Origin of the sequence: Saccharibacillus endophyticus, from assembly GCF_013185185.1 — a bacterium.
In the GTDB taxonomy this organism is placed as follows: Bacteria; Bacillota; Bacilli; order Paenibacillales; family Paenibacillaceae; genus Saccharibacillus; species Saccharibacillus endophyticus.
This window is the reverse complement of the sequence record NZ_JAAZWE010000006.1, coordinates 230,686-461,371: the sequence shown is the minus strand read 5'-3', so window position 1 is coordinate 461,371 and position 230,686 is coordinate 230,686. Positions and strand designations below refer to the sequence as shown.

Annotated in this window: 190 protein-coding genes, 1 tRNA gene, 2 riboswitches and 1 other annotated feature (2 of these 194 running past the window's edge); of the genes, 158 read left to right on the top strand and 33 right to left on the bottom strand. The window is 53.7% G+C overall.

The genetic code is table 11. The features are described from left to right. Positions 1-411, top strand: partial view of a class II fructose-bisphosphate aldolase gene (locus HRQ63_RS21800; RefSeq protein ID WP_172247253.1) — the end only. 456 nt of this gene lie to the left of the window's left edge; only the last 411 of its 867 coding nucleotides appear in the window; the start codon falls outside the window, past its left edge; its stop codon occupies positions 409-411. 14 nt (positions 412-425) lie between these two features. Continuing rightward, positions 426-1,046 carry a P-loop nucleotide/nucleoside kinase family protein gene (locus tag HRQ63_RS21795; protein ID WP_172247252.1) on the top strand — a complete coding sequence of 207 codons (621 nt, stop codon included), beginning with the start codon at positions 426-428 and terminating at the stop codon, positions 1,044-1,046. Positions 1,047-1,247: 201 nt separating this feature from the next. On the opposite strand, the gene fabV is transcribed toward HRQ63_RS21795, so the two are convergent. Then, positions 1,248-2,435, bottom strand: coding sequence for an enoyl-ACP reductase FabV (gene fabV / locus HRQ63_RS21790; protein WP_172247251.1), 1,188 nt, complete (start codon positions 2,433-2,435; stop codon positions 1,248-1,250). A 282-nt stretch (positions 2,436-2,717) separates the two neighbouring features. On the opposite strand from fabV, the gene ruvC reads away from it, so the two are divergent. The 16 genes from ruvC to HRQ63_RS21710 all read left to right on the top strand — a co-directional run bounded on the left by ruvC (position 2,718) and on the right by HRQ63_RS21710 (position 20,504). Then, entirely contained in the window at positions 2,718-3,221 is a 504-nt protein-coding gene (ruvC, locus tag HRQ63_RS21785) for a crossover junction endodeoxyribonuclease RuvC (protein WP_037293509.1), read from the top strand. Next, the gene (gene ruvA / locus HRQ63_RS21780) at positions 3,218-3,841 is read left to right on the top strand and encodes a Holliday junction branch migration protein RuvA (protein WP_172247250.1); all 624 of its coding nucleotides are present in this window, start codon (positions 3,218-3,220) and stop codon (positions 3,839-3,841) included. Before ruvC ends, ruvA begins: the two co-directional genes overlap by 4 nt. A gap of 41 nt (positions 3,842-3,882) precedes the next feature. After that, on the top strand, positions 3,883-4,893 hold the full coding sequence (gene ruvB / locus HRQ63_RS21775; protein ID WP_172247249.1) for a Holliday junction branch migration DNA helicase RuvB: 1,011 nt from the start codon (positions 3,883-3,885) through the stop codon (positions 4,891-4,893). Between the two features lie 24 nt (positions 4,894-4,917). After that, entirely contained in the window at positions 4,918-7,032 is a 2,115-nt protein-coding gene (locus HRQ63_RS21770) for a SpoIID/LytB domain-containing protein (protein WP_172247248.1), read from the top strand. Between the two features lie 7 nt (positions 7,033-7,039). Then, positions 7,040-8,074, top strand: a complete 1,035-nt coding sequence (gene queA, locus HRQ63_RS21765; protein WP_172247247.1) for a tRNA preQ1(34) S-adenosylmethionine ribosyltransferase-isomerase QueA — start codon at positions 7,040-7,042, stop codon at positions 8,072-8,074. Positions 8,075-8,392: 318 nt separating this feature from the next. Further along, positions 8,393-9,532: a tRNA guanosine(34) transglycosylase Tgt gene (gene tgt / locus HRQ63_RS21760; RefSeq protein ID WP_172247246.1), complete on the top strand. Its 1,140-nt coding sequence runs from the start codon at positions 8,393-8,395 to the stop codon at positions 9,530-9,532. A 64-nt stretch (positions 9,533-9,596) separates the two neighbouring features. Further along, positions 9,597-9,929 carry a preprotein translocase subunit YajC gene (yajC, locus tag HRQ63_RS21755; RefSeq protein WP_172247245.1) on the top strand — a complete coding sequence of 111 codons (333 nt, stop codon included), beginning with the start codon at positions 9,597-9,599 and terminating at the stop codon, positions 9,927-9,929. 224 nt (positions 9,930-10,153) lie between these two features. Continuing rightward, complete coding sequence (locus HRQ63_RS21750; RefSeq protein WP_172247244.1) at positions 10,154-11,470, top strand: ArsB/NhaD family transporter; 1,317 nt, start codon at positions 10,154-10,156, stop codon at positions 11,468-11,470. Between the two features lie 115 nt (positions 11,471-11,585). Further along, positions 11,586-11,876, top strand: coding sequence for a post-transcriptional regulator (locus HRQ63_RS21745; protein ID WP_216674023.1), 291 nt, complete (start codon positions 11,586-11,588; stop codon positions 11,874-11,876). A gap of 89 nt (positions 11,877-11,965) precedes the next feature. Next, the gene (secD, locus tag HRQ63_RS21740) at positions 11,966-13,459 is read left to right on the top strand and encodes a protein translocase subunit SecD (RefSeq protein ID WP_172247243.1); all 1,494 of its coding nucleotides are present in this window, start codon (positions 11,966-11,968) and stop codon (positions 13,457-13,459) included. Then, a complete protein-coding gene (gene secF, locus HRQ63_RS21735) occupies positions 13,449-14,378 on the top strand; it encodes a protein translocase subunit SecF (protein WP_051507318.1) in 930 nt (309 codons plus the stop codon). The genes secD and secF overlap by 11 nt, the downstream gene beginning before the upstream one ends. 138 nt (positions 14,379-14,516) lie before the next feature. Then, positions 14,517-15,425, top strand: a complete 909-nt coding sequence (locus HRQ63_RS21730) for a cation diffusion facilitator family transporter (protein WP_172247242.1) — start codon at positions 14,517-14,519, stop codon at positions 15,423-15,425. A gap of 29 nt (positions 15,426-15,454) precedes the next feature. Then, the gene (gene recJ, locus HRQ63_RS21725) at positions 15,455-17,905 is read left to right on the top strand and encodes a single-stranded-DNA-specific exonuclease RecJ (protein ID WP_172247241.1); all 2,451 of its coding nucleotides are present in this window, start codon (positions 15,455-15,457) and stop codon (positions 17,903-17,905) included. A gap of 94 nt (positions 17,906-17,999) precedes the next feature. Then, on the top strand, positions 18,000-18,512 hold the full coding sequence (locus HRQ63_RS21720) for an adenine phosphoribosyltransferase (protein WP_037290317.1): 513 nt from the start codon (positions 18,000-18,002) through the stop codon (positions 18,510-18,512). A gap of 268 nt (positions 18,513-18,780) precedes the next feature. Further along, positions 18,781-19,278, top strand: coding sequence for a cation:proton antiporter regulatory subunit (locus HRQ63_RS21715; protein WP_172247240.1), 498 nt, complete (start codon positions 18,781-18,783; stop codon positions 19,276-19,278). Further along, on the top strand, positions 19,278-20,504 hold the full coding sequence (locus tag HRQ63_RS21710; RefSeq protein ID WP_172247239.1) for a cation:proton antiporter: 1,227 nt from the start codon (positions 19,278-19,280) through the stop codon (positions 20,502-20,504). Before HRQ63_RS21715 ends, HRQ63_RS21710 begins: the two co-directional genes overlap by 1 nt. Before the next feature lie 202 nt (positions 20,505-20,706). Here HRQ63_RS21710 and uraA read toward each other — a convergent pair whose 3' ends face one another. Continuing rightward, a complete protein-coding gene (uraA, locus tag HRQ63_RS21705; protein ID WP_172247238.1) occupies positions 20,707-22,026 on the bottom strand; it encodes a uracil permease in 1,320 nt (439 codons plus the stop codon). Positions 22,027-22,504: 478 nt separating this feature from the next. Between uraA and HRQ63_RS21700 the strand changes: the two genes are divergently transcribed. The 8 genes from HRQ63_RS21700 (at position 22,505) to HRQ63_RS21665 (ending at position 33,565) form a co-directional block, all read left to right on the top strand. Beyond that, on the top strand, positions 22,505-24,694 hold the full coding sequence (locus HRQ63_RS21700) for a RelA/SpoT family protein (protein WP_172247237.1): 2,190 nt from the start codon (positions 22,505-22,507) through the stop codon (positions 24,692-24,694). Positions 24,695-24,746: 52 nt separating this feature from the next. Further along, positions 24,747-25,190, top strand: coding sequence for a D-aminoacyl-tRNA deacylase (gene dtd, locus HRQ63_RS21695; RefSeq protein ID WP_172247236.1), 444 nt, complete (start codon positions 24,747-24,749; stop codon positions 25,188-25,190). A gap of 151 nt (positions 25,191-25,341) precedes the next feature. After that, a complete protein-coding gene (locus tag HRQ63_RS21690; protein ID WP_172247235.1) occupies positions 25,342-25,848 on the top strand; it encodes a type 1 glutamine amidotransferase domain-containing protein in 507 nt (168 codons plus the stop codon). 114 nt (positions 25,849-25,962) lie between these two features. Further along, positions 25,963-26,415, top strand: coding sequence for a hypothetical protein (locus HRQ63_RS21685; protein WP_172247234.1), 453 nt, complete (start codon positions 25,963-25,965; stop codon positions 26,413-26,415). A 698-nt stretch (positions 26,416-27,113) separates the two neighbouring features. After that, positions 27,114-28,361, top strand: a complete 1,248-nt coding sequence (hisS, locus tag HRQ63_RS21680) for a histidine--tRNA ligase (protein ID WP_172247233.1) — start codon at positions 27,114-27,116, stop codon at positions 28,359-28,361. Positions 28,362-28,419: 58 nt separating this feature from the next. After that, positions 28,420-30,225 (top strand): aspartate--tRNA ligase, encoded by a 1,806-nt coding sequence (gene aspS / locus HRQ63_RS21675; RefSeq protein WP_172247294.1) that lies wholly within the window; start codon positions 28,420-28,422, stop codon positions 30,223-30,225. A 95-nt stretch (positions 30,226-30,320) separates the two neighbouring features. Beyond that, entirely contained in the window at positions 30,321-31,091 is a 771-nt protein-coding gene (locus tag HRQ63_RS21670) for a tRNA threonylcarbamoyladenosine dehydratase (protein ID WP_172247232.1), read from the top strand. A 299-nt stretch (positions 31,092-31,390) separates the two neighbouring features. Beyond that, a complete protein-coding gene (locus HRQ63_RS21665; RefSeq protein WP_172247231.1) occupies positions 31,391-33,565 on the top strand; it encodes a HelD family protein in 2,175 nt (724 codons plus the stop codon). Between the two features lie 88 nt (positions 33,566-33,653). On the opposite strand, the gene HRQ63_RS21660 is transcribed toward HRQ63_RS21665, so the two are convergent. After that, positions 33,654-35,465 (bottom strand): diguanylate cyclase, encoded by a 1,812-nt coding sequence (locus HRQ63_RS21660; RefSeq protein ID WP_172247230.1) that lies wholly within the window; start codon positions 35,463-35,465, stop codon positions 33,654-33,656. Between the two features lie 271 nt (positions 35,466-35,736). On the opposite strand from HRQ63_RS21660, the gene poxB reads away from it, so the two are divergent. From poxB to HRQ63_RS21645, 3 genes are all read left to right on the top strand, one after another. After that, entirely contained in the window at positions 35,737-37,464 is a 1,728-nt protein-coding gene (gene poxB / locus HRQ63_RS21655; RefSeq protein ID WP_172247229.1) for a ubiquinone-dependent pyruvate dehydrogenase, read from the top strand. A gap of 171 nt (positions 37,465-37,635) precedes the next feature. Further along, on the top strand, positions 37,636-38,949 hold the full coding sequence (locus HRQ63_RS21650; RefSeq protein ID WP_371873190.1) for a replication-associated recombination protein A: 1,314 nt from the start codon (positions 37,636-37,638) through the stop codon (positions 38,947-38,949). A 350-nt stretch (positions 38,950-39,299) separates the two neighbouring features. Continuing rightward, the gene (locus HRQ63_RS21645) at positions 39,300-40,445 is read left to right on the top strand and encodes an LCP family protein (RefSeq protein ID WP_172247228.1); all 1,146 of its coding nucleotides are present in this window, start codon (positions 39,300-39,302) and stop codon (positions 40,443-40,445) included. Between the two features lie 136 nt (positions 40,446-40,581). Here HRQ63_RS21645 and mnmA read toward each other — a convergent pair whose 3' ends face one another. Then, positions 40,582-41,721, bottom strand: coding sequence for a tRNA 2-thiouridine(34) synthase MnmA (gene mnmA / locus HRQ63_RS21640; protein WP_172247227.1), 1,140 nt, complete (start codon positions 41,719-41,721; stop codon positions 40,582-40,584). 483 nt (positions 41,722-42,204) lie between these two features. On the opposite strand from mnmA, the gene cymR reads away from it, so the two are divergent. The 12 genes from cymR (at position 42,205) to HRQ63_RS26310 (ending at position 54,900) form a co-directional block, all read left to right on the top strand. After that, entirely contained in the window at positions 42,205-42,624 is a 420-nt protein-coding gene (gene cymR, locus HRQ63_RS21635; RefSeq protein ID WP_037290279.1) for a cysteine metabolism transcriptional regulator CymR, read from the top strand. 18 nt (positions 42,625-42,642) lie between these two features. Next, entirely contained in the window at positions 42,643-43,794 is a 1,152-nt protein-coding gene (locus HRQ63_RS21630; protein ID WP_172247226.1) for a cysteine desulfurase family protein, read from the top strand. 143 nt (positions 43,795-43,937) lie between these two features. Then, positions 43,938-44,156, top strand: coding sequence for a hypothetical protein (locus HRQ63_RS21625; protein ID WP_172247225.1), 219 nt, complete (start codon positions 43,938-43,940; stop codon positions 44,154-44,156). A gap of 488 nt (positions 44,157-44,644) precedes the next feature. Continuing rightward, positions 44,645-47,284, top strand: coding sequence for an alanine--tRNA ligase (gene alaS / locus HRQ63_RS21620; protein ID WP_172247292.1), 2,640 nt, complete (start codon positions 44,645-44,647; stop codon positions 47,282-47,284). Between the two features lie 137 nt (positions 47,285-47,421). Continuing rightward, entirely contained in the window at positions 47,422-47,679 is a 258-nt protein-coding gene (locus HRQ63_RS21615; RefSeq protein WP_037290272.1) for an IreB family regulatory phosphoprotein, read from the top strand. 12 nt (positions 47,680-47,691) lie between these two features. Continuing rightward, positions 47,692-48,108: a Holliday junction resolvase RuvX gene (gene ruvX / locus HRQ63_RS21610; protein WP_172247224.1), complete on the top strand. Its 417-nt coding sequence runs from the start codon at positions 47,692-47,694 to the stop codon at positions 48,106-48,108. A gap of 13 nt (positions 48,109-48,121) precedes the next feature. Beyond that, on the top strand, positions 48,122-48,421 hold the full coding sequence (locus HRQ63_RS21605; protein ID WP_037290266.1) for a DUF1292 domain-containing protein: 300 nt from the start codon (positions 48,122-48,124) through the stop codon (positions 48,419-48,421). 5 nt (positions 48,422-48,426) lie between these two features. Beyond that, complete coding sequence (locus HRQ63_RS21600) at positions 48,427-48,735, top strand: DUF1292 domain-containing protein (RefSeq protein ID WP_172247223.1); 309 nt, start codon at positions 48,427-48,429, stop codon at positions 48,733-48,735. A 134-nt stretch (positions 48,736-48,869) separates the two neighbouring features. Further along, positions 48,870-49,946, top strand: a complete 1,077-nt coding sequence (mltG, locus tag HRQ63_RS21595) for an endolytic transglycosylase MltG (protein ID WP_229714083.1) — start codon at positions 48,870-48,872, stop codon at positions 49,944-49,946. Positions 49,947-49,991: 45 nt separating this feature from the next. Beyond that, positions 49,992-50,924, top strand: a complete 933-nt coding sequence (locus HRQ63_RS21590; RefSeq protein ID WP_172247221.1) for a peptidase U32 family protein — start codon at positions 49,992-49,994, stop codon at positions 50,922-50,924. A gap of 27 nt (positions 50,925-50,951) precedes the next feature. Next, the gene (locus HRQ63_RS21585) at positions 50,952-52,268 is read left to right on the top strand and encodes a peptidase U32 family protein (RefSeq protein WP_172247291.1); all 1,317 of its coding nucleotides are present in this window, start codon (positions 50,952-50,954) and stop codon (positions 52,266-52,268) included. Between the two features lie 604 nt (positions 52,269-52,872). Beyond that, the gene (locus HRQ63_RS26310) at positions 52,873-54,900 is read left to right on the top strand and encodes a methyl-accepting chemotaxis protein (protein WP_172247220.1); all 2,028 of its coding nucleotides are present in this window, start codon (positions 52,873-52,875) and stop codon (positions 54,898-54,900) included. A 276-nt stretch (positions 54,901-55,176) separates the two neighbouring features. On the opposite strand, the gene HRQ63_RS21575 is transcribed toward HRQ63_RS26310, so the two are convergent. Together HRQ63_RS21575 and ytvI are read right to left on the bottom strand one after the other, a co-directional pair. Further along, positions 55,177-56,721: a catalase gene (locus HRQ63_RS21575; RefSeq protein ID WP_172247290.1), complete on the bottom strand. Its 1,545-nt coding sequence runs from the start codon at positions 56,719-56,721 to the stop codon at positions 55,177-55,179. Between the two features lie 249 nt (positions 56,722-56,970). Next, positions 56,971-58,170: a sporulation integral membrane protein YtvI gene (ytvI, locus tag HRQ63_RS21570; protein ID WP_172247219.1), complete on the bottom strand. Its 1,200-nt coding sequence runs from the start codon at positions 58,168-58,170 to the stop codon at positions 56,971-56,973. 155 nt (positions 58,171-58,325) lie between these two features. Here ytvI and HRQ63_RS21565 point away from each other — a divergent pair, with 155 nt between their 5' ends. Next, positions 58,326-59,762 (top strand): polysaccharide deacetylase family protein, encoded by a 1,437-nt coding sequence (locus HRQ63_RS21565; RefSeq protein ID WP_172247218.1) that lies wholly within the window; start codon positions 58,326-58,328, stop codon positions 59,760-59,762. 405 nt (positions 59,763-60,167) lie between these two features. On the opposite strand, the gene ilvD is transcribed toward HRQ63_RS21565, so the two are convergent. After that, on the bottom strand, positions 60,168-61,853 hold the full coding sequence (gene ilvD, locus HRQ63_RS21560; RefSeq protein ID WP_172247217.1) for a dihydroxy-acid dehydratase: 1,686 nt from the start codon (positions 61,851-61,853) through the stop codon (positions 60,168-60,170). Positions 61,854-62,313: 460 nt separating this feature from the next. Continuing rightward, on the bottom strand, positions 62,314-62,565 hold the full coding sequence (locus tag HRQ63_RS21555; RefSeq protein ID WP_037290253.1) for a KGG domain-containing protein: 252 nt from the start codon (positions 62,563-62,565) through the stop codon (positions 62,314-62,316). A 646-nt stretch (positions 62,566-63,211) separates the two neighbouring features. On the opposite strand from HRQ63_RS21555, the gene HRQ63_RS21550 reads away from it, so the two are divergent. The 5 genes from HRQ63_RS21550 to mgrA all read left to right on the top strand — a co-directional run bounded on the left by HRQ63_RS21550 (position 63,212) and on the right by mgrA (position 67,682). Beyond that, on the top strand, positions 63,212-63,880 hold the full coding sequence (locus HRQ63_RS21550; protein WP_172247216.1) for a bifunctional 2-keto-4-hydroxyglutarate aldolase/2-keto-3-deoxy-6-phosphogluconate aldolase: 669 nt from the start codon (positions 63,212-63,214) through the stop codon (positions 63,878-63,880). Between the two features lie 153 nt (positions 63,881-64,033). Beyond that, on the top strand, positions 64,034-64,888 hold the full coding sequence (locus tag HRQ63_RS21545) for an alpha/beta fold hydrolase (RefSeq protein ID WP_172247215.1): 855 nt from the start codon (positions 64,034-64,036) through the stop codon (positions 64,886-64,888). Positions 64,889-65,000: 112 nt separating this feature from the next. Next, positions 65,001-65,789: an HAD family hydrolase gene (locus HRQ63_RS21540; RefSeq protein ID WP_172247214.1), complete on the top strand. Its 789-nt coding sequence runs from the start codon at positions 65,001-65,003 to the stop codon at positions 65,787-65,789. 34 nt (positions 65,790-65,823) lie between these two features. After that, positions 65,824-66,576 carry an NAD-dependent protein deacylase gene (locus HRQ63_RS21535; protein ID WP_172247213.1) on the top strand — a complete coding sequence of 251 codons (753 nt, stop codon included), beginning with the start codon at positions 65,824-65,826 and terminating at the stop codon, positions 66,574-66,576. Between the two features lie 101 nt (positions 66,577-66,677). Next, entirely contained in the window at positions 66,678-67,682 is a 1,005-nt protein-coding gene (gene mgrA / locus HRQ63_RS21530; RefSeq protein WP_172247212.1) for an L-glyceraldehyde 3-phosphate reductase, read from the top strand. A gap of 149 nt (positions 67,683-67,831) precedes the next feature. On the opposite strand, the gene HRQ63_RS21525 is transcribed toward mgrA, so the two are convergent. After that, a complete protein-coding gene (locus HRQ63_RS21525; RefSeq protein WP_172247211.1) occupies positions 67,832-68,713 on the bottom strand; it encodes an AraC family transcriptional regulator in 882 nt (293 codons plus the stop codon). A gap of 169 nt (positions 68,714-68,882) precedes the next feature. On the opposite strand from HRQ63_RS21525, the gene HRQ63_RS21520 reads away from it, so the two are divergent. From HRQ63_RS21520 to HRQ63_RS21460, 13 genes are all read left to right on the top strand, one after another. Beyond that, positions 68,883-70,043 carry a galactokinase gene (locus tag HRQ63_RS21520; RefSeq protein ID WP_172247210.1) on the top strand — a complete coding sequence of 387 codons (1,161 nt, stop codon included), beginning with the start codon at positions 68,883-68,885 and terminating at the stop codon, positions 70,041-70,043. A gap of 81 nt (positions 70,044-70,124) precedes the next feature. Beyond that, positions 70,125-71,111 (top strand): UDP-glucose 4-epimerase GalE, encoded by a 987-nt coding sequence (galE, locus tag HRQ63_RS21515; protein WP_172247209.1) that lies wholly within the window; start codon positions 70,125-70,127, stop codon positions 71,109-71,111. Between the two features lie 36 nt (positions 71,112-71,147). Further along, positions 71,148-72,791 (top strand): UDP-glucose--hexose-1-phosphate uridylyltransferase, encoded by a 1,644-nt coding sequence (locus tag HRQ63_RS21510; protein ID WP_172247208.1) that lies wholly within the window; start codon positions 71,148-71,150, stop codon positions 72,789-72,791. A 114-nt stretch (positions 72,792-72,905) separates the two neighbouring features. Continuing rightward, on the top strand, positions 72,906-74,069 hold the full coding sequence (locus tag HRQ63_RS21505; RefSeq protein ID WP_172247207.1) for an iron-containing alcohol dehydrogenase: 1,164 nt from the start codon (positions 72,906-72,908) through the stop codon (positions 74,067-74,069). 293 nt (positions 74,070-74,362) lie between these two features. Further along, entirely contained in the window at positions 74,363-74,935 is a 573-nt protein-coding gene (locus tag HRQ63_RS21500; RefSeq protein ID WP_172247206.1) for a hypothetical protein, read from the top strand. Between the two features lie 210 nt (positions 74,936-75,145). Then, positions 75,146-75,685: an NfeD family membrane protein gene (locus tag HRQ63_RS21495; RefSeq protein ID WP_172247205.1), complete on the top strand. Its 540-nt coding sequence runs from the start codon at positions 75,146-75,148 to the stop codon at positions 75,683-75,685. Between the two features lies 1 nt (position 75,686). Further along, positions 75,687-77,264, top strand: a complete 1,578-nt coding sequence (locus HRQ63_RS21490) for a flotillin lipid rafts scaffold protein FloT (RefSeq protein ID WP_229714082.1) — start codon at positions 75,687-75,689, stop codon at positions 77,262-77,264. Positions 77,265-77,504: 240 nt separating this feature from the next. After that, a complete protein-coding gene (locus HRQ63_RS21485; protein WP_172247204.1) occupies positions 77,505-78,356 on the top strand; it encodes a YitT family protein in 852 nt (283 codons plus the stop codon). Between the two features lie 116 nt (positions 78,357-78,472). Further along, positions 78,473-79,309, top strand: a complete 837-nt coding sequence (glcT, locus tag HRQ63_RS21480) for a glucose PTS transporter transcription antiterminator GlcT (protein WP_172247203.1) — start codon at positions 78,473-78,475, stop codon at positions 79,307-79,309. A 278-nt stretch (positions 79,310-79,587) separates the two neighbouring features. Beyond that, positions 79,588-80,472 (top strand): PTS sugar transporter subunit IIAB, encoded by an 885-nt coding sequence (locus HRQ63_RS21475; protein ID WP_172247202.1) that lies wholly within the window; start codon positions 79,588-79,590, stop codon positions 80,470-80,472. Positions 80,473-80,560: 88 nt separating this feature from the next. Then, entirely contained in the window at positions 80,561-80,836 is a 276-nt protein-coding gene (locus tag HRQ63_RS21470; RefSeq protein ID WP_037290224.1) for an HPr family phosphocarrier protein, read from the top strand. After that, positions 80,829-82,541 (top strand): phosphoenolpyruvate--protein phosphotransferase, encoded by a 1,713-nt coding sequence (gene ptsP / locus HRQ63_RS21465; protein WP_172247201.1) that lies wholly within the window; start codon positions 80,829-80,831, stop codon positions 82,539-82,541. The genes HRQ63_RS21470 and ptsP overlap by 8 nt, the downstream gene beginning before the upstream one ends. Positions 82,542-82,780: 239 nt before the next feature. Continuing rightward, positions 82,781-83,206, top strand: coding sequence for a hypothetical protein (locus HRQ63_RS21460; RefSeq protein WP_037290218.1), 426 nt, complete (start codon positions 82,781-82,783; stop codon positions 83,204-83,206). Between the two features lie 72 nt (positions 83,207-83,278). Here HRQ63_RS21460 and def read toward each other — a convergent pair whose 3' ends face one another. The 4 genes from def to gcvT all read right to left on the bottom strand — a co-directional run bounded on the left by def (position 83,279) and on the right by gcvT (position 88,077). Further along, positions 83,279-83,872: a peptide deformylase gene (gene def, locus HRQ63_RS21455; protein ID WP_037290215.1), complete on the bottom strand. Its 594-nt coding sequence runs from the start codon at positions 83,870-83,872 to the stop codon at positions 83,279-83,281. Between the two features lie 199 nt (positions 83,873-84,071). Continuing rightward, entirely contained in the window at positions 84,072-85,577 is a 1,506-nt protein-coding gene (gene gcvPB / locus HRQ63_RS21450) for an aminomethyl-transferring glycine dehydrogenase subunit GcvPB (protein ID WP_172247200.1), read from the bottom strand. Further along, entirely contained in the window at positions 85,574-86,929 is a 1,356-nt protein-coding gene (gene gcvPA / locus HRQ63_RS21445; RefSeq protein WP_268239437.1) for an aminomethyl-transferring glycine dehydrogenase subunit GcvPA, read from the bottom strand. Before gcvPA ends, gcvPB begins: the two co-directional genes overlap by 4 nt. Continuing rightward, complete coding sequence (gene gcvT / locus HRQ63_RS21440) at positions 86,926-88,077, bottom strand: glycine cleavage system aminomethyltransferase GcvT (RefSeq protein WP_172247199.1); 1,152 nt, start codon at positions 88,075-88,077, stop codon at positions 86,926-86,928. Before gcvT ends, gcvPA begins: the two co-directional genes overlap by 4 nt. A gap of 115 nt (positions 88,078-88,192) precedes the next feature. Then, positions 88,193-88,301, bottom strand: a riboswitch (glycine riboswitch). A gap of 3 nt (positions 88,302-88,304) precedes the next feature. Next, positions 88,305-88,421, bottom strand: a riboswitch (glycine riboswitch). Positions 88,422-88,666: 245 nt separating this feature from the next. On the opposite strand from gcvT, the gene gcvH reads away from it, so the two are divergent. The 5 genes from gcvH to pulA all read left to right on the top strand — a co-directional run bounded on the left by gcvH (position 88,667) and on the right by pulA (position 94,503). Continuing rightward, the gene (gene gcvH / locus HRQ63_RS21435) at positions 88,667-89,059 is read left to right on the top strand and encodes a glycine cleavage system protein GcvH (protein ID WP_172247198.1); all 393 of its coding nucleotides are present in this window, start codon (positions 88,667-88,669) and stop codon (positions 89,057-89,059) included. Between the two features lie 112 nt (positions 89,060-89,171). After that, positions 89,172-89,465, top strand: a complete 294-nt coding sequence (locus HRQ63_RS21430; protein ID WP_172247197.1) for an SMI1/KNR4 family protein — start codon at positions 89,172-89,174, stop codon at positions 89,463-89,465. A gap of 99 nt (positions 89,466-89,564) precedes the next feature. Beyond that, positions 89,565-90,413 carry an SDR family oxidoreductase gene (locus HRQ63_RS21425; RefSeq protein WP_216674021.1) on the top strand — a complete coding sequence of 283 codons (849 nt, stop codon included), beginning with the start codon at positions 89,565-89,567 and terminating at the stop codon, positions 90,411-90,413. A 41-nt stretch (positions 90,414-90,454) separates the two neighbouring features. Further along, positions 90,455-90,985, top strand: coding sequence for a GNAT family N-acetyltransferase (locus HRQ63_RS21420; protein ID WP_172247196.1), 531 nt, complete (start codon positions 90,455-90,457; stop codon positions 90,983-90,985). 344 nt (positions 90,986-91,329) lie between these two features. Next, on the top strand, positions 91,330-94,503 hold the full coding sequence (gene pulA / locus HRQ63_RS21415; protein ID WP_229714081.1) for a type I pullulanase: 3,174 nt from the start codon (positions 91,330-91,332) through the stop codon (positions 94,501-94,503). 336 nt (positions 94,504-94,839) lie between these two features. On the opposite strand, the gene HRQ63_RS21410 is transcribed toward pulA, so the two are convergent. Genes HRQ63_RS21410 through HRQ63_RS21400 form a run of 3 tightly spaced genes read right to left on the bottom strand, consistent with a single transcriptional unit; the run spans position 94,840 to position 97,931 of the window. Beyond that, the gene (locus HRQ63_RS21410; RefSeq protein WP_172247195.1) at positions 94,840-95,925 is read right to left on the bottom strand and encodes a Gfo/Idh/MocA family protein; all 1,086 of its coding nucleotides are present in this window, start codon (positions 95,923-95,925) and stop codon (positions 94,840-94,842) included. Beyond that, positions 95,918-96,928: an AraC family transcriptional regulator gene (locus HRQ63_RS21405; protein WP_172247194.1), complete on the bottom strand. Its 1,011-nt coding sequence runs from the start codon at positions 96,926-96,928 to the stop codon at positions 95,918-95,920. The genes HRQ63_RS21410 and HRQ63_RS21405 overlap by 8 nt, the downstream gene beginning before the upstream one ends. Position 96,929: 1 nt before the next feature. Then, on the bottom strand, positions 96,930-97,931 hold the full coding sequence (locus HRQ63_RS21400; RefSeq protein WP_172247193.1) for a Gfo/Idh/MocA family protein: 1,002 nt from the start codon (positions 97,929-97,931) through the stop codon (positions 96,930-96,932). 229 nt (positions 97,932-98,160) lie between these two features. Between HRQ63_RS21400 and HRQ63_RS21395 the strand changes: the two genes are divergently transcribed. Next, a complete protein-coding gene (locus tag HRQ63_RS21395; protein WP_172247192.1) occupies positions 98,161-99,972 on the top strand; it encodes a glycoside hydrolase family 13 protein in 1,812 nt (603 codons plus the stop codon). A 93-nt stretch (positions 99,973-100,065) separates the two neighbouring features. On the opposite strand, the gene HRQ63_RS26385 is transcribed toward HRQ63_RS21395, so the two are convergent. Then, a complete protein-coding gene (locus tag HRQ63_RS26385; RefSeq protein WP_172247191.1) occupies positions 100,066-100,203 on the bottom strand; it encodes a DUF1540 domain-containing protein in 138 nt (45 codons plus the stop codon). Positions 100,204-100,618: 415 nt separating this feature from the next. On the opposite strand from HRQ63_RS26385, the gene HRQ63_RS21385 reads away from it, so the two are divergent. Continuing rightward, entirely contained in the window at positions 100,619-101,404 is a 786-nt protein-coding gene (locus HRQ63_RS21385) for an SDR family oxidoreductase (protein WP_172247190.1), read from the top strand. An 11-nt stretch (positions 101,405-101,415) separates the two neighbouring features. Here the strand turns inward: HRQ63_RS21385 and HRQ63_RS21380 are convergent, their stop codons facing one another. From HRQ63_RS21380 to HRQ63_RS21370, 3 genes are all read right to left on the bottom strand, one after another. Continuing rightward, complete coding sequence (locus HRQ63_RS21380; protein WP_172247189.1) at positions 101,416-102,150, bottom strand: YwaF family protein; 735 nt, start codon at positions 102,148-102,150, stop codon at positions 101,416-101,418. A gap of 137 nt (positions 102,151-102,287) precedes the next feature. Continuing rightward, positions 102,288-102,545 carry a helix-turn-helix domain-containing protein gene (locus HRQ63_RS21375; protein ID WP_172247188.1) on the bottom strand — a complete coding sequence of 86 codons (258 nt, stop codon included), beginning with the start codon at positions 102,543-102,545 and terminating at the stop codon, positions 102,288-102,290. A gap of 115 nt (positions 102,546-102,660) precedes the next feature. Further along, positions 102,661-103,734, bottom strand: coding sequence for a M42 family metallopeptidase (locus HRQ63_RS21370; RefSeq protein ID WP_172247187.1), 1,074 nt, complete (start codon positions 103,732-103,734; stop codon positions 102,661-102,663). A gap of 336 nt (positions 103,735-104,070) precedes the next feature. Here HRQ63_RS21370 and HRQ63_RS21365 point away from each other — a divergent pair, with 336 nt between their 5' ends. The 13 genes from HRQ63_RS21365 to HRQ63_RS21305 all read left to right on the top strand — a co-directional run bounded on the left by HRQ63_RS21365 (position 104,071) and on the right by HRQ63_RS21305 (position 115,118). Next, positions 104,071-105,027 carry an AAA family ATPase gene (locus HRQ63_RS21365; RefSeq protein ID WP_172247186.1) on the top strand — a complete coding sequence of 319 codons (957 nt, stop codon included), beginning with the start codon at positions 104,071-104,073 and terminating at the stop codon, positions 105,025-105,027. A 3-nt stretch (positions 105,028-105,030) separates the two neighbouring features. After that, positions 105,031-106,296, top strand: coding sequence for a DUF58 domain-containing protein (locus HRQ63_RS21360; protein ID WP_172247185.1), 1,266 nt, complete (start codon positions 105,031-105,033; stop codon positions 106,294-106,296). Next, the gene (locus tag HRQ63_RS21355) at positions 106,293-108,539 is read left to right on the top strand and encodes a transglutaminase TgpA family protein (RefSeq protein ID WP_172247184.1); all 2,247 of its coding nucleotides are present in this window, start codon (positions 106,293-106,295) and stop codon (positions 108,537-108,539) included. The genes HRQ63_RS21360 and HRQ63_RS21355 overlap by 4 nt, the downstream gene beginning before the upstream one ends. Positions 108,540-108,601: 62 nt before the next feature. Next, on the top strand, positions 108,602-109,129 hold the full coding sequence (locus HRQ63_RS21350; RefSeq protein ID WP_172247183.1) for a YqeG family HAD IIIA-type phosphatase: 528 nt from the start codon (positions 108,602-108,604) through the stop codon (positions 109,127-109,129). After that, complete coding sequence (yqeH, locus tag HRQ63_RS21345) at positions 109,126-110,250, top strand: ribosome biogenesis GTPase YqeH (protein ID WP_172247182.1); 1,125 nt, start codon at positions 109,126-109,128, stop codon at positions 110,248-110,250. The genes HRQ63_RS21350 and yqeH overlap by 4 nt, the downstream gene beginning before the upstream one ends. Positions 110,251-110,274: 24 nt before the next feature. Beyond that, on the top strand, positions 110,275-111,114 hold the full coding sequence (gene aroE / locus HRQ63_RS21340; RefSeq protein ID WP_172247181.1) for a shikimate dehydrogenase: 840 nt from the start codon (positions 110,275-110,277) through the stop codon (positions 111,112-111,114). Between the two features lie 75 nt (positions 111,115-111,189). Continuing rightward, on the top strand, positions 111,190-111,480 hold the full coding sequence (gene yhbY / locus HRQ63_RS21335) for a ribosome assembly RNA-binding protein YhbY (protein WP_172247180.1): 291 nt from the start codon (positions 111,190-111,192) through the stop codon (positions 111,478-111,480). A 26-nt stretch (positions 111,481-111,506) separates the two neighbouring features. Further along, the gene (locus HRQ63_RS21330; protein WP_172247179.1) at positions 111,507-112,091 is read left to right on the top strand and encodes a nicotinate-nucleotide adenylyltransferase; all 585 of its coding nucleotides are present in this window, start codon (positions 111,507-111,509) and stop codon (positions 112,089-112,091) included. Beyond that, positions 112,081-112,701, top strand: a complete 621-nt coding sequence (yqeK, locus tag HRQ63_RS21325; RefSeq protein WP_172247178.1) for a bis(5'-nucleosyl)-tetraphosphatase (symmetrical) YqeK — start codon at positions 112,081-112,083, stop codon at positions 112,699-112,701. The genes HRQ63_RS21330 and yqeK overlap by 11 nt, the downstream gene beginning before the upstream one ends. A gap of 3 nt (positions 112,702-112,704) precedes the next feature. Beyond that, a complete protein-coding gene (rsfS, locus tag HRQ63_RS21320; RefSeq protein ID WP_172247177.1) occupies positions 112,705-113,052 on the top strand; it encodes a ribosome silencing factor in 348 nt (115 codons plus the stop codon). Beyond that, positions 113,049-113,960: a CvfB family protein gene (locus tag HRQ63_RS21315; RefSeq protein WP_172247176.1), complete on the top strand. Its 912-nt coding sequence runs from the start codon at positions 113,049-113,051 to the stop codon at positions 113,958-113,960. Before rsfS ends, HRQ63_RS21315 begins: the two co-directional genes overlap by 4 nt. Positions 113,961-114,064: 104 nt before the next feature. Continuing rightward, complete coding sequence (locus HRQ63_RS21310) at positions 114,065-114,844, top strand: class I SAM-dependent DNA methyltransferase (RefSeq protein ID WP_172247175.1); 780 nt, start codon at positions 114,065-114,067, stop codon at positions 114,842-114,844. 10 nt (positions 114,845-114,854) lie between these two features. After that, complete coding sequence (locus HRQ63_RS21305; protein WP_172247174.1) at positions 114,855-115,118, top strand: metallophosphoesterase; 264 nt, start codon at positions 114,855-114,857, stop codon at positions 115,116-115,118. Between the two features lie 795 nt (positions 115,119-115,913). Here HRQ63_RS21305 and HRQ63_RS21300 read toward each other — a convergent pair. Together HRQ63_RS21300 and HRQ63_RS21295 are read right to left on the bottom strand one after the other, a co-directional pair. Then, positions 115,914-116,108 carry a DUF6199 family natural product biosynthesis protein gene (locus HRQ63_RS21300; RefSeq protein WP_172247173.1) on the bottom strand — a complete coding sequence of 65 codons (195 nt, stop codon included), beginning with the start codon at positions 116,106-116,108 and terminating at the stop codon, positions 115,914-115,916. 140 nt (positions 116,109-116,248) lie between these two features. Further along, on the bottom strand, positions 116,249-117,106 hold the full coding sequence (locus tag HRQ63_RS21295) for an AraC family transcriptional regulator (protein ID WP_172247172.1): 858 nt from the start codon (positions 117,104-117,106) through the stop codon (positions 116,249-116,251). 315 nt (positions 117,107-117,421) lie between these two features. Here HRQ63_RS21295 and HRQ63_RS21290 point away from each other — a divergent pair, with 315 nt between their 5' ends. The 3 genes from HRQ63_RS21290 (at position 117,422) to HRQ63_RS21280 (ending at position 121,135) form a co-directional block, all read left to right on the top strand. Then, entirely contained in the window at positions 117,422-119,041 is a 1,620-nt protein-coding gene (locus HRQ63_RS21290) for an extracellular solute-binding protein (protein WP_172247171.1), read from the top strand. Between the two features lie 279 nt (positions 119,042-119,320). Beyond that, entirely contained in the window at positions 119,321-120,178 is an 858-nt protein-coding gene (locus HRQ63_RS21285) for an ABC transporter permease (RefSeq protein ID WP_371873201.1), read from the top strand. A 96-nt stretch (positions 120,179-120,274) separates the two neighbouring features. Beyond that, positions 120,275-121,135 (top strand): carbohydrate ABC transporter permease, encoded by an 861-nt coding sequence (locus HRQ63_RS21280; protein ID WP_371873200.1) that lies wholly within the window; start codon positions 120,275-120,277, stop codon positions 121,133-121,135. 108 nt (positions 121,136-121,243) lie between these two features. Here the strand turns inward: HRQ63_RS21280 and HRQ63_RS21275 are convergent, their stop codons facing one another. Beyond that, positions 121,244-122,206 (bottom strand): ArsR/SmtB family transcription factor, encoded by a 963-nt coding sequence (locus HRQ63_RS21275; protein WP_172247169.1) that lies wholly within the window; start codon positions 122,204-122,206, stop codon positions 121,244-121,246. A 612-nt stretch (positions 122,207-122,818) separates the two neighbouring features. Here HRQ63_RS21275 and HRQ63_RS21270 point away from each other — a divergent pair. From HRQ63_RS21270 to HRQ63_RS21255, 4 genes are all read left to right on the top strand, one after another. After that, positions 122,819-124,156, top strand: a complete 1,338-nt coding sequence (locus HRQ63_RS21270) for an ABC transporter substrate-binding protein (RefSeq protein WP_172247168.1) — start codon at positions 122,819-122,821, stop codon at positions 124,154-124,156. 113 nt (positions 124,157-124,269) lie between these two features. Further along, positions 124,270-125,163 (top strand): carbohydrate ABC transporter permease, encoded by an 894-nt coding sequence (locus HRQ63_RS21265; protein ID WP_037290132.1) that lies wholly within the window; start codon positions 124,270-124,272, stop codon positions 125,161-125,163. A 1-nt stretch (position 125,164) separates the two neighbouring features. Then, the gene (locus HRQ63_RS21260) at positions 125,165-126,046 is read left to right on the top strand and encodes a carbohydrate ABC transporter permease (RefSeq protein WP_172247167.1); all 882 of its coding nucleotides are present in this window, start codon (positions 125,165-125,167) and stop codon (positions 126,044-126,046) included. A 39-nt stretch (positions 126,047-126,085) separates the two neighbouring features. Further along, positions 126,086-127,075, top strand: coding sequence for a glycoside hydrolase family 43 protein (locus HRQ63_RS21255; RefSeq protein WP_172247166.1), 990 nt, complete (start codon positions 126,086-126,088; stop codon positions 127,073-127,075). 536 nt (positions 127,076-127,611) lie between these two features. On the opposite strand, the gene HRQ63_RS21250 is transcribed toward HRQ63_RS21255, so the two are convergent. Together HRQ63_RS21250 and HRQ63_RS21245 are read right to left on the bottom strand one after the other, a co-directional pair. Continuing rightward, positions 127,612-130,185, bottom strand: a complete 2,574-nt coding sequence (locus tag HRQ63_RS21250) for a beta-L-arabinofuranosidase domain-containing protein (protein WP_172247165.1) — start codon at positions 130,183-130,185, stop codon at positions 127,612-127,614. A 334-nt stretch (positions 130,186-130,519) separates the two neighbouring features. Then, positions 130,520-132,508 (bottom strand): glycoside hydrolase family 127 protein, encoded by a 1,989-nt coding sequence (locus HRQ63_RS21245; protein ID WP_172247164.1) that lies wholly within the window; start codon positions 132,506-132,508, stop codon positions 130,520-130,522. A gap of 230 nt (positions 132,509-132,738) precedes the next feature. Here HRQ63_RS21245 and HRQ63_RS21240 point away from each other — a divergent pair, with 230 nt between their 5' ends. Continuing rightward, the gene (locus HRQ63_RS21240) at positions 132,739-133,617 is read left to right on the top strand and encodes a helix-turn-helix transcriptional regulator (protein ID WP_172247163.1); all 879 of its coding nucleotides are present in this window, start codon (positions 132,739-132,741) and stop codon (positions 133,615-133,617) included. On the opposite strand, the gene HRQ63_RS21235 is transcribed toward HRQ63_RS21240, so the two are convergent. After that, positions 133,614-134,831: an ROK family protein gene (locus HRQ63_RS21235; protein WP_172247162.1), complete on the bottom strand. Its 1,218-nt coding sequence runs from the start codon at positions 134,829-134,831 to the stop codon at positions 133,614-133,616. The two genes, HRQ63_RS21240 and HRQ63_RS21235, sit on opposite strands and share 4 nt — an antisense overlap. Positions 134,832-135,105: 274 nt before the next feature. Between HRQ63_RS21235 and HRQ63_RS21230 the strand changes: the two genes are divergently transcribed. The 13 genes from HRQ63_RS21230 to HRQ63_RS21170 all read left to right on the top strand — a co-directional run bounded on the left by HRQ63_RS21230 (position 135,106) and on the right by HRQ63_RS21170 (position 148,489). Next, complete coding sequence (locus HRQ63_RS21230; protein WP_172247161.1) at positions 135,106-135,747, top strand: chromate transporter; 642 nt, start codon at positions 135,106-135,108, stop codon at positions 135,745-135,747. A gap of 11 nt (positions 135,748-135,758) precedes the next feature. Beyond that, entirely contained in the window at positions 135,759-136,298 is a 540-nt protein-coding gene (locus HRQ63_RS21225) for a chromate transporter (RefSeq protein WP_172247160.1), read from the top strand. Between the two features lie 197 nt (positions 136,299-136,495). Continuing rightward, positions 136,496-137,629 (top strand): PP2C family protein-serine/threonine phosphatase, encoded by a 1,134-nt coding sequence (locus HRQ63_RS21220; protein WP_172247159.1) that lies wholly within the window; start codon positions 136,496-136,498, stop codon positions 137,627-137,629. Between the two features lie 52 nt (positions 137,630-137,681). Further along, entirely contained in the window at positions 137,682-139,733 is a 2,052-nt protein-coding gene (locus HRQ63_RS21215; protein ID WP_172247158.1) for a FapA family protein, read from the top strand. A gap of 36 nt (positions 139,734-139,769) precedes the next feature. After that, complete coding sequence (locus HRQ63_RS21210; protein ID WP_172247157.1) at positions 139,770-140,081, top strand: STAS domain-containing protein; 312 nt, start codon at positions 139,770-139,772, stop codon at positions 140,079-140,081. A gap of 78 nt (positions 140,082-140,159) precedes the next feature. Next, the gene (locus HRQ63_RS21205) at positions 140,160-142,373 is read left to right on the top strand and encodes an HD domain-containing phosphohydrolase (RefSeq protein ID WP_172247156.1); all 2,214 of its coding nucleotides are present in this window, start codon (positions 140,160-140,162) and stop codon (positions 142,371-142,373) included. Positions 142,374-142,779: 406 nt separating this feature from the next. After that, positions 142,780-143,277 (top strand): GNAT family N-acetyltransferase, encoded by a 498-nt coding sequence (locus HRQ63_RS21200; RefSeq protein ID WP_172247155.1) that lies wholly within the window; start codon positions 142,780-142,782, stop codon positions 143,275-143,277. A gap of 24 nt (positions 143,278-143,301) precedes the next feature. Further along, positions 143,302-144,153, top strand: a complete 852-nt coding sequence (locus HRQ63_RS21195; protein ID WP_172247154.1) for a transporter substrate-binding domain-containing protein — start codon at positions 143,302-143,304, stop codon at positions 144,151-144,153. Between the two features lie 106 nt (positions 144,154-144,259). Next, complete coding sequence (locus HRQ63_RS21190) at positions 144,260-145,042, top strand: amino acid ABC transporter permease (protein ID WP_172247153.1); 783 nt, start codon at positions 144,260-144,262, stop codon at positions 145,040-145,042. After that, positions 145,042-145,752, top strand: a complete 711-nt coding sequence (locus tag HRQ63_RS21185) for an amino acid ABC transporter permease (protein WP_172247152.1) — start codon at positions 145,042-145,044, stop codon at positions 145,750-145,752. The genes HRQ63_RS21190 and HRQ63_RS21185 overlap by 1 nt, the downstream gene beginning before the upstream one ends. After that, entirely contained in the window at positions 145,749-146,501 is a 753-nt protein-coding gene (locus tag HRQ63_RS21180) for an amino acid ABC transporter ATP-binding protein (RefSeq protein ID WP_172247151.1), read from the top strand. The genes HRQ63_RS21185 and HRQ63_RS21180 overlap by 4 nt, the downstream gene beginning before the upstream one ends. 253 nt (positions 146,502-146,754) lie before the next feature. After that, entirely contained in the window at positions 146,755-147,927 is a 1,173-nt protein-coding gene (locus HRQ63_RS21175) for an amidohydrolase (protein WP_172247150.1), read from the top strand. Positions 147,928-148,012: 85 nt separating this feature from the next. Then, positions 148,013-148,489 carry a DinB family protein gene (locus HRQ63_RS21170; protein WP_172247149.1) on the top strand — a complete coding sequence of 159 codons (477 nt, stop codon included), beginning with the start codon at positions 148,013-148,015 and terminating at the stop codon, positions 148,487-148,489. Between the two features lie 102 nt (positions 148,490-148,591). On the opposite strand, the gene HRQ63_RS21165 is transcribed toward HRQ63_RS21170, so the two are convergent. Then, a complete protein-coding gene (locus HRQ63_RS21165; RefSeq protein ID WP_172247148.1) occupies positions 148,592-149,467 on the bottom strand; it encodes an AraC family transcriptional regulator in 876 nt (291 codons plus the stop codon). 150 nt (positions 149,468-149,617) lie between these two features. Here HRQ63_RS21165 and HRQ63_RS21160 point away from each other — a divergent pair, with 150 nt between their 5' ends. Further along, on the top strand, positions 149,618-152,950 hold the full coding sequence (locus HRQ63_RS21160) for a DUF5107 domain-containing protein (RefSeq protein WP_172247147.1): 3,333 nt from the start codon (positions 149,618-149,620) through the stop codon (positions 152,948-152,950). A 239-nt stretch (positions 152,951-153,189) separates the two neighbouring features. Here HRQ63_RS21160 and HRQ63_RS21155 read toward each other — a convergent pair. Beyond that, positions 153,190-153,263, bottom strand: a tRNA-Pro gene (locus tag HRQ63_RS21155). Positions 153,264-153,617: 354 nt separating this feature from the next. Further along, the gene (locus HRQ63_RS21150) at positions 153,618-154,571 is read right to left on the bottom strand and encodes a glycoside hydrolase family 43 protein (protein WP_172247146.1); all 954 of its coding nucleotides are present in this window, start codon (positions 154,569-154,571) and stop codon (positions 153,618-153,620) included. 123 nt (positions 154,572-154,694) lie between these two features. On the opposite strand from HRQ63_RS21150, the gene HRQ63_RS21145 reads away from it, so the two are divergent. From HRQ63_RS21145 to HRQ63_RS21105, 9 genes are all read left to right on the top strand, one after another. Continuing rightward, positions 154,695-155,477, top strand: coding sequence for a helix-turn-helix domain-containing protein (locus HRQ63_RS21145; RefSeq protein WP_172247145.1), 783 nt, complete (start codon positions 154,695-154,697; stop codon positions 155,475-155,477). Positions 155,478-155,579: 102 nt separating this feature from the next. Next, positions 155,580-156,659, top strand: coding sequence for a LacI family DNA-binding transcriptional regulator (locus HRQ63_RS21140; protein WP_308809905.1), 1,080 nt, complete (start codon positions 155,580-155,582; stop codon positions 156,657-156,659). Positions 156,660-156,956: 297 nt separating this feature from the next. Continuing rightward, the gene (locus HRQ63_RS21135; RefSeq protein ID WP_172247286.1) at positions 156,957-157,895 is read left to right on the top strand and encodes an ABC transporter permease; all 939 of its coding nucleotides are present in this window, start codon (positions 156,957-156,959) and stop codon (positions 157,893-157,895) included. A gap of 39 nt (positions 157,896-157,934) precedes the next feature. Continuing rightward, the gene (locus tag HRQ63_RS21130) at positions 157,935-158,834 is read left to right on the top strand and encodes a carbohydrate ABC transporter permease (RefSeq protein ID WP_172247285.1); all 900 of its coding nucleotides are present in this window, start codon (positions 157,935-157,937) and stop codon (positions 158,832-158,834) included. Positions 158,835-158,955: 121 nt separating this feature from the next. Further along, complete coding sequence (locus tag HRQ63_RS21125; RefSeq protein WP_172247144.1) at positions 158,956-160,524, top strand: ABC transporter substrate-binding protein; 1,569 nt, start codon at positions 158,956-158,958, stop codon at positions 160,522-160,524. Between the two features lie 249 nt (positions 160,525-160,773). Beyond that, complete coding sequence (locus HRQ63_RS21120; RefSeq protein WP_172247143.1) at positions 160,774-161,919, top strand: MFS transporter; 1,146 nt, start codon at positions 160,774-160,776, stop codon at positions 161,917-161,919. A gap of 139 nt (positions 161,920-162,058) precedes the next feature. Then, positions 162,059-162,958 carry an ABC transporter ATP-binding protein gene (locus tag HRQ63_RS21115; RefSeq protein ID WP_172247142.1) on the top strand — a complete coding sequence of 300 codons (900 nt, stop codon included), beginning with the start codon at positions 162,059-162,061 and terminating at the stop codon, positions 162,956-162,958. Next, positions 162,955-163,674, top strand: a complete 720-nt coding sequence (locus tag HRQ63_RS21110) for a hypothetical protein (protein WP_172247141.1) — start codon at positions 162,955-162,957, stop codon at positions 163,672-163,674. Before HRQ63_RS21115 ends, HRQ63_RS21110 begins: the two co-directional genes overlap by 4 nt. 89 nt (positions 163,675-163,763) lie before the next feature. After that, complete coding sequence (locus HRQ63_RS21105; protein WP_280529326.1) at positions 163,764-164,618, top strand: methyl-accepting chemotaxis protein; 855 nt, start codon at positions 163,764-163,766, stop codon at positions 164,616-164,618. 149 nt (positions 164,619-164,767) lie between these two features. Here the strand turns inward: HRQ63_RS21105 and HRQ63_RS21100 are convergent, their stop codons facing one another. Then, positions 164,768-165,853: a hypothetical protein gene (locus HRQ63_RS21100; protein WP_172247139.1), complete on the bottom strand. Its 1,086-nt coding sequence runs from the start codon at positions 165,851-165,853 to the stop codon at positions 164,768-164,770. A gap of 265 nt (positions 165,854-166,118) precedes the next feature. Next, positions 166,119-167,195 carry a HEAT repeat domain-containing protein gene (locus tag HRQ63_RS21095; protein ID WP_172247138.1) on the bottom strand — a complete coding sequence of 359 codons (1,077 nt, stop codon included), beginning with the start codon at positions 167,193-167,195 and terminating at the stop codon, positions 166,119-166,121. A 235-nt stretch (positions 167,196-167,430) separates the two neighbouring features. After that, positions 167,431-167,677: a binding site (T-box leader), on the top strand. 59 nt (positions 167,678-167,736) lie between these two features. On the opposite strand from HRQ63_RS21095, the gene leuS reads away from it, so the two are divergent. From leuS to holA, 7 genes are all read left to right on the top strand, one after another. After that, positions 167,737-170,190: a leucine--tRNA ligase gene (gene leuS / locus HRQ63_RS21090; protein WP_172247137.1), complete on the top strand. Its 2,454-nt coding sequence runs from the start codon at positions 167,737-167,739 to the stop codon at positions 170,188-170,190. Between the two features lie 135 nt (positions 170,191-170,325). Continuing rightward, positions 170,326-170,841 (top strand): deoxycytidylate deaminase, encoded by a 516-nt coding sequence (locus HRQ63_RS21085; RefSeq protein ID WP_172247136.1) that lies wholly within the window; start codon positions 170,326-170,328, stop codon positions 170,839-170,841. Positions 170,842-171,182: 341 nt separating this feature from the next. Next, entirely contained in the window at positions 171,183-171,836 is a 654-nt protein-coding gene (locus HRQ63_RS21080; RefSeq protein WP_172247135.1) for a ComEA family DNA-binding protein, read from the top strand. Between the two features lie 11 nt (positions 171,837-171,847). Next, positions 171,848-174,544 carry a ComEC/Rec2 family competence protein gene (locus HRQ63_RS21075; RefSeq protein WP_172247134.1) on the top strand — a complete coding sequence of 899 codons (2,697 nt, stop codon included), beginning with the start codon at positions 171,848-171,850 and terminating at the stop codon, positions 174,542-174,544. 333 nt (positions 174,545-174,877) lie between these two features. Beyond that, positions 174,878-175,423 (top strand): RNA polymerase sigma factor, encoded by a 546-nt coding sequence (locus HRQ63_RS21070; RefSeq protein WP_172247133.1) that lies wholly within the window; start codon positions 174,878-174,880, stop codon positions 175,421-175,423. Then, complete coding sequence (locus tag HRQ63_RS21065) at positions 175,424-176,800, top strand: anti-sigma factor family protein (RefSeq protein ID WP_172247132.1); 1,377 nt, start codon at positions 175,424-175,426, stop codon at positions 176,798-176,800. Positions 176,801-177,009: 209 nt separating this feature from the next. Continuing rightward, the gene (gene holA, locus HRQ63_RS21060) at positions 177,010-178,029 is read left to right on the top strand and encodes a DNA polymerase III subunit delta (RefSeq protein WP_172247131.1); all 1,020 of its coding nucleotides are present in this window, start codon (positions 177,010-177,012) and stop codon (positions 178,027-178,029) included. Between the two features lie 146 nt (positions 178,030-178,175). Here holA and rpsT read toward each other — a convergent pair whose 3' ends face one another. Then, complete coding sequence (gene rpsT / locus HRQ63_RS21055) at positions 178,176-178,451, bottom strand: 30S ribosomal protein S20 (RefSeq protein ID WP_172247130.1); 276 nt, start codon at positions 178,449-178,451, stop codon at positions 178,176-178,178. Between the two features lie 205 nt (positions 178,452-178,656). Here rpsT and lepA point away from each other — a divergent pair, with 205 nt between their 5' ends. The 10 genes from lepA (at position 178,657) to HRQ63_RS21005 (ending at position 191,482) form a co-directional block, all read left to right on the top strand. Next, on the top strand, positions 178,657-180,471 hold the full coding sequence (gene lepA / locus HRQ63_RS21050; protein WP_172247129.1) for a translation elongation factor 4: 1,815 nt from the start codon (positions 178,657-178,659) through the stop codon (positions 180,469-180,471). 766 nt (positions 180,472-181,237) lie between these two features. Continuing rightward, the gene (gene hemW, locus HRQ63_RS21045; RefSeq protein ID WP_172247128.1) at positions 181,238-182,437 is read left to right on the top strand and encodes a radical SAM family heme chaperone HemW; all 1,200 of its coding nucleotides are present in this window, start codon (positions 181,238-181,240) and stop codon (positions 182,435-182,437) included. Positions 182,438-182,776: 339 nt separating this feature from the next. After that, positions 182,777-183,247, top strand: a complete 471-nt coding sequence (locus HRQ63_RS21040) for an N-acetyltransferase (RefSeq protein ID WP_172247127.1) — start codon at positions 182,777-182,779, stop codon at positions 183,245-183,247. 167 nt (positions 183,248-183,414) lie between these two features. Further along, positions 183,415-184,443: a heat-inducible transcriptional repressor HrcA gene (hrcA, locus tag HRQ63_RS21035; protein WP_172247126.1), complete on the top strand. Its 1,029-nt coding sequence runs from the start codon at positions 183,415-183,417 to the stop codon at positions 184,441-184,443. Positions 184,444-184,513: 70 nt separating this feature from the next. Then, the gene (gene grpE, locus HRQ63_RS21030) at positions 184,514-185,098 is read left to right on the top strand and encodes a nucleotide exchange factor GrpE (RefSeq protein ID WP_172247125.1); all 585 of its coding nucleotides are present in this window, start codon (positions 184,514-184,516) and stop codon (positions 185,096-185,098) included. 168 nt (positions 185,099-185,266) lie between these two features. After that, positions 185,267-187,111 carry a molecular chaperone DnaK gene (gene dnaK, locus HRQ63_RS21025; protein WP_172247124.1) on the top strand — a complete coding sequence of 615 codons (1,845 nt, stop codon included), beginning with the start codon at positions 185,267-185,269 and terminating at the stop codon, positions 187,109-187,111. Positions 187,112-187,317: 206 nt separating this feature from the next. Beyond that, a complete protein-coding gene (gene dnaJ, locus HRQ63_RS21020; RefSeq protein WP_172247123.1) occupies positions 187,318-188,439 on the top strand; it encodes a molecular chaperone DnaJ in 1,122 nt (373 codons plus the stop codon). A 142-nt stretch (positions 188,440-188,581) separates the two neighbouring features. Further along, the gene (locus tag HRQ63_RS21015) at positions 188,582-188,770 is read left to right on the top strand and encodes a hypothetical protein (RefSeq protein WP_172247122.1); all 189 of its coding nucleotides are present in this window, start codon (positions 188,582-188,584) and stop codon (positions 188,768-188,770) included. 743 nt (positions 188,771-189,513) lie between these two features. Beyond that, positions 189,514-189,972, top strand: a complete 459-nt coding sequence (locus HRQ63_RS21010; RefSeq protein ID WP_051507301.1) for a MarR family winged helix-turn-helix transcriptional regulator — start codon at positions 189,514-189,516, stop codon at positions 189,970-189,972. Next, entirely contained in the window at positions 189,965-191,482 is a 1,518-nt protein-coding gene (locus HRQ63_RS21005) for a DHA2 family efflux MFS transporter permease subunit (protein ID WP_229714080.1), read from the top strand. Before HRQ63_RS21010 ends, HRQ63_RS21005 begins: the two co-directional genes overlap by 8 nt. A 140-nt stretch (positions 191,483-191,622) precedes the next feature. Here the strand turns inward: HRQ63_RS21005 and HRQ63_RS21000 are convergent, their stop codons facing one another. Continuing rightward, on the bottom strand, positions 191,623-192,123 hold the full coding sequence (locus tag HRQ63_RS21000; protein WP_172247120.1) for a PH domain-containing protein: 501 nt from the start codon (positions 192,121-192,123) through the stop codon (positions 191,623-191,625). A gap of 102 nt (positions 192,124-192,225) precedes the next feature. On the opposite strand from HRQ63_RS21000, the gene prmA reads away from it, so the two are divergent. From prmA to HRQ63_RS20850, 30 genes are all read left to right on the top strand, one after another. After that, positions 192,226-193,203, top strand: coding sequence for a 50S ribosomal protein L11 methyltransferase (prmA, locus tag HRQ63_RS20995; RefSeq protein ID WP_172247284.1), 978 nt, complete (start codon positions 192,226-192,228; stop codon positions 193,201-193,203). Then, positions 193,204-193,902, top strand: coding sequence for a site-2 protease family protein (locus HRQ63_RS20990; RefSeq protein ID WP_172247119.1), 699 nt, complete (start codon positions 193,204-193,206; stop codon positions 193,900-193,902). A 137-nt stretch (positions 193,903-194,039) separates the two neighbouring features. Continuing rightward, positions 194,040-194,804, top strand: a complete 765-nt coding sequence (locus tag HRQ63_RS20985) for an RsmE family RNA methyltransferase (RefSeq protein WP_172247118.1) — start codon at positions 194,040-194,042, stop codon at positions 194,802-194,804. Continuing rightward, the gene (gene mtaB / locus HRQ63_RS20980) at positions 194,804-196,147 is read left to right on the top strand and encodes a tRNA (N(6)-L-threonylcarbamoyladenosine(37)-C(2))-methylthiotransferase MtaB (protein WP_172247117.1); all 1,344 of its coding nucleotides are present in this window, start codon (positions 194,804-194,806) and stop codon (positions 196,145-196,147) included. Before HRQ63_RS20985 ends, mtaB begins: the two co-directional genes overlap by 1 nt. Positions 196,148-196,255: 108 nt before the next feature. Next, positions 196,256-196,687, top strand: coding sequence for an NUDIX hydrolase (locus HRQ63_RS20975; protein WP_037290004.1), 432 nt, complete (start codon positions 196,256-196,258; stop codon positions 196,685-196,687). A 42-nt stretch (positions 196,688-196,729) separates the two neighbouring features. Beyond that, complete coding sequence (locus tag HRQ63_RS20970; protein WP_172247116.1) at positions 196,730-198,079, top strand: class I SAM-dependent rRNA methyltransferase; 1,350 nt, start codon at positions 196,730-196,732, stop codon at positions 198,077-198,079. Between the two features lie 192 nt (positions 198,080-198,271). Next, complete coding sequence (locus HRQ63_RS20965; protein ID WP_172247115.1) at positions 198,272-198,655, top strand: hypothetical protein; 384 nt, start codon at positions 198,272-198,274, stop codon at positions 198,653-198,655. A 101-nt stretch (positions 198,656-198,756) separates the two neighbouring features. Then, positions 198,757-202,314 (top strand): helicase-exonuclease AddAB subunit AddB, encoded by a 3,558-nt coding sequence (gene addB, locus HRQ63_RS20960; protein ID WP_172247114.1) that lies wholly within the window; start codon positions 198,757-198,759, stop codon positions 202,312-202,314. Continuing rightward, positions 202,315-206,310, top strand: a complete 3,996-nt coding sequence (gene addA / locus HRQ63_RS20955; RefSeq protein WP_172247113.1) for a helicase-exonuclease AddAB subunit AddA — start codon at positions 202,315-202,317, stop codon at positions 206,308-206,310. 47 nt (positions 206,311-206,357) lie between these two features. Next, positions 206,358-207,545, top strand: a complete 1,188-nt coding sequence (locus tag HRQ63_RS20950) for an exonuclease SbcCD subunit D (RefSeq protein ID WP_172247112.1) — start codon at positions 206,358-206,360, stop codon at positions 207,543-207,545. Next, positions 207,542-211,021: an AAA family ATPase gene (locus tag HRQ63_RS20945; RefSeq protein ID WP_172247111.1), complete on the top strand. Its 3,480-nt coding sequence runs from the start codon at positions 207,542-207,544 to the stop codon at positions 211,019-211,021. The genes HRQ63_RS20950 and HRQ63_RS20945 overlap by 4 nt, the downstream gene beginning before the upstream one ends. A gap of 451 nt (positions 211,022-211,472) precedes the next feature. Continuing rightward, complete coding sequence (locus HRQ63_RS20940; protein WP_037289985.1) at positions 211,473-211,835, top strand: histidine triad nucleotide-binding protein; 363 nt, start codon at positions 211,473-211,475, stop codon at positions 211,833-211,835. 193 nt (positions 211,836-212,028) lie between these two features. Beyond that, the gene (gene rpsU, locus HRQ63_RS20935; RefSeq protein ID WP_005547957.1) at positions 212,029-212,202 is read left to right on the top strand and encodes a 30S ribosomal protein S21; all 174 of its coding nucleotides are present in this window, start codon (positions 212,029-212,031) and stop codon (positions 212,200-212,202) included. Positions 212,203-212,380: 178 nt separating this feature from the next. Continuing rightward, positions 212,381-212,824, top strand: coding sequence for a GatB/YqeY domain-containing protein (locus HRQ63_RS20930; protein WP_037289974.1), 444 nt, complete (start codon positions 212,381-212,383; stop codon positions 212,822-212,824). Positions 212,825-213,035: 211 nt separating this feature from the next. Beyond that, complete coding sequence (locus tag HRQ63_RS20925; RefSeq protein WP_172247110.1) at positions 213,036-213,869, top strand: NfeD family protein; 834 nt, start codon at positions 213,036-213,038, stop codon at positions 213,867-213,869. A gap of 105 nt (positions 213,870-213,974) precedes the next feature. Continuing rightward, positions 213,975-214,982 (top strand): flotillin-like protein FloA, encoded by a 1,008-nt coding sequence (gene floA, locus HRQ63_RS20920; RefSeq protein WP_172247109.1) that lies wholly within the window; start codon positions 213,975-213,977, stop codon positions 214,980-214,982. A gap of 34 nt (positions 214,983-215,016) precedes the next feature. Beyond that, a complete protein-coding gene (locus HRQ63_RS20915) occupies positions 215,017-215,619 on the top strand; it encodes a hypothetical protein (RefSeq protein WP_172247108.1) in 603 nt (200 codons plus the stop codon). 207 nt (positions 215,620-215,826) lie between these two features. Next, positions 215,827-216,798: a PhoH family protein gene (locus HRQ63_RS20910; RefSeq protein ID WP_037289968.1), complete on the top strand. Its 972-nt coding sequence runs from the start codon at positions 215,827-215,829 to the stop codon at positions 216,796-216,798. Positions 216,799-216,891: 93 nt separating this feature from the next. Next, positions 216,892-219,129, top strand: coding sequence for an HD family phosphohydrolase (locus tag HRQ63_RS20905; protein WP_172247107.1), 2,238 nt, complete (start codon positions 216,892-216,894; stop codon positions 219,127-219,129). 3 nt (positions 219,130-219,132) lie between these two features. Further along, positions 219,133-219,633, top strand: coding sequence for an rRNA maturation RNase YbeY (gene ybeY / locus HRQ63_RS20900; RefSeq protein WP_172247106.1), 501 nt, complete (start codon positions 219,133-219,135; stop codon positions 219,631-219,633). Further along, a complete protein-coding gene (locus HRQ63_RS20895) occupies positions 219,633-220,019 on the top strand; it encodes a diacylglycerol kinase family protein (protein WP_172247105.1) in 387 nt (128 codons plus the stop codon). The genes ybeY and HRQ63_RS20895 overlap by 1 nt, the downstream gene beginning before the upstream one ends. Positions 220,020-220,085: 66 nt before the next feature. Then, positions 220,086-220,490 (top strand): cytidine deaminase, encoded by a 405-nt coding sequence (locus HRQ63_RS20890; RefSeq protein WP_172247283.1) that lies wholly within the window; start codon positions 220,086-220,088, stop codon positions 220,488-220,490. A 27-nt stretch (positions 220,491-220,517) separates the two neighbouring features. Then, positions 220,518-221,423, top strand: coding sequence for a GTPase Era (gene era, locus HRQ63_RS20885; protein WP_172247282.1), 906 nt, complete (start codon positions 220,518-220,520; stop codon positions 221,421-221,423). Position 221,424: 1 nt separating this feature from the next. Beyond that, entirely contained in the window at positions 221,425-222,183 is a 759-nt protein-coding gene (gene recO / locus HRQ63_RS20880) for a DNA repair protein RecO (protein ID WP_172247104.1), read from the top strand. Between the two features lie 570 nt (positions 222,184-222,753). Continuing rightward, positions 222,754-223,635, top strand: coding sequence for a glycine--tRNA ligase subunit alpha (gene glyQ, locus HRQ63_RS20875; RefSeq protein ID WP_172247103.1), 882 nt, complete (start codon positions 222,754-222,756; stop codon positions 223,633-223,635). Further along, entirely contained in the window at positions 223,635-225,731 is a 2,097-nt protein-coding gene (gene glyS, locus HRQ63_RS20870; RefSeq protein WP_172247102.1) for a glycine--tRNA ligase subunit beta, read from the top strand. Before glyQ ends, glyS begins: the two co-directional genes overlap by 1 nt. A gap of 278 nt (positions 225,732-226,009) precedes the next feature. Further along, the gene (locus HRQ63_RS20865) at positions 226,010-226,465 is read left to right on the top strand and encodes a YaiI/YqxD family protein (protein ID WP_172247281.1); all 456 of its coding nucleotides are present in this window, start codon (positions 226,010-226,012) and stop codon (positions 226,463-226,465) included. Between the two features lie 31 nt (positions 226,466-226,496). Then, complete coding sequence (gene dnaG, locus HRQ63_RS20860; RefSeq protein ID WP_172247101.1) at positions 226,497-228,443, top strand: DNA primase; 1,947 nt, start codon at positions 226,497-226,499, stop codon at positions 228,441-228,443. A gap of 46 nt (positions 228,444-228,489) precedes the next feature. Then, positions 228,490-229,617, top strand: a complete 1,128-nt coding sequence (gene rpoD / locus HRQ63_RS20855) for an RNA polymerase sigma factor RpoD (RefSeq protein WP_172247100.1) — start codon at positions 228,490-228,492, stop codon at positions 229,615-229,617. 399 nt (positions 229,618-230,016) lie between these two features. After that, positions 230,017-230,686, top strand: the 5' portion of a protein-coding gene (locus HRQ63_RS20850; RefSeq protein ID WP_172247099.1) for a hypothetical protein. It continues 29 nt past the right edge of the window; 670 of the gene's 699 nt are visible here — the first part of the coding sequence; it begins with the start codon at positions 230,017-230,019; its stop codon lies beyond the right edge, outside the window.

Here is a 230,686-nt window from a genome sequence, read left to right as displayed (position 1 = left end):
TATACCGATCCGCAGGATGCGGTCAAATTCGTCAAAGCGACAGGCGTGGACGCGCTGGCGATCGCGATCGGCACCAACCACGGCCAATACAAATCCAAAACCGCAGTAAATATTCCGTTGTTGAAACAAATCGATGCGGCCGTCGACGTTCCGCTCGTGATCCACGGCGGCACCGGCGTCAACGAAAACGATATTCCCGAGCTGATCGATAACGGCATCCGCAAATTCAACGTCGGCACGGAGCTGCTCGTCACCTGGACGGAGGCGGCCAAAGGCACGTTTTCCGACACCAAAATCAACAAATCGCTTCGCCACAACATTATTCCATGCAATGAAGCGGTGAAAGAGGTGGTCAAGCACAAGATCGGCATTTTCATGAATAAGGAAGGTCGTTTGAACACGGTAAGATAGGCATGGAGATCCAGATGGAAAAGGTGCTTATTCTGCTGGCGGGATTGCCGGGTACGGGGAAAACTTTTTTGGGCGAACGGCTTCAGGAACGGTTCGGCGCATTCGGAAAAATATCGCTCGATACGCTGAAAGAAGCTGAGTTCGATCGATACGGATTTGCGAATATGCAAGAAAAACGAATGCTCGAACAAAGGTCGTGGGCGCAGTACTACGAGTTGATGGACAAGCATATGCAGGCCGGGCGCAATATCCTGTCCGATTATCCGTTCAGCGACAAGCAAAAGCCATGCCTGACTTATTTGGCGGCGAAATACGGATATCGGGTGCTGACGATCAGACTGATCGGGGATCTTGACGCGTTATACCAGCGGCAGCGCAGACGGGATCTGGATCATTCCAGACATTTGGGACACTTGGTATCCGTATATTCGCCAGGTCAACGATTGGCGGATCGAAGCCGGGCGGATCAATTATTGAGTTACGAAGAGTTCGTCAAACGATGCACGACGAGAGGCTACGATACGTTCGCGTTGGGGCAATTGTACGAGTTGGACGTCACCGATTACGCCAAAGTGGACTACTCCGGGCTGATGGAAGGTATCAAGCAGTGGGCGGCCGCCGCGTCTCCCCTTTGATTTGTCCCCCGTGGTCGAACCTGAAAAAGCATCGAATCGATAAGCGAAACGAAAAACCGTCTTTCCTGCCCATGGGCAAGCAAGACGGTTTTTTTGTTGGGAAAGTTCAACGTAGCTGGGAGCGAGAAAACGAATTTCTCTCGGAGTTTTCCCGCTTTTTCCGCGAACGTGACTTTCTCGACAGCCGTAAAACGTTAACGATTAACGCAGGTTCGGCATCGGCACGTTCGGATCGGTATCGACTTCGTAATCCACGCCGTCGCTTTCAAAGCCGAACAGTTGGAAGAATTCGCGGCGGTAGCCGGCCAGATCGGACAGCTCTTCCACGTTTTCGGTGCCCAGTTCGTTCCAACGGCGCGTGACTTCGTTTTGAACGTCTTCGCGCATTTCCCAATCGTCGACGCGAATCAATCCTTTTTCGTCCGCCGAAGTTTCTTCGCCGTACAGACGATCCGCGAACAAGCGGTACATCTGCTCGATGCAGTTCTCGTGCAGGTCTTTTTCTTTCATGACGCGGTACAGCGCCGAAATGTACAGCGGCACGACCGGAATCGCCGAGCTGGACTGGGTAACAAGCGCTTTGTTGACCGATACGAAGGCGCGTCCGCCGATTGCGCTCAAGCTTTCTTTCAGCACGTTCGCGGTTTGTTCCAGATCGTTTTTCGCTTTGCCGATCGTGCCTTCGCGATAGATGGCATGGGTGACTTCGGGACCGATGTACGAATAAGCGACGGTCGTCGCGCCTTGCGCCAGCGCTCCGGCTTCTTGCAGCGCGTCCATCCACATTTTCCAATCTTCGCCGCCCATGACCGCGATCGTCTGCCGTACTTCTTCTTCCGTCGCCGGTTCGATCGTCGTCGTGGACACTTCGCCCGTATGGAAGTTCATCGTTTTGTTGCTGTAAGGCGCGCCGATCGGCTTGATTACGGAAGTGAACGTCTCGCCCGTCACCGGATGCGTGCGGCGCGGGGAAGCGACGCTGTAGACGACGAGGTCGACTTGGCCCAGTTCTTTTTTGATCAGGTCGATCGTTTGCGTCTTGATTTCGTTCGAGAAAGCGTCGCCTACGATGTTAAAAGACTTGACGCCCAGCTTGGCTGCTTCCGCTTCGAAGCCGGCTGTGTTATACCAACCTGCCGATGCCGTGCGCGCGCCTTCCGCCGGTTTGTCGAAGAAGACGCCGATCGTGTTCGCGCCCGCGCCGACAGCTGCCGTAATACGCGAAGCGAGGCCGTATCCGGTTGAGGAACCGATCACGAGCACGTTGGCCGGGCCGTCGATTTTCTTTTGCGATTTTACGTATTCGACTTGCTTCTCGACTTGCTTGGCACATCCCTCCGGATGAGCGGTGGTGCAGATAAAGCCTCTTGTTTTCGGTTTGATGATCATTGTGATCGTCTCCTTTGCCTGTCGGTATGTAAAAAAAGCTTCGTTTACGCGTATCTGTTACGTTAGGAATCTGAAGCGCACAGCCAAATTATACACGAAACGCGCAGCGAAGGGGAACTGGCGTCAAAGGTACGGAAGAGGGCAAAGTTTTTTCCCGGCGAGTGCTATTTTTGCTATAATGAACAGAAGGAATACATATGTTCGCTTCGGGCTCAAGATTCCGGAAGCTCTGGACTACATTCCATGCAGAATTTCGCCGTTAAAGATAGAGGAGAGATGGATTTGCGCATTTTGGGCATTGACCCGGGCCTGGCGATCGTCGGCTTCGGATTCGTGGATAAAGAAGGCAATAAGCTGACGCCGGTGCAGTACGGAAGCATCCAGACGAAGGCGCATACGCCCGAGGAGGAGCGGCTGCGCGACGTTTACGAAAGCATGGTGCAGCTGATCGATAAATACAAGCCGGATCAGGTAGGCGTGGAAAAGCTGTATTTCAGCCGAAACGTCACTACGGCGCTGCCGGTTGCCCAAGCGCGCGGCGTGCTGCTGCTCGCGGCCGTGCAAAAAGGGATTCCGATCGCCGAATACACGCCGATGATGGTCAAGCAGGCTGTGGTCGGTTACGGCAAAGCCGAAAAAAAACAGGTCCAGGAGATGGTGAAGCTGCTGCTTAAACTGTCTGCGGTGCCGAAACCGGATGACGTGGCGGATGCTTTGGCCGTCGCGATCTGTCATGCGCATTCGGTAAGTTTGAATTCCAAATTAAATGGGGTACTGCGAAAATGATCGATTTTGTACGCGGGCTGGTTGCCCATATGGAAAATGAATATATCGTTGTCGACGTGCAGGGCGTAGGGTACCGGGTGTTTTGTCCGAATCCGTATGCTTTTGCCGCAAAAGGGTCGTCGGAGCCGGTCACGGTGTATACGCATCACAGCGTGCGCGAAGACGCCATCTCGCTGTACGGCTTTTCGACGCGCGAAGAACAGAAGCTGTTCCGTCGGTTGATCGACGTGACGGGGATCGGGCCGAGAGTGGCGCTGGGCATATTGGCCGGAGGCTCGCCCGAGAAAGTCGTGTCCGCGATCCAGCAGGAAAACGTGACGTTTTTGACCAAGCTGCCTGGGATCGGGAAAAAGACGGCCCAGCGCATGATCTTGGATCTCAAGGACCGTCTGGACGGATTCGTTGCGCCTTCGCTCGGCGGATTGTTCGACAATACCGTTGCCGCGGAAGCGGAACTGGACGGCGGAGGCTGGAAAGAAGCCCGGGAAGGCCTGGAAGTGTTGGGTTACACCGATGCCGAGCTTGATAAAGTGTGGATGGAGTTAAAAGAAGATTTAAAACCGGGCGAACCGGTCGACGCGCTGATGAAGCGGGCATTAAAGGTTCTTTATCGGGGCTAAATGAGGTAAAGTAAGGATGAACGGGGAGGAACGGTGGATTTATGGAAGACGACCGCATTATATCGGCCAATCTGATGATGGAAGACCAGGCGGTGGAATTGAGTCTGCGTCCCCGCTATTTGTCGGAATACATCGGTCAGAACCAGGTCAAGGAAAATTTGAAGGTGTATATCGAAGCCGCGAAAATGCGGAACGAGGCACTGGATCACGTATTGTTGTACGGTCCTCCGGGACTGGGAAAAACGACGTTGGCGAACATTATCGCCAACGAGCTCGGCGTCAATCTGCGCACGACGTCCGGCCCGGCGATCGAACGTCCGGGCGATCTCGCCGCGCTGCTTACCAATTTGCAAGAAGGCGACGTTTTGTTTATCGACGAAATTCACCGCCTGCATCGAACGGTCGAAGAAGTCATGTATCCGGCGATGGAAGATTCCGCGCTCGATATCATGATCGGCAAGGGGCCGAGCGCCCGTTCGGTGCGTCTCGACCTGCCGCCGTTCACGCTGATCGGCGCGACGACGCGCGCGGGATTGTTGTCGGCTCCGCTGCGCGACCGTTTCGGCGTGGTCAGCAGGCTGGAGTTTTACGGGGTAGAAGAGTTAGCCTTTATCGTAGCTCGCAACGCGGACACGCTCAATGTGGAGATTATCGGAGACGCCGCCGAAGAGATCGCGCTTCGGGCCCGGGGGACTCCGCGCATTGCCAACCGGTTGCTCAAACGCGTACGGGATTTCGCGCAGGTACGGGGAGACGGTATCATTACCCCGGAGATTGCGTCCGAAGCTTTAACCCGCCTTCAAGTCGATCCGAGGGGGCTCGACAGCATCGACCATAAGATGTTGAAAGCGATGATTCAGAATTTCCGCGGCGGTCCGGTCGGACTCGATACGATCGCGGCGACGATCGGCGAGGAAAGCCAGACGATCGAAGACGTTTACGAACCTTACCTGCTGCAAAGCGGGTTTATCCAGCGCACGCCGAGAGGCCGCGTTGTCACTGCCCAGGCCTATTCGCACCTGGGACTGCCGATGCCGGAAGACGGAAAATAATTCGCCTCAAGGAGGAACGCGAGCATGACCAAGCAACGTTCGAACGGAAAGTCCGCCAAATGGGGGAAGCCGCTGCTTGCGGCCGCCGTCGCTTTTTCGTTTTTGCCGCTTCATACGCCCGCTCACGCGGCGGAAGCGGACAATACGGTACGCGTAGGACTGTTTTTGAATTTGGGCAGCACGTATAAACAGACGACGGACAAGATTACGCTGACGCCGGAACAAGCGGTCGCGGTCGGGCAAAAGACGGACGCCGGCTATATCAAGTGGTTTTCGACTTCTCCCGGAGCGGCTTCTTCGTTCGCTTTGGGCGGCCCCCGCGTCAAACTCGGGGAAAGCGGCGACCTTAAAGCCGTCTCCGCACTGGCATCCAAACTGAAGTCGGGATCCGACAAACTGTCCGTGTACAAGATCGTTCGCAACGGTCAGGACCTCTACCAGTTATATGCCGGGCCTTACGCGAGCGACAAGGCGGCATCCGATGCGGCGGCTCGCCTGAACGCGAACGCTTCAGTCAAAGCGGTAAGCGGATTGGCTCCGGCGGCCGTCGGAACGCTGTCGCTGAATGCGGGCAGCTACGGCACGCAGGCCGCGGCGGCCGGTGCTTTGCAAAAAGTGCTGGATGCCGGAGTCGACGGCGTTCTGCGCGTTTCTTCCGTCAACGGCAAAGTTTCGTACAGCGTGCAGGTCGGAGAAGCGAATAACGCTTCCGCGCTGGACGCGTTGAAAGTTTCGCTGGCCGGTAAGCTGCCGGGCATCGCGTTATCCGTTTCCGACGGTGTTTCCGCTTCGGCCGCCGTTCGCAGCGAGGCGACGGCCGACCTGAACAACGGCACGACGGTGCCTTCTTACGTATTGTCGCTCGGCCAGCAGGATCGGATCTGGATCGACGGTGCGGCGGACAAAGGCATCCGCGTCGAAGAGCGCTCGAAGCGTTCGTACCGGGGCGATCTGGAAATCGGGGTGTACGGCGGACAACTGTATCTGGTGAACGAGCTGCCGATGGAGCAGTACCTGTATTCCGTCGTCGGCTCCGAAGTTCCGGCTTCTTGGCCGGAAGAGTCGCTGAAGGCGCAAGCGGTCGCCGCGCGCAGCTACGCAACCGTGCAGACGCAAACGGCAACCAAGTTCAAAGTCGCCGACGTTGTCGATTCGACGTTGAGCCAGGCTTATAACGGAGTGGGTTCCGAAAGCAAATCGGTCAACGCCGCGGTCGACGCGACGTCCGGCGAGATTTTGGAACAAGGAGGCAAAGCGGTCGAAGCTCTGTTCTCTTCCAATGCGGGCGGCGTAACGTCCGACCCGACGGAAGTATGGAACAGCGGCGGAAGCAATCTGTTTTCCAGCGTGGCTTCCCAATCCGACAGCGCGGCAGCGGCCAACTTGAAAAAGTGGTACCACGTGGCGCTGGCGAACGGAACGATCGGCTACGTACGCGAGGATAACGTGAAGGACAAAGGAACGGATGCCACCGGCTTCCGTAAAATGACCGTGACGGCACAGAGCACCAAGGTCCGTCCGTTGCCGTTGATCCAAAGCAGCGTATCCGAATTGTCGAAAATGAATCCCGGCGATGAAGCACTTGTACTGGAAGTCGTGAGCGAGTCCAACACCTATGAATGGATTCGCGGACCGTATACGTCTTCCCAGCTGCTGACTTCGCTCAAAGGTCGTACGACGACAAAACTGCCTGCGACCATTCAGAGTATTCAGATCAGCCAACGCGGCCCTTCGGGTCGTGCGACCGAACTTAAAATCAACGGATTCAAGATCGACGTGAAATATCCGGATATGTTCCGTTCCGCGCTTAGCGGCCTGCCGAGTACGTTGTTCGATGTGGTGTCGGCGGATGCTTATACGGTAATCACGAACGCCACGGCGTCCAAAGGAGGACTGTCTGCGGCCAGGCTTACGATCGGCGCGTCTTCGCACGCAAACGCATTGAGCCGCAGCCTTGCTTCGGTCGGCACGAACACCTCCGCCGTTTCTTCCGGCACCGGGTTCTTCTTCGTCGGACGCGGAAACGGACACGGACTTGGGTTGTCGCAATGGGGAGCCAAAGGACTTGCCGACGAGGGCGAGACATACGAAGATATTTTGCTGCATTATTACAATAACGTAGAACTGATTAAGGACTGAAGACTCCATGAATGTAGAAGATTACGATTTTGAATTGCCTGAACGATTGATTGCCCAGACTCCGCTTGCGGAGCGTACGTCCTCCCGTTTGCTCACGTTGAACAAGCAAACGGGAGCGACCGAGCACTTGCATTTTTACGACATCTTGGATAAGCTGAACGCCGGCGATACGTTGATTCTCAACGATACCCGCGTCATGCCGGCGCGTCTGCACGGCGTTAAACCGGAGACCGGTGCCCGCGTGGAACTGCTATTGCTCAAAAACATTGAAGGCGATCGTTGGGAGACATTAGCGAAGCCCGGCAAAAAAGTAAAAACCGGCGCTGTCCTGCGTTTCGGCGACGAGCTTGAAGCCGTGGTACTCGAAGAAGGCGACATGGGCGCGCGCATTATCGAGTTCCGCTACGAAGGCATTTTCCAAGAGATTCTCGATCGTCTCGGCGAAATGCCGCTGCCGCCTTACATCAAAGAGCGGCTGGACGATCGCGAGCGCTATCAGACCGTTTATGCCAAGCACGAAGGCTCCGCCGCAGCGCCGACGGCAGGTCTGCATTTTACCGACGAGTTGCTGCAAAAGCTGCAAGATAAAGGCGTGGATATCGGCTTCGTCACCTTGCACGTGGGACTCGGCACCTTCCGTCCGGTCTCGGTAGAAAACGTCGAGGAACACGTCATGCACGAAGAGTATTACGAGCTTCCCGCCGAAACCGCGGAGCTGATCAACCGCACCCGCGAACGCGGCGGCCGGATCGTATCCGTCGGCACCACGTCGACCCGCACGCTCGAATCCGCGGCCAGACGCACCATGGACGAACACGGCCGTCTCGGCGCGGACAGCGGCTGGACCCAGATCTTCCTGTATCCCGGCGAAGACCTCAAAATCGTCGATGCCCTGATCACCAATTTCCACCTGCCGAAGTCGACCCTAGTCATGCTCGTCAGCGCCCTGGCCGGCCGCGACAACGTCCTGGCCGCCTACCGCGAAGCCGTAGAACGCGAATACCGCTTCTTCAGCTTCGGGGACGCGATGTTTATTTATTGAGAGTTGGAATATTGATCGATTAGTTATCTTTTGATTTTTAATCTAAGAGCGTAAGCTTCATGAAAGCTTCTGAGAAAATCCTGTCCTGCTGAGCGAAGCAAAAGTGCGGAGGGAGAAATTCAGTGAAATATAGGTTTTCAAAGAAAACCTAAGGTAACACACGTAAAGTGTTGGCCTTTGAACTCGGAAAATTCCTTGTTTAAATTCCATCCATTTTCCGAGTGAGACAGCGTCTTGAACGAATTTCTCCAGCAGCACCGCCCTTTAGCCACAAAACGAACAGGATCTACTCCTATTTTCTTGCAAAGGAACGATCCAATGACATCCGCTATTCGCTACGAACATATCAAAACCTGTAAACAGTCCGGCGCGCGCCTCGGCCTGGTCCACACGCCGCACGGCGTAATCGAGACCCCGACCTTCATGCCGGTCGGTACCCTCGCCACCGTCAAAACGATGAGCCCTGAAGAGCTCAAACAAATGAATGCCCAGATCATCCTGAGCAACACCTATCACCTGTTCCTCCGCCCGGGACACGAAATCATTCGCGAAGCCGGCGGCCTGCACAAATTCATGAACTGGGATCGTCCGATCTTGACCGACAGCGGCGGCTTCCAAGTATTCAGCCTGGCTGAAATGCGCAAGATCACCGAAGAAGGCGTAAACTTCCGTTCCCACCTCAACGGAGACAAGCTGTTCCTGTCGCCGGAAGTGGCGATGGAAATCCAAAACGCGCTGGGATCGGATATCATGATGGCTTTCGACGAATGTCCGCCTTACCCGGCCGAGCATGCTTACCTCAAACGCTCGCTTGAACGTACGTCGAGATGGGCGGAGCGCTGCCTGAAAGCTCACGCGCGCCCGGAAGATCAAGGATTGTTCGCAATCGTGCAGGGCGGCATGCATGAAGACCTGCGTCGTCAGAGCGCGGCTGATTTGACTTCGATGGATTTCCCGGGGTATGCTATTGGTGGACTGAGTGTGGGAGAACCGAAGCATCTGATGTATGAAGTGCTGGAGTATACAGTACCGCTGCTCCCGGCGAACAAGCCCCGCTATTTGATGGGCGTAGGTTCTCCGGATGCTCTGCTCGAAGGCGCCATTCGCGGAGTCGATATGTTCGACTGCGTGCTGCCAACGCGCATTGCGCGTAACGGAACGACGATGACAAGCCAGGGCCGGGTGGTTGTACGCAATGCCCAGTACGCGAGAGACTTCGGTCCTCTCGATCCGAACTGCGATTGCTATACCTGCCGGAACTATTCCCGGGCGTACCTGCGTCACCTGATCAAGGCTGACGAGACGTTCGGCCTCCGGCTGACCACTTATCACAATCTCCACTTCCTGCTCAACTTGATGAGCGGCGTCCGTCAGGCTATCCGCGAGGATCGCTTGCTTGATTTCCGCGACGAATTCTTTGAGCAGTATGGCATGCACGCCAACAGCAACGGGTTCTAAGCTGCCCCACGGGTCCGGTACGAGGACTTTCGTACGGCCATTCGCATAATAAGGGGGATTAACGATGTTTCAAGCTGCAACGCTTACAGCTGCTCCTGCCGGCGGCGGCGGAATCATTATGACGATCATTCCGTTCGTGTTCATGATCGCCATTTTCTATTTCCTGCTGATTCGCCCGCAACAAAAGAAACAAAAACAACGTAATGCTATGCTCGGACAGCTTAAAAAAGGCGACAAGGTCGTCACGATCGGTGGTCTGCACGGTACAATCCTGGAGATTACGAACGATGTAGCTGTTCTGCGCGTAAATGATGTTACAAAAATGACGTTCGACCGCAGCGCAATCAGCCATGTTACAACGGCAGGCAGCTCCGACGTCAGCCTCGACAAGAAGTAAGACGAATGAAGGAAGCGCCGACGGAGGTGAATTGCCGCGGCCTTGCAAGCAAGCTGCCGCCGAACGGGTTATCTCCGTTCTTCGGCAGCTTCTTTTTTCCTGCTTATTAGGGCGTGTTTTAAAGGGTTTACCGAAACATTTGCCGCTAATGGCACTCTACATAATTAGGACGAGTTTGCGTACGCGCCCTATCTTAAGGGGATCTGTTGAAAGGAAGTGACTGCATGATTTCCGCAATCGATACCGCATTTTGGCCGGTCTATACGGCAGCAGCCGTATTTGCGATCGTCTATGTGCTGGTCGTAACGGAAAAAATAAACGGAGGATGGGCCGCGATCATCGGAGCGCTGGCACTGTTAGTGCTCGGAATTGTCGACTGGAACGCGGCATTGTCGCATCATATCGCACTCAATACGCTGCTGCTTTTGGTAGGGATGATGATTACGGCCGCAGCGGTCGATCGCAGTGGAATCGTCCATTTTACAGCTTTGCGAATCGTACAAACGGTATCTGGCAGCCTGCCTGCCGTACTTGTCGTCGTGACGCTGATCGCGGCACTGACATCGGCAATATTGGGCAGCGGTCCGGCCTTATTATTGTTGGCCCCCTTGATTTTGCGGATCGGGCGAACCTTGCGAATCGGCCCGGTTCCTTTTCTGATCATGAGCGTCATCGCTTGCAATCTGGGCGGAATGACAACCTTGGCTGGAAGCGTGCCGAATATGATGATCGGCACGGCCGCGGATATGGATACACGCGCTTTTGCAGCTCATTTGTTACAGCCGGCATTGATTTTGCTTATTGTACATGTTGCTCTGCTCATGCTGATCTTCCGCCGGGAGATGAAGGGAAACGGGGATCGCAAAACGGAACTTGCATCGCTTAATCCTTCGAGCTATCTGACAAACCGTTCTCAGGCACTGTTGTCGATCGGCGTGCTGATCTTGTTGATTGCGGGTTTGATTTGGCATGACCGATTCAATATGGGCAGCGGCACTGTGGCTATCGCGGCGGGGCTATTGATGCTTGCCGTCAATGTGCGCTCAGGGGACGAACTTCGGCAAATTCGGGATCGGATGGATTTCAAAACGCTTGGCGTGCTGGTTGGATTCTATGTGCTGGCAGGCGGTCTTGTGGAAACGGGCATTACCGGAGAAATCGCGACGAAACTCCTGGAGTTAACCAATGAGAACAAGACATTGACGGCACTCGTCCTGTTTGCCGTTTCGGGATTGTTTTCCGCGGTATTGGACCCTGTCCCGCTGATTGCGGCTTCCATTCCATTGATCCAGACCATCGGCTTGCAGATGGAAGTCGTTCGCCCGGCGGATCTCCAAGGACTTTGGTGGGCATTGGCGTTGGGTAGCGGAATCGGTTCAAGCGGAACGCTGGCAGGTTCGGTCGCGGGGGTATTGGCTGCCGGATTAGCGCAAAAAGAAGGCTATCGCTTTTCTTATTTGTCGTATCTGATTGTGGCATTTCCGTTAACTTTGCTTGCATTGGCAGCCGGAGGCTGGTATCTGTACGTGAATATTTTATAATTGGCCGGCTTTTGCCCGAGGTATGGAATGGGCGGCAGGAATGAAGCCCGTTGCGTCGAATGAACAACAAAGTCGGAATGCTGGGGTTGTGCGTTCACGGAGAAAGGGGCAGGTCATGGCGGCAGAAGAGAAGTGGGAAGGGCAGGAACCGATAGGAGAAGAGCTTGCCGGAGAAGAATTGACTGAAGCCGTGATCGAACTTTGTCGTCGCAAAGCGGATGAATTTCATTTTCTCGGCTATGAGCACACGACCTGGGAAGACGTGTGGCAGTGCGTGAACGGCAAGTATGCAGGGAGACAGGATCCGCCCTTGCATCGCATCGTAAACGACATTCTGACGCTGCGTGCGGACGGGATGATGAACTACCTCACTCTTGCGGCGCTGAAAGAGGCTCCCTTTTCCTAAAGGAGGGCCTTTCTTTTTGCTTCATTGACTCCATTTTACGGCGTCGCTATAATGGGAATATTGAGAAAAAAGGGGGAACCAGAAACGGCATGAAGAGAATTGTCAGTTTCATTGTTATTGTGCTCGTCTCAATCGGGGTCATGATTTGGAGCACGCCCAACCTGTTGAATTCAGTCAGATTGGGACTGGATTTAAAGGGAGGCTTCGAGATCCTGTACGAGGCGTCGCCAATGACGGGCGGAACAGAAGTCACCCGAGAATCCCTGACCGAGACGGCCAAGAGTCTCGAAAAACGCGTAGACGCCATTGGGGGAAGCGAGCCGGAGATCACTACCGAAGGCGCCAACCGGATTCGTCTTAGAATCGCGGGCGTCACCGACGAAACGGCCGTAAGGGAACGTATCAAAGAACCCGCTAACCTGACGTTCCGCAGTCTGGGTAACTCTTCGGAAGAAAGTACGACGGACGACGCCGGCACTGCAACCGAGGACGAAACGGCTGTGGAAAATCCGGATTCGACCAGCGGGGCAGGCAGCACGGATGCGGCAACAAGTACGGACGGAGCCGCAGTCGAAGATTCGTCCGACGGCGCGGCGGCAACCGACGAAGCAACCGAAGCAGCAGGAACGGATAGCGGCACGACCGGTACTGACGAAGCAGCGGGTACCGATGCCGAAGCGACGCCGTCGGATCCATATCAAGGGTTCGACAAAATCGAGCTGACCGGCGAAGATTTCAAGCCTAACGGCGCTTCCGTTCAGTACGACTCGCTCAACAATCCGATGATTTCGATCGAATTGAACGATGCGAGCAAGTTTGCGGACGTGACGGGTCGTTTGATCGGCCAGCCGATGGCGATTTTCCTTGATGACGAAATGTTGTCTGCACCGACCGTGCAGCAGCGCATCACAGGCGGAACCGCTCAAATTACAGGCGACTTCACGCGGGAAGAAGCGCAAAATTTGCGCGACACCATCAATCTCGGCGCGTTGCCGCTGCAGTTGACCGAGAAATATTCGCAAAGCGTCGGTGCAACCTTGGGACAACAGTCGCTTGACCAGACGCTGCGCGCCGGTATCATCGGCTCCATCATCATTTTGATCTTCATGGTATTCATGTATCGGGTGCCAGGATTGATCGCGGCATTCTGTCTGCTTATCCATACCTGGGGAACGATCCTGATCTTCAATTGGGCGGGCATTACGCTGACCCTGCCGGGGATCGCGGCGTTTATACTGGGTATAGGCATGGCGGTCGACGCCAATATCATTACCTCGGAACGGATCAAAGAAGAGATTCGAAGCGGTAAAAGCATCTTGTCGGCTTTCCGTTCCGGCAGCAAGAGTTCGTTCCGTACCGTCATGGATGCTCAGATCACGACTCTGATTGCCGGGGCCGTCATGTTCTGGCTGGGTACGGGGTCGGTTCGCGGATTCGCGTTGGTTCTGATGATTGATATTGTGACCAGTATCATCACGAACGTCTTCTTGTCGCGTTACCTGCTCTCCCTGCTGGTTAAAGCAAAGTCCTTGAAAAAACCGGCGTATTTCGGAGTGAAGGGAAGTGAAATTCGTGAGCTCTAAGAACCCATCCTCAAGCTCGAAGTGGGATTTCAATTTTATCAAAGCCAGTAAGTATTTTTACGGATTTTCGATTCTGATCACATTGGCAGGCATTATCTGCCTTTCAATCTTCGGATTGAACTACGGCGTTGATTTCCGCTCGGGCTCGAACGTGGATATTTCCGTATCCAAGGTCGTGACGCAAGCGGACGTTCAAAAAGTACTGGTTGATGCGAAACTTGATCAGGAAGCCAATATTACGGCGGGCAACGACCGAGTCAATATTCGTTTTCCGGAAGTCTTGACTGATGCGCAGGCACAGTCCCTTCAATCGACGTTCAACAGCCAAATCGACAACAACGCATCGTACGAGATTAATACGGTGGACACCGAGATCGCTAAAGAACTGGAGCGAAATGCGCTTCTGGCGATAATTGTCGCAAGCATCGGCATCGTCATTTACGTCACAATCCGATTCGAATGGCGTTTCGCTTTGTCGGCTGTCGTTGCCCTTCTGCATGACGCTTTTCTCGTAATCAGCGTGTTCTCGATTTTACGACTCGAAGTTAATTTGACCTTCATTGTCGCGATCTTGACCATCATCGGTTTCTCGATCAACGATACGATCGTAATCTTCGACCGAGTTCGCGAGAATCTGCGTTTCGCCAAAAAGCAAACGCACGCCGATCTTGAAGATGTCGTGAACAAGAGTATCTCTCAAACGATGACCCGCTCGCTCGGTACGGTATTTACCGTATTCATCGCGGCTTTCGCTCTGCTCATCTTGGGCAGCGAATCGATTCGCATGTTTTCTCTGGCCATGGTTATCGGCTTGCTGTTCGGCGCTTACTCGTCGATCTTTATCGCAAGCCCGTTGTGGCTGGCGCTCAGAAACAAAAAGAAGCCGTCCGCGGCCCAACCGTCCAAAGCGACGAATTAATATCCTTACGGCTTGGTGCTTGTCTTGCGCTGCATGCAAAGCTGGGTGTGAGACAAGTACAAGCAGCCGTAGAGCCGCGTCCCGAATTCGAGGCGCGGCTTTTATGATTTTGGGATCGAATACGAGAGGGGAATCATTATGACGGTCCGTCAACAAGATAGCGGGAATTCTACAGGTTGGACCGATGCCTGCCTGCTTGGTTTTACGGCGCTGGTTAAAGGAGTCGGCGGCTGGTTCGGAGGAAGTCAGGCTCTGCTTACCGATGCATTGAATTCGGTAGCGGACGCAGTGCGCGGTACGCGAAGTCCTCGCCATTCTTCCTTATGGATCAAAATACTGCTGGCGGCGTTAGTGCTTGTAGGTGCAATCGAAGCTTCTATTTCCGCAATCGGGCAGTTAATGAACGGACCCGGTCAAACACTGAACGGTTGGGCGGTTGCTGCCTTTTCCGTAGCGGTGGTCATTGGAGAAGGCTTGTTTGTTTGGGGTTATCGCCGTCGGCTCCGGCAGGACCGCGAAGCAGCGATCCGATATGCGGCAGAGCATCGAATTTCCCTTTATGCGTCCATGCTCGTAGCGGCGGGAATGGCTTTGTCGGTTGCCGGAAGCGGTTTTGATATTCCTTTGTTTGCTTATGCCGACCCGGCTGCCTCTTTGTTGGTGGCGATCCTTGTTATCGTGAAGGCGCTGCGCCTGATGTCATCGTTTTTCGAGTCTTCGTCGCAGAAAGGTGCCGGACTCAAAATGGTTGATCCTAAGCCTTTTATCGAGACCGTCCAGCGCATTCAAGGCGTGATCGAAGTTCGGGAGTTAAAAGCACAGGAATCGCTTGAAACGGTTACGGTCGAGCTGGTGTTAAGCGTCAATCCCCGAATGACGGTCAAGGAAGCCGAGGAGATCGCCCAACGATCCCGAGATCTGTTGATGCATCGCTTTGTACGGGTTGTAGATGTTCGCGTGCGTGTTGAACCTTATCATGCGGGATATCCTTATAAATCGAACGAAGAGCTTCCCGAAAGCGGCGAGCAGCCGACGATTGTTCAATAAATTACGTTTTTTAAAAGGCAGGTGAGCTTGTGCTTCATTCCCGATATCAATGGAAAATCGCAAGTCCGAAGCAGGTAACCGTGGAGCAGCTAAGTGATGACATGGGCGTGTCCCCGCTGCTGGCCTCCTTGCTGGTAAACCGTGGCTATGCCACATCCGATGCGGCCTCCGATTTTTTGAACGGAGACGAGAGTTTGGATGGGCTGCATGATCCGTTTCTGCTGCATGGGATGGATGTTGCCGTACAACGCATCCGAACGGCGCTTGAGCGGAAAGAGCGGATTTGGGTGTACGGAGACTATGACGCGGACGGCGTATCCAGCACAGCGCTTATGATCCGTTTGCTGACTGTATTGGAAGCGGACTTCGGCACCTATATCCCGCATCGCTCGAAAGAAGGATACGGCTTGCATCGTCATGCGATCGACCAGGCAGCAGCCGAAGGCGTCAAGTTGATTGTTACGGTCGACACGGGCATCAGTGCCGTAGACCAGATCGCCTATGCGTCATCGCTCGGAATCGATACGGTCGTAACCGATCACCACGAGCCTCCGGCTGTATTGCCCCAAGCAGTAGCTCTCGTCAATCCTAAGCTTTCCATGTGCAGTTATCCATTCAAAGGGTTGGCGGGCGTGGGCGTTGCTTTCAAATTGTCTCATGCTCTGTTGGGGCGGCCGCCGGAAGAATGGTTGGATCTTGCTGCTATCGGCACAGTCGCGGATTTGATGCCCCTTACAGGCGAAAACCGCTTGTTGGTCGCTAGAGGGATTGAACGTATGCGTCTGCACCCATCGCTCGGCATCAAAGAATTGCTGGCTATAGCGGGCAGCCAACCGGAACAGCTGAATTCGATAGGAATCGCTTTCGCTATTGCTCCGCGCATCAATGCCAGCGGCAGACTGGATCATGCCAACCGCGCGGTTGATCTGCTGATTACCGATGAACAAGACCGTGCGGAGCATCTGGCTTCGGTGTTGGATCTGCTGAACAAAGACCGGCAAAAGAACGTGGAAGATATCGTCAGCGAAGCGGTCGTCATGCTGGAAAACAAGATTGCGGCCGCTGAAGGGTCGATTCCCGACGTGATCGTATTGGCCGGAGAAGGCTGGAATGTCGGCGTTGTCGGTATTGTCGCTTCCAAAATTCTTGAGCGCTATTACCGTCCGACGATTATACTGGGCATTGACGCGGAAAAAGGAACCTGCAAAGGATCGGCGCGCTCGATTCCTGACTTTGATATCTATGAAGCGCTATTGTCGGTCGAAGATACGATGCAGCATTTCGGAGGTCACCCTTCTGCAGCCGGTATGAGTTTGCTGCGAGAACGTCTCGAAGATTTCGAACGCGGATTGAATGATCACGCAGCCGAAAAGCTACTGCCGGAGCATTTGGTTCCCGTCATCGAAGCCGAGACCGAATGTTCGCTGGCGGATATCCCGATTCCCGTCATCGAAGACCTGGATCGCATGGCTCCGTTCGGCATGAGCAACCCGACTCCGCAATTGGTGTTCCGGAATGTAAAGCTTCAACGCGTACTCACGATGGGCAAGACGAATACGCATTTGAAACTGGTCGTCGAACAAGAGGGTTGCGTCGTTGAAGCGGTCGCTTTCGGAAAAGGAGCATTGGCCGAGTATCTGAGCGAAGGAGATCGGTTGGATCTGCTTGCGGAACCGAGCATCAATGAATGGAGAGGGAGCCGCAAACCCCAGTTGATGGTCCGCGATCTGGCGCTGCCGGCTTTTCAGGTGTTTGATCGGCGAGCTCCGGAAGCTTCGGCAGAAGATGTCGAACGCTTCCGCAAAAAGTCCGAAAACGTGTTGGCGTGCGAGCCGAGCCAGGTTGCAATCGCCTTAAATAAAACGACACTAAAAGTTTCGCAGAAGACTCTGGCGCAACTGCCGCTTTGGCTGTATGATGAATATTCCGGGATTCAAGGAACGGAAAGCAGGCAGCAGCATGCGGAGCCGGCCGAAACGCGTACATTGTTCGTTTTGGATATTCCGGATACCGCTGCGCAATTGGACAAGCTGTTGGCCGAATTCCCTTCGCTGGAAAACATGGTTCTTTTGTATCCGGCAAGCGGGCCTTCGGCGCAGCGCTTGAGCGAGCCAAGCCGCGAACGGATCAAGACGATCTATGTAGAGCTTCGCCGCGCTGCGGCAGATCAGGTGAGCGAGGAACAATTGGTTCGACATTTGTCCCGCGCTTCCGGTTGCTCCATTCGCATGATTCGCATGACTCTTGAAGTATTTGAGGAGTTGCAATTCATCATTCGAGACGGAGCCATGATTGCCGCGAATCCGACTCCGCCTAAAGCGGCTTTGGATTCGGCTTCCGCTTATCGCAAATTGCAGGAAGCGGAAGCCGTGGAGCGCATGATGCTGGGTCCGGGAGAAGATCTCGGAACTTGGCTTGCAGAGCGTCTACAGGCCGTTCGAGCCGGAAATGCGGACGCGGCTTTTTCGTTGACAAGGTAACGTGGAATAGGGTGCGTTGTCTTCGCCGTTTGGCGAGGCAACGCTGTTTCTTCTGTAAAACCATCCGGGAAACAAGACTTAGGAGGAGATTTATTTGGATTTTAATCAGCATATTCGCGTCATTCCCGATTTTCCGAAACCGGGGATCAGCTTCAAAGACATCACGACGCTGCTCGGCAACGGGCCGGCTTACCGCGAAGCGATCGACGCATTGAAAAAGCAAGTCGAACATTTGAAAATCGATCTGATCGCGGGACCGGAAGCACGCGGTTTCGTTGTTGGCGCGCCTTTGGCTTATGCATTGGGCGTCGGTTTCATTCCGATTCGCAAAACCGGCAAGCTGCCGTACAAAACGATCGAAGTCGAATACGAACTCGAATACGGAACCGATAAACTGGCGATGCATATCGATGCGGTAAAAGAAGGACAAAACGTTCTGATCGCAGACGATTTGCTGGCGACCGGGGGTACGATCGCCACTTCCGTCGAGCTGGTTCGTCAGCTTGGAGGCAACGTGGTCGGCGCTGCTTTCCTGATCGAACTGGAAGAACTGAACGGCCGCAGCCGTCTGGATAATGTCGAAGTCTTCAACCTGATCAAAGGCTGAGTCGAAAGTCGATATGAGTTAATGAGCCGGAATAAAAACCCGTTATTTGACATCCCGAGAAGTAAGCGGGAGCAAATGACGGGTTTTTCGCTGTTTCGAAGCCTTTTTCGCCAAAAGAGAGAAAAAAGAACGAAAAAAAGCGTTTTTTTTGAAACCCTTTGCGAACCGGTACGTATTACGTAGGGAGACTCAGCGGAGGAGCCTCTATTCGTATTGGCTTCGTACTGCATCGGGAGTCCGAATTTTCAGAGTTAAGGAGGGGGATAAAATGTCCGTAATAAGAGAGACCGACCTTCCGGGGATCGGGCGCAAGTTCCTGATCGACACGGAAGAAGGAGATCGCGTCATCGTGATTTTGCACGAAGACGGCAAGCGCGAACTGTTTTGCCCATCGCCGGAGGAGCCGGAAGAGTTGATGCGCGTCATGACGATGACCGATACCGAAGCTCGTCAGCTCGGCGGCATCGTGGGCGGCATGAACTACCAGCCGACGGCGCTCGAGAAAGTCGAGCATACGCTGGATCAATTGTCGATCGAATGGTATAAGCTCAAAAAAGGCATCAAAGCGATCGGTCGTTCGATCGGCGAGTTGAAAATCCGCGAAAACACCGGAACTGTCGTCATTGCGTCGATCGATACGATGCATAAGCAAACCGTAAGTCCGGGACCGGAATATGTGTTGACCGAAGGGATGACTTTGGTACTGGCCGGCGAACGGCAAAACATTCAGAAGTTGAAAAGGATCTTGGAAGTAGGTGAGGCTTGATGGACCATATGGTATTCGAAGTCGGGATCGCAGTGCTTCTTATTGCACTCGCCGGGTTCCTCTCCGCTAAACTTCGCTTTTCCGTAGTTCCTTTCTACATCCTCGCAGGTATGGCTGTCGGACCGCATGCGCCGCATTTCGGTCTGATTGACCTTCGATTTATCGAAAGTGCGGAACTGATCAACTTCATGGGTCGTCTTGGCGTAATCTTTCTGCTGTTCTATCTGGGTCTTGAGTTCTCGGTCGGTCGTCTGGCAAAAGCCGGAAAGTCGATCGCGATCGGCGGCTCTATCTATATCGGGATCAACTTTACCTTGGGACTGCTGTTCGGTCTCGTATGCGGATTCCCGATTCTGGAAACGCTCGTGATTGCCGGCGTGACCACGATCTCGTCCAGCGCCATTGTCGCGAAAGTACTCGTTGACCTGAGACGCACGGCCAACCCGGAAACGGAAATGATTCTGGGCATCATCATGTTCGAAGACGTATTCCTGGCTGTTTACCTCTCCATCTTGTCCGGTCTTCTGCTCAGCGGAGCGACTACGCTCGGCGGCGTGCTGCTTTCGGCGGGAATCGCGCTCGGTTACATGCTGCTCGTCCTCATTGTCGGCAGACTGCTTATCCCGGTCTTGAACAAGATCTTGGGCGTTTCTTCGAACGAAATCTTTTTAACGACCGTTTTCGCCATGTTGTTCATCGTAGCGGGTTTCTCCGAGACGATTCACGTAGCGGAAGCCATCGGCGCATTATTGGTCGGTCTGGTATTGGCCGAGACCAAGCATATGCATCGGATCGAAAAAGCGATCCTGCCTTTCCGTGATTTCTTCGGAGCGTTGTTCTTCTTCAGCTTCGGTCTGACGATTGATCCGCTCAGTCTTAAAGGCAATGCGGTATGGCTTGCGATCGGTGCCGTTATTCTTACGATTATCGGAAACTATACGGCAGGCATGTTGGCCGGACGCAGCGGAAAGCTTTCTCCGAAAGCTTCCTCGAATGTCGGTCTCACCATCGTTTCGCGCGGCGAATTCTCTATCATTATGGCGAACCTCGGTGCAGCAGGCGGACTGATGGCGATTCTTCAACCTTTTGCGGCAATCTATGTCTTGATTCTGGCCGTGCTTGGACCTTTCTTGACCAAGGAATCGGCTATGGTGCATAAATTCGTGACCAAAATCGTTCCGGCAAAATGGATGAGTCCGAAAACCGGAGGCGACAAGCTGCAATAATAGGCTTGGTTGCATCAATGATTCAGTAACACAGGAATTATTTTCCTATAACATGGAGCGGCAGTGGCTGTTCTCCGGTACTCCGTATCATGGGAAAATAACTCGTGCAGCAAGAATGCCGTTTTATGACGGTCAAAAAAGAAAAGGCCGTGCGCTCTTCTTCGGAAGAGACGCACGGCCTTTTTGGCAAGTTTGAGCGGAATCAGATATCCGGCGTTTTTGTTTCGGTTTCGATTTCTTCCGGTTCGTTCGAGAGTCCGAACATCTGAATCAGACGGAAGATCAGATTGACGAGAATGCCGACAATCGTAGCGAGCGCCATGCCTTTCAGCGAAACTTGGCCGATCGTTAGCGTAATGCCGCTAAGACCCGTACCCAGAATGACTGCGGCAAGCAGCATATTGACCGATTTGGAGAAATCGACTTTTTGCTCGACGAAGATGCGCAGGCCGGACACCGCGATAACGCCGAACAGCAGCAGCGATACGCCGCCCATGACCGGGCCCGGAATATTGGCGACCGCCGCGGAGAACGTGCCGGAGAACGACAGCAGAATCGCGATAACCGCCGCTCCGCCGACAACGAATACGGAGTAGACTCTAGTCAGCGCCATGACGCCGATGTTTTCGCCGTACGTCGTGTTGGGCGTAGAACCGACGAAACCGGACAATACCGTGGATACCCCGTTACCGAGCAGCGAGCGATGCAGGCCCGGATCTTTCGACAAGTCTTTTCCGACGATATTGCTTGTCACAAGCAGGTGGCCGACGTGTTCGACGATGACGACGAGCGCGGCAGGCAAAATCATCAGAATCGCCGCGATATCCCAAGTCGGCGCGGAGAAGTCCGGCCAGGACAGGAAGCTTGCCTCGGCTACGGCTGCCGTGTTGACTTCGCCCATGAAGTAAGCCACGATATAGCCGACGGCGATCCCGATCAAGATATGGATGATTTTTGGGAAACCGCGGAACAGCACGGCGCCCAATACCGTAACGGCCAACGTGACGATCGAAATGATAATGGCATTGGAACTGTAGGTGACGACTCCGGTAGTTGCGTCTGTCGTGCCCAGCAGACCTGCGAGATTCGCGGCAACCGGCAGCAGCTCCAGGCCGATGAGCGCGACGATGCAGCCCATGACGACCGGCGGGAACATAAAGTCGATCCAACGGGTGCCGGCAATTTTGACGATTCCGGCCACGATGATGAACACGACGCCGATCACAATGAATGCGCCTAGCGCTTTCGAATAGTTGTCCATGTTGCCCGGCGTGACGAGAACAGCGCCTACCGGAACGAGAAACGCGAAGCTGGATCCCAGATAAGCCGGAATTTTACCTTTGCAAATCAGGATGTAGAGCAAAGTGCCGATCCCGTTCATCAACAGGATCACGCTTGGGTCCACCCCGAACAGATTCGGGACGAGGACGGTGCTGCCGAACATGGCGAACAAATGCTGCAAGCTGAGAAGCAGGCCGGGGCCGAACGCCGGTCTTTCATTCACTTGAATTTCACGCTGCAAAGATTCTCACTCCTTAAGGGCATAGGTTGGAGCCGCTCCATTAGGCGTGGAGGAAGCGGCTCTGGATCGGATGAGAAAAACGGGTGGAAGGCGGTAGTGCACCGAGGCCGAAGCAGCCAAATCCGTACGCGCTTGATCATCTTAGCTAGATTACAGACAATTTTGTTTTTTTTCAATAACATTTTCGTGGAAACTCGCAATAACTTTCGGATTTAGGCGATTTAATGTTCGAAACGGAAAGTTGAATGCAAACCGTGAGCTTTTCATGAAGAAAGCAACAATTTCCTTGCACGCATTGACGGGGGTTAGCCTAAAAGGCATAATGAAAGGAAAACCGTTCATACAATCGCTTAACGCGAGATTGTTTTGTCTTTTTGCCCGGAAGGGTCGAAGACGAAATGTACCTCATCTACACGCCTGAATGCGAATTTCGCGGACAGGCTTCATTTTCTTATAGAAAGGAATCGGAAAGGACTCAATGGGCATTGAACGATTACTTGAAAAGGCGTCCGTTTACATCCGAGAGTCGGACCTTCCGCGCATCCGGGAAGCCTACGAATTCGCTGATAAGGCTCATTTTGGCCAAGTCCGAAAGTCCGGCGAGCCGTATATCCTGCATCCGCTGGCGGTTGCAGATATTGTCGTGGGCATGCAGATGGACACGACGTCCATCGAAGCGGCTTTGCTGCACGATGTAGTCGAGGACACGACCGTTTCGCTGGAGGAGATCCGCGAGCACTTCGGCGAGACTTGCGCAATGCTCGTCGACGGGCTGACCAAGCTCGAGCGCATCAAATTCCGTTCCAAAGAAGAACAACAAAACGAGAACTACCGCAAAATGTTTATCGCGATGGCTCAAGATATCCGCGTCATTGTCATCAAGCTGGCGGACCGGCTGCACAATATGCGTACGCTCAAGCATCAATCGGAAGAAGGACAGCGGCGGATCGCGTACGAGACGTTGGAGATTTTCTGTCCGGTGGCCGATCGTCTCGGTATTTCGGCGATCAAGTGGGAGATGGAAGATATCGCGCTGCGTTATCTGAATCCTCAGCAGTATTATCGAATCGCCAATCTGATGCATAAAAAGCGCGCCGAGCGCGAGCAGTTTATTTCCGACGTCATCGGCCGTATTCGCGAAAAGCTTGAAGAGATGGGCGTCGAAGCCGATCTGTCAGGACGTCCGAAGCATATTTACAGCGTTTATAAAAAGATGACGAACAAAAATAAGCAGTTCAACGAAATTTATGACCTGCTGGCGATTCGCGTGCTGGTCGACAATGTCAAAGATTGTTACGCGACTTTGGGAATTATCCACACGCTGTGGAAGCCGATGCCGGGTCGTTTCAAAGACTATATCGCGATGCCGAAAGCCAATATGTATCAGTCGCTGCACACGACCGTCGTCGGCCCTAACGGCGAACCGACCGAAGTGCAAATTCGCACTTGGGACATGCACCGCACGGCCGAATTCGGTATCGCGGCGCACTGGGCGTACAAAGAAGGCACGACGGCGACGGGCAGCGGGATCGAGAACAAGATGCCGTTTTTCAAAGAAATCATCGAACTGCAAAACGAAGCGAAAGACGCGTCCGAATTCGTCGAATCGCTTAAGATGGATTTCTTCTCCGACCTTGTGTTCGTGTTCACGCCGAAAGGACAGGTGATCGAGCTGCCTGCCGGATCGGGACCGCTTGATTTCGCTTACCGCATCCATACGGAAATCGGTAACCGGACGATCGGTTCGAAGGTGAACGGTCGGATCGTGCCGCTGGATCACAAGCTGAAAACGGGCGATATCGTGGAAATCCTGACCTCCAAGCATTCGTACGGACCGAGTCAGGACTGGGTGAAAATTGCCCAATCGTCGCATGCGCGCAGCAAGATCAAGCAGTGGTTCAAAAAGGAACGCCGCGAAGAGAACGTCGAGAAAGGCCGGGAAGGACTGGAGCGCGAGATCAAAAAGCTCGGGCTGGAAGTATCCGAATGGCTGACCGACGACAAGTTGCTCGAAGTCGCGAACAAGTTTGCTTTTAACGATACCGAAGACATGCTGTCGGCTATCGGCTTCAACGGCATCACCGCTTCGCAGGTCATTACCCGTTTAACGGAAAAATGGCGCCGCGAGCAGGAAGAAAACAGCAACCATCTGGAGCTGACGAACGAAGTCCGCGAAGTGAAAGCCGCTCCGGCCGATAAGGATAAAAAGCGTCCGACCAACGGCGTCAAAGTTAAGGGAGCGAGCAACCTGTTGGTTCGTTTTGCCCGCTGTTGCAACCCGGTTCCGGGAGACGAGATCGTCGGTTATATTACCCGCGGTCGCGGCGTCTCCGTACACCGCGCCGACTGTACCAATATCCCTGGATCGGGTGACGGCCAAGAAGCAGCGCGCGTGATCGAGGTGGAGTGGGAAGATGCCGTGGAGTCCAACTTCAGCGTCGATATCGAGATTACGGGCCTTGATCGCCGGGATTTCCTGAACGAAGTGCTGCAAGCCGTCTCCGAGAGCAAGACCAATATGACTGCCGTTTCCGGACGTGCGGACAAGAACAAAATGGCTTTGGTGCATATTACGATCCTGATTCGCAACACCGAACATTTGCAGTCGGTGGTCGAGCGGATCAAACGGGTACGGGACGTGTATACGGTACACCGGATTATGCAATAAAGGGCGCTGAGCACGTCGCTGCGCCCGGTTAGAAAAGGAGCTTTGTTTGCCTATGCGGATAGTGATTCAACGCTGCAAGTCGGCCTCGGTGGATGTGGAAGGACGTACGGTCGGCAGCATCGGCCGCGGCCTTGCCATTCTCGTCGGAGTAACCGAAGGCGATACCGAAAAAGACGCGTCCTATCTGGCCGATAAAGCGGCCGGACTGCGTATTTTCGAAGACGAAGCCGGCAAAATGAACCACAGCGTCGAGGACGTGGGCGGGGCCATTTTGTCCGTATCGCAGTTCACCTTGTACGGAGACTGCCGCAAAGGACGACGTCCAAACTTTATGGCGGCCGCCCGTCCTGAGCCTGCATCGGCCTTGTACGAAGTCTTCAACGAGACGCTTCGCGCCCGCGGATTAAACGTCGAAACGGGCGTGTTCGGAGCTATGATGGACGTGTCGCTGGTTAACTGGGGACCCGTCACGCTGATCATCGACAGCAAGGATTAAAGCAAGATCAACCGCTTCGGCTGCCTACGGGCAGCGCCGAAGCGGTTTTTGTTTTTGCGGCGGCTTGGTGTTAGAAGTGCAAGAAGGCAGGGTAATAAGAAAGCGAGAACGGATCACATCACGGATCCAGCAGAGAGGAGTTCTGAACGATATGAGTAAAATCGCGTTTTTGCTAGCCGACGAGTTCGAAGATTCCGAAATGCAGGTACCTTACGACGAGGTGAAAAAAGCCGGCCATACGGCGGAGATCATCGGATTGAAAGCCGGGCAAACGGTAAAAGGCAAGCTTGGCAAAGCTGAATATACGACGGAAAAAGCGATCTCCGAAGCCAAAGCGTCGGACTACGATGCCGTTGTTATTCCTGGAGGTTCTTCGCCGGAAAATCTGCGCTTGGACGAGAATGTGCTGCAATTCGTCAAAGACGTCAATGCTTCCAAAAAACCGATCGCGTCCATCTGTCACGGACCGCAAATCCTGGCAAGCGCCGATCTGCTCAAAGGACGCACGATTACTTCGTATCCGCCTTTGCAGGACGACATGGTGAATGCGGGCGCTCGCTTCAAAGACGAAGAAGTGGTTGTAGACGGCAACTTCATCACTTCCCGTACGCCGGAAGACGAGCCAGCGTTCGTGCGCGAACTGTTAAAAGCTTTGTAAACGAAGGTCCGCGAAGTCGGCTCAGCCGACTTCGCTTCCCTATAAACTTCACGGTTCAGGCACAATGGCAATACATGCAATACATGAACGTCCAATACAAAGGAGGGAATTACGATGTCGAAACATATCCAAGCCTATTTCAGAACGGAAAGCGAAGCGGAAGGCGCACGAATGAGTTTGATGACCTTTACTACGGAGCAGCTTGAAGTCGGGGAACTCCAAGGAGCGGTAGGCTTCGGCGGAGATCGCGGCGGCCGCGTCGTCGTGCCTTTGGTACCGCTCTCCGGAGCGAACAACACGACCTACACGGGCGGAACTGCCGCTGCGGGCGGAGCAGGAAGCATGATCGGCGATCAGGCCGTACCGGTACCTCCTCCGAGCGATAGCAGCGCGGTAGGTGGACGTCCGATCGACAAGGACGATGTAATGGACGTGAATGAGAACGCTTCCGATGCGGATCTTCGCGATTTGACGTATACCCTTTCTGTGAAAGTCAAAGACGAAGATTATGCGGCAGTCGTACGCAAGCTGCGCAATAACAACGGTTACGTACACGTTTACGATTGATAAAAGACACTTGTAATGCAATTGTAATCTTAGATTCACATTCCTTTAACAAGCAATCGTTATAGTAAAGGCATGACCCCCTTAGATATATTTGGAACGACTCGCGGCAGCAGCCTGCGGGTCTTTTTTTTGCTTTTCGTGAAAAGACTTCATGTTACGTTTGCGCAAACGGTTGACTTTAGTCATGTACTTGATTACAATCATAAAATATAACAAACGCGGTGAGCCTTTTCGTACCGGAGCGGGCGGATTGATTTACGGCGAATATCACGATTCGATGACGGGAAAAAGTAATTCGGATATCAAAGCGCACAAGAGAGGAATTCCGTGGCTGGAAGAATTCCGCGTGGCGGCCGAACCAAAGACCTCCCCGAGAACGTACGGCGAACGACGGAAAAAGGGCCAGGCTTATCGCTCTGGTGATCCTTTTTGGAGTTCAAGTAGCCGATGCGCGAAATAGACGGGCGTTAACCGTCGTTCAATGAAGCGGGTTTGCGCTTCTCTCGATCTTGCCGTTCAGGCTGTTCCGTGTTCGAGAGGCGTTCCCGAAATGTGGGTGGCACCACGGGAGATTCGTAGTTACGGTCCCTCGTCCCTGTACTATGCGTAATAACGGCATAGACGGCGGACGGGGGGCTTTTTGGTATTTTATAAAAGCACCCGGCCGCGCAAGCCGGAAAGGAAGGAAAGAGAAAAAGATGGATTTTCAAAAGCCGAAAGGCACCCTCGATTTTTTGCCGGGAACGGTCGAAAAGTGGCAGTACGTAGAGAGCAAGGCACGCGATTTGTGCAGACGGTTTAATTACCGTGAAATCCGCACCCCGATCTTCGAATACACCCAACTGTTTCAGCGCGGGGTAGGCGAGACGACGGATATCGTGCAGAAGGAAATGTTCTCGTTCCAAGACATGGGCGGACGCGGCATGACGCTGCGTCCCGAAGGCACGGCAGGCGTCGTTCGCGCTTACGTGGAGAACAAAATCTACGGCGAGCCGGACGTGTCCAAGCTTTACTACATCGGACCGATGTTCCGGCAGGAGCGCCCGCAGGCGGGACGGTACCGTCAATTCCATCAATTCGGCATTGAAGCGATCGGTTCGGTAGAACCGGCAATCGACGCGGAAGTCATCGCTTTCGGATTGCAATTTTTCGAAGATATCGGTTTGAAAGGAACAAGCGTGGAGATCAATTCGGTCGGCAACGCGGCAACTCGCGCGGATTATAACGACAAATTGCTTGCGTTCCTGAACCCGATGCGAGACAGCCTGTGCAAAGACTGTCAGAGCCGCATCGACCGCAATCCGCTGCGCGTGCTCGACTGCAAAGTCGATCAGGACAAATTCACCGATGCGCCGTCCATTCTGGATAGCCTGGACGAAGAAAGCCGCACGCACTTCGAAGCGGTGCAAAGCAATTTGACGGCGATGGGCGTTGAATACACGATCAATCCGCGTCTCGTAAGGGGTCTGGATTACTACACGCTGACTGCCTTCGAGTTCAAAACGAAAAGCGGAATCGGCGCGATCGATACGATCGGCGGCGGCGGTCGTTATAACAAGTTGGTTGCCGAAGTCGGCGGACCGGATCAGCCGGGGATCGGCATGGCAATCGGCATGGAGCGTCTGCAGCTGCTGCTCGCCGACCAACAAACGCAAATCGAAGCCGAACCGCCGCTCGATATTTATCTGATCGGATTGGGCGAGAAGGCAAATGCTGAGATTACGAAGCAGCTGCATAAGCTGCGCCGCTTGGGCTTCTCCGCCGAACGCGATTATCTGGATCGCAAAATGAAAGCCCAAATGAAATCGGCGGATCGTCTGCAAGCCCGTTACACGGCTATTCTCGGCGACGACGAATTGGAACGCGGCGAGATCTCGGTCAAGTCGATGGAAACGCGCGAACAAGTGACTGTTCCGTTGGATGATCTGGCTTCCGTATTGAAATAGGCTTTCGGACGTAACGAAACAAACCATACTTTCATAACCAAAGGAGATTAACCTTATGATGCTCAGGACTCATCACTGCGGACAGATTACGTCGGCACAAATCGGAGAAACGGTTACACTGAACGGTTGGGTACAAACCCGCCGCGACCTCGGGGGCGTATTGTTCATCGATCTGCGCGACCGCAGCGGCATCGTGCAAGTCGTGTTCAACCCGGCTTATTCGGGCGAAGCGCTGCAAACGGCAGAGCGCGTGCGTACGGAATACGTGCTGGCCGTCAAAGGAACCGTGGTTAAACGCGAAGAAGAAACGGTCAACAAAAACCTGCCGACCGGCGAGCTTGAAGTTCGCGTTACCGAAATCGAAGTGTTGAACGCGGCAAAGACGCCTCCGTTCTTTATCGAAGACGGCATCGAAGTCGACGAAGCGCTGCGCCTGAAATACCGCTACCTCGACCTGCGCCGTCCGGAAATGCAGAAGACGCTGATGCTGCGTTCGCAGTCGGCGAAAATCTTCCGCAATTTCCTGGACGCGCAAGACTTCGTCGAAGTCGAAACGCCGATCCTGACGAAGAGCACGCCGGAAGGCGCGCGCGATTATTTGGTGCCGAGCCGCGTGCACGAAGGCGAATTCTTCGCCCTGCCGCAATCGCCGCAAATCTTTAAGCAATTGCTGATGGTCAGCGGTCTGGAACGTTATTATCAGATCGCCCGCTGTTTCCGCGACGAAGACCTTCGTGCCGACCGTCAACCGGAGTTCACGCAGGTCGACCTTGAAATGTCGTTCGTGTCGCGCGACGAAATTCTCGGCATGATCGAAGAACTGATGGCGAAGCTGTTCCGCGAAACGATCGGCGTGGAAGTCCAACTTCCGTTCCAACGCCTGACGCACGCCGAGGCGATGAGCAAATACGGTTCCGACAAGCCGGATCTGCGTTTCGGGATGGAACTGGTCGACGTCGGCGACATCGTCGAAACCAGCGAAGTGAAAGTATTTGCTTCGGTCATCGCGGGCGGAGGCCAGGTTAAAGTGCTGAACGCGAAAGGCTGCGGCACTTGGACGCGCAAAGAGATCGACGATCTCGGCCCTTACGCGGCGCGTTACGGCGCGAAAGGCTTGGCATGGATTCAAGTCAAAGAAGACGGCTTCAAAGGACCGATCGTGAAGTTCATGAGCGAGGAAGTCATCGAAGCGCTGCGCGAGCGCACGGACGCCGAAGTGGGCGACCTGCTGCTGTTCTCGGCGGACAAAAAACAGGTGGTGGCCGACGTACTGGGCGCGCTGCGTCTGAAGATCGGACGTCAACTGGGCCTGATCGACGACAGTATCTACAAATTCGCGTGGGTGCTTGAATTCCCGCTGCTCAGCTACGACGAAGAATCCAAGCGTTACGTGGCGGAACACCATCCGTTCACACGACCGCTGGAAGAAGATTTGGAACTGTTCGAGACCGACCCGGGTGCGGTTCGCGCGCAAGCGTACGACCTCGTGCTCAACGGCTACGAAGTCGGCGGCGGCTCGCTGCGGATCTTCGAACACGATCTGCAGCAGAAGATGTTCAAGCTGCTCGGCATTTCCGAAGAAACGGCGCAGGAGCAATTCGGCTTCCTGCTGGACGCGTTCCAATACGGCACGCCTCCGCACGGCGGATTCGCTTTCGGCTTCGACCGTCTGGTGATGCTGCTCACGCAGCGCACGAACCTGCGCGAAACGATTGCGTTCCCGAAAACGGCGAGCGCAACCGACTTGCTGATGAACGCGCCATCGACCGTCGACAAAGGCCAGCTCGATCAACTGCACATCAAGCTCGCACCGAAGCCGGCTAAAAAGCCAGCGGCTTCCGAAGGTGAAACGGAGCAAGCTTAAGACCGCGTACAACGCTAGAAAGGCAGCCGGCTCGGGCCGGTATGCCTTTTCCGTTTGTTTGGCACTCATCCGAAATTCAAGGAGGTTCATTCCTTATGCTGCATGCTTTTTCCAGAACCGAGCTTGCACTTGGACCTGAAGGTATTCAAGAGCTTAAAAACAGTACCGTGGCCGTTCTCGGCATCGGAGGCGTAGGCGCGATGGCCGTCGAAGCGTTGGCACGCTCCGGCGTCGGAACGCTGATCATGATCGATAAAGACGTGGTGGATATCACGAACATCAACCGTCAGATCCACGCGTTGACGACGACGGTAGGCCGGCAAAAGACCGAGTTGATGGCCGAGCGCGTCAAACTGATCAATCCCGACATCAACACGATCGTGCTGAACATGTTCTACACGGAAGAAACATACGAGAAACTGTTCGAGCACAAGATCGATTATGTCGTGGACGCGTCCGATACGATCATTTACAAAATTCATATCATCAAAGAGTGCCTGAACCGCGGCATTCCGATTATCTCCAGCATGGGCGCGGCGAATAAGATGGACCCTTCGCGCTTCCAGATCGCCGACATTTCCAAAACGAAAATGGACCCGATCGCGCGAATTATCCGGAACAAGCTGCGCAAAGAAGAAGGCATTAAGAAAGGCGTTAAGGTCGTGTTTTCGACGGAGAAACCGATCAAGCCCCGTCAGGACGTCACCGAACAGATCGCGCCGGCCGGAGCCAAAATTCGCAAAGCCAAGCAGCCGCCGGCCAGCAATGCCTACGTACCGCCGGTCGCGGGTTTGATCATGGTCAGCGAAGTGGTCAAGGATCTGATGATCCGCGGCGGACATCCTTTGCCGGATCAGGAGCAATAAAAATAATTTCATGTTTTGACCCTGAAGAGGGACGCGGAACTTTCGATGCAGAAAGCTTCGTGTCTCTTTTTATTGCGGTCGCTCGTTAAATAATTAAAGCCGTTTGCGCGGAAGTGTGCTATGCTAATAATCCTTTTGCATTTTCGCTTCCGTTTTTCGGTTTGCGGCACGCAATTATTTTTTCGGCATTTTGCGCACCCCGGCGTATTTTGGATGCGCCGGGGCGTCGTTGGTTCGCAAGAATCTGCCGGTTCGAGAGAATGGGTGTGCAAAATGCTCATCTTAGGAGGTAACTGACAATGAGTGAAGACGTTCAAAGTGCCTATCGGGAAGAGCAAAACAAGCTGTCTTCCGTTCTGGAAGAGATCGGAACGCAGCTTGGTCGCCTTCGGGCGGTTCCGGTGTATACCGGACATGATTTTACCGAGCAAGTGCTGGAAGCCGGACGCGAAGAGCGTCGTCAGAGGTTGGCCAAGTCGGAACCGGAGCCGTATTTCGGACGCATGGACTTCGAAGAGGACGGAAAAGCTTCCGCGGCTCCGCTCTACATCGGCAAGACCGGATTGGACGGCCGCGATCCCGGCAGCCTGCCGATCGTGATCGATTGGCGCGCCCCGGTCGCGAGTCTGTTCTATTCGTTTACCGGCGGCGAGGAGCGGGTCGAGTACGAAGCGCCCGAAGGCATCATCGGCGGCGAAGTGCATTTGAAACGCAATATCATGGTACGCAAATCCGAACTGGAACGCGTCGTCGATACGTATACGCGCGGCGGCGAAGAACCGGCGGTATCGGATGAATTCCTGCTGTATCGGCTCGGCGAAAACAAAGACAACCGGCTGCGCGATATCGTCTCGACGATTCAGGCCGAACAGGACAAGATCATTCGCGCCGAGAAAAATAAAGCACTGATCATCCAGGGAGTTGCAGGCAGCGGAAAAACAACCGTCGCCCTGCACCGTCTGGCCTTCCTGCTGTACCAATATCAAGAACAAGTGTCGGCCGAGAAAATGATCATTTTTGCGCCGAACGGTATGTTCCTCGATTACATTTCGGGCGTTCTGCCTGAACTGGGAGTCGGAGACATTCAACAGAGAACCTTCACCGACTGGGCGGGGAAGCTGCTTGATGTGGAATCCATGTTGGCCAATCCGGCGGAGACGTTGGACTTTTGGTTCGGAGAAGCCGGAGGGGCGGCACCGGGAGACGATGCGCCGGGACGATTCAAAGGTTCTGATCTTTTCCGCTCGATGCTCGATGCCGCGGCATCCGCGCTTGAAGTATCCGGTGCGCCGGAGCTGGAATTCTCGCCGTGGGACGGGAAAGTACTGCCTTACGAGACCATCCTGCATTGGTACGCCGAAGAATACAAGCATTACTCGGCAGGAGGGCGGAAGGAACGCGTGTTGGCACGCATTCACCGCTGGATCGAGATGGAATTGAAGCCGGTTAAGCCGGAGACGTTGCGCAAAGAATATAAGAAAAAAGCAGCCTTGCGAGAAAAAGCGTATGCGAAAAAATGGCCGGACTTCAGTCCGCTGACGCTATATAAGCAAATCTTCGGCGCAGCGAAAGATGCACGTGGCATCTTGCCTCAAGAAGCTTTTGCCGCCATTCCCGCTTCTGTTTTGAAATCGACCCGCAAAGACCTCAAGGAAGGCCGGATTCGCGAGGAAGATTTGCCTGCGCTGCTCTATTTGCACCAGCTGTTGAACGGTATTGAAGGCATCGAGCGGTTCGACCATATCGTCATCGACGAAGCTCAGGACTTTTCGCCGCTTCAAGTGTCGGTATTGGATCGATTCGTCCGCGGACATTCGTTTACCATCCTCGGCGATCTGTCCCAAGGCATTCATGCTTACAAAGGCGTGCATGCCTGGGAAGAAATGAGCGATCTGTTCGGCAAAGAAGAAACGTCTTACCACGCGCTTACCCGAAGCTACCGTTCGACGATGGAGATCATCGGTTTTGCCAACGTGATCCTGTCGGGGGGCGTATCGAATGCGATCGAAGCGGTGCCCGTGTTCCGGAGCGGGAACAAGGTTCGCATGATCGACTTCGGCATCGAGACCGAAGCGGCCGACGTTCAAGCAGCGGCCAAAGCGATCCGTGCCTTGTGGGGGCGCGAGCATAAGACGGTGTCCGTGCTTACGCGTACGCAAGAGCAAGCGTCCGCGCTGCATGCAGCCTTACAACCGGAATTCCCGGAACTGAATTTGATCGACGGCAGCATGACCCAATACGAAGGCGGACTGTCTGTGCTTCCTTTGCATTTGTCGAAAGGTCTGGAGTTCGATGCCGTCATCATAGCGGATGCGGGGCGTCGAAACTACGGAGATTCGGAATGGGACGCGAAAATGCTGTACGTAGGCTGCACGCGTGCGCTGCATGAGCTGTGGGTTCTGCATGGCGGCGAGACGCCAAAATTCCTGAACGACGTGGCCGACTGGAGCGACACGGGCTGGCCTGAAGCATAGAAGCGGATTTGTCGGTATTCATAAGACCGGAAAAAAGAGTACAAGCCTCTTGGCTTGTACTCTTTTTTGTTCCGTTCGATTGCCTTAATTAAGCGGAATCGTTCAATCCTTCATTTTCGGTATATACACGATTGCGTCCGGCAGCTTTGGCTCGATACAGGGCAGAGTCGGCGACCCCGATCAGCTCCTGCCTGTCCTGTCCTTCGTGCAATTGAGCCACGCCGAAGCTGGCGGTCACCCGGTAATCCGGAGACGGCGAATCGAACTCGATCAATTTGCGCAAGCGATTGGCGACTTCAGCGGCTTCTTCCAGCGGCGTGTTGGGCAGCAGCACCGCAAATTCTTCTCCGCCGAAACGCACCGGGAGATCGCCGAATCGGCAGTAGGCTTGAAGCAGCAGCGCGATATGGCGCAGCACCGCATCTCCCTCCTGATGACCGCGCGTATCATTGAACAGCTTAAAACGGTCGACGTCGAGCAAAATCAAGCTGAGAGGACGCACTGCGCCTTCGTTCGCGCGGGCTTCCTCGGTCAAACGAACAAAGGCTTCGTCGAAATGCCGACGATTCCAAAGTCCGGTTAATCCGTCCCGCATCGCCAATGACTGAATCCGGCTGGTTTGCAGCGCATTGTCGATCGCCGTCGCGATAAGCGGAACCAGCTTTTCAAGCCGCTGCTTTTTAACGGAAGTGAAGAAATAAGGGCGCGAAGAGTAGAGATTCAGAATGCCGATGACCCGATGGTCTTTTTTCAGCAAGAGATGCACGGAAGAACGCATCCCGTCCCGGTAGACCCGTTCGCTCAGACCGCCCGAGGGGTGCTCGATCTCCCAATTGTCGTACAGCAGGGATTTGCCGCCTTGAATCATCGACCGCAGTTCGTCGCGTTCGCTGTCCAGCAGCGCTTCTTTCAAACTTAGGCGTTCTCCCTGGGAGACGGCTTTGGAGAAAAATCGGCGATCCGCATTTTGCATCACGATACTGACTTTGTCGCACTGAACGAGATTTCGCATATGGAGAAGCGTTTGTCGATACACGTCCTGCACGGAGCCGGCCTGATTGAGCGCGTTGATCATTTTGTAAGTATCTTCAAGCTGTCCGCTTTCCCGGCGCAAGTCTTCGCCCATGCGATGAAAGGCTTGAACGAGCCTGCCCAATTCGCCGGACGTGGTGTAATTGCTTTTGACCGAGTCTTCCAAACTGCCTTCATACGCGGATATGGCCTGGTCAAGTTCTGCAAGCGGATGGATCAGGCGTCGAATATGTTTGATGATAAAAAATACGTAGAGTCCGATCGTCAACAGGGCGGCCGCTCCGGTCAGAGCCAAGGTCATGCTGATGCGGTCCATGAGCCGGGATCTTTCCAAATCGCGCTTGACCGTGATTCGGGCCAGAAGGTCGTCGAACTCCGCGTTCAATACGCGGAATGCCAATTCGCCTTTTTGCAGCGTATCCCGATCAATGGTTTCGCCGAGCAGCGAGCGTTCCATCGTGGCGCGGCTGTGCTCGTTTTGCCAGACCTCCGTATCGTTCAACAGACCGTTGACCTCGGCGGAAAAATCAGGAGTCAGCGAGCTGCGTTTCAGCAAGTTTGCCGATACTTTGCGATAGTCGGCCAGTCCGCGGTTATAGTAACTAAGGAATGAAGATTCGCCGGTCATGCTGAAACCGCGCTGTCCGCCCTCTTGTTCGACAAGCGACTTTTCGAGCATATCCAGATTTTCGGTCAGAATAGCGAGGTCGCGAACGTGCATGTAGCTGCTTTTGATGAAATGGTCTTGAAACAGGTAGCCGCCGCTTAAAAGAAGAGCGAACGCAGCGAAGAAGGCCAGGCTGAATCGGATCAGCAGCAATCCCAGCTTCGTCTCGTTATCGTTTCGGAATAGGCTGCGAAAACTCATCTTGATCGCTCCTTCGTTCGGCCGGAATACAGTACGCAGCAGGTTTTATGATCGCGCGTTGATGCAGGCAAGATTTATATCGGCAAACGGGAGCGAAGTTGTAAGGGATTACAGGACATGTTACATAAGAACCGGACGAAAATCAGCGTTAGGAGACGAGCGGGGCGGGTAAATAGAAGAGGAGGCCGGTACGTTGCTTAGGCCGGGATTTGCATGTAACCTTCCCGGACCTGAAGTAACCGGCATAAAAAAGGAACGGGAGATGGATCATATGGGCAAAACGATTGCGGATTCGCTGGTGGAGGTACTCATTCACGCCGGAGTGAAAAGAATCTACGGAATCACGGGAGATTCGCTGAACGCGGTGATCGACGCGGTTCGCCGTTCGGGCAAGATCGAATGGATCCATGTACGGCATGAAGAGGTCGCCGCATTCGCGGCCGGGGCCGATGCGGATTTGAGCGGATCGATCGCGGTATGCGCGGGAAGCAGCGGACCGGGCAATTTGCATTTGATCAACGGCTTGTACGAATGTTATCGCAGCCGCGTTCCCGTACTCGCGATCGCCGCGCATATTCCGAGCGACGAGATCGGCAGCGGTTATTTCCAGGCAACCCACCCGGAGCAGATCTTCCAGGAGTGCAGCGTGTTTTGCGAAACGATCATGTCCGAAGGTCAAGTGCCCCGGACCATTACGATGGCGCTTCAAACGGCATTGGCCCATTCCAGCGTCTCGGTAGTCGTGCTGCCCGGCGACGTTGCCGCAAAAGACGCCGGGAAACATCAAGTGCCGCAGCGGGTCATTCATGCTTCGAAGCCGGTCGTGCATCCTTCGCAGACCGAATTGGAGCAGTTGGCAGGTTATTTGAACGACGGGAAAAAGGTGACGCTGCTTGCGGGTGCCGGCTGCAAAGGCGCGCACGCCGAGGTGCTGGCGTTGGCGGAACGGCTTCAGGCGCCGATGGTCGTCGCTTTGCGGGGCAAAGAGCATCTGGAATACGACAATCCCTATTTCGTCGGTCTGACCGGATTGATCGGCTACGCCTCCGGCTATCACGCCATGATGGATTGCGACGTGCTGCTGATGCTCGGCACGGACTTCCCGTACCGTCAATTTTACCCGGAGCATGCCAAAATTCTTCAAGTCGATATCGAGCCTGCGCGTTTGGGACGGCGGACGAATCTTGAACGGGGAGTTTGCGGCGATGTTCGCGATACCGTTCAGGCGCTGCTGCCTTTGTTGAAAGAGGGCCGCGACTCGAAGCATCTGCACAAATCCGTCGAGCGTTACGTCAAAGTGCGCAAAGAGCTGGACGGGCTGGCTTCGGGAGAATCGGGCCGCCGTCCGATCCATCCGCAGCAGTTGGCGAAGGTCGTCAGCGATCTCGCGACGGAAAACGCGGTCTTCTCTGCAGACGTCGGAACGCCGACTGTATGGGCCGCCCGCTACCTGCAAATGAACGGGAAGCGCCGCCTGATCGGATCGTTCAACCACGGGACGATGGCCAACGCGCTGCCGCAGGCGATCGGCGCTCAGGCGACCGAGCCGGAGCGGCAAACGATTGCGTTATCCGGCGACGGAGGCTTGTCGATGCTGCTGGGCGATCTGTTGACGCTCAAACAGCACAAGCTGCCGGTCAAAGTCGTCGTTTTCAACAATGAAGCGCTCGGATTTGTCGAACTGGAGATGAAAGCCACGGGCTATCTGGAAACGGGTACCGATCTGAGCCGTACGGACTTCGCGGCCGTAGCCAATGCAATGGGCATTTACGGCGTTCGCGTGGAAGACCCGGATCAGTTGGAAGATGCGGTGAAGAATGCGCTGAACCATGACGGTCCGGCTCTGATCGACGTTGTGGTCAATCGCCAGGAGCTGTCGATGCCGCCGAAGATCAGCGCGCAGCAGGCCGGAGGATTTTCGCTCTGGGCGGTCAAAGCCGTACTGAGCGGGCACGGGGATGAATTGATCGACTTGGCGAAAAGCAACCTGCTTCGATAAACCGGCGATGCCGACCGGTTAGATGAATCATGAGGATAGACCGCGATGCACTCGCGGTCTTTTATTTATGCATCGAAACGGCTGCTCGGAGACGATTTGCTTGAATTTCCGATTTGCGTTCGCGGCCGATGCACACTATATTGAATAAAGGCATGAAAGGACGTGACGAGTTTGGATCTGTTCAATTACGACGGAGACGCAGGCAGGCAGGAGACTGGCGGCCTATTGGCTGACCGGATGCGGCCGTTGACGCTGGACGAATACATCGGACAGGAAGATATCGTCGGCCCGGGCCGACTATTGCGCCGGGCGATCGAAGCCGATAAAGTAGGGTCGATCGTATTATACGGGCCTCCCGGCTGCGGAAAGACCACATTGGCTCATATTATTTCCAATCACACGCAGGGTAAATTTATACGCTTGAACGCCGTCGATGCGACGGTCAAAGATGTACGCGAGGTCATTCAGCAAGCTGCCGACGACAAGGCGTTGTACGGAAGCAAAACGATTTTGTTCCTCGACGAGGTTCATCGCTTCAATAGCTCGCGTCAGGATGCGCTGCTTCCGGCGGTGGAGAAAGGAACGATCATCTTTATCGGCGCGACGACCGAGAATCCGTTTCATTACGTCAACGGCGCTTTGATGAGCCGATCGACCTTGTTCCAGCTTCATCCGCTTACGGCGGAGCATGCCCGGATTGCGATGAGCCGGGCGCTTGCCGATTCGGAGCGAGGCTTGGGCTACATGGACCTGAGCGTCGAAGAGGATGCGCTTCAGCATATTGCGGCGATGTCCGGCGGCGATATCCGGCGCGCGCTGAATGCGCTGGAGCTTGCGGCGCTGACTACGCCGCCGCAAGCCGACGGCAAAATAGTCGTAACGCTGGAAGCGGCGGAGGAATCGGTGCGCCGCCCGATCGCGCGAGCCGACGAATCTACGCAATATGACGTATTATCCGCTTTTCATAAGTCGATTCGGGGCTCCAGCGATGCGGCGTTGTACTGGTTCCTGTATGCCGTGGAAAAACTCGGCATGGACCCGATGACGTTTATCCGACGCTTGATTGCGGCCAGCAGCGAGGATATCGGACTCGCCAATCCCCAAGCGATGGTGCAGGCTGTAGCCGCCCTGGAAGCCTATCGCAATAACGGCTGGCCGGAAGCCAAACTCAACGTTGCGCAGGCCATCCTGTTCGCCGTCGAAAGTCCGAAATCCAATGCCGTATATACGGCGATCGCCAAAGCCGAAGCTTCTTTCGGTCGAACGGCCACGACGGAGGTCCCGCTTCATCTGCGCGATACCCATTACAAGGGGGCGGAGAAGCTCGGGCACGAAGGTTACAAATATCCGCATAACTTCGCGAACCACTACGTCAAACAAGCCTACCTGCCGAAAGAATTGGAAGGAACCGTTTTTTATGAAGCCACGGAGCAGGGGAACGAATCCAAAATTCGTCTGAATCAACAACGTCGTCGCGAGCAATGATAAAAAAAGAACGATGGATAAAATTCGGGCGACATGCGTCGGCGAAACGGCGTTGCGGCTGTCTTGCTTTCCGATACCCGAATCTCTTGAATCGTACTTTTTATATAGGTTTCGTATGTTAGAATTGTCAGAACAATGCGAAATGTAGTAATCTAAAGTGTGTCTTCAAGTTTGAGATCGATCCGATAGGTATAAAATTAGATTAATGCTTCTATTTTAGCTTCCATAAGGGACTTCAAAAGCCGGTCGATTTTACTTTGTCGAATTCGGTCACCGTAGCCCGTCGTGTGTTCATCTGAAAACACGCCGTAAGCCGACGACTTTTGTGGGGAGAGAAAGGTACAAACGAAATGGATAAAAACCAGCCGGCCGAGGCTCGCGTACTGACGAGAGCGCAGAGGCATCAGAAGAAGAAACCGAAAACAAAGAAGAACAAAGGCAGAGCCTGGCTGATTGCGCTTTGCGTCGTACTCGTTCTGGGACTCGGCGGATTTATTTTCCGTAAAGAATTGATGGTGCTTGCTTTCGATACGTTCCTGGCCGGTACGGTCAAAGAAGCGCTGGACGACTCTTACGTGCCGATCGACCAGCCGGGCAAAGGCGGAGGCGAAGAACAGCAGTTGACGGTGGCCGAATTGACCAAAGAACCTTTCTCGGTACTGCTGCTCGGAACGGACCAACGCGAAGACGAGATCGCGCGTACCGACTCCATCATCTATTCGGTTGTCCGTCCGGTAGACAACAAAGTGTTATTGATTTCCATTCCGCGCGACTCCTACGTGAAGATGGTCGGCACGCCGACGATCAAAGGAACCCGTTCGGAAACGAAGATCAACGCGGCTTACGCGTACGGCGGCGCGCAAATGAGTGTCGACACCGTAGAAGCGCTGTTGGAACACGATGTCGATTACTATGCCACGATCAACTTCAACGGTTTGAAAGACGTCGTCAACGCGATGGGCGGCGTAGAGCTGCCGATTACCGAGACGATCGAGAACAAACAAGCCGATCACGAAAAATTCACGATCGAAGCCAACAAACCGATCTATGACGGAACGGAAGCTTTGAATTATGTCCGTTACCGCGAAGATTCCGATTTCAAGCGTACCGAACGCCATCGGATTTTCCTTAAACAGATGTTGAATCGAATGAAAAGCGTGGAGAACCTGACCAAAATTCCGGAATTGATCGGAATCGCGGGACAGAATTTCAAAACCAACATGACTTCCGATTTTATGCTGTCGTTGGCCAAGACCGTGATCATGAGCGATACGACGCCGGAAATCAGCAGCCATATGCTGCAAGGCGAAGGCGTGTCGAGGGATGCTTGGTATTACGAACTGGATGACCAGGATTTGGAAGAAACGATCGAATCGATCAATAAGTGGCTCGATTCGAATTCGACGGCTTCGGACCTGCTTGTGGATGACACCGACGAAGGCGGGGATTCGCACACGGATCAGGAAGGTCAACCCGCAGGCGACACCGGTCAATAACAGACTTTTGCAACGTAATAAAAAGCTCGAATATAACGCACAGCTCGTAAGCAAGAAGCCCGCTGCTCACCTTATACGGTGAACAGCGGGCTTCTTTTTTTATGTCGCATCGGGCGAAGAAAGCAATCGGTAATTTTTAAAAGATACCTGCTTGTTCGGTTGCTCCGTAAGGAACTTTCTCGACCGTTTCGATCGTGCCGCCGCCGAGACAAGTTTCTCCGTCGTAGAACACGACTGCTTGACCCGGAGTAATCGCTTTTTGGTTCTCCGCAAAGGCAACATGGACCGATCCGTCTTCGAGGCGGGTCAAGGTCACGCCTTGATCGGGTTGACGATAACGGAATTTGGCCGTGCAGGTCAGAGAACCGTTCGCCAATTCGTCCCGTCCCGAAGCAAACGTCACGCCGCTTGCGACCAGACCGGTGGAGTACAGGCTCGGATGCTTATCGCCTTGTACCACATACAGAATGTTGTTTTCCAAATCTTTGTCGGCTACGAACCAAGGCTCGCCGTTGCCGGAACCTCCGATGCCCAATCCTTGGCGTTGTCCGAACGTATAATACATCAGCCCGTCATGACGGCCTTTCGATTCGCCCGTTGCGATATCGACCATCTCGCCGGATTTGGCCGGCAGATAACCGCTGAGGAATTCGCGGAAGTTGCGTTCGCCGATAAAACATACTCCCGTACTGTCTTTTTTGCGTGCCGTCGCAAGGCCCGCTTCTTCCGCGATCCGACGAACTTCCGGTTTCGGCAAATGGCCGATCGGGAACATCGTTTTGGACAGTTGATACGGATTCAACGCATTCAGGAAATACGTCTGGTCCTTATTGTTGTCCACGCCGCGCAGCAGCTTGAATTCGCCGTTCTCTTCCGTTACCCGCGCATAATGTCCGGTAGCTACATAATCGGCTCCCAGATCCAGCGCTTTGTTCAAGAATTCGCCGAACTTGATCTCGCGGTTGCACATGACGTCCGGATTCGGCGTCCGTCCGCGCTTGTATTCATCCAGGAAATACGAGAACACTTTGTCGAAGTATTCCTTTTCAAAGTTGACCGTATAGTAAGGAATCCCGATCTTCTCGCAAACGCGACGAACATCCTCGGCATCATCTTCGGCCGTGCAATGTCCGAACTCGTCGGTATCGTCCCAGTTTTTCATAAAGATCCCGATCACGTCATACCCTTGCTCCTTGAGCAGCAGCGCCGTAACCGAAGAATCGACCCCGCCGGACATGCCGACCACTACCCGTGTTTCTTGAGGAGATTTATTCATATCTATCACCGTCTTCTATAAGAAATGTGTTCGAGCTTCATCAAATCAAACTAAAAACGAAATAACGCGCTCTGCGCGTTTGAGAGTGTCGAGAAATCAGTTTGCGAACGGAAGCAGCAGGCGGAGGGATGAATTCAGTGGAGGAATGAAATGTTCGCCTTTGAAATCGGGAAAATTCCTTTTTGAATCCAATCCTTTTTGCCGATTTCAACACGCGACCGGAACGAATTCATCCCGGAGCCGCCAAGCTTCTTTTCCGAACAGGATTTTCTCGCCGTTCATCCGCGCGCGCTCCGCAACATTTTACCACAAAAAACGGATATTTACGACTGTCCCGCCTTATTTTAAAACTCAACAAGTCCTTTCCGCGCGGACATTTTCGCAAAGCATAGATTCTGTAGTGCATCACACTCCGCGATTATGTTACGATAGTCTGAGTATACACAGGCTATAACCCCGAATGAATCGAAAGAGGTGCCTCTATTGAAGATATCGACTAAAGGCCGTTACGGCTTAACCATTATGATGGAACTTGCAGCAAGATACGGCGAAGGACCGACTTCCCTGAAAAGTATCGCCGAGAAAAACTCGTTGTCCGAGCATTACCTGGAGCAATTGATTGCCCCGCTGCGTAACGGAGGTCTGGTGAAAAGTATCCGTGGCGCTTACGGCGGCTACATCTTGTCGCGTGATCCCGATACGGTAACGGCAGGCGAAATTATTCGCGTGTTGGAAGGTCCGATCTCGGTTGTGGACTTCGCCGAAGAAGACGACCCGGCCAAGCGCGATCTGTGGAAAAAAATCCGTGACGCCATCGCCGACGTGATCGATTCGACGACGCTGGGCGATCTGATCTCGTTCCGAGATAAGGGCGAACCGGATAATTATATGTTCTACATTTAAGTTGGGGTGAACGCAAAAATGAACAGAATTTATATGGATCATGCAGCGTCTACCCCGGTGCATCCGCTTGTCGCCGAAGAGATGCTGCGCATTATGACCGGAACTTACGGCAATGCGTCCAGCGTGCATGCGTTCGGACGCGACGCCAAGCGAATCGTCAGCTCGGCGCGCGAACGGATCGCGGCCGCCATTCATGCCCGTCCGTCCGATCTGGTATTCACATCGGGCGGTACGGAGAGCGACAACGCGGCGCTGTTCGGTGCAGCCATGGCTCGCATGGACAGGGGGCGCCATTTGCTCGTATCGCAGATCGAGCATCATGCCGTGCTGCACGCGGCCGAACGGCTGGCGGAACAGGGGTTTGAGGTGGAGTACATTCCTGTCGATACGTTCGGGCGCGTGGACCTGAATTGGATTCGCGAACATGTTCGTCCGGACACGACGCTGATCAGCGTGATGTTGGCGAACAACGAGGTAGGCACGACGCAGCCGATCCGCGAGATTGGCGCTTTTGCTCGTGAACAGGGTATTTGGTTCCATACGGATGCCGTTCAGGCACTCGGTTCGCTGAAGATCGACTGCGAGGAATTGAACGCGGACCTGATCAGTTTCTCGGCGCATAAAATCAACGGTCCGCAAGGGATCGGGGCTTTGTACGTAGCGCCGCATATCAAACTGCCTGCTTTGCTGCACGGAGGTAATCAGGAACGCAAGCGCCGCGCGGGCACGGAGAACCTGGCCGGAATGGCCGGATTTGCCAAAGCCGTCGAACTGGCCGTATCCGGGCTAGATGAACGCCATGCGGAGTCGATTCGATTGCGTCACCAGCTTGTGGAAGGGTTGAAGACGGCAATCGGCGAGGATCGGTTTGTTGTTAATGGAGACCCTGAGCACACATTGGCACATGTCGTGAACATCAGCTTCCCGGCCGTGGGGACCGAGACGATGTTGATGAACTTGGACATGGAAGGGATTGCCGCAGCCAGCGGTTCGGCATGCACGTCGGGTTCGCTGGAGACTTCCCATGTATTGCGTGCCATGAATTTGCCTGAAAATGTTTTGCATTCCGCGATTCGATTCAGCTTCGGGTTGGGTAATACTTCGAAGGAAATCGAAATAGTCGTCAAAAAAATTGAAACGATTATCGGCCGCGTGCGTATCAATCATTGATATGCCCCGCAGGGCGATTCGAAATAGACCAACGTCAAGCATAAGTTTGTTTCGTGATTCAGATTGTGAATAATCGTTCAATCGGAAGAAGGCCAGACTTCTTCATGACATTCAAATAAGCGGACGGATAGGTGATCCCCATAATGAAATGTCCAAATTGCAGTTCCAAAGATATCGGGAAAATCGGCTCGCATCAGTTCTACTGCTGGAGCTGCTTTATCGAATTGACCGTTAATGCCGGAAAGATGTCGGTTTATCAAGTTGAAAAAGACGGAACGCTCAGTTCGCTGGACGATTTGTTTTGTCTGGAAAATGCGGCGGATACCGCACATCAGCTTCATGCGGAGTCGAGAGCTTCCTAAATAAGTATCAGACGAGGTCGGAAGAACAAGGGAACTCAAGCGAGTTTGTTCCCGGGTTCTTTCGCCTTTTTTTGCTTTTTGCGGATTCTGTTCTGTCGGTTGCTTTCTCATTGACAGAAATTCGGGTGCCCGATATACTGGGAAAGCATTCATCCATAATAGGTAACACGATGAAGGAATGAAGTACGTCCTGAAGGGACGCCTCCTCAGCGAACAGGCTCCTTGTGCGTTCGGCACATGGGTGGAAGAGCCTGGGAGGCCAACGGACCGAAAGCTGATTCCGGAGTGCTTGGCAGATTTTTGCCGCAGCCGACTCGTCCCCGTTAACGGACGCGAACGAGGAGATCGTCCATATTTGCCTTCATGCTGCTTGATGCAGACCGAAGTCATGGGGCGATAACCAGGGTGGTACCGCGAGCAATCGTCCCTGAATATTTCAGGGGCGTTTTTTATGTTTTTTAACATTCATAAACGGAGGTCCGAAAATGATGAAAGCTAGTGAAATCCGCTCCAAATGGCTTGAATTCTTCGAACAAAAAGGTCACCATATCGAACCGAGCGCGCCGCTTGTGCCGCACAACGATCCGTCCCTGCTGTGGATCAATGCGGGCATGGCACCGCTGAAACCGTATTTCGACGGCCGCGTGAAGCCGGAAAATCCGAGAATCGCCAACTCGCAAAAATGTATTCGCACCAACGATATCGAGAACGTGGGCAAGACGCGTCGTCACCATACCTTCTTCGAAATGTTGGGTAACTTCTCGATCGGCGATTACTTCAAAGAAGAAGCGATCACGTGGGCGTGGGAGTTCCTCACCGGGCCGCAATGGATCGGCTTCGATCCGGAGCGCATCAGCGTAACCGTATACGCGGAAGACGAAGAAGCTTTCATGCTCTGGAATACGAAAGTCGGTCTGCCGGCCGAACGTATCATTAAGCTAGGGGACGAAAACTTCTGGGATATCGGCGAAGGCCCTTGCGGACCGTGCAGCGAGATCTTCTACGATCGCGGCGACGCTTACGGCGTGCTGGACCCGAACGATCCGGAGATGTATCCGGGCGGCGAAAACGAGCGTTTCCTTGAAGTATGGAACCTCGTATTCTCGCAATTCAACCACAATAAAGACGGCAGCTACACGCCGCTTCCGAACAAAAATATCGATACGGGCGCAGGCCTGGAGCGTCTGACTTCCATTCTGCAGGACGTGAACTCGAACTTCGATACGGATCTGTTCCAGCCGATGATTCAACATACGGCGAAGCTTGCAGGAATCGAGTACGGCGTAAGCGAAGAGCATGACGTTGCGCTTAAAGTCATCGCCGACCACGTGCGTACGGTAACGTTCGCTGTCGGCGACGGCGTTCAGCCTTCGAACGAAGGTCGGGGTTACGTCATTCGCCGTTTGCTCCGTCGCGCCGTTCGTTACGGACGCGTAATCGGGCTTGACCGTCCGTTCCTGTATGAGCTGGTTCGCACCGTAGGCGACGTAATGGGCGTATACTACACGCAAATCGTAGATAGCCGCGAACTGATCGAACGCGTGATTCGTCTGGAAGAAGAACGTTTCCTCAAGACGTTGTCCGACGGTCTGGCGATTCTGACGGAGACGGCAGAGCGTGCCAAGGCAGTAGGCGAGAGCGTGATCGGCGGCGAAGACGCGTTTAAAATGTACGACACGTTCGGCTTCCCGCTCGACCTGACCGAAGACTTCGCATTGGAACACGGCATGACGGTAGATCGCGACGGATTCGAGACGGCGATGCAAGAGCAGCGTACAAGAGCCCGTGAAGCGCATAAAAAAGGCGGCGGCATGAACATCCAGGGCGGCGCATTGTCCGAACTGGAAGCGGCAAGCGAATTCGTAGGCTACGGTGAAACGTCTGTCGAAGCGAAGATCGTCGTTCTGATCAAAGACGGCGCAATCGTAGAATCCGTAGGCGAAGGCGATTCGGCGCTCGTCGTATTGGACAAGACTCCGTTCTACGCGGAAAGCGGCGGCCAGGTCAGCGACGTGGGGACCATCTCTTCCTTTACAGGAACGCTGAATGTCGAAGGTCTGGTAAAAGCGCCGGGCGGCCAACACGTGCACCAAGTCACCGTCGAATCCGGCGAGCTTCACGTCGGCGACGATGTTCGCGCAAGCGTGGAACGCGATTCGCGCACGGCAATCGAGAAGAATCACACGGCGACGCATTTGCTTCATAAAGCGCTCAAAGAAGTGCTGGGCACGCATGTTAACCAAGCAGGTTCCCTCGTCGAACCGCAGCGTCTGCGCTTTGACTTCTCGCACTTCGGCAGCATTACGCAAGAAGAGCTGGCCGATGTGGAACGCCGCGTGAACGAGCAGATCTGGAAAGGCGTCAACGTGCGAATCGAACTCAAAGGCATCGAAGAAGCCAAAGCAATGGGAGCGATGGCGCTGTTCGGCGAAAAATACGGCGATATCGTCCGCGTGGTCGAAATCGGCGATTACAGCCTGGAACTGTGCGGCGGCTGCCATGTTCGCAATACGAGCGAAATCGGATTGTTCAAGCTTGTCGGCGAGAGCGGCATCGGTTCCGGCGTGCGCCGCATCGAAGCTTTGACGGGTCGCGGTGCTTATCTGTACCTCGACGAGCAGCTTGAGCTGCTGAAGCAATCGGCAGCAACGCTCAAGACGCCGGTTACCGAAGTTCCGAAGCGGATCGACGGCCTGAACAAACAGCTCAGGGATGCAGAACGCGAGATCGAATCGCTTCGCGGCAAGCTGGGCGCGATCGAAGCGGGTCAGCTGACGGACAATGTTCGCGAAGTGGGCGGCGTACAGGTCTTGGCTGAAAAAGTATCGGCTTCCGATATGGACGGCCTTCGTTCGTTGGCGGATGAACTGAAAGTGAAGCTGCCTCAAGCCGTATTGGTATTGGGCGCGCCTTCCGAAGACAAAGTCAACTTTGTCGTTGTCGTTCCAAAAGAGCTGACGGCGCGCGGCTTGAATGCCGGCAAGCTGGTTAAGGAAGCCGCGACCGTATGCGGCGGCGGAGGCGGCGGCCGTCCCGACATGGCGCAAGCCGGCGGCAAGGATGCATCGAAGCTGCAAGAAGCACTCGATAAGGCCGTATCCGTTCTTGAACAATCGCTGAACGCTTGATTCTTGGCCTTCATCGTCACCCGATTCCCCGTTTCTTGATCCGGGAAAAGTGTGATATGATAAATAAGATTCAACAATTAAGGCGTCAAGGCGCGCCGCGTGCACGCGGACGCTTTGCGAAGCGAGGTGTAATCCTTATGGATTCCATGGACAAAACTGTAAAGTTCAACGTACAAGGCGATGAAGAAACTTCCGCGGAGGAGATCTTGCTTACCGTGTACGACGCGCTTGTGGAGAAAGAGTACAATCCAATCAATCAGATTGTAGGCTACTTATTGTCCGGCGATCCGGCTTACATCCCGAGACATAACAACGCGCGAAGCCTGATCCGCAAGAAGGAGCGCGACGAGCTGATCGAAGAGCTTGTCCGTTCTTATTTGTCCAAGCTTCGATAGGAGATAGGTATCATGAAATTGCTGGGTCTCGATTACGGGGATCGCCGAATCGGCGTCGCGGTGAGCGACGCCTTCGGCTGGACTGCGCAAGGCATCGAAGTCATCCAGCGCCGCGAAGACGATTCGCATTTGCAGCGGATCGTCGAGCTTGCGAAGCTGAATGAAGCCGAAGAGGTCGTTGTCGGTCTTCCGAAAAACATGAACGGCACGATCGGTCCGCGCGGCGAACTGTGCATCGAGTTCGCCGAGTCGCTGCGGGAATTGCTGGGTCTGCCTGTTCACCTCTGGGATGAACGTCTGACAACAGTATCCGCCGAGCGAACGCTGCTCGAAGCTGATGTCAGTCGCAAGAAGCGCAAACAGGTCGTCGACAAGATTGCGGCGGGTCTGATCTTGCAAAATTATCTCGATTCCAAATCAAAACGGTGAAAGGGTGACGGGCATGGCAAACGATTCTAATCTCGTAGGCGAAGAGCCGGAAATTATTTATATCCCTGATGAAGAAGGTCAGGAAGAAGGTTTTGAAGTCATCATGAAATTCGAAGTGGACGGCTCTGACAGCAAGTACATGATGGTTGTTCCGCTGGATTCGGATGATGAAGAAGCAGACGAAGTCTATGCATTCCGCTATGAGGAAGACGACGATGATTTGAAGCTCTATGTAATTGAAGACGAAGCCGAATGGCAGATCGTCGAAGAGACTTTCAATACACTTGTTGCCGAATTGGACGGGGAGGAATAAAAGCTATGACTGAATTTTCCGCAAGTCAAGTCGTATACACGAACAAGTTGGAAAAAGTATACGGATTGGATGTCGAGCTGATCGACGAGAATGCCGAATCGGTGACGTACCGAATCTTGAAAGAGTTCGAAGTGGGCGGCGGCGCTTACGCGGTTTTGCAAAACGAGAACGCCGGAGCCGATGACGATGTGCAGATTCTCAAGATCGAAACTTCTCCGCAAGGAGAAGTTCAATTGACGACGATCGACGACGATGACGAGTGGGAAAATGTAGCCGAGCTGTTCGACGAACTCACTTTCCCGGAAGAAATCTAAGGGAATCGGTAAAGCAAGCGGACCCGGCAAGCCTGGTCCGCTTTGCCGTGCGCAAAAAAACGTAAAAGGGCGGAGCAGTCCGCCCTTTTTACTCGATTTTCCACACCGGAAGCCTGAAAAGGATGTGCGCCGTAGTGACGAAAACGAAAAAGAGATCCAAAGCACCGCTGGCTTTTTTCCTGATTGTATTGCTGCTCATCGCGTCGATCGGGGCCTTTGTCTACGCTTCGATGCGTCCCGTTCCGGCTTCGGATCAAGCGGTTGCTTTTGAGATCGCGGAAGGAACCGGTACTGCCGGAATCGCCGACCGCTTGCAGGAAGAAGGGCTGATTCGAAGCGCTCTTCTGTACAAAATTTATTTAAGAATCGAGAATGAAGGAAGTTCCTTCAAAGCCGGGATGCATGAATTGTTTCCAGGTTCCGATTATGCAGCCATCACGGCGGCTTTGAACCAAAAAGCGGGCGCGGCTTCGGCATCCGGCGATCAGCAGGGTTCGGTCAAAGTGACGATTCCGGAAGGCTTTACGATCAAGCAAATTGCAGATCGGCTCAGCGAAACCGGAGGCTGGGATGCGAAAGCGATTCGCCAGCTGACTCGCGAACCGGAGAAATTTGCAGATGACCTGCCTGCGGGCGTTCCGGATAAAGAAGGACTTCAGTATGCGCTGGAAGGCTATTTGTTCCCGGATACGTACGAATTTAGTACGGATGCAACCGAAGAAGACGTCGTTCGTCGATTGGTGCAGGAAACCGGCAAGAAGCTGCAATCGATTCCGGACTTCGACAATTCGCTAAAAGAACGCGGTCTGACTGTACACGAGCTGTTAACCGTGGCTTCGCTGGTTGAACGCGAAGCGGTCGTAGACTCGGAACGTCCGCTGATCGCGGGAGTCATCTACAATCGGTTGAACGACCCGATGAAGCTTCAGATCGATGCCACTGTCCAGTACGCATTGGGTGAGCAGAAGGAGCGGTTGCTGTACTCCGATTTGGAGATCGATAGCCCGTATAATACGTATAAAAACGAAGGACTTCCTCCGGGGCCGATCGCTTCGCCGAGTTTGAAGTCGATTGAAGCGGCACTTCAGCCTGAAGCGTCGGATTATTTCTTTTACGTGACGAAAAAAGACGGCTCGGGTGAGCACTTATTCGCCGAAACGTTTGCCGAACATGAACAAAATATCGAAGAAAGCAAGGCCGGCGGCAACTGATTGAACGGCTTGCCTCGATAAGGAATAAAGAAGGGGGTGGCCGTTTTGGGATACAGACCCGAATTGTTGGCAACTTGCGGCACACTGGATGAATTGAAAGCACTGGCGGAAGCCGGTTGCGATGCTTTTTTGTTGGGGGAAGAGAAATTCGGAATGCGTCTGCCCGGTGAATTTGCGCCGGAGATGATCGCAGAGGCGGTTGCTTTTGCACATCCGAAAGGCATTAAAATTTATGTTTGCGTCAACAACTTGATGGATAATGATACGCTGCCTGCTCTACCGGGCTACTTGGAGAAAATGGGCGAGATCGGCGTCGACGGCATCGAATTCGGCGATCCTTCCGTATTGATGCAAGCGCGCAAATTGCTGCCGGATATGCCGCTGCACTGGAACGCGGAAATGACTTCGACAAATCACGGTACGTCGAACTATTGGGGACGCCGCGGCGCAACGCGAGTGGTATTGGCACGCGAGCTGAACATGGACGAAGTGACGGGCATGATGCCGCATCTGGAAGTGGAAGCTCAGGTGCAGGTGCATGGCATGACGAACATTTATCACTCCAAGCGCAGTCTGGTGCATAGCTATATGGCGAATCAAGGACGACCTGTGGAAGATGATAATGTCGGACTGAATCGCGGGTTGTACCTGATCGAAGCCGAGCGCCGCGATGAATTATTCCCGATTTACGAGGATTCCAACGGTACGCATATTATGAGTTCCGGCGATATCTGTATTCTGGAGGACCTGCATCTGTTGATGGAGGCTGGCGTGCAGAGCTTCAAGATCGAAGGAATTCTGAAAAATACAGCTTATAACGCGGCAGCCGCGCGTGCGTATCGCAAAGCCATCGACGCTTTCGCGTCCGACCCGGAAAGCTACGCGTTCGATGAAGCTTGGTTGGACGAGATTCGTGATTTGCAGGATCCGCGTCGCGAGCTTTCGTTCGGATTTTTCTATAAAGAACAGGTTTATTGAGAAAGGGAAGGGGATTGCAACGTGGAAATGACACAAACGCCGGTTCAATCGAAGCCGCAGCATAAAGGGAAACGTTATCGTCTGGACAAACCCGAGCTGCTGGCGCCGGCCGGCAATCTGGAAAAGCTGAAATTTGCCGTGCACTATGGGGCAGACGCCGTTTATATCGGGGGACAAGCCTACGGCTTGCGATCAAACGCGGATAACTTCAGCTTTGAAGAAATGAAGGAAGGCGTGGAGTTCGCGAACAAATACGGAGCCAAAGTATTTGTTGCGACCAATATCTACACTCATGAAGAGGATCTGGACGGGATTGCCGAGTATCTTCGCAATCTTCAGGATGCGGGGATTGCGGCGATCATCACGGCCGATCCGATCATCGTGGAGACGGCCAAAACGGCGGCTCCGCTGATCGAAGTTCACTTGAGTACCCAACAGTCGACGCTGAACTGGCAGGCCGTGCAGTTTTGGAAAGAAGAAGGACTGCCGCGCGTCGTTCTGGGTCGCGAGACCAGTCTGGAAGAGATCGCCGAGATCAAAAAGAACGTCGATATCGAGATCGAATCGTTCGTCCACGGCGCGATGTGCTCGTCGTATTCGGGCCGCTGCGTGCTGTCGAACCATTTTACGGACCGCGATTCGAACCGGGGCGGCTGCTGCCAATCCTGCCGTTGGAAATACGATCTCTTCGAAAATTCTTCGCCGGCAGGAGAATGGGTATCCGAAGAACAGCAGATGGAAACGGAAAGTAATCCGTTGTTCCTGGCGGAAGACAACGCGTTTACGATGGGTTCGAAAGACTTATGCATGCTAGGTTCGATTCCTGATTTGATCGAGGTCGGCATCGACAGCTTCAAAGTGGAAGGACGCATGAAGTCGATCCACTATGTGGCAACGGTGGTTAACGTGTATCGTCAAGCAATCGATGCGTATATGGCCGACCCGGACCATTACGTGCTGAAGCCCGAATGGATGGAAGAGCTGAATAAAGCCGCCAACCGTCCGCTGAACACCGGCTTCTTCTACGATACGCCGGATCATGAAGATCATATCTACGAGCCGGAAGAAAAAGCGGTACCTTACGACTTCGCGGGATTGGTGCTCGATTACGACGCGGAAACGGAAATCGCGACGATTCAACAGCGTAACCATTTCAAGCCCGGCACGGAAATCGAATTTTTCGGTCCGAACGGTACGTTCTTCAAGCAAACCGTCGGAACGATCTGGGACGAAGAAGGCAATGAACTGGACGCCGCTCGTCACCCGATGCAGCGAGTGAAGTTGAAAGTAGACCGGCCGCTGCGTTATTTCGACATGATGCGCAAAAAGAATGTAAAAAAATAGAATATAGTTGAATGACTTCGGTCATGGTTCTTTAGGACTCCTTTCAAAACCCTTCAAATCTTTAGCGGATCTGAAGGGTTTTGATTTTAAGCTAAATTTTTTTGGAAAAGTGCGTATTTCCCTTTGCTTTTTGCTTGCTTATGCCGATAATAGAGATATCCAGCATTTTGTAATCCCGGACTTTTTTACGATGAAAATAGGTACATAGACAAGTGCGAGAGCGCTTTCTCAATTTCCGGTGTTACAACGCTGATTCTAATGACTGGCGGGTGGGGACATGGGCATGATGAAGAAACAGGGCGAGCAGAATGGGGAAAACCCAGTATTCGAGCCGGATGGCGGCAAGATCGAAGGAAAAGGGAAGCCTTCGCTGAAGCTGCTGAAAAAAGACAAAGGGCCGAAAAAAGTGCGCGAAAAAAAGAAAACGTTACCGAAAACGCTCCCGTTGAATTTAGAAGATAGTTCGGATGGCACTGTACAAAATGATAACGCTTTAAAAAAGAAAAGGTTTAGTGCTTTTAGGTCTTTGGGCAAGAATAAAGGTTTTAATCCTACAAAATCGAAACGTTTCACTCGAAATTTCGGAACCGCGATGCTCGATTTCGTGAAAAACTGGCGCGCACTCGACCCGAGTAAGTCGGTTGGCATTCGATTATTCTTTATTTTTCTTGCGAGCATGGTTGTGTTCGTATCGTCGCTCGGCATCATGTCCTACGTCAAAGCACGCGATACGATCAAAGAGAACGCAGCCTCCGCGAATGAACAAACGGTTATTCAAACGTCGCAGAAACTCGATATCATCCTGCAGCGTTATATGGACTCTTCGACGCAAATCTTCTTCAATCCGGAGATTCAGGACGCGATCAATAATTTGCAACGGTCGGCAACCGACTTTGACCGCTTCCAGGCTATTCGTGAAATCAATGAATCGCTGAGCAATCAAGTTAACGTTACAACCGGTCTTCAAGCCATCTATTTCCTGCCTACGGACGAGACTTCAACCGAGTTCTTCACGGCGGGCAATCAATTGCCGACTCCGGAAGAAATCCGGGGGACAACCTGGTATGCGGATCTGACAGGCGGAAAAAACAACGTGTTGTGGCTTCCGACGGACGCGACCCGGGGCAGCTATACGTTAGCAAGATTGATGTCGACGACGAACGGCAGCGGAGCCAAGTTTATCATCGGTTTGCAGCTTGACGTCAAAACGCTGGAAGATCAGTTGGCGTCCGTAAACTTTGGCGAAGGCAGCCATATCGAATTGTTGGCCGCTGACGGCACGAATGTCGCTTCGGACGTCAAAGGCTCGGGAGGGCAACCAACCACTTACGTATTTGAGCAAGACGAGTTGGGCGCAAACGGAAAATTCGAAGCCAAGCAGTTCGGAACTACCGTATTGGCTGCTTATAATACGATGGAAAGCTCCGGTTGGAAATTGATCGGCACCGTTCCTGTCGAAGTTCTGATGGAAGGTGCAGCGGGCATCCTGACTCTGATCGTGGTCTTCGTATTGGTGGCGATTATTGTCGCTGTCGTAATCGGGATCTGGATGGTACGGATGATCGGCCGTCCACTGGGACACTTGAAAGGTCTGATGCAAGAAGGCGCGACAGGTAATCTGAGCGTGCGCACGGATTATCGTTCCAAAGATGAAATCGGCGAGTTGTCCAGTGCGTTTAACCGCATGATGGATCGTATTACCGACCTGATTCGCCAAACGACAGATACGGCACAGCAGGTTCTCGACACGGCAGGCGAGTTGGAGCAAGCTTCCAAGCAAACGGCAAGCTCCGCACGCGAAATTGCGATTGCAACGGAAGAAATCGCAAACGGCGCATCCAGTCTGGCTCAAGAAGCAGAGAAGAGCACCGAATTGACGGAACGCATCGGCGAACGGATGGAAAATGTCGTTTCGGCTAACCGCGAAATGGACGTTTCCGCACGCGAAGTGCAAACGGCGAGCCGTCAAGGCACGGAGCATCTCGATAAATTGCTGAGCCAGACGGGCGGCACGGAAAATATGGTTCGTTCGTTGGTGACAAGAGTCGACGCGCTGAAAGAAAGTACGGCTTCGGTCATGAAAGTACTCGACGTGATGCAGAATATTACGAAGCAAACCAATATCCTTTCGCTTAACGCCACAATCGAAGCAGCGCGTGCAGGAGCAGCCGGGCAGGGTTTCATGGTCGTTGCCGGAGAAATTCGCCAGTTGGCAAGCCGTTCGCGCGAATCGATCGATATGGTTGGCGAAATCACGGATAACATCCAGTCCGAGATGGACGAAACGGTACGTACGCTTTCGGCCGTGTATCCGATGTTCCAAGAACAAGTCCAATCCGTGAAGCAGACGACAGGAATTTTCGATTCCGTTCAAGAGCAGATGGAACTGTTCTCCGGTAAGCTTGACGGCGTAACGACTTCGATCGGCGAGTTGGGAAGCGCGCAGAAGACGATGGCCGAAGCGATGACAAGCGTCAGCGCAGTCGCCGAAGAATCTTCGGCGACGTCGCAGGAAGTGGCGTCGCTGAGCAGCGAGCAGCAGAATGTCGGCGTGAGACTCGTTGAGTTGTCCGCGAAGTTGAGCAATGCGTCGAACGAGCTGAAGGATTCGATTTCGAAGTTTACCGTTTAAAATTTCTGCGGAGCTTGGAGCTTGGAGCTACGGGCAAGGACTGTTACGATCGCGTGTTGCCATCGGGAAAAAGGATTGGAAGTTTTAATGGTGTTTTCCCAATGGCAAAGGCGAACGCTATCGCTTCTTCACAGTCCTTACCCTCCGCTCCCGAAACTTTAAGCGGTGAGAGTGGGGTAGGGAAGAACAAGAAAAGAGCTTCGGACTTCGGTCCGGAGCTCTTTTTGATAGGAAGAACAGGCTGGCGAGATTCAAATTTGATTCTTTTTCAAACTTTTAGTAAGGTCCGGATTCTTTGCCTTTTTCTTGGGCTTCTTCGACGGCTTGGTGCGGATTCGATTGGCCGCTTGTTGCGTCTTTCGGGTCGGCCGAGGCCAAGCCTTCGGATACCCGACGGCCGTAGTCGGCGTCGGCTTGGGTAAAGTAGTCGATCATGCGCTCTTGAATATCGGATTTGCATTGGGACAATGCGCCGACGAGGTTGTCGATCAACTCGTCTCGTTCCCAGTCCTCGAAGGAACGGTACGTGTCCCCGGCTTGGCCGAAGTTGTTCGGGCGGTCGATCGGAGCCCGGACCAGTTTGGCATGGTATTCGGGTTCATGGTCTTTGCCCGGCTTCGGCGCTTCTTTCAAGCCGCCCATCGACGAAGGTTCATAATTCACGTGAGGGTTTTGGCCCGGTGCGCGGTCGACCTTGTATTGCATTTGACCGCCGCTTTGGTTGGTGGCGACATGGGTTTTCGGCGCGTTGATCGGAAGCTGCAAATAGTTGGCTCCTACGCGATGACGCTGGGTATCCGAGTAGGAGAAGGTGCGTCCTTGCAGCATTTTGTCATCGGAAAAGTCCAGGCCGTCCACAAGGACGCCGGTACCGAACGCGGCCTGCTCGACTTCGGTGAAATAATCTTCCGGATTGCGGTTCAACGTCATTTTTCCGACAGGCAGGAACGGGAACTGCTCCGGCGGCCATAATTTCGTATCGTCGAGCGGATCGAAATCGAGTTCCGGGTGCTCGCCGTCTTCCATGATCTGCACGCACAGCTCCCATTCCGGGAAATCGCCTTTTTCGATGGCTTCGTACAGGTCCAGGGTGGCGTGGTTGAAGTTGGTCGACTGCACCTCGTTGGCTTCTTTTTGCGTCAGGTTCCGAATGCCTTGGCCGAGCGGTTCCCAGTGATACTTCACCAGTACGCCTTCGCCTTCGGTATTGACCCATTTATACGTATTGACGCCGGAGCCCTGCATCTGCCGATAGTTGGCGGGAATGCCCCAAGGCGAAAATAAGAACGTTACCATATGCGTGGCTTCCGGGCTCAGCGATACGAAGTCGAAAAAGCGCTCCATGCTTTGCACGTTGGTGATCGGATCCGGCTTGAACGCGTGAACCATGTCCGGAAACTTCAGCGGATCGCGGATAAAGAATACTTTGAGGTTGTTGCCGACCAGGTCCCAGTTTCCGTCTTCGGTATAAAACTTGGTCGCGAACCCGCGCGGATCGCGCAGCGTTTCGGGCGAATGGCCGCCGTGAATAACGCTGGAAAAACGCACGAATACCGGCGTTTCTTTGCCTTTTTCCTGGAACAGTTTGGCACGGGTGTATTTGGATACGGGCTCGTCGCCGGCTGTTCCGTAAGCGGTAAACACGCCGTGTGCCCCTGCTCCGCGGGCATGAACGACCCGTTCGGGAATACGCTCGCGATCGAAATGGGTAATCTTTTCAAGAAACTGATAGTTTTCCAACGTGGTCGGTCCGCGGCTGCCCACGGTGCGTACATTTTGATTGTCACGAACGGGATGGCCTTGCCGGGTGGTCAAAGTCATGTCGTCGCCTTGCGGTTGCTCGCTGCCGTTTTGCGGTTTCTTTTCGTCGCTCACATGAAGTCCCCTTTCCCTCATTTCGGATGGTGGAGTGCACTTACATAAAATGGGCATACGTCAATCCTATACCCGGACTACATATCGTTAAAACGTTAACCAAACGTCCTTCATCGAACTTTCATCCAAACTTTAATAATTACGGAAAAAAGTCAAAAAGACGCTCCTTTTCAAGGAACGTCTGCGTAGAAAAGTTTAATTCGGCACGTCGGGATCGGAGGGCGGAGAACTACTGCTTGCTGCGGCAGGCGGCGGGTCCGACGGCGGAGGAGGCGTCGGCTGCGCACCGGAAGGACTGAGCGGATGCACGGTGAACTCTTCCTGCGGCATCCGAATCCAGCGTTGCAGATAGCCTTCCTGAAGCAGCTCTTTGATCAAGATCAACAGAATCGGGGCCAGGATCAACCCGGCCATGCCGAATAGCGAAGTCGAGATCAGGACGAAGGAGAGCATCAGATAAGCGGAAGAGATTCCGATCGAGTTGCCCGCGATTTTAGGTTCGAGCAGTTGGCGCGTGAGCATGACGACCGCAAGCAGCACGATTAATCCGATCGCAAGGCCCGTATTGCCTACGATGAAGAGATAAATTACCCACGGAATGAAAATGGCCGGCACGCCGAGCAGCGGCAAAATATCGAACAGCGCGGAAACGATCGCAATCGCGAACGCATTATCCACCCGCAGAATCAACAGACCCGCATAAACGATCGCAAACGTGATGAATACCAAAATCGCCTGCGCTTTGAGATACGAGCCGATCGAACGGAATACATGATCTTTCAGAAACTGATAAGCGTGCTTGAACGTATTCGGCGTTTTGTCATTGGCCACCTTTTTCCACCAAACGATCTCGGAACTGAGGAAGAAGGCCAGAATGATCGAGATCGTAAAGCTGACAATAAAGCTGGAAAAGGAGGTCAGGAAGGCGAGCACATGCGTGAATGCCAACTTCAACCAGCCCGCCAATTGATCCGTGAACAAGGCGAAGTATTCATTGGCTTTCTCTACGGTTCCGGCCGGAAGAGCATTCAGCTCGCTATGTAAAAATTCAGTCAGATTCGAGAATTGGACTTGAATGATTGCCGTGTACTCCGGCAAGTTATCGGCGAGGCGCGCAATCTGCGAAACGAAAATCAAGCCCGCACCGAATAATGCTCCCAGAATGACCGAGACGAACAGGAGCACCGAGATGGCAGAGGCCAACGGTTTGGGTAATTTTCTGCGATGCAAAAAGCGGGCAAAAGGTTCAATGATCAAGAAGACGACAATGGATAAAAAGACGGGTGCCGCAATGCCGTACAGCCAACTGAATGCCAACATGACCAGATAAATAGTCAGTACGATCAAGGCAATATCAAAAGCCGTGCGCCAGTATTTCCGGTACAACGATATCATGAACAGGCTCCTTCATTAAGAATGTCGGACCGCGAAAGTCCGCACTTTTGGATTGATTCCATTAATTCCTATGATAAAATAAAGTGATGACGACGAGCAATAGAATGACCAAAAACTGTTGCTTGAACTTCAAAATAGAGAAACGGAGAGCGGAAATGGAAACGACCTTGCTGATATGGCTATTTTACTTATCATCTTTTTACGCATTCATTCCGGGGTTGATCAGCCGGATTTTCGGATTCCGGGCTTTCCGCAAGGGGACGAGTGAAACGGAGTTCGCCCTGACCTTCGATGACGGGCCGGACCCGCGGTACACGGCGCAGTTGCTCGACATATTGAAGCGTTACGAAGCAAAAGCGACGTTCTTTGTCGTTGGCTCGCACGCCGTTCAGCATCCCGAGCTGCTGAAACGCATGCAAGCGGAAGGTCACGGCATCGGCATTCATAACTACGTGCATCGCGCGAACTGGTTAATGTGGCCCGGCTCGGTACGCAAACAGGTGAATCGCACCAACGAAGTGATCGAACGCGTAACCGGACAGCGTTCCGTATATTACCGTCCGCCTTGGGGCATCGTCAACCTGTTCGACCTGGTCGGCCGGCACGAGTTGAAGCTGATCCTCTGGTCCGGCATTTTCGGCGATTGGCGCAAGCGGCTCGGTGAAGATCGCTTGCTCAAACGCATGCGCCGAAAAATGCGCGGCGGCGAGGTACTTGTGCTGCACGACTGCGGAGCTACGCTCGGTGCCAACGACGAAGCGCCGGAAAACATGATTCGCGCGTTGGAACGCTTTTTGGAAGAAGCGTATGCCAAAGGATTGCGCAGCGTAACCGTAGAGCAGCTGATGGCTTCCACGCAAAAAGCGCATAAAGCGGAACTTAAAGCCAAAGGAAGAACGTTGTCGCCGATGAAGCGTCTTCTGGTCGGCGGATGGCTGTTATACGAAAAAGCCTTCAAATGGGCTTTCCGGCTTCAGGAAGCGGAGGGAGCACCATTCTTCCACTTTCGTCAAACTAAATATTCAGGTCAGACATTGGAGCTTGCGGACGGCGAGCGTTTGGAAAAAGGAGATCATATTTTAGAACTGCATTTCGACAACAAAATGCTATTCGATTTCAGCAGCCGCTCCCGTTCCGCCATGCAGACGGCGATTCTGATGGTACGCGAGACGGAACGCAGCCTGCCCAAAATCGCCGAACACGTTCGCCGCGATCCGAAGCTCCGTGAAGCCAAAGGCTTATACGGCGTCAGCATGATCAACCGCGGCCCGGAACAATTCGGATTCCAGGTGCTCGATCTCCCGGAAGGTTTATTTGCCAAAATGACGCGCGTCTACCTCAAAGTCCTGCTCGGCGTCCTGCATCCTTCCGGCGCGTCGCGTCTGGGCGAACAATCCCAGCTTCTCGTGCCCAAAATCATGCTGATGCCGATGGACGTGCTGCTCACCCGCGATTTCAAAAACCATAAACGCGCGGACCGCAAACGCAAACCCGCGGATGAACCCGTCCGCACCGAACTCGAAGATGCCGGCGAAAAAGCAGCCTCGGACAACATCCCCGCCGAAAAACAACCGGCCGGCGTCGTTACCTGAAAAGACTCAATTACTCGTTCTCGTATAGGATTGCTTTTGATCCGATCCGGTAGGAAAGCATCATAATTCGTGCTAGCAAGTTCTTTTCTTCTTTCCCTATACCTCCTCAACACAAAGCCCGGAGCCTTCGCTTTCCGGGCTTTTAACGTTGAAAAATTCTTTCCGCTGCGAGCGCCAGGCGGAGGGAGAAATTCAGTGAAAGACGCCTTTGAGCTTGGAAAACAACCTTTTAAAATTTCAATCCAGTTTTCCAGGCGAGACAGCGGATTGTAAAGCATTTCGAAGAAATGCACTTCGGAAGCATACGCTGGCAATTTCTCCCGCAGCCGCCCCCGCTCCAAGCACAAAGAATTCCCCAACAAAAAAGCCCGGAAACCGAAGTCTCCGGGCTTTCCCTCACAACCATTAAATTTTCATGATCCCGCCCATGCTCGCGTTCGTAACCAGTTTGGAATAACGGGCCAAGTAGCCGGTTTTAACTTTCGGCTCGAAACCTTGCCAATTTGCACGGCGGGCAGCGAATTCTTCGTCGCTGATCTCCAATTGGATCGTGCGCTTGTTCAAGTCCAGCTCGATGAAATCGCCGTCTTCCACGAAGGCGATCGGTCCGCCTTCCGCCGCTTCCGGCGAAATGTGGCCGATGCTGATGCCGCGGGATGCGCCCGAGAAGCGTCCGTCGGTGATCAGGCCGACTTTGGCGCCCAAGCCCATGCCGACGATTTGCGAAGTCGGAGCCAGCATTTCCGGCATGCCCGGTCCGCCTTTAGGTCCTTCATAACGGATAACGACAACATGACCTTCCTTGATTTGGCCTTTTGCGATGCCTTCCAGCGCGTCTTCTTGGGAATCGAAGCAGATTGCCGGGCCTCTGTGATAACCGCCGACCGAAGCATCGACCGCGCCGACCTTGATGATCGCGCCTTCCGGAGCCAGGTTGCCGAACAGAACGGCCAGGCCGCCGCGCTCGGAGTGCGGGTTATCGATTTTATGGATCACTTCGGTGTTTTGGATTTCTTGTCCTTCGACGTTCTCGCGAATCGTTTTACCCGTTACCGTGATGCGATCCGCATGCAAGGCGCCCGGTTTTTTGAGAAGTTCGTTCAATACGGCGCTTACGCCGCCCGCATTGTGCACGTCTTCGATGTGCCAGTCGGATGCCGGAGCGAGTTTCGCCAAGTGAGGAACGCGGTTCGCGACTTCGTTGATGCGCTCGATCGGATACTCGATGCCCGCTTCTTGAGCCAGCGCCAAGGTATGCAGAACCGTGTTGGTCGATCCGCCCATCGCCATATCCAGCGCGAAAGCATTGTCGATCGCTTCAACCGTTACGATATCGCGCGGTTTCAGATCCAGCTTGATCAGTTCCATCAACTGCGTAGCCGATTGACGAACGAACTCGCGGCGTTCGGGAGCAACGGCGAGAATCGTGCCGTTACCCGGCATAGCCAAGCCGAGCGCTTCAGCCAGACAGTTCATCGAGTTTGCCGTGAACATGCCCGAACAAGATCCGCAGGTCGGACAGCCGTATTGTTCGAGTTCAAGCAAAGTTTGGTCGTCGATCTTGCCGACTTGGTGAGCGCCTACGCCTTCGAAGACCGAAGTCAGCGAGATCGAGCGGCCGTTCTTGTCTTTGCCGGCTTTCATCGGTCCGCCGCTGACGAAGAGGGTCGGGATGTTGACGCGCAGAGCGCCCATCAGCATGCCCGGCGTGATCTTATCGCAGTTCGGAATGCAGACCATGCCGTCAAACCAGTGCGCGGAGACGACCGTTTCTACCGAATCGGCGATGATTTCGCGGCTTGGCAGGGAATAACGCATGCCGATATGGCCCATGGCGATCCCGTCGTCGACCCCGATCGTGTTAAACTCGAACGGTACGCCGCCGGCTTCGCGGATCGCATCCTTCACGATCTTGCCGAATTCTTGCAAGTGCACGTGACCCGGTACGATATCGATATAAGAGTTGCAGACCGCGATGAACGGTTTGCCGAAATCTTCTTCTTTAACTCCGGCTGCACGCAAAAGACTGCGGTGCGGTGCGCGGTCGAATCCTTTTTTGATCATGTCGGAACGCATTTTTTTCGGTGCCATAATGACTTTCCCCCCAGAACGATATATTAAAATGACAGCTTTAGCGCGGTTAACGAGCAAAGCAAGAACTCGCGAAAACCCGAGCAAGCATGAAGCTAAATTTTCTAAACAGTCTAACACATGCCGTCACTTTTTTCTAGGGCGTGTACGCAAACTTCGAAGGCAGCAGATTTAGACGAATTTTCGTTCTCCACAAGAAAGGGTTCCGAAGGCGTGCCGGGGCACGTCAAGGAGCACTGAAGCAGTAGAGGGCGAAAAGGCAATTAAAGATGCACGTCGTTAAGTTTGCGTACACTCCCTAGCAAAGTCGCAAAAACAAATCGTTGATGCGTTAGCGAAAAGTTGCCCAACGCAAAAAAAGCACGTCCAAACGAAAAAACCGAATCTGCATGATCGGTTCTTTCATTCGGCGCGCGCGAGAGAAATAAACGTGAGTTCAGCGGTCTGCCCATATTCGGGATTACTTCTGACCGCCTTTTCGTCCGATCTCCCGGTAAAAGTCTTTGTCGTGCGAATTGGAAGTCGCTTCTCCGCCCTTGCGTCCGATTTCTTGGTAAAATTCCCGGCTGTGCGATTTCGCCGTAGCTTTGCCGCCTTTGCGTCCGATGTCTTGGTAAAACTCCCGGCTGTGCTTTTTCGCCGTAGCTTCTCCGCCCAGACGACCGGCTTCTTCGCGACTCATTTTCTTGTTGCCCGACTGACTGTTTGCCATCTCAATCACTCCTCAGTAGTTGTTATTGCCGCGTGCACCAACTATTTACCACCGCTTTTTTAGGATGAAACGCCGAGCAAGCTCGAAAAAGCCCCACTTGCGCAGGTTTTCTTTCCAAATCCTTGCAGCAGTGCGGGTTGGCGAGCATTTGCAATTTTTTCGATTTTTCTTTCTTTTTTCGGATCGGGACGCAAACGAGTACCTTGACCGCTTAAGATGTGAGGTTACGCCCATCGAAAACCTTAAACGGAATGCGGTCAAGGTACTAGGGCGTGTCTTCAAACCTGCCAATGTGCATCTTTTGCCGCCTTTTCGTCCTCCGCCGCGTCACTTTCTCTTGACGTGCCCCCGCACGACTGCGAAAAAGTTCCTTGCTGAGAGCGAAAATTCGGCCAAATCTGCTGCCATCGAGGTTTGAAGACACGCCCTAGGCTATGTCCGAACGTGTTCGTTTCAAACGAGGCAGCTGTTCCTTCGCCAAAACGAAATGAACGTTCTTATCGGTTTATTTTCGTTTTTTCATTGACACCGGAAAACGGCATGGCGCACAATGAAAGCGAGTACATATCGGCGCGTGAGAGGTTGAACAAATTGCCGGGCGTCATCGCCGTAAACGGCCGGAATCGGAAAGGGATGAGGGAATTCAATGAAGAAGATCAAAGTGCTGCAAAGCATATTGGACTGCGGCGTAGTCGCGGTTCTGCGGGGAGATTCTCCGGAACAAGTGGTGGAAATGGCTGAACAGGCGATCGCGGGCGGCGTGAAGATTATCGAAGTTACAATGACCGTGCCGAATGCGCTTCAAGCCATCGAGCGTCTGAGCCGAGTGTATAACCCTGAAGCGCCGCAAGATTCCGATCGGTTTGCGGTTATCGGCGCAGGCACGGTGCTTGAGCCGGTTACGGCCCGTATGGCGATTATGGCAGGTTCGCAATTCGTCGTTTCTCCGGCATTGAACGAAGAGACGATCAAAATGTGCAATTTGTATCGCGTTCCGGTAATGCCGGGCGTCGTGACCATCTCCGACCTATTGAAAGGATTGGAACTGGGCGCGGATGTCATGAAACTTTTCCCGGGAAATATGTTCGATCCTTCGATTATCAAAACGCTTAAAGGACCTGTGCCGCAAGCGAATCTGATGCCGACAGGCGGCGTATCCGTGGATAATCTGGGCGAATGGATCGCTGGAGGAGCGGTTGCGGTCGGAATCGGTTCCGATCTCACCAGCGAGGCTTTAAAAACAGGGGATATGACGAAGATTCGGGAGAAAGCGGCTCAGTACGCGGAAGCCTATCGTCAAGCCAAAAGCAGATAAGCGCATGTATGCAAACCCGCGTTTCTTCCTTACTATAGGAGACGCGGGTTTCTTTGCGATGAACCCGAAATTCTCGGGACTGCCTTTGCCGGACTCGCCGCGTTTCTTTATAATGGGACGGGGAAACTTATTGGATGTAAGGAGGAAGTTGTAATGTTAACAGGATCAAAAGCGCCGATTCAGCCGTTCAATAGCGGAAAACGAAGAGGCAGACCAAACAAGACCGGAGGGACGCCGCGCCGCAAGGGGCGCCTGATCCTGACGATTGTGTTAGTGGTGGTGCTTGCATTGATTGCGGCTGCCGTCGTATATGTGAGCACGCCTTACAAACCGTCTGAAGAAGCGCTTGCTGCTTTGAAAAGCGATGATGCGGTAGCCGTGTCGCAAACGGACGATTGGATCGAATTCGAACCCGCGATCGGGTCGGACAGTACGGCGGCCGTGAAGCAGCCTGGTGTTATTTTCTATCCCGGAGGACGGGTAAAGCCGGAAGTCTATGCTCCATTTGCACGTGACCTGGCAGCGACGGGGCGGCATGTGGTGGTTGTGAAGATGCCGTTCAACTTCGCGTTCTTGGGACAAAACGAAGCCGAAAAAGTACAAGACAAATATCCGGACGAGACGTTCGTGCTCGGCGGGCATTCGCTCGGCGGACCGTTTGCGGCACGTTATGCAGCCGAACATACAGATCGGATCGCGGGTATTTTCTTCCTCGCTTCTTATGCAGAAGGGAAAGGCGATTTGAGCAAAACCCAGCTGCCTGCCTTGTCGATCACGGCTTCGGAGGACCAAGTCTTGAAGCAGGAAAGTTACGAGGAAGGACGTAGTTATCTGCCCGAAAATACGCAATATGAAGTCATCGAAGGGGGCAACCATGGTCACTTCGGCAGTTACGGCGAGCAAGGCGGCGACGGCAAGGCTTCGATTCCCGAAGCCGAGCAGCGTGAACAGACGGTATCCCTGATTGCAACCTGGTTGGACGCGATTCCGGCGGAAGCCGGGCAATAATAGCGCCAAGAAGCGGATCGAAGCTTCAGTCGCGCAGAAACGATCAAGTGTTTGCGGCGTTTCGGCACACTTACGGTTCTGCGCGGCTTTTTTTAAAACGGGGAGGAAACTTATGTCTATCTCTTATTTGACGATCGCCGATCAGGAAGTCGCCTGTCAGGCCCTGATCTTCGATAAAGACGGTACGCTGCTGGACTTTATGGAATTGTGGGGACGCTGGGCGGATGAAATGATGGAACGTACAGAGCGAAAATTGCTTGAGCTGGGCGGAGAATGGATCGGCAGCGCCGAAAAGGCTTTTGGCGTGATCCGCAGCGAGCCGAACGGGCGTATCCTCGATTATGACCGCTCGGGCCCGTTGGCATTGGCTACAGCCGACGAGCTGACCGGCGTGCTGGCCTGGCAGCTATACGGATCCGGATTGCCTTGGCACGAGAGCGTAGATGCCGTACGCGAGTTTGCCGCCTCTGCGGAAGAGCAGTTAGAGATCGATAGGCCGGTGCGCCCGCTTCCGGGTTTGCTTACTCTGCTCGAACACGCACGGGCTGCGGGGATCAAGATTGCCGTCGCGACATCGGACACCACCTCTTCCGCGATCAAGCATCTGCGTTGGGCAGGACTGGAGGATCTGTTCGACTGTATCAACGGCCGGGATTTGGTACAGGAGGGCAAGCCGGCACCGGATCTCGTATTCGAAGCCTGCCGCAGGCTCGGTGTTCAGCCCGAGCAAGCCGTCGTGATTGGCGACGGCGGGGCGGACATGGAGATGGCCAAGCGTGCGGGGGCACGCCTTGCGATCGGCATTGCATCAGGCGGAGGACCGCGTTCACACTTGGCTGCGGCCGATTTTGTGGTTGGGGATTACGGCGAATTGGGTATTAGAGTCCGAAACTTTGATTGAGCGTTCGGGTCATCAAGCGAAGGAGGGGAATACGATGACAAAAGATAGCGCGGAAGTGCTGGCGGAATGGATTCGACAAGCGCGAAAAATCGTCTTTTTCGGAGGAGCAGGCACATCGACCGAAAGCGGGATTCCCGATTTTCGCTCAGCCGGAGGTCTATACGATAGCGGCCAAGACGAATTTCCGTATCCGCCGGAGGATATGTTGAGTCGGGAATTTTTTTACGGGGAGACCGAAATGTTTTATCGTTTCTATCGCAGCCGCATGGTTTATCCGCAGGCCGAGCCGAATCCCATGCACCGATTGTTGGCTGATCTGGAGAACAGCGGCAAGCTGAACGCGGTGATCACGCAAAATATCGACGGTCTGCATCAAAAGGCAGGCAGTCGCAATGTGCTGGAAGTTCACGGCTCCGTTCTGCGGAATGCGTGTACATCCTGCGGGGAGACCTATGATCTACATGCGGTGATGGGCGCTGCGGCGATTCCGGTATGCCGGAAATGCGGAGGAGTGCTTAAGCCGGACGTCGTATTATATGGAGAAATGTTGGATTCGGCTGTACTGGAAGCATCCGTGCAAGCTATCGAAGAAGCGGATCTGATGATCGTGGGCGGCACATCGTTGACCGTTCAACCGGCGGCCAGTCTGGTCGGAATGTTCACGGGCGGACATCTGGCATTGCTCAATCGCACGCCTACCCCGTACGACAGCCACGCCGACCTGCTTGTCACGGAGTCCATGGGAGCCGTGGCAGAACGGGTACGAAAGTTGCTTGAATACATTTAACGAGAGTTGAAAAAAAGATGTAATCGTTTTCTTGCTAATCGGCATCCTCAGCGCTAAGATGGATGGTAGCAAGTTTTGAAATGAAAGGATGGAGAAAAGCGATGGAATACAAGGCAAGCGGAGAACGCTATGACCAGATGAAATATAACCGCAGCGGGCGGTCGGGATTGAAGCTCCCGGCGATCTCGCTTGGACTATGGCATAACTTCGGCGGCGTTGACGCTTACGAAAACGGCCGAAGCATCGTGCATCGTGCTTTCGATCTGGGTATCACGCATTTCGATTTGGCGAATAACTACGGACCTCCTCCGGGATCGGCGGAAGAGATGTTCGGGCGTTTGCTGGCAACCGATCTCAAAGCTTACCGCGATGAATTGGTCGTGTCCACGAAGGCCGGTTATTATATGTGGCCCGGCCCTTACGGCGAGTGGGGCTCGCGCAAATATCTCGTATCCAGCCTCGATCAGAGCCTGAAGCGGTTGGGTTTGGATTACGTGGATATTTTCTATCACCACCGTCCGGACCCGGATACGCCGCTTGAAGAAACGATGCGGGCGCTCGATCATATCGTCCGTTCCGGCAAAGCGCTGTACATAGGCGTATCCAATTACTCGGCCGAGCAGACCCGTGAAGCGGTTGCCATTCTCAAAGATCTCGGCACGCCGCTCACGATCCATCAGCCGAGCTATTCGATGATGAACCGTTGGATCGAGCATGGCCTTCAAGACGTTCTCGACGAGAGCGGAGCAGGCAGCATCGCGTTCAGTCCGTTGGCGCAGGGTCTGCTGACCAACAAATACCTGAACGGCGTTCCCGAAGATTCCCGTGCGGCGAGCGCTTCGCCGTTCCTGAATCAGAATCAGATCACGCCGGAAGCGATGCGCAAAGTGCGTGCGCTGAACCAGATGGCCGTCGCGCGCGGTCAAAGCCTGGCGCAGTTTGCCCTGGCGTGGGTGCTGCGCGGCGAACGCGTGACTTCCGTTCTGATCGGCGCAAGCCGCGTGTCGCAGATCGAAGAAAATATCGAAACGTTGAAGCAGCTGGAGTTCTCGGCCGAAGAGCTTGAGCGGATCGAGAAGATTTTGAAAACCGAAAGCGAGCAGTGAAAAGCGGCTTGAATCGAAAAGTCCCGCGTTTTCGCGACCTGAAGGGTCTAAGCGAAAATGCGGGACTTTTTTGCGGAATACGGTTTTTTGCTTCGCTTGTTTGCTTTTGGGATAATTACATCGTTAGGCAAGCGTCTTTTTAGTTCGCGTTAATTGTTCGATTGGCTTTTCCGTTTGAGCACCGATTCCCGATAAGCCGTAGGCGACTGTTTGTGCAAACGTTGGAACTGCCTGGAGAAGTATAACGGATCGGTCAGGCCGACCGAAGATGCGATCTGTTGAACGGATAAGTCCGGACGTTCGCGCAGCAGGCCGCGTGCCTTGTCGATCCGCAGCCGCAGCAGGTACGTGACCGGAGCGACGCCTGTTTCTTTTTTAAAAAGACGTGCCAGGTAGGCTCGATTGTATCCCAAACTCTGGCACATGTCTTCAATAGAGACAGGGTGCGCATATTGGTCGGTCATATAACGGATCATCTGCTTGACGGCCAGGCTTCCCGCCGTATCCGCGGCAGGCAAAGCCGAGTCGCCGCGCACGACATCTTCGGCGGCTGCCAAAACCAGGTACAGATTGCCGAGCGAAGACAGATGCGCGCCTGCGCGCCTGGAACGAAATACGTCCAGCGTGTCGGTGAGCAGGCGGGGGATATTCGATTCGGCGGACGGGCGGAAAACCGGATGCTCGGACGTCAATCCGGCGTCATGGACGATATCTTCGGCCGAAGGCCCCGCGAAAGCCATCCAGCGGTAGCGCCAAGGCTGTCTTTTATCGGATACATAGCTGACCAGCCTTCCGGGCCGAATCAGGAACGCGTCGCCTGCTTCCAGCGCGTACGGCTGTCCTTCGTGCACGAATGAGCCGCGGCCCGATTCAATGATATGCAGCAGGAAATAGTCGTAGATTTTGGGTCCGATCTTGTGTTCGGACAGGGTCTGGCTTTCCCCCGCGAACAAGACATACAGTCTGCCTTTATCGTCGTAAACGGGATTCGGAGCAACCGAGTAGGAAAATTCGCTTGCGGCATCGTTCATCCTGAACCTTCTTTTCCGGCTTGTGCAGCCTTTTTCTCCAGTATACTCTTCTTAAAAATGAAAGTCACATAAGTCCATGCACTCCGCACATCGGTGCATTATCAAGGAGAACGCTATCTTTTATACTGAGGGCACAAGGCAAACAAAACAACCATGAGGTGATCCCAAAATGGATACAGGGCAGATCAAGCAAATGTTCATACGGAAATTCGGTGAGTCCGCGATCGGACCGAGCGTGTTTCATGCGCCCGGACGCGTGAATTTGATCGGCGAGCATATCGATTACAACGGCGGATACGTGCTGCCGGCAGCATTGGAATTCGGCACGACATTGGTCATCCGCGAACGCGAAGACGGCTTGATCCGGTTGGCTTCCACCAATATGCCGGAAGAAGCGGAAATCAAGCTGGGCGAGATCGGCTTGAACAAAAGCGGGCAATGGACGGACTACCCGGTGGGCGTGATGGTCGAACTCGCGGAACGCGGCTTCCCGGTATCGAAAGGGTATGACCTGTTCTACCACGGCGAGATTCCGAACGGCGCAGGGTTGTCCTCCTCCGCGTCGATCGAAGTCGTGACAGGCTACGGCCTGCTGGCGATGGGCGGCTACGACCGCGACACGGTGCAGATCGCGCTGCTGTCGCAAGCGGCGGAAAACAACTTCGTCGGCGTCAACTGCGGCATCATGGACCAATTCGCGGTGGCGAACGGCAAAAAGGACCATGCGATCCTGCTCATGTGCGATACGCTCGAATACAAGCATGTACCGTTCCAAACGGGCAGCTACAAGCTGGTCATCGGCAACACGAACAAACGTCGCGGCCTGGTCGATTCCAAGTACAACGAACGCCGCGAACAGTGCGCGGCAGCGCTGGAACGCCTTAGAAGCTGCAAAGCAGACTTGAGCTACCTTGCCGAGCTGACCCCTTCGCAGTTCGAAGACTTCAAATCCGCTCTCACCGACGAGACGGTTCGAAATCGCGCCCAGCACGTCATTGAAGAAAATGCCCGCGTGCTGGCTTCGGTCGAAGCGCTGACGGCGAACGATCTGGAAGAATTCGGCCGCCTGATGAACTTGTCCCACGACTCGCTGCGCGATCTGTACGAAGTGAGCTGCGACGAGCTGGACGTCATGGTCGAAGAAGCGCGCAAAATTCCGGGCACGCTCGGCGCGCGCATGACCGGAGCGGGCTTCGGCGGCTGTACGGTATCGCTGGTGCATGAAGACGACGTGGAGCGCTTCGTGCGCGAAGTCGGCGAGAATTACCGGGCGCGCACCGGACTGACAGGCGACTTCTACGTCTGCGGCGTCGGCGAAGGCGTGGAGTAGCTCGGCAATTAACCTTTTCGAGTACAACGATTCAACCCAATAAAGGACGAACTTTCGTCCCAACCCAAGGAGGAAAACATAATGGCGATTTTGGTAACGGGCGGTGCAGGATATATCGGGTCCCATACGGTGGCGGCTTTGCTCGAACGCGGGGACGAAGTAGTCGTGATCGACAGCTTGCAAACGGGACATAAAGAAGCGCTGTTGGGCGGCAAATTGTACGAAGGCGACCTGCGCGACAAAGAGCTGCTGAAGAAGCTTTTTGCGGAAAATCAGATCGAGGGCGTCATCCACTTCGCGGCGAACTCCCTGGTCGGCGAAAGCATGCAAAATCCGGGCAAATACTACGATAACAACATGTACGGCACGCTCTGCCTGCTGGAAGCGATGAACGAAGCCGGCGTGCGCCGCATCGTGTTCTCTTCCACGGCGGCGACTTACGGCGAACCGGAAAAGACGCCGATCGAAGAGACGGACCGCACCGAGCCGACCAACGTCTACGGCGAAACGAAGCTGATGATGGAACGCATGATCCGCTGGTACGACCGCGTGCTGAACGTCCGTTACGTAGCTCTGCGCTACTTCAACGCGGCGGGCGCGCATGAAAGCGGCAAGATCGGCGAAGACCACCGTCCGGAAACGCATCTGATCCCGATCGTGCTCCAAACGGCGCTGGGACAACGTTCGCACATCTCCGTCTTCGGCGAAGATTACCCGACGGAAGACGGTACGTGCATCCGTGACTACCTGCATGTCAGCGACTTGGCGGACGCGCATCTGCGGGCGATCGATTACTTGAAAAACGGCGGCGAAAGCGACGTGTTCAACCTTGGCAGCGGCAGCGGCTTCTCGGTACGCGAGATCATCGAGACGGCGCGCAAAGTGACAGGCAAAGAAATTCCGGTCAAAACGGAACCTCGCCGCGCAGGCGACCCGGCTACCTTGATCGCGTCCTCGAAAAAAGCGCGCGAAGTCTTGGGCTGGACGCCGGCGCGCGAAAATATCGAGACGATCATCGCGAGCGCCTGGAACTGGCATCAATCGCGTCCTGACGGCTACAACGACTAAAGGAAGCTTCAAAAAACGATAACGGGGGCAGTGTCCATGAGCGAAAAGTTGAAACGGGAAGTGCAGCAAGGTTCGGGAGAAGTGACGAAAGCGGAAGCGTTGAAAGCGATCGAGCGGTTGACGGCTTTCGCGCTGCGGGAAAAATTGTTGGAGGAAGCCGACGGCGACTTCGGACGCAACCGTCTGCTGGAGCAGTTCGGATTCGACGAGCCTTACGGCGCCGATCCGAATTCTGCCGAAGCGTCGCTTGACGCGTTAGCCGAAACGCTGCCGGAAGGCCCGCAGCCGATGCTGGATGCGTTGATCGATTACGCGGCGCAGACGGGCATGATCCCGGAAAATACCGATACGCAGCGCGACCTGCTCGACGCCAAGCTGATGGGTCTGCTGCTTGCCCGTCCTTCCGAAGTGACGCGCGATTTCCTTCAAGCGGAACAAGAAGGCGGAATCACGGCGGCAACGGATCGTTTTTACAAATGGTGTATCGATTCGAACTACATCCGTATGGATCGCGTCGCGAAAAATATGTATTGGACGCATGACTCGGAATTCGGCGACATCGAGATCACCATCAATCTGTCCAAGCCGGAAAAAACGTCGGAAGAGATCGCGCAGGCCAAACTTCTTCCGCCTCCGGTCTATCCGAAATGCCAGCTTTGCCGCGAGAACGTAGGGTATGCCGGACGCATCAATCACCCGGCCCGCCAGAATCTGCGCGTGATTCCGCTTGAGCTGAACGACGAGCCGTGGTTGTTCCAGTATTCGCCTTACGTGTACTACAACGAACATTGCATCGTGCTGCACCGCGACCATGTTCCGATGAAGCTGACCAAGGATACATTGCGACGTCTGCTTCAGTTTACCGACCGTTTCCCGCATTATTTCCTGGGTTCCAACGCCGATCTGCCGATCGTGGGCGGTTCGATCCTGACGCATGACCATTTCCAAGGCGGCAAGCACACGTTCGCGATCGAAAAAGCACCGACGGAGGCCGTGTTCGCGCATACGCAATACCCTTCGGTGAAGCTATCCGTCGTTCGCTGGCCGATGTCGGTCATTCGTTTGACGGGCGACGATCAAGCGGAGCTGCTGGAAGCGGCGGACGAGATCTACGAGACTTGGAAAACGTACAGCGACGAAAGCGTCAACGTGCGCGCATCCAGCGAAAAAGACGGAGAGAGCGTGCGGCATAATACGGTTACGCCGATCGTCCGCCGCCGCGAGGGCGCGTACGAGCTGGATCTGGTCCTGCGCAACAACCGGACCGACGCTACGCATCCGGAAGGCATTTTCCATCCGCATCGCGAAATGCACCATATCAAAAAGGAAAACATCGGCCTGATCGAAGTGATGGGTCTGGCGATCCTGCCGGGACGCCTGAAAGACGAGTTGGATCAAATCGGACGTATACTGAGCGGCGATTCTGCTTTGCTGGCTGCTGCGGAAAGCGACGCGTCCCACGTGTTGGCGCAGCATTTGCCATGGGTGCGCGAGCTGATCGCGGCGCACGGTTCGCAGTTGACGCCGGAAGCCGCTACAGCGCTTATCGAACTCGAAGTCGGCGCGAAATTCACTGAGATTCTGGGGCATGCAGGCGTGTATAAAACGGATGCTGCAGGCCGTGAAGCGTTCTTCCGTTACGTGAGCAGTCTGGGCTGGAACCGGCAAGACATTCAATAATCAGGAATCAAAAAGCTGTCGTATCCGTTCGGGATTCGGCAGTTTTTTTGTTTTCCGACTAATCCGGTATATAATGAATACGAACTTATGAAAAGGAAGGGGTAACACATTCACATGAAATCTTTCGCTTTCTATAATCCGACACGCCTGATTTTCGGTAAAGGCCAACTGGAACAACTCAAAACGCTGGTTCCGCAATACGGCAAAAATATTTTGCTCGTATACGGAGGAGGCAGCATCAAACGCTCCGGTTTGTACGATAGCGTGACATCCCTGTTAAAAGAACTCGGCTCGAACGTGGTCGAACTTGCCGGCGTCGAACCGAACCCTCGCTTGTCGACGGTACACAAAGGCGTTGACCTGTGCAAAAGCGAAAACATCGACCTGATCCTCGCGGTTGGCGGCGGCAGCGTCATCGACTGTGCCAAAGCGATCGCGGTCGGCGCAAAATACGATGGCGATATGTGGGACTTCGCGGAGCGCAAAGCCGCTGCCAAAGACGGCCTGCCGCTGGGCGTGGTTCTGACGATGGCCGCAACCGGTTCGGAAATGAACAGCGGTTCCGTTATCACGAATGAACAAACGATGGAGAAACTGGGCTGGGGCAGCGCATATTCGTTCCCGACCTTCTCGATCCTCGATCCGGAGTTCACGTACTCCCTGCCGAAAGATCAAACCGTGTACGGCATCGTCGACATGATGTCGCACGTGCTGGAGACGTATTTCCACCTCGAAAGCAACACGCCCGTCCAAGACGGCTTCTGCGAGTCCGTACTCCGTGCCGTAATCGAAGCGGGTCCGAAGCTGATCGACGACCTGGAAAACTTCGAGCTGCGCGAAACGGTCATGTACAGCGGCACGATGGCGTTGAACGGCGTTCTGAGCATGGGCAGCACCGGCGACTGGGCGACGCATAACGTCGAGCATGCCGTATCGGCCGTTTACGACATTCCGCACGGCGGAGGCCTTGCGATCCTGTTCCCGAACTGGATGAAGCACAGCTTGAGCGTCGATCCGGAGCGCTTCAAGAAGCTTGCCGTCAACGTCTTCGGCATCGACGCGACAGGCAAATCCGCGGAAGAAGTCGGTCTTGAAGGCATCGAAGCGCTGCGCGCGTTCTGGAACTCCATCGGTGCTCCGAGCACGCTGGCCGACTACGAGATCGACGACAGCCGCATCGAAGAAATGGCCGACAAAGCGATGAAATTCGGACCTTTCGGCAACTTCAACAAGCTGCAGCGCGAAGACGTTGTCGCGATTTATAAAGCTTCGCTGTAAGCCGTACCTCAAATTTTATGTCTTCAAAGGTTTAACTTAAAACAAGACCCCGGCATCAATACGGGGTCTTGTTTTGTTTTTCTTTTTACCTCCCACATACAAGGAAGCTCTAGCGGAGGAGAAATTCAGCGAAAGACGCCTTTGAATGCGGAAAGCCGGATGGCTTTCTGCATGAGACAGCGTCTTGAACGAATTTCTCCCATAGCGTTACCGCTTCCTTTCCCCATCCGAAACTTTTTCATAACGACTCACTCGTTCTCTGCGCTTATCAGTTAGAGAGGAGCTGATTCACCATGAAAATACTCAATAAGGCGCCGCGACTTTTAATCTTCGCACTGCTCGCGACGTCACTCTCCGCGTGCTCATCCACTCCTGCCGAACCCGATGGCCTGGCCGACGCAAGACGCGAAGTGCAGCGTGTATATCCGGATGCCGGGATTCCGAATATCGAAGGAGTAGAACTCAGCCTGGCCTACAAAGATAAAAGCTTTTCCTTACCTGACGAGCTTAAAAGCGATGAGGCCGATCCGATGGACAAAGACAGTATCGTCTTGGTTTATTCGCGCGAGAAGGGCAAGTTGAAAAGCGAAGATACCCTTCCCGAAGAACTGCTGTACGGCCCTTACGAAGGCGATCAGACGCTGCTATTGACGTTAAGCGAGCGTCCTGCAACGGTTCAAGGTTCGGAAGCGCGTGTTGTGGAAGGAACCGAAATTCAGGTCGCCAAGCTTCAAAATCATACGATTTACGCTACGGCCAGGCCGAATGACGTAACGTATACCCTGCAAGCCAGCACGGATTCGGGATTCGAAGAAGATGAACTACTGGGAATTTTATCTCAAGTATCTACTTCGCAGGAAAATTGAACTAATTTAGAGAAAAATGAAACCAAATCGGCAACCATACGTATGTAACAATATACCCATTCACAAAGTTTCGGCTTGCGGCGGCGCTTCAGTATGATAAAGTGTTCTGCGACAAATCCGTACATCATGCACGGGCTTTTCCGTAACGGAAGAGCCGCCGAATGTCGAAACGGTATGGGAAAGCTCCAAGAATGGAGGAATGATGCGACTGTGGAAGCGCTCTATTTAGGTTGCTTGGTGGGCGGAGTCCTGTTTGCGTTAATCAGCGTCGTGTTCGGGGATTGGATCGGCGACGCGCTGGGCGGGGTGTTCGACGCGTTGTCGTTCGAGTTCCTGCAGCCCGTCGTGCTTGCCGGGATGGTGACCGTGTTCGGCGGAGCCGGCATTTTGATCGAACGTTATGCAGGCTTGCCTCCAGTGTGGAGCGTATCCGTTTCGGTGCTATGTGCGCTGCTCTCGGGTCTGCTGCTGTACTTCGGTTATGTGAAACCGATGCGAGGCAGCGAAAATTCGGTAGGCTACTCGATGAACGATCTGACAGGCCGAATCGGCGAAGTTACCGTACCGGTTCCGGAAAAAGGCTACGGCGAGGTTATGGTCAGCATGGGCGGTTCAGGCAATACGCTGCACACGGCTTTCAGCTTCGACGGAGACTGGATTCCCGCGGGAGTCAGAGTGGTCGTTATCGACATCGAAGACGGAACGTTGGGCGTCAGCGAACTTGAAAAAACAGAAAAGGGGTTGGAGTAAAATGAACTTTTTCGATCAGATTCCGGATTATCTATTGATTCCGGGTATCGTCGTGGCCGTGCTGCTCGTACTGGGGTTGGCGTTTTGGGCCCGTTACAAGACGGTTAGCACGGATGAGGCGATGGTGGTGACCGGTTCGTTCCTCGGCACGAAAAATATTGCCGACGACGAAGCCGGACGCAAGATCAAGATCGTGCGCGGCGGAGGCGCCTTTATCCTGCCGATTTTCCAAAAGGCGGAATATTTGTCGCTGCTGTCGCATAAGCTGGACGTAACGACGCCGGAAGTCTATACGGAACAAGGGGTTCCGGTATTGGCCGACGGCGTTGCGATCATCAAGATCGGGAGTTCGACGGAAGACGTGGCGACGGCTGCCGAGCAGTATATGGGCAAGCCGATCGAATCGCTTAAATCCGAAGCTCAGGAAGTGCTGGAGGGCCATTTGCGGTCGATCCTCGGCTCCATGACCGTCGAAGAGATGTACCGCAACCGTGATCGTTTCGCCCAAGAAGTGCAAAGCGTCGCGGCGCGCGACCTGAAGAAGATGGGTCTGCAAATCGTCTCTTTCACCATCAAAGACGTCCGCGACAAGCACGGCTACCTGGAATCTTTGGGTAAGCCTCGAATCGCTGCCGTAAAGCGCGATGCGGAGATCGCCGAAGCGGAAGCCGTGAGAGATTCGCGGATTCAAAAAGCTCGCGCCGAAGAAGAAGGGCAAAAAGCGGAACTGATTCGCGATACGAACATCGCCGAAGGGCAAAAAGAAAAAGAATTGAAGATCGCCGCGTTCAAACGCGATCAGGATACGGCGAAAGCCGATGCCGACCAGGCTTACCTGATTCAGGAGGCGCGTGCCAAGCAGACCGCCGTCGAAGAACAAATGCGCGTCGAGCTGGTACGTAAAGACCGGGAGATCGACCTGCAGGAAAAAGAAATTCTGGTTCGTCAAAAGCAATACGATGCGGAAGTCAAGAAAAAAGCCGACGCGGATCGTTATGCCGTAGAAGTCGCGGCGGAAGCGGATAAAGCTCGCCGGATGCGCGAAGCCGATGCGCACCAATATTCGATCGAAACGCAGGCCAAAGCCTCCGCCGAGCAGAAACGCCTGGACGGTATCGCGTCCGCCGACGCCGAGCTCGCCAAAGGTACGGCGGAAGCGGAAGTTATCCGTCTGCGTGGCCTTGCCGAAGCCGAAGCCAAAGAGAAACTGGCCGAAGCGTTCAAACATTACGGGGAAGCGGCCATCCTGGACGTTATCGTCAATATGCTGCCGGAACTGGCAGGCAAGATTGCCGAGCCGATCGCGGCGGTCGACAAGATCACGGTTGTCGATACGGGACGCGGCGAAGGCGGCGGCGCTGCCCGCGTGAGCAGCTATGTCACCGAGCTCATGGCAACCGCGCCCGAAATGCTGAAAAGCGTATCGGGATTGGATCTGGAGCAGATGATCCAGAACCTGACCAGAGGCAAAAAAGCACCGACCGATGCGCAAGTGGGCGCCAATCTGGCAGCGGAAAAAGCAGCAAGATCCGAGGCCGTTGCTTTAGCGGAACGGTCTTCGGAAGGCCAAGCGGAATAACGTCCGTTCGCGATTAAATTTGCCAAAGCCAACGACGACGCTAGATCCAAACATGAATACGGATAGCATCGTTTTCGAATAAGTATGCAAGCAGGGCCGAATCCCGTATTTTCCTAGAGAAAATGCGGGTTGACGGTCCTTTTTTTCATGGGATAGAATTAGGGGATTGCGTGTGGCTCAGCGGTTGTGCAGACAGGTGTTATCGCTGGCGAGATGCCGGAAAAGGACGGGAATAAACCTATGAAAAGAAAAGCAGTAACCAAAACGATTACCGATGTCGCGTTCATCGCGCTCGGCGCCTTTATCTTTGCGCTGGCGGTCAATCTGTTTGTTATCCCCAACGACTTCGGCGAAGGCGGGGTAACCGGCGTTACGATCATTTTGTATTATTGGCTGCAATGGTCGCCCGGTCTCGTCAATTTGATTATCAATGGATTTTTGTTGATAATCGGCTATCGTTTTCTGGATAAGAAGACGATTATTTATACAATTTTAGCGGTTGCGTTCAATTCGTTGTTCCTGCATTTGACGGAGGGTTGGGACATCGCTTCGACAGAAAAAACGGTCAATGCGATCTTTGCCGGTATTTTCGCAGGTATCGGGATCGGCATGATCGTGCGCGTGGGCGGGACGACGGCAGGGACGGTTATTTTGGCTCGTTTAGCGAACAAATATCTGGATTGGAATATTAGCTACGGGCTGCTGTTCTTCGACGTGATCGTCGCTGTAGCCTCGCTGATGGTCATCGAAGTGGAGAACTTCATGTTTACGATCGTGTTGCTTTACGTGGGAACCAAAGTGATGGACTTTATCGTCGAAGGCTTGAATCCGAAGAAAGCCGTTATGATTATCTCCAAGCATCAGCATACGATCGCGGAGCAGGTCAATACGGCGATGGATCGCGGTGTGACAGTATTGTCCGGACACGGATTTTATACTAAGGAAGCCAAAGAGGTTCTTTATATCGTCATCAGCAAGCAGGAAGTCTCTCAATTGAAAAAAATTGTGAAGAGCGCGGATAAAGACGCCTTTGTGACGATTCACGATGTGCGCGACGTATTCGGCGAGGGGTTTGTCGATATATCGAAATAGCGATTTAACAAGTGTTTACAAAGCACGTAAGCGTGACGCAAAGTTGAATTTCGAGCGTTTTTTTGGTAATCTATTCGTCATAATGAGCTGTAACGAAGAGGAGCGGAAGCAAGCGGATGCTGGTGTCCAAAGTCTTGAACAACAATGTCATTATTGCGGACGATCCGCATTACGGTGAAGTGGTCGTTATCGGAAAAGGAATCGGGTTCGGGCGCTCGGAAAAGGATTCGATCGAATCCGAGGCAGCGGAGAAGATGTTTATTTTGCGCAACCGCCGTGAGCAGGAACAGTACAAGCAGCTGCTTCCGCAAGTGGACGAGAACCTGATCGAGGTCATGAACGAAGCAATCCAGACGATCGGAACACGCATTGCTTCGCCGCTGAACGAGCATATTCATGTCGCCTTGACCGATCATATTGGCTTCGCTCTCAAACGTACGGAAAAAGGAATCACGTTCCAAAATCCTTTTCTTTATGAGACGAAGGAGATTTATCCGGAAGAGTACGAATTAGCGCAATACGTCGTCAACCTGATCGAAGAACGCCTGGGCGTAGCTTTGGGTCCGGATGAGGTCGGATTTGTCGCTCTGCATATTCACAGCGCGATTACCAACCGCCCGATCACCGAGGTACGTGGACATTCCGAGCTGATCGCGGATCTGGTCGACCTGATCGAAGAGAATCTGGAAGGTGGCTTGAACCGGAGTAGTCTTGATTATTCGCGTCTGTTGACCCATCTTCGTTTCGCGATCGAACGAGTTTGTCGCGGCGAAGAAGTGCGTTCGACGGATCGCTTGGCCGAGTTGCTCGGAAGGGAATATCCGGAAATGTATTCGCTTGCTTGGAAATTGACCAAAGTGATGGAAAAGCGACTGGGACTACCGGTTTATAAGGCGGAATCCAGTTACTTGACCGTACATTTGCAGCGTCTTGCGGAAAAAGATAATCTTTGAGATTGTTTGTCCGTGCAAGGACTTGCCAGCTATTTCGGCGGATGCTATAATGACGAACGTAAGCTAACTGAAAACGATCTTTGTAGCGATGTGTTACTGATACGATCAGGCATGAATCGATACGGGAACGAAGAAAATACAAGTAGGAACCAGACCGTGCATATTGCATGGCTGTTTCATGCTGGTAATTTTGCTTCTGTTTCTCGTACTATTCATGCCTTTTTTGCGCTTTCGCTTACATTTTCGTTGGAAGAATAAATATAGAGGAAGTTGCCCCTATGTTTACGAGGCTGCTTGAGCTTCTGAAACGAGCCGGTTCCGGCGTCCGCAAGAGCGGGGCGTCAACGTCTGACTCATCCGGGAAACCGAACGAATCGGACGAGCTGCCCAGACAACTTTTGTCGGCGCTCGGCGGACAAAAGAATGTATGGAATCTGGACGCGTGCACGACAAGGCTTCGCGTTCGGGTCGCCGAGAACGGTCAGGTGAATAAGGAGCGTCTCAGGCAGTTGGGAGCGCTCGGCGTTTGGGAGATGGACCATGACGAGATTCATGTCCTGCTCGGTGCTCGCTCCGACGCGATCAAGTCGCAGATGCAAGCGATCGTGGCAGAAAGCGCGCCGAACGAGGACTCGTTCGGCGAACAAACTGCCAATCGGCAGATCAACCACAGGAACGAGGCGGCCGGCGAAATCATCGTTTCGCCGGCCGACGGCGAGCTGTTGGATCTCTCAAGCGTGCCCGACTCGTTCTTCTCCCGCCGAATGATCGGTGACGGTTTTGCGATACTCCCATCTTCGGGCCGCATCCTGTCTCCGGTCGGCGGAACCGTGCTTACGGTCTTCCCGGGAAAGCACGCCGTTGGAATTTTGTCGGAAGCCGGCATAGAAATTCTGGTTCATATCGGCGTCAATACCGTTAAACTCAAGGGTCAAGGGTTTAATGTATGTGTAGCGGAAGGAGATCGCGTTGCCGCAGGGCAGCTGATTTTGGAAGTCGATCTGGAAGATGTGGAGCAGCATGCCGCTTCGATCATCACGCCTGTCGTCTTCATGAACCTTCCCGGGGAAGCGGTTGTACAGCTGCTTGCGCCAGGCACGGTCCGAGCCGGTGAATCGTCGATCATTCGGATCACGGCAAGAGGCAGTCAAATCTTCAAGTAGCAGGCAAACGTGCAAAATGCATACAAGTCAGCTATAGTTAAGTAAGAACGATTTACCAACAAACATCACACATTGGAGGAATTCAATCATGGAAAAAACATTCAAAATCGTAGACGAAGACGGTATCCACGCACGCCCTGCAACAGCACTGGTAAACACGGCCAACAAATTCAAATCGACTGAATCGTTCGCGGAAGCTAACGGCAAACGCGTAACGCTGAAATCGATTCTGGGCGTTCTGTCCCTGGGTCTGGAAAAAGGATCGACACTGACTTTGATCACTCAAGGCGAAGAAGAAGCAGAAGCTCTGAAAGCTTTGGAAGACGTTATGGTCGGAGAAGGACTGGGCGAAGTCAATGCTTAATATTTCCGGAATCGCGGCTTCGGCCGGCATCGCTATCGCAAAAGCGTTTCGCCTGGAGCATCCGGATTATACTGTAACCCAGCAAACGGTCAAAAACGCTGAAGCGGAAATCGCCAAGCTTGACGACGCGCTTGCGAAATCGCAGGTTGAACTGGAGCGCATCAAGGAAAACACGCTGAAAGAACTCGGCGCGCAAAAAGCGGAGATCTTCGAATCGCATCTGCTGATTCTGAACGATCCCGAGCTGATCAGTCCGGTCAAAGACATGATCGTCAACGATCAAGTCAATGCCGACTACGCGCTGAACGAAACGTCCAAACAATTCGTCTCCATGTTCGAAAACATGAAGAGCGCTTACCTTCAGGAACGCGCGGCGGATATGAAAGACGTAACGAAGCGTATTTTGGGACATTTGCTCGGCTTGAACGTGCAAAACCCTGCCGAAATCAGCGAAGAGGTCATCGTGATCGCGGAAGACCTGACGCCTTCGGATACGGCTCAATTGAACCGTAAATACGTTAAAGGCTTCACGACGAATATCGGCGGACGCACGTCGCACTCGGCTATCATGGCCCGCTCGCTCGAAATTCCGGCAATCGTCGGAACGAAGAACGTGCTGGAGCAAGTTCAGCCGGGCGACCTTGTTATCGTTGACGGTCTCGAAGGCAACGTCATCGTGAACCCGAGCGAAGAAGTCGTTGCCGAATATCGCGAGAAGCAAGCGAAGTACGACGAGCAGCGCGCGGAATGGCGCAAGCTGCGCGAAGAGCCGACCGTAACGACGGACGGCGTTCACGTTGAACTGGCTGCCAACATCGGTACGCCTAATGACGTAGCCGGCGTTCTCGATAACGGCGGCGAAGGCGTGGGCCTGTACCGGACGGAGTTCCTGTACATGGGTCGCGACAAGCTTCCTTCCGAAGACGTGCAATACAATGCTTACAAAACGGTACTCGAGAAAATGGAAGGCAAACCGGTCGTTGTCCGCACGCTTGATATCGGCGGCGACAAAGAGCTTCCTTACCTCGAACTGCCGAAAGAAATGAACCCGTTCCTGGGCTTCCGCGCGGTGCGCCTGTGCCTGGATCGTACGGACATCTTCCGCACTCAGCTGAGAGCTTTGCTGAGAGCAAGCGTTCACGGCGATCTGCGCATCATGTTCCCGATGATCGCGACCCTGGTCGAGTTCCGCCAAGCCAAAGCGCTTCTTGAAGAAGAACGCGAGAACCTGAAGAACGAAGGCGTGGCTGTTGCGGAAAACATCCAACTCGGTATCATGGTCGAAATTCCTTCGACTGCCGTACTGGCGGATCAATTCGCGAAAGAAGTCGACTTCTTCAGCATTGGCACCAACGACCTGATTCAGTACACGATGGCTGCCGACCGCATGAACGAACGCGTTTCGTACCTGTACCAGCCTTACAACCCTTCGATCCTGCGCCTTGTTGACATGGTCATCAAAGCGGCGCACAAAGAAGGCAAGTGGGCAGGGATGTGCGGCGAAATGGCCGGCGATTCCGTCGCGATTCCATTGCTGCTGGGTCTGGGCCTCGACGAATTCAGCATGAGTGCAACATCCATCCTGCCGGCGCGCAGCCAAATCTCCAAACTGTCCCGTGCGGACATGCAGGAGCTGGCAGCGAAGGCACTGGAATGCTCGACAGCCGAAGAAGTCGTAGCTCTGGTTGAAGCTATTCAAGTCTAAGTTAGACGCATTTCGCATGAACCGTTTCGACTGTACGATCTCTGTCGCTCCGGCGTGCGCGCCGAGCATTTTGGCACGCCGAAGCTGCGTCCGTCCGGTTCCCTTATGGGAGCCGGATTTTTTTGTTAAAATTAAACGTAAGGGACTGCTTCGTATGGAATGAAGTACTGCCTGGAACACCAACAACAAACGGATCTGATCTACATTAAAAGATACATAATTAAAGAAGGGAGGATTTTATGTTTAAATTCGCGATGTTTTTGCTCGGAGCTGTTTCTTACAGTGCGGGATTTTTGGGTTACGTATATCGTTTACATGCTGCTTATAATCAACCTCTTCACGATGTGGGATACACGATTTTCACGTCTCTTTTTGGATTTCTCGTCGTGGCTTGTCCGTTATATATCGGGTTGGTTTATCTCGTGGATAAAAAGTTCAAAAGTCTTAAATGGCTACTTTACCCTCTGGCTTGCGTAGCCATTTTCTTTATTCCGACTCTTCTGGCACTTTTGCTTTGGGGTGGAGGACATCCATTTTCTTCTGAAGCGCAGCTTTTTTATTTCTTCTACTTATTCTCGGGAATCACGTTCGGACTGGGGTATTGGTTCATTCAAAAAATGAATTTAGGTAGCTTTTATAAACATCGCTCAGATCAATATGAATAAAACAAACATCTTACCTGATTGTAAACAAAAAGAACCGGCAGATGCCGGTTCTTTTTGTAATCGGACAAACGCCTACCACAAACTCTGAATATTCACGCCTTTCGGCTCTGCCTGCGGATCGTTCTCGTTGATATGATCGTAGAACATCACGCCGTTCAAATGATCCAATTCATGCTGCATCACGATCGCCGGATAGCCTTTGAGCTTGAGTAGCAGTTCTTTTCCGTTCTCATCGTAAGCTTTTAGCTTGATCTTTTCATATCTAGGCACGATGCCTTCGACCGGACGATCTACGGACAAACAGCCTTCGCCGTCCGGCAAATACGTCATCGCGGCAGAATGGCTGACGATCTTCGGATTGAACAGCTTATATTCGTACAAAGTTGGATTTTCTTCTTCCATGACGTCCGTAAACAGCACGGCGAACATCCGACGATCCACGCCGACCTGATTGGCAGAGATGCCTACGCCCGGACGGAGCCCGTATTTTTCAGCTAGTTCATCGTCTTGGCTTTCGTGAAGATAGCGCATCATGGCATCCATGGCATTGCGGTCTTCATCGGAAAGAGGGAACTTTACTTCCTCAACCTTGCGGCGCAAAATCGGATCGCCTTCGCGGATCACGTCTTTCATCAAAATGCGGTAACCTTTATCTGTGAGTGACATAATCGGTACAACCCTCGACTTCCTGAAAATTTGGATATTAAAACACTATAGGCATCCGGCTCGATTCATGGCGGATCACCCTTTTTCTATTATGAAGCGACGGAAACAAAAAGAAAAGCCACTTTGCCGGATTTCCCGGAAAAGCGGCTTGCAAAAAGGGTTAGGTACATTTAGACGGGTCGAATAATCCGTCCGATACTTAACTGCAAGCGCAGTTCAATACCGGTTTACGCGCGGCGTTCGTTTCATCGAGACGAGTAACCGGCGTTGTGTACGGCGCGTTGAGCAGCAGTTCCGGATCTTCTTCGGCTTCTTTCGCGATGCGAATCATCGTGTCGATAAAGCCGTCGAGCGTTTCTTTGCTTTCCGTCTCGGTCGGCTCGATCATGATGCATTCTTCGACGTTGAGCGGGAAATAGATGGTTGGCGGGTGGTACCCGAAGTCGAGCAGGCGTTTCGCGACATCCAACGTGCGAACGCCGTATTTTTTCAATCCGCTGCCGCTCATGACGAATTCGTGTTTGCATGGACCCGCGAACGGAACTTCATAATAATCTTTCAAACGGGCCATCATATAGTTCGCGTTCAGCACGGCACATTCGGATACGCGGCGCAGACCGTCCGGGCCGTACGTGCGGATATACGTGTACGCGCGAACGAGAATGCCGAAGTTGCCGTAAAAAGCTTTGACGCGGCCGATCGAGTGCGGCGAAGCGGCTGCGAAATCGTACGAGCCGTTTTCCAGCTTCTCGATGATCGGAGCCGGGAGGTAAGGGATCAGAATCGATTTGACGCCGACCGGACCTGCACCCGGACCGCCGCCGCCGTGCGGGGTGCTCATCGTTTTATGCAGATTCAGGTGAACGACGTCGAAGCCCATGTCGCCCGGACGCGTGATGCCCATGATCGCGTTGGAATTGGCGCCGTCGTAATAAAGCAGGCCGCCCGCTTCATGCACGATTTCGGCGATTTCCACGATTTGTTCTTCGAACAATCCCAGCGTGCTCGGGTTGGTCAGCATCAGCGCGGCGGTATCCGAACCGACTGCGGCTCTCAGCAGATCGAGGTCGACCATGCCTTTAGCGTTGGAAGGAATCGTCACCGTCTCGAATCCGGCAACCGTAGCGCTCGCAGGATTCGTGCCGTGCGAGGAGTCGGGGACGATAACTTTGGTTCGCTTTTCTCCGCGGGCTTCGTGATAGCTGCGGATCATCATCAAGCCGGCCCATTCGCCGTGCGCGCCTGCTGCCGGTTGAAGCGTCACCGCATCCATACCGGTCAGCGCGGCCAGATCGGTTTGGAGCGTATGCATCAGTTCAAGCGCGCCTTGCACGCTCGATACGGGTTGATACGGATGGATCTTGGCAAAGCCCGCATACCGCGCCACGTCTTCGTTGATTTTCGGATTGTATTTCATCGTACAGGAGCCGAGCGGATAGAATCCGTTATCGACGCCGAAGTTGCGACGGGATAGCCCCGTATAGTGGCGAATCACATCAACTTCAGACACTTCCGGCAATGCGGCCGCATCACTGCGCTTGAACTCGTCAGGCAGCCAGGACGAGACTTCATCTTCGGTTGTAGGGACATCACATTCCGGTAGCGAGTAGGCCACGCGGCCCGGCTGGCTTAATTCAAAGATCAAGGCGCAATCTTCTTTGGCATCGACAAGGGTCGGCGCTGTCAGATCAAGGCTCGTGTTCATAGACTTCCCTCCAAAATTTCCGCGAAGCGGTCGATGTCTTCTTTCGAACGTTTTTCCGTAACGGCGATCAGCATGACGGAGCCAAGCTCCGGATATTCCCGGGACAAATTGTATCCGCCGATAAAGCCTTCTTCCAGCAGCTTTTCGCTGAGAACGTTGATATCAGTGCCTTCAGGAAGCTTTAATGCGAACTCGTTGAAAAACGGCGAAGAGAAGGCAAGTTCTACCCCTTGAATCCCACTCAGCTGCTTGGCTGCATAATGGGCCTTTTTCAAGTTAAGGTCGCATACGTCGATCAAGCCCTGACGTCCCATAATGGAAAGGTACACGGAAGCCGATAGCGCCAGCAAAGCTTGGTTGGAGCAGATATTCGATGTCGCCTTATCGCGGCGGATATGCTGCTCGCGGGCTTGAAGCGTCAGTACGAAGCCGCGTTTTCCGTTCTTATCCGTCGTCTGACCCACGATCCGGCCCGGGATTTTGCGCATCAACGCTTTGGATACCGCGAAATATCCGCAAGTCGGGCCGCCGAACGACCCGGAGATGCCGAGCGGCTGCGCGTCGCCGACCGTGATATCCGCGCCGAGCTTGCCCGGCGCTTCAAGCAGGCCGAGCGAGAGCGGGTTGGCGCCTACGACGAGCAATCCTTTTTGGGCATGTACGAGATCGCTGATTGCACGAACGTTTTCCACCGCACCGAAAAAGTTCGGCGATTGCACCAACACAGCGGCCGTATCGCCGTCGATCAACGATTCCAATTTACCCAGATCGGTTACGCCATTATCGAATCCGACTTCGATGACTTCGATGCCGAGCCCGTAGGCGTAAGTGCGCACGACTTCGCGCGTTTCCGGATGTACCGTGGAGGCGATGACGATCTTTTTGCGGCGGGTAGCCGCGCTTGCGAGCGATGCCGCTTCGGCCATCGCCGTCGCGCCGTCGTACATGCTGGCATTCGCCACTTCCATGCCGGTCAATTCGCAAATGTAGGATTGGAACTCGAAGATCGCCTGCAATTCGCCTTGGCTGACTTCCGGTTGATAAGGCGTATATGCCGTATAAAATTCCGAGCGGGAAATGACATGGTTGATCACGACCGGAACCTGATGATCGTACAATCCCGCGCCGAGGAAGCTGGCATAACGGTCACTATCGGCGTTTTTTCCGGCAAGCCGTGTCATATGACGCAGCAGCCCGGCTTCGTCCAGTGCGGACGACATCGGCAGAGTGCCTTCGTAACGCACGTTTTTCGGAATGTCGACGAACAGGTCTTCGATACTTTCAGCGCCGACGGCAGCGAGCATATCGCGTTCGTTCTGCTGCGTCATGGGAATATAGCGGTGCTTCTTCAAGGCGTGTTCACTCCCTTTTCGGATTGTTGAATCAGTACTTTGTGAGCAGGCGTATTTTTATAAAAAGGAGCTTTGACGACTTCGGCTTTCAGCTTTTTGCCGCGAATTTCGACTTCGACCGGCGTTCCGATCGGCGCGAATTCCGCTTCGATCAACGCCAGGGCGAGATTGCGCTTCAGCGTCGGGGATTGGGTTCCGGTCGTCACTTCGCCGATCTGGCGTTCTCCCGCAAATACGGGATAGTGCGAACGGGCGATGCCGCGGTCGATCATTTCCAGGCCGACCAGCTTGCGCGGCACGCCGGCTTCTTTTTGGGCGGCAAGTGCCTGCCGTCCGATAAAGTCGCCTTTGCCGAGCTTTACGAAGTAGCCGAGACCGGCTTCCAGCGGCGTGATGTCCGCGGATAACTCCTGGCCGTACAGCGGCAGTTTCGCTTCGAAGCGAAGCGTGTCGCGCGCGCCCAAACCGCACGGCAGCAGACCGAATTCTTCGCCCGCCGCGATCAGGTCGCGCCAGACGGCCGGCGCGTCGGCGGCGGAAACGTACAGCTCGAATCCGTCTTCGCCGGTATAACCGGTGCGGGAGATCAGGGCGGACGCGCCGCCGACCGATCCTTTTTCGATAAAGCGGAACGGCTGCAATTCTTCCGGTGCGTCGCTATCGCTGATTTTGCGCAAAATCGACGTCGCGGCCGGACCTTGCAGCGCGATCAACGCGGTCGTATCGGAGACGTCGACGAACTCTACCGATTCCGGCAGATGCGACTTGATCCATTCCGCGTCTTTTTCCAGATTGCCCGCATTCACGACCAGCATGTAACGGCCTTCGCCCAGCTTGTACACGATCAGGTCGTCCACGACTCCGCCGTTTTCGTAGCACATGAAGGTATAGACGGCTTGCCCGTTTTCCAAAGCGGCGATATCGCCCGTCGTCAGGCGGCCGATCGCTTCGCATGCCTCGTCGCCGCTCAGAATAAACTCGCCCATATGCGAGACATCGAACAGTCCCGCATGCTCGCGTACCGCTTCGTGTTCTTTTTGAATCCCATAGAACTGTACAGGCAGCTCCCAGCCGCCGAAGTCGATGCAGCGCGGCTCGCCGGTTTCCGCATATAGAGGGTAGAGCGGGGTTCGCTTGAGAGAAGTCATCGTTTCAAAGTCTCCTTGTGAATCGAATTTGGTGTTCGCAATCAACAAAAAAGGACAGTGCCCAAAGACCGACCCCTTTCCCGCCAAACGGGGAAGAAGGGTCCAGTCGTAAGGGCTCTGTCCTTGATACCTGAGAGTTACCCCGCTTTGAAGCAGGTTTCCCCTTGGGTGATCCGCCTACGTGTCAGGTTTTGTCCTGATTCACGCGCGGATGCTCTCCAGAGTGGCGTCCGGCAAAGGTCCTTTTGCCTGAGAGATTCACCGAGCGCGGTCGCATTCGGTTTACTCCTTCGGCGGCACCCGCGATCGCGTAAGCGTCCGGTACTCTCTCCCTGTGCTTTCATTCGCCTATGCGAATATGATGCAACGTTCGTTTTTTGCCAAATGCGGATCAAATGCTTTATCCTAATTATTAAGGGATGCGCCTGCGTGTTGTCAACAAAAGTTTGAATTTTACGAAAAATATTGTGAGGAACATTGACACGCCAAATAGGCTGCTTTAAGCTAAAGGCGCGGAAAATTCCCGAACAAGTAAAAGTTCTAATACGCCGAATGTTCGGCAATACAGCGAAATGGAGCGAAGTAGACGATGAGTGAAGTAAAAGCAGGTCTGTACTATACCAAGGATCACGAATGGGTGGAAAAGCTGGCTAACGGCAATCTGCGCCTGGGCATTACCGATTTCGCGCAGCACCAGCTTGGCGATATCGTTTTTGTCGAACTGCCTGAAGAAGGAGCGGAAGTCGCGGCGGAAGCAAGCATCGGCTCGATCGAATCCGTTAAGACCGTGTCGGATCTGTTCTGCCCGGTCGGAGGAACGATCGCGGCGGTGAACGGAGCCCTGGAAAGCGAACCTGAATTGGTTAACAGCGCGCCTTACGGCGACGGTTGGATGATCGAGATCGCGCCGGACGGCGAAGCTGAAGGACTGCTCGCAGCGCTTCTGACGCCTGAACAGTACGAAGCGGAGCAAGCGGACTAAATCCGATATTCGGAATGCAAAAAGGGCGGCAATCCACAGTGCGAAAAACACTATGGGTGCTGCCCGTTTTGACGTTTTGTTCGGATAAGGAGGATATCTGCCGGAAGAACAGATGGAGCGTCAGCGGATGGCTTTTGGCGGATTCAATCCGGTTCGGTATGGCACTTTGCCTGCCGAAAAGTTATACCGGGATTTGTTGGAGTCTTTTCCCGAGCTTGCAGGCTGGTTTCCGTTCGCTTACGATCAAGGAGGGAATTGTTTCCTGATTGATCTGGATGAAAATCGCAGTCCCGGAAGTATCCGAGTTTGGCTAATGGACGGGGAAGAGCTGGCCGAGGTTACGGATTCCTTTGACGAGTTCATCACGGTTCTCGGTCAAGCGCGATTTATTCGCGGCATGATCTAATTGTCATGTCGCATTGTGCCGGTTTATGATGGAGGATAATCGATACCTGATCAAGCAATCATTCAGTACGTTGTCTCACTTCAAAAGGAGGAGAATGGCTTGAACGGAAAAACAGCACTCGTAACAGGCGCTAACGCGGGCATGGGACTCGCGACTTCGATCGAATTGGTACAGCGGGGATATCGTGTTCTTATGCTTTGTCGCAATGAAGAACGCGGCGAAAAAGCGTTGCGTGAGGTAGAAGCCGCAGGAGGAAACGGTTCAGCCGAACTTGTATTGGGCGATCTGGCCGAATTATCTTCTATTCGGCATTTTGCAGACGATATCCATGGGCGAGTATCCAGTCTCGACGTATTGATCAATAATGCAGGCGTGATCAGTCCCAAGCGCCAGGAGACGAAGGATGGTTTCGAGCTGGCGCTTGGCGTTAATCATCTGGGGCATTTTCTGGCGACGAATCTGCTGCTGGGCTTGGTGCAGGCTGCGGATCGCGGCCGGATCGTGGTGGTCGCTTCCGGCGCTTACAAAGCAGGCCGAATCCATTTTGAAGATCCGCATTTGCGCCGAAGCTACAATGTGATCAAATCGTACGGCCAATCCAAGCTTGCCAATATTTTATTTGCGCGCGAATTGGCACTGCGAACCTACGATTCCGGAATAGCCGTTAATGCCCTCCATCCCGGCGCGGTATTGACGCAGCTGGGCATCGACCGCGGCACCGGATTCGGGCAAGGCGTATATCGTGCGCTTGGCAAACTGCCTTCGTTCCAGACGCCCGCGGAAGGGGCTTCGACGGCCGTTTACTTGGCGGATAGTCCTGATGTAGACGGGATCTCACGCGAGTATTTTTACCGCAGTCAGCCTAAGCGCCTGGATCGTAAAGCGGAAGACGATGACGCCGCAGCTAAATTGTGGGAGTGGAGCGAGGCCGAGGTCGGCTTAAGCTAAATATAAACAGAAGTTTGATGGATAGAAAAGGGGACACCGACATGACGACATCCAATGAAACAACATCCAATGAACAACCGCTGATCGAACTGGCTGCATTCGAAGACCTGCCTGCGATCGTGGACATTTACAACTCCACGATTGCCGGACGCATGGTCACCGCCGATCTTGAACCGATTACGGTTGAAAGTCGTCATGCCTGGTTCGAAGAACATGAACCGTCTCGCAGACCGCTTTGGGTGATGCGAAAAAACGGCCGCGTGCTTGCTTGGATTAGCCTGCAATCTTTCTATGGACGTCCGGCCTACAATGCGACGGCAGAGGTCAGCATTTACGTGGACGAGTCGCTGCGCGGGACCGGGGCGGGCAGTCGTCTATTGCAAAAGGCTGTAGATGAAAGTCCTGCGCTCGGGGTTCGTACGCTGCTCGGTTTCGTATTCGGGCATAACGCGCCGAGTCTGGGTTTGCTCAAAAAATACGGTTTTGAATCTTGGGGAAATCTGCCGCGCGTGGCCGTACTGGACGGGATTGAACGCGATCTTGTGATTCTCGGCTTGCGCCTTGGCGAATAAGCTTTCAGGCATGGGTTGCCATGTCGGAGTAACGGAGTGTCGAGGACACTCCGTTTTTTGATAAGCGAATAAATGAGCATGGTTACGAGAAAGTATGAAAGATTGTGCGTCCTACGGTTCTTTTTCGTCCAATTATAAAGTAAGCCAGGTCAGCAGGGATGTGAAGCAATAACGAGCGAACGATCCGACAGCCTTAACGAAGCGTTCCGGATGTTCGGCGATAAGCAGTCGGATAAACCGATAACCGTTTAGCTTGAATTCGCCATAGGGTTTTTCTTTCCTTCAAGAACGAATGCTTGTTAAAATAAACGTGAATACGACGATTTCAACAAGGGGTGAACGATATGGCCGATACGCTGAGCTTTAACGATACACTGGACTGTCCTGATTTCGAAGCTTACCCTTACGGGGATCTTGGACTGACGTTTTCCCCGCAATACAGTACATTCAAGGTTTGGGTGCCCGGCGCGGAAAAGGTGCGGGTGGCCTTGTACGAAGACGAAGGACAGTATGACAAGGCGGGGCGAGTCACCGATCACTCGGGCGGCCGCGAGCTGACGATGGAGGAAGACGAGTACGGCGTATGGAGCATCGTCGTGCCCGGCGATCTGGAAGGCCATTACTACCTGTATCATATTACCTACAAGATCGGCGAGCATGAGAAAAGCCGTTACGTGGTCGATCCTTACGCTAAAGCCGCTTCAGCAAACGGTCAGCGCGGAGCTATCGTCAACATGAAGCGCACCGATCCCGAAGGATGGGAAAACGACATTCGCCCGCCGCTCAGGCATGCCGTGGACTCGGTCGTTTACGAGCTCCACGTGCGTGATTTTTCCTCTTCGGAAGATGCGAGAATGAATCATTCGGGTCAGTATTTGGCGTTTACCGAAAGCGGCATTCGCACGAAGGAAGGGCGCAAGGTCGGAATCGACCATTTGGAAGAGCTGGGTATTACGCACGTCCATCTGCTGCCGGTGTACGATTTTTGCACGGTCAACGAATGCGACGTGACGCCCGAATCTTACAACTGGGGCTATGACCCGCAAAATTATAACGTGCCCGAAGGTTCGTATGCCTCGGACCCGCATAACCCGGAATCGCGCATTCGCGAGTTGAAAAAGCTTGTTCAGGCACTGCACGCCCGCGGCATCCGGGTCGTGGTGGACGTCGTGTTCAACCATACGTTTTCGGTGGAGGACGGACCATTCGATCCGGTCGTGCCGGGTTACTTTTACCGCTTCAACAAGTACGGTCAGCTCAGCAACGGCTCCGGCGTCGGCAACGAGCTGGCTACCGAACGTCCGATGGTGCGCAAATACATCCTCGATTCGCTGCTGTATTGGGCGGAAGAGTATCACGTCGACGGCTTTCGCTTCGACTTGATGGGACTGATCGACACGACGACGATGCGAACGGTCGCGTCGGTGCTGCACGAAAAGGTCGATCCGACCATCCTGATCTACGGCGAGCCGTGGACGGCGCTGGATTCTCCGCTGCGCGAGTTGACGCTCAAGGGTGCGCAGCAGGGCGGAGGCTTCGCGGTCTTCAACGACAACTTCCGCAATGCGCTCAAAGGCGACGGTGACGGTTGGGGAACGGGCTTCGTGAGCGGCGCGCCGGGAAAAGAAGGCGAGATCGCGCAGGGGCTTCGCGGAGCGGTGCACGATTTCGCGGCCGAACCCGCGGAAAGCGTCAATTACGTTACGGCGCACGATAACCTGATTTTGTGGGACAAGCTCATCAAATCTCGGGGCAACTGGGAAGAAACAGGCTTCTTGTCTTTCCATGACGGGCAGCCTTCGCGGGGACTGACAGCGGCCCAAGCGGTTGAAGCGAGTGATCCTTACGTCATGCTAAACGATATCGACCCTTTGGAGCATCATTTGGTGAAAAGGCAGCTGTTGGCGTACGGGCTTGTGCTGACGTCGCAAGGCGTGCCGTTCATCAGTGCCGGCGACGAACTGCTGCGCAGCAAGTTCGGCGACCATAACAGTTACCGCAGCCCGGACGTCATCAATGCGATCCGTTGGAACAACAAAGACCGTTTCTACGGCGTGACGGATTATATACGCGGCCTGATCGAGCTTAGACGTTCGCACCGCGCTTTCCGGCTCAAAACGCGCGGCGATATCGAAAAGCATATGGATGTGTTCCGCATGCACGGCGGTGTCGTCGGTTTTATGCTGAACGACCATGCAGGGGGCGATCTGTGGAAAACGATCGTCGTCGTGCATAACGCGTCGGAATCGGAGCAAACGATCGAACTGCCCCCGCGCGGCCGTCCATGGAAGATCGTGGTCGACCATCGCCGGGCCGGCACGAAGGCGCTGGGAGAAGCTTCCGACTTCGTGCATGTGCCCGCGCTTTCGAGCATGGTGCTCTACGACGAAGAGGATGACTACAAACCGGACCCGGCGCTGCTGGAGTGGGAAAACATGCCGGGAGTCGTTCAGCCCGGCGAAAAGCTGTTCTTGCGCGCGACCGTGCGCGATCAGCGCGGTCGGCGGATGCCGGAAGCCGAAGTGTCCTACCATTCGTCCGACCCGGAAAAGATCATTATTCGGCGCGACGGATCGGCTTGGACGATCGGAATGGGACGCGCGCTCATTACCGCGGTATGCGGCGATATGCGCAGCAGCACGGCCATTCTGATCGAGCGCCGAACGGTGCATCAGATCGGCATCACGATGGAAGAAGGCGTGCAGCGCCTGTACGTCGGACGCAGCTTGAAGCTTCAAGCCCAGCCCAAAGATCCGTTCGGCAACCCGATGTCGGCTTCGCGCCTCGAATGGCGCTCGAGCGACGTGGGCATCGCGACGGTTAACCAGGCAGGAAGGGTAACGGGTATCCGTCCCGGCCGAGCGGTGATCTCCGTTTTCGGCGACGGCGTGCAGGCGCAGTTGGCGCTCAAGGTTCGCGAATACGAGCAGCGCCGCTTGATTCTGGAATACGAACGCGAAGACCATGATTACGCGGGCTGGAATCTATGGATGTGGGGCGCTTCATTCGGCAGCCGCAGAGTGGACTTCATCGATATCGGAGAAAATAAAGCCGAAGCGTTGCTCGAAGTGGCTCCGGACGTGCTGAGCCTAGGTTTCATCGTTCGACACGAGGAGTGGGAGAAAAAAGACATCGCGGCCGACCGTTATATCGATCTGGGTGCAATCACCGGGGATTGGGTGCGTATCCGTATTCGCAGCGGCGAATTCCGCGTCTCGGCGGAAGCGCTGGAAGAATCCGCGATTCCGCTCGAACAGGAAAAGTTCGCGAAGCTGGAACAGGAAGCCGCGGAACGGGCCGCAGCCGAAGAAGCGGCGCGGGCCGACAAGGAAGCGGAGGAAATTCCGCCGGAAGCCGACCGAGCTTCCACCGGCGAACCAAGCGACGAAACGGCCTCGCCGGAGTCTTCGACGCAGGACGCGAACTCCCCGTCCGACACCGATACTGCCGAACCGGAATCTTCTTCCCCAACCGAGGACGCTCCTGAAAGCGACGTCGACCGCGGCGCAGGAATCTGATTCCGCGAGCGAAATCCTAACCTTAACGAAAAGCCTTTTCTAAAACAATAAGCGCACTCAAAAAGCCCCGGAAGCAAATTTCCGGGGCTTTTCTGTATTCAAATTTTTGACCGCAGCATAACATATGCTCGCAAAAAATCAGATATACGGCGGCTTAATCAAAAAGCCGCCATGCATCATTCCCTACTTTTACCTCCGAGCGAGACGCCAGCGGAGGGAGAAATTCAGCGAAAGACGCCTTTGAACTTGGAAAACTTCAACTAAAAATTTCAATCGACTTTTCCGAGTGAGACAGCGTCTTAAGCGAATTTCTCCCGCAGCGTCACCTTAAGCTCTTCACTCGTTGAGGTACACCGCTTTTCCCGTCCGCGCCGACTCATAAATCGCTTCGAGAATCTCCGACACCACGCAAGCCTGCTCCGGCGTCACCGTTGGCGTCAGATCATTTTCAATGGCATCGATCCAACGGTACATCTCCAGATCGGAATCGCTTTCTGCTTTGCCTTCATAGAACGCGACGCCGCCGGAAGACAAATCGACTTCTTTGGTATACAGACGGCCGAACTCTTCGCCGTTGATGCGCAGGCCGCCTTTCATGTCCGCTCCGCCTTCGCTGCCGCTCAGGCTGCATTTGGCTTCGTCCACATCCAACGAGTTGATCGCCCAGCTCGATTCCAGCACCACGGTGGCTCCGTTTTCCATCACGATCATGCCGAATGCGGAGTCTTCCACTTTGAATTTCTCCGGGTCCCAGGGTCCCCAAGCATTCGCTGCGTTCTCGCGCTGAGACAGCTCATGGTATTTGGTGCCCAGTACGACTTTCGGTTTGTAGTTGTCCATCATCCACAGTGTCAGATCGAGCGCGTGAGTCCCGATATCGATCAACGGGCCGCCGCCTTGCTTTTCTTCGTCCAGGAATACGCCCCATGTCGGAACGGCTCTGCGGCGAATCGCATGCGCTTTCGCGTAATAGATATTGCCGAGCGTGCCCGCTTCGCAAATCTTTTTCAAATGCTGGCTGTCGCGGCGGAAACGGTTATTGTAGCCGACGGTCAGCTTTTTGCCGGACTTTTTCGCCGCTTCGACCATTTGACGGGCTTCGGCTGCTGTTTTGGCCATCGGCTTTTCGCACATGACGTGTTTGTCGGATTCCAGGGCCGCGATCGAGATGCGTGCGTGCGATTCGTTCGGCGTCAGTACGTGCACGATATCGATCGAACCGTCTTTCAGTAATTCGGTATAGTCGCTGTATACTTTCGCGCCTTCGATGCCGTATTTGGCTGCGGCTTCTTCCGCGCGCTCCGGCACCAGATCGCAAAACGCAACCAGTTCCACATTGTTCAATTTGCTCAGGCTCGGAAGATGCTTGCCGTTGGCAATGCCGCCGCAGCCGACGATACCGATTTTATACGTTTTACTCATGATGGTTCACCTCGTTTTTGGAATGGGAAAAAAAGGGGATGGGCGCTTCTGACGGCTGACGATGCAGCTCGGATTGTTTCGCTCTCCGATAGACGGAAGGCGACATGCCCATGCGTTTGCGAAAAACGGTATGCAGATAAGCCGCTGTCGAGAATCCTTCAAGTTCGGCAATCCGTTCGATCGACAGGCTTCCGGTTCGCAGACGGTCGCAGACCGCACGCAAACGAATATCTTCCAGCACGCGGCTGAAAGGCCGGGTCGGATCAATATCGCGGAAAATGCGTTGAAGCTGACGAGCGCTGAGATCCAGCTTTTCCGCCACGTCTTCCAAACGCAGCCCGGACGTATAGTTCGCTTCCATATAACGCACGGCGTATTCGTAGCGGTAGGCCACCATGTCGCGGCTTGGCGCTTCCATGCCGACTTCGCCCGAATCGTACGCTTGAATCGTTTTCAGCAAAATCGAGATGACCTGCATCCGAATATCGGTATAGTAACCGAGACGCTTGCTCTCGCAGGCTTCATAAGCATCCAGAAAACAAGGCATGGCGCCGTAGCTATCCTGAGCCGGTCTAGGCGGAAGCGCGTTCAGTTTCTGCATGCATTCTTCCGCTTCCGCGGCTTCCCACGGATCGACGGACGGATTGGTCTTGGGCACGATGTCCAGATGCAGGCATAACTCTTCCATCGCTTGCTGCGAATCGGCTTCTTGGTAATGCATCACGCCGGGACCGGTCAGATAAAGCATGCCTTCCGACAAGGAGTAGGGCTGATCGCCAAGAATGACCCGACCCGCTCCGCGCGGAATAAAATGAAATTCGTAGGTCGAGTGGTTATGAAAGCTTATCACGCGCCCCGGTTCGAACGATGTCAGATGAAAGCGCAGCACGCGAATCTCGTAGTGACCCCAAGTCACCGCAATCTCAAGCCGCTCCAGCAGATCGCTTTTTTCAAACATCGTCTCGTAAGGAAAAGGCGCAGTATGCGCAAAACGTCCAGTCATGTTAACCGTTCAACTCTTGCGGGGAAACGACAGCGCCTGTTTGGGCCGAACGGTTGGCTGCTTCCATCAGACGCGTAAGCCGGACCGCTGCGGCGATGTTTTCCGTAGCAAGCGTATCTTCCCGGATATGGCGAACCCATTGCTCGAATGCGCTTTCCCGATTGGCGGGCAGCGGTTGTTCCGTCCATTCGGCAGCCGCGTCGTCTCGCTTCGAACGAAGCAGCAGCTTGCTGTCCGGCGTGCCATAGAGAACGGTCCCTTCCGTTCCATGCACTTCAACCGTGAACGGAGAGTAAGGATTGATGAATCCGGCTTCCACCGAAGCGATTGCGCCCGATGCCGTGAATAGCGTGGCTAAGGCGTTGTCTTCGACTTCTTTGCCCGTTATGTAGCCGAAGTTGGCGGTAACGCCGGTGATCGGTTCCCCGAGGAACAAGGCGGACAGATACATGGGGTGACAGCCCAGATCGATCAAAGCGCCGCCTCCGCACTGCTCGGCATTGTAGAAATGTTCCGGCAGCCAGTTCGCGAGCGCGCCGTCATGCGACAATCTGGCTCGAACATAAGTGACTTGACCCAGTAATCCGCGTTCCAGAATATCCTGAATCGCCAAAGTGTAACCGTCGTTCAGACGAGGAAGGGAGACCGTCAATTTGATGCCTGCCTGTTCCACTTCCGCAATAATTTCTTTCACTTCCGTTTCGGTCGGAGCGATAACCTTTTCCGTAAAGATATGCTTGCCCGCGCGAGCGGCAGCGATCATGACTTCTTTGTGCCGATTCGTCGGCGCATCAACAATGACCGCGTCCACTTCATCGGAAGCGAGCAGTTCATCCAAGGTCTCGTAGTAAGGCACGCCGAGCTTCTCGGCTGCTTCGCGACCCCTTTTCGGAATCTCGTCCCATACGGCCGTGATGTCCGTGTCGGGGTGAGCTTGTGCTTGACCGATGTAATCCCAGGCATGTACATGCCACAGGCTGACTTTACCTATGCGAATTCCCAATGTGTAACCCTCCTGTACTCGATATCCAACATTCTGACATTTCCATACTTAAAATAGCACACGAAAACGGCGAATTCACTAAAAGCATACGACATTTAAGTTTCAATATTGCGACAAAAGAATTGGAATCTTTTTCTCGTTTGCGATTTGCTTCTTATCTGAAAACATTTACTGTTTAGCTGAGTCTTTTTGCGGTTATCCCCTAAGAAGAACGGCGAGGAGGAGAACGATGGAAGCTAAAGACAACGTAATCGATACAGCCGAGACGAAACAAAGCATCGGGCGAGACTGGAAAGAAGGCGTGTTGTATCAGTTGTATCCCCCGAGTTTTAAAGACAGCAACGGCGACGGGTGGGGCGATATCGGCGGGATGTTGGAGAAGGTGGACTATCTGGCCGAGCTTGGAGTCAGTGCGGTCTGGATCGGTCCGGTGTGTGATTCTCCAATGGAGGATAACGGTTACGATATCCGGGATTACTATAAGATTCACGACGCGTACGGCACGATGGAGCAGTTTGAAGAATTGCTTGTCAAGCTACACAAACGCGACATCCGGCTCGTCATGGATCTGGTGATCAATCACACGTCGGACGAGCATGCGTGGTTTGAGGCTTCGCGATCTTCGAAAGACAATCCGTATCGAGACTATTACATTTGGAAGCCGCCGGCCGCAGATGGAGGCCCGCCGAACAACTGGCGTTCTTTTTCCGAAGAGTCGGCTTGGGAGCTTGATGAACGAACCGGCGAATATTATCTGCATATTTTCGATAAAAAGCAGCCGGATTTGAATTGGGACAGCGAAGCCATGCGGCAGGACCTCTATGAAATGATCAGGTTTTGGTTGGAAAAAGGCGTGGACGGCTTCCGGCTGGATGCGATCAATATGATCTCGAAGCACCCGGATTTTCCCGATGCGCCCCAAGATGCAAGGCATCCGAGAGGACAGCAATTTTATAAAAACGGCCCGCGTATCCATGAAATGCTCCGCGAGCTGCACGAAGCGACATTCGGACGTTATCCGGGAACGTTGACATTGGGCGAAGCACCGACGGTGACGATGGATGAAGTGGTTCGTTACACGGCGCCCGAGCGCAAAGAAATGGACATGGTGCTTCAGATGGAATTGGTCCGCATGGGCAAAGATTTCGGCGATCCGTGGAAAACGGACCCCGATTGGTCGCCCGCCATGCTGAAGGAAAGTGTAGTGCGCTGGTATGAAGAGGTGTTCAACCGAGGAGCCTATGCGTTGTATCTCAGCACGCACGATCATCCGCGCATGGTCGGTACTTTATTCGGCGATCGGGCAGGTGTCGGAGGAACGGAAGGCAAGTCCTGCAACGATGCTGCGGCAAAAGCGATCGGAACCTTTTTACATACGCTGCCCGGAACTCCGCTTGTCTACCAAGGTGAAGAGCTGGGCATGCCGAATGCGAATTATCGCTCGCTCCAGGATTATCGCGATAAAGGAACGGTGAGTGCCTATCAAAGGCGGTTGGCTGAAGGAGAATCAGAGCGGGACATTCTCGCCAGTCTGCATGCGCGAAGTCGGGACGGCGCACGTTCGCCGATGCATTGGACAGGAGGACCGGAGGCTGGGTTTACAGACGGGACGCCGTGGATTCCGATCAATTCTCAAGCAAAAGAAACGAATGCTGAGGATGAGCAAAACGATTCTTCATCCGTATTGAATCACTATCGGCAATTGATCCGGCTGCGTCAACAATCGCCGGTTCCCGCGCGGGGCGATCTGAACATGCTTGAGCTCGAAGATGAGTGGTTATTCGCTTATGTGCGCGCAGCGGCGGAGGAACGTTGGATCGTGCTGATCAATTTCTCGAATCAATCCCGAAGCTGTCGGATCGACGAGAAATGGGCATGCCTGATCGAACAGGGGGAACTGCTGCTGGGCAGCGGCTTGGCAACCTCGGGATTCCCGAAGTCCGGCATTTCGCTTCAGCGACGAGGCGACCGGAAGGACGACTGCATGCTTGACCTGCTGCCTTATCAATCCGCGATTTATCGAATAAGCACAGCCGATTGAACCATATTCAAAACGGAACAAAAAAAGAAGGGTTGTCCCGGCGTCCGAAGACGACTTGAGGGATACCCTTCTTTTTATGAATGAATTTAGCAATTAAGCTTCTTGCTTTTCTTCGAACGTCGTGCATTCGGCAGTGTGATCCGGAGCGAAAACAACTTCGATTTTCTCGGCTGTGCAAAGGTTGGCTTCCCAGTTTGTGCAATCCGAAACTTGGCATTGGACCGTGGACATGTGTAAAACCTCCGTGTCATATTGGATTTGGTTTGCTGCAAACTCACCGACGAGGCAACAAAGCTTCTAAAACCAATATAACACAAATAAGCAGGTCCGCAACCCGCGTTTTTAAAAAAATATGAATGATCAGCAATAAAAACGTCGATAATGTTCGGAAATGGTGAGGATGATTTTCATTGTCGGGATAATGAGTTTTATTCTCGGGAGAATGAGATTCACTCTCAAGTTCTTAATCAATTTAACATACCGCGATGCGGCGTTCAATAGCCAAGCTTGAATTTTCCGAAAGATTTTATATCCGATTCCCGTAAACGGTTTCAGAAGAAAGCGGGAAGGTTACCGAATACATGATGGAAGACGATGCAGCGCTTATGGCGATAATCATTTTAAAGAAACCGGGAGGGCAACGATAATGACAAACGGAAGAATGGCCGGAAAAGTAGCGGTAGTGACGGGAGCAGGTTCGGGAATCGGAAAAGCAAGCGCTATTCTTTTGGCCGCCGAAGGCGCGAAAGTCGCTTTATTGGAACTTACGACCGATACGGCGGAAGAAACGAAGCAGGAGATCGAGAAAGCCGGCGGCGAAGCGTTTGCGATCGAATGCGACGTATCGCGTCCGGAATCGGTGCAGGCGGCTGTTCGACGCGTAGGCGAGACATGGGGACGGATCGATGTGGTTTTCGCCAATGCGGGAATCAACGGAGCGGCAGCTCCGATTGAAACGATGGAAATCGAGGATTGGAACCGGACGTTGGAGACGAATCTGCGCGGCACGTTTGCCACGGTCAAATACAGTATCCCTTATTTGAAAAAGCAGGGAGGAAGCGTCGTGATTACAAGCTCCATTAACGGAAGCCGCGCATTCTCGGGTACCGGTTTTTCGGCGTATTCCTCGTCGAAAGCGGGACAAGTCGCTTTTGCGAAAATGGCGGCGCTGGAATTGGCCCGTTACAAAATTCGCGTCAACGTCATTTGTCCCGGCGCCATCGAAACGAATATCGGCAAAAATACGTTCCCGAGCGACGATTTGAAAAAGATCGCGATTCCGGTCGAATACCCGGAAGGCAGCCATCCGCTGGAAGGGCGTCCCGGTAAACCGGAAGAAGTCGCCAAACTCGTTCTATTTCTGGGTTCCGACGATTCTTCGCATATCAGCGGCACGGAGATTTTCGTGGACGGTGCCGAATCGCTTCTTTAAAGTAACTTGTTTTACTCTTTTTTTCGCCGCAACGCATCCGGAATGACGAAGAATACGATATACAGGGCAGTAAACGTAAAAAGTGCCAGAAGTTCTTCAACCAAAATGTAGAGCGGATAATCGCCAAACAGATCAAGTATGGACGGGGTATCCGGCTTTCTGCGCAAGAACATGTAATTGGCATCCAAAATCCAGTCCAGCAGATACACGATCAGCGCGATGGCGTTCAGCGATAACATTGACGTGAGAACGGTTCGCCAAGTAGCACGGAAACGCTCGATCCAAACCATGTAAAGCGCGGACAGAATAATGACAGCGTGAGCGATAAAAAACTGAACAAAACGAAAATGCGGGTATTCATAAGCCAAGTTGGGCGTCAAGAGTGCCTGCAAAGCGCCTCCGATCCCTGCGAAAAAGACAAGCCCTGCCAAAAAGCGACTGCGCGTAATCAGCATCATGATCGCGGCAAGAAGCATTAGGCTGCACAGCTCAAGCGGCAGCGTATGTTGGGCGTTCCAGACATCCGACGCGATATACCAAATATGTAAGGAAACTTCGGCGGCAATCAAGGTGATAAGCAGTGTCAGACGCAGCGCTTGTTTAAGTTTGGATCCCGAACGGATTGCGCCGCGGAAAATAAACATCAAAAATGCGGCAGCTGTAAATAAACCCAATGCACTCAGGTGAGCGGCAGAAAATGCGGAAAACGGCTCGGAAACATTTGAAGAGAAAAAAGAAGCGAACACGCCACAGGCCTCCATTCATGCTTGAATCGTATTTCGATCCATACGCCAAAAAGCGGCGTCCCCGGGCTGAGATTCAGCTTGGATTCGGGTTTGCCGCTTTTTGTGCAACCAACGATGAGAAATCATGTAGGCATTCATTAAACGCTTTGGGCAGCCATCTCGGTTTCCATGAAATCCTGCTCCAAGTATGCGTCTTCCCGTCTGCCTCTGTGGTCAATTAGACCTAGTTCGCCTTCAGCCTTATATTTACGCATCCAAATCTTCAGACGATTGAGATCGTAGATGCCGAGCTCTTTCGCCACCTGCTTTTTGGTCATTCCGTCCATACGCATTTGAACGGCTTTCAACTTTGTTTCATAGCTGTACTTGCAGAACGTTTGTCCTTTAGTTGCCACTAAAACCACCCCTTAAGACTTATATCGGACGGGACAGTCTTTTTCTGATGGTTTTTTACAAGTAAAGGTCAAAAAATAATAAAAAAGATCAATTTTTGAAGGAAAGCAGTTGACTTTATGCTCGTTCAATAATCGTATTGAGCGTTGTACGGTCCAATCCGCGAACAAGACGGATCAGAAGCTCTTTTGCTGCTGCATAATCATCCGTGTGGATGATCGACGACGAAGTGTGGATATAGCGTCCGCAGATCCCGATGACCGTCGAAGGCACGCCGATTCCGCTTAAGTGTACTTGACCCGCATCCGTGCCGCCCGGCGAGATGAACGGTTGAACTTTGACCTTATGCGTCGAAGCCGTATCTTGAATGTACTCCAACAGACCGCGGTGGGTAATCATCGTCGGATCGAAGATCCGAAGCAGCGCGCCTTGTCCCAGATGCCCGAACAGATTGCGGTCGCCCGTCATATCATTCGCCGCGCTGCAGTCAAGCGCGAAGAAAATGTCAGGCTGGATCAAGTTTGCCGCTGTCCGTGCTCCGCGCAGACCGACCTCTTCTTGAACGGTCGCGCCGCTGTATAGCGTGTTCGGCAATTGCTCGCCGTGCACTTCTTTCATCAATTCGATCGCGAGTCCTACGCCATACCGGTTATCCCACGCTTTCGCCATGATTTTCTTCGGATTGGACAGAGGCGTAAAGTCGCAAATCGGCAGGATTTGTTGGCCGACTTTGACCCCGAAGCTTTCCGCTTCCGCACGATCGTCAGCACCGAGATCAATGTACATGATTTTCAGATCGACCGGACGGCTGGCTTCCGCTTCGCCCAGCAAATGCTTTGGCGTCGAGCCGACTACGCCGACAACGGGACCGTTTTCGGTGATGATTTGAAGACGTTGGCCCAGAACGACCTGACTCCACCAACCGCCGAGCGGCTGGAAACGCACGAGTCCGGTTTCCGTAATTCCGTTTACGAGGAAGCCGACTTCGTCGAAATGCCCGGCAACCATCACTTTCGGCCCATCCTCGGGACCGCGCTTGACTCCGAACAGACTGCCGATACGATCCTGAACGAACTCCTCCGTATAGGCAGACAGCTTATCCTTGACCAATGCGCGCAAATCACGCTCGAATCCCGGTGCTGCCGGGAACTCGGTTAGTTCTTTGAACAATGCCAATGTTTCGTTATTCATACTTGCACTCTCCCATCAACAAAATCCGAAACGCGAAAAACCTCCGCGTTCGCTATCCTTCTAGTATGCAAGCTTATGGAAGAATTGTCACGGGCACGCGTCCAAATCTTCTTTTCCGGCAGAAGATGTGCTTTCGGTGCTTCGATCATGTACAATATAGGCACTACTGAAGCGACTTTTGAAAGAAGCTTTGACAGGGTAGTAGTACCTTGTCAACGTCAAAAGTAAGGTTACGCCTGGCTGCAACGCACCTAAAGCGTGTGCGTTTCAGCCAAACGTAATCCTCTGATTGAGAGTTGACAAGCTAATAGGAGAATGACTTAGGAGGTTGTCCATATGTCCGTAAGTTCCGAATCCATGCAGATCGTTACCGCAGTAAGGTCCAATCTTGAATCGTGCATACTGGGGAAAACCTTTGAGATAAAATTATTGATGACCGCGCTGCTCGCCGGGGGGCACGTTTTGATCGAAGACGTACCCGGCACCGGCAAGACGCAGATGATTAAAGCTTTGTCGCGCTCGATGGAAGGCGTATATCGGCGCGTTCAATGCAATCCCGACTTGCTGCCGACGGATATTACGGGCGTATCCATCTATCATCCCCGCGAAGAGCGCTTCCAGTTTCGTCCCGGTCCGATCATGTCCAATATTTTGCTCGCGGACGAAATTAACCGGGCGACGACCAAAACGCAATCCGCCCTTCTGGAAGCGATGGAAGAGCGCAGCGTGACCGTTGACGGAGAGACGCATCCCCTGCCGCATCCGTTCATGCTGTGCGCGACGCAAAACCCGATCGACTTCGAAGGCACTTACGTGCTTCCGGAAGCGCAGCTTGACCGCTTTATGATGAAGCTGCATATGGGCTATCCGGATCTGGAAACGGAAAAAAGCCTGATCGGCGCCAACCGCGTCGGCCAGCCGGCGGATCAGCTTCATGCGGTCACGGATATGGCGACGATTGCCGGAATTCAACGCGAGGTGCGCGAAGTGCATATGAACGAGGCGGTTACCTCGTATATGTTGGGCATCATCCGCGCGACGCGCGAGCATCCTTCCGTATTGCTGGGCGCCAGCCCGCGTGCTTCGATCTCGTTCTCGCTTGCCGCGAAGGCGTATGCATTCATTAACGAACGCGATTTCGTACTGCCTGACGATATTAAGGAGTTAGCGCCGTATGTATTGCCGCATCGCATTCTGATCCGCCCGGAAGCACGCCTCGACAGCCTGAATGCCGAATCGCTCATCCGTAATCTGCTGGCCGCCAGCAGCGTGCCGGTATCGATGGGACGCTAAGGTATGCGGGAAATCTGGAATCTGTTTAAGCCGAAGCTTTCTCCGGCGAAAATGTCGATGCTGCTCTCGATCTGGATGTGTTGCCTGTTCTATTTGCTGTTCCAGGGCGGCAAAACTTCGATTATGTTGTTCGCCATGGTCACGTTGTTCGGTTTATACCTGCTGTTCGGCGGGCTGAACGGAATTGCGCGCGCGCGGGGCGAGCGTCAGTTTTCCGGCGAACCGGGCGCATGGGGCGGCGTGCTGCATGCAGGCGATCAAATTCGGATTCGCCTGCATTTGGAAATTCCCGGCTTTCTGCCTTTGCCTTATGTCATCGTACGAGAGACGCTCAAGCGCCATAGCGGCGAGACCTGGTCATTTGAAGAAAGTCTGGTGCCCAGCCTGAACGGACGCGGCGAGCTGTTGTTTCAGACGCCTCCGTTAGAGCGCGGACGCTATGCCTTTTCCGAGACGGAGTGCGTGACGGAGGATATTTTCGGTCTGATTGAGCATCGGGGATCGTTTTCGGCACGCGGGGAATTCCGCGTACTGCCGAGAACGGCTCATGTTGCGAAATGGCAGCTCTTGGATCGGCGCAACCGTTTGCTGGGACCCCAGTCGGTCGGACACGTGTCCGGTCGAGAAACGAATCAGGTCGGGGGCGTGCGCGATTATGTGTACGGGGATCGGATCTCGCGTATTCACTGGAATGCTACGGCCCGCACCGGAGAATGGAAATCCAAAGAATTTGAATATGAATCGATTCCCAAGACGATGGTGGTGCTCGATACGTACGAGAATCACTATCGCTCGGCCAGACAGTTCGAGACGGCCGTTTCGACGGCAGCTTCGTTGCTCGAGTACGGGGGACGCGAGTCGATTCCGATGGGACTGTGTTCGCTTGGGCGCGAAGTTCGCGTGTTCGAACCTGCGCAGGGACGATCCAGGCTGCATGCGATGATGGATCACCTGGTTGATTTGGACCCTAAAGGCGAAGGTTCGCTGCTTTCAGGGCTTGAGTCTGCATTGAACCGCTTGCCGAAGGGGGTCATTCTTGTTGTGGTTACGCCGCTTTCGGATGGGCCTGTCATGGAACTGGTGCGCTTTGCGCAGACGCATCAGATGAGTTTTTGCCATGTTCAGATTACGGAAGCTCCCGGATCGGAAGGAGAAAGTTCCAACGCGTCCCGGCAGTGGGTTTCTTCACTCCGTACCAAGGGAGTCGCGGCTTACCGGGTCGGTAGTCTTGACGAGCTGCCGACCGTGCTGGAAGGAGGTATCCGATGAAAAAGTGGGCTGAATCGTTTAAGTCATCTTGGTATACGGGTGTCTCGACAGTCTGGTTAATGATCATTGCCATTCAGTGGCTAACCTATACGCGGACCATCTGGTTCGATGAAACGAATGCGTTGGTACTCGGCGTATTGACGGTGGTCGCGATCGTTCATGTGCTGCTGCCGAAGGAATCCTGGCTGCGTCTGGGGCTTAAGGCTATCCTTTTCGTGATCGTGATGTACGCGACGCTGCAACGTTACGATATTTTTCAACCGGAAGGCATATTGGCGGCGAGAGCCGAACAATTTTCCGAGGCGATGTTTCCTTATGTTTGGTTTGCCTTGATCGCCTGGTTACTATTTGAATTTTGTATTCGTGCTATCAATAGCCAGCGGCGTATTCTGGTTTTTGCTTTTCTGAATATCGTACCTTTGGCCGCGCTGGATTCCTTTACGGTCGTATCGCTCTGGAAAGCCGTCGCCTGGATCGTGTTTGCCACGATGGGCTGGCTGGTATGCGATCACTTCCGCCGTTTCCAATCCCGTTTTCCGAAAGGTTGGAAAGCGATTCGTCGCAATCCGTTCAAGTTGCTCATCAATACGGCCGTTGTCTTTTCATTGGTCATTTTGGCCGGTGTGAATATGCCGTTCGTGCAGCCCGTATTAACCGATCCGTATACGGCTTGGAGACAGATGCAGGGAACGTCGAATGTCGCATTCAACGGAACCGGTTTGCTCCAGGGGCAGGCTTCCGCGTCGGGCTATAGTCGCGAAGACGGGCAGCTCGGCGGCGGATTCAACTTCGACTTCACTCCGGTCATGACGGTCGAATCGACAGAGCGCAGCTACTGGCGCGGCGAGACGAGAATGACCTACACCGGAAGCGGTTGGGACGCGGACAGCGGTTGGGGTACGCTCGAAGACGTGCAGCGCGAGCAAGCCTTGGAGCGCGAAGCCGCTCCGCTTACGCCGACCAAAACGGTTCGCCAACGAGTCACGATGCAAGGCGATACGACGTATCCCGTATTGTTCGGTGCTTTTTCCATCAATACGGTAGAGAGCCTGGATATCGAAAACGGCGAAGCCCGCATGCAGTGGAAGCCAGAACAGGGCGAGCTGCATTGGCAGGAACGCGCAGGCCGCGGGACTACGATCTATCCCAAAACGTACACGATCACATCCGAAGTGCCGGTGATTCCGGTCGATTCGCTTAAAACCGCGACAGCCACGGAATTATATCCGAACGGCGTCGATCCGAGATACGTACAGGTTCCGCGAGGATTCCCGCAGCGCGTAACGGATTTGGCTGCCGATATTACAAAAGATGGACAGACCCCATACGAGAAGGTCTACCTGCTTCAGCAGTACCTGCAGCAAAACTATACGTATACGAATAACCCCGCTTTATCCCGTCGGGAGAGCGATGATTTCGTCGAAAGTTTCCTGTTCGAAATTCAAGAAGGATACTGCGACTACTTCTCTACCGCCATGGTGATGATGGCTCGTTCGCAAGGCATTCCGGCGCGTTGGGTCAAAGGTTATTCCCCGGGCAACCCGGCGACAAGCGATATTCCGCAGCAGTTTGCCGAAAACGAAAACAGCTCGCAGTATGAAGTGACGAACGCCAACGCCCACTCGTGGGCCGAAGTGTACTTCGGAGATTACGGTTGGGTGCCGGTCGAAGCGACGCGCGGATTCAATATGCCGCTGCTGCAAGAAGCGGTCACTCCGGCTGATACCGACGTGACGCAAGAACCCGAGCAGCAACCGGAAGAGCAGGAAGAACAAGCCGAACAGGCGGCTTCCGCTTCGACGGATCAAGACGATTCGAAGATCGTGCCGATCATTGTCGGGGCTGCGGCTATCGTGGTTGCGGCTTGGGGGAGCTATCTGCTCTGGCTGCGTCGTCGATCGATCTATTTCTTCTTCATGGGACTGCGAATGGGCGGGCCGCTCTCCGACGGTCAAAAGATCGTACTGGAAACCGAGCGCTTCCTGCGTTTCTTGAAGCGTAAAGGATTGAAGCGCGAAGATAATGAGACATTGCGCGAATCCGTTGCCCGTTGGGAGACCAAGGTGACCGGGACAGAAGCCGCGTTGGCTCCGATCCTGAGAATGTTCGAAAAAGCCCGGTATAGTCCGGAACGTGTAACGACAGAAGAATGGGCAGAGATGCAGCGTTATTCTTCCGGTTTGCGAAAAAGCTGGAAAGGATATTATCCGGTTTTGCCGAATTTGCCGCAATCCGGTAGCTGACGCGGAGCGTTCACTGTGATATAGTTTGAGTTTACAGACTAATGCAACGAGGTGACCACAACTTGTTCGATGCACTGTTGCCGAAACTCCAAGTTGATACGGTATTCGATATCGATCTGGAAGATTTGTATAACCGGGGCTACCGGGGGATCGTAACCGATCTGGATAATACTTTGGTCGGAGCGAAAGCCCCAAACGCTACGCCTGAACTGATCGCATGGTTTGCAAAGGTGAAGGAACTCGGTTTTCAGCTTGTGATCGTATCCAACAATAATATGAACCGCGTGTCCGTTTTTGCGACGCCGCTCGATATCCGATTCGTGCATGCGGCACGCAAGCCGTCCCATGCACCGTTCCGCAAAGCGATGAAGCTGATGGAATTGAACGAAAAGCAGACGATCGTCGTAGGCGACCAACTGCTCACCGACGTGCTCGGAGGGAACCGATTGGGCTTATACACCGTGCTGGTGCTGCCGATCGCCATCGGCGACGAAGGCTGGCGCACTCGCTTCAATCGCAGGGTCGAGCGGGTCGCAATTGGACGTCTACGCAAGATGGGCAAGTGGCTTGAGGAGGAAAAGAAGAAATGACAGAAAGACTGGAAGGTTCCGCAGTACTCCGTTGTAACGGCTGCGGAGCGCCGCTTCAAACGGAAGACCCGGCAGGAATCGGATATATTCCGAAATTGAAGGAAGACGGCGCGCAAATTTGCCGCCGCTGCTTCCGTATCAAAAATTATAATGAAGTTGCATCGGTCGCGATGAATCAAGACGAGTTCCTGCGTATGCTGGGCCAGATCGGCGAACGCAAAGCACTGGTTATTCACATCGTCGATCTGTTCGATTTCCAGGGTAGCGTGATTACCGGACTGCAGCGCTTTGTCGGCAGCAATCCGGTTATTCTCGCGGTTAACAAGATCGACCTGCTGCCTAAAGTGACTAACTGGAACAAGGTGCGCAACTGGGTACAGAAGCAAGCGAAAGAGCTGGGCTTGAAGACTGAAGAAATCGTGCTTTGCAGCGCGAAAAAGAACCTGGGCTTCGATCGTTTGCTTCAGGAAGTGGCAGAACGCCGCGGAGATCGCGACGTCTATGTCGTCGGTTCGACCAATGTCGGCAAATCGACGTTGATTAATCGCCTGATTACCGATTATAGCGATCTGGAAGAAGAGTTGACGACTTCCCGTTATCCGGGCACGACGCTGGATATGGTCAATATCCCGCTGGATGACGGTCATTATATCGTCGATACGCCGGGGATCGTGTACCCTTCCCGCTATACGGAGCTGGTAACGCCGGGCGATCTGGTTAAAATCATGCCGGAGAAACCTTTGAAGCCGGCTGTCTATCAGCTGAACGAAGGACAAACTTTGTTTATAGGAGGCCTGGCTCGCTTTGACTTTATCGAAGGCGATCGCCAGTCGTTCACATTCTATACAAGCGGAGCTTTGAATCTGCATCGGACGAAGCTCGGACGTGCGGATGAACTGTATGCCGATCATATCGGCGAACTGCTGACTCCGCCGTCGCGCGAAGAAGCGGAGAAAATGCCGGAATGGACGCGTCATGAATTCCGTATTCCGAAAGGCGGCGCTCAAGACCTGTTCATTTCCGGTCTCGGTTGGGTGAAAGCAAACGGCGAAAGCGGAGCGAAAGTTGCGGTGCATGCACCGAAGGGCGTTAAGGTCATTATGCGCGATTCGCTGATTTAACTTGAGGCTTAGGAGGAAGAGGCGTTGAACCAACCGTTGAAGCTTGGCGTAATCGGAGATCCGATCGCGCATTCCAAGTCGCCGATCATGCATGCGGCTGCACTGCGCGAGCGGGGGATTGCCGGCGATTATTCGGCGCTGCATGTGAAGCCGGACCGGCTTGAAGATACGATCCGCACCATGCGGGAAGAAGGCTATCGCGGCCTTAACGTTACGATTCCCCACAAAGAGCATGTGATGCAGTATCTCGATGAGCTGGCAGAAGATGCACGACGAATCGGAGCGGTCAACACGATCGTCAATGAAGCCGGTCGGTTAATCGGCCGCAATACGGACGGGATCGGTTATGTTCGGTCGCTGAAGGAAGAAGCGGCGGCTGAACTTACGGGTCGCCGCATCGTCGTGCTCGGGGCCGGCGGAGCGGCTCGCGGTATCATTTATGCTTTGGCCGCCGAAAAGCCGAACCGGATCACATTGCTTAACCGGACACCGGAGCGTGCACAAGCGTTGGCTGCCGAATGGAGCGATCTGGCCGACATTGCGGCGCTGCCTTCTTCCCGCACGGCCGAGGCTTTGCAAGATGCGGATCTCGTGATCAATACGACTTCGGTCGGCATGCATCCGAATATGGAGGACGTCCCGCTGGATATCGAGCTGCTGAAAGGCACGGAGATCGTCAGCGATTTGATCTATAATCCGCTGGAGACGAGGCTGCTGCGCTCGGCGCGCCAAAAGGGATGCCGCGTACACGGCGGTTTGGGCATGTTCGTCTATCAAGGGGCTTATGCCTTCGAATATTGGACGGGCGCGTCCGCTCCTGTCGATGCAATGCGAAGCGCGGTACTTGCGAACATGAAGCTCTGACCGTCACGAGATTCGAAACGGGTAAATAAACGATAAGCACAGTCATTTTCAAAAAAAGAGGAGTCAATTAAACTTATGCTGACAGGCAAACAAAAACGCTACCTGCGTTCGCAGGCTCATCATCTCGATGCGATCTTCCAAATCGGCAAGGGAGGTCTCAATGATCAACTGGTTCGTCATATCAATGAGGCGATCGAGCTGCGGGAATTGATGAAAGTATCTGTGCTGAATAACTGTTCGGAAGAGCCGAAGCAACTCGGAGCCGAGCTGGCCGAAGCTGCGGAAGCCGAATTGGTGCAGGTGATCGGCCGTACGATCATCCTGTACAAAGAATCGCGCGAACACAAGCAAATCGAACTGCCGTAAAGAGGCAAGCGGAGGAGTGGACGGTTTTGAAAATCGGAATTATGGGCGGAACGTTTGATCCGATTCATATCGGGCACCTGGTTGCCGCTGAAACCGTGCGCGAGGCGCTTGATTTGGATGAAGTCTGGTTCATGCCTTCCCATATCCCTCCGCACAAAGCCGAGGCCGGATTCTCCAGCGACGAACGATTGCGCATGGTGGAATTGGCAATCAGCGAACAACCTGCTTTTCGGACATTAGATATTGAGCTGCGCCGCGGAGGCGTGTCGTACAGTGCCGACACGATGGAGACGCTGACCGGCCAATATCCCGATGATGATTTTCACTTCATCATCGGGACGGATATGGTCAACTATCTGCCGAAGTGGGAACGAATCGAAGACCTGGCGAAAATGACTCGTTTTGCCGCCGTCGGTCGTGCCGGTTACGTGCTGGACAGATCCGTGCTTCCGGAAGCGTTGGTCGAGGTGATCGATCATGTCGATATGCCGCAGCTCGAAATCTCTTCAACCGAGATTCGCGAGCGGTTGAAAGACGGGCGTTCAGCCCGTTATCTCGTACCGGACAAGGTCTATGATTATTTGCAAAGGAGCGAAAATCATGCGACTTAAGCGCGAAGAACTGATTGAGCATGTATCGTCGCAGATGCCGGCCCGCAGATGGCGTCATACGCTTGGCGTGATGCAATCGGCAATCGAATTGGCCGAGCGCTACGGTGCCGATCCCGCTCGGGCGGAACTTGCCGCGATCATTCATGACGTCGCCAAATATTGGCCGGTGCAGCGTCAGGCCGCGGTGATTGCCGATAACGGACTCGATGCCGACCTGCTCAACTACGATGCCCCGATGTGGCATTCGGAGGTCGGCGCTTATGTGGCAGAGCACGAGTACGGCATCGAAGACCGCGAAGTGATCGATGCGATCCGTTATCACACGTCGGGGCGCGAAAACATGACGCTGCTCGACAAAATTGTATGCCTGGCCGACTATATAGAGCCGGGGCGCGATTTTCCGGGTGTGGATCTGATTCGGGAAAAAGCGCAGCTTAGCCTGGAAGAAGGATTGATCGCCGGATTCGACTCGACGCTTCGCGTACTGGTCGAACGGGGACAAACGATATTTCCGACAACGGTACTGGCCCGTAACGATCTGATCCGTCAGCTTGCCCAGCGCGAGCAGGCGGGACAGGCAAAGCCGGTTGCCGAAAATAGGGGAGGATAACGAATGAGTGTAAAACCAAAAGAACTGCTTCACCTTGCGACGGAGGCCGTTGCGGAAAGAAAAGCAATGAACGTAGTCGCGTTGGATCTGACCGGAATCTCGCTTGTGGCCGATTATTTTGTCGTGTGTCACGGTAATTCCGATACTCAAGTCCAAGCTATCGCGAACGAAGTGCGCAAACGCGCAAACGATGCCGGCGCGCCGATCCGCGGCATTGAAGGCATGGACTCCGCACGCTGGGTACTGATCGATCTCGGCGACGTGATCGTTCATGTGTTCCACCGCGATGAGCGCGAATATTACAATATCGAACGCGTCTGGTCGGACGCGAAAGTGGTGGAAACGGTATGAGTCTCGAAGCCGGTACAATCGTCAAACTGAAGGTCGCACGCGAAGTGTCGCCGCACGGCTTTTTCATGACAAACGGCGAGGAAGAAGTGCTGCTTCCGTATACGGAACGCACGGGCAACATGAAATTCCGCAACGGTCAGGAGACGGAAGTTTTCATTCATCACGACTCCGAAGACCGCCTGATCGCGACGATGAAAAAACCGCTGCTGACGTTCGGCGAGATCGCCGCTCTCGAAGTCGCTGATATTCACCCTCGTCTTGGCTGTTTCTTGGAGATGGGGCTGGGTCGTCAGCTTTTGCTGCCCAAGCGCGAGCTGCCGGAAACGCCGGAACTTCAACCCGAAGTCGGCGACCGGATCTATGTGCGGATGGACCGCGATAAGCAGGGACGTTTGCTTGCCCGTACATCGGGCGAGGAAGAGTTGTCGCCGCTGTGCTTCAACGCTCCGGAATCGTGGAAAAATCAGTGGATGAAAGCGACTGTGTACCGCCCGCTTCAGATGGGCACGTTCGTGATCATCGAAGGCGGCGTATTGGGCTTCGGCGCAATCGGTCTGATCCATTCCTCGGAACGTCCGCGTCCGCTGCGTTTGGGTGAAGTGGTCGATGTCCGCGTCACGCGGATTCGCGAAGAAGACGGCCGCGTCAATCTCTCGATGGCGCAGCCGAAAGAGATCGGCATGGACGAGGATGCGGAGAAGATTTTGGCTTATATGCGTACCCGCGAAGGCAATGCGATGCCTTACTCGGACAAGACCGGACCGGATATCATCAAGCTTCGCTTCGGCATCAGCAAAGCCGCGTTCAAACGCGCATTGGGCCGATTGATGAAGCAGGGCCTGATCGAGCAAGACGAGAACTGGACGCGTTTGAAATCGTCCGAAGAATCTTCTTCCGATGCGGAATAATAGCTAAAAGAATACGAACGGCTCGCTTCCGGGAAAGGAAAGAGCCGTTTTTTTATGGAGAAAATCCTCTAGAAGATACAAGTTGAAACGGAAGGGGACTGAAGATGTCTTACGGAAAATTTGCATACGTATACGATGAGTTAATGCAGGACATGCCTTATGCCAAGTGGCAAAGATTTACGCTCGAAGCCTGGAAAAAGTACGGCAACCCGAGTGAGGTCGTCGAATTGGGCTGCGGAACGGGCACGCTGACCGCGATGCTTGCCGAACAGGGATACCGAATGACGGGGATCGACTTGTCGGAGGATATGTTGGCTGCGGCACGCGACAAAGCGGATGATCGTCCGATGCTTCAGGGACTGCTTCGCAGCGGAAGTCTTCGTTTTGCTTGTCAGGATATGACGGAATGGGCCGCACCCGAGCCTGTCGATTCGGTTATTTCGTTTTGTGATTGTTTGAATTATTTAACCGAAGAAAAGCAGATCGAAGATACCTTTCGTGCCACCTACGAGGGTCTGAAGCCCGGCGGAACCTTTTTGTTCGACGTCCATCACCCGAATACACTGCGCCGTTATGAAGAAGAACAACCTTTCGTATTGGATGAAGGCGATATCTCGTATATTTGGACTTGCGGATTAGACGAGGAACGCGTGGAGATCGAGCATCATCTGCGTATTTTCGTGCGTCGACAAGGCGATTCGAATACTTCGAAGGATATCTATGATCGTTTCGACGAATTTCACGTTGAACGTGCTTATGATCCGCAATGGCTGCGCGAGGCACTGCTGCGTGCAGGCTTTTCAACCGTAGAAACTTACGCGGATTTTGAATGGGAAAAACCTAACGACGAGTCGGAGCGTTTGTTTTACGTGGCGGTCAAGTAGGAGGGGAATAATGAGAACGATTGCGATATCCGATATTCATGGACATGCTCGAACGCTGATCGCACTCTTGGAAAAGATTCATTACGAACCGACTCAAGACCGATTGTACCTGCTCGGCGACTATGTGGACGGAGGCCCGGATTCTCTGGGCACCGTCCGCATGGTCATGGATTTATGCGCTCAAGGAGCCGGAAATACGCAAGTACTCGGCGGTAACCACGATGAATTGTTTTTGAACTGGTTAGACGGCAAAGAACACCGCCTTCTGCCCTAGGCCAAAAATCGAACCGGCGGTCTGCAAACCATCACCTCGTTCTGGCCGGGATTCGCGGCGCAGCAAGACCAAGCTCAAGCCCGTTCTGCTATCCTGCATCATTATGCGAAAGAAATCACGTTCCTTCGTACGCTGCCAGACTGGCTGGAAGACGATCGGCATATCTACGTTCACGCCGGCATCGATCCGAAACAACCCGACTGGAAATCCACCTCCGCACGCGATTTCCGCTGGCTCCGCGGCCGCTTCCACCGCGCCGACGGCACTTTAAATACAAACAACCGAACCGTCATCTTCGGCCATGACGCCTGCTCCAACCTGCACGGCAACCCTGGCCTCCATAGCCCTTGGTTCGGCTCCCAAATCATCGGCATCGACGGAGGCATTAAATTCGGCGGCCACTTGAATGCCTTGCTGATCGATGAATCGGGCATTTTCACTTCAGCAAGCCTGCCCAGCATTGATTAGAGATATAAGTAGTGACAAATTCGAGGCAAACTCAATCCCTTCAAATACGCACATACATACAAATTTGAATTTAAATGATTAAAACATCCAAACCAAAAAGCCTTCCCTTTAACTCTCGGGAAAGACTAATGGTTTGAAAAGTTCTTATTCGTACGAAGCAATAGGCGAAGAGGGAAATTCAGTGAAAAACGCCTTTGAACGCGGAAAGCCGGAGGCTTTCTGCGTGAGACAGCGTTTTGTGAAGCATTTCGAAGAAATGCACTTCGGAAGCATACGCTGGCAATTTCCCCCGCAGCCCCCCAGCTTCCTCCAACGAATAGGCCCTTTTCACAAACCGTTCGTCAAAATCAACGTCGCCCCCGCCAAAGCCATCATCCCCGCCAACCGACTTAGCGTCAAAAAAGACGGATGCGGCTCCGAATGTTCTCCAGCTGGTTTCCCGTACCGAATCCGCCAAACGAACTGCGGTGCCAGCACGTTCACTGCCCCAATCGCAATAAGAATCAGAAAAAACAGGAACATGATGCCGATCAGCTCCTTTCCGGCAAACGAATACGTCATCTCGGCATAATACGTATTACACCTTTACCCGAAACGACAGCCTTGTGTCTTCGTTATACGCGGAAAAAAACGAAAAGTTTTTGTCGCTTGATCGGTTGGGTTTACTCGTAGAACAGCAAACGTTTGGCGTACGCGTTCCGAAAATCGCTCGGCGTCAACCCGACGATCTTTTTAAACGCTTTCATGAAGTTGTGGGAATCGGTATACCCCAGCTTGACGGAGACTTCGCTGATATTTTGGTTCGTATCGGTGAGCAAGTATTTGGCCAGTTCCATTTTTTGCTGCAAAATGTACTGTTTGAGCGAGACGCCCGCGATCGAGGAGAAGAGATGCGACAGGTATTTTTCGTTATACCCGAATACTTCCGCGATCTGCGATACCCTGACAGGCTCGCCGCGGTTCCATTTGATGTAATCGACGATATCGTGATAAAGCTGCTCCTGCCGAGTCTTTTTGACCATAATGGAGTCGGTGTGAAAAAGTTGGTTATACAGTTCGCATAGGATGACGGTGGACATGTAATTGTTGAGCGACGACATATCGTAGCTGCGTACCGAATCCTGAAGCTGCTTCATCATCACGATCATTTTCTCCAGGCTTTTCAGTTTCCCGTAACGGGGAAGAATAATCTTCTGATCTTCCTTGCGAGGCAATCCTCCCGTCGCATCCACGGTGACCACGTTCTGCTCTTTCGAAGAAAAATGCAACCAGTAAAAACTGCACGACGATACCTTATAGCCGTATTGCTGAGTAGAAGGCGGAAGCAGCAGATATTCGCCTTCGGCTACCGTGAATTGCTGCGAGCCGTCGGCCAAGTACAGCACGCCCTCCGTCACGACCATCAATTCATAGTCCATCAGAGTCCGGCTCAAATGAATCCAGTTGGCGTCGGGCGCGACGAATTTACCGGTAATCGCAAGCTCGACCGGAGTGTCTACAGATAGTTCGTACGCAATCATCAAAGCAGAGCCCCCTTTGTCTGATTTTGTCCTTTTTTCGCATGGCTTCCCTAATTTAAAGCTAACACAAAACCCCTCGCCCGACTAGATACCCTCCCTTACAAACCTAACCTTTTGACACTTATTCGAACTTTAAACTATTTGTAAGACCGTCAAAAGCGATTAATCTAGAGTCATCAAATCGATTTGAAAGCGGATTCAAAAAAGTATCGAAAATGAAAAGGGGGCCGTGAAGGCGGACGGAGAAGCGTTATATACATATACTTTTATGCTTCTCCGCGTCAATTCGGCAATCAAAAAATGGAGGGAATCGGAATGAAAAAAAGCATGTCGATTCTGGCAGTTCTGGCACTTGGAGCAGGTCTGTTGTCGGGTTGCGGAGGTTCGGATGAAGGAAGCAGCGACAGCGGGAAGACGACGCCGGACGGCAAGGTCAAGCTGACGGCGATCATGACCAAGCACCCGCTGACGCAGGAATTTTCCAAAATGGAATGGCTGCAAAAAGTCGAAGAAAAAGCGGGCGTCGAGATCGAATGGCAAGAAGTCAGCGCGGACTGGGGTCAGAAAAAAGGCGCTCTGCTCGCAGGCGGCGATATCCCGGATCTGATCATCGGGCCGAACGCGATCACGGATGCCGACTATGCGCAGTTCCCGGGGTTGTTCGAAGACATGACGCCGCTGATCGCCGCGGATGCCCCGAATGTCCAAAAGATGTTCGACGAAAAGCCGGAAACGAAAGCGATCGCGACGCAGCTTGACGGTAAAATCTACGGTTTGCCGAAGTATCAGCGCTTCTGGCCGGAGACGACGACGCGCCAATTTATCAACAAACAGTGGTTGGACAATCTGGGACTGAAAGAACCGACCGACTGGGATGAATTGTATGACGTGCTGGTCGCGTTCAAGGAAAAGGATGCCAACGGCAACGGAGACGCAAACGACGAGATTCCGATGGACTTCGCGCCGAGCGGCACGGGCGGCTTCGGGGCATTCATGCCGACGGTACTGCTGGGCAGTCAGGGAATCACGCTCACCGACAACAGCGGCCAAGGCTATTTCGTGGAAGACGGCAAAGTCAAAAACTTTTTCACGGACGAGCGTTATAAAGATTTGGTCGCGTTCCTGCATAAGTGCTACGCGGCCGGCCTGATCAACACCGAAGTATTCACGCAGGATTATACGAAGTATCAGTCGATTGCGCGCGGCAGCGGAGACACGGCAGCCGTCGGCTTCACGTGGGGTTGGGAAGTAACCGACCGCGTCGGCAACACGTTGGCGCCGCAGTACGAATCGCTCGCTCCGCTGAAAGAAAACGCAGGCTCGAGCGATCAGCTGTCCTGGACGTACGACTATAACTCGCTGAACTACGGCGTCAACATGGTCTCGCTGGCGTCCACGTCCAAAAACAAAGATGCCGCGATGAAGTTCATCAACGAGCTGTACGATCCGACGGTCAGCATGCAGGTGCTGTTCGGTTCGATCGGCACCAACATCGAAGACAAAGGCGACGGCTCTTACGCGGTGCTGCCTCCGGAAGACGCGGCGATGGACCCGGGCACATGGAAATGGACGACGACGTGGGCGGACAACGGTCCGATGTACATCGCGGATTCGCTCAAGCTGGAGCTGGGCACGGACATGCAGTCGGTCGGCGCGCAAACGGAACCGCTTAAAGCGGCGCTGGACGGCATCGACAAAGAAAAAGACGTCCTGCCGAGCATGTTCATCAAATACAGCGTCGAGGATAACAATGCGATGACGCTGAACAACACGGCCATGCTGTCGCTGACGATGTCCAAATGGGCGGAATGGATTACCACGGGCGGCGTCGAAGAGCAGTGGGACGAATACGTCGGCAACGTGCAAAAGACCGGTATCGACAAAAATATCGAGATCATTCAGAAATACTATGACGAATACATGAGCACGCATTAAAAAGTTATTACCATGACCGCTTAAAATGTTAGATTACGATCCTCGAAAACCCGCTTGAACCGTGCGTGTTTCCGATGAACGCAAACCTTAGATTTGATGCGGTCAAAGTATTAGGAGGCCGTTTTCGTCCATACGAAGGCGGCTCCCGTTTTCGCGAAAGGAGAGACCTGCCGAATGGTTCCCAAAAATCCTTACGAAAATCCGGTTAACCTGCGGGCCTATAAAAAGAAAAAGCCGACGGTAATCAATACGTTCCGGCGCGATTACCAGTTGTGGATCATGATTTTGCCCGCGATCGTCGTTATTTTCATTTTCAACTATATTCCGATGTACGGCATCCAGCTCGCGTTCCGGGATTATAACTTCGCCAAAGGGTTGACCGGCGGCGAATGGCGCGGTTTGTTTTATTTCAAGCAATTTTTCGAAAGCTATCAATTTGCGGATTTGATGCGGAACACGGTCGTGATCAGCCTGTCCACGGTCGTGCTCAGCTTCCCGGCTCCGATCATTTTGGCGCTGCTCATCAATCAACTGCGCTGGAAACGGGCGAAAAAAGCGCTGCAAACGACTGTTTATCTGCCGCATTTTATTTCGATCGTCGTTATGGTCGGCTTGCTGAACGTGCTGCTGTCCCCGAACTCTGGCGTTATCGGCCATATTCTTCAGTCGATGGGGTTGGGCGACGTCAATCTGCTCGGTTCCACGTCCACTTTCGTTCCGGTATACGTCTTGTCCGAGATCTGGCAGCATTGCGGTTGGAACAGCATCATTTACTTGGCGGCGCTGTCGACCGTTGATCCGCAGTTATACGACGCTTCGAAGATCGACGGGGCAAGCCGCTGGCAGACCATCCGCAATATCGAGATTCCGGCGCTGATACCGACGATCATCATCTTGTTCGTGCTCAGCATGGGCAGCGTGCTCAGCACCGGGTTCGAAAAGATTTTCCTGATGCAGAACTCGCTTAACCTTCCGGTATCCGAGGTCATCTCGACTTACGTGTACAAGATCGGGATCGTGAGCAATCAGTTCAGTTATTCGGCCGCGATCGGACTGTTCAATACGCTGATCAACTTCTTCTTCCTGTATACGATGAACCTGATTGCGAGAAAAACGTCGGAGACCAGTCTGTGGTAACGCGGACGGTCTCGCGAAGAAAGGAGCGAACGGCTCATGCAGCTCGTACAAAAAAAGCAAAAAACAGTCGCGCATAAACGAAATTTCGGAGAGTGGATGTTCGATGCGGTCGTGTTCGCGATTTGTCTGTTAATCTTTCTCAGTATCGTGTATCCGCTCTATTTTGTCGTCATTGCTTCGATCAGCAACTCCACGCTCGTCTCCACGGGGCAGGTGACGATCTTCCCGAAAGATATCAGTTTCTTCGGTTATTCGGAGATATTCAAAGATCAGCGGATCTGGACGGGGTACGGGAATACGATTCTGTATACGGTACTCGGAACGGCAGTCAATCTGCTGTTCACGCTGCCCGCGGCATACGTATTGTCCAGACAGGAATTCCGCGCCAGACGGTTTATTATGTTCGCTTTCGTCGTGACATTATTCTTCGGCGGCGGCCTGATTCCGACTTACCTGCTGATGAAAGACCTGCACCTGCTCAATACGATGTGGGTGTTCATCCTGCCGTTCAGCGTCAACGTGTACAACCTGATCATCGCCCGTTCCTTTTTCGAAAGTTCGATCCCGAAAGAGCTGTACGAAGCGGCGGCGATGGACGGCTGTTCGCATTTCCGCTACTTCGGTTCGGTCGTTCTTCCGCTGTCCAAAGCGATCGTGTCGGTTATCGGCCTGTATTATCTGGTCGCGCATTGGAACGACTTTTTCACCGGCCTGATCTATATCCGCAGCAACGATCTTCAGCCGCTTCAGATCGTCCTGCGCGATATTCTGCTTTCTAACCAGGTGTTCTCCCAGGGGGCGGGTTCCGGCGGCGCGGCGGGCGGTTATGCGCAGCAGTATGCCGACCAAGTCAAATACGGCGTCATCATCGTATCGACCCTGCCGATCCTGCTCGTGTATCCGTTCCTGCAAAAGTATTTCGATAAAGGCGTCATGATCGGTTCCGTGAAGGGTTAAGAGCAGATGCTCCCGCAAGTGGGAACATGAGCCGAGCAAAACGGAATATCCGTCATGAAAAAGGCATCCGGCCTGTAGGCCGGATGCCTTTTTTAGCGTATGGTGCATTCATTTCGCCGACAGGGCATCTTCGCTGCTTTCGTCGTTCGGGAATTCGTTTTGATGTACGTTGTACATGACGCGTGCCAGCATGTGCTGGCTATAATTGCCGAAATTTCGTCCGAATAATGTCAATCCGTGCTTGTTGACGTTTTCTTCCGTAACGGCGATGCGGAAGGTCAATTCGCTGCGATAATCGAGACGGATGTCTTCCAACGTTACGTCGGAGATGCGACAGCCGTCGATAAAACTTCCTTCGCTATTGATCCGGATCAGCTTCAGCATGCCGTACTGGTTAAGATGCGGCGGCCACCAATCGGGATTGAACGTGCCGCGCACGTCGCCGAAATCGCCGGGACTGATCCAACTGCCCAATTCGATTCCGTTCATGGAGAAATGAATATCCGACGGATAGTAGTTATTATAGCCGGGCGCTTCGGAACCGATCTCGAGCGACAATTGAATCTCGCGGAAGGTTTGGTTCGCTTTCAAATAGTTCGGAATGCGGTATTCCAAAAAACCTTCGGCCAGCCAGATAATTTCGGCATGGATTCGCTGCGGATCGGCAAAGTAGCGGGGATCGTCGAAATCGCCTACGATGCTGTCTTTGGTCGCGAGGCCGCAGGTCGGCAAAGCTTTGTAGTCGCTGTAGTGCCCGACCTGAATTTCGACTTCGTACAGATTGTCGGCTTCTTTGCTTCGCAGATCGACCATTAGTTTGTCTTTGTTCAAATAACAAAGTTTTTGAATGCCGTGTTTGCCGCCGGTCGTTCGAATCTCAATCAAGCCGCAGTCTTCGAGCTTTTTGATATGCAAAGTAACGGCTCCGTTGCTGAGTCCCAATTTTCGCGCGATTTCGTTCAGGTTCAATTCTTCGTTTCCGGACAGCAGTTGGATAATCTGAATCCGGATTTCGGAACCGAGCGCTTTGAAAATATCGATGCCGCTCATCAAATCTTTAATATCGATCATTGCCTTTTCCCCGCTTTCGCATGTATTTCCGTACCTTTTATTGTTTTACATTATTATAAACCGAAAACGGTACTAATCCTAACTGATCCTCCTTCGCCGTTGATTTTTCGAAACAATTGCGAAAAATTTGCGTTTTGAGCGTTATACCTTTAAAAAAAACTGAAACTAACAACAAGGCATCCGACTCTTTTCTTGAAAAAGAGAAGATAAAAAATACAAATTAACCTTTAGGTTTATCTAAAAAGATTTAAACTTTACTGTTTACAAGCCGGAAACGGTATGATATTTTAATTTTGCAAGCGGATACATTCAGTATAACATAAATCATTTTAGATTATACTGAAATAAAAAGAGTTTCACAAAAAAGTACCAAATCGTTGCAATTCGGATTGTCCGCGAGAAAAAGACCGGATCCTCATCATTTTTTACATACCCGATCCGAACTATTCAAAAGGAACGCTCCGAAACCCTGCATGCCGCTTCACCGGATGCGCGACGTGCCCGACCGATTCGTTCGCTTTCGCCGCGAATACGAACTGCCGGGAAGGGGATGTCGTTTTCGGAAGGAACGCCGCACCAGTTACGAACACATTAGAATCGGGAGGGTCAAACATGAAGAAAAAAGGAATCGTATCATTGATGCTGCTGTCGCTGCTTTTGTCGCTGCTTACCGCCTGCGGAAATTCGTCTTCGACCAATGCATCGGGCGAACAGTCGGTGATCGACGCCGGAGCCGGCGAAGGGGCAACGGAATTGTCCTATTGGACATTCGTCGAACTGCACGGCAAGCACTTCGAGAAAATGCTGGAAAAATGGAATGCCGAAAACCCGGATCGCCAGATCAAGCTCAACGTTACCGTTATGCCGTACGACGATATGCACAACAAACTCTCGATCGCGCTGCAAACCGGAACGGGAGCGCCCGATATCGCCGATATCGAATTGGGTAAATTCCCCGACTTCCTCAAAGGTACTCCTCAACTTGAACCTCTGAACGACGTTATCGATCCTTACCGCGATACGATCGTCAAATCCCGCATCGATATTTACAGCAAAGACGGACAAAATTACGGCATTCCGACGCACGTCGGAGCTTCGGTCGCGTTCTACAATACGGAAATTCTCGAAGAAGCCGGAGTCGATTACACGAAGATCGAAACGTGGGACGACTTCAAAAAAGCCGGCGAACAAGTTTACGAAAAAACAGGCAAATACATGGGTACGGCCGACACGAGCGCCGCTTGGCAGGAATCGATGATGCTGGCTCAGCAGGGTTCCGACTTTACCGATGCCGACGGCAATCCGCAGGTCAACACGCCGGAAATGGTCAAAGGCCTGCAAATTCTCAAAGATCTTCAAGACGCCAACGTCATCTCCACGATCGCGGGCGGACAACCGGATACGGAAGAAGCTTACGGCGAATACAATTCCGGAAACTATGCAACCGCATTCATGCCGCTGTGGATGATGTCCCGCTTCACGAACTACATGCCTGACCTTGCGGGCAAAATCGCGATCGCGCCGATTCCGGTCATCGAAAAAGGCATGCCTCGTTCGGTAGGCGGCGGCGGCACGGGTACGGTCGTCACCAAAACGGCGAAAGACGTTCAGTTGGCCAAAGACTTCCTGGCTTACGCCAAATTGTCCGAAGAAGCGAACGTGGAAATTTGGAACACGCTCGGCTTCGATCCGGTCAACATGAAAGTTTGGGACATGAAAGACGTGACGCACAATCCGGAAAACGAGTTCGTGAAATACTTCAAAAACAATCCGTTCGACGTCTTGAACGAAATCCGCGACGAAATCAAATACGTCAAATCGGTTCCGGCGTCGCCGACGATCAATAACGTATTCTGCACCGTGACGTTGAACGAAATTTTCGAAGACGGCAGAGACATCAAGGAAGCGCTGGACGACGCGCAAGCGCAAATCGAACAGGAACTGCAATAAGCCAAGCCCGAACGCGAAAACAGGTTTTCCATTTTGACGAAGCTCCCGCCCGCCGTTCCGCATTTTCCGGGGCAGCCGGGACGGGAGCGCGTTTATAAAGAAGGTGCCTAACAATGATCAAAAGATTTCTGTATTCGCAAAAGGTGGCTCCTTACGTATTCGTGCTGCCTTTTATCCTCGTTTTCTTGATCTTCTGGGTGTATCCGCTCGGAAGTTCGGTGACGATGAGTTTTCAAAAAATCACGTTGGGACAGGAAACCGAATGGATCGGATTGGACAACTACACCAAGCTGCTCGGCGATAAAATCTTCCTCAAATCCGTTATGAACAGCGCGGTTTACATGCTGTGCACGCTGTTGATCCTGATTCCGCTGCCGATGCTGCTGGCGGTGCTGATCAACAACAAGTTCATGTGGGGTCGCGAATTTTTCAAATCCTCGTTGTTCTTCCCGGCTTTGACGTCGGTCGTTGTAGCAGGTACGGTATTCCGTCTCATGTTCGGGGAAATGGACGGCTCGCTGATCAACAGCTTCCTGGGCTGGTTCGGCATCGAGCCCGTGAAGTTTCTTAAAGGTCAGGTTACCGGCTTTATCGCGCTGCTCGCTCTGGCAACCTGGCGCTGGCTGGGCGTGAACATGCTGTATTTCCTGTCGGGGCTCAAAAGCATTCCGGACGATTATTACGAAGCCGCTTCGATCGACGGGGCTTCCGCTTGGCAGAAATTCCGCATGATCACGATGCCGCTGCTCAAGCCGACGACGATCTATGTGTTGACGATCAGCATCTATGCGGGCCTTGCGATGTTCATCGAAAGCTTGATGCTCTGGAACGGCAACAATTCTCCGAAAAACATCGGCCTCACGATCGTCGGTTATTTGTATCGCCAAGGGATCGAGAAAAGCAATCTCGGTTACGCGGCGGCCGTTGGAATCGTGCTTCTGGTGTTGGCGATGACGATCAACATGATCCAGCTCGCCTTCTCCGGCCTGTTCAAGAAGGAGGATTGACATGAAAAGAGAAGCTGCGCTGAATCTGAAAGAAAGTACGGCCACGCGTTCCAAAAAAGAAATTTCGCTCAAAATTCTGCTGTTCGTCCTGTTCGCGATCCTGTGCGGGATCATCCTGATTCCGTTTTACGCGATCGCTCTGGCTTCGTTCAAACCGGGCGAGGAGCTGATCCGTTACGGGCTTAACTTGAAGTTCGATCTTTCGGTGATGAGCCTGGACAATTATACGTATCTGTTCACCGGGCAGCATGCCTATTTCACTTGGTTTTTCAACTCGCTGCTGCTGACGGTCGTGCAGGTTGCGCTTACGCTTTTGGTCAGCGCGACGGTGGCTTACGGTTTTTCGGCCTATGAATTCAAAGGCAAAAACTTTTTGTTCATCTGCGTCCTGCTGATCATGATGGTACCGTTCGAAATCCTGCTGCTGCCTCTGTACACGCTCATCTTCAATCTGGGCATGATGAACACGTACTCCGCGATCGTTCTTCCGGGCATCGCAAGCGCGGCGACGATCTTCTTTTTCCGGCAGTATCTGAGCGGTATTCCGAAAGAGATCATCGCGGCAGGACGGGTAGACGGCGCCAGCGAGTACGGCATTTATCTGCGTTTGATCCTGCCGATCATGAAGCCTTCTTTCGCGGCGATGGCGATTCTGAACGGGATGAACAGTTGGAATAACTTCCTCTGGCCGTTCATGGTGCTGAGCGACGAACGCAAATATACGCTGCCGATCGGGCTGAAAACGCTGCTTACGCCTTACGGCAATAACTATGATTTGCTGATCGTCGGTTCCTTTTTCTCGATTATCCCGATCTTTATTCTGTTCGTGGCGTTCCAAAAATACTTCATTGACGGCATGACAGCGGGTGCGGTGAAGGGATAACTGATTTTTATTCTGAGCTTTGCAAGGAGAGAGATGATGATGGACGTGTCGAGACGGTATGCGAATCCTTTGATTGAACAGCGTGCGGACCCTTTCATTTATAAGCATGACGACGGTTATTATTATTTTACCGCTTCGGTGCCGGAGTATGACCGGATCGAGCTGCGGCGGGCAGCGACTATAGAAGGACTGCGGGAAGCCAAGCCTGAAGTCATCTGGCGCAAGCGGGAAAAAGGCATGCTCAGCGCCAACATCTGGGCTCCCGAACTGCATCGGATGGACTGCAAATGGTATGTCTATTTCGCGGCGGCCCATACGACGGAGACGGACGAAGGGCTGTTCGATCATCGCATGTACGCGCTCGAGAACGATTCGGCCAATCCGCTGGAAGGACAATGGGTCGAAAAAGGACAGGTCAAAACGGCATGGGAATCGTTTGCGCTGGATGCGACTTCTTTCGAACATCGAGGCAAGCATTATTACGTCTGGGCGCAAAAAGATCCGAACATCCCGGGCAATTCCAACCTGTACATCTCCGAGCTGGAGAACGGCTGGACGCTCAAAGGCCCGCAAACGATGATCAGCCGTCCGGAGTACGATTGGGAGAAAATCGGTTTTTCCGTGAATGAAGGAGCGGCGGTGGTGAAGCATGGCGGAAAGTTATGGATGACCTTCTCGGGCAGCGCGACGGATCATCATTACTGCATGGGACTGCTGTTTGCCGATGAAGATGCGGATTTGCTGGACGCGGCTTCGTGGACGAAACTGCCGGAGCCTGTTTTCCGAACGAACGAAGAAAACGGCCAATACGGCCCTGGGCATAATTGCTTCACGGTCGGAGAGAACGGCGAAGATCTGCTGGTCTATCACGCTCGCAGTTATAAGGAGATTGAAGGCGACCCGCTGTATGACCCCAACCGACATGCGAGGGTAAAGGTTTTTGCGTGGAGAGAAGACGGGCTGCCGGACTTCGGGGTACCCGAACCGGATACGGCTGCAGCGGAAGCAGCGGACCAAGTAGGAAAGTAAAAGATCGCGATAAACGAACATATATAATAGAAAGAACGGGTTTACGAAAAAAAGACCTTTCGCCGCGCGCAGTGCGGTGAAAGGTCTTTTTTGCTGAATGGGAAAAGGCGTGCAGGCAGAGCTGATTAGGGGAAAATCGGCCGGGTAGTGATCGAACAGTTACGTCCGTCGTATATTCGCCGAGTCGAATAATCGTTGCGCTCGCCAAGTTGCATAAACTGCAACAATTTTCTTTAAAATAATGTGAATCAACAGGCCAAATTGTAGTATATGCAAGATTTCGGACTAGTTTGATCTGTTTTGAATGCATTTGAAAAGAAAATGTTGCATAAGGTACAACATAGCGCAATAGATCGAACATTTAAAGGCATTTGTGCTGCAAAAAATGCAACTTGATTCCAACCTCCAAGCTGAAGCTATCAAACTGAGATTAAGCTCCACCAGTGCACTTGTTTGAGCAGATGCGAACTGGCGGAACTTCATTCCGATCCGTCGTGTAAGGTGCGTTTGTGAACGGATACTTTTTGCGTACGGTCTTAGGATTTGACGATATGGATCACATAATCTCTCGCCGTCTCGTGATCTTCCGCTTTGGAAGTCAGGCGAAGCTTCGTAGTCGCGTCGGCAAGCTGCATCGTGCGGGGCAGCGCGTCTTCGATCAATACGCCTTCGGCATAAACCAAGCCGTTTTTGCGTGCGGGCGCAGCCTCGAACGAAAGAGATGCGGTATCCGCAGGAATGCGCAGCGTATAACGCATCCGGGAAGGTTCGAACGGCGTATCCAGCTGGCCTGTAGAAAATTCCAGCCGGCGCAGCGAAGGTTCGTTATCGAACGGACTCATGATGCGCAGGATATCGAAGATTCCGGTTTCTTCGCCGCTGACCCGGAAGGTGATATCCAGCGAATCCCGGTTGCCGATCAGATCGGCGGAAAGCGTGTAGCGGTGCGTATGGAATCCGCGTCCGATCCGGGAAGGCGGAACGCCGTCGGCAATAATCGTTCCGTCGGCCTCGATCGTGATCGGGCGGTCTCCCCGGTGTCCGGAGAAGAAGGTGACTTCCAGCACATGCTCTTCGTTCGGCTTTACCTTAAACGTATAGCCGAATGAACCGCCTGTTTCGGCGCGGCGAGTCGTGCTGCCGTCCCAGACGTCGACGAACGTCTTGTCGCCGCGGATCTTATGTTCCAGTTCGTACTGGTCGTTGCCTACCGGCAGGCTGTCGATCGTCGCGTCTTCGACCCGGCTTTTGCGTTTGCCTTCCAGAATATGCTGCTGCAGTTCCGGCGAATCCGCTTGAACGACGCGCCAGTAGATGCCGTAACGTTCGCCGTGGCGCTTATAATGCGGCGTGAAGACCAGCCGTTCGTCCTCGTCGGTGCCCTTGAGAACGAATTCCGGTTTATCGCCGCGCTGCTGCCAATGCGAAGCGAAAGACTTCAGCCAATCGGCCGGGCTGCCTTGCACAGTCAGGAAGTCTTTGACGAGCATGCTTCTCGTCGGCACGCTGACTGCGACGCCCGTAGCGGATTCGGTCATGTCCTCGCGGCCGAGTCCGGCGCTGAGCACGGTCGGGCCGTATTTGAACGCGACCGCATGCGGCGCGTCGGGCAGGCCGACCGCGCGCAGCGTCATCGGCAGGCGAAGCTCGACCGTATCGCCGTCGGTCCAGACGCGGGTCACCGAGGCGAAGCCGTCCGACGCCTCAACGGCCAAGCGCTCGCCGTTCAGCGTCAGCTCGGCTTCGCCGGCCAGCCACTCCGGCAGGCGGAAGCGCAGCGAGATCCGGCCGGATTGCGGCCGGGTCGCCGATACGGTGAACGTCGCCGTATCGGACTCCGGTAACGCGGAGCGTTGGCGGAGTTTAAGGCCGAATTCTTCGGCATCCAGTTCCGAGGAGATGTATTGATGGACGACGATGCTGTCCTCGCCGCGGAAATACAAGCTGTCATTCAGCTTGGTGAAGCTCTCCATGCCCGTACCCGTGCAGCACCAGAAGTGCTCGAACGGCGAGCTGTAGACTTTGAAGTAGCCCGTCGCCATCGGCTGGAAATACATCGTCATGCCGGTATGCGGATGCTGGGATGACAAGATAGCATTCAGGAACGTATTTTCATAAAAATCTGCATATTTCACATCTCCGCTCAGCTTGAACAGCTCGCGCGTCAACTTCAGCATATTGTACGTATTGCAGGTCTCGGCAGTGAAGTTGGAACGTTCGCGATCCAGTCGATCCGGCTCGCCGAAATGCTCCCATTCGCTATTGCCCCCTGTCACATAACTATGGTGTTCGACGACCATCGTCCAAAAGCTTTCCGCTGCTTCCAGATAGAATCGTTCGCTTTCGCCCAATGTCCGGTAGCGGTTGAGCGCTCCCAAAAACTTCGGAATCGTTGTATTGGCATGCTTGCCCGTCAAAATATCTTTACCCTCGCGCACCGGACCAAACAAGCTCACTTCGTCAAAAGCATGCGCGGCATGCAGATGGGCGGATTTATGGGTCAGCTTGTAAAGATCATACAGGCAGTCATTCATGCCGCCGTATTCGACGGACAGAACGGCAGCCTGGATTTCCGGCGTCCAGGCCGCTGTCCGTGCCGCGATCCAGTCGCCGAGACCCGAAGCGAGTTCCAGCGCAAGACGGTTATCGGTATATTCGAACGTCGCCGTCAATCCGGCTACGATCTTGTGCATCGTATACCAAGGCACCCAGGCCGGCTTGCGCTGCTCGACCCGGTCGAACAGTTCTTCCGGGAATGCCGACAAATAACCGCTTTCGAATCGGCACTTCTCCAGGCCGTCCACCAGTTGATTCAATTGCTCAAGCAGCTTGGCATCGCGGGATACCGCATAAGCTTGGGCAGCCGCCTTCAGATAGTGTCCGAGCGTATGGCCGCGAATTTCGGTCGTTTCCCAGCCTGGATACTTTTCGGCCAGCGGAATCAGTCCGCGCGTCTCACGGAATCCCGCTAACAGGCGATCATTCTTATAATTTTTCAAATAGCGGATTTCGTTGGCAAAAGCATTCTGTAAATAAGCATCGTCAATACGAACACGGTCAAGACGATAATCGTCGAGCAATGCGGTTGGCGTAGAAGATTCGGTCGGCATGGCAATTCTCCTGTCTGTCGGGAATGAGGGATATCCTTCTCCATTTCAGCTTACCGACCGCCTGCATCTGCGTAAATGGTGCAACGTTTGAATAAGTATCAAAAGGTTGGATTTTTCGGAGCAGCGGTTGCGGTTTCGGATCGGCGAAATGGCATAGTCATACGCTATATTCCTTGCGTGCAAAGGAGCAAATGAGATTCGCGCACCTGATATCGAAACGCGGGTTCAGGTGTCAAAAGGTCAGCAAAAAAAGGCTTGCACCGTATCATCGAAAAAGCGGCACCTGCTCGGTAGCAAGGTGCCGCTTGGTTACTGGCGCTTAAAGCGACTGGTTTTACAACGTGTTCATCCACACGGTCATTTCGCCTTGGCCGCGGTTGCCCCATAGGTAGTAAGGGACGGCGGTCAGTTTGGCAGGTTCAAGGACAGGAGGTTGCGTTCGGTACAGTACATCGGGTTCGTTGTCGGTTGCAGGCGTTACGCTGCGGAATGCCTCGGTCTCTACCGCGATCGCGCCGCCGGGAAGATCGTTGGCCGGGCGTTCGGAGAAGATGGCGTTTTGGCTCAAACGCAGAGTCAAGATCGATTCGCCGTTATCGGCGCTTTCTGCGCAATAGACCAACGGGCCGCGTTGGATTGCGGCTTTGTGGACGTCGGCGCGAACGCGGGTATCGGCATAAAGCAGTGTCGTTTGGATCGTTAGCGATACCTCGACCACGTCGCCGTCGTTCCAATCGCGTTCAAGCAGCAGATAACCGTCTTGAAGCTCGGAGAGCGAGAATTTCAGGGATTCTCCGTTAATGGAGACGGTCATGTTCGGCGACCAGTTCGGTACGCGGAGTGCGAGCGCGAAGCGGGATTTTTGCTCCGCCGCGATCTCGAACCGAACGGCTCCGCTCCAAGGAAGCTCGGCTTGCTGCTTAACGGTAACGGAAGTGCCGCCGAGTTCGGCCGACAGTTCGCTGCCGATGTACAGATTGGCATAGAGCGTATCGCCGCGCCGCGTATAGACGTAACGGTTGAGCGAGGTGAGCAGGCGGGCTACGTTCGGCGGGCAGCAAGCGCAGCCGAACCAGGCTTGGCGCTCCGACTTTACGTGATGCTTGCCCGGGTTGCAGGAGCAGGCTTGCGGCCAGACTTCCAATGGATTGACGTAGAAGTAATGTTTGCCGTCCTGAGCCATCGAGCCAAGCACGTTGTTGTACAAGGCGCGTTCCATCACGTCCGCGTATTCGGATTTCGGTTCAAGCAGCAGCATGCGCTGGGCGAAGAAGATGAGGCCGATCGAAGCGCAGGTCTCGGCATAGATCGTATCGTTCGGCAGATCGTAATCGAAAGTGAACGCTTCGCCGTGATGGGTGGAACCGATCCCCCCGGTGACATACATCTGCGTGCGCGTGATATTGTTCCAAAGTGCGCGGCAAGCCGTTTCCAGTTCGGCATCTTCCGTTAACCGGGCTAAATCCGCCATCGCGGTGTACATGTACACCGCACGAACGGCATGGCCGACGGCAACGTTTTGTTCGCGTACCGGTTTATTTGCCTGGTAATACGAGGTGTCGATGTCGGAACTGCCGTGCGGTCTGAAATGGCTGCGGCGGCCGCGCTGTTCCCACTCCCGACGAATGAAATTCGGCTCTTGGCCGCGTTCATTGATAAAGAAAGCCGCAAGCTTCAGATAACGCTCTTCTTTCGTCAGATGGTAGAGCTTTACCAATGCGAGTTCGATTTCCTGGTGGCCATCGTAGCCGCGAATTTGCCCTTCGCCTGTACCGAATACGGTCTCGACATGCTCGATCATGCGTTTCATGACATTAAGCAGTTTATCTTTGCCTGTTGCTTCGTAGTAGGCAACGGCCGCTTCGATCATATGTCCGGCACAATAGAGCTCATGACAATCCGTCAGGTCGGTCCAGCGTTTGCCCGGCTCCTTGATCGTGAAGTACGTATTGAGGTATCCGTCGGGGTGCTGCGCGGCTTCGATCAGGTCGATCAGTTCATCGGCGCGGCGTTCGAGATCGGCGTCGCGACGGATTTGAAGCGAATAGCCTACGGCCTCCAGCCATTTCGCCAAGTCGCTGTCCTGGAAAACCCAGCCGACATATTCGCCTTCCGCTTGCCCGGCGGCAATACGGAAGTTTTGAACGGCGCCGCTCGGTTCGGCTCCGGGCGCCCGATCGTGGATCGCTTCATATTGATAAGGGATCACGACATTTTGCACAAGATCGGTATACGGGGACCAGAATGGGTCGTTTAGGGTAACGCCTGCCGGCGCAACGGCCGCATGCTGTTTGGCATCGTACGGTTTCGGAATCGGATTCATTGCAATTCTTCCCTTCGGATCATGGATTTAGGCGTGATTTAAGCCTGGCATGATTTCATTATATTCCTTAAAATAAAAGGGAACGATTCATAAAATGCCCCAAATTCTTGTCCGATTTCACACTGGCGGACGAATCGTAACATTTCTCGATGATTACGTTTACAAACATGAATGGAGCATAAAGGGGAAAGTGATAAAAGATGGACAAAAGAAGGAGAGAATCGATTAAAATGACTCAGCCTGGAGGACCGGTTGTTTATTTGGCTGCGCCGCCTTTTCCGTATTTTACGGAATGCGGCCGAAGCGTCTACGTACCGGGAGACGCGCATCCGAGCCGCGGGGATCTCGGCATGTTTGACTTGATTCTGGTTGAACGGGGCATGCTGTTTGTCGGGGAAGAAGATCGACATTGGGAAGTCGGCGCGGGAAATACTTTGCTGCTGCTCCCGGATCGGTATCATTATTCGGTTCGTCCCTGCGAGGAGAAGACAAGCTTCACCTGGGTTCATTTTCGTGCTTTGGGAGAGTGGGGCATTGCGGATGAGGCGGAGCCTGGTTTCGCGGATCGGGATCGACATGCGGCGCAATTCGGTACGCCGCCTTATACGATCCGGCTTCCGCAGTTCGGCACCCTTCCCGGCGCGCCCGGAGGCAGCGGGGAAGGCGAACGATTGCTGCGTCTGGAAGAACGAAGCTTGTCGGGAGCGGTGTGGGAGCGTCAGCGATTGTTCGAAGAGCTGCTGCGTTCACTGGATTTGCGCCGCCGCGACCCGTCGGGCAGCCCGGCAGAAAGCGTGGCCGAGCGAACGGAACGGTATATTCGGGCACATTATGCGGAGCCGTTAACGGGAGCAATCTTGTCGAATGAGCTGCATTTCCACTATAACTATTTGACCCGCTGCATGAAGCGGGTCAACGGTCTGACGCCCATGGAGTATTTGGAGGAATGCCGGTTGGAGCAGGCTCGGTTGTTACTGCTGCGCACCGAAGCTTCTGTCGCCTCCGTCGGGGAAAAGGTAGGCTTCGAGAACGCCCCTTATTTTTCGCGTCGATTCGCGGAGCGCTTCGGCATTTCGCCGCTTCGTTTCCGACAGCGGCATATGCGTTAGATCGAACGAGCCGATAGGGGGAGATCCTGCACCGCCCATTCCTGTACCAGCATAAAAGCGGCACCTGCCGCCACGGCATTCTCCTTCAGCTCCGCGAGCGAAAAAACGGGGCTGTATTGGCGTCCGCGCGCAATATTTTTCAAAGCGGTCGCGACAGCCGTCTCATAAACAAGCGGGTGAGCTTCGATCAGCGGGCCGCCCAGCACCACATTATCCGGGTGAAGCACATTGATCAGATTGGCAAGTCCGATGCCCAAGTAAGCGGCCGCTTCGGTAAACTGCTCTTTCACGAGCGCATCGTCCGCCTCCAAAGCTTCCGTCAAATCAGCGAAAGTGATATCGTCCGGGTGACGTCCGGTCAGCACGCTCGGGCGTCCGATCTTTAATTGGTTGCGAACCCGATGCTCCAAGGCGCGTACGGATACGAAAGCTTCCCATGCGCCATGATTACCCCGTCCTTCGAAGCGCGGTCCGTCCGTCGCAATGATCATCTGGCCCACGGCGCCTTCGGCATCGGCGGCTCCTCGAATGAGACGTCCTTCGGACATCATCGCAGCCCGCAGACCGATTCCGGCATGGACGTACAGCAGATGCTGCGCGCTTCTTCCCCGTAAGGCCCAGTTTTCCCCGAGCAGTGCGGTATTCGAACCGTTATCCAATCGTGCGGGAATGCCAAGACGATTCTCCAGCAGTTCGCAGATCGGAACTTCGTTCCAACCGGGAGCGGCAAAAAATTCCGGTTGGCGAATCACGCCTTGCTCCTGGTCGAGCGGGCCGACCGAGCCGACCCCGATGCCGAGCAAGCGTTCCGATTTCAGTTCATGTTCAGCGAGAAACTGTTCGGCTTCCGCACCCGCGCGTTCGACCAGGTTCTCCGGTGTCATGCCCGCATCCATTTTCCAGCGTGTAGAGGCCAATAAATTCAAGTGCATATCATAGAGCGCCAGCGTCGAATAGATCCGCGAGATTTCGAGGCCGAGCAGGTAACGGTACGTAGGGTTGGTCTGGAACAGGATCGGTTTGCGTCCCCCTGTTGAACTGCCGAGCCCGGATACCCGAATGATTTCCTGAGCGGTCAAGTCGTCGAGGAGTCGGGTCATGCTGCTGCTGGTCAGTGCGAATTCCTGCATCAGCTCGGCTTTGGACACGGTGCCGAGTTCGAGTATGCGCTGGTAAACATCCTTTCGGATGGACGTTTGAGAACGGGCGATCATCAGTCGTATCTCTCCATTTCCGAGTTTGTTGGTTGGTTATTAACCAGTATAAAGCACAGCTGGCCTCTTTTCTATACTTAAAGCATAGGAATAATCAACTTAATTTCAACGTGGTAATTAGTTGAGCGAATAGGTGTATTATAAATCAATTTTCATTTCTTTTTTCGTTGTTTTCTTTATTTTTTTAATAGACTTAAATTCAAAATGATAAAATGTGTTATAATAAAACAGTTGAAGTGTATCAAGGAACGTAAAAAGAAAAGAGGCGAACCGAATGAAACTTGCGGCTGTAACGTCGGCGGAACTTCGGATGCTTCCACAGATCTTTATCGCTTTTCTCAAGATTGGCCCTTCTACATTTGGTGGCGGTTACGCCATGATGGCAACGATTGAAAAGGAAGTCGTGGAACGCAGAGGTTGGATGAAAACCGAAGAGATGGGGGACATGGTCTCGGTTGCAGGCTCCGCGCCGGGTGGAGTAGCGGTCAACTCGGCTGCTTTTATCGGCTATCGGCTCGGCGGCGTTGCCGGTGCGATCGCAGCCGTGAGCGGGATTACGCTGCCTACGTTCGCCATCATTTTGCTGCTGAGCTTGACTTATTCTTTTTTCAAAGACTACGTTAAGGTTCAAGCGGCGCTCAAAGGCATTCATGCGGCGGTCGTGGCCCTTATTCTGGTCGCGGCTTGGAAAATGGCACGGGCTTCATTATTCGATACGCTCACCTATATGCTTGCGGCTGCTGCTCTGGCGGTGCTGCTGCTGACGAATTTAAGCTCGGTTTGGCTCATATTGGGCGGTCCTGCGATCGGCATGGCTGTTATGGGCATTCGGCAATCGAGAAAGTTTGACGTACGGACCGAACCGGCGTCGGAAAGATCGGAGAAAGAAGCGATGCTGCCCGAATATTATATTTGAAGGTGAATACCATGCTTTGGGAACTTTTTGTTATATTTTTTCGTGTCGGATGTCTGGCTTTTGGCGGCGGGTATGCGGTCATGAGCCTGATTCAACGGGAGACTGCCGGGACGGGCCGGATCGGCATTGAGCGGTTTCAGGAAATAGGGGCTTTATCGGGGATGGCACCGGGTTCTATTGCCACCAATAGCGCGACATTGATCGGCTATGAACAGGCAGGGCTTGCAGGAGCGGTGGCGGCGACAACAGGAATGATTTTGCCTTCGCTGATTCTGGTTGTACTGCTCGCCGCTTTTTTTATCAGATTGCATGACCGTCTGAGCGTTCGATCTGCTTTTTACGGATTACGACCGATTATTACCGCGTTGATTGTTTATGCCGCGATTTCTTTCGGATTCGGCGCACAAACGGAATCGGGCCAATTGTTCGGTTGGGAAACGTTAGGCATGTTGTTGATCTGCGGCGGTTGTCTATTGGCGATCGTCAAGTATAAGCTGCATCCCTTTGGCGTATTGCTGCTGTCCGCAGTGGCAGGCATCGTGATTTTTTGAAGCCTAAACGAGTTTCGGCAGCTCCACTTCCTCTGCGGAAGATGGAGTTTTTTGTTCATCTCAACAATCGGACATTCGTTGTCGATGATATAGATAACCCTGTTTAACTTTATTTGGCCAGGGCGCGCATGCAAACTCAGCGACGGAAGTCTTTTGACCGCTGCGTACATGCCCTGGTGCACCGGAGGAGAAACGCCATGAGCATACTGATCGTCGACGACTCGATGATGAATCTCGCTTATTTCAAACAGGTGCTGTCCGAAGCCGGTTACTCGGGGATCGAGACGGCTTCCTCGGCGGAAGCCGCCCTTGAACGGCTCGGTATGAGCGGCGAACGCGTTCCGCGCAAAGCCGCTGCCTTCGATCTCATCCTGCTCGATATCGTGATGCCGGACATGGACGGAATCGAAGCCTGCCGACTGATCAAAACCTGCCCGCCTTACGCCGATTTGCCCATCATTTTTTTGACGGGCGACCGACGGCATTTCAAGGAAGCTTTCGGAGCAGGCGGCATGGATTTTATTGAAAAAGGAGCGCCGGAGTACGAGCTTCTCGCCCGCGTGCAATCCGCAATCCGGTTGAAAAAAGAAACGGAAATCCGTAAAAGCCGCGAGGCCGGACTGGTGAAGGAGTTACAGTTGGCGAAGCGGGTACAGAAAACGGTGCTTCCGCCTCCGATGCTTGAGCCGAGTATCGAAATTCACGCGCAGTATATCCAGTCGGACGAAGTATCGGGAGATATGTTTTACTGGACCCGGATCGACGAACACCGCTGCGGGGTCATGCTGATCGACGTTGCAGGTCATGGATTGTCCTCTGCGTTAATCAGCATGTCGGTTCGCTCGTTGCTGGCCGGAATGGTCAAGCGGATCTCGGAACCTGCCGAAATCTGCCGCGAGTTGAATAGTCAGATGTTTAGTTTGTTCGGAGGAAGCCGCGACTCGATTTATCTGACGGCTATTTATTTGCTGATCGACCAAGAAGCCAAAGAAATCCGGTACTTCAATGCGGGACATCCGCCAGGCTTGTTTTTTCCGGCAGATCAGAAAGCGCATTATTTGGAAAACACAGGCGTTCCTTTGGGAATTCGCAAAAAAATTGAAGGCGGAAGCGGCATCTACCGATATGAAGGTCCGGGGAAAATTTTGCTATATACGGACGGGTTGGTGGAGACGCCGAGAAAATCGATTCGCGAAGGAATCGGCAGCTTGGAAAAGGTGGCGTCCCGGATTCGTTATTTGCCCAACGACCGCTTTACCGAGAAGCTGGCAGCGCTTGGACAAGACAAAAACGACGATGTGTGCATTGTGTCGATTCAATTAAACGGATAAAAGCACGGATCGATCAAGGAATCCGGGGATGGCGGGAAAGGAAGGAATGCCCATGGAAAGGTCCATTATTACCAGAGCTAAAACTGCCGAGCTTGCGGTTGAAGAAGCTCTTAAACTGCTGGCGGTTTCGCGAGAATCCGTACAGATTGAAATTTTGGAGCCTGGCGGTCGGGGCGTGCTTGGACTGGGTACGCGTCTGGCGGTCGTAAAAGTCACGGTTATCGACTCTGGATCAGCTTCAGCATCCCAGTCTGCGGGAAGTCGGGAAATCGCCGTTCCGACTGCCGAGACTGTTCATGAAAATACAGAAACTCAAATCGAGACCATTCCTGCCTCGAACCATGCTTCCGAGGAACAAGGCGGAATCGGCATCCATAATGGAAGGTTCCATATTCAAGCGACCGGCACAAGACTACCTCTATTGACGCCGCCGCCCGGTGCGGTATTATATCGCAACGGCACGCAGGTGGACGGAAAAGTATCGGTTGCCCCCGGAGACGAATTGGAATTGGAGACGGCTCCGAAAGTGGAAGCGTCGATCTGGCGAATCGAGATCGACGAAGCTTGCTTGCGTGCGGAACTTCATGTTCGTCCCGGATTTGAGCGGCAGTTTACTCTGCTTGACTGCAAACCCCAGGAGAATCTGGTCGTTCCGGTGTCCGAACGGCGTACATTTCTTCCGATTCCGCAAGCTGAAGTTGCAGGCAGACTGAAGGAACTGGGCGTGATTTACGGTATTCGTGCCGAAGCGATCAAGCAAGCCTGTAATTCCGAAGAGCCCGGCGTGTTTCTGATTGCGGAAGGATCGCCTGCCGTCGAAGGGGCGAACGGAACGTTCAGCACCAACTTTGAGACCGAGACCAAACGTCTCAGTCCGCAAAGCCGCGAGGACGGCACGATCGATTATCGCGAGATCGTGGAATTTCCGACCGTGATTGAAGGCCAGGTGCTGGTTCGGACTTTACCGGCAAGACCCGGACGTCCCGGCAGGGATCTGCTGAATCGGCCGATTCAACCGCGCGTTGTCCAATCTATGGAGTTGGCGGCCGGGGAAGGCGTGTCGATCACGGAGGACGGCCGACGGGCGGTAGCGATTCGCTCGGGCATGCCCCGCATGAAACATCAAGGTTTCCGGGTTCATCTCTCGGTGCTGCCGAAGCTGTCGCATCGCGGCGATGTCGATCTTAAGTCCGGCAATATCCGCTTCCGCGGCGATGTCGAGATTTCCGGCGGCGTTCAAAACGGAATGAATGTGGAGGCGATCGGCAGTATCAATATCCGGGGGCCGATCGGTTCGGCTACGATAGAGGCTGCTTATTCGCTAATTGCTTCCGGCAATCTGATCGGTGCGCATGTCAGCGTCGGCAAGCGGAGCGAATTTTTCAATCAGGTAGAGCCGCTGCTGCTGGAGATCGCTTCGCAAACGCAGCTTCTCCAATCCGCGATTGAACAGCTCGGCCAGACTGCCGCATTCAAGTTGAACGATATTCAGCAGACGGGACTCGGAGCGCTTTTAAGCGTCTTGCTTCGCGGTAAATTCAAAGCTCTGCATGTAGTGCTTACCCGTTTCACGGAGCAAGCCGCAAAAAATGAGGCACAGCTTGACGTGGATTGGAAAGATTATGCGCAACGTCTCAAATATGGGTTTTTGGATTTGCGACAAGGCGGCTTGCGGGATTCCGCCGAGCTGGATGCGTTCCGCAGACGGACGTTGGAGCTGGCAGAGTCGGTAAGCGGACCGGAGGATCGACTTATTTTCGCCGAGCTTCAATACGTGCAAAACAGTCATGTCTATTGCGGGGGAAATGTGCGTGCGGCAAAAGGTGCCTATAACGCCATGATCTACTGCCAAGGCGAATTGGAAGCAGGAGGTACGCTAAGAGGCGGTGTCTACTTTGCAGGGCGGGGAATTGCGGTCAAGGAAGTCGGTGCTCCCGGCGGCGTCGCTACGAAACTACAGGTGCCGGAAACAGCGGTGATTCGCGCAACTCGGGTCATGGAAGGAACCGTCGTGCAAATCGGCCATCGTTCCTTCCAGTTCGTCGAAGCGGCATCGAATGTGCATGCCCGCTTGGGTTCGTCCGGCGAACTTTTATTGTTCTAATTATGATTCATTCCATACGCAAAGAGGAGGAACAGCATGTTTGCTTATCAGATCCATAAAAGCGAAGAAGAAGCCGTAGTTGTATTTGAAGGGGATCTGGATATTGAGAGCGGCGAAGTGTTGGAAGAAGATATTTTGCCGATCGTGTCCGAATACCCGAGCGTACGGTTGAATTTCAGTGAAGTATACTTTGTGGACTCGTCCGGGATCGGTCTGATTATCCGTACGGTCGACGAATTGAGAGAAGGCGGGCGTTCGGTCAAAATCGAAAATGTACGCCCCGAAGTCATGGAAGTGTTCGAGCTGTTGCAGATCCGCGAGATTCTCGGCGAGGATGTTTTCGAATAAGAAGGGTTCTGAGGCTTGAACTTGTCATGCCGGAGCTTGGTTTGGCCCGGATATCCTACAGGAAAGGAACCGATGAGCGTGAAAACACCACCGAATACGACGAACCCTGCTCCGTATCCATTTTGGGCGTTGGCCGGATTTCTCTATGGGGCGATTCTCGCCGTCGGAGCCGGGCAAGTTCCGTGGACGCATGTGCTGCCGATTTTGCTGCTCACGTTATTGCTTGATTTGTTTCCGATTCGATTGATCAGCGGGGAAGAATTCGGAGCCGGCTTGATCGGCTTCTTATCCCTGCTGATCGGATTCGGCTTCTACACCGCGCTATTGGGCGTATTCATCAGCTGTTTGGCTAACGAGGCTAGGCAAAGCGGTTTTCGGCCAAAATCATTTGATCCGCTGCGCTGGTTGACCCGATTAGCGATTTATACCTTAAGCACATGCGGAGCCGCGTTAGCATTGGGCGGATTGATTACGCTTTGGCCGGATGTACCGTTGTATGTGAAGGCGGCACTTGCCGCATTGGCTTTCAAAGCTGTAAAGCTTCCGATGGATGCAGGCATGCGCAAAGTTTTGTCGGGCACGGCCTGGTTAGCGGGGATTGAGGGCCGATTGCGCGAGACCCTCGTTCCGATTCTGCTTTGCATCGTGGTCATTCCGCATTTTCTCGGTAATTTATTATCAGATGATACGGCGTACGAGTTGGCTTATACAGGTCTTCTGTTGTTTTTTATCCTTTACTTTTCCACCGTCTATGTTCGTGAAGTAGCGGGATGGCGGCGTACGTTCGAACGGTTCAGCCTGCTGTTCGAATCCCGGCTGTCCAAAGATCTCGAAGGACATGGAATCCGAAGCGGGGTCATTGCGGACCACTTGCTGGACCGCCTGGCTTACCCGCGCGATAAAAAAAGAGTGCTGGTGCAGGTGGCGATTCAGCACGATATCGGAAAGTCGGCGCTGCCCGCTTATTTGTTTAACAAACGAGGTGCCTTATCCTTGTCCGAGGAAGACGAATACCGTTCCCACAGCGAAAAAGGGGCGGAGATCATCCTTACGCTGACAGAGGATGGACGCGCGGCGGAATGGGTGCGGCATCATCATGAACACTGGGACGGAAAAGGCTTCCCGGCAGGGCTCAAAGGCAAGGCTATTCCTTATGAATCCCGTATTTTGTCTATCGCCAGTCGGCTTGATCATGTATTAAGACGGGAAAGTGACGACGAGGCGGTCTGTGCATACATCCAGCGGTTAGCAGGCCGGGAAATCGATCCGCAACTTGCCGCTGCCGTAGATGTAAGTTTTGTACAGGGAGTGCGGGAGAGACTGGAACAACGAGGTCTGGTATCCGGGCCGCTTCCCGAGCCGGAAAAATCTTACGGATATGCGAAAGCTGCGGAACGCAGTTCGAATTCGGACGAAGAGCAAGGCTCGTATGTAGGGGCGAGCACGATGTTGAAACTGGCAGCGGACGGTTTGTTATATGGATTGGAGCAACCGGCGCTTGAAGCTCATATCGTTCGGCTGGCGAGACGCGCCGATGCGCAGCAGACCTCCTTTTATGAAATTTTGAAGTGCGAAGACCGCACGTACGAAGCTCATTTCTACCCGGAGCACGGCGAGGTACGTATTGCGTTAACCGATATTACACCCGCAATCGCCTATCGGGATAAATTGCATGCCGAGACACTGAATGCTTATCGGGAAATCATGTCGGCCTTGTCGGAAGGGAAAGTCTCCTTATGTCTAACCAAGGAAGAATTGCTGGGTAGGCTGGGCGAGCGCCTGGAAGCCGTCACGGTGACCGGACGAACGGATATCGCCCGAAGCCGCGACCTGGCTGCAAGCTATATGCCCCAAAGCGATCCCAAGCGCATCATGCAGGTGAAACTGGCGGTATCCGAAGCGGCGACCAATCTGCTCAAGCATGCGCTGGGCGGACAGGTCACCGCATTCTCAAGCGAAGGTTCGCTTCAAGTCCTGGTACACGACGAAGGCTCGGGAATCGCTCTGCACGAGCTGCCGAAAACTTTCGTCGTATCCGGTTACAGCAGCAAACGCTCACTCGGCAGAGGATTCGGCGTCATGTACGCTTCGGCAGATCGCATGTTCCTCCACACGGACCCCAAAGGAACCCGAGTCTTATTGGAATTCGACGGCATGCTCCAAGCCCCCGTCGAAGCCGAAATCCAAGAAACCCTTCCGCAAGTAGCTACCCTAGGCCAAGCGAAAAGTATTCCGAGTGAAGGTACAGGTACAACCAGAACCGCGATCGCCGGGAATCGATTGTCTCTTTGATTATCCTGTAAAGCGGAAGCTGGCTTTCGCCTCAACGTATCAAGAAAACCAAACGTAACTGGAAGCGAGAAGACGGAGAGAAAAATTCAGGTCAAGACGCCTTTGAACTCGGAAAATTCCTTATTCAAATCCAATCTATTTTCCGAGTGAGACAGCGAATTGAACGAATTTTTCTCGCAGTCTTCTCGCTTCCCCGCCTACGTAACTTTTTCAATCCTTTGAGCGAAACCAATTTTCGCTCTTTTTTCATGCGCAAAAATAGCTTCCAACGTTCACCTATCAATGTTTTATATAAGCAAATCGAAAAACTCTATTAGCCGGAGCCATTTCAGAATGATAAAGTTAACAGCAATCAATCCCGAGTAAACAAATAGGTGATATGAAATTAAAAGCGGGGGTGCACAAAATGAGTGAGGTTTTCCGCAGAGCCACGGTTGAAGACGCCCAGCGGCTGGTCGACGTTACGTACGGAGCCTACGAGCTGATTCGCGAGCTGGGATTGCACTGGCCCGCGGCCCATGCCGATATTCCGATGGTGCTGCAAAACGTCCAAGATAACGAGTGTTACGTGTTGGAGGAAAACGGAATCGTGGTCGCCACAGTGACGTATTCCACCAGCGGAGAAGCCAAAGCCATCACCGATCTGCCTTTTATCAAATGGTTCGCGGTCGACCCTGAATACTCAAACAAAGGATACGGCGGGCGATTACTCGACTGGGTAGAACGGGAGATCATCCTCGGCACGCACGGACACGGCGAAGTCACGCTGGCAACGGCGAAAAAGCATCCGTGGTTAGTGGAGATGTACGAGCGCCGAGGATATGAGCGCATTCTGGAGATCGACGCCAAAAACGGAGACGGGATCATGTACCTGTTCCGAAAAAATATCGCGAGCTATGCTTGATTACATTCAAAGGGGATAAATAAAATGAACTTCAAAAAAAGAAAAAAAAGCTTGATCGTATCTGCGCTGGGTCTGATGATTTTGGCTTCCGGATGCGGAACGAACAGTGAACCTGCGGCGCAAGCTTCCGGTTCTGACGCGGCCGCAGCCGGCGGCAAAGCGACGAAGATCGTCGTAGGCACAGGCACCGGATTCCCGCAGGTGTGCTTTATCGACGAAAACGGAAAACTGACCGGATTCGACGTCGAACTGCTGCGCAAGATCGATGAGCTGCTTCCGCAATATGAATTTGAATTCCAGACGATGGACTTTGGCAATCTGCTGCTGAGCCTGGAAACGGACAAGATTGATCTGGTTGCTCACGTTATGGAAAAGAACCCGGAACGCGAAGAGAAATATGCGTTCAACTCCGAGCCTTATGCACACTGGCGCAACCGAATCGTCGTTGCCAAGGACAATGATTCGATCCAATCGCTGGACGACCTGCAAGGCAAAAAAGTGCTGACCAGCGCAACGAGCGCCGAAGCGCAAATCCTTGAAAACTACAACAAAGAAAACAATAAGAAAATCAATATCGTGTACCAAAGCGGACAAGCCAACGATACCGTCAGCCAAGTCGTGTCGGGACGCGTCGACGCAACGATCGCCGCCGATTTCGTTCTGCCAATTATCGACCCTCAAAGCCAATTGAAGCAGACCGGACCGGAATTGACTTCGGATGACGTGCTCTATGTACTCCGTAAAGACGACGCCGACGAAAAAGCGTTGTCCGATGCGATCGATGGCGCAATCACAGATCTGAAAGAAGACGGCACATTGAGCGCGCTGAGCACGGAATGGCTGGGCAGCGACGTAACGGGCGATCACGCCGAATAATCGCACGGACGAACAAATGTTCAAGCGGGTGCCAGGAGGTGACAGGAAGTTTGTCGAACCTTCGGCACCCGCACCATTATAAGGGTTAAAGGAAAGGAGACTTTCGATGGGCGCGCCTTTTGATATCGGCTACGTCTTTTCGTTCCTGCCGAAGCTGCTGGACACCTTGGGCGTTACGCTCTTGATCGTCGCCGGTTCGCTATTGACGGGGATCGTGGCCGGGTTTCTGGTCGCGCTCCCTCGCATGTATAAAATTCCTGTGCTGCGGACGTTGTCGGGCGTTTATTTATCCTTTTTTCGCGGCACGCCGATTCTGATCCAATTGTTCTTGTTCTACTACGGTTTGCCGGAAATACTGAAGTTGGTCGGACTCGATCTGACCCGCGCACCCGTGATGTTTTTCGTGATTTTGACGTACGGACTTCACACGGGAGCTTATGCGGCAGAGATGATTCGGGCTTCGGTGGAAGCGGTAGACCGCGGGCAGGTGGAAGCGGCTTACGCTGCGGGCATGACGCCGTACCAAGCTTTTTCGCGGATCATCCTGCCTCAGGCTTTGGGAATTGCTGTTCCGGTCTTTTCCAACCTGGTGATCGCACTGCTCAAAGATACGTCGCTGGCGTTCACGCTGGGCGTGATGGAGATGACGGGCAAAGCTCAGACGCTCGGCACGCTGACCCAGCATTTTATCGAGACGTATATCGCGTTGGCGTTCATTTATCTGATCATCAGCTTCACGTTGGAAAAAATGCTGCTTGCCGCCGAACGTCGTTTGACGCGTCACGAGAACAGGGAGGACAAGCGCGAATCGATCTTCCGTTTGAAAAAACGCGGCTCGTACCGGACCGTGCTGGCTGATATCAACATTGGGAAAGGAGGCGGAGCCTGATGCAGCTTGATCCTTCATTTATTTGGACGGCCTTCTGGCAGCTGCTCGGCGCGATTCCGACGACGCTGTCGATTACGGCGGTATCCGTATTGGCCGGGTTCGTGATCGGGGCCGCCACGGCAATGCTTCGGATGTACCGGGTTCCCGTGTTGGCGCAGATCGCTTCCGCTTACGTGACTTTTATCCGGGGCACGCCGATGCTGACGCATTTATTGATCATTTATTTCGGCCTTCCGATGATTATCGACGGGCTGGCCGAACACTTCGGCTGGAGCTTCCGTTCCGTGTCGATTCCGATGATCGGCTTTGCGTATATTTCGTTTTCCATTACGGCGGGCGCTTACATGTCGGAAGTGGTGCGTGCAGGCATTTTGGCGGTGGACCGCGGACAGGTCGAGGCGGCGCAATCCGTCGGCATGACTACGTTCCAATCGCTGCGCCGCATCGTGTTCCCGCAAGCGTTGGCCGCCGCGCTGCCGAATCTGGCGAACTCCGTGATCGGCATGCTGCACGGTTCGACGCTGGCTTTTGCCGTGTCGGTCGTGGATATCAACGCCAAAGCGCAGATCGTGGCTTCGACCAACTGGAAGTTTTTCGAAGCGTATTTGGCGGCGGCGCTAATCTTCTGGGGTTTGACGGTATTGATCGAACGCGTCGCGGCTTTGATCGAAAAACGAGTCGGCGCATATAATCGGGGAGGTGTCGTATGATTGCATTAAGTCACATTTCCAAAGCGTTCGGACGCAATCAGGTGCTTCAGGATATCAGCTTGAACGTGAATCGAGGCGAAGTCGTCGTCATTCTCGGTCCCAGCGGATCGGGCAAAACGACATTGCTGCGCTGCGTGAATTATTTGGAAAAGCCGGGCAGCGGACAGATCGCCGTCGGCGACTTCCAGGTCGACTGCTCGCGCGCCCGTCGCGGCGATGTCTTGCAGCTGAGGCGCAAAACGGCGATGGTGTTCCAGCAGTACAATCTGTTCCGGCATAAAACGGCTTTGGAAAATGTGATGGAAGCCTTGCTGGTCGTGAAAAAGCTGCCTGCGGCCGAAGCGCGCAAACGCAGTATTGCCCTGCTTGAAAAAGTCGGCCTCGGCGCCAAACTGGACGAATACCCGAGCCGCCTGTCCGGCGGTCAACAGCAGCGCGTCGGTATCGCCCGTGCATTGGCACTCGAACCGGAAGTGATCCTGTTCGACGAACCGACCTCCGCCCTCGACCCCGAGTTGGTCGGCGAAGTGCTGGAAGTCATCCGCGCCATCGCCCGCGAAGGCATCACCATGATCGTCGTGACCCACGAAATGGGCTTCGCCCGCGACGTGGCGAACCGCGTCGTCTTCATGGACGGCGGCGTGATCGTGGAGGAAGGAACCCCGGACGAAGTATTCCAGCATCCGAAGGAAGAACGAACGAAGCAGTTTTTGCGCAGAATCACGCCGGAGGCTAATTATAGTATTTAGTGGCATTAGCAAGGCTGCTGAAGCCCTGTTAAAGGGCGCGCCGTGCTAATGCCACCCGAAATCCAACCAACGTCTATCTAAAAGACGTTGATCTTTCCTGAATAAAATCCCTATCCCATGGGAGTCCGAGAAGCGGAGGGAGAAATTCAGTGAAAGACGCCTTTGAGCGCGGAAAACCAAAGGTTTTCCGCGCGAGACAGCGCCTTGAACGAATTTCTCCCGCAGCCCCCCACTCCCAGAAAGGAGCCCGCACATGTCCCACCGCACCGAATCCGCCGCGCTGTCGTCCGTCCTCACCGCCGAAGACTGGATCGCGATCCGCCGCCACTTGCATCGCTATCCCGAACTCTCCGGCGAAGAATACGAGACGACGGCTTACATCAAGCAAACGCTGGAAAAGATCGGCGTACGCATCGTGGACTACGGACTCCAAACCGGTTTGATCGCCGAAATCGGTAGCGGCGGAGGTCCGATTGCCGCGCTTCGAGCGGATATCGACGCCCTGCCGATCCAGGAAGAAACTAATCTTCCTTATGCTTCGGAAATTCCGGGCAAAACGCACGCCTGCGGACACGACTTCCATACCGCTGTCCTGATCGGCGCCGCCCAAATGCTCAAGCTGCGCGAAAAGGAGCTGCCGGGAACCGTTCGCTTGCTCTTCCAACCCGCCGAAGAACGTGCCAAAGGAGCCAAGCAGTTGATCGAAGCCGGAGTGTTGCAGGGCGTAGGCGCAATCATCGGCCAGCATAACAAGCCGGATCTGCCTGTGGGCACGATCGGCATCGAAGCCGGACCGATCATGGCGGCTTCGGACGGCTTTACCGTAACGGTCAAAGGCGTCGCGACCCATGCCGCCGTTCCGGAAGCGGGAGTCGATCCGATCGTAACCGCGGCGCAGATCGTCACGGCGCTTCAGACCATCACCGGACGAAGCATCAGCGCGCAGGAACGGGCAGTCGTCAGCGTTACGCAAATTCATTCGGGCAATACATGGAATGTGATTCCGGATACGGCAGTGCTGCAAGGCACCGTGCGTTCGTTCAACGAAGTTGTGCATGAACGGATCAAAGAGCGCTTCGCCGAGATTGCAGGCGGCGTCGCCGCAGCCTTCGGAGCGGAAGCCTCCGTGCGCTGGAGCGGAGGTCCGCCTCCGGTCGTGAACGATCCGAAGCTGACTCAACTGGCCGAAGAATCGGCATTTTCGCTGGGGCTGAACGTGGCTTCAGGCGTTACGTCGCCGGCCAGCGAAGATTTTTCCTTTTATCAGCAAAAAGTTCCCGGCGTATTTCTGTTCGTGGGCACGTCGGGCAGTCAGGAATGGCATCATCCGGCTTTCGAGCTTGATGAAGCGGCTTTGCCCGATGCATCTGCTTTACTGGCCGAATTGGCAATCCGCGCATTGGGGACGTTGAATACGCCGGAATAATTCATTTGTTCTCAAAAAAATAAAATCAATACATGAAAAATTCATAAAAGTAATATTAAAAACAACCCGAAAAAGGAGGATTTTCATGAGTGAATCCGTAATCGAAGATTTCTTGGGTACCCATGCCCGCCTGACCCAAGCGATCGAAGGATTGGACGAACAGCGTCTGATCCGGAAAGCGGCGTCGAACAGCTGGAGCGTTACCGAAGTGTTGGGCCATCTGGCCGATCACAGCATTGTCGTATCTTTTCGTATTCGTGAGGTATTGGCCGGATCTCAACAAACTCTACCAGCCTTCGCGCAGGATGAGTGGGTAGAGAATCAGCATACCAATGCAGGATCGGCGGAGGATATTCTGGATTTTTTCCAAGCTCAACTTCGTTATAACGGCCTGCTGCTGCGTCGCTTGGAACCGCATGAATGGGAAAAAAGCGGCGTGAACGCACAAGGGAACACCGTGAGCATCGCCGATATAGTGCGAGGCTTCTCGGCGCACGTGGACCGGCATTTGGGTCAGATCGACCGGATTAAAGCCGCACAGGCTGCGGCGAGTAAAGCGTGATGTTATAATCTTAGCCTTGTAAGTTTCCGTCAGCCTTCAGATTGCGCAGCTCGCGTAATTGCTGAAGGCTTTTTTATTTCAACTAACCGACGATCGATGCCATTATCCTTTAACCTTGCTCCGATAAGCAGTAGGCGGCATTCCTATCGTCCGATGGAACAACCGCGAGAAATAATAAGGGTCTTTAAAACCCAACGAGTGCGCAATCTCCTGAACGGTCAACGGAGTAAGATCCAGCAGTTGGCAAGCCCGCCGCATCTTCAACCGCAGATAATAGTCGATCGGAGCGAATCCTACCGCATTTTTAAAAAGATGATTGAGGTGCTGCCGGGACAATCTCACATGGCGCGCAATCTCATCCAGCGTCAAACTCTTTTCGATCCGGGCGTTCATCAGTCGAATAGCCGCTTCGATGTGCCGGGTCTGACTATTATGCTCGGCTCGTTCGGGAACAAGACCAAGTAGACTAAACGCATAAGCAAGGGTCTGCATGGCAAGAATGCGACGGGACGTTGAGTATGCGCTGCCCGACAATAGATCGAAGCACTGGCCGAACAACCCTGCAAATGTCTCGGAGTCCGTCGTGCCGAGCGTGATCGGAGCCAATCCCGTCTTCAGCAGTTGGGCATATTGCGCAGCTTGGGATCCTTGAAAATGCAGCCAGCGAATCGTCCAGGGATGTTCGTCGTCTGCCCAATAGGTATGAGCGGTGCCTGACGGAATCACGATAAGCTGCATTTCGGCGATCGGATGGAGGACACCGTCGATCGATACGCAGCCTCGGCCTTCCTCGCAATGAATCAGAATAAAACTGTCGCAGCCTTCCGGCCGTTCCCGATAATGATCGCGTGCATGCGGAAAGTATCCGATATCTGTTAGGTATAAGGCTCCCGTCAACGGATGCGAAGAGAGCTGCTCCAGCAGATAGGCCGGGAGAATCAGCATTTTTTCCGAAGCGAAGCCGTCTTTTTTTCTCATATCAAGCTGTTGCTCCTTTCGTTGCGGTCACGCTCAGTATAAAACCCGATCCGAAAATCGTCCATTACATCCCGAATTTCGTGAATGGTCGACAAGGACTCGGTGCGGTAGGCTTGAGCTATCACAACGTTCTCATATGGAGGGATTGTAATGATGAAATCGACGGCAAACGCAAACATCTGGGAAGAAACGGTACACATTCCGACCTATGGCGTAGGCGCTCCGAATAAAAATCCGATGTTTTTGGAAAAAAGGGTCTACCAAGGAAGCTCCGGTCGGGTATATCCGCACCCCGTAATCGACCGGATCGAAGACGAGAAGAAGCCCGTTCCTTATCAAATCGTAGTGCTGGAAAACGAATATGCGCGAATCGAAGTGATGCCGGAACTTGGCGGACGCATTTACCGGGCGGTGGATCGGACCAACGGTCAAGATTTCGTTTATTACAACCAGGTGATTAAGCCCGCGTTGGTCGGCTTGGCGGGTCCTTGGATTTCCGGAGGGATCGAATTCAACTGGCCGCAGCATCATCGTCCCAATACGTACGGCCCGGTTGAGTATCGTTTGGAAAAACGTGCAGACGGCAGCGTAACGGTGTGGATCGGTGAGATTGACCGGATGTACGGAACGCGGATGACGGCAGGCTATACGCTGTATCCGGGCAAAGCTTATTTGGAAATCGCCGCACAATTGTACAATCGAACGCCGCAAGCGCAGACTTTTTTATGGTGGGCCAATCCGGCGGTTGCCGTTAACGAGCACACGCAGTCCGTATTTCCTCCCGACGTTACCGCGGTGTTCGATCATGGCAAGCGCGATGTATCCCGTTTTCCGATAGCGACAGGCACGTATTATAAAATGGATTATTCCGCAGGCGTCGATATTTCGCGTTATCGCAATATTCCCGTTCCGACCTCTTACATGGCGTATAAGTCGGATTATAATTTCGTCGGCGGTTACGATCATGCGGCGCGCTCGGGACTCTTGCATGTCGCCAACCGCCACATCTCGCCCGGGAAAAAGCAGTGGACATGGGGCAACGGCGAGTTCGGTCAGGCTTGGGATCGGAATCTGACAGATGAAGACGGACCTTATATCGAGCTGATGACGGGCGTCTTTACCGACAACCAACCGGATTTTACCTGGCTTGAACCGTACGAAGAGAAGACGTTTACCCAGTATTTCATGCCGTATAAGCAGATTGGCATCGTGAAAAACGCGACGAAAGAAGCAGCCGTTAACCTTGAGATTGACGTCGAACGTCACGTAGCCGTGATCGGCGTGTATGCGACGTCGGTTTGCGAAGAGGCGTCGATTGAATTGGTTGGGCCTGCAGGCGTATTGTTTTCTCGAAAATCGACTCTTGATCCTGCTGCTTCCTACGAGACCGAGATTCCGCTTCCGCCAGGCGTACAAAATCATGAACTGACCTTGACGATACGCGACGCTGCGGGACAGCTGTTGGTCGCGTATGCGCCGCAGCCGGAAAAAATCGAACAAATCCCCGAAGCGGCGCAGCCTCTATCCGAACCTTCGGAACTTCAGAGCAATGAGGAATTGTATCTGGCCGGGCTTCATTTGGAACAATATCGCCATGCCACCTTTGAGCCGGAGTCTTACTATTTGGAAGGATTAAAAAGGGACAAATTCGATAGTCGCATCAATATCGCATATGGGACGTTGCTACTGCGAAGAGGTCTTTTTGCTGACGCGGAGCGACATTTCCGGCTTGCGATCCAAAGAATGACCAAGCGTAATCCCAATCCGCGAGAAGGCGAAGCCTTTTACCAACTTGCACAGAGCCTAAAACTTCAAGGCAGACTTGAAGAAGCTTTCGCCGCAGCGTACAAATCGGTCTGGAGTGCGGAGTGGCAAGATGCCGGGTACTTTACGCTGGCTCAGATTGCGGCAGAACGGGGTCAACAGCAAGAGGCATTGGAATTGGCCGAGCGATCGTTGATTCGAAATGAACGAAACTACAAGTCGAGGCAGATCAAGACCGCCATGCTGCGTGGGCTGGGAAGGTTGGAGGAAGCACTGGCGTTTGCCCAAGCCACATTGCAGCTGGACGCACTGGATTTTGGCGCGCATTATGAAATATTGCGGATCCGCGAAGCGGCAGATGCGGCGAAAGAAGCTCAAAAAGCTTATAAGTCGCTGCATGAACTCCTGCGCGGCGAATGGCGAAACGCGCTGGAACTGGCTTCCGATTATGCCGATGCCGGTTTGTATAAAGAATCTATCGATGTTCTGCTGCGATTCGGTGATCCTGAGCAGGCGCTGATCGGATACGGACTGGCTTACGGGTATGGAAAAATGGGGCAGCATGATTCTATGCAACGTTATCTTCAAAAAGCAAGCCGATCCAGTCGCGACTATCTTTTCCCGAACAGTCCGTTTGAGCTGCGAATTTTGGAACATGCGCTATCGATCCATGCGGAAGACGCGACAGCTTCTTACGCGATCGGCAATCTGCTGTATGATAAAAAGCGGTATGCAGAGGCGATTGCCTATTGGGAGAACGCCCGATCCGTTGACGGCAATTACGCGGTCGTGCATCGCAATCTGGGACTGGCCTATTTGAATAAAAAGGGAGAAACGGATCTGGCTCGAGCGTCACTGGAACAAGCTTTTCGCTGCGATCCGACAGACGCTCGCATTCTGTTCGAGTTGGATCAGTTATACCGGAAAACAGGCGTGTCGGCACAGGAGCGGCTAGACGTTCTTCATCAATCGCGGGCTATCGTGGAAAGCCGGGACGATCTGTATCTTGAATATGTCACCTTGCATAACGGGCTGGGCGAGTATGAGGAATCCGTTCGGCTGTTGGCTGCGCGCCAATTCCACCCGTGGGAAGGCGGAGAAGGGAAGACGACGGGGCAATACGTACAGGCTCATGTCGAATCGGCTAAACAAAGGCTGCAGCGCGGAGACGCCGAAGCTGCGGTGGAACTGCTGCTTCAAGCACTCGTCTACCCGACGAATTTAGGAGAAGGCAAGCTGGAAGGCGCGCAAGAGAATCATATTTATTATTATCTGGGCCGTGCCTATTCGAAGCTGAGCAGGGAGGATGAAGCCAACGCTGCTTATGCCAAGGCATCGACAGGACTGACAGAGCCGACAAGCGCTATGTATTACAACGACCAGCCGCCTGAAATGATCTTCTATCAAGGATTGGCTTGGCTTAAGCTTGGCAATGAACGCGAAGCGAAACGTCGCTTCAACAAGCTGATTGATTACGCGGAGCGGCATTTCTTTGATGACGTCAAGATCGATTACTTCGCGGTATCGCTGCCGGACTTCCTTGTTTTCGACGAGGACTTGAACCGGAAGAATCAAATTCACTGCCACTTTATGCGCGGCTTGGGATTGCTGGGATTGGGACGGGTCGATCAGGCCCGAGCGGAGTTTGAGCAGACGCTCGCTTTAGACGTTCATCATATTGGGGCAAGGGTGCATCTCAAATTGACCGGGGTTGAATAGGTGGGGAAAGCGAGAAGGCTCCGAGAGAAATTCGTTCCGGTCGCGTGTTGAAATCGGGAAAAAGGATTGAATTTAAGTTGAATTTTCCCGATTTCAAAGGCGAACGCTATCGCTCCTTCACTGAATTTCTCTCTCCGCCTTCTCGCTTCCAGTTACGTTAGAGTTGGTTGATACATTCGTAAAGCAAACAAAAAAAGCCGCGATCCCGAAGGATCGCGGCTTTTTCTTTGACTCATTGATCGGGATGACACGATTTGAACATGCGACCCCCTGGTCCCAAACCAGGTGCTCTACCAAGCTGAGCTACATCCCGTAAGAAGTATTTCTTACAAAATTAGATTATACGCTCCGAAAAGCTAGACGTCAAGCACTTTTTGAAAAGTCTCTGTCCTTAATTTTTTCTCTTTTCCTTCTCTTTTTTCTTCCCCCACCAGAGGCATAACTCGCCGCCCGCACCTTCAAAGATCTTATTCTGCACGAAGCCCAAGCGGAGGGGGAAATCAGTGAAAATACAGGTCTTCAAAGAAGACCTGCGGTAACATGGACGAAGATGTTGGCCTTTGAACTCGGAAAGCTCCTTTATTTAAATCCAATTCAACTTTCCGGGTGAGAAAGCATCTTGAGCGAATTTCCCCCGTAGCGCACCAGCTTCTTACCCAAATAGGATCTACGAACTCGCGACCTCAGGCGAGTAATGCCTTTTCACCCGCTCATATTCCTCGGAAGTGATCGAAAGAACCGTGCCGTGCTTAAAACCGTACGGAAAACTAAAGCTCTCGTCCGAACGCACGAAGCGACCGTCCGCTAGACTATCCGCAATAAACGGCACGTATCCCTGACCTTCGCCCGGCACGCCGTAATAGTCGATCATCAGGCACCATTTGCCGTTCGGCAGCTTGAAAGCGGTCGGCGCTTCGTACAGTCCTTGCTCCAGCTTCGCCATTTCCTCGTCAAACGCGTCAATTCGCACATAATCATCGCCTGCGACGGAGCTGCCTTTTTCCAAGATCAGCGTCTCGGGATTGGCTTCGCTCTTCAGGAACCGGTAAAAGAATCCGTCTTCCTCGTAGATTGCCGAATCGATAATGCCGCTATCCGCTTTCTGGACCAACAATTGCGGCGCGGAAAATTGCTTGAAGTCCCGCGTACGCGAGTAGTAGATGCCTTTTTCCCCGTAGCCGTTGCTTTTGTGCGAGGAAGACCAATGAACGACGTAATCGCCTTGAGTCGGATCGCGAACGATATCGGGCGCCCACAAGCAGCCGAAATTCTCGTCTCCGAGTTCCACCAAGCGCTGCTCCGACCAATTCACCAGATCGTCGGACTCCCACAGCGATAAAGATTTGCTGCCGCCCGTTCCGATATTGGCCCAATCTCCTTTATATTTGCCGTGAAAAGAATTGGCTAAACTGAGGTCGGTGGCGAGAATGACAAACTTTCCTTCGTCCGTGCGAATGATCGTATGATCGCGAACCCCTTTTTCCCCGAGCGTGCTTTCCAATACGTAATGTCCGCCGTTTACGGACTCCCAGTTGAACCCGTCACGGCTGAGCGCGAAATACACCTGCTCGCCGTCAGGGGTCGGTTTTTCTTTAAAATGCACGAAAAGATAAGCGTCCACTGCAAATTCAGCTCCTTTATCGGATATCCTTTCCAGTATAGCGGTTTGCCGGAAAGCCAAACAATGAATTATACTGGCTAAAAACTGACGAATCGTGCTCGATCAGGAAAGTAGGGAAGCATAATGATGAAGCTTGTAAGCTGCGGAAGCCGCTTTACGCACAAAGAGGGAATTCATATCGAACGCCCTCAGGGAGCAGGGAATTACGCTTTCGTATTTTTTCGTTCGCGTGCGGAGATCAAAGTGAACGGGCGCGCGCAAAAGGCGGAAGCCAACTCGTATATCCTGTTCTCGCCGAATGCCGCGCACGCGTATCGCGACCTGGAAAAGCCGTTCGTCAACGATTGGATACATTGCGAGGAACAGGGGTTGAAGGAATGGCTGGAGCGGTTGAGGTTTCCGGTAGATCGGTTAATGACTGCGGTCGATCCCGTTCTCGTGCCCCGATGCGTGCTTGAATTGCAGCATGCCGAGCGGGAAAAGGGGCCTTACCGCGATGAAATCGTTGATCTGGAGCTGCGCGGCCTTTTTATCAAGCTGGCTAACGGTCTAGTGCGCGAGGCGGCCCCGTCCAGAACGAGCCGGTACGCGGAACCGTTGTCCCGGCTTCGAAACGAACTATACGGCTCGCCGGACGCACGAGTTTCGGTCGACGATTTGGCCGAACGCCTGAGTTTAAGCAAATCTTATTTTCAACATTTGTATAAAGAACTATTCGGATGTTCCGTCGTGACGGACATGATTCGGGGGCGCGTGGAATACGCCAAATACTTGCTCGGCAGCACCCGGTTGTCGGTCGGAGAGATCGGCAGGTTGTGCGGATACGAGAACGAGACTCATTTTATGCGGCAATTCAAACAGACGACCAGCGTAACGCCTAGCGCCTACCGAAAAGGTACTCCTTAGAAAACCTAAACAATTTCAATTGCTTCCGGCAAGTTCCGCGGGTATAATCGGAGCCATAATGAAACCCGTTTCACATATAGACAAATCCACGGGGAAAGAGGAATGCAGATGCGACCGGTAACCGTATACGATATCGCAAGAGAAGCCAATGTGTCGGTAGCTACGGTATCGCGGGTGCTCAATAATACGGCGCCCGTCAAAAAAGAAACAAGGGAACGGATCGTCGCGCTGATGCACAAGTACCAGTTTCAACCGAACGCGCTGGCCAGAAGCCTGACGCGCAAGGAGACGGGCATGATCGGATTCATTTTGCCGGACATCACCAATCCTTTTTTCCCCGAGGTCCTGTCCGGATTCGATTATGAAGCGCGCAAGCTGGGCTACACGTATTTCCTCTGCGATACGATTTCGACGAACGAGGAAAACGAGCGTCTGTATGATCGGCAGTACGAGCGGGAGTCGCAGTATCTGAGCCTTCTGATGGAGAAGCAGGTGGACGGCATCGTCATGATCGGCGGACGGGTGGATTTGGCGAAGCCCGATCCCGAGCTTACCCGGGAGTTGGAGGAAGTGGCGAAGCGCGTGCCTGTGCTGCTGCTTAACGGAAGCCTGCCCAAAACCAAGCTGAATCGGGTTTCCGCGGATCAAAAGTTCGGCGCGGAGCTTGCGGTGCAGCATCTGATCGACCTCGGGCACCGGGATATCGCGGTTATCGGCGGATACTCCAAAATGACGAATACGCAGCAGCGGCTGTCCGGATTCCGCAGCGCGATGAAGGACGCAGGGCTTGCCGTGCGCAAAGAATGGATACTGACCGAAGGCTTTTCCGTGCCGAAAGGACAGGAATTTGCCGCTAAACTGCTGAGCGCGAAGCGTCGCCCGACGGCTATTTTTTGCATGAACGACCTGCTGGCGATCGGCGCGTTGAAGGCTGCTCACCGGGCGGGAATCCGGGTTCCGGAAGAATTGTCGATCGTGGGCTATGACGATATTCCGCAGGCGACTTACAGCATTCCCGAGCTCACTACCGTGTCGCTCATGTCGCAGGAAATCGGGCGCCAGGCGGCCAGAACGCTGGACAAAATGATCGCCGGAAAAAAAGTACCGTTGTTCCAATCCATCATGCCGGAACTGGTCGTGCGCGAAACGACGGCACCGCTGAGTGGAACGAATTTCCAGTGAATTTTTTATCGAAAAAGATTGACAATCGCTGAAACTGGTATTATTCTGATCTCAAAAGAAAGCCCTTACATTTTGATTCTGAATGAAACGGGTTTCACTAAAATTTGCAGCATGCCAGGGAGCTATCCGGGAATATCGCTTAACTCGTATTATTATGTATGAGAATAACGCATAAACCTGACAAGATAGGTCCCTTTTTATAGTTGCAAAAATGTAATCGGTTTCATTTGGAATCAGTTCCGTTGACTAGAGAAGGAGGGGATTGTATTGTCCGTACTGACCGAGAAAGAATCGAGCATGGAACTTGCCGATAAACGGACGGGCTCGTGGTGGAAAAAGTTCAAAAACAATCGTACGCTGCTGATCATGTGTTTGCCCGCAATCGTGTTTTTCGTCGTATTCGCGTACTTGCCGATGCCGGGCTTGTATCTGGCTTTTATCAAGTACAACTACTCCGACGGCATCTTCAACAGCCCGTTCGTCGGGTTCGAGAACTTCCGATTCCTCGTCATTACCGGGGATTTGTGGAAGCTCACCTTCAACACCGTCGCGTATAACCTGGCCTTTATCCTGCTGGGGAACATGCTGCAAATCTTCGTGGCGGTGCTGCTCAACGAGCTGAGGGGAAAGTGGTTCAAAAAAGTCTCCCAAACGCTGATGTTCCTGCCCCACTTTATCTCCGCCGTTCTGATCGGCCTGATCGCTTACAACATCCTGAGCTACGATTACGGTCTGCTGAACGGCATTCTGCAATCGCTGGGCATGGAGCCGGTCAAAGTCTACTCGACGCCGAACGCCTGGCCGTTCATCATCGTACTCACGTATCTGTGGCAAGCGACCGGTTACGGTTCGATCATCTACTTCGCGGCGATCATGGGCTTGGATAACGAAGTGGTGGAAGCTTCCGAGATCGACGGAGCGAACGCGTTCCAGCGTATCCGCTACATCGTGCTTCCTTGGTTGAAACCGACCTTCATCATCCTCCTGCTGTTCTCGCTCGGCGGCGTGCTCAAAGGCAACTTCGGCCTGATCTACAACTTGGTCGGCGCGAACAATACCGCTTTGTACGCCACGACCGATATCATCGAAACTTACGTATTCCGCTCGCTGATGACCAACTTCAACTTCTCGCTGGGCAGCGCGGTCAGCCTGTACCAGTCGTTGTTCGGCTTCGCGATCGTCTTGACCGCCAACTGGTTGGTACGCAAGCTGTCGCCGGAAAATTCACTCTTTTAAAAGAAGGAGGGCTAATCAATGGGCGTTATGGACGAAAAAATGGAAAGCACCCGTCGAACGACGGACCGAAGCGGGTTGTTCATTCGAGGATTCAGTTACGTGTTCATCGGCGCGTTCGCGCTGTGCTGCTTACTGCCGTTCCTGCTCGTGCTGGGCACCTCCTTCACGTCGGAAGCATCCGTCAAGCAAAGCGGATTCAACTTCTGGCCGAAAGAGTTCAGCACGTTCGCATACCGCATCGTGCTTGAAAATCCGACGCAGATCCTCGGTTCTTACGCCGTCACGATCGGAATCACGGTGGTGGGCACGGCGATCGGTTTGTTGATCGTCGCCATGACGGGTTACGCGCTGCAGCGTCCCGACTTCCTGTTCCGCAACAAGATCTCGTTCTTCATTTACTTCACGACGTTGTTCTCCGGGGGATTGGTGCCGTTCTACCTGCTGATGACCCAGTACCTGCATCTGAAGGATAACTATCTGGCGATCCTGCTGCCGGGTCTGCTCAGTCCGTTCCTGATCATCATGATGAAAAGCTTCGTTCGCTCCATCCCGCATGCGATCACCGAATCGGCCAAGATCGACGGAGCCGGAGATTTTACCATCTTCGTCAAACTCATTCTGCCGATGACGACGCCGGCGCTGGCGACGATCGGATTGTTCATCGCGCTGGGCTATTGGAACGAATGGTATAACTCTATGCTGTTCCTGTCTTCGGATATGCAGTTCAGGCCGCTTCAGCTGTATCTGTACAACGTGGTCACCAAAGCGGACGCGATCCGAAACTCCGCGGCCGCATCCAACGTGCCGCTCAGCGACGTGCCGATCGAAACGATGAAGATGGCGATCGCCGTCATCGCGACCGGTCCGGTAATCCTGTTTTACCCGTTCGTTCAGCGTTACTTCATCAAGGGCATTACGGTAGGCGCGGTCAAAGGCTGATTGCTCTCCGTTCCATACAATCTCTACACCGTAAGCCAGCAGCTTGTTTGACGGTCATAGCAGACAAGCTGCCAGTTTGAAGATTTTGGCATCCACCAAATCGTTCAGAGGGGGTATACAGATGTTCAGATGGAAGAAAAAAAGCATGGCTTTGCTGATGGCGACGATGCTGGTCGTATTGTCGGCTTGCGGAGGCGGGGGCTCTACGGCTTCGACCGGCGGAACCACATCCGAAGGCGGAGCGGATACGTCGAAGTTCGTCAAGATCAGTTATGTCGTACTCGGGGATAAGCCCCAGAACGGACAGTTCGAAGCCGTAATGGACAAAGTCAACGTGATCATGAAGGAAAAAATCAATGCCGAGCTGGAATGGAAATGGGTCGAATGGGCGGATTGGCAGACGAAATACAATCTGCTGCTTGCTTCCGGCGAACCGGTCGACTTGATCACCATCGGTACCGACTGGCTGGATACATGGGCCAACGCGCAGCGCGGAGCCTTCATGAACCTTGACGAGCTGCTGCCGAAGTATGCGCCGGAAACGTGGAAGTCCATTCCGGAAGAGGATTGGAACGAAAGCAAATACAACGACAAAATCGTTCTGATTCCTGAAAACGATTACACGCAATGGGTCAACCACGGTTTCTTCTATCGCGGCGATTGGGCCAAGGAAGCGGGCATCACGGAACCGATCAAAAACTGGGAACAAATCGGCGATTACCTACAATATATCAAAGACAACAAGCCTGACGTAATCCCTTGGGACATGGCTTCCGGCGCGCAGACTTGGGGCGGATACGTTCAATCGTATACGGATAACCTGGAACTGCCGATCTCGACAGGCTATATGCCGGTCTTCACGGCCGTATCGAACGACGAGAAATATACGGTAGCCGAGCCCGTGTTCAGCGATACGATGGTCGATTACGCGACATTGATGAAGAGTTGGGCGGATAAAGGCTTCTGGCGCGAAGATGCCCTGAACAACAAGAACGATAACCGAGTTGCTTTGAAAGCCGGCTTGTCCGGCATGGACCAACACCATACGCAAACCTTCTCGGGACTGAGAGTGGAAATGGACAGAGACCAACCGGGATCCGAACTGCAAATGTTCGCTTTCAACACGACAGGCGGCAAAAACCTGACGGAACTGTCGATCACGCACGGCGGCACGTCGCTGGGCGCGCACAGCAAAAATCCGGAGCGCGCGCTGATGGCGTACGACCTGATCCGCAACAACGAAGAAATTTATCACCTGATCAACTACGGCATGGAAGGCGTGCAGTACGAACTGAAAGACGGAAAACGTACGCTTCCTGAAGGCTATGACCAAACGCGCGACCAATTCTACTCCGACTTCTGGGGCGGACGCGTCGACAAATTCGAAATTCCGAGCGACACGACTTGGGACAAGATCGGCGACGTGTATGCCGAATACGACAAGATCAAAATCCCTTACCCTTACGGCCAATTCGTATTCGACAAAACACCGGTCGAAAGCGAGCTGACCGCGATCTCGCAGGTAGCGGGCGAATTGGGTCCGGCAATCAATTTCGGTAAAGTCAGCGATCCGGTGCAAGCGGTCGAAGAATTCCGCGCCAAGCTGAAAACGGCAGGCTACGACAAAGTCAAAGCCGAATTGCAAAAGCAGTTGGATGCGTACAAAGCAAAAATGGAAGCTCAACAGTAAATCGTACGGCCTTCAATAAACAGTAGAGTCCCTTGTCCGATTCAAGAAAAAGCTCTCGAATTCCCTAGCGGAATACGAGGGCTTTTTTGCGTTTGAAGCCTGTCGATCTGTCTTCGTCCTCTATGATTCGATCATCGATTATGGTAATTTAGATTTCGGACCGAAAAGCTTTTCGAAAATTACATAACTGTCGGAGGGAGTAGAAATTCCGAAGAAGATCGGTCCCGATTCGGGGTTTCTTCGTGGAGCATGGTTACGTTATTACTGATTATTATTTATTTGGCTTTTATCGGATTGGGATTGCCCGATTCGCTGCTCGGAAGCGCTTGGCCGGTCATGAAGCTGGAGTTGAATGCAACGACGGAAATGGCGGGGATTATCCCGTTTGTCGTATCGCTATGCACCGTGGCATCGAGTTTGTCGGCAAATAAGCTTTTATACAAATTCGGAACCGGAAAAGTCGTGATCGGCAGTATTTTGTCCACTTCTTTGGCTCTTTTCTGTTATTCGATCGTACCGAATTTCGCGCTGTTGATCGTGGGCGCGGTCTTGCTCGGCTTCGGTGCCGGGGCAGTCGATGCGGCGCTCAGCAACTACGTAGCCCTTCATTTCAAAGCCAAACATATGAGCTGGCTGCATTGTTTCTGGGGAATCGGAGCTACGGCAGGACCGTTGGTTATGGCGCTGAATCTTCGTGAAGGAAACGATTGGCGTGGCGGGTTTTCTGCGGTGGCGTTTATATTGTTGGGGATAACGGTTGTCTTGCTGCTGGCGCTGCCTTTATGGAAGCTGTTCGAGAGCCGGATCGAGCAGCAGGATGAAGAGCCCAAATTCATGAGCAGCCGCGAAGCGGTACGTATTAAAGGGGTCAAGCCCGCGATGTTGGTGATGCTGTGTTATAACGGATCGGAGACGGCGGTTGGCTTATGGGCGGCTTCTTACTTGATCGCGAGCAAAGGGCTGGAGGTTAACCAGGCGGCGGCGTTCTCGTCCCTTTATTTTATCGGAATTATCGCAGGGCGAATCCTATCGGGATTTTTATCCGAAAAAGTTTCGGCCAAGCCGCTGATTCGTTACGGAATTCTGATCGGGGCTTTAGGTTTAATCGTGTTGATCGGTTCTTCAAGCGTAGTTCTGGCCGGAGTCGGGCTGTTTGTTTTGGGATTCGGCGGTGCGCCGATTTATCCGAGTATTGTGCACATGACGCCGGAACGTTTCGGGAAAAAGGCTTCGCAAAGCGTAATCGGACTCGAAATGGCGAGTGCTTACACGGGTTCGACGGTGATCCCGATGTTGGTCGGTCTTTCGGCTGGCATGATGGGGTTAACCGTGATTCCTGTTGTGATTCTGGCGTTGTTCGTGCTTATGTTTATTTCATCCGTGTTAGTTCGTTAAGCTTGCGTCAAGCGATTGGGACGTATCTTCGATTTGGGAAAAGCCTCGATATCCCTTCTTGGGAATCGGGGCTTTTTGCATGCGAATTTTGAATATAAATAAAAATTGGTTTAAGATGGTAATGAAGGAGATGATCGTATTGAATGAGCGAATCAAGAAGAAGGGTGCAGTCGATTCAGGCACGGCCTCTTCGCTAATTCGTCTTGAGCAGGTGGGCAAGAGCTACGGCTCGCGCAAGGTGTTGTCGGAAATCTCGCTGAGTCTGGACCGAGGAGAAAGTTTGATTTTACGCGGCGGCAACGGTTCGGGAAAAAGCACCTTGCTTAAGATCGTTGCAGGAATTATTCCGGCAAGCTCGGGTCGTATACATAGAAGTTCAAAGCAGTTGCAGACGGGATACGCGCCGGATCGGCTGCCCAAATTGCGCATGACCTCCGAAGAATATTTGATCCATATGGGGCGGATTGCGGGCATGCCGACGGCAGCGTTAACCACGCGCATCGAAGAATTGCACGAGCTGTTGGAGCTGCCTGCCCACAGTCCGTCGCTGCTTATCCATTATTCCAAAGGCATGCTGCAAAAGGTGAATCTTATGCAAGCCTGTTTGCTTCGTCCTGCCCTGCTGCTGCTGGACGAACCTTTTTCCGGGCTGGACACCGCTTCGTCGGAGAAGCTGTTGACGCTTCTGCACGGTCTCCGAGCGGAAGGCACGGCCGTCATTACCGCTCTGCATGATCCGCTTCCGTCGTGGGAGTCGGTCAGTACCACGTATCGGATTCGCGAAGGACAGTTGATTTTAGAGGAACCGAATACGGACGAAGCCTCGAATTCCGGGTCAGTCCGTTATGAGCTGGACGGGCTGTTGACGGAAAAGGCAAGAGAGCGTTTAGCTGTCGCATTTCCGCGCGTCGACTGGACGGCTGCCGGGAATGCGGTACGTTGCGGCATCCCGAGCGAGGATTGTCACGCGTTCATGCGCGACTTTTGGCAGGCAGAAGGCATCGTATTGTCGCTGAACAGAAAGGAGGGCGAGGTATGATTGCACTGTTGCAGTATCTCCATCGATGCTTTATGCGTTCTTATCGTTATGGCGCGCCGTCGTTTATTTACTTGGCTATTTTGATATTGATTTACAGTTCCGCTCCTAATCCGGTAATGGGAAGCTACGCGTTCTCGTCATCGCTGTTATTTGTTGCGGCAGCGGCGATCGGTTGTCTGGTGATGGATGTGGAAGCGGCTAATCAGGAGATGGCAACCCTGCTGCATGCTCGCAGTTTGGTTCGCTTGAGCGGAGCAAAGCTGTTATATGCCTGGATTTTTGCTTCGGCACTGGGGCTCTTTGCTGTCATTTATCCGGCGTTGCTAGGCAGACTTGAGCGGTTTCCGTATATGGAAGAGTTAGGTATGGCATCGTTATATCATATTTCGTTGGCGGGGTTGGGCGTATCGCTGGCGGGGTGGTTTACCGTCAAGTTATTTGAATCGCGCTTGTACGCCGTATTAATTCTGTGCACCTGGTTGGCGCTTGCTTTCGGAGCAGGCGGAATCGGGAACGCGCTGCCGGAGGGTTGGTCATGGATGACCTATATCTTGCCGCCGCTCCAACTGACTTTGCATGCGTTAACGTTCTACGATGAGTTGGGGACAGGAGGCAAGTGGCTGCCTGTAGGGGCGGCGTTGGTTTATGCAGCAATATCCGCAGCCCTGCTTTTGTGGACTTTGCACCGGCGAAGACTCGATTATCCCGGGGAGTAAAAAAATACCTGATGTTTTGCGACAAAAAGCGCATTCGAACGAGCTCGGTAAGTGGTATACTTCGCTGCAAAAAGGAAGGGGCGATTGTGATGGAAGCCGCGTCGTTGAAAAAAGAAAATATGGAGCAGTTGAAGGAAGCTTTTGAAACCGTTTTGCCTGTTGTCCAGGAGTTGTTCCCGATTGATGTGATGTTTGCCTTGACGGATACGGAGAAGTTTCAAGCCTATCTGCCGGGGAAAGAAGTCGGCATTCCGGTAGAGCCGGGAGCCCCGATTCCTTCGCAAAGCGGGATTCGGCGAGCGCTTGACGAAGGACGAACCGTCAGTGCGAATCTGGGTGCGGAAGTCTACGGTGCTGCATTCAAGTCGGTAGCGAAGCCGATCGGGGATTTGGACGGAAGCGGTCGCCCGGCCGGCGTACTGACGCTCGGCATCAGCTTGCGCAATCAGCAGATATTGGACGGAGCGGCAGAGCATCTGGCTGTCAGCTCGAACGAGGTTCGAACGGCTGCGGACGAGATCGCCAAGACGGCTACCGATCTGGCTGCTGATCTTGCGGTGTTGCAGGAGATTGGGCGAAGCGTCGTCACCGAGTTGAAAAAGACGGATGAGATTCTGTCGTTCATTCGGGAAGTGTCCGAGAATTCGACGCTGCTCGGGATCAATGCGGCGATCGAAGCAGCCCATGCGGGCGAGCATGGCCGAGGATTCGGCGTCGTGGCGGCGGAGATTCGCAAGATGGCGGAATCGAGTGCTTCATCAGCGCGCGAGATCGAGAAGATTTTGGGCTTGATCCGCACGCGGATCGGAAATCTCGACGAGACTCTGGATCGCTGCACGGCCCAGAGCGAACAGCAGGCAGCGGCTACGCAAGAGATCGCGGCTTCGATGGAGCAGTTGGCGGAATCGGCTGGCGAGATCAAAGGAATCGCGAAGTTGTTGTAGGGGCGGCGTCGGGGGAGTGCCGCTGCGGTCGCGTATTGCAATCGGGAAGCTGGATGAGGTTGGAGGAACTTTCCCGATAAAATAAGCTGCTCCTTTGTAGGGAGCGGCTTATTGACTAGAGGAGAACAAAAGAGAGAAGCATGTTTTTCTCAATCACTCATATTTCTAAAACTATTAACTTTCCAACCGTATTTTGTTTTGTAAAATGTAGCTTCGTAAGTAAAAGTGTATGATTTTTTGCCAATGTTTTTTTTCACGGCTTGAGTAAGAATAGCAGCTTTTCCGCTTGCCACTTGTCTTAAAGTTGCTTTTTTATTCGTATCGAATACCGGAACTAAAAGCAGATCGTTGTCTCCGTGCAGATAATGCGGGCCGACCTTGCCATTGCCGAAATTGATTAATCCTTGATTTTCGATTTCGTTAATGAAGTTATAAGTGAATACGTACTGAAGAGATTTTCGCAAACTCTCCGGGCTTCCCTGAGGAGCCATCGTTAATTGTTTATAACGAGCTTGTTGCAATAGCTTTAAAGCTTGTTGAGCATCGATCGGACCTGCGGGAACTCTTTGGCTATCTTGTATTCCATCTTGCCCATAAATCGCGGTTACATATTTTCTGGTTTTGGAATCCCATCTATGTACAAGTTCATCATAAACAGCTGTTGCATGGCTGAGATTACGGGTTTCTGCCGCAAGATACATTTGATAGCCGTAGATTTCGTCGTTTCCATCTTGGTCTTCATCCTTAATTACGACTCTGTCCACGTCTACGTTAAGCGGAAAAGTACCAAAAATTTCGTTTAACGTATTGTTTTTAAATACCTTCACAGATACCGAAGATCCAGCATTTCCTTGACTATCGATGAAAGCTAGTAGATTATTGTATGTTTCGTTTTTCATAGGTCGAATTTCGTAGATATAATCGGATTCTATATTTTGGGTCATGAGTTTTGCTCCCGCACTTGAATAGATTCCTAGATAAGAAACGAGAGGGCCATACTCTCTTTTACTTGGAGCAGACAGAATAATTTCGTCCGTACCGTCGTTGTTAACATCGTAAAACAGGGGACTGGAGACTGATTTTCGTTTCAGTGAGAATTGCTTGGAGAAATGATTCTGAGCCGTATTGATCGCTTGAGTCTGATTCGAAGAATCCGCTTGAATTTCTAAAGGTATTGGTGAACTTGCCAAAAGTAAACTTAGCGCAAGTAAACAAAGGCCTAGCTTTTTTCGCATTGCTTATTTCCTCCATATCTTTATGCCCGTTTTATTTGTAAATGCTAACTAAACTTCTTAAAGAATATATACCATATTTATAAAAATGAAGGAATCAATGATTTGAATTGAAATAACAGACTACTTAATTTGATTTCGGGAAAATTATAAAAAAGAAGCCTCTAAATGACTGGAGGCTTCAATCGCGTCGCAAAGATTCAATTTTTATAGATGACGAAAAATAATTGCTCTCGAAAGCGGCTCTGTTCTGAATAGAGAAGCTTTCTTAACCACGCAGCTTATTCATCCGCTCCTCGTCTTCCTTCGCAATTTCCTTACGCCATTCGTCCAGCTCAGGCAGCACGCGGCCCAACATGACGCAGCAGGCGTAAATGGATTCTTTCAGTTCCACATAGTCTTTATCATAGCCGATCTTGACCAGCTCCTGCACCACCGGCACAGCCTGCTCCGAACCGAGTCTGCACAATCCGTCGGCGAGTTTGGCGATGCGCGTGAAGTGGTCTTCTTTTTCAAGCAAAGCAATCAGCGCTTCTTCGGCCGACGGCAGCAGGATGCGGGACAGGACATCGACGAGACTCAGCAGCAGGAAGCTGTCTTTTTCCTCGTTGTACATCTGCACGAGTTTCTCGATCACCTCTTCGCTGCCTACGCGAACGAGCGCATCGGCGGCTTGTTCGGCAACCAGATCGTTATCGGATTTGAGCGCATCGTAGAACAGAGGGAGCGCGTAAGAGATTTTGAGTTTGCCCGCAGCCTGGATCAGGTAAACGGTACGGATCGACTGGGGGTCCAGCGTGTACTGTTCCTGAAGTTCGTCCATCGTCTCGCGCGGCTGCAGAATCTCGCGTTCGATCAGTTCGGTCAGCAAAAGATCCAACTTGTCGTAGTCGATATCCTCGTAATCCAGTCCGCTGTTTTTTTGCGTTTCTTCATTAAAAAGGCTACGCACTTCCGCATCGCTCAGATCGGAGATTCGAACGTATTCGGCTGCTTCCTCGTACCAGTCTTCGTCCAACGCTTTAATTTGTTCCAGCACCGGCTTGAGCAGGTCGGGATTGCTGCCAAGCAGCATACGGGATAGGAAAATACGCGAATTGCCTGTCACCATGCCTGCGTTCAGCAGATGAAGCATAGCTTGTACGGTGACTTTCGTTTGCGGAAAAGCGGCTGCACGATGCAAATAGACGTCTTCTTTGCGAGGCGCCGACACCAGCTTTTCCAGCACCAGTGCGGAGATGTCCTGCGGGTATTTATACGTTTCGGCCAAAAACCGGATCGCCGCGTTGCTGACCAACGGATCGGCATGCGTGATAAACGGTTTGACCTGATCGGGATTGAACATAACGGTATTCCTCCTTGTATTGAAGGGCTTCGCGGGAAAAGAACCAAGCCCGTTCCGGCTGTCGGCGCGGCGTCGTTCGAAGTCCGATTGCTGACGTCGCGTCCGGGAGCGCCTACCAGTATACCACAGCTTGAGGCCCGAAGGCGCGGAGTATCTTGTTAACGCTATAGGAGTCATTGACTTTTTACTTTTGTTTTCTATATAATAGGGGCATTGCAAAGGTGAACAAAGATAAGATTTGTCGATGATGAGGAGCAGTAGGCAGGTGGACGTTTCCAAGAGAGCCGGCGGTTGGTGGAAGCCCGGCAGCGCACCCTGTACGAACTCGCCTCGGAGATTATGCGGACAGACGGCGGTACATCCGGTTTTTACGGAAAAGACGTCCGGTCGCATCGGTTGATCCCCGTTATCGGATATTTGAGTGAGCGGCTTGTCCGCTAATCAGGGTGGTACCACGGGAAGCAATGCCTCTCGTCCCTGGCGTTTACGACGCCGGCGGGCGGGGGGCTTTTTGATTTTAGAAGCGAAGGGACAGATGACGATGAGCGAAAGAAACGAGCAAGGAGCTGCGGCAAGCGGCTACCGTGCCCAGACGATCGAACCGAAATGGCAGCAGAAATGGGACGAGGAAAAAACGTTCAAGACCGATGACATGGACCATAGCAAGCCGAAGTTTTATGCGATGGACATGTTCCCCTATCCGTCCGGCGCGGGCCTGCACGTCGGCCACCCGGAAGGTTATACGGCAACGGATATCGTTTCCCGCTACAAGCGGATGCAGGGCTTCAACGTGATGCACCCGATGGGTTGGGACGCGTTCGGCCTGCCTGCGGAACAGTACGCGATCGATAACGGCGGTCACCCGCGCGAGTTCACGCTGAAAAATATCAACACGTTCCGTCGTCAAATCAAATCGCTCGGTTTCTCGTACGATTGGGATCGCGAGATCAGCACGACGGACCCGGAATATTTCAAATGGACGCAATGGATCTTCCTGCAGCTGTACAAGCGCGATCTGGCTTACGTGGCGGAAATTCCGGTTAACTGGTGTCCGGCGCTCGGAACCGTGCTGGCGAACGAAGAAGTCATCGACGGCAAAAGCGAACGCGGCGGCCATCCGGTAATCCGCAAGCCGATGCGTCAATGGATGCTGAGAATTACCGCTTACGCCGACCGTCTGTTGGAAGATCTGGAAGAGCTGGATTGGCCGGAAAGCTTGAAGGACATGCAGCGCAACTGGATCGGCAAATCGCAGGGCGCGGAAGTGACGTTCCAGGTGGAAGGCACGGACGAGAACATCGCGGTCTTCACGACCCGTCCGGATACGCTGTACGGCGCGACGTACTGCGTGCTGGCGCCGGAACATCCGTTGGTGGAAAAGATCACGACGGAGCATGAAAAAGAAGCGGTGAAGGCGTATCAGGAAAAAGCGTCGCATAAAAGCGATCTGGAACGTACCGACCTCAACAAAGACAAAAGCGGCGTATTCACGGGCGCGTACGCGGTCAACCCGGTCAACGGAGCGAAGCTGCCGATCTGGATCGCCGATTACGTTTTGGCCGCTTACGGCACGGGCGCGATCATGGCCGTTCCCGGACATGACACGCGCGACTGGGAATTCGCGAAAAAGTTCGGCATTCAGATCATCGAAGTCGTCAAAGGCGGAGATATCGAAAAAGAAGCGTACACGGGCGAAGGCGAACACGTCAACTCCGGCTTCCTGGACGGCCTGAACAAAGAAGACGGTATCGCGCGCATGATCGAATGGTTGGAGCAGGGCGGCAAAGGCGAGGGCAAAACGACCTACCGTCTGCGCGACTGGTTGTTCAGCCGTCAGCGTTACTGGGGCGAACCGATTCCGATCATCCATCTGGAAGACGGAAGCATGAAAGCCGTGCCGGAAGACAGCCTGCCGCTGCTGCTGCCGGAAATGGACGAGATCAAGCCATCGGGCACAGGCGAATCGCCGCTGGCGAACGCGACGGATTGGGTGAATATCGTCGATCCGGAAACGGGAATGAAAGCGCGCCGCGAAACCAATACGATGCCGCAATGGGCGGGCAGCTGTTGGTACTACCTGCGCTACCTCGACCCGACCAACGATCAGGAACTGTGCAGCAAAGAAAAATCGGATTACTGGATGCCGGTCGACCTCTACATCGGCGGCGCGGAGCATGCGGTACTTCACCTGCTGTACGCGCGCTTCTGGCATAAAGTGCTGTTCGATATCGGCGTCGTGAATACGAAAGAACCGTTCCAAAAACTCGTCAACCAAGGCATGATCCTCGGCCCGAACAACGAGAAAATGAGCAAATCGCGCGGCAACGTCATCAACCCGGATGAGATCGTCAACGAGTTCGGTGCAGACACGCTGCGGATTTACGAAATGTTCATGGGACCGCTGGAAGCGACCAAGCCTTGGAACACGAACGGCGTGGAAGGTTCGCACCGCTTCCTGTCCCGCGTCTACCGCATGTTCGTGGACGACAACGGCAGTCTCAGCGCGAAAATCTCGGATACCGCAGGCACCGACGAGTTCAAGCGCACTTGGCACAAAACGATCAAAAAAGTGACCGAAGACATGGAAGCTCTGCGCTTCAACACGGCGATCAGCCAATTGATGATTTTCACCAACGACGCGTACAAGCAGGAAGAGCTGCCGCGCCAAGCGATGCAGGACTTCATTCAACTGCTGTCGCCGCTCGCGCCGCATATCGCGGAAGAGCTGTGGGAGAAGATCGGCCGCACGGACAGTCTGACGTATGCCGCTTGGCCGCAGTTTGACGAAGCATGGACAACGGAGTCCGAAGTGGAAATCGTGATTCAGGTCAACGGTAAGATCGCGCAGCGCGCCAACGTTCAGAAAGATTGGGACGCGAAAGCGCTGGAAGATCATGCAATGAGCCTGGAAAACGTACAGAACGCGTTGGCAGGCAAAACGATTCGCAAAGTCATTGCCGTACCGGGCAAGCTGGTCAATATCGTCGCGAATTAAAACCTTTGAATAAGGCAAGGTATGCATAGCTTATCTTGCGGGACATCAAGCAGAAAACGGGAGGCGGGGCGAACTTTGCTTCGGCTCCCGCTTGGGCGTTCCCGCAGATCGCGGACAAGGGAGTGGAAAAATAATATGGGAAGCCATCCGCGCAAGGATTGGGATACCTATTTTATGGACATCGCCTTTATGGTGTCGACGCGTTCGCAGTGTCCGAGGCGTCAGGTCGGAGCCGTGCTGGTACAGGGGAAAAAGTTGCTCGGCACAGCTTATAATGGTGCGCCCATGGGCGTACCGGACTGTTCGGAAGACGGCTGCATGATCGCGGAGGAGTATGAGCTGGTCAAAGACGGCGGCGAAGAAAAAGTGGTCAAAAAGCAGCGCTGCGTGCGCACGATCCATGCCGAGCAGAACCTGCTGCTGTTTACCGATCGCGCCGACCGAGAAGGCTCGACGGTGTACGTGACCGACGAGCCTTGCTGGACCTGCGCCAACATGCTGGCGAACAGCGGCATTACGGAGGTCGTATTCTGCCGGGCTTATCCGAAAGATAGCGGCAAGGTACGCACGATGATGGAGCAGAAGGGAATCGCGTTCCGCGGCGTCGAGCATTACCGGCCGCCGACCCCGGCCGCGGAGCCGATTTCGTAAGACCGGCATTGACTTTACGCTTCCAGGCTCTCTATAATAAAAGCATTCATCGGCTCATCCCCGTTATCGGATGAAAGGGAACGGCAAGCGAAGCACGCACAGCCGTTAACTAGGGATTACAATGCGGGAAACATAACCTTCCGTCCCTGGCGAATATTGCCGGGGGCGGGAGGTTTTTTGGTTTTCGGATTTGCGGTCGACTGCTTGATCGGCAGCGAGAGGCCAGGCTCAGAATCGGGGAAGCTGTATCGTTTTCCTATAGCAAAAGGAGCGTCCGACGTACATACCGCCGAATTCGAATCCGAAATTCGAAGCATGAATTTCATTCGGGAGGCGAAAAAATGAAAAAGGAATTATTGTGGGCGGCTTGTTTATCGGCAGTGCTTGGAACGGGAGTGCTGCTGGTGGCCGGAGGAAACGATCCGCAAGGCGAGCCGTGGAAGCCGCTGAATGATCAGCTTCAGACGGCTCTGGCCGTACAGGAAGGAACGCTTGACGCTGCTTTAAAAGACGGAAAAGAAAAACGAGCCGTCAAGCAGGAACCGTCCGAAGCATCGTCGGCTTCCCCGGAAAAAGAACCGGGAAGCGCAAGCGGCCAAGTTGATAGCGATATCCATCCAGTCGTTCAGGGAACGGATCAAGTGCCCGAAGCAGCCAGTGTCGGATCGGTTGACGACAACCGGGCCGCGGTAGAAGCAGCGCCTTCGATCTCTGCGGCAGCGGAAACAGCCGAGCCTGATGTCTCGCAACCGGCCGTTGCCCAACCTGCTCTTCAATCGACTGCGGCGGCTCCGGTCGACGACGGCAAAATCCATATCAATTCGGCAGACGCGGCCGCATTGATGGAATTGCCCGGCATCGGGGAGAAGAAGGCTCAGGCGATTTTGGATTATCGCTCGCGGAACGGTCCGTTTCGGAACGTGACGGACATCGTGAAGGTCAAAGGCATCGGCGCCAAAATGCTTGAGAAAATGCTGCCGGACCTGGCTTTGTGATAGGAAACGCCATGAAGCGAAGACCTTTTGTCGGATTTACCGTTTGTTGGCTGGCCGGGGCGATCGTCGCGCATCTTTACGACGGAATGCAGATGGCGATCGTGCTGGTCGGATTAGCCCTGCTGCTTTTTGCGGCTGGACGGTTAACTGGGCTGCCGTGTAAGCCCTTGCTTCTGTTCGGCTTGGCGCTAGGTCTGGCCGCAAGTTACGGAACGTACCGGGATGCGCGCAACTTCTCGGTTTTGCCCGATATGCTGGGAAAGACGGTCGAAGGCGGTTATCCCGGAATTCAATTGGAAGGTAGCTTGGCAGGGGCCGTTAAAATCGACGGCGATCTGGCCATGTTCGAAATGGACGTCGAGCGTATAAAGTCCGGTATTGAAGAAGGAGCGAACGGCGCGAGCAAGGGGGAAGCCGCTTCGAAGGGATTCGTTCTTTTGCCACGGACGGAAAAAGTGGTCGTGCGCGTGAAATTAGCGGCGGAAGACGAGCAGAAAACCGCGGCTTCGTGGGGACGGGGAGATCGGGTTGCCGTTTCCGCCGACCTGGAAACGCCTTCGGAAGCGCGCAACTTCGGTGCTTTCGATTATCGCGATTATTTGCGTGATAAGCGTATTCATTGGGTAGCCCGCGGGGCGGGCGCTTCAAGCCTGGAACTGCTCGAACCTTCGCGAGGAGGATTGCGCCTGCTGCGCCGAAACGACGATTTGCGTGCGCTGCTGGCGGGCAAACTGGAACAATTGTATCCGGGAATCGGCGCCGGATACATGCAAGGATTGCTGCTGGGATTGCAGGACGGTCTCGATCCCGAGACGTATATCAATTTCGCGCGGCTGGGCATGACGCACGTGTTGGCGATCTCGGGCATGCATGTCGGATTATACGTAGGCGCCGTGCTGTTGATTCTTCGCCGGTCGGGCGTCGCCAAAGAAACGTCTTTGGTAGCTGCGCTATGTTTTGTCCCGCCGTATGTGCTGCTTACCGGTTCTTCGCCTTCGGCGATTCGCGCGGGGATCATGAGCATGATCGGACTGTATGCCGCCAGACGCGGTTGGCTGAAGGACGGGCTGCACATTTTATGCCTAGCGGCTTTGCTGATGTTGCTATGGGATCCGTATTATTTGACGTCGATCAGCTTTCAGCTTTCTTTCTCGGTAACGGCCGGCATCATTGTGCTGACCCGCCCGATGCGGCGGATTTTATTTTTCCTGCCCGACAGCCTCGCGACGGGGGCCTCCATATCGTTGGTCGCGGATCTGGTATCTTTTCCGCTCAGCATTTATTATTTCAATCAATATTCGCTGCTGGGCCTGGCCGCCAATCTGATTCTTGTCCCGTTGATCAGCTTGATTTCGATTCCGCTAGGGACAGTATCTCTGATTCTAGGCACGTTCTGGATACAGGGCGCCGAATGGACGGCGTATCCGGTAAGGCTTCTTAATGCGATCGTGTTTTGGTGCGCGGACGGGGGCGGAGCGGTTCGATGGGCGCGCACGTTATGGGCTTCGCCGTCTCCTGCGTGGATCGCTTTGTATTTGTCCGTATTGTTCGCGGGGATATTCGCATCGGAACGGTATGTAAAAGCCAGAGCTTTGAACCGAACTGCCGACAAGGGACAAGGAAGCGAAGATCGGGAAGGCATGTCGGGACTTGCAACTTCAAACGAAGCGAACAGCGATACCCTGCCGCTCGCTTCGGAACGTTTTGCCCCGTCTGTTCGATACGGAGGCATGCCGGACAGCCGCCGAAACCGTATGAGGCCGTGGCTTATCGTTTTATGCGTATGTCTTCTGGCCGGGCTGCTTACGGCGGCATACCGTCCGAAGAACGATCCGGCGGGACTCGTGCAAATGTTGGACGTCGGGCAGGGCGACGCTATTCTGATCACGACGCCTTCGGGTAAACATCTGCTTGTGGACGGGGGCGGAACGATTACGTTCGAACGTCCCGGCGAAGAATGGAGACGAAGACTCGACCCGTACGAAGTGGGTCGGGACGTCGTCGTTCCTTTGTTGAAAAAACGGGGCGTGCACCGGTTGGATGCCGTGATCCTTACGCATGGGGATCGCGACCATTACGGAGGACTGCTTGCCGTCATCGATGAAATTCCGGTGGAGCGGTTCATCATGAACGGAACGCGAAGCGGAAGAGAAGACCTGGACGAATTGTTGGCTGCGGTCATGACTGCCGGCTCGGACGTTTATGCTCCGCAGGACGGGGACGTTTGGAGTCCGGATGAACGAACGACGCTGGAGTTTTTGAATCCGTCCGGCGTATTTGCGGGCAATTTGCCGGAATTGGAAGACCAAAACGAATACTCCGTGGCTTTTCGGATGGTCATGAACGGGCATTCTTTTGTGTTTACCGGAGATATCGGAGGCGCAGCCGAGCGGGATATTTTGAAAAGGCTGGCGGAACGCGGCGATAACGGAAAGGCCGAAGTGCTCAAAGTGGGACATCACGGAAGCAAACATTCGTCGACCGAAGACTGGATCCGGCATTGGTCGCCGCGGTTGTCGATCATCTCTGTCGGTGCCTCCAATACTTACGGTCATCCGAATGAAGACGTCGTGGATCGGCTGGAACAGGCCGGTTCGCTCGTTCGCCGCACGGATCTGCACGGCGAGATCCAGATCGAAGCGCCGTTCGGTATGCCGATACGAGTGAGAACCTTGCTCGGCAATCTCGACGGAATGCGGCTGCAGTGAACTTTTCCGAGCAGCTTGTCCGAAACCGTTGCAATTGCAAAAGCGTTCCTTTCTCCTTTCGTTGTGGGAGGAAAGAGCGCTTTTCGTTTGATATATAGTAAGAGAACGAGAATACAGAGTTAGACAGAAAGCTGCAGATGACGAGTAAATCCGTTTCTGGTAGACTGATTGGAGATATGAGCCGATCCGGAAAAAGCGGCATTTTCGCGGCTCGGCGGGCATAAGAATACGTTCAAATAAATTTGAAACGATTTTTTTGAAAAAAACAGAAAAACAACGCAACCTTTTCGAGGAAAGACTCGTCAGAGAGGTTGCAAGAGAGGGGGACCCTTAGTGGTCGAGCAGGAACTCATTAGAGCCGCTCAATCGGGCGATCGCGACGCTCTTATCACCCTATTGCGAGAGATTGAACCGGCTGTCTATAAGACGGCTTACTATACGCTGAACAACGAACAGGACGCGATGGATGCAGCCCAGGAAGCACTGATCCGTATTTACACCAAAATCGGTTCTTACGAAGAGAAAGCGCAGTTCAAAACCTGGGTGCAGCGAATCGTAACCAATATTTGCATCGATAAGTTCAGACGGGCCAAACCTACGGTGTCGATCGAAGAACACGAGATGGTCTTCGAAGGCAGCGAGAGCGTGGAAGGCGAAGTCATGCGGGCTTATACTCGAGAAGATATTGACCGGGCGATTAATTTGCTGCCCGAACATCATCGAACGGTAGTCATTCTTCGTTACGTGCAGGACATGTCGTATAACGAGATTGCGGACTCTCTGGAGCTTCCGCTGAACACGGTCAAATCTTACTTATTCAGAGCCCGGGGACAGCTTCAACAATTGCTCGGAGATTATCAGAAAGGAGGTGCGCTGTAGATGAAACGCGAAGAAGCGTTGGAATACATGAACCGTTACCTGGACCACGACCTCACCAAAGAAGAAACGGATACGCTGTTTCGTCATCTCGGCGAGTCTCCGGAGGCGCGGGAAGATTTCGAATTTCTTCAAGGGTTATCGGACCAATTGGAGTCGCTGCCGGATGTCAAACCGCCGGTAAGCCTCGTTGATTCCATCTTGCCCAAATTGGATGAAATCGATCGCCTCGCGGCAATCGCTGCACCGGAGGCGCAGCCTGAAAAATTATCCGAAATGGAAAGCAAGCGCATGTTGGGAGAGCAAGTGCCGAAGCGTCGCAGAGCAGCGGCCTTTTGGCGGTCGACGCTGGGCCGTACCGTAGGCGGAACGGCGGTGGCGGCTGCGGTGCTGGGCATCTTCGTGGTTAATTACGAGCCGAAGGAAATGCCCAATGCGGAAATGAGTTCGACAGCCGCGGTTACCGGAGTGACGGACGAGACGATTGTGCCTTCCAACGGAGCGCAGACGGAAAGCGGAGCGGTGCAGGAAAAGATCGATCCGAGCACCGAAGCGGATACGATGCAGCCGGAAACGAAGTTGGCACCGAGCGACGAGCCGGGTCAAAACGCGCAAACCGAACCGGAAGAAGAGCCTGCGGATTCAGAAACGGCGGCGCCGACGGAATCTTCGACTTCAAACGAAGCCAATCCGCCTTCCGTCAAGTCGCAGCCGACGGAAGACGGCGATAACGCGCCAGTCGAACCGAAAGCGGGAACGTCTTCGGAGAAGGAAAACGACGGAGAAGTTCCCAACAATCCGGTTGTGCCGAACGCGGATCAGCCGAAAGCCGATACGCCTTCGAATAAAGAAGGAACGTCGCGCAAAAATCCGGGTGCTTCCGAGGGATCTCAACCGTCTGCCGACTCGAAAAACAATCAGCTTCCGGCCGTGGAGTCGGTTCCTCCTGCCGCTCCGCCGGTTCAGGAAGATTCGCAAAAGTCCGCGGAGAGTTCTACGGAAGACGAAGCACAGCCCAACGAGGGTATCGGCACGTTCTCGATCAAAGAGCAACCGTCGAACGACCGCGAATCGGCCGACGTGCCAAACAATGAATCGGACATGACGGATAGTTCCGTATACAGCCTGACCGTTGCTCCTTCGGAATGGACCTCGCCGGATGGAACCTATGTGATAACCTACTCGCCCAACACGCTGAAGCTGCTCAAGGGAGATCGTTCAAAAGAGCTGAACAGTCATAAAGTGGATGGAGACGTGACGGGAGGCGTATGGTCGGCCGACGGCAAGACGTTTACGTATGATTTGGTCAAAGCGGACGGAACGACTGCCCAAGGAATTTGGAAGATTGAAGAAGTGGCGCTCCAGCAGGGCGGCAAATAAAAAGCATGACAAATGAACCGGCCAAGTACCGTTCCCGAATCCGTAAAGCAGGCGGGGGAACGGTCAGGTCGGTCTTTTTATGTGCCTTTTTCGGCGATATTCGGTACAATGGAGACAAAGAGAGTGATGCAGCAACCCCAAAACACTCCGATTCAATGCGCCGAGTTCAAAGTCGGGACCGGCAAGTGCGGAAAGAGGTAACGAATATTATGGATTTAAAAACGGCAGTCAAGCAAATACGAGCGGGCGAGGTATCGCCGCTGTATCTGTGCTACGGCACCGAAAAATATAGAATGAAGGAATTCGTCACGATGCTGGAAAGCGAGCTGATCGAAGAAGATCAACGGGCGTTTGCGGTCGCGCATTACGACCTTGCCGAGACTCCGGTCGAGTTGGTGGTCGAGGAAGCGGAGACGGCTCCTTTCTTGGCGGAACGTAAACTTATCATCGTGAGAGACAGCACGATCTTTATTGCAGGCAAGGAATCAGCCAAGATCGAGCATCGTGTAGAGAAACTGCTGGAGTATCTGGGGAATCCTGCGGATTACAGCGTGCTTGTATTTCTGGCCTATGCGGAAAAACTGGATGAACGCAAAAAGGTCGTCAAGGCGTTCAAAGCGGCCGCGCCCGTTATTTCGTTTGCGCCGATGAGCGAGAATGAGTTGGCGGGATGGGTGACGAAGCAGTTTGGCAAAAGTTCGGTATCGATCGGATCGGAGACGGTGGACGTATTGTTGAAACGGGCAGGAACTTCGCTCGGGGCATTGTCTGCGGAAATCGAAAAGCTGTCTTTATTTGCGGGAGCAGGCGGGTCGGTGGGGTCTGCCGATGTGGAAAAGCTGGTTGCGATCGGGACGGAGCAGAGCGTGTTCGTGCTGGTCGAGCATATTGCCAACTTGAAATTACAGCAGGCTATGGCGATCTTTTACGACCTGCTGAAGCAGCGTGAGGAGCCGATCAAGATCGTGTCGCTGATCGCGCGCCAATTCCGGATCATGCTTCAGGTCAAAGAAATGTCCGGGCAAAATTACTCGCAGCAGCAAATGGCAAGCCAACTCGGATTGCATCCGTATGCGGTCAAGATCGCGGCCGAACAAGCCAAGCGATTCGAATCGGCCAGGCTTCGCGGCATTCTGTCTTCGATTGCCAAGCTGGATCACGAGATCAAAACGGGTGCGGTCGATAAAGTGTTCGGGCTGGAGATGTTTTTGCTGAAGTTGGGTGCGTAATTGCATAAGATAGAAAAGGGGCAGAAGATTTCTGGGGTGACTCGGGGAATCGGAAAGCCTCTTTTTCAAAAGTTCCGAAAAAATTTAAAACCCCGATATCCTAAGGATTCCGGGGTCACACGATTATATCGCAAAAGAGCGGTTTCTTAGGCTTGTTCAGCTTTCAGAGAATTCGCTTTTTTAGCAAGACGGGATTTTTTGCGCGCTGCCGCGTTTTTGTGGATCAGGCCTTTAGTTACGGCTTTATCCAGCTTCTGCGAAGCGGTCTTAACTGCAGTTTGTGCAGCTTCCACATCGTTGCTCTCCAACGCTGTCGTAGCGGTTTTCACTGCGCTGCGAAGTGCGGATTTTTGCGAAGCGTTAAGCGCACGGCGTTTCTCGTTCGTCTTTACGCGTTTGATTGCGGATTTGATATTAGGCATTGCATTCACCTCCTGTAAAGCTTATAGGAAACATCGAACATCGAAAGTTTCACAACTTAAAGTATCTTAGCATGGCATCGGCAAAAAAGCAACCATCCATGCAATAATAAATCGGATTTTGCTTTCTGCGGGATTGCTGGGATTAGGGCCAACTGCTATAATGAATGGATTGATTCGGCTTGTCAAATTGAGGCGGAGGTAAGGAATGACTGACATTGCAGCAAGACAGAAGAAAATAAGGAACTTTTCCATTATAGCGCATATCGACCACGGCAAGTCCACGCTTGCCGATCGGATCCTCGAATACACGGGTGCCCTGACTTCGCGCGAAATGCAAGAACAGGTTCTCGACCAAATGGAACTTGAACGCGAACGCGGCATTACCATCAAGCTTCAAGCGGTACGTTTAACCTATAAGGCCGATGACGGCGAAGAGTATTTGCTTAACCTGATCGACACCCCTGGACACGTCGACTTCACGTATGAAGTATCGCGTTCCCTTGCGGCCTGCGAAGGCGCGCTGCTGGTTGTCGACGCGGCTCAAGGGATCGAAGCGCAGACGCTTGCGAACGTTTACCTGGCGCTCGACAACAATCTTGAGATTTTGCCGGTCATCAACAAAATCGACCTTCCGAGCGCGGAACCCGATCGGGTGAAGCAGGAAGTGGAAGACGTAATCGGACTGGATGCGAGCGACGCGGTATTGGCTTCGGCCAAAGCGGGTATCGGGATCAAAGAGATTCTGGAACAAGTCGTAGCCAAAGTTCCTGCGCCGCAAGGCGATCCGGATCAGCCGCTCAAAGCGCTGATCTTCGACTCGCACTATGATCCGTATAAAGGCGTTATCGTCTATATCCGGGTTTTGGACGGCAAGATCAAAGCAGGCTCCAAGATCAAAATGATGGCGGCGGACACCACGTTCGAAGTTATCGAAGTCGGCGCCTTCATGCCGCGCATGACCATCGTGGACGAATTGAACGTCGGCGACGTAGGCTTCGTCGTGGCGGGTATCAAAAACGTCGGCGATACGCGCGTCGGCGACACGATCACGGATGCGAAAAACCCGACGCTCGAACCGATGCCGGGTTACCGCAAAATCAATCCGATGGTGTTCTGCGGTCTGTATCCGATCGAATCTTCGGATTACAACGATCTGCGCGAAGCGTTGGAGAAACTGCAATTGAACGATGCTTCCTTGACGTTCGAGCCGGAAACGTCCAGCGCGCTGGGCTTCGGTTTCCGTTGCGGATTCCTCGGATTGCTTCATATGGACGTTATTCAGGAACGGATCGAGCGCGAGTTCGGAATCGACCTGATCACGACCGCGCCGAGCGTTATTTATAAAGTCGGGCTGACCGACGGCTCCGTGATCCAGATCGACAATCCGTCGAACTATCCGGAAGTCGGCCGCCTCGACTATGTCGAAGAGCCTTACGTAAAAGCCTCGGTTATCGTCCCGAACGATTTCGTCGGAACGGTTATGGAACTGTGCCAAAACAAACGCGGCGAGTTCGTCAACATGGAATACCTGGATACGACGCGCGTGACGCTGACGTACCAAATCCCGTTGTCCGAAATCGTCTACGACTTCTTCGACCAGCTCAAGTCCGGGACGAAAGGCTATGCTTCGTTCGACTACGAGATTTCGGGCTACCGCAAATCGAACCTGGTCAAAATGGATATCCTGCTCAACGGCGAACAAGTCGATGCGTTGTCCTTCATCGTGCATAGAGACCGCTCGTACCAACGCGGCCGCGTCATCTGCGCGAAGCTGCGCGAGCTGATCCCGCGCCAAATGTTCGAGGTGCCGATCCAGGCATCCGTAGGCACGAAAGTCGTGGCGCGCGAGACCGTCAAGGCGATGCGCAAAAACGTCTTGGCCAAGTGTTACGGCGGCGACATCTCGCGTAAACGGAAACTGCTCGAAAAGCAAAAAGAAGGTAAAAAGCGCATGAAGCAGGTCGGAAACGTCGAAGTGCCTCAAGAAGCGTTCATGGCGGTGCTGAAGCTGGACGAGTAGCGGTTAATGCTTGGCTCGTATGCGGGGGATGTGCGGTTTGGGAGCCGGGAGAATGGAACGAGCTCGGTCGCCGTTGGAATCGGGGAGTCTTCGGAGAGATTTCAGGGAGCCCCGATTTCCAAATGCGCCCTCGCTTCGTTCCCTTCTCCCTCCCGCACTCGCACGCCCGCATCCGTTCCAAGCCCTATTTCTATCCAGCTTTTTGGTAGTGGATAGATTTTCGGGAATGCGGCCTTGATGGGCCTGTTCCCTCAGTAAAAGGGGTACCCGTTTGAGAAAGAACGTTTGAAGATGCGAGTGCGTATGGAAGATCGCTTTTTGTTAAGAAATCATGATGTTCGCGTCGTTATTAAAAAGGAAAGCCGAATTCCGGCTTTCCTTTTTGAAGATTGGGGACATTTTGCTTAAGAGTGAACGATGCAAGATCAAAGATTTACGGAACGATTTTTGACTTTAATTTGCAGCGCACAAAAAACAGAACTCAAAAACTTAAATGCTACGTTTTGCACGGCGAAATGCCCTTATGGCCTTTGTCGCCGCGCAGCCAGACATCTTTTCTACTACTACCCTCTACGCGTCGGGATTAGCGGAGGGAGGAGGGGAGATGGAGAAGCGGAGCGCTTGCATCTAAAATTGGATTTTCACCCCTGAGTCAGTTGCCTAATGAAAAATCCGATTTTAGCGGCAATCGAAATCCCCCTCCTCCCGCAGCGCCTCCCAACCGCCTCCACCTTGATGCTTCACCCATACAGGAGGATTCAAAATCATGACGAATAACACCAACACCAACGAAATCAACGTGACTTCCGCGCCGGAAGCCGTCTATATTCATATTCCGTTTTGCACGAATAAATGCTTTTACTGCGACTTCAACTCGTACGTGCTCAAAGATCAGCCGGTCATGGATTATTTGCGCGCGCTTGACCTTGAGATGGAGCAGACCGTAGCGATTACCCCGCCGGGCGTGATCAAAACGATCTTCGTCGGCGGCGGAACGCCTACGGTGCTCAAACCCGACGAAATGGCCTTTTTCCTGGCATCCGTGCGAAAGCATTTCCCGAATTGGTCCGACGATATCGAGTTTTCGATGGAAGCCAATCCCGGCACGACCGATCTCGAAAAAATGAAGGTGATGAAAGACGGCGGCGTCAACCGGGTCAGCTTCGGCGTGCAGGCGTTCCAGAACAAGCTGCTGGGCGAGATCGGGCGTATCCACAATACGGACGACGTGTACCGCTCGCTGGAAAATGCGCACAAAACCGGCCTGCATAACTTGTCGATCGATTTGATGTTCGGTTTGCCGAATCAGACGGTCGAAATGTTGGACGAGACGATTACCAAGGCACTGGAATTGGATTTGCCGCACTACTCCATTTATAGCCTCAAGGTCGAAGAGAACACGCTGTTCCATACCCTTTTCAACAAAAACAAGCTGCCGCTTCCGAACGAAGACGACGAGCTGGCGATGTACAGGCTGCTGATGGACCGAATGCGCGAGGCAGGCTATAAGCAATACGAGATCAGCAACTTCGCCAAACCGGGCAAAGAAAGCCAACATAATATCACCTATTGGAAAAACGAGGACTATTACGGTTTCGGCGCGGGTGCGCACGGATACGTGGGACGCAAACGCCATATCAATATCAAAGGCGTGAATCCGTATAACGAAGCCGCGTCCAAAGGCCTTCCGAGACTCGACCAATTCGAAGTGCCGCGCGAAGAAGCGATGGAAGACTTCATGATGGTCGGGCTGCGGATGCTGGACGGGATGGAAAACGATCGGTTCCTCAAGCAGTTCGGCGTGCCGGTGGAAGAGATTTTTGCTGCTCCGTTGAAGAAGATGATGGATCTGGGCTTGATCGAACGCCGGCATGATCTCGAAGGTTATCGCTTAAGCGAAAAAGGCATTTTGTTCGGTAACGACGTATTCGGTGAGTTCATTGGCTATCTGACCGTTGAAGCTTGAGGAATAGAAATATAACTGTAAGGCAATAAATCGAAGACCGCTGGGAAATTCCCGGCGGTTTTTTTATGTTTTCACGCATAAACGGAGCCTTTCGTGCCGATGATTCAGAGAGGGAATCAGGAGCGAAAAGTGACTTGAACGTCGCTATCCTGCTGTTACAAATGCGCTGAATCGGGTAAAGGAAGCCAAATACAGCAAGAAAACCGAACTTTAAAAATTTTATGTTTTCGCTGCGTAAAAGTATTGAAAAACTATGCGAATTGATGTATATTTATCCAATCGAAAACAATCGGACCTGACGCGCATGCGTTAGCTAACAAACAAGGAGGTGAACGGCCGATGCCCGCCGTTACCGTTGTATGCAGACAAGCGAATCTCGAAGATGTTGAACCGCTGTATCTCATGATAGAAGAATATGCGCGAAAAGGAATCATGCTTCCGCGCTCCAGAGAAGTGCTGCGACGCCAAATCGACAACTTCGTCGTGGCGGAAGAAGACGGTAAGGTAATCGGATGCGGTTCGCTTTGCCTGCTCGGCCCGGATCTTGTAGAGATTCGCTCGCTGGGTATCATGGATGGGAATAAAGGAAAAGGCGTCGGTTCGAAGCTGGTGGATCGTCTGATCGAACTTGCGATCGAGCAGGGGATTCCGAAGATCATCGCTTTGACTTACGAAGTTTCTTTTTTCGTGAAAAACGGATTTACGGTGGTGCCGATGGACGTCTTTCCCGAGAAGGTCTGGACCGACTGCATTCATTGCGCCAAGCGCGATCGCTGCGATGAAATCGCTGTATTGAAAGTCATCGGTTAAAACGCTGCAATACCAAATCGAAAAACGTTTCGTATCCTGCCAAACCGAACTTGACAACGTTGAGTCCGGTTTGGTATTTTTGTAATAGAGTTTAGCACTCATTCAGATAGAGTGCTAACGGAAGAATGTTCCGATTGGCTCTTATCGATCCGACAGGAGGGGATCTCGTGTTAAGCGAACGTCAGAGCATGATCTTAAACGCCATCGTAGACGACTATATTCGTTCGGCCGAACCGGTCGGGTCCCGCAGCATCTCCAAGCGGGGCGACGTAGCGTTCAGTCCGGCCACCATTCGTAACGAGATGGCGGACCTGGAGGAGCTTGGCTTTCTGGAACAGCCTCACACGTCGGCGGGACGGATTCCTTCCAATAAAGGATACCGCTATTACGTCGATCATATGGCTCCTCTGAAGCCGCTCAAGGCGGAGGACTTGAAATTATTCAAGCAGCTGGCTGCCGAAAAGCTGAACGCTGTGGAAGAAGTCGTGCAGCATGCCGGGACGATTTTGGCTTCGATGACCAATTATACGTCGATTTTGCTGGGACCGGAGATGTTCAATACTTCGCTCAAGCATTTTCAACTTCTTCCGCTGAACGAGACTACGGCCGTCGCGATTATCGTGACCAGCACGGGTGAAGTCGAAAATAAGACGGTGTCGATTCCTCCGGGCGTCTCGGCTTCCGATATGGAGCGGACGGCAAATCTGCTGAACGCCAAACTTTCCGGCGTGCCGATGCATATGCTGAAAGCACGGATTTATTCCGAAATCGGACAAGAAATTCAGCGTCATGCCGAGCATTACGAACAGTTGATGAAGCTGCTGGACGATTCGCTCGTTTCGGGCAAAGATCAGAAGGTATTCCTTAGCGGAACGACCAATATGCTCATTCAGCCGGAGTTCAGAGACATCGGCAAGTTGAAAACGGTGCTCGATCTGCTGGAGGAAACGCCGACGCTGACGCGCTTGCTGAATTCCGAGCAAAAAGGAATCCATGTGCGGATCGGCAGCGAAAACATCCACCAAGCCTTCGTCAACTGCAGTCTGATTACCGCGACTTATTCACTTGACGGCGAGTCATTTGGTACGATAGGCATTCTCGGTCCGACCCGGATGGAGTATGCCAAAGTCATAGGAACACTCGATTTGTTGTCGCGTGCCATGAGCCGGGCTTTGACCGGACGCTACGGGCCGTGATCGCAAATCTGTGCGTATAGCAACACTGCGTTACGATGAGTTTTGATCTACACAAGGAGGTGAAAGCATCTTGAGTAAAGAACAAACGCAATATTCGGAAAACGAAGAAGTAGAAATCGCAGAAAACGAGCAGGATGCACAAACGTCTGAAGAGGCAACCGAAGAAACCAACGGTGCTGCCACGGAAGAGAGCGCAGAACAACTTCAAGCCAAAATCGAGGCATTAACGGCGCAGGTAGACGATTACGCACAACGTCTTGCGCGTTCGCAAGCCGATTTCGATAATTTCCGCAAGCGCACGATTCGGGAAAAGGAAGAGCTCGGCAAATACGCTTCATCGAAGCTGATCACCGAACTCGTTCCGGTCATCGACAATTTCGGTCGCGCGCTGGATACACTGCCGGAAGGCGAAGGCGCCGAGTCGTTCGTGAAAGGCGTGCAAATGATTCACCGCCAATTCGAAAGCGTGCTTCAGGCCGAAGGCCTGACCGCGATGAATAGCGTCGGCGAGGCTTTCAATCCCGAGTTCCACCAAGCGGTTATGCAAGTGGAAAGCGACGAGCACGAAGAAGGCATCGTGGTCGAAGAGCTGCAAAAAGGTTATATGTTGAAAGACAAAGTGCTTCGTCCCGCAATGGTGAAAGTCAGCGGTTAAACCGCATTTTCAAAAGCCGCTTTGCCGAGAATGTTCGCGGCGAAGCGGCAAGTTTGAAAACGCGCGCCAAACCGTTATGATAGAGCGTAGGGTCTGCATGTCGGACGCAACGCGAGAAAAACATTTTATTTTAAAATCAACCGTACTTAACTGAGGAGGATATTTACTGTGAGTAGAGTAATTGGTATTGACTTGGGAACAACAAACTCTTGCGTGGCTGTTATGGAAGGCGGCGAAGCCGTCGTTATCCCTAACCCGGAAGGCGCGCGCACGACCCCTTCGGTCGTAGGCTTCAAAAAAGACGGCGAGCGCATCGTCGGCGAAACGGCGAAACGTCAAGCCATCACGAACCCGGACCGCACGATCGCTTCGATCAAACGTCACATGGGCACGAACCACAAAGAAACAATCGAAGGTAAAGACTATACGGCGCAAGAAATTTCGGCCATGATCCTGCAAAAGCTGAAATCCGACGCCGAAGCTTACCTGGGCCAAACGGTAACGCAAGCCGTTATCACGGTTCCGGCTTACTTCAACGACGCTCAACGTCAAGCGACGAAAGACGCCGGCAAAATTGCGGGCCTTGAAGTGCTTCGTATCGTCAACGAGCCTACGGCTGCTGCATTGGCTTACGGTCTGGAAAAATCTGAAGACCAAACGATCCTCGTTTATGACTTGGGCGGCGGTACATTCGACGTCTCGATCCTTGAACTGGGCGACGGTTTCTTCGAAGTTAAAGCAACAAGCGGCGACAACCACCTGGGCGGCGATGACTTCGACCAAGTGATCATCGATTATCTGGTAGCCGAGTTCAAAAAAGAACAAGGCATCGACCTGAGCAAAGATAAAGCGGCTGTGCAACGTCTGAAAGATGCAGCGGAAAAAGCCAAAAAAGAACTGTCGGGCGTGATGACGACAACGATCTCGCTTCCGTTCATCACAATGGTCGACGGCGTTCCCCAGCATTTGGAGTTGAACCTGACTCGCGCGAAATTCGAAGAAATCTCCGCTTCGCTGGTTGAGCGTACGCTGGCTCCGACGCGTCAAGCGATCAAAGACTCCGGCCTGTCGTCGAGCGAAATCGACAAGATCGTTCTCGTCGGCGGTTCGACTCGTATTCCTGCCGTACAGGAAGCGATCAAAAAGCTGACGGGCAAAGATCCGCACAAAGGCGTTAACCCGGATGAAGTGGTAGCCCTCGGTGCTGCCGTTCAAGCGGGCGTGCTGACAGGCGAAGTCAAAGACGTGGTCCTGCTGGACGTAACGCCTCTGTCCCTGGGTATCGAAACGGCCGGCGGCGTGTTCACGAAGATGATCGACCGCAACACGACGATCCCGACAAGCAAATCGCAAGTCTACTCGACTTACGCCGATAACCAACCAAGCGTAGAAATCCACGTGCTGCAAGGCGAGCGCGAAATGGCTGCCGGCAACAAAACGCTGGGTCGCTTCACGCTGGGCGATATTCCTTTGGCACCGCGCGGCGTACCGCAAATCGAAGTCACCTTTGATATCGATGCCAACGGTATCGTAAACGTATCGGCAACGGATAAAGGAACAGGCAAAAGTCAAAAAATCACCATCACCTCTTCGAGCGGCTTGAGCGACGCCGAAGTCGAGCAAATGATGAAGGATGCCGAACTGCACGCCGAAGAAGACAAGAAGCGCAAAGAATTGGTCGAAACGAAAAATAACGCCGACCAACTCATTTACCAAGCGGATAAAACGATCAAGGATCTGGGCGACAAAGTCGACGCTTCCGAGATTGATAAAGCGAATGCCGCGAAAGAAAAAGTCCAAAAATCGCTGGAAGGCGAAAACGTGGACGAGATCAAAGCAGCAACGGAAGAATTGACCGAAATCGTTCAACAATTGTCCGTGAAGCTGTATGAGCAAGCCAACGCGGAAGGCGCGCAAGCAGGCGGCGAACCGGAAGCAGGCGCTTCTTCGCAAAACCGCGACAACGTCGTCGATGCCGATTACGAAGTTGTGGACGAAGACAAAAAAGACTAATATTTTTAAGTGGTCGTTTTTGGTTAACCGAACAAGAGCCCGACCCCGCCGATCGGCGGACGGGCCGGCTGGGGGAGGTCAGGCCGGGTCATCCCGGACCGGGCTTCCCTTTTGTCAGGTTCACGGGCGGAAAGCGCATAAGCGACTTTCCGCATATATGCGATAGAAGGTACAGATTAAAAGCATAAAGGAGTTGGAGTACAGCGATGGCGGAAAAGCGCGATTACTACGAGGTGCTCGGCATTGAAAAGGGTGCGAGCGATCAGGATATCAAGGCGTCTTACCGCAAGCTGGCGCGTAAGTATCACCCGGACGTCAACAAAGCGGACGATGCCGAAGCCAAGTTCAAAGAAGTCAAAGAAGCCTATGACGTACTGAGCGACGGTCAAAAACGTGCTCAGTACGACCAATACGGTCACCAAGACCCTAACCAAGGATTCGGCGGAGGCGATTTCAACGGCGGCGGATTCAGCGATATCTTCGATATGTTCTTTGGCGGCGGAGGCGGCGGAAGAAGCCGCAACCCGAACGCGCCGCAGCGCGGCAACGATTTGCAGTATACGATGACGCTCGAATTCAAAGAAGCGGTGTTCGGAAAAGAGATCGACATCACCATTCCGCGTACCGAAAGCTGCGATACGTGTAACGGCAGCGGCGCCAAACCGGGTACGCAGCCCGAAGTATGTACGGTCTGCCACGGCAGCGGCCAAGAAGAAGTCGTGCAAAACACGCCTTTCGGCCGCATGGTCAATCGCAGAGCGTGTTCGAACTGCGGCGGCAACGGCAAAATCATCAAAGAAAAATGCTCGACATGCAGCGGCAGCGGCCATGTGAAAAAGCAGCGCAAAGTGCATATCCGCATTCCTGCGGGCGTGGATGACGGCGCTCAACTCCGCATGACCGGCGAAGGCGACGGCGGCCTGCGCGGCGGCCCGGCAGGCGACCTCTATATAGTCATTCGCGTGAAAGCCGACGAATTCTTCGACCGCGAAGGCGACGACATCTACTGCGAAGTGCCTTTGACGTTCGCTCAAGCCGCTCTCGGCGACGAAATCGAGATCCCGACCTTGACGGAAAAAGTCAAACTGAAGATCCCGGCCGGAACCCAAACGGGTACTTATTTCCGTCTGAGAGGCAAAGGCGTTCCGCGCCTGCGCGGAACCGGACAAGGCGACCAGCATGTGAAAGTGGTCTTGATCACTCCGAGCAAACTGACCGACGAACAAAAAGACCTGCTGCGCCAATTCTCCGGCCTAAGCGGCGAACAAACGCATGAACAGGAACAATCTTTCTTCGATCGGATGAAGCGCGCTTTCCGCGGCGACTAAGTTCGTATAAAGAAAAATAGACCTTCGGTTTTCGAACCGAAGGTCTATTTTTTTAGAATCGGCATAACTTTTTCTCCGATTGAGGCGTTCAGTATAAACGTGCTTCGATCAAATGAACGCCAATAAAAGAAGGAGGGACAACATGTACGAAATATTTGCTTTGACAGTCCTTCTGATTGTGGCATCTTTGGGATTCGGATTCATGTCTTTTTTCATCAAGTCCGTCAATCCGAATGCGGAAAAAGATCATCGTAATTGGGCGAGTCTGTTCTTTGCCGTTTTGGTCTTTTTAATGTTTGGGTTTTTCTTGTTGATGAGTATGGGGATGTAGGGGGCTTCTGCATAAGCCCGGACGCTGCGGGAGAAATTCGTTCAAGTCGCTGTCTCACTTGGAAAGCCTTCGGCTTTCCAAGTTCAAAGGCGTCTTGACCTGAATTTCTCCCTCCGCTGACGCTTTTTTAAAGAATGTTTTTTAAAAAAGTTAAAGCAGCTTCCTGAAAAGGAGGCTGCTTTTTTGTTTGAAAAGAGAGAAGGTTTGAAAAGCAAAATTTCTAATTACCAAGCACATTATATGGATTGACACTTTTGATTCTAAATTTTTATTTTAGAACGATTGCGATTGAAATTTTGTGTCTGGATTAAATATAAAGTACAACGTTTTCTCAACCCTGTTGCATACGTCGTTATACGGTTCTCTTGCTTTTTTCAACTTGAACTTGCAGTCGGCAAAGCCGCTGTCGACCCTTGGTGGAAGCCGCCGGAGGCAGGGGGCTTCGATGCCTTACCGCATTCGGCGGCCTGGGCGAAGCGGCCGCCTGCCTCCCCGGACCGGCGCAGGGTTTTCCGGGCTGAGCGACTTTTGGCTTTCCTTCTACTCGCGGCCCGTTACAGGGGCCCGAGAGGAAAACAAGCCCGAGCGAAGAACGGAAAACCCTGCGCTTTTTATATGTATATGTTGACACTATAAAAATTTGTAGTATAATCATTCGTATACGAAATGTTTACAGACGAACATTTCGCAAGAGAACGTTTGTCATGGCACGGTTTCATGCAACAGAAAGGACAGCGATACCTTTGAACACGAACACTGAGATTGAACTGCACGAGATCGTCGACTCGTTCCGGGAAGTGAAGCAGCTCTTTTTTCAACTGATGTCGGACATGTCGTGCCGCTTCGGCGTCACAGGTATTCAACTGATGACGTTGAAGGCGCTTCGGGATCGTCCGGAGATCGGACTGGGTGAACTGGCCGAGCATATGAGGCTGGGCAGCAGCACGGTCAGCGGCGTGATCGATCGTTTGGTGAAGGCGGAGTTGGTCATTCGCGAACGTCCGGCCAATAATCGGCGCGTACTGGTTTTGAAACTGTCGGAAAAAGGCGAGCAGGTACTTAAAGATGCCGACTCCGCTTATCGTCAATACCTGTCGGGTCTTAATGATCTGGACCCTGAAGAATTGCAAGTCATGCTTCAAGCGCACCGAAAAATCATTAAAAAATTAGAAAAAGTGAGAGATGAAAACCACCATGAGTAAAACTGCTGTGCAAGACATTCAAACCCTGAAAAAGGGTCCGATTCTCGTCGCCCTGTTGATCGGCGCTTTTGTCGCGCTGTTGAACCAAACGCTGCTGAACGTGGCGCTGCCGACGATGGCCAAAGACCTCAACGTCGAAACGACCGTTATTCAATGGCTGAGCACCGGCTTCATGCTCGTCAACGGCGTCATGGTTCCGGTAACGGCTTACCTGATGGCTCGATTCACATCGAGAAACCTGTTTATCACCGCAATGAGTTTGTTCACCTTAGGTACGTTATTGTGCGCATTCAGCGATTCGTTCGGCTTGCTGCTTGCGGGACGCATGGTTCAGGCAGCCGGCGCAGGCATCCTGATGCCGCTGATGACGTTCACGATCCTGACCATTTTCCCGATCGAAAAACGCGGTTCCGCCATGGGGCTCGTCGGCGTGGCCATGATCTTCGCTCCGGCAATCGGTCCTACGCTGTCCGGTTGGATGGTTGAACATTACGACTGGCATTACCTGTTTTATCTGATCCTGCCGTTCGGCATCCTGTCCGTTATTCTGGGCATTCTGTTCATGCGTAACGTAACCGAAACTTCCCGTCCGAAACTCGACATGTTTGCCGTAGTATTGTCTACGATCGGTTTCGGCGGCATCTTGTACGGCTTCAGCCAAGCGGGTTCGGAAGGCTGGGGCGCCAACGAAGTGGTTTGGACGCTCGCCATCGGAGCCGTCGCTCTGCTGTGGTTCGTTATCCGCCAGTTGAGAAGCGACAAACCGATTTTGGAAATGCGCGTGTTCAAATACGACGTATTCACGTTGACTACCATCATTAACGTTATCGCGACGATGGCTTTGTTCTCCGGCATGATTCTGCTTCCGCTGTATCTGCAAAACGTGCGAAACTTCACGCCGGTCGAATCCGGCCTGATGCTGCTGCCGGGCGCGATCCTCATGGGGATCATGTCGCCGATTACCGGTTACATCTTCGATAAAATCGGCGCGCGCTGGCTGGCCGTTGCGGGTCTCGCGATCATGACCGTGACGACTTACGAATTCAGCCAATTGACCGTCGATACGACGTACGGACATTTGATCGCGGTGTATACGATCCGCATGTTCGGCATGTCGCTCATGATGATGCCGATCCAAACCGCGGGCCTCAATCAACTGCCGGCCCGTTTGAACGGCCACGGTACGGCAATGTCCAACACGCTGCGTACCATCGCCGGCGCTTTAGGTACGGCGCTGCTGGTCTCGATCATGTCGAATAAAGCGGCCGAAGTCGGCAAACAGCTGGTCGTCAGCATGGGCGTCGATCCGCAAAACGCCGCTCAGATGCAAACGGTCACGATGCAGGCTATGGTGGAAGGCATCAACCATTCGTTCGTCGTGGCAACCTGGATGACCGCAGCCGCGTTCATTTTGGCCTTCTTCATCAAACGCGTCGCCGTGGACAACAAAAAAACGGTTCCGCATCAAGTGCCGACGACCGCTTCGGAAAATGCGAACGCGAAAGCTTAACGTTTATCGCAGTTTTGAATTTTCGTTCCGGCGCGGGCTGATTGTTCAAACCTCGCGCCGCGGCATTTGATCTTCAGCGTCAAAAAGCCCGCTCTCCAATCCCCGGAGAGCGGGCTTTTTCCATCTGCACGTTAATAAATTCAAAGGTCTTCCCGATACCGCGTGCCGTACAGTTCTTTTTCCGCCCGTACCGCATCCCGCAGCAAATCTTTTACCTTCTCCACGTCTTTGACGTCTTCGAGGCGTACTTCGGGAGTAGTCGGATCGCTGGAATAGACGATGATCGTGCCGACGCCCATCATGCGGTCCATGACCGTCTTTTCCATCGCGATGTCTTTGATCCGGACGAGTTCCACTTCTTCCGATTTTTTGCCGACCAGCCCTGTAGTGACGATCAGGCGCTGGCTCGTGATTTTATAGCGGACATTGTTCATGAGCAGTCCGGTTTTGATCTGGTCGCCGAGGTCGGAAGGACGTCCTTCCCATAATGTTTTTTCCGTCCGCGCATCGGGCTGTTCCGCTCGGGCCGGCGGGCGAGACGAAGCATCGGGCCGGGCTTCTCCTTGCAGGAGCTTGCCGCATTTTCCGCAGAAGTTCGCATCGTCCGCGTTGGACGCGCCGCAATTCGTACAATAGATCATACACTCATCCTCTTTTCGCGAAAAGTTGGGGTTTTGTGCTGCTTGTAAGTCTATAGTACAATGAAACGAGCGAAAAAGTTAAACATTGAGGAGCGATTGATGATGTTGTGGCACGAATTGACCATACATACGACGGAGGAAGCGGTGGAAGCCATCTCGAATTTCCTGCATGAAGCGGGAGCGGGCGGCGTTTCGATCGAAGAATCGGGGAACTTGAACAAGAAGCGCGAACGTCCTTACGGGGAATGGTTCGACCAGCCTTTGAACGATATTCCGGAAGGCCGCGCGGAGATCAAAGGGTATTTTTCCGATGACGTGAATATCGAAGCCGTGCTGGAAGAAGTCAAAAGCCGTACGGTGGAGCTGGAAACATTCGATATCGATACGGGCAGTCCGACGTACGAGACGCGGTTGGTCGACGAAGAAGAATGGGCGACGGCATGGAAAGCCTACTACAAACCGTTAAAAGTATCCGATACCCTCACGATCAAGCCGGTGTGGGAAGAATACGAAGCGTCCGAAGGCGAACGCATCATCGAGCTGGACCCGGGCATGGCTTTCGGCACGGGAACGCACCCGACGACGGCCTTGTGCCTGCGCGCGCTGGAAAGCATCGTCAAAGGCGGCGAAGACGTCATCGACGTCGGCACGGGTTCGGGCATTTTGTCCATCGGCGCAATCAAGCTGGGAGCCAAAAGAGCGCTGGCGCTCGACCTCGATCCGGTAGCCGTAAAAAGCGCGCAGGAGAACGTGGCGTTGAACGGCTTGTCCGGCGAAATCACGGTTAAAGAAAGCGATCTGCTGTCCGTGCTGCGTCCCGAAGGCCACGGCGCATCGTCGGATATCGGCGTAGAGCTTCCGGTTCAGATCGTGGTAGCGAACATTTTGGCCGAGATCATCCTGCTGTTCACGAACGACGTGTACGAAGCTTTGCGTCCGGGCGGTTTGTACTTGGCATCCGGTATCTACAAGGATAAAGAAGATGCCGTGCGCGAAGGACTGATTGCGGCGGGTCTGACGATTCGGGACGTGCATCGCGAGGAGGAATGGCTGGCTTTCGTCGCGGAAAAGGTGGTCTAAATGAACTTTTTGGCCTTTTCTTGGGACGTCCTGCCTTTTGTTCTGATCGTATTGATCATCGCGTTTACCGTGCACGAGTTCGCGCACGCGTACGCGGCTTATAAATTCGGCGACCCTACGGCGCAGCTGCTCGGCCGCGTCACGCTGAATCCGGCGCGGCATGTCGACTTTCTCGGCATGATCCTGATCCTGATCGCGGGCTTCGGCTGGGCGCGCCCGGTTCCGGTCACCCGCGAGAATTTCAGCAAACCGAGATTAATGGGAATCGTCGTCTCTGCCGTAGGGCCGCTGAGCAACCTGCTGATCGCGTTTGTCGGAGCGATGATTTTTTCCGCGTTGTCGGCGTACGGGATTCTGAATGTCACGATGGTAGACGGAACCCTTTTTTATACGGAAGAATTATCCAGGGTTCAGGAAGCTTTCGCTTTGTTTTTCGTCTACTTGATCCAGATGAATATCTTGTTGTTCCTGTTCAACCTGATCCCGTTGCCGCCGCTAGACGGCTATCGGATCATCGAGGACATCGCTCCGCTCCGCATTCGCCGCAAACTTCAACAAATCGAACCGTACTCCATCTTTATTTTCTTGTTGATTGTGTTTATTCCGCCGCTGCGCGAAAATACGATCGGCCGGATGTATGTGTGGATCGGAGACCTGATGCAATTATTCCTTGATTTGGGCGCGTCGATTTTTGGATAACCGCAAACTTTCGATATGGGCGCAACGACCGGCTTTTCCTTCGGGAACTGCCGGTTTTTCGCGCGATCTACTGGTCAGCGGAGGCCAAATTGTGTATGATGGAATTTGGTCAAAAACGGAAGAGAAGTGGATGAGCGATGCAGAGATATTTTGTGGAAAAAGAACAATTCGAAAACGAAAAAGTCCGCATTCTCGGCGAGGATGCGCGTCATATTAGCCGTGTCATGCGCGGTCGCGCCGGAGACAAGATTATCGTGTGCGACGGCGCCTTGCGCGTGGTGCTCGCCGAGCTGGAAATCGTCGAGCAGGGCGAAGTCGTCGCGGCCGTCATTGAAGAGATCGCCGAAAAGAACGAAGCCCGTTTCCGGGTGAGCATTGCCCAGAGCCTGCCCAAGGGCGACAAGTTGGAGACGGTCATTCAAAAATGTACCGAGATCGGCGCGGATGCGTTTGTTCCTTTCCTGTCCGAGCGGACGGTGGTCCAGTACGACGCGAAAAAGGAAGAAAAACGTCTTCAGCGTTGGAGCAAGATCGCGAAGGAAGCCGCAGAGCAAAGTCACCGCAGCCGCATCCCCGAGGTCAAGCAGCCGTTAACGTACAAGCAGCTGCTAAAGACGTTCGGAGATTACGATCTGGTCCTGTTTTGCTATGAAAAAGAAAACGGATCGCAATTGCGCGACGTCGTTCGTCCTTTCGCGGAAAGCCGCCGGGAAGGCGAAGCCAATGTTTTGTTGGTCGTCGGTCCGGAAGGCGGCTTCGCCGAACGCGAAGCCGTTGAAGCGGAAGCAGCCGGCGCCAAAATTACGGGACTCGGCAAACGCATCCTGAGAGCGGAGACGGCGGGCATGACCGCGTTGTCCTGCATCCTGTACGAGTCCGGAGAAATGGGAGGAAGTTTATAATGCCATCAGTCGCTTTTTATACGCTGGGTTGCAAAGTTAATTTCTATGATACGGAAGCCATCTGGCAGCTGTTCAAAAAAGACGGATACGAGCAGGTGGAGTTTGATCAGACGGCGGACGTCTATCTCATCAACACCTGCACGGTCACGAATACGGGCGACAAAAAAAGCCGTCAGATCATTCGCCGCGCGGTCCGCCGCAATCCGAATGCCATCGTCGCGGTGACGGGCTGCTACGCGCAGACGTCCGCGGCCGAGATTTTGGAAATTCCGGGCGTCGATCTGGTGATCGGCACGCAGGATCGCGAGAAGATTCTGCCGCTCGTCGACGAGATTCAAGCCAAGCGAGAGCCGATCAATGCCGTGCGCAACATCATGAAGACGCGGACGTTCGAAGAACTGGACGTGCCGAGCTTCAACGGGCATACCCGCGCGTTCCTGAAAATTCAGGAAGGCTGCAACAACTTCTGCACCTTCTGCATCATTCCGTGGTCGCGCGGACTGTCCCGCAGCCGCGAACCGCAAAGCGTGCTCGCGCAAGCGCGTCAACTGGTGGCAGCAGGCTATAAGGAGATCGTGCTGACCGGCATTCATACGGGCGGCTACGGCGACGATATGGAAAACTATCGTTTGTCGGACCTGATGGAGGAATTGGATAAAGTCGAAGGGCTGGAGCGTATACGCATCAGCTCGATCGAAGCCAGCCAAATCGACGACAAGATGCTGGACGTGTTGAAGCGTTCGACCAAGATGTGCCGTCACTTCCATATTCCGCTGCAAGCTGGCGACGACTCCGTGTTGAAAAGAATGCGCCGCAAGTACACCACTGCCGAATTCGCCGAGAAGATCGCGCGGATCCGCGAAGCGATGCCGGACGTGGCCATCACCACCGACGTGATCGTGGGCTTCCCGGGCGAAACGGAGGAAATGTATCAAAACGGTTATGACTTCATGAAAAACATCGGTTTCTCCGAAATGCACGTGTTCCCGTACTCTCAGCGTACAGGCACGCCTGCCGCACGCATGGACGATCAGGTGGATGAGGAAATCAAAAACGCGCGCGTGCATGAACTGATCGAGCTGTCGGAAAAGATGCAGTTGGAATATGCGCAAAAGTTCATCGGCGAAGTCGTGGACGTCATCCCGGAGAAAAACGAAAAAGGGACGTATCCGCAAGGTTTCGTCGGCGGGCACAGCGACAATTATCTGACAATCGTGTTCGAAGGCTCGCAGGAGCTTCAGGGCCAACTGTGCCGCGTCAAGATTACGGAAGCGGGCGCGAACGAATGTCGGGGTCAACTGCTGCGCGTTCTGGATGAAGTGCGCACGCCGTCGGTATCCTAAACTCGGTTTTTCGGCCGATGGCGGGAACGTAGGCAGAAGGGACTTCGCCGGAGGTTGCGAAGTCCCTTTGCTTGCGAAAAGGGAGAGCACGGATAAGGAGAGAAGACGGTGAGCAGAACGGAAATATCGGCGGGCGGCGTCGTCTATCGTACAGAGGACGGACGGCTGCAAATCCAACTGATCCAGGATCGCTACGGCAAAGTATCGTTGGCCAAAGGCAAACGCGAGCCGGGCGAGACGCCGCGCGAAGCGGCATTGCGCGAAATCCGCGAGGAGACGGGTATCGAAGGACGGATCATCCAACTCGTGGACATTATTCGCTATCAATACGAGAACGAAAAGTACGGGCTTGTCGACAAAGAGGTCCGTTATTATTTGGTTGAAGCGCTCGGAGGCGAATTGCGTGCCCAACAGGAAGAAATCAGGGGCGTGGAATGGTTTTCGCCGGAGGAAGCTTTGATCCTGCACAAGAAATCAGGTTATGAGAACAACCATCCGATCTTGAGATCGGCGATGGAGATGCTGGGGCTGAAGCTGTAACAACGGTTTTACGCGCAGGCGGCAATTTGAGGAGGAAGCGATTTGGCAAAAGTCATATTGGACAAAAACCGGAAAAAGCGTCTTGAAGAAGGCCATCCGTGGATTTATAAAAGCGAGATCGCAAGTACGGAAGGAAATCCGGCGCCCGGCGATCTGGTCGAAGTGACCGATCATCGCGGCAAGCCGCTGGGTACGGGATATTATAATGAAAATTCGCAAATCACGGTTCGTTTGTTGTCGCACGGAACGATCGAACAGATGGACGAAGCCTTTTTCGTTTCGCGCTTCCGCGATTGCCTGCGCCACCGCGATCGGTTCGTCCTCGGTACGGCTTATCGCCTTGTTTACGGCGAAGCCGACTTTTTGCCGGGATTGATTGTCGATCGGTTCGACGACGTGCTGGTCGTGCAAATCCTGACGCTGGGCATGGACCGCCGCCGTGCCGAGATCGTCAGCGCATTGGTCGAAGTGATGCGTCCGGAAGGCATTTACGAACGCAGCGACGTGTCGGTCAGAAATCTCGAAGGTTTGGAAGAGACGACGGGCGTGCTGTACGGCGAATGCCCGCGTCACGTGACCGTCAAAGAGAACGATCTGCTGATCAAAGTCGATATCGAGCAGGGGCAAAAAACGGGCTATTTCTTCGACCAACGGGAAAACCGAGCTTCGATCCGTCCGCTGATGACCGGTTGGGGCGAACGCAGCGGGATCGAGCTTCAGGACGTGGACGGCGAACGCCGCCCGGTCAACAAAAACGGCAAAGTCGTCGAGTTCCCGTATTGGGACGGCGCGACGGTGCTGGAATGCTTCTCGCATACAGGCAGCTTCACGCTGCATGCCTGCGAGTATGGCGCGAAAAAAGTCACCTGCCTCGATATCTCGGCGCATGCGATCGAAAGCGCGCGCGAGAATGTCGGCCTGAACGGTTTTGACGACCGCGTCGAGTTCGTGGTCGCCGATGCGTTCGATTACCTGCGCGAAAACGTGAAAGGGCTCGAAGAACGCAAACGCCGCGCCGAAGGCTTGTCCAAAGTGGACACGTCCGTACCGATGCCGGCAGGCGGCGGCCGCAGTTGGGACGTCGTGATTCTCGACCCGCCCGCATTCGCCAAAAGCCGTTCGGCGGTCAAAGGCGCGGTTCGCGGTTACAAAGACATCAACCTGCACGGCATGAAGCTGGTCAGCGAAGGCGGTTATCTGGTGACGGCCAGCTGCTCGTACCATATGCGTCCGGATTTGTTCCTGGAAACGATTCAGGAAGCCGCGCGCGATGCAGGCAAAACGCTGCGCTTGATCGAATGGCGCGCCGCAGGCAAAGACCATCCGCAAATTTCGGGCGTGGACGAAGGACATTATCTGAAATTCGCGATTTTCGAAGTGCGCAGCCGTTAAGTTTTCGCGCAAATGCTGATCCGTTTCGTATCTAGGGATTCGTTAAAGCTTGCTTTTCGCTTTTGGGCGGGAAGCAAGTTTTTTTATTAGGGCGTGTACGCAAACTCCGAAGCGTTTGAATTCAGTCTCTTCCCGTCGTACGCTATAAGAGAAGAGATGACCTGAAAACGTCACAGGCGAGGAGGAATCGTTGTGAACAGGGGAATAAATGAACGGAATATGAAAAAAGATGCCGGATCACAAGAGTCGAGCGATCATCGCGGTACGGATTCGTCGGGGAAGCCTGGCGGTACGATTCGGAACCGGGACGATCTGCGCCGAGAGGTACGTGCGCTGCCGGGCGAGATTTTGCGCGACTTTGCGTCTACGGTCGGCTTTTGGATGACTATCCTTTTCTTTTGCGGAATATTGACCGGCTTAGGCGCCTGGGTGGGGTATGTCATTGGCGAAGACAGTGACGGAGCATGGCTCGGAGCAGCGATTATGGGCGGCGTTTCGCCGATTTTGGTCGGTTTTATGCTGGTTTTGAATATTCCCCGTCGAATTTGGCGCCGCATAACCGGACGTAAGCGTTGAATGATTCGAGAACGTATGTTCTTTTTTTGTTCGTTCGAATCAGGTATACTATAGAGGTAAAGCAACCGCTAAAGTTTGCAAAATAAGGAGGCCACCGGCCGATGACGTTACAAATAAGACTCGGACGTTCGGGCAGCGGCAAAACAACCCGGATACTGGATGAGATGCGTACTAAAATGAAAGCCGATCCGCTGGGGCCGCCCATGCTGCTGATCGTGCCGGAACAATCGACTTTTCAAAGCGAGTATGCCTTGTTTGCGCGGCAAGAAGGAAGCGGCAGTCTGCGCGCGCAGGTCGTAAGCTTTCACCGACTGGCCTATCGCGTGATGCAGGAGACGGGCGGCTCGGCGCTGACGGCAATCGGAGACGAAGGGAAACGGATGCTGCTGTATCGTCTTCTGCGCGAACGACGGAGCGACCTCCGCCTATTCGGCGCTTCCAGCGAGCAGCCCGGATTTATCGCTAAACTGAACGATCTGTACACGGAGCTCAAGCGCTACAAGATCGATTCCGTTTTATTGGAAGAGCACATGCAAGACCTGGTCTCGATCGGACATTCGCCGCTGCTGCGAGAGAAGCTGGAGGACGCGCTGCCGATTTATCAGGATTTCGAAGGGAAGTTATCCGAACTGTACGTCGATTCCGAAGATACGCTGATTCGCTTGGCGGGCCAGTTGAACGATTCTTCGTTGGTAAAAGGAGCGGAGATTTGGATCGACGGCTTCGACAGCTTCACGCCGCGCGAGTATGAAGTGATCGGCGCGCTGCTCGGCACGGCGGATTCGGTCGTTTGCTCGTTGACCTTGGATCGTCCTTACGACGGCGGCGAACAGCCCGGCGACCTGGACCTGTTCCACCAGACCGGGACGACCTATCGCAAGCTGCGCAAGTTGGCCGAAGTGCTGGATCACGGCTGCGAAATTGTTTCGGAAGAGCCGGATGAACTGCCGAGATTCGTTTCCAGTCCGATGCTGGCAAGGCTTGAAGCCGAGCTGCGCGGAGACCGGAGTTCGGCACGCGGCGTTCTGAACGGAGAGGTTCCGCTTAACGCGGACGGAGAACCGGGGGTTACGCTGCACGCGGCGGATAATCGACGGGCCGAAGCCGATGCCGCAGCACGCGAGATGCTTCGGTTGGCTAGGGAAAAAGGGGCTCGTTACCGCGACATGGCCGTATTCGTGCGTAATCTGGACGATTATGAATCCGTGCTGGCGCCGGTGTTCGAAGATTACGGGATTCCCGTGTTCACGGACCGCCGAAAAGGCGTGCTGCATCATCCGTTATCCGAATTCGTGCGTGCGGCGCTGGATGTCGTGCTTCGCCGCTGGCAGTACGAAGACGTATTCCGCTGCGTCAAAACGGACCTGATGCTGCCGGAAGACGGCAGCATCACGCGTTCGGAGCTGGACCGGCTGGAGAATTTCGTGCTCGCTTCCGGCATTCGCGGAACCCGATGGACCGACGGTCGTCCGTGGCGCGAAGCGCCGAAGCTCTCCCTGGACGACGAAGGCCGTCCGGTCGCGCAGGAAGCCGCCGAGGAAGCGGAAGCCAGAATGGCGCGTCTGGAGGCTTGCCGGGATCGCATCGTGGCTCCGTTGTCGGATTTCGAAAAAAATTTGAAGCAGGCCGAGACGGCAAGAGCGATGTGCGAGAGCGTATATCGGATGCTGGAAGCGGCCGAAGTTCCGCAGCGGCTCGATCGATTGGCGCGTGAAGCAGCCGAAGCGGGCGATCCGCAGTCAGCCGACGTAAATCGGCAAATTTGGGGAGCACTGCTCGATCTGTTGGACCAAATCGCGGAGTTGATCGACGACGAGAAGGTTACGATCGAGGAATTCGCAGGGATGCTGGAAACCGGAATCGCCGGATTGACGCTGGGTCTCGTGCCTCCCGCGCTTGATCGGGTGCTGCTCGGCGATATGGACCGCACGCGGCCGCTGGATCTTCGTTACGCGTTCGTGCTGGGATTGAACGACGGCGTCGTGCCGCTCGCTCCCGTGCAAAGCGGACTGCTCAGCGAGCCGGAGCGGATCCGCCTGGCCGAGAGCGGCTTGGAATTGTCGCCGGGTTCGGAACGCCGAATGCTGGACGAAAAGCTGCTCGTTTACCATACGCTTACGAGCGCTACGCATAAGCTTTGGTTAAGTTATGCGCTTAGCGACGACGATGACAAGCCTTTGCTGCCTTCGGAGATCGTGCTTGACCTGCGCGCCGCGTTCCCGTTTATTCGCGAACGCAGGGAGCAAGGATTGCCGGCGGTCGGCATGGAACGAGCCGATTACGAGCGTTTTATCACGCGGCCCGAGCCGACGCTGCCGCATCTGCTGGCCCAGCTTCGTTTGTGGAAAACGGGCGCGGAAATTCATCCGGTCTGGTGGGAGGCGCTCGGCGCGTATCAAGGCGATCCGAAGCGGGAAGCTTTGCTGAAAAGCCGATTGGCTTCGCTCGTGTACGCCAACGATTCGGATCGGTTGACCCGCGATACCAGCGTGCGTTTGTACGGCCGCAATCTGCGTTCCAGCGTTTCCCGGATGGAAAAATTCACGGCCTGCGCCTTTTCGCATTTTGCCTCGCACGGCTTGAAGCTCAAAGAACGCCAATTATACAAGCTGAACGCGCCGGATATCGGACAATTGTTCCATGCGGCGCTCAGCGATATCGCGATGCGGCTGAAGCTGGAAAACAGGAGCTGGGGTTCGCTGTCGACCGAAGAATGTTTGGCGGAAGCGCGCGCATCGGTCGACAAGATCGCGCCGAGGCTGCAAGGAGAAATCTTGTTCAGTACAAGCCGTTACGGATACATTTCGCGCAAGTTGATGGATATCGTCGGCCGCGCTTCGGTCATTTTGGGCGAACATGCGCGAAGAGGCGATTTCGAACCTCTCGGGATCGAAGTCGATTTCGGTCCGGGCAAAGACATTCCGGCACTCACCTTCGAGCTGGATAACGGCTGCACCATGGAAATTGTCGGACGGATCGACCGCGTCGACGTGGCTGAAGGCGACGAAGGCTTGCTGCTGCGCGTCATCGACTACAAATCCAGTTCGAAAGATTTAAAGCTGCACGAAGTCTACTACGGTCTGTCGCTGCAAATGTTGACCTATCTGGATGTCATTTTGACGCATGCGGAGCAGTGGATCGGCGCGCCTGCGCTTCCGGCCGGAACGCTGTATTTCCACGTGCAAAATCCGCTGCTTTCTTCGCAAAATGGATTGGCTGCGGATGCGGCGTCTCAGGAAATGCTCAAGCGGTTCAAAATGAAAGGTCTGGTGCTGGCGGACGCGGACGTGGTGGCCAAAATGGACCGAACGCTCGCCAGCGGGCAATCGCCCGTTATTCCGGTCGCGGTCAAAAAAGACGGAAGCTTCTACAGCAGCTCTGCCGTCGCCGACCCCAAGCAGTGGGAGTCTTTGCTCAAAGGGGTACGCCGTAACATCGCGGGCATCGGCAAACGGATCACGGAAGGCGAATCGGAGGCTCGTCCTTATCGTATCCAGCAGGAGAAGGCTTGCGATTTCTGTCCGTACCATTCGGTTTGCCAGTTCGACGAAAGCCTGGATCATGCCGGCTATAATCATTTGGGCAAGCCTGGCAAAGACCGGATCTGGGAGATGTTCGAGGAAACGGACGAGGACGGCCTGAAGGAGGAGAATCTATAAATGGGAATGACATATGCCGAAAAGCCTTCGGGCAGCCAATGGAGCGACGACCAATGGAAAGCGATCGCGGTCTCCGGCGGCGATATGCTGGTTGCAGCAGCGGCGGGATCGGGCAAAACGGCCGTGCTCGTCGAGCGGATCATCCGCAAAGTTACGGATCCCGATCAAGGGACCGGCGTGGACCGGATGCTGATCGCGACGTTCACCAAAGCGGCGGCATCGGAAATGCGCCAACGGATACGCGACGCGCTGAACAAAGAGCTTTCCGCCGACCCGCAAAACGAACATGTGCGCCGCCAGCTGTCGCTGCTCGGCCAGGCGTCGATCACGACGCTGCACTCTTTTTGTTTGGAAGTCATTCGCCGGCATTATACGCTGATTCCGCTCGATCCGGCTTTTCGGATCGCGAACGAACACGAAAGCGAGATCATGCGTCAGGAAGTATTGGAAGAACTGTTCGAGGAAAATTATGCGCTGGAAGAAGACGGGCGGCTGTTCCGGCGGCTGATCGACTGGTTCGGCGGCGAACGTTCCGACGATCCGGCTTTTGCCTTGGTTCAGCGGTTATACGATTTTGCGCGAAGCCACCCGTGGCCGGAGCATTGGCTTCGGCAATCGGCTGCGGCTTTCCGCATAGACGACGTGCAAACGCTCGGCGATACCGATTGGACCCGCAGCTTGATGGCTGATGCGCGTTTGGCGCTGGCAGGCACGGAAAACCTTTTGCTGCGTGCCTATGATCTGGCTGCGTCTCCTGAAGGGCCTGCTCCTTACCTCGATACGCTGCAAAACGACCTCGATATGGTTCGGCGTCTGCAAGCCGCGGCGCAGCGGGAGCCGTGGGAACAGTTATATGCCCATTTCGAGAGTATGGCATTCGGCAAACTGAGCGCGGTCCGCAAAGATCAGTGCGACCCGCAGATCAAAGACCAGGCCAAAGCGCTGCGCGATGCGGCCAAAGACGACTTGACGGACATCCGCGAGTTTTATTTCGGACGTTCGCCTGAAGCCTTTTTGGCCGAGTTGAATGAAGCCGCTCCGTTGATGGAAGAACTTGCCGAGCTGACGATCGAGTTCGGAGAGCGTTACGCGAAAGCGAAAAAAGTACGGGGCATGGTGGACTTTTCCGACTTGGAGCATTACTGCCTGCGTATTTTGCGCGATCCTGCTTCGCGGCCGGGTCATCCCGTGCCTTCGGCGGCAGCTTTGGAGTATCGGGAGCGCTTCGATGAAGTGCTGCTCGACGAATATCAGGATACGAACTCCGTGCAGGAGGAGATCGTATCGTTGATTGCCAGAGACGAAGCCGGCAACCGCTTTATGGTCGGCGACGTGAAGCAAAGTATCTACCGCTTCCGTTTGGCCGAGCCGGGATTGTTCCTGCATAAGTACCGCGCGTACGGCGAAGATTTCTCCGAAGGAGGACTGCGCGTCGATCTGGCTCGCAATTTCCGCAGCCGGAAAGAAGTCGTCGAGGCGGTCAACGGCATTTTCCGGCGGATCATGAACGAACGGGTAGCCGAAATCGCCTACGATGAGCGCGCGGAGCTGGCCTACGGCGCGCAAGCTTATCCGGATGCGGAACATAACGAGTATGCGCCCGAGCTGATGTTGGTCGAGCGCGGAAGCGGATCGGAAGCGGATGAGGCCGCGCAAACCGGACTTGCCGCCGAAGCGTTGGAGATCGAGACGGCAAGGCTTGAAGCGCGCGCGATCGCGGCCCGTATTCATGAATTGGTCGGCTCGGCGCCGGGCAGCGAAGCTCTTTCGATTTATGACAAAAGCGCGGGCGGACTTCGTCCGGCCGAATACGGCGATATCGTCATTTTGCTGCGTTCGGTGAGCGCTTGGGCGCCGATGATGATCGAAGAGTTGAGATTGGCGGGCATTCCGGCGATCGGCGATGCGGCGCGCGGTTATTTCGAAGCGACCGAAGTCGAAGTCATCATGTCGCTGCTGAGCATTATCGACAATCCGCAGCAGGATATTCCGCTTGCTTCGGTATTGCGTTCTCCGATCGTGGGCCTGACCGAAGATCAATTGGCGCAGGTACGGTTATGCGGGCCGCGGGTTTCCTTTTACGAAGCCGTATCCGCGGCAGTCGGCATTGAACTTGCAACCGGTGAGAGCTTAGGGACGGAGGATTCGGCACGTACGGATGCCCGGTCAGGCTCGGGAATGTCGGAGTCGCCGGAAGGAAACGTTGTCGTCGATCCTTCGTTGAGACATGTATTGAAAGGATTCTTGGATTCCTTGGAACGCTGGCGCGATTTGGCGCGCGGCGGCGAGCTTAGCGAACTGATCTGGACCTTATACAGGGAGACGGGGTATGCCGATTGGGTAGCCGGATTGCCGGGCGGCGTACAGCGTCGTTCGAACTTGCTGGCGCTGTATAATCGGGCGGCACAGTTTGAAAAGTCGACTTCGGCGCAAGGGTTGTTCCGTTTTCTGCGATTCGTGGAGCGGTTAAAGGAAAACGGAGGCGACCTGGCCGAAGCTCCGTCGGAAACCGGACAGGATTCGGTGCGGATCATGACCATTCACAAAAGCAAAGGACTGGAATTCCCGGTCGTGTTTGTCGCGGGGCTTTCAAAGAATTTTAATATGCAGGATCTGAACGCACCTTTCATGACGCACAAGGAATTGGGCTTCGGTCCCCGGTTCGTGGATGAAGCGAGCCGGGTGAGCTATCCGACTTTGCCCGCGCTTGCGATTCGCAGACGGGCGCATATGGAACTGTTGGCCGAAGAAATGCGCGTGTTGTACGTGGCATTGACTCGACCGCGCGATAAGATGATTCTGACCGCTGCGGTCAAAGACGTGCCCAAACGGATCGCGGCTTGGATGCAGTCTGCCGGAAACGCGGAAGGGATCGCCGATTATACGTTGGCCAAAGCGCGCTCTTATCTCGACTGGGTCGGCCCGTCGCTGATTTTCGAGACGGGAGCCGAAGAACTGCGAGGGCTGGCGGATCTGGCATTCTCGTCGTCTGTGCCGACCTCGGATCATGGATGGGTGTTCTCGGTACGCAGCGGCGATGCGGAATCCGCTGCCGAACGCGCGGCCGGGGAAGAACTCTATGCCGAGCGCATTCAGCAGTTGAAGGCGATCCTTGGCGGCGAACGGGTCGAAGGCTTGCGCGGCGACTTCCGGGAACGCTTCGATTGGGTCTATCCTTACGCGGAAGCAGGGGGTGCCGCGGCGAAAACTTCGGTCACCGAAATCAAATCCCGGTTCGCGGGAGACGAATATCCGGCAGCCGATGCTTTGGAAGCGGCTCGGATCGTATCGGGCCTGACGGAAGAACAACCGGAAAAATCGGCGGAAAATACCGGAGACTCGCCGACGCTTCAGCTTCGACGTCCGAGATTCATGGAACGAAGCCGCTTGACCGGAGCGGAACGCGGAACAGCTTATCATACGTTGATGCTGCATCTGCCGATCAAAGCGGACACAGGCGAGAGCGAAGCTTCGGAGACGCTGGCGGCGCTTGTCGGCAAAAACATTCTGCTTCAGGTCGAAGCCGATACCGTCAATCCGGCGGATATCGCGGCATTCATCCGCAGCGATATCGGAACGCGCGCGGCTTCGGCGCAGTGGTTGCGCAGAGAGCTTCCGTTCAGCACGGGGATCGGAACCGACGATGAACTGGGCGCACTGGTCCTGCCTGTTCGAAGCGGCGCTTCGGGAGCTTGGCCGACCGATATCGAAAAAGCGGCTTCAGGATTGGACCGTCGCGTGCGCTTGGAACGATTGCCCGGCGAACGCGTTTTGGTACAGGGGGTCGTAGACGCTTTGTTCCGAGAGAACGGGAAGCTGATTTTGCTCGACTACAAAACGGATCGGCTTCGTCCGGATCGGGGAATCGAAGAACTGTCCGCGCATTATCGTTTCCAGCTCGATTTTTACGCGCGGGCTGTCGAAGAGATGCTGGACGAGACGGTTGCGGAAAAATGGCTGTACTTTTTCGATGCGGGGCAAGGCGTAAGACTATAAAGATACCGGTAGCGATAGAGACGGATATAGAGGAAGGGGCGCGAAACATGCGCGTGCTGCATACGGCGGACTGGCATCTGGGCAAAACGCTGGAAGGCCGAAGCCGATTCGAAGAACAGGAAAAATTCATGGAAGAGCTGGTGGAGATCGTTCGGCGGGAAAAGGTCGATCTGATCTTGATGGCGGGCGACGTGTACGATACCGTCAATCCTCCGGCCGCCGCCGAACAGCTTTTTTACGAAAGCGTAGCCCGAATTCGGGCAGAAGGCTGCCAACTTGCGGCGATCGCCGGTAATCACGATCACCCGGAACGGGTCGCATCGGTGCGTCCGCTGGTCAAAGACAGCGGAATATCTTTGATCGGATTGCCGACGGAAAAAGCGCTCGCGCTCGACGTGGCGCGAACGGGAGAGCGTGCGATCGTTGCGGCTCTTCCTTATCCGTCGGAAGCGCGCCTCAACGAGCTGTTGACGATCGACGGTACGGACGAAACGCTGCTGCGTCGGGCGTACAGCGAGCGCGTGGGAATGTTGATGCGCAAGCTGGCCGCCGATTTTTCGCCGAAAACGGTCAATTTGGCGATGAGCCATATCTATGTGCTCGGCGGGCTTGAGTCCGATTCGGAGCGTCCGATTCAAGTCGGAGGCGCATATACGGTCGATCCGTCGGCGTTGGCCTGCGGCGCGCAGTATACGGCGCTGGGGCATTTGCACCGTCCGCAATCGGTCAAAGGCGAAGGCATCATTCGGTATAGCGGCTCGCCTATTGCTTACAGCTTTTCCGAAGCGGGACAGGCCAAGTCGGTCATGCTGATGGATATCGAACCCGGCAAAGAGCCTAAGATCGAAGAGATTTATTTATCGTGCGGACGGCAGCTTGTGGAATGGAATGCGAAAGAAGGCCTTGCGCAGGTATACGGATGGTTGGAAGAAGGCCGGGATGCGGGAGCGTTCATCGATCTTAAAATCACGTTGACCGAAGCGATGTCCCTCGGCGATATCCAGTCGCTGCGAAAAACCTGCGAAGGACTCGTTCATATCCGTCCCGTATATCCGCAGCTTGAACAGGCGGATATGCCCGAAGAGCGCGTGCGGTTGCCCATGCACGAGTTGTTCAAAACCTTTTATCGCAAACAGACGGGCGGCGCGGAGCCTGATGATGCGATGGTGACTTTGTTTATGGAACTGGCTTCCGAAGATCGGGATTCCGCCGTGGAAGGGAGCGAAAGCGAATGAAGCCGATCACGCTTAAATTATCGGGTCTGCAAAGTTATCGCGAAGCGCAGGAAGTCGATTTTACCGAGTTGTGCGAGACCGGCTTGTTCGGCATTTTCGGACCGACCGGAAGCGGGAAATCCACCGTATTGGATGCGATCACGCTGGCGATGTACGGCAAAGTCGAGCGTGCCTACGGAGGTACGCAAGGCATTATGAACCATTCCGAAGATACCTTGTTCGTCTCCTTTACGTTCGAGCTGGAATCTTCGGCCGGCGTCCGTCGGTTCCGGGTCGAACGTCGTTTTAAACGTACGGGAGAAGTGTCCGTCAGCAATACGTTGAGCCGGTTTATCGAAGTCAAGCCGGAAGGCGACGATGTCGTTGCGGATAAACTGGCGGACGTGACGCGTGCTGTCGAAGAACGCATCGGACTGAAAATGGACGACTTCACGCGCGCGGTCGTGCTGCCGCAAGGCAAATTCGCGGAATTTTTATCGCTGAAAGGCAGCGATCGGCGGCAGATGCTTCAGCGTCTGTTCCACTTGGAACAATACGGGGATCGGCTTATTCAAAAGCTGAACAAGCGTACTCGCGATACCGAGGGCTCGCTGCGTGCAGTCGAGGCCGAGCAGCAGGGTCTCGGACTCGCTTCCGCCGAAGCCGTGGAAGAAGCCGAGAAGCAGTTGTCAGAAGCGTCCGTTTTAGCGGGGAAACAACGAAAGTCGCTCGATGCGGTTACCGCCGAGCACAACAAACTAGCCCGCGTTCGCGAACATGCGGGCGAACGCGACCGGGTGTCGGCGACGCTGGAAGAGCTTCGAAGTCGCGATGAATCGGTACGCGAGCTTCAGATTCGGGCCGAACGGGGAAGAGCTTCGGCGCTGCTGCTGCCGACGCTGGAGCGTTTCCGCGCGGCGGCAGTCCGTTCGAATGAGCTAACGGCCGGCGCGCAGCGTTTGCGTATTGCTTTGGACGAAGCGAAAAGCCGTGCCGACGGTGCAATTTCGGCGGAGAACCAAGCACGCGAAGCTTTAACAAGCACAGAACCCCGGCTGCTGCGCCGCACGGCGGAGTTGGAGCAGGGACTTCAGCTTGAGCAAGAGTTGAAAACGCTGCGCGACGAAAGCGAACGCCTCGAGCGCGGTCGTAACGAAGCCGCTTCGCGTCTTCAACGCGCGCGGCAAGATGCCGACGATCTTCGGCGCAAACTGGAGCAGGCCAATCAACTGCGGACGGATTTGCAGGAAAAGCTGGACGCCTGCGAAGTTCGCAGCGCCGATCGGGCAGAATTGGAATCCGCAGGGCGCCTTGCGGATTCCATGGCGAGTCTGGAAGAACAGCTTCCGGGAATCCGCCGAGACTTGGAAGAAGCGCAGCGTCAGGAAAAGGACGCCGAAACGGAACTTGCGGCAGGGCGCGAGCAGGAGCAATCCTGCCGAAAAGAACTGGAGTGTTTCGCCGATCAGGCGCATGCTCAAAGTCAAGCGTTGCACGCTTTCGAGGCGGAGCTATCCGATTGGCTCGAAGCTTTGGCGACAGAGGAGCGGCGTCTGGAGCATGCAGGTCTTGAACATGCGAGACACCGCATGGCCGCGGAGCTGTCGCAAGCCTTGAACGAAGGCGACCCGTGTCCGGTCTGCGGAGCGACGCATCACCCGCTGCCCGCGGGCGAAGATCCTTCCGCCGCCGAAGCCGCGGCGGAGCTCGAACCCCTGCGCGCCCAACAGCTCGGCGCGCGCGAGCTGCGCCTCGCCGCCGCCCGCCTGCGGCAGGGCAGCGAAGCCCTGGCCCGGCGCCTGCGCGAGGAACTTGCGCAGGAACCGGGCGCTTCCGCCGCCGCGCAGGCGGAAGCCGGAACCCCTGCGCCCGGATCCGCGCAGGGCAACCCCGAGCCGCCCCTCGCCGCGGCCGGCTCCGATCCCGGCTCGCCGCGTGCCTCGGCGATCCCTCTGCCGCCGCAGGCCCGCGCGGACGAATTCGTCCGCTTGCAGGCTGCGGCCCAAGCCTTCGAGCGCGATTCCGCGCAGCTCGAAGGCCGGGCAAGAGACGCCGAGCGCGCTTACGCGGCTTCCGCCCGAGGGGCGGAAGCCCCCCGCATCCGCCTGGACGGCGCGGCGCGCCAACGTCAGCGCGCAACCGAGCGCTTAAACGAATTGGAGCAGCGGCTAAGCGAAGCCGAAGAGCGTTGGAAAGCTTCTTTCGCCAAGCTTCGCCGGGACGAATTGGAGCGTCGGCGCGAAGACGTTCGCAGCCGCGATACGCAGGCGGAAGAGTTGAAGCAGCGTCTGGAAAAAAGCGTGCCCGTCATTCGCGGAATGGAAGAAACGCTAAAATCTCACGAAGAAGCTTCAACCGAAGCGGAACGGAGTCTCGTTCAGTTTACCGCTCAAGCCGAAGGCCGATCGGAGCTGCTCAAGGAAAAAGAGCTGCGTCTGAATGAAGTCTCCGGGGGAGCGTCGGTTGCCGAGCTTCTGCGCGAAGCGACGGAACGGCTGCAAAGCCTGCGCCAGGCGGCGCAGCAAACGCGCCTTGATCTGGAGTCGGCACGCGAAGCCTGGCAGCTCGCTGCAAATGCTTCGGCTGCGGCGGAGCAAGCGGTCGTTTCTGCGGCGGAGCATGCGAGCGCAGCGGAAGCCTCTTGGAACGAAGCCTTGTCTGCCTCTTTATTTGCAACCGAGCAGGAGGCCGAGTCATCCCGGATGGCTGTCGATGAAATTACAGAAGCTGAGCGCCGCGTACAACATCACCGCGAGCGCGAGCGCGAGTGGTCCGCTCGTTTGCGGGAGTTGGAAACGCTGCTGGAAGGTGTTCAACTTTCGGAAGAACAGTGGGCAGACTGCGCGGCTCGATTGGAAGAAGCGCGACGCCTCGACGAAGAAGCCCTTGCAGGCCGAGCTCGTGCGCAGCGGGATTTGGAAGACGTGTCGGCAAGACATGGGCGTTGGAGCGAATTGGAAGCCGCGCGCGTGGAGACTTCCTCGGAATTGGATCGTCTATCCCGGCTTCAGACCTGTTTCCGCGGGAATGCCTTTGTGGAATATGTGGCCGAAGAGCAGTTGATTCAGATCAGTCGGGCAGCTTCGAACCGATTACGCTTCCTGACTAAACAGCGTTATTCGCTCGAAGTCGACTCCAACGGCGGTTTCGTCATATGCGACGATGCCAACGGCGGCGTAAGAAGACCCGTATCGACATTGTCGGGCGGCGAAACTTTCCTGACTTCGCTATCGCTTGCGCTTGCTTTGTCCGCACAGATTCAGCTGCGCGGCGAATATCCGCTTCAGTTCTTTTTCCTGGACGAAGGGTTCGGCACGCTCGATCCCGAGCTGTTGGATACCGTAATCACTTCGTTAGAGCATCTGCATAACGACCGATTGTCGGTCGGTGTCATCAGTCACGTGCAAGAGCTGCGTGCCCGCTTGCCGAGAAGGCTTGTTGTCCAACCGGCAGACCATGCGGGTGCAGGCTCAAAGGTTGTTTTGGAGAAAATGTAATACGAAGTACGTGATTTCAATCACAGAGACAGATTCAAGTCGTTGTTATAATACAGTCAGCCGACATCATATGAGAAGCACCCCGAACCGCGATTTTTCTCAGGTTTTTCCGAAGCCTGGCCTGGTAGCTTGACCAAATTAAACGTAAGGTTACGTCCGCCTGAGATTTCGTACCTAAAGCGTGTACGAAGTCTCCAACGGAAGCGCACCTAAAGCGTGTGCGTTTCAGGCGAACGTAAACCCTGCTTATGGTTGGTCAAGCTGCCGGATCGTCGTTCAAGTATGCAGATCCTTTTGGAATTTGCAGGGTGCTTCTTTTTTTTTGTCTTTTTTTGTGTTTGTTTGTACAATGAATAAGGTAAGCTTAAGGAATTCAGCATTTCACGGTGAACGGCTGCACGATTCCCGTCGTGTCGAATGGCCGCCGCCGAACAGACGAGGAGGAACCCGCATGAGCGAGACGATTTTCAGCAAAATTATCGAAGGCAGTATCCCAAGCAAAAAAGTGTTCGAGAATGAGCGGATTTATGCTTTTCACGATATTCAGCCTGCGGCTCCCGTGCATGTATTGATCGTGCCCAAAAAACCGATCCCTTCATTGAACGAGATCGAACAAGCGGATTTGGCCGTAATCGGAGAAATTCATCAGGTAGCCGTACAACTGGCTCAAGAACTCGGCATCGCGGAGAGCGGGTATCGGGTGATCAACAACTGCGGTTCCGACGGCGGTCAGACGGTGCCGCATCTGCATTTCCATTTGCTTGGCGGTGCCAAACTCGGCGCACTGACCGGAATTTCCGGATCCCACGAATAAGCAGGCGAAAAGCCTGAACCATGCCTGTAACGGATAGCCGTTCAAGCAACCGAGGCAAGAACAGGCAGATGTACGAATATATCCGTATAACCTTTTTTATAAGCATTGACACGGGGTTTAATTTTCGCCTATAATGAAAGTTGATTAACCGTGTTATGCTCTTGGACGGTCTGGTCGGAGGGAGGGGAAACTGGTGTCTGAAACTAAAGTTCGCAAAAATGAGACTATTGATGCTGCTCTTCGCCGCTTTAAACGCTCTATTGCAAAAGACGGCGTACTGGCGGAAGTCAAAAAGCGCAAGCATTATGAGAAGCCTAGCGTAAAGCGCAAGAAAAAGTCTGAGGCTGCTCGCAAAAGAAAGTTCTAAATAGGTGTGTTTTTTTCGTTTGTCGATTTTTTCGACAACAGACACATCACCAAGATGTGTTTTAGGTACCCCTTGCCGAATTTTTCGGCGATAAACACATCACTAAAGATGTGTTTTAGGTATCCTTTGCCGAAGCTTTCGGCGATAAACACATCACCAGTAGGAGGCTTTATTTTAAATGAATCTTAGCGAACGATTGAACGAAGATATGAAACAAGCCATGCGGAGTAAGGATAAATTCAAACTCTCGACCATACGAATGATTCGCGCAACGGTCAAGAATCAGGAGATCGATTTGAAGCGGACTTTGGATGACGCAGAAGTGCTTGATATTCTGAGTCGTGAAATCAAGCAGCGCAAAGATTCCCTCCAAGAGTTTAAAAAAGCAGGTCGTGACGATTTGGCCGAGACTGTCGAAGCCGAGATCGTTATTGTTGCTGAATACCTTCCCGCTCAGCTTGCTGAAGAAGAAGTTAAAGCCATTGTACAGCAGACCATCCAGGAAACCGGTGCTTCTTCCAAAGCCGATATGGGCAAAGTCATGGCCGCTCTGATGCCGAAAGTCAAAGGACGTGCCGACGGGAAGTTGGTTAACCAAGTGGTTCAGCAGTACCTGCAATAAACGAACAAAATAAACGCCTTTCCGGAATCCCGGAAAGGCGTTTTTGTTATGCGGTTTCAACTTTTTTAAGAAAAACGGGATTTTTTTGAAACGCCTGGCCGATATGCACGTATACTATTACTGAGACACTTTCGCATGTGTACAAACAGAGGGAACCGACGGAATGGATTTGGGTGCATGTGACAACATTCAAAAGAAGGAGGGAAACCTAATGGATACACAAGCGCGTTCCAAATGGTGGGTAGGCATGGCTGCGGCGCTGTGGGGCGTCGTTTGGCTGGTCGGCATTCCGCTGATCGTTTTAACGTCGTTCGCAACTTCGGCATCTGCTGCCGGCGTAACGGAATCGGCGCCGGAGCAAGCGGGATTTTTGGCTAATGCTTCCGAATTTCTGACAACGCCGATCATGCTGACTTTGCTGTTGTTTATCGGCTTTGCGGGCGTCGTGATCGAGTTGCTTCTTCCGGGATTGATTTTCCCGGGACTGCTCGGAGTCAGCGCGTTCGTTCTTTACTTTTTCGCAAGCACGTTTCAAGAATTGGCCGGACCTTACGTGTGGCTGCTGTTCGCGGTAGGGATCATTCTTATGGCGATCGAAGTATTCGTACCGAGTTTCGGGATATTGGGCCTGCTCGGGGCGGGCTCGCTAATAGGAGGAGTGGTTATGGCAGCATGGGCAACGGGACATGCTTTACAGACGCTCGGGATCGCTTTCGTATTGGCCGCGGCGGCTGTCGGCATCGTCGTATTCGTTTTCAAGGAGCGGGGGATTTGGAATCGCTTCATTTTGAAAGACAGTTTGACTTCGGAAGCCGGATACAATTCGGCAGTCACGCGGCATGAATTGGTCGGTCGCGACGGCGTTACGGTAACGCCGCTTCGTCCGTCGGGAACGATCATGATCGACGGCGAACGAATCGATGTCGTGAGCGAAGGCGCGTTCATCGAACGCGACAAAGCTATCGTGATCGTTAAAACCGAAGGATCGCGCGTCGTGGTCCAAGAAAAGTGGAACAGCGGATTAGGTCCGATCGAACCGATCTGATTCGCAGTCGCCTGCAAGTTTTGCAAGCATGGAACGACATAACGGAGTTCGAAACGACGGATTAAGATCCGAAGCGTTTCGGACCGTAAATTTGGAGGGGTACTTATGGCAGACGCAGCATGGATCGGCCCGCTGCTTATCGTAGTGGTCGGTATTATTGTTTTGAGCATTTTCTTCAGCTTTTTCCCGGTAGCACTATGGATTTCCGCATTGGCTTCCGGTCTGCGAATTGGCATTATCACGCTGGTCGCGATGCGACTGCGTCGCGTTACGCCGGCTCGAATCGTCAATCCGATGATCAAGGCGCACAAGGCAGGTTTGAGCTTGACGATCAACCAGCTCGAGAGTCACTATTTGGCGGGCGGTAATGTCGACCGGGTCGTTAACGCCCTGATTGCCGCACACCGTGCGAACATTCCGCTCGAGTTCGAACGCGCTGCTGCAATCGACCTGGCAGGTCGTGACGTATTGCAAGCCGTACAGATGAGCGTAAACCCGCGCGTAATCGAAACACCGAGCATTTCGGCCGTAGCTAGAAACGGTATTGAAGTTGTCGTTATTGCCCGGGTTACGGTCCGTGCGAATATCGACCGTCTCGTCGGCGGTGCGGGCGAAGAAACGATCATTGCCCGCGTCGGCGAAGGTATCGTTAGTACGGTAGGTTCCAGTGATACGCACAAGGAAGTCTTGGAGAATCCGGATAAGATTTCTCGTACTGTTTTGGAAAAGGGTCTGGATGCGGGTACCGCTTTTGAAATCCTGTCGATCGATATCGCGGACGTGGACGTAGGCAAAAATATCGGTGCCTTCCTGCAAACGGAACAAGCGGAAGCCGACAAACGTATCGCTCAGGCGAAGGCCGAAGAGCGCCGCGCAATGGCCGTAGCGGAAGAACAAGAGATGAACGCACGCGTAATCGAGATGAAAGCGCGCGTCGTAGAAGCCGAATCCGAAGTTCCGATCGCCATGGCCGAAGCGCTGCGCGGCGGCAAACTGGGCGTTATGGACTACCTGAACATGAAGAATCTCGAAGCGGATACGGAAATGCGCGGATCGCTGGGCGGTATGAACGTAACCCATGTCGACAAGCAAGACCCGCACAACAATAAGTAAAAGGTAAGCAAAAGGCAGAACAGGAGGGGAGTCTATGCCCCAGTTCTTGGAATGGATCACAAGCAACCTTTTTATCGTCGTTATCATTGCGGGTGCGCTGATTTCCGTATTCGGTAAAAAGAATGCGAAGCCCAATGGAGGCGGCGAACCTTTCGGGGGGCGTGGTGCCTCTCCGCAAGGGCAAGGAAATCCGGCACGCCGGACGCAGACAACGAACGGCGAACGTCAGTCTCCGTTTTCTGGCGCGCCGACCGACCAAAGAAATGGCCGTGCGGACCGGAATGCAGGCTCGCAAGAACGCGGCAAGCAGATGGAACGGACTAATCTGGATCAGGCCTCCCGCCAACTGAAAGGGGAGGTCGAAAAAAGACTGCGCGAACAACGTTCGATGCAGCGGCGAGAGCACAATGTAGAAAATGCTTCCCGCCAAATTGAACGTGCCGCTTCCGGTTCTCGAAGAAATTCATTAACGTCGAAAAATTCGGCTTCGAACAACAATGCTCCTTCGGTTCGGACGGCAACGGCTTCATCGCTAATGTCCAACCCGACAGCAAACGAACTGCGCAAAGGCGTCCTCTGGGCCGAAGTTCTGGGTTCGCCCCGCGCAAGAAAGCCGTATTCCTCCGGACGCAGATAACTCTGCGGAGTCCCGATCTTCGGATCGTGAGGCTGCCGGCCTTTTCCGCCTCAAACGGATAGGCCGGCTTTTTGTATTTCTCCCGGTCCTGATCCGTAAAAAACCCGCCCGAAATCTTTTGCAAGGGGAGTCGGAGAATGGTACAGTTGAGGAATAACAATCTATGCCGAAGCTGGATACTACATCGATTAAGGAGACTGAGAGCTTTTGACAGAACAGACGAGAAGCATCAAGATCCCGTTGCATAACGCGGGGGAAGGATTGGCCCTGTTTGGTCCGCAAGACACGTATCTCAAGATGATCGAACGGCAGTTCAAAGCGCGTATCGACAGCCGGGAAGAAGAGATCGCCGTTCACGGACCGCAGCAGGAGACAGACCAATTGGAGCATCTGTTTGACGTATTGCTTCAATTGGTGCGTAACGGTTATAACTTAACGGAACGCGACGTGCAGTATGCATTGGAATTGGCCAAAGATTTCCGGGCCGATCAACTGCTTGATTTGTTCAAGGGAGAAATTGCCCTGACGTTCCGAGGCAAGCCGATTCGTCCCAAAACGATCGGACAAAAACATTACGTAACTACGATCAAGAAAAAAGACATCGTGTTCGGCATCGGCCCGGCCGGTACCGGCAAAACATATTTGGCTGTCGTGTTGGCGGTCACTGCGCTCAAAGAAGGACTGGTCAAACGTATCGTGCTCAGCCGTCCTGCGGTTGAAGCGGGTGAAAGCCTGGGCTTCCTGCCGGGCGATCTGCAAGAAAAAGTCGACCCTTATCTGCGTCCGCTTTATGATGCGCTGTACGACATCATGGGCACCGATCAGGTCGCCAAAGCGCTGGAACGCGGCCTGATCGAAATCGCGCCGCTCGCCTATATGCGCGGTCGCACGCTTGAAGATGCGTTCATCATTTTGGACGAAGCGCAGAATACGACGCCGGAGCAAATGAAAATGGTTCTGACGCGTTTGGGATTCGGTTCCAAGATGGTGATTACGGGCGACGTGACGCAGATCGACTTGCCGCGCGGCAAAAAGTCGGGTCTGGTCGAAGCTCGTCTGATCTTGAACGGAATTTCGGATATCGGCTTCGTTACGTTTGCCGAAGAAGATGTCGTGCGCCATTCGTTGGTGCAAAAAATCATCGTGGCTTACGAAAAAGCGGCGGAAAGCATCGAGTAAAAGCTGTTCCCGTACTCTGTCCGAATGAAGTCGGGCAGAGTACCTGTTCATTTGCGAACGAGCTCAGGAGTCTAATACCGGAGGTTCTTCCATATGGCTTCAAAAGAAAAATGGAAACGCAAAACCGATCCCAAACTGTCTGGTTGGAAAAGCAGCGGGGTCTTCAAACTTATCTTGTTCCTGCTTTTGACGCTGATGTTTTACGTCGGACTGTATCCTAAACTCATGCCTGAAAAGTACGATATTCAGGTTAACATGCCAAGCGACAAAGAAATTTTGGCGCCGGCGCAGATTCCGAACAGCAAAGCGACGCTTCAGGCGCAGGAGGAAGCGGCCGAAAAAGTTCAACAAGTGTACCGAATCTTCTCGCTGCGTAACGATACGCTGATCAGTCAGCTGCTTGACCGGATTGATACATTGAATCAGGATGATCAATTGACCGCCGCGAATAAGATCGAGATCTACAGGGAAGAACTTCCGCAGAAGGTTAGCCAGTTCATGGCAAACTCGATCCGCAATAGCGGTAACAACGGAGCCTATTCCTCGACGCTTTTGCAAGAAGTTCGAACACGGGTAGGCGAGCAGGAATACGATATTCCGGAAGAGACTTTTTACAAGATTCCTTCTTTGACACCGACGCAAATTCAGCAAATGAAGTCGGAAGCGACAGGAATCGTGTCTCGCTTGATGAGCGATCAGGTCACGGATGCACAGACGGCGAGAGCCCAGGTTGCGGAATTCGTCAGCCGAAGTACGCTTACCGATCGGACTTCGCGCGAAGTGGTGCAGGAGTTGATCAAGCTTTCGATCACGCCGAACCGTTTTTACGATGAAGAAGCAACGAAAGAAGCGGCGGTGCAAGCACGGGAAAACACCGAAACGGTCTATATCGATCAGGGTGAAGTGCTGGTGCAGCGCGGCGACATCATTACGCAGGACACGTACAATTTGCTCAAAGAAAACGACATGTTGAAAACGGAGATCAATTACTGGCCCCAGTTCGGCTTGCTTCTGCTGTCCGTCCTGCTTGCTTTCGGTTTGTTCCTGTTCACTCGTCAGAGCGGAACGGAATTCCGTTACGATAATCCGCAGTTATTGATGATCGTACTCATCTATTTCATCATGCTGATCGCGATGCATCTGACGGCTCTGGTACAGAGCGATACGTCGAAGTATGTCGGGTACCTGGCTCCGGTCGCGATAGGCTGTACGCTCATTACGCTGCTGCTCAATAATTCGTTTGCTTATTTCAGCGCCATTATTTTCTCGGTGTTGGCAAGCATTGTGCTGAACGCGGGGCAATCCGGCACGGGCATTTTCGACTTCCATTTCGGCTTCTATACCTTGGTTGTCTCTTATGCGGCGATCTTTACGGTACATAAAGCCAGCCAGCGTTCTACGATTCTCAAAGCCGGGATCATGGTGAGCTTGTTCGGAGCCGTTGCCGTATTGGCGTTGTCGTTGATCGGCGACGCCGACCTGAATCGCAGCACCATTCTTTATCCGGTCGCATTCGCTTTGGCTTCGGGATTGTTGACTGCGATTCTGACAATCGGCCTGATGCCTTTCTTCGAAGTGACGTTCGGGATCTTGTCGGCCCTTAAGCTGGTTGAATTGTCGAACCCGAACCATCCGCTGCTGCGCAAACTGTTGATCGAAACGCCGGGGACTTATCACCACAGCGTCATGGTCGGCAACTTGTCGGAAGCGGCGGCCGAGGCGATCGGCGCGAACGGACTATTGTGCCGGGTCGGCTCGTATTATCATGATATCGGTAAAACAAAGCGTCCAAGCTACTTTATCGAAAATCAGAATAACATCGAGAATCCGCACGATTCCATCGATCCCAAGCTCAGTAAATCGATTATCGTCGCGCATGCCAGAGACGGCGTGGAAATGCAAAAGGAATATAAGCTTCCTAAACGCATCCGCGATATCGCCGAACAGCATCACGGAACGACTTTCTTGTATTTCTTTTACCAGAAAGCGTTGAAGCAGGCGGAAGAGCGCGGCGTGGAGCCGGACTTCACGGGGGCGGAATTCCGTTATCCGGGTCCGAAAGCCCAGTCGAAAGAAGCAGCGGTCGTCGGGATCGCGGACAGCGTCGAAGCTGCCGTACGTTCCCTGCATAAGCCGACCATCGACCAGGTAGAATCCATGATCGGCAAAATCATCAAGAGTCGTTTGGACGATCAACAGTTCAATGAGTGCGATATTACGCTCAAAGAGCTTGACGTGGTCGCCAAAACGCTCAAAGAAGCGGTAATGGGGATCTTCCACTCGCGGATCGAATATCCCGAAGAGGTTAAGCCCAAGACAAAGGAGAACTGACGCATGAGTCTGCAGCTGGAATGGAGCAACGAACAAAGCGAGTATGAAATCAGTGAAGAGCTGATTGCGCAATTGAATAAACTGCTGGTCGCGGCAGGAGCCGTAGAAGGCGTGACCGACGGAGAAGTAGCGCTGACTTTCGTCGATGATGAAGAAATTCACCGTTTGAACAAAGAGTTCCGCAATATCGATCGTCCCACCGACGTTTTGTCTTTCGCGATGCGCGAATCTGTAGGCGAAGAACCGGAAATCACGTATGAAGTGGAAACGGAAGACGAAGTGGGTCCGGAGTTTGACGAAATGCTGGGCGATATCATCATCTCCGTGCCGCGCGCCATTGCGCAAAGCGAAGATTACGGACATTCGGTTGAACGCGAGTTGGGCTTCTTATTCGTGCACGGATTCCTTCATTTGCTGGGTTACGATCATCAGACGCCGGAGGACGAAGCGGTTATGATGGGCAAACAGGAAGCGGTCCTGCAGCAAATCGGACTGACGCGCTAATGGAAAAGCGGCGTACCTGGGGGGATGTGTTCCGAAATGCCTGGGATGGCGTTCGGGCGACGGCTTCGACGGAGCGGAATTTCAAAGTGCATCTGGCGCTGTGCGCAGCTGTGCTGCTTCTGGGTGCGCTGCTGCGGGTTCCAAGGTTGGACTGGGGGCTGTTGTGTCTGGCGATCGGGTTGGTCTTATCGGCGGAGTTGATGAATACGGCCGTCGAAGCCGCCGTTAATTTGACGGTTGGAGACCGGCTTCATCCATTGGCGAAAAAAGCCAAGGACGCTGCCGCGGGGGCCGTGCTGGCCTCCGCGTTTTTTGCCGCCCTGATCGGATTGATCGTTTTTGTGCCGCCGCTGCTGACTCTCGCCAAATCATGGGGCTGGTTGTAGGGGCTTTGCGGGTGTACAATAGAATTCCACTTAGATGAAGCGGAGAGGGGCAACACAATCATGGCAATCGATGCAGCTGTACTTATTCAGGAAGCAATCAAAGCCCGAGACAAGGCCTATGTGCCCTATTCGGGATTCAAAGTAGGTGCTGCCCTGCTCGACGAGCATGGACATATCCATCACGGCTGCAATATTGAAAATGCGGCATACGGACCATCGAACTGTGCGGAGCGTACAGCGTTGTTCAGTGCGGTGGCCGACGGTCATCAACCGGGAAGTTTCGCCATGCTGGCTGTCATAGGCGATACGGACGGACCGATTGCGCCGTGCGGCGTATGCCGTCAGGTATTGGTTGAATTGTGCAAGCCGGATATGCCGGTCGTGCTTGGCAATCTGAAGGGTGAAACCCGCGAGACAACGATCCGAGAGCTGCTGCCGGACGCGTTCGGACCGTGGGATCTGGATAAATAACGACAAGACATCAAGAGGAGGAATATGATGGAGAGCAGAAAAGGCTTCAAATCCGGATTCGTCGCGATCGTCGGTCGGCCGAATGTCGGCAAGTCGACGCTGATGAACCAAATTATCGGGCAAAAAATTGCGATCATGTCCGATAAACCGCAAACGACACGCAATAAAATTCACGGGGTGTATACGGATAACGGCAAGCAAATCGTTTTCCTGGATACCCCGGGCATTCATAAACGTCAATCCAAGCTTGGCGATTTTATGAATAATACGGCGCTGAATACGCTGGGCGAAGTCGAAGCGGCAATGTTCCTGATCGACGCGGCCGAAGGCATCGGCGGCGGCGACCGTTATATCATCGAGCAGTTGGGCAAGATCAAAACGCCCGTATTCCTGATTTTGAACAAAATCGATCTGGTCGAGCCGGAAGCGCTGCTGCCTTTGATCGAGACATATCGCAAGCTGTACGAATTTGCGGAAGTCGTACCGATTTCGGCCAAATTCGGCAATAACGTGGACACGTTGATGGAGCAGCTCGGCAAGTATCTTCCGGAAGGCCCGCAGTATTATCCGGAAGACCAAATCACGGATCACCCGGAACAATTCGTTATTGCCGAATTGATCCGCGAAAAAATCCTTCAAATGACGCGCGAAGAAATTCCGCACTCCATTGCCGTTACGATCGAAGACATGAAAAAGCAGGATAACGGCGTCGTTTCCGTCGGAGCCGTCATTTTCGTCGAGCGCGATTCGCAAAAAGGCATCGTCATCGGCAAACAAGGCGCGATGTTGAAAGAAGTCGGCAAGCGGGCTCGTCAGGACATCGAAAACCTGCTCGGTTCGAAGATTTTCCTGGAGCTATGGGTCAAAGTGAAAAAGGATTGGCGCAACCAAGACCGCGTTCTGCGCGATCTGGGCTTCCACCGGGACGCTTAGGATGTTGTACCGTCTCGAAGGTATCGTGATCCGGGCTATGGACTACGGGGAGACGAACAAGATCATTACGCTTTGCACGCAGACGCACGGCAAAATCGGCGTACTCGTCCGCGGAGCGAAAAAAGTCAAAAGTCGCCATGCTTCGCTGACCCAACCTTTTACGTATGGCATATTCAGCTTCTTCCGCGGCGGGAGCGGGCTCGGAACGCTGAATGACGGCGAGATTATCGAGTCCAACCACAAGCTGCGCGAAGACCTGGTCATGGCTGCGCACGGCGCATACGCCTGCGAGCTGATCGACAGGGGGTTGCAGGACGAGGACGCCGGAAGCTTTTGGTTCGAGCAGCTGCTCGCCTTTTTAAGCGGGCTGCGGGAGGGGAAAGATCCCGAAGTCATGACCCGGCTTTTCGAGATGAAAATGCTGCAAGCTTCGGGCTACGGTCCGGAGCTTGAAATCTGCTCGGCGAGTCAGCGTCACGTCGAAGGCGATGCGTTGATCAGCCCGAGGCTCGGAGGCGTGCTCAGCATTCCGTTCCGCGCTGCCGATCCGTACGCCGTTCCGGTCACGGGCCGGGCTTTATCGCTGCTGCGCGTGTTTGCAAGACTCGATCTGCGCCGACTCGGCAACGTGGACGTCAAACCGGAGACCAAACTCGAGTTAAAAAAAGTGATGGAAGCTTTGATGCGCGAGCATATCGGCATCAACCTGAAATCCAAACGTTTTCTCGATCAGTTGGACAACTACGGCTTTGACAAATAAGTCTTACAGCCTTACAATAAGGTAACATTGCTGAACGTCTCGTCACGCGTTGAACGGAAAGCATGGGATCAAGATACGGTTTTTTGGCAGCGAGCCGGGGAGAGTGCAAGCCTGGACGAACCGCGATACCCATGATCAGGCATTTCCGGGAGCGAGCGATACGTCAAGCGTACGGAAAAGAGGAATGCGATTCGTGATCGTGCAACGATCGCCGCGCATTCAAGTAGGGTGGAACCGCGGGTGTTATTACGTTAATTGAGTCCGAACTGGCGTTCAACATTGAATGCTTGACGCGATTAACGGAAGATGTGCATCGAAGATGCATTTATCAGAGCTCTTGAACTTGACCTCAACTAAAATTTATCAAAGATGAATTTAAAGGTCTTTTTCGAACAGAGTGTTCTCTTCCTGATAAATGTCTTTCTTTCACGATGCACAACTAACTCTCGTCCCTACGTCTGTCTAATCAGGCGTAAGGACGGGAGTTTTTTGCGTATTTTTTTAACTTTTTCCGATCGCAAAAATCCCCCCGTCCGTTCAGCCGATCCAATTGATAAAGGAGTGCTTACGATGAATTTTCAAAGCATGATCCTGACGCTTCAGCAGTTTTGGGCGGAACAGGGATGTATTAACGCACAGCCTTACGATACCGAAAAAGGCGCCGGCACGATGAACCCGATGACGTATTTGAGATCGCTGGGACCCGAGCCGTGGAAAGTCGCTTACGTCGAGCCTTCGCGCCGTCCGTCCGATGGACGCTACGGGGAAAACCCGAACCGTTTGTACCAGCATCACCAATTCCAGGTCATCATCAAGCCTTCGCCAGACAATATTCAGGAACTGTATTTGGACAGCCTGAAAGCACTCGGCGTCGATCCGCTGATCCACGACATCCGTTTTGTCGAGGACAACTGGGAGAACCCGACATTGGGCTGCGCCGGTCTGGGCTGGGAAGTCTGGCTGGACGGCATGGAAATTACGCAATTCACGTATTTCCAACAAGTGGGCGGCATGGAAACGAATCCGGTAGCCGTTGAAATCACGTACGGCATGGAGCGTCTGGCTTCGTATATTCAAGATAAAGAGAACGTGTTCGATCTGGAATACGTGGAAGGCATGACGTATGGCGACGTTTACCGTCAAGCGGAGTACGAGCATTCCAAATACACATTCGAGCTGTCCGACGCTCAAATGCTGTTCACCCTGTTCAACATGTACGAGCAGGAAGCGGGACGCGCGGCGAACGAAAACCTCGTTTTCCCGGCTTACGATTACGTATTGAAATGTTCGCATACCTTTAACTTGCTCGACGCGCGCGGAGCGATCAGCGTTACGGAACGGACCGGCTATATTACAAGAGTGCGTAACCTGGCTCGCAAAGTCGCGGCTGCTTATGTCGAGGAACGCGAGAAGCTGGGCTTCCCGCTCATTAAGAAAGAGGTGGAAGCGTAATGGCAAAAGATCTGTTGCTCGAAATCGGACTTGAAGAAGTACCGGCCCGCTTCCTGCGCGCCGCAATGAACCAGCTGCGCGAGAAAACGGAAAAATGGTTGGACGCATCGCGTCTGAGCTACGATAAAGTCGAAGCTTATGCAACGCCTCGCCGCCTTGCCGTTCTGGCTCGCGGCGTAGCGGAGAAGCAGGACGACGTGAACGAAGAAGTGAAAGGCCCTTCCCGCAAAATCGCGCAGGACGCGAACGGCGACTGGTCGAAGGCCGCTCTGGGCTTTGCCCGCAGCCAAGGCGTCGAAGCGAGCGATTTCACGTTCAAGGAGCTTGGCGGCGTAGAATACATTTACGCGACGAAAAGCCTGAACGGACAGGAAGCGTCCGCGCTGCTGCCGGAAGGCCTGAAGAGCATGATCTCTTCGCTAACCTTCCCGAAAAACATGCGTTGGGGCACGTATGATTTCCGCTTTATCCGCCCGATTCGCTGGATGGTGGCTTTGTTCGGCGAAGAGATCGTGCCTTTCGAAATCACGGACGTGGCGACGAACCGCGTATCGCGCGGACATCGTTTCCTCGGCAGCGAGACGTCGATTTCGCAGGCTTCCGATTATGTCGAAGCGCTGCGCGGCCAACATGTACTGGTGGATGTCGAAGAACGCGAAGCGTTGATCCTGAAGCAAATTCGCGATCTCGCTGAACAAAAAAAATGGAATATCGCGATCAAGGAAGATTTGCTCGAAGAAGTCTTGTTCCTTGTCGAGACGCCTACCGCATTGTTCGGCACGTTCGAAGAATCGTTCCTGAACATTCCGCAGGAAGTGTTGATTACATCCATGCGCGAGCACCAACGTTATTTCCCGGTGCTGGACGCCGAAGGCAAACTGCTTCCGTTCTTCGTAACCGTGCGAAACGGCGATGCCAAATCGTTGGATGTCATTGCGAAAGGCAATGAGAAAGTACTGCGTGCCCGTTTGTCCGATGCGAAGTTCTTCTACGAAGAAGATCAGAAAGTCGCGATTCAAGATTTCTTGGCGAAGCTGGAGAGCGTCGTTTTCCATGAAGATCTGGGCAGCACGGGAGACAAAGTTCGCCGGATTCGTCAGACTGCGGACAGCATTGCTTCGCAACTGAAATTGGACAGCGAAGCTTCGCAAAATATCAGCCGTACGGCCGATATTTGCAAATTCGACCTGGTTACGCAAATGGTCTACGAATTCCCTGAGCTTCAAGGCGTGATGGGCGAAGATTATGCGCGCAAAGCAGGCGAAAAAGAAGAAGTGGCCCGTGCCGTGTTCGAACACTACCAGCCTCGTTTTGCAGGTGAATCCGTCCCGGCTTCGATCGCGGGTTCGGTGGTCAGTCTGGCGGACAAAACCGATGCGATCGTCGGATTCTTCGGTATCGGCATCGTCCCGACCGGATCGCAGGACCCGTACGCGCTGCGTCGCCAAGCGGCAGGCATCGTGCAGATTCTGCTCGATCATGATCTGGACCTGACGCTGGAGCAGTTGTTCGACTTGTCGATCGCCGTGCATGAGCAAGCGGGCAATTTGAAACGGACGGCAGACGAAGTGCGCAAAGTCCTGCGCGACTTCTTCGAACTCCGCGTGAAAAAATTGCTGTCGGACAACCTCCGTTACGACGTGGTGGACGCGGTAATAGCAGCAGGCTTCGGAGACATTCCGGCGATTGTTGCCCGCGGCAGCGCCTTGATGAACGCCGTTCAAAATGAAGAGGATTTCAAGACCACGGTCGAATCGTTCACGCGTACAAGCAATCTGGCCGCAAAAGCGCAAGAGCGCGAAGTGAAGCCGGAACTGTTCGAAGACGAAGCGGAGCGCGAGCTGTTCGAATCGTGGAAACTGCTGCACGGACAACGCGAAACTTGGGCTTACGCCGAAGAAGAAGGAGCCATGACGGCGGCCGCGGCCGAATTGACCGCACTGTCGGGGCTCAAGCAACCGATTACCACCTTCTTCGACCGGGTAATGGTAATGGCAGAGGATGAAAAGGTCCGTGCCAACCGCTTGGCTCTGCTTGCAGCCGTTGATGGCGACCTCAAACAATTTGCCGATTTCGGAAAGTTGGTTTGGCAGTAAGAACGATGTAAAATAGGTAGGACAACTGCTTTTTGCGCCAATTGAATAATAACCCGATACGGAATTTTTCCCGCGCAGAGAGCAAGGTCGGTCGTCATACGGCGGTACCGGATGAATTGTTTCTCTTCCGCTTGGGAAGCGTAGAGCCTGACGGTTCTCGCTTCTCCAAGCATACGGCGGGAAACGTTCCGTTTTTCGCATAGGTTCGGGCGGAGGCCGCAAAGCAGGGTATCGCGTCCGGATGAAGGGAGGCTATTGTGGAAGCCAAAGCGGAAAGCATGCGTATCATGGTCGATGCCGATGCTTGTCCGGTTAAGGACGAGATCAAACATGCGGCGTCAAAAGTTGGCGTCCCCGTAGTGTTGGTCTCTTCATACGATCATATGCTGCGCGAAGAAGTCGGTGTGCAAGTCGTAAGGGTGGATCGCGGAAAAGAAAGTGCCGATCTGTATATCGTCAACCATCTGCGAGCGGGAGATTTGGTAGTCACGCAGGATTATGGCTTGGCTGCTCTTGTCTTGGCAAAGCGTGCTTATGCAATGTCGGAAAGAGGCGTCGTTTACGATGCGGACAACATTGAGTTTTTGTTGGATCGCCGACATACGAGTGCAAAAGTGCGCCGCGGAGGAGGCCGAACCAAAGGGCCGAAAAAGTTCACGGCGGAGGATCGGGCTGTTTTCTCGGAAAAATGTTTAAAACTTTTACATGATTTGCAGGAGAAGCAGCAGGTATAGCGAATATTATTTTCATTAGAAGGTGGTTACTATGAGTACGGAATACGGAAATATTCCGGAGGAAACGATCGATGCGGTGCTGACGCAGCACGATATCGTCGAAACGGTTGGCAGACATGTACATCTGACCAAACAGGGGAAGTATATGAAAGGCCTATGCCCGTTCCATTCCGAAAAGACCCCTTCTTTTACGGTGACGCCGGATCGCCAAATCTTCTACTGCTACGGCTGCGGCATGGGGGGCAACGCCATCAAATTCAGGATGGAAATCGAAGGACTATCTTTCCCCGAAGCTGTGAAGATTATGGCGGAGGAGGCGCATATTCCTTTCCAGAATACCGCTGGAAAGCCGGAATCGCCTCAAGACCGAGAAACCGGACGTCTCCTTCAGGCGTATGAATGGAGCGAAAAATTCTATCATTTTTTGTTGAAAAACACGGAGCACGGCCGTCCGGCGCTGGAATATTTGCGCGGGCGCGGTATCGGCGACAAAATGATCGACCAGTTCGGTATCGGATTCGCACCGGATCGTTGGGATACGCTCGTTCAGTTCTTGGATAAGCGTTCATTCGATCTGGCGGAAATGGAGAAGGGCGGGCTGATTTCAGCCAAACAAAACGGAGACGGGTACGTTGACCGTTTTCGCGGCCGGATCATGTTTCCGATAGCCAACCGAAGCGGCAAGACCATTGCTTTTGCCGGGCGAATACTCGGTGAAGGACATCCGAAGTATGTGAACTCGCCGGAGAGCCGATTATTTAACAAAAGTCGGGTGTTGTATAATTTTGGGCAGGCACGAAGCGCGATTCGCAAGCAGCGTCAGGCCGTCTTATTCGAAGGTTACGGTGACGTCATCGCGGCTTGGGAAGCCGGTGTGCATAACGGAGTCGCAACCATGGGCACATCGCTTACCGACCAACATGCAGCCATGATCAAGACTACGGCGGACGAAGTGCTTGTCTGCTACGACGGAGACAATGCAGGTCAGAATGCGGCACTGAAAAGTATTCCGATTCTGGAACAGGCAGGCTTGCAAGTGAAGATCGCGATGCTGCCGCCCGGCGTAGACCCCGACGATTATATTCGTTCCAATGGCGGAGAACGTTTTATCCGTCAGGTCGTGGAGGATGCGGCTTCGACCACGAAGTTCCGTTTGGCTAATCTGCGCCGGGGTCACCGATTGACGGAAGAAAGCGGTCGCGTGGATTATGCGAGAGCGGCATTGCCGGTTATTGCCGCCCTGAGTTCGCCGACCGAGCGCGAAGTCTATCTGCGGGAATTGTCTTCCGAAGTCGATGTTTCCTTCGATAGCCTCAAGCAGGATTGCAACCTGATCCGTCAGGAGCAGAGCAGGCCGGCTCCGGGGCAGGAAGATCCGGGCCCCGCTTATCCGGGTTCCAAACAAGGCGGTCGCGGAGGACAGTATGGCGGCAAAGGTCGCGATCGCGGCGATTATGCCAATAAAGGCGGTTACGGAAAAAAAGGGAACTTCGGAGGCGGCGGAAATTCCGAAGAAGATTTTTTCCCGCAACAACGCCGGGCACGTCCGAACCGCGATTTATTGCCTGCTCATCAAACTGCTGAGCGGCGTTTGCTGTTCTTCATGCTTCAGGACCGTCAAGCATCCGATTATGTGGAGCAGCGACTCGGAAACGAGTTCAATTTGCCCGAACATGCGGCCATATCCGCTTATCTTTATGCTTTTTACGCGCAGGACCGCGAGCCTGACAGCAGCCGCTTCATTTCTTCCTTGCAGGACGAGAAGTTGGAGAAGGCGGTTAGCGCCATCGTTATGATGGAAGGCCCGCGTGAGTGGAACGAGCAGGTACTTGACGATTGCATCCGGGAAGTCCGCAAGGTGCCCCAACTGCGTGGCATTGAGCGCAAACGCGAAGAAATGATGCGCGCCGAAAAAGATGGTGATTTCCTGCTCGCTGCTCGAATCGCAAGTGAAATCATAGCCCTGGAACGGCAATAGCGAACGCGTTTTTCCGTTCGGAATCCGGGGAGGAGGGAGTCTCAGAATGGCGAATGAGCAACATACGGAATTGGAAGGCGAACTGACTCTCGACCAGGTGAAGGAACAATTGATCGAACTTGGCAAAAAAAGATCGCATCTCAGCTATAAGGAGATCGCCGAGAAATTGTCTCCGTTCGATCAAGATCCCGAACAGATCGACGAGTTCTATGAACAGCTAGGTGACCTTGGAATTGAAGTAGGAGACGAAAGCGACGAGGAAGAAGAACGTCCGCGTTTGAGAAGCGAACGAGAAGGTAGCGAGGAATCGGAATTCGAAGACGATCTCGCACTGCCGCCGGGTATTAAGATCAACGATCCGGTAAGGATGTATCTCAAGGAAATCGGGCGCGTTCCCTTGCTCTCCGCCGACGATGAAGTGGGCTTGGCAAAGCGCATCAAAGAAGGCGATGAAGAAGCCAAGCGCCGTCTGGCGGAAGCGAATCTTCGTCTCGTCGTCAGTATTGCCAAACGCTATGTCGGACGAGGCATGTTGTTCCTTGACTTGATCCAGGAAGGCAATATGGGCCTCATCAAAGCGGTAGAGAAATTCGACTACAAAAAAGGGTTCAAATTCAGTACGTATGCCACCTGGTGGATTCGCCAGGCCATCACCCGGGCGATCGCCGATCAGGCCCGGACCATTCGGATTCCGGTTCATATGGTCGAGACGATCAACAAGCTGATCCGGGTTTCCCGGCAGTTGTTGCAGGAGTTTGGCCGAGAGCCCTCGCCGGAAGAAATTGCCGCCGAAATGGAACTTAGCGTAGAGAAGGTTCGGGAGATCATGAAGATCGCCCAGGAACCGGTTTCGCTGGAAACGCCTATCGGTGAAGAAGACGATTCGCACCTCGGTGATTTCATCGAAGACCAGGAAGCGTTGGCTCCGGCGGATGCTGCTGCCTACGAGCTGCTCAAGGAGCAGTTGGAAGACGTGCTCGATACATTGACTGACCGTGAGGAGAACGTGCTCAGACTGCGTTTCGGTCTGGATGACGGACGCACGCGCACCCTTGAGGAAGTCGGCAAGGTATTCGGCGTTACGCGCGAACGCATTCGTCAGATCGAAGCCAAGGCGCTCCGCAAGCTTCGCCACCCGAGCCGCAGCAAAAGACTTAAAGATTTCCTGGAATAAATGACCGATCAGACCGCCGGGGCGCTGCTCCGGCGGTTTTTTGCGCAAAGCGTCGATTTTTGGGAGCGGCTCGCCCAAAAGTCCCGGCTATCCGTGCATCCTGCCTGATAGGCGAATCGATTTTTTTTGGGTACAATAAGCAAAGCGTAAACGCTTGGCGGCTTGCGGGTAATCGTAGCGAAGCGATTTGCCGATATAAAAATGAGAACGGCTTCAGCAGCGGTACGTGATTAAAGACTGGCCCTATAAGGAGGAGCGCTTTTGGAACGGGAAAAAAAGAGAGTCATCATTATGGAAATCGAAAATTGGCGTAAAGGTAAACTTTTACCCGAACATTATTGCGATTTTTTGTTAAACTTATATGATGATGAGCAAACGCAGCCGAAGAAAAAAAGCACGTTGTCGGTTTCATCCCTGCAGCAGGGTAATTTTAAGCTGTGGGCACTCTCGTTTGTTAGCGTGGCTTTGATTTTCCTGATCGGATTCTACTTCCGGATTTTAGACTGGCCGTTTCAAGCGGCGGCGATCGCTGCGCTTGTCTCATTCTGCTACGGGCTCGGTACATACGCCAGGGGAAGAGCCTGGATGGGCGGTATGGGCGGGCAAATGCTGTATGCGATCGGCAGCCTTGTGCTGCTTGCCCTAGGTGCCTGGATGATTCGATTGAATGGCTGGCCCGTGGAGATGTCCATGCTTGGTCTGATAGCGGCATGCGCGGTCGTATGGCTCGCCGTAGGCATGATCGTTCCGAGCGGCCTGCTGCATTATAGCGGCTGGGGAGCTTTGATTCTGTTATACGCGAAATTTTTCGGACAAATGAATCCCGGAGCGTCTTGGCCGATGCTTCAGTTGCTGTGGCTGCCGCTTAGCGCGCTGCTGCTCTGGCTTAGCTGGCTTGCTCATCATAAGGCGAAGCGTTTTGCTTCCATCTACTTTGCGGTCGGCGTGACGCTCTGGTTCATGCCTGAGCTCGACAGCTTGCTGCTGCGCCAAAATGCACCGGACGGAATCATTTTGTACATTCTGGGCAAGTTGGCGTTGGCCTTTATATTCTTGTTTATCTGGCGAA

Excerpts from the sequence above, each read along its gene's own strand:
- def (WP_037290215.1), bottom strand. The coding sequence starts at position 83,872 with ATGTCACTCACAGATAAAGGTTACCGCATTTTGATGAAAGACGTGATC.
- queA (WP_172247247.1), top strand. The coding sequence starts at position 7,040 with ATGAATGTAGAAGATTACGATTTTGAATTGCCTGAACGATTGATTGCC.
- HRQ63_RS21000 (WP_172247120.1), bottom strand. The coding sequence starts at position 192,123 with ATGATCTATTGTACGAATTGCGGCGCGTCCAACGCGGACGATGCGAAC.
- rsfS (WP_172247177.1), top strand. The coding sequence starts at position 112,705 with ATGAGTGTAAAACCAAAAGAACTGCTTCACCTTGCGACGGAGGCCGTT.
- ruvB (WP_172247249.1), top strand. The coding sequence starts at position 3,883 with ATGGAAGACGACCGCATTATATCGGCCAATCTGATGATGGAAGACCAG.
- HRQ63_RS21245 (WP_172247164.1), bottom strand. The coding sequence starts at position 132,508 with ATGAATCCGATTCCGAAACCGTACGATGCCAAACAGCATGCGGCCGTT.
- HRQ63_RS20925 (WP_172247110.1), top strand. The coding sequence starts at position 213,036 with ATGGATACACAAGCGCGTTCCAAATGGTGGGTAGGCATGGCTGCGGCG.
- HRQ63_RS21750 (WP_172247244.1), top strand. The coding sequence starts at position 10,154 with ATGATTTCCGCAATCGATACCGCATTTTGGCCGGTCTATACGGCAGCA.
- HRQ63_RS21125 (WP_172247144.1), top strand. The coding sequence starts at position 158,956 with ATGTTCAGATGGAAGAAAAAAAGCATGGCTTTGCTGATGGCGACGATG.
- poxB (WP_172247229.1), top strand. The coding sequence starts at position 35,737 with ATGGGCAAAACGATTGCGGATTCGCTGGTGGAGGTACTCATTCACGCC.
- secD (WP_172247243.1), top strand. The coding sequence starts at position 11,966 with ATGAAGAGAATTGTCAGTTTCATTGTTATTGTGCTCGTCTCAATCGGG.
- HRQ63_RS21180 (WP_172247151.1), top strand. The coding sequence starts at position 145,749 with ATGATTGCATTAAGTCACATTTCCAAAGCGTTCGGACGCAATCAGGTG.
- HRQ63_RS21615 (WP_037290272.1), top strand. The coding sequence starts at position 47,422 with ATGGATTCCATGGACAAAACTGTAAAGTTCAACGTACAAGGCGATGAA.
- aspS (WP_172247294.1), top strand. The coding sequence starts at position 28,420 with ATGCTCAGGACTCATCACTGCGGACAGATTACGTCGGCACAAATCGGA.
- gcvT (WP_172247199.1), bottom strand. The coding sequence starts at position 88,077 with ATGACTTCTCTCAAGCGAACCCCGCTCTACCCTCTATATGCGGAAACC.
- ptsP (WP_172247201.1), top strand. The coding sequence starts at position 80,829 with ATGCTTAATATTTCCGGAATCGCGGCTTCGGCCGGCATCGCTATCGCA.
- mgrA (WP_172247212.1), top strand. The coding sequence starts at position 66,678 with ATGGAATACAAGGCAAGCGGAGAACGCTATGACCAGATGAAATATAAC.
- HRQ63_RS21100 (WP_172247139.1), bottom strand. The coding sequence starts at position 165,853 with ATGCGAAAAAAGCTAGGCCTTTGTTTACTTGCGCTAAGTTTACTTTTG.
- HRQ63_RS21645 (WP_172247228.1), top strand. The coding sequence starts at position 39,300 with ATGGATAAAAACCAGCCGGCCGAGGCTCGCGTACTGACGAGAGCGCAG.
- HRQ63_RS21670 (WP_172247232.1), top strand. The coding sequence starts at position 30,321 with ATGCTGCATGCTTTTTCCAGAACCGAGCTTGCACTTGGACCTGAAGGT.
- HRQ63_RS21715 (WP_172247240.1), top strand. The coding sequence starts at position 18,781 with ATGTCCGTAATAAGAGAGACCGACCTTCCGGGGATCGGGCGCAAGTTC.
- HRQ63_RS20940 (WP_037289985.1), top strand. The coding sequence starts at position 211,473 with ATGAGCGAGACGATTTTCAGCAAAATTATCGAAGGCAGTATCCCAAGC.
- HRQ63_RS21460 (WP_037290218.1), top strand. The coding sequence starts at position 82,781 with ATGTTTAAATTCGCGATGTTTTTGCTCGGAGCTGTTTCTTACAGTGCG.
- HRQ63_RS21510 (WP_172247208.1), top strand. The coding sequence starts at position 71,148 with ATGAGCGAAAAGTTGAAACGGGAAGTGCAGCAAGGTTCGGGAGAAGTG.
- HRQ63_RS21085 (WP_172247136.1), top strand. The coding sequence starts at position 170,326 with ATGGGAAGCCATCCGCGCAAGGATTGGGATACCTATTTTATGGACATC.
- HRQ63_RS21605 (WP_037290266.1), top strand. The coding sequence starts at position 48,122 with ATGGCAAACGATTCTAATCTCGTAGGCGAAGAGCCGGAAATTATTTAT.
- addA (WP_172247113.1), top strand. The coding sequence starts at position 202,315 with ATGGGAATGACATATGCCGAAAAGCCTTCGGGCAGCCAATGGAGCGAC.
- HRQ63_RS21770 (WP_172247248.1), top strand. The coding sequence starts at position 4,918 with ATGACCAAGCAACGTTCGAACGGAAAGTCCGCCAAATGGGGGAAGCCG.
- HRQ63_RS21300 (WP_172247173.1), bottom strand. The coding sequence starts at position 116,108 with ATGTTCCTGTTTTTTCTGATTCTTATTGCGATTGGGGCAGTGAACGTG.
- HRQ63_RS21540 (WP_172247214.1), top strand. The coding sequence starts at position 65,001 with ATGTCTATCTCTTATTTGACGATCGCCGATCAGGAAGTCGCCTGTCAG.
- HRQ63_RS21665 (WP_172247231.1), top strand. The coding sequence starts at position 31,391 with ATGAGTGAAGACGTTCAAAGTGCCTATCGGGAAGAGCAAAACAAGCTG.
- HRQ63_RS21565 (WP_172247218.1), top strand. The coding sequence starts at position 58,326 with ATGGAAACGACCTTGCTGATATGGCTATTTTACTTATCATCTTTTTAC.
- HRQ63_RS20895 (WP_172247105.1), top strand. The coding sequence starts at position 219,633 with ATGGAAAAGCGGCGTACCTGGGGGGATGTGTTCCGAAATGCCTGGGAT.
- HRQ63_RS21290 (WP_172247171.1), top strand. The coding sequence starts at position 117,422 with ATGAAAAAAAGCATGTCGATTCTGGCAGTTCTGGCACTTGGAGCAGGT.
- yajC (WP_172247245.1), top strand. The coding sequence starts at position 9,597 with ATGTTTCAAGCTGCAACGCTTACAGCTGCTCCTGCCGGCGGCGGCGGA.
- HRQ63_RS21585 (WP_172247291.1), top strand. The coding sequence starts at position 50,952 with ATGACACAAACGCCGGTTCAATCGAAGCCGCAGCATAAAGGGAAACGT.
- HRQ63_RS21420 (WP_172247196.1), top strand. The coding sequence starts at position 90,455 with ATGACGACATCCAATGAAACAACATCCAATGAACAACCGCTGATCGAA.
- HRQ63_RS21500 (WP_172247206.1), top strand. The coding sequence starts at position 74,363 with ATGAAAATACTCAATAAGGCGCCGCGACTTTTAATCTTCGCACTGCTC.
- HRQ63_RS21135 (WP_172247286.1), top strand. The coding sequence starts at position 156,957 with ATGGAACTTGCCGATAAACGGACGGGCTCGTGGTGGAAAAAGTTCAAA.
- HRQ63_RS21095 (WP_172247138.1), bottom strand. The coding sequence starts at position 167,195 with ATGTTCAATCCCGATCAGGTCAAACCGTTTATCACGCATGCCGATCCG.
- HRQ63_RS21200 (WP_172247155.1), top strand. The coding sequence starts at position 142,780 with ATGAGTGAGGTTTTCCGCAGAGCCACGGTTGAAGACGCCCAGCGGCTG.
- mtaB (WP_172247117.1), top strand. The coding sequence starts at position 194,804 with ATGCCATCAGTCGCTTTTTATACGCTGGGTTGCAAAGTTAATTTCTAT.
- era (WP_172247282.1), top strand. The coding sequence starts at position 220,518 with ATGGAGAGCAGAAAAGGCTTCAAATCCGGATTCGTCGCGATCGTCGGT.
- mnmA (WP_172247227.1), bottom strand. The coding sequence starts at position 41,721 with ATGAATAAATCTCCTCAAGAAACACGGGTAGTGGTCGGCATGTCCGGC.
- HRQ63_RS21600 (WP_172247223.1), top strand. The coding sequence starts at position 48,427 with ATGACTGAATTTTCCGCAAGTCAAGTCGTATACACGAACAAGTTGGAA.
- HRQ63_RS21280 (WP_371873200.1), top strand. The coding sequence starts at position 120,275 with ATGTTCGATGCGGTCGTGTTCGCGATTTGTCTGTTAATCTTTCTCAGT.
- HRQ63_RS21015 (WP_172247122.1), top strand. The coding sequence starts at position 188,582 with ATGTACGAAATATTTGCTTTGACAGTCCTTCTGATTGTGGCATCTTTG.
- HRQ63_RS21110 (WP_172247141.1), top strand. The coding sequence starts at position 162,955 with ATGATTGCACTGTTGCAGTATCTCCATCGATGCTTTATGCGTTCTTAT.
- HRQ63_RS21700 (WP_172247237.1), top strand. The coding sequence starts at position 22,505 with ATGGGCATTGAACGATTACTTGAAAAGGCGTCCGTTTACATCCGAGAG.
- HRQ63_RS20950 (WP_172247112.1), top strand. The coding sequence starts at position 206,358 with ATGCGCGTGCTGCATACGGCGGACTGGCATCTGGGCAAAACGCTGGAA.
- HRQ63_RS20915 (WP_172247108.1), top strand. The coding sequence starts at position 215,017 with ATGCCCCAGTTCTTGGAATGGATCACAAGCAACCTTTTTATCGTCGTT.
- HRQ63_RS21065 (WP_172247132.1), top strand. The coding sequence starts at position 175,424 with ATGAAACGCGAAGAAGCGTTGGAATACATGAACCGTTACCTGGACCAC.
- HRQ63_RS21265 (WP_037290132.1), top strand. The coding sequence starts at position 124,270 with ATGATCAAAAGATTTCTGTATTCGCAAAAGGTGGCTCCTTACGTATTC.
- HRQ63_RS21485 (WP_172247204.1), top strand. The coding sequence starts at position 77,505 with ATGAAAAGAAAAGCAGTAACCAAAACGATTACCGATGTCGCGTTCATC.
- gcvH (WP_172247198.1), top strand. The coding sequence starts at position 88,667 with ATGAGTGAAGTAAAAGCAGGTCTGTACTATACCAAGGATCACGAATGG.
- ytvI (WP_172247219.1), bottom strand. The coding sequence starts at position 58,170 with ATGATATCGTTGTACCGGAAATACTGGCGCACGGCTTTTGATATTGCC.
- HRQ63_RS21630 (WP_172247226.1), top strand. The coding sequence starts at position 42,643 with ATGAACAGAATTTATATGGATCATGCAGCGTCTACCCCGGTGCATCCG.
- HRQ63_RS21220 (WP_172247159.1), top strand. The coding sequence starts at position 136,496 with ATGAGCATACTGATCGTCGACGACTCGATGATGAATCTCGCTTATTTC.
- HRQ63_RS21575 (WP_172247290.1), bottom strand. The coding sequence starts at position 56,721 with ATGACTTTGACCACCCGGCAAGGCCATCCCGTTCGTGACAATCAAAAT.
- HRQ63_RS21130 (WP_172247285.1), top strand. The coding sequence starts at position 157,935 with ATGGAAAGCACCCGTCGAACGACGGACCGAAGCGGGTTGTTCATTCGA.
- HRQ63_RS21235 (WP_172247162.1), bottom strand. The coding sequence starts at position 134,831 with ATGATCGCCCGTTCTCAAACGTCCATCCGAAAGGATGTTTACCAGCGC.
- HRQ63_RS21690 (WP_172247235.1), top strand. The coding sequence starts at position 25,342 with ATGAGTAAAATCGCGTTTTTGCTAGCCGACGAGTTCGAAGATTCCGAA.
- HRQ63_RS21145 (WP_172247145.1), top strand. The coding sequence starts at position 154,695 with ATGATGAAGCTTGTAAGCTGCGGAAGCCGCTTTACGCACAAAGAGGGA.
- HRQ63_RS21385 (WP_172247190.1), top strand. The coding sequence starts at position 100,619 with ATGACAAACGGAAGAATGGCCGGAAAAGTAGCGGTAGTGACGGGAGCA.
- HRQ63_RS21295 (WP_172247172.1), bottom strand. The coding sequence starts at position 117,106 with ATGATTGCGTACGAACTATCTGTAGACACTCCGGTCGAGCTTGCGATT.
- ruvA (WP_172247250.1), top strand. The coding sequence starts at position 3,218 with ATGATCGATTTTGTACGCGGGCTGGTTGCCCATATGGAAAATGAATAT.
- HRQ63_RS21365 (WP_172247186.1), top strand. The coding sequence starts at position 104,071 with ATGTCCGTAAGTTCCGAATCCATGCAGATCGTTACCGCAGTAAGGTCC.
- glcT (WP_172247203.1), top strand. The coding sequence starts at position 78,473 with ATGCTGGTGTCCAAAGTCTTGAACAACAATGTCATTATTGCGGACGAT.
- hisS (WP_172247233.1), top strand. The coding sequence starts at position 27,114 with ATGGATTTTCAAAAGCCGAAAGGCACCCTCGATTTTTTGCCGGGAACG.
- glyS (WP_172247102.1), top strand. The coding sequence starts at position 223,635 with ATGGCAAAAGATCTGTTGCTCGAAATCGGACTTGAAGAAGTACCGGCC.
- ybeY (WP_172247106.1), top strand. The coding sequence starts at position 219,133 with ATGAGTCTGCAGCTGGAATGGAGCAACGAACAAAGCGAGTATGAAATC.
- HRQ63_RS21075 (WP_172247134.1), top strand. The coding sequence starts at position 171,848 with ATGAAGCGAAGACCTTTTGTCGGATTTACCGTTTGTTGGCTGGCCGGG.
- rpoD (WP_172247100.1), top strand. The coding sequence starts at position 228,490 with ATGGCGAATGAGCAACATACGGAATTGGAAGGCGAACTGACTCTCGAC.
- yqeK (WP_172247178.1), top strand. The coding sequence starts at position 112,081 with ATGCGACTTAAGCGCGAAGAACTGATTGAGCATGTATCGTCGCAGATG.
- holA (WP_172247131.1), top strand. The coding sequence starts at position 177,010 with ATGGATTTAAAAACGGCAGTCAAGCAAATACGAGCGGGCGAGGTATCG.
- HRQ63_RS21395 (WP_172247192.1), top strand. The coding sequence starts at position 98,161 with ATGGAAGCTAAAGACAACGTAATCGATACAGCCGAGACGAAACAAAGC.
- fabV (WP_172247251.1), bottom strand. The coding sequence starts at position 2,435 with ATGATCATCAAACCGAAAACAAGAGGCTTTATCTGCACCACCGCTCAT.
- HRQ63_RS21410 (WP_172247195.1), bottom strand. The coding sequence starts at position 95,925 with ATGAGTAAAACGTATAAAATCGGTATCGTCGGCTGCGGCGGCATTGCC.
- dtd (WP_172247236.1), top strand. The coding sequence starts at position 24,747 with ATGCGGATAGTGATTCAACGCTGCAAGTCGGCCTCGGTGGATGTGGAA.
- HRQ63_RS21310 (WP_172247175.1), top strand. The coding sequence starts at position 114,065 with ATGTCTTACGGAAAATTTGCATACGTATACGATGAGTTAATGCAGGAC.
- dnaJ (WP_172247123.1), top strand. The coding sequence starts at position 187,318 with ATGGCGGAAAAGCGCGATTACTACGAGGTGCTCGGCATTGAAAAGGGT.
- HRQ63_RS21555 (WP_037290253.1), bottom strand. The coding sequence starts at position 62,565 with ATGGCAAACAGTCAGTCGGGCAACAAGAAAATGAGTCGCGAAGAAGCC.
- HRQ63_RS21355 (WP_172247184.1), top strand. The coding sequence starts at position 106,293 with ATGAAAAAGTGGGCTGAATCGTTTAAGTCATCTTGGTATACGGGTGTC.
- HRQ63_RS20990 (WP_172247119.1), top strand. The coding sequence starts at position 193,204 with ATGAACTTTTTGGCCTTTTCTTGGGACGTCCTGCCTTTTGTTCTGATC.
- addB (WP_172247114.1), top strand. The coding sequence starts at position 198,757 with ATGACGTTACAAATAAGACTCGGACGTTCGGGCAGCGGCAAAACAACC.
- HRQ63_RS21240 (WP_172247163.1), top strand. The coding sequence starts at position 132,739 with ATGACTCAGCCTGGAGGACCGGTTGTTTATTTGGCTGCGCCGCCTTTT.
- HRQ63_RS21275 (WP_172247169.1), bottom strand. The coding sequence starts at position 122,206 with ATGATCGATATTAAAGATTTGATGAGCGGCATCGATATTTTCAAAGCG.
- HRQ63_RS21255 (WP_172247166.1), top strand. The coding sequence starts at position 126,086 with ATGGACGTGTCGAGACGGTATGCGAATCCTTTGATTGAACAGCGTGCG.
- HRQ63_RS21370 (WP_172247187.1), bottom strand. The coding sequence starts at position 103,734 with ATGAATAACGAAACATTGGCATTGTTCAAAGAACTAACCGAGTTCCCG.
- HRQ63_RS21215 (WP_172247158.1), top strand. The coding sequence starts at position 137,682 with ATGGAAAGGTCCATTATTACCAGAGCTAAAACTGCCGAGCTTGCGGTT.
- HRQ63_RS21140 (WP_308809905.1), top strand. The coding sequence starts at position 155,580 with ATGCAGATGCGACCGGTAACCGTATACGATATCGCAAGAGAAGCCAAT.
- HRQ63_RS20945 (WP_172247111.1), top strand. The coding sequence starts at position 207,542 with ATGAAGCCGATCACGCTTAAATTATCGGGTCTGCAAAGTTATCGCGAA.
- hemW (WP_172247128.1), top strand. The coding sequence starts at position 181,238 with ATGACGAATAACACCAACACCAACGAAATCAACGTGACTTCCGCGCCG.
- galE (WP_172247209.1), top strand. The coding sequence starts at position 70,125 with ATGGCGATTTTGGTAACGGGCGGTGCAGGATATATCGGGTCCCATACG.
- HRQ63_RS21315 (WP_172247176.1), top strand. The coding sequence starts at position 113,049 with ATGAGTCTCGAAGCCGGTACAATCGTCAAACTGAAGGTCGCACGCGAA.
- tgt (WP_172247246.1), top strand. The coding sequence starts at position 8,393 with ATGACATCCGCTATTCGCTACGAACATATCAAAACCTGTAAACAGTCC.
- ruvX (WP_172247224.1), top strand. The coding sequence starts at position 47,692 with ATGAAATTGCTGGGTCTCGATTACGGGGATCGCCGAATCGGCGTCGCG.
- gcvPB (WP_172247200.1), bottom strand. The coding sequence starts at position 85,577 with ATGAACACGAGCCTTGATCTGACAGCGCCGACCCTTGTCGATGCCAAA.
- HRQ63_RS21080 (WP_172247135.1), top strand. The coding sequence starts at position 171,183 with ATGAAAAAGGAATTATTGTGGGCGGCTTGTTTATCGGCAGTGCTTGGA.
- HRQ63_RS21230 (WP_172247161.1), top strand. The coding sequence starts at position 135,106 with ATGAAACTTGCGGCTGTAACGTCGGCGGAACTTCGGATGCTTCCACAG.
- HRQ63_RS21730 (WP_172247242.1), top strand. The coding sequence starts at position 14,517 with ATGACGGTCCGTCAACAAGATAGCGGGAATTCTACAGGTTGGACCGAT.
- HRQ63_RS21120 (WP_172247143.1), top strand. The coding sequence starts at position 160,774 with ATGGTTACGTTATTACTGATTATTATTTATTTGGCTTTTATCGGATTG.
- HRQ63_RS21195 (WP_172247154.1), top strand. The coding sequence starts at position 143,302 with ATGAACTTCAAAAAAAGAAAAAAAAGCTTGATCGTATCTGCGCTGGGT.
- HRQ63_RS21430 (WP_172247197.1), top strand. The coding sequence starts at position 89,172 with ATGGAGCGTCAGCGGATGGCTTTTGGCGGATTCAATCCGGTTCGGTAT.
- HRQ63_RS21040 (WP_172247127.1), top strand. The coding sequence starts at position 182,777 with ATGCCCGCCGTTACCGTTGTATGCAGACAAGCGAATCTCGAAGATGTT.
- HRQ63_RS21745 (WP_216674023.1), top strand. The coding sequence starts at position 11,586 with ATGGCGGCAGAAGAGAAGTGGGAAGGGCAGGAACCGATAGGAGAAGAG.
- HRQ63_RS21505 (WP_172247207.1), top strand. The coding sequence starts at position 72,906 with ATGAAATCTTTCGCTTTCTATAATCCGACACGCCTGATTTTCGGTAAA.
- HRQ63_RS21210 (WP_172247157.1), top strand. The coding sequence starts at position 139,770 with ATGTTTGCTTATCAGATCCATAAAAGCGAAGAAGAAGCCGTAGTTGTA.
- HRQ63_RS21160 (WP_172247147.1), top strand. The coding sequence starts at position 149,618 with ATGATGAAATCGACGGCAAACGCAAACATCTGGGAAGAAACGGTACAC.
- HRQ63_RS21625 (WP_172247225.1), top strand. The coding sequence starts at position 43,938 with ATGAAATGTCCAAATTGCAGTTCCAAAGATATCGGGAAAATCGGCTCG.
- HRQ63_RS21225 (WP_172247160.1), top strand. The coding sequence starts at position 135,759 with ATGCTTTGGGAACTTTTTGTTATATTTTTTCGTGTCGGATGTCTGGCT.
- HRQ63_RS21475 (WP_172247202.1), top strand. The coding sequence starts at position 79,588 with ATGTTTACGAGGCTGCTTGAGCTTCTGAAACGAGCCGGTTCCGGCGTC.
- HRQ63_RS20930 (WP_037289974.1), top strand. The coding sequence starts at position 212,381 with ATGAATCTTAGCGAACGATTGAACGAAGATATGAAACAAGCCATGCGG.
- HRQ63_RS21270 (WP_172247168.1), top strand. The coding sequence starts at position 122,819 with ATGAAGAAAAAAGGAATCGTATCATTGATGCTGCTGTCGCTGCTTTTG.
- yqeH (WP_172247182.1), top strand. The coding sequence starts at position 109,126 with ATGACAGAAAGACTGGAAGGTTCCGCAGTACTCCGTTGTAACGGCTGC.
- HRQ63_RS21165 (WP_172247148.1), bottom strand. The coding sequence starts at position 149,467 with ATGAGAAAAAAAGACGGCTTCGCTTCGGAAAAAATGCTGATTCTCCCG.
- prmA (WP_172247284.1), top strand. The coding sequence starts at position 192,226 with ATGTTGTGGCACGAATTGACCATACATACGACGGAGGAAGCGGTGGAA.
- HRQ63_RS21305 (WP_172247174.1), top strand. The coding sequence starts at position 114,855 with ATGAGAACGATTGCGATATCCGATATTCATGGACATGCTCGAACGCTG.
- HRQ63_RS21105 (WP_280529326.1), top strand. The coding sequence starts at position 163,764 with ATGGAAGCCGCGTCGTTGAAAAAAGAAAATATGGAGCAGTTGAAGGAA.
- HRQ63_RS21550 (WP_172247216.1), top strand. The coding sequence starts at position 63,212 with ATGAAGAAGATCAAAGTGCTGCAAAGCATATTGGACTGCGGCGTAGTC.
- HRQ63_RS21175 (WP_172247150.1), top strand. The coding sequence starts at position 146,755 with ATGTCCCACCGCACCGAATCCGCCGCGCTGTCGTCCGTCCTCACCGCC.
- HRQ63_RS21005 (WP_229714080.1), top strand. The coding sequence starts at position 189,965 with ATGAGTAAAACTGCTGTGCAAGACATTCAAACCCTGAAAAAGGGTCCG.
- HRQ63_RS20985 (WP_172247118.1), top strand. The coding sequence starts at position 194,040 with ATGCAGAGATATTTTGTGGAAAAAGAACAATTCGAAAACGAAAAAGTC.
- ilvD (WP_172247217.1), bottom strand. The coding sequence starts at position 61,853 with ATGGCACCGAAAAAAATGCGTTCCGACATGATCAAAAAAGGATTCGAC.
- HRQ63_RS21260 (WP_172247167.1), top strand. The coding sequence starts at position 125,165 with ATGAAAAGAGAAGCTGCGCTGAATCTGAAAGAAAGTACGGCCACGCGT.
- leuS (WP_172247137.1), top strand. The coding sequence starts at position 167,737 with ATGAGCGAAAGAAACGAGCAAGGAGCTGCGGCAAGCGGCTACCGTGCC.
- HRQ63_RS21525 (WP_172247211.1), bottom strand. The coding sequence starts at position 68,713 with ATGAACGATGCCGCAAGCGAATTTTCCTACTCGGTTGCTCCGAATCCC.
- dnaG (WP_172247101.1), top strand. The coding sequence starts at position 226,497 with ATGAGTACGGAATACGGAAATATTCCGGAGGAAACGATCGATGCGGTG.
- HRQ63_RS21170 (WP_172247149.1), top strand. The coding sequence starts at position 148,013 with ATGAGTGAATCCGTAATCGAAGATTTCTTGGGTACCCATGCCCGCCTG.
- HRQ63_RS21185 (WP_172247152.1), top strand. The coding sequence starts at position 145,042 with ATGCAGCTTGATCCTTCATTTATTTGGACGGCCTTCTGGCAGCTGCTC.
- HRQ63_RS21490 (WP_229714082.1), top strand. The coding sequence starts at position 75,687 with ATGAACTTTTTCGATCAGATTCCGGATTATCTATTGATTCCGGGTATC.
- HRQ63_RS20905 (WP_172247107.1), top strand. The coding sequence starts at position 216,892 with ATGGCTTCAAAAGAAAAATGGAAACGCAAAACCGATCCCAAACTGTCT.
- recO (WP_172247104.1), top strand. The coding sequence starts at position 221,425 with ATGTTGTACCGTCTCGAAGGTATCGTGATCCGGGCTATGGACTACGGG.
- HRQ63_RS21190 (WP_172247153.1), top strand. The coding sequence starts at position 144,260 with ATGGGCGCGCCTTTTGATATCGGCTACGTCTTTTCGTTCCTGCCGAAG.
- HRQ63_RS21795 (WP_172247252.1), top strand. The coding sequence starts at position 426 with ATGGAAAAGGTGCTTATTCTGCTGGCGGGATTGCCGGGTACGGGGAAA.
- lepA (WP_172247129.1), top strand. The coding sequence starts at position 178,657 with ATGACTGACATTGCAGCAAGACAGAAGAAAATAAGGAACTTTTCCATT.
- HRQ63_RS21545 (WP_172247215.1), top strand. The coding sequence starts at position 64,034 with ATGTTAACAGGATCAAAAGCGCCGATTCAGCCGTTCAATAGCGGAAAA.
- HRQ63_RS21660 (WP_172247230.1), bottom strand. The coding sequence starts at position 35,465 with ATGAGTTTTCGCAGCCTATTCCGAAACGATAACGAGACGAAGCTGGGA.
- glyQ (WP_172247103.1), top strand. The coding sequence starts at position 222,754 with ATGAATTTTCAAAGCATGATCCTGACGCTTCAGCAGTTTTGGGCGGAA.
- yhbY (WP_172247180.1), top strand. The coding sequence starts at position 111,190 with ATGCTGACAGGCAAACAAAAACGCTACCTGCGTTCGCAGGCTCATCAT.
- HRQ63_RS26385 (WP_172247191.1), bottom strand. The coding sequence starts at position 100,203 with ATGTCCACGGTCCAATGCCAAGTTTCGGATTGCACAAACTGGGAAGCC.
- HRQ63_RS20865 (WP_172247281.1), top strand. The coding sequence starts at position 226,010 with ATGCGTATCATGGTCGATGCCGATGCTTGTCCGGTTAAGGACGAGATC.
- HRQ63_RS21520 (WP_172247210.1), top strand. The coding sequence starts at position 68,883 with ATGGATACAGGGCAGATCAAGCAAATGTTCATACGGAAATTCGGTGAG.
- floA (WP_172247109.1), top strand. The coding sequence starts at position 213,975 with ATGGCAGACGCAGCATGGATCGGCCCGCTGCTTATCGTAGTGGTCGGT.
- HRQ63_RS21360 (WP_172247185.1), top strand. The coding sequence starts at position 105,031 with ATGCGGGAAATCTGGAATCTGTTTAAGCCGAAGCTTTCTCCGGCGAAA.
- HRQ63_RS21250 (WP_172247165.1), bottom strand. The coding sequence starts at position 130,185 with ATGCCGACCGAATCTTCTACGCCAACCGCATTGCTCGACGATTATCGT.
- HRQ63_RS21405 (WP_172247194.1), bottom strand. The coding sequence starts at position 96,928 with ATGACTGGACGTTTTGCGCATACTGCGCCTTTTCCTTACGAGACGATG.
- HRQ63_RS21685 (WP_172247234.1), top strand. The coding sequence starts at position 25,963 with ATGTCGAAACATATCCAAGCCTATTTCAGAACGGAAAGCGAAGCGGAA.
- HRQ63_RS21285 (WP_371873201.1), top strand. The coding sequence starts at position 119,321 with ATGATTTTGCCCGCGATCGTCGTTATTTTCATTTTCAACTATATTCCG.
- alaS (WP_172247292.1), top strand. The coding sequence starts at position 44,645 with ATGAAAGCTAGTGAAATCCGCTCCAAATGGCTTGAATTCTTCGAACAA.
- HRQ63_RS21470 (WP_037290224.1), top strand. The coding sequence starts at position 80,561 with ATGGAAAAAACATTCAAAATCGTAGACGAAGACGGTATCCACGCACGC.
- pulA (WP_229714081.1), top strand. The coding sequence starts at position 91,330 with ATGGCCGATACGCTGAGCTTTAACGATACACTGGACTGTCCTGATTTC.
- HRQ63_RS21710 (WP_172247239.1), top strand. The coding sequence starts at position 19,278 with ATGGACCATATGGTATTCGAAGTCGGGATCGCAGTGCTTCTTATTGCA.
- rpsT (WP_172247130.1), bottom strand. The coding sequence starts at position 178,451 with ATGCCTAATATCAAATCCGCAATCAAACGCGTAAAGACGAACGAGAAA.
- HRQ63_RS21535 (WP_172247213.1), top strand. The coding sequence starts at position 65,824 with ATGACAAAAGATAGCGCGGAAGTGCTGGCGGAATGGATTCGACAAGCG.